This is a genomic window from Erythrobacter sp. JB1-15 (assembly GCF_057365035.1).
In genome coordinates this window covers 1,708,850-1,938,999 of the sequence record NZ_CP200295.1, presented here as the reverse complement: position 1 = coordinate 1,938,999, position 230,150 = coordinate 1,708,850, and the positions used below count along the sequence as shown (strand labels likewise).

Below are 230,150 nucleotides of genomic sequence, written 5' to 3'. Positions count from 1 at the left end.
CGAAGTTGGAGGAAAGCATGCCTTTGCGCTCGCGCCGATAGCGAAGAATATCACGAAGCAGACGTATCGAACCGCCCGCTGACACGCCCAGATTGTCTTTAAGCTTTGAATCCCAACTCAGCACATAATCGGGGTGATCTTGCAAATTCTCACCCACACCCGGCAGATCATGCAATTGGGCAATGCGGTGCGGTTCGAGCTTATCCTTGGGCCCAATGCCAGAAAGCAGCATCAATTGCGGAGAGCCGAATGCGCCTGCGCTCAATATCACCTCACGCCGGGCCATAAGCTCTTTGCTTTTCTTCCCATCGCGGTAACGCACGCCAACGGCGCGCTTGCCATCCACAATCAACTTTTCGGCATGGGCTCCTGTGACAACCGTAAGGTTGTCGCGCTCAGTTATCGGATCAAGAAAAGCACGCGCGGTCGACCAGCGCTCGCCATTTTTGTGAGTCACATCATATAGACCAACCCCTTCCTGCGATGCGCCATTAAAGTCCGAATTTCGCGGGATTTGCATCTCTGAACAGGCATTTAAGAACCGTCCATTGATTGAGCCCGGTGAACGCAAGGCTGCGACATTAAGCTCACCGCCCGTGCCGTGAAAATCATCGCCGCCGCCTTCGAAATGCTCGCTCTTTTTGAAGTATGGGAGGACATCATCATAACTCCACCCTTCATTGCCCAATCGCGCCCATGCATTGTAATCTTCTGCGTCTCCGCGGATGTAAATCATGGCATTGAGAGCAGAGCTGCCACCCAAAACCTTTCCGCGCGGCTGATATCCTTTGCGACCATTCAGACCTTTTTGCGGAACAGTTTCAAACGCCCAATTGCGTTTTCTGGTGACCATGTTCCAGATCAAGGCACCAGGTACCCAGACAGACCAATGTTTATGCGTGCCGCCCGCCTCCAAGAGGCAGACCGAGACATCCGGATCTTCGCTGAGCCGATTTGCCAAAGTGCACCCAGCGCTCCCCGCGCCTACGATTACATAGTCAAATGTCATGCGTTGCCTTTCAGACCCAGACGCAGGATAAGAGCATTCCTCGGTTGGTTGCGACAGCGAAAGTGGCAACTCGTCCAAATCGGCCGTTGAAGGCCGAAATCCAATTCAGCGTTCGCTGGGCATCCTCACTCTCCGTGAAGACCTCTACCCTGATCAACACGCAATTTCTTTGCAATTGGCGAAATTTATTTTGCAATTGACGAAACCGGTTTAGGGGCGGTCTCTATGAACCAAAAGGCCGTCAATCCGATGTTCAGCGGCGTAGTGCCTTCCGGCGATTTCAAGCGCGCGGAAGGGTTTAAGGGTCTGCGCGAAGTCATAAGACTTCACGGAGGCGACCCCGCCACCTTGCTTTCTGCGTTTGGCCTGCAATCAGAGATGTTCGACCATGCGGACACGTATGTAAATTATCCCGCTGTCGTTGAATTGATGGAGCACTGCGCCAAAAGCCTAAATGCGCCGTATCTTGGATTGGAAATAGGGCAAACGCATACGATCGAAGTTCTGGGCAAGATGACTGTGCTTTTATCAGCGTGCCGAACAGCTGAAGAAGCGCTCAGGAATGTTGGCAAGTATATGTATGTCCATTCCCCGGGCGGTGTGGTTGCGCTCAACCACGAGCACGGCGGCCTTGCCTCCCTCTCCTACCAAATCAAGAACCCCGGTTTGATCGCTCATAGACAGATCAACGAGATGAGTATGGCGACTTCAATGCGGGTGCTTCAGGGACTTCTTGGACAGCAATTGAAGCTTACACAGGTGCATTTCACCCATCCTAAGCCAAGCTGCAGTGATCAACCCGTCAGAGAGTTTTTTGATGCTCCGATCCTCTACGAACAAGAAGTAGACGCGCTGTTTTTCGCTTCTCATCTGCTCGCAAATCCCGTCTTGCTCGATTCCGCCTCAGTCATTCACTTCGCTCAGCAATCTCTTGACGTTCTCGCCCCGCAAGCACCAAGCGACTTGGTTTGGCATTTGCAAAACTTGATCTTGCAATTGCTGCCGCTGGGTTTGTGCACTCTGAAATCCCTGGCCCATCAGTTCGGTATGAGCGAGCGCAATTTACAACTGAAGCTGAAAGAGCAAGGAACCGATTTCAGGAGCTTACTGCAACAGCAAAGAGAGCTGTTAGCGAGGCAATATGTTGGCGCTACCGCCAAACCCATTTCTCACATCGCAAGCCTGCTTGGATATTCAGATCAAGCTGTTTTTACGCGCGCATTCAAAGCATGGACAGGGAATTCACCAGCGCAATTCCGACGCTCCGCTTTAATATGCGCCTAGAACCCCTGCTTTTGACGGACTCCTCTGATTGCCTGCCTGCCAAAGGGTGATGTCAGCTCAATGCGTACTCGTCTACGCTAGCATAGGCCGCCTTCCCATTTGGGGGCGAACCTCAATGTCAAGATCGCGCATTGCTGAAGGGTGCGACTTGAGGCCGTCAGTGACCACTTCGGAAGGGGTTTTCATGCCATTTCAGCGCCTTCTAGAAAAATCTAAAAGCTGCTGATTTGTCTCGTTTCTTGGTGACGTATCTACCGAGAACCTCGGCTTACTGATCGGCCGCTTGCACGAGGGAATGGGTCTAGCCGTTTATTTTCGCGAACATATCATCCAGGCACCAACGCCCTTGCCTAGAGCGGCGTATCCTGCTGATTCGCTGTTGTTCGATATCTGCCGCATCAGGATGCGAACTACCAATGGCAGCATCAATCTTTGAGAACAGGGCCTGCAATTGGGCCGCGAGCAGAAGGTCAGCCTTAGCCATTAACCCATTCAAGACCGGACGGTCTGCAATCGGCTCATGGTGGGAGCACCGGCTATAGCCGAATTCTTGGGACGGAAAGCAAAGTCCAAATCATCAGGCTTTACCCACGGCTCAAATACGTAGAGGGTGCGCTCAGCAATGGAATGCTGCGTGGTGACAGCGCCGAGAGCCACTCGGCCTGATATCGACGAATGCTGTTTGGGAGAAATTGATGGCCGAAGCGACTATGCACGCACAGACTGGCGCTGCGCCAGCGTCCGAGGGTTTCGGTTCGCCAGGCTACCGCGCCTATGTCCTGATCGCGCTGCTCATCGTTTATATCTTCAATTTCATCGACCGCACGATCATCAATATCCTGACGGAGCCGATCAAGCTTACTTTTGGGCTGGAAGATTGGCAGATGGGCTTGCTTGGTGGGCCAGCTTTTGCAGTGCTTTATACCTTTATCGGCATCCCAATCGCGCGCGGCGCTGAACGGTATAACCGTGTGCTGATCATCGCATCTGCCGTCGCGGTGTGGAGCTTGTTCACGGCTCTGTGCGGGTTTGCGATGTCATTTATGATGCTGTTTCTGTTTAGAATTGGGGTCAGCATCGGGGAGGCAGGATGCACACCGCCTGCCCAATCTCTCATTGCGGACTATTTCGCTCCGACCCGGCGTGCAACAGCAGTCTCCGTCTACGCTTTGGGCGTGCCGCTGGGCGGAATGCTCGCCTCGGTTTTTGGCGGTCAGCTTGCAGGACTAGAAGGCTCACAAGTCGGGGCTTGGGTAAACGCAATAGGCCTTGGTTTTCTGTTCGGAGACCTCGATTGGTCCCAAGTGGAAGGCTGGCGGGTCGCATTTGTCGTATGCGGTGTGCCAGGTCTGCTCTTGTCGCTGATTGTATGGCGTTCAATTAAAGAGCCACCGCGTGGCTACACCGATCCCGCTGCGCTTCAGGGGCTTGAGAAAGCAAGCTTTAGGGAGGCTTTGGCTGTTTTGGCCAAAAAACCAGCCTATCGCCACATCGTATTCGGCGCGACGCTTGCTTCATTCGTCGGTTATGGCGTGGGCCAATTCACCACATCGTTCTTGCTGCGCACCCACGGCCTTACAATCCAGGACGCTTCACTGCTTTACGGGGTTGTGCTAGGCCTGATGGCGGCGATTGGCGTGTTCAGTTCAGGATGGCTAGCTGACAGGATATCCAAAAAACATCCCAATGCGCTCTCGTGGTTGCCTGCTATTGGCATGGGGCTTTCCGTGCCGCTCTACGCATTTGGTTTTCTTATGCCCAATCTGTGGTTGGCAGTGCCGTCTTTGATGATTGCCGCGATGATCCACTATTTCTACCTTGGGCCAATGTATGCTGTATCAGGCGGAGTAGTTGACAGCAGGATGCGCGCAACATCGGTTGCGATCACTTTGTTTGTGGTCAATTTGCTCGGCTACGGCCTTGGCCCGCCTGTCATCGGCGTGCTCTCGACATATTTGAAAACGATGTTCCTCGATGGGCAAGCGCTTGGGCTTACGCTTGAGACGTGCAAGCCGCTGCTTTCGCTTGGGGCTGAGGCAAAGACGGCGCTCGGCGGTACACAGCTGGAAGCCATGAAAGCCTGCTCCAGCGCGGAGGCACGCGGACTTCAGTGGTCCATTGTCATTTTCAGCTGCATTTATGGCTGGGCAGCGTTGCATTACCTGCTTGCGGGCAGAACGCTTCAGCGCGACATGGTCGTATCATCCGCATCTTGATGGACCCATTGGCTATCTAAGCTGACGGTGGGCGATTTTGCCCAAGCGCCCATTCATGCGGGAGGCTTTTGGCCAGCGCTCTTTCTGAGAGGGCCTCAGCGGCCGGGGAGGCGGCGCACCTATTCACGATCCTGGCGGTCAACCAGTGCCAAAAATGGGAAAGGTGGCCGGTATATTAGCCGACCACCCATTCAGCCCCTGCGGAGATTTGAGCCGAGATCAGAACTGAGTACGGACCGTCACACCATATGTGCGCGGATCTTCAAGAAAGGCACCGCGTGAACGCGCCCCGGCAACCCCGCGTAGCGGCGTGTTGAACGTGACGTTGCGGGTTTGCTCGTTGAAGATATTGTTACCCCAGAACTCAATGGTGAAGATCTCGCTTGGCGTGGTGAAACCGACCCGTGCGTTGGCTTTGACATTCGCACCTTGAATATCAAACGGCAGCAGAATGTCCGACCCCACTTCGGTCGCTTGCGTGCTGGTCCGGCGGGAAGATTCATAGCGCAAGTTGAAACTCGCTGCCATTCCCCAACCGGAATCGGTGATGAGGCTTTCATAAACCATGCCCGCATTCATCACGAACCGAGGTGCGTTCGTCAGATCGTTTCCGCACAGATTTGCCGCCTGTGGCAACGGATTTGGATCGCCAGCAACACAATCGGTTGGATAGCGCGCGTCCGAGTAGGTCATAGCTGTGTTGATCGCGATCTCATCGCTTGCCTGCATCTGGAATTCCAGCTCGGCCCCGGTGCTCTTTGCAGATGGCACGTTAAAGGTTTGGAAGGCGACGCCGGTAAACTCAAGCACCTGAAAGTTGCTGAGGTCTTGATGGAAGACAGCCAGGTTTGCGGTCGCCCGGCCATCAAACATGGTCGCTTTAAGACCAAATTCATACGCATCAATCGTTTCAGAAGCGAAACGTGGATCGAGCCCGCCGACACTGGCAGATGCATCAAGGTTGTAGCCACCCGATTTATAGCCGTGGGTAAAACTCAGATAGGTGTTCACGTCTGGCGACGCTTCCCATGCGATTTTACCAGTGTAGATAAGCTCGTCATCGTCGAATTGGTCAAATGCGCCGCCTTGTGCGCCATTACCAAAGGTTAGCGGCAATCCAACAGCGCCCGGTACATCAGCCGGAACCGCGAAGACAAAGCACAATAGACCGTTGAGCCCTGTCGCACCGAAGGCTGGATTGGTTACCGAGCAGGGCTCGTTCTGAGCCGCTAGCTGAGTGAAGGCGCCTCTTTTCTTGTCGTCGGTATATCGAAGGCCAGCTGTAAGGCTGAGCGTATCGGTGATGTTGAAGGTGTTATGCGTGAAGATTGACCAGCTTTCTGCATCTTGCGTGAAGACGTTTTGCGCAAAAGCGCCGGTAAAATCGACATCGGTGAGCGCATTCGGATTGCCCGCAAGCCCCCTGTGGCAATAAAGGCCAGCGTATCCACGCTAGGCTGTCCGATAGCTGTCAGGAACGAATTGATGTATGCCTCATAATCCGGACCGAGCCCAAGGCTGCCTTCGGGATTTGTAGAGATTTGCTCATCGGCGTAGTACAGACCAACCAACCAGTCCAAGCCGCCGTCAAAAGCTTCACCTTGCAAGCGAAGCTCATGCGTGATGGTTTCGACCTCGGTGAGATTTGGAATGTTATTTGGATTGTTGAAAATGGAATCGCCAGTGCCGACCGAAAAGACAGCCAAACCGATATAGTCGGTACTACGCGCCGTGAAGGCGTCAAAATCACGGTAAGATCCGATATAGGTCAGCGACGCATTGTCGCTGAGATCCCAGTTCAATTCTGCAGAAAAGCCCAAGTTGTCATAGCCGTTTGCGAGGTCGCTTGTCGTGTTGTTCAAGCGGTCGAAATATATGCTTCCTTGGTTGTCCGGGCTTCCAATGAAAGGTGCCCCGCCATCAGCCGGAAGGCCATTGGCCAAGAACGCAGCCCCGCTGGCGAACAATTCGGATTCGCGAACAAGCACAGCAGCGCAACAACTTTCATCGGCGCTTGCAAAATCGGCAATAAAGCGCAGGCTGACATCAGCCGAAGGCTCCCAGTAAACCTGTCCGCGAAGCGAGTAACGGTCGCGGTTGTTCTGGTCCTCGCCCAGCTGGTTGGTGAGCAAGCCATCGCGCCTGCGATAAGCACCCGACACGCGGACCCCAAGGGAGTTTTCTACAAGTGGAAGGCTGACACCCGCCTGCACGTTCATGAAGTCGAAGTTACCGTAGCTGGCATTGGCGAAACCTTCGATCGCATCAAGCGCGGGCCTCTTTGTAGTGATGTTCAGCGCACCGGCCGAAGTGTTCCTGCCAAACAGGGTGCCTTGCGGCCCGCGTAGGATCTCAACCCGTTCAACATCGACGAGATCGCCTAGTGCCGCGCCTGGACGCGATAGATAAACACCATCAAGAAAGACCCCGACAGCGCTTTCCAAACCAATGTTGTTACCAGTGGTGCCGACACCGCGGATACGGATCGTTGTACCACCGGTTTCTGTATCGGATGAGTTTAAATTGAAACTCGGCGATACAGCTGCCAAGCCCCGAACATCCGCAATCCCCTGGCGGTCCAAGTCTTCGGTGCTGACGGCAGTAACAGCGAGCGGAATTTCCTGAAGGTTTTCCGCACGGCGGGTAGCCGTCACGATAATTACGCTATCATTCTCGTCCGGCGCTTCCAGCGCGTCCGCTCCCTGCGCGAATGCCGGTGCGGTGAACGAACTGCAGGCCATTAGGCCAGCAGCGTATGCTGCTAACTTGCGTGTCATAAATTTTCCCCTCTCCAACTCCGCTCGACTTTTTGCCGATGCGAAACTCCATCTTGATGAGCGCATATTCAGGGCTCAAGGGGGTAGTTGTATAACCATTATCATTTGACTAGCAAGTGACCCTACGTCTCTCCGGGGTTAGGAGACACTTGGCTTGGGACGGCAGATTTAGGCTTTTCATCGGGCTGGGAGGCCGTCTAGGGTATGTGCTCAGCCGTTTAACACGGGTTGATATGGCCTCCCCGTCTCGCCTTCATCTAAAGTCCGGATGTTTACCCATTGCTTGCCTCGGGGGAATGGCGAGATCATTTTCTGGCGAGCGACCTGCCCGTCGATAGATTGCTCAGCACCTATAGGTTGGACCAGATCAACAAGGCTGTAGCGGATCAGCATTCAGGCAAATGCATCAAGCCAATCCTATCTTTCGAATAGCTGCACGAGCCAGCCATATTCCTCTCAAGCGGGGGCCAGCGCTTTCTTAATTGCCGCGAGCGCAGCTTGAGTCACTGACTGCAAATCCCCTGCCGGCTCAAGCAGAGATTGCATGACGACGCCGAGCATCAGACTGCCCACTACAGTGGCAGCCACCTCGGGGAGCAAGGCGGTGTCGATATTGCCTTCGTTTTGTCCCTGTTCGATAAGCTGCGTCAGATCATTCCTGGTGAGACTATGACTGTTGAAAAAGAACTCCTGACGCTCGCGCCGATTGGCTAGGGCGTCTGCAAACAACATAAAATGCGCGTTGATCTGATTGTCATGGAGTATTCGCTGGAACAGCGAGTCCACATAGTTTTCGATCTTTTGCAGCGCGCTGTCATCTGATTTGAGGCAGGCAACAAATTCCACTCGTCCTGTCTCAGCAATGTCTTCCAACAAAGCCGAAACGAATTTCTCTTTTGATCCGTATTTTTGCGTGACCAGGCTGCGGCTATATCCGGATATCTCCCCAATCCGCTCGAACGTAACAGCCTGATATCCCTCGGTAACGGTGATTAGAGCGCCCGCATCCTTAAGCGCTTTATCGGACCGCTTCCGGCGCAAGCTTTGCGGTTCTCGTTTCTTCAACTCAATCCTTTCCTGCGGCGCCATGTTGCAACGCTGCTCGCTTAGAGGGCGACCACTAGCTTGGTAGCAATCGTCATTGCAAATTCAGACACCCGTTTCGGCGTTGCCATCTTGCATAAATGCGCCATCTGACCTCAGATAATAGTTGATTAACTAGCAATCGAAATCTAGGTTGTTAGCGCACAGATCAAGAAGTGAATGGAGAGGCTCATGTCATCTGAATTGCCCGCAGAACTAGCAGCGGCGATTGTTGATCCAGCCAACTACGCAGATCCGCCGAAAATCAACGCTGCATTTGCCGAGATACGCCGAGACTATCCATTCGCAAAAGCCAAGGTCGAAGGCTTTGATCCATTCTGGGTGGCATCCAAACATGCTGATGTGATCGCGATCGAAACACAGCCAGATATCTTTCTGAATGGTGCCGGCTCGAACAATCTGACGGATAGCTCAAGCGTCGCTATGGTGAAAGCGGCTACAGGTGAGAACAACCTGATCCGCTCCTTGGTCACCGTTGACGGTGCCGAACACAACGCCCTGCGAAAAATAGCTTTTCCTGCCTTTACGCCGAAAGCCCTGAAAACACTGGAAGTGGATATCCAGGATATCGCCCGGGAATATATCGACAAGTTCATCGAGAAGGCTCCCCATAGCGATTTCGTTGCCGATATTGCTCTGGGCTATCCGCTTCGCGTCGTGATGAGTTTACTGGGCGTTCCAGCAGAAGACGAACCCTTCATGCTTAGGCTAACTCAGGAGATGTTCGGCGCTTCCGACCCGGATTTGAACCGGTCAAAAACAGAAGTCACAGCCGAGCAACGGCTGGTAGCTCTCACGGCAGTGATGAACGAGCTGGAGGGCTATTTCGGCAAGGTCACCAAAGAGGCACGCGAGCGGCCCACCGAAGGACTTAACAGTCTGATCGCCAATGCCGTGATTGACGGTGAATATCTCAACCATCGCCAATTGATGGGCTACTACATCATCGCCGCGACCGCAGGGCATGATACAACATCGAATACTATATCCGCCGCTATGTGGGCCTTGGCCGAACGGCCCGAGTTGTTGGCCGAACTGCAAACGCACCCCGATCGTATTGACGGTTTCGTCGAAGAAACAATTCGCTGGGCCAGCGCAGTCAAGACCTTCATGAGAACCGCTGTCGAAGATGCCGAGATTGCGGGCAAGCAGGTGAAGGCGGGAGACTGGATCTTGCTGTCCTATCACAGTGCTGCCCAGGATGAAGACGTCTATCCTGATCCGTTCAAGTTCGACATCACCCGTCCGCGGCGCAGCCAGATTGCATTTGGCATAGGCCCGCACGTTTGCATCGGCCAGCATCTTGCCCGGATGGAAATGCGCGTTCTTTGGGAAGAGCTGCTGCCGAAGCTGACTTCAGTCAAACTGGCTGGCGAGCCCAAGCTATTCAAATCCAACTTCGTCGTCGGGCCGAAAACTCTGCCTATTGAATTTTCGGTCGAATAGGTTCGAAACGAGGGTTTATCAAACATCCCTACATTAACGGCCGGAGCACGTCGGACAAGCCCGCCGTCATCATGGGCAATTCCGGTCAGGTGATTACGTACGGCGAGTTGAACATGCGCTCCAACCAGGGTGCGCACCTCTTCCGTTCGTGCGGCTTGGAAATCGGAGACGTTGTCGCGGTAATGCTCGACAACGAACCCAGCTATTTCGAACTGGCATGGGCAGCACAGCGAGCCGGTCTCTATTTCGTTGGAATTTCTTCGCGCCTGAAATCAGACGAAGTAAACTACATTCTCAAAGACAGTGGGGCCAGAATTCTGGTCACAGATTCTGCCAAGTTGTCGATACTAGAAAACCTCTCTGATCATGTGACCGTCTATTTGATCGATGGGGCGGATGACACCCGACCAAACTGGTTTGCAGAGACTGAGAATTTGAGCACTGCGCTGGCCGATGACAGTGCAACGGCTGGCCGGATTCTGGTCGAGTATTCCGCGGGAACCGAAGGCAACGGCATGACCATTAACGATTCCGAAAACTGGCTGAAAAAGCAGGGCTCTGTCGGACAGGCGATCCTGGGCACATTGCGTACCGTTGATGAGGAAGGCCGCGTATTGGGGCGGAATGAAGAAGGCCTGATCTACTACGAAGGCGGCCCCGAGTTCGCCCACCACAATGATCCCGAAAAAATGGCTGAAGCCCATGACTAACTTTGCACAGCAATCCAAGCAGGACCACCTAAGCACCAAGCGATGATCTTAGACTTAACAAATCGCACTGTGATGTTGAGCGGGGCCTCGTCTGGCATCGGCGCGCATCTCGCCCGCGTCCTTGCCAAAGCGGGGGCCAAGGTAGTTCTCGGTGCTCGCAGAGCTGACAGAACCGAGGCGCTTGCCAGTGAACTGGAGGAGGCTGGCGGCAAGGCGTTGGCGGTCGCTCTCGACGTGACTGACGAGGCATCTGTTGTTGCGGCTTACGACACCGCTGAGGCCGCGTTCGGCACTGTGGACACGGTTATCGCAAATGCGGGAACAGCTGCGAATGGTCGTTCAACCGATGTGCCTATTGAAGGCCTCCGAACGGTTCTCGATACCAATTTTCTGGGCGTCTATTTGCTTGCCCGCGAGGGCGCAAAGCGGATGATTGCCGCCAATTCTTCCGATGCGAGCCAGGGGCGGATAGTGCTGATCGGGTCGATTACCGCGCAAATGAATGCACCGGGTGATGCTGCCTACGCCGCGAGTAAAGCAGGCGTGGCGCATCTAGGCCGGCTTTTCGCCCGTGAATGGGTGCGCAAAGGCATAAACGTCAACACTATCCAGCCCGGATACATTCGCACTGAAATCATGGACGATTGGTTCGACACTGAGGGCGGTGAGAGGCAAATTGCCGGTTGGCATCGCAGACGGTTGATGGACATCGATGCGCTCGATGATCTGACGCTGTACCTGTGCTCAGACGCGTCCCCCACGTCACCGGAGGCACGTTTACCGTGGACGACGGACAATCGCTTTGACCAGTGACTCAATCTTTGAAAGTCAGAATAAAGAACTTCATTCAGGACGAAAATGGCAATCTTATCAATGATTCTGTGTTTGGTTGGGACGAACCTGAGGAACGTTGGTGGGATGAGCCGCTGGTTGGTCTGAGTTCTCCAGTGGCATTGTCAGCGCGCTATGAACAGGAGGCGTTTTGGGTCAACAAAAGCGGGCCCAGATCTGTGGCGCAAAATCAGCATCTAAAGTCTGTTCAATTTGGATCATTCTTTGAAACCAAGACAAAATTTCGATCGATGATCATTGTTCCAATCCATCAGCCATTCGGACGAATTGGCGTAGTTTGCTTTTTTCCGACTGCCAAAGAGCAAGCGAACCTGGACAACGAGTTCCGCCTCCACTCACACTTTCTTTCGATCCTAGGTTGCCGTTTTGTAAAGAATTTTCGGTTTCTCGACGATGTCTCAGGTTGGATGCCTGAAAATTGCACATTGACCCGTCGCCAAGTCCAATGCCTGCATTGGGCGTCGCTGGGCAAGACCGACAAGGAGGTGAGTGATATCATCTCGCTCAGCCATGCCGCCGTTCGCTATCACCTCTCCCAGGCGATAAATCGACTGGGATGCGTCAATAGAATCCAAGCGGTGTTCAGAGCCGGGCAACTCGGCTTCATCGGAGCAGTTCACTGAGTACCATTGCTTGGATTATTCACGGTCGGGTAGTCGGCAAAGTGATGCGTTGCCGTCGTTCGCGACGGTACAGTCAATCCCGATCCGGGCATTTGCCGATACAATTATCGCCATGTTATTCGGACCAAGCAGAGAGGACCAAATAGTGCGAAAACTGATCAAGGGCTTAGGCGTGCTGGTGACCACGATCGTGGTGCTCGCACTGCTTGGTATCGGCGGCCTTTGGCTTTCTTCCACTATGCAGTCCCGGTCCAACTTAGCCCAGCTTGGCGAGCGTGCACCGGACCTCGCGGTCGACGGATTCTCATTCCGCGATCTCAACAAAAATGGCGAACTCGACGCCTATGAAGACACACGAGATCTCCGTAGATGACCGGGTCGAAGATTTGCTGAGCCAAATGACGCTTGAGGAAAAAGCAGGCGCCATGTTCATTAACTTCACGACGGTCAGCTCCGATGGCGAACTTTCCGAAAGCCTCAGTTTTTCGGACCCGCAAAGCCTCGTTTTCTCTAAGAACAGCGAACTCCTCGTCGCCAAGAAAATGAACCATTTCAGCCTTGCCGTCCCGGTCGATGACGTTGACACTTTCGTGGCTTGGGCAAACTCGCTGCAGACAGCGGCTGAGCGGACGCGACTAGGAATCCCGGTGACGCTGGCAACTGACCCAAGGCATGGGGTTACGACCGGTGGGGGTGTGGCACTCCCAGCAGGAGCCTTTTCGCAATGGCCAGATCCAATTGGTCTGGCGGCAACGGCTGACCCAGAGCTTGTTCGAGAATTTGCCGATATCGCGCGGCAGGAATATCGCGCAGCTGGCCTGCATCTCGCTCTGCACCCGACCGCGGACCTTGCGACTGAGCCGCGTTGGGCACGTATTGCAACAACGTTTGGCGAGGACGCTAACTTGTCAGCGGCTCTCACCAAAGCCTATGTCTTGGGAATGCAGGGCGAGGAGCTAGGCGATCAAAGCGTTGCCACTATGGTCAAGCACTTTTCCGGTGGAGGGCCGCAGGCCCAGGGCGAGGATGCGCATTTCGAATATGGCCGCGAACAGGTCTATCCCGGTGACAATTTCGACTACCACTTGATCCCGTTTGAAGAAGGAGCGTTCCCAGCTGGAGCCGCGCAGATCATGCCCTATTACGGCATTCCAGTGGGTCAGATGGATGAGAATGTCGGTTTCGCTTACAATAAGGCGATCATCACAGACATGCTGCGGGAGCGCTATGGTTTTGAGGGCGTCGTTTGCACCGATTGGGGACTGATCTCAGACACAGAGGTCCTCGGTATGTTCACTGTTTTGCCCGCGCGTGCTTGGGGTGTTGAAGACCTCACTGCCAAGGAACGCATGCTGAAGATCATCGAAGCAGGCAACGATATGTTCGGCGGGGAGGAAATTCCGGAAATGCTTGTCGAGTTGGTGGAGGAAGGGGCGATCAATGAAGCGCGGATTGACCAGTCGGTTCGGCGCATATTGCGCGACAAATTTCGACTTGGCCTTTTCGACAACCCTTACGTCGATGTAGAAGCCTCCAAGCAGCTCGTCGGGAATGCTGAATTTGTTGCCTCCGGCGTTGACGCGCAGCGAAATTCGTTGGTCCTCCTTAAGAATGGTCAAGCAGCAAGCGCCCCGGTCCTTCCGCTGAAAGGCAAGCCGAAATTGTATATCGAGAATGTCGATCCGGAGTTGGCAGGCCGATTTGCTCAAATTGTTGCAAGCCCTGATGAAGCAGACTTCGCCATTGTCCGAACGACCGCGCCGTTTGAGGCTCGTGACGGGCTGTTCGAAAGTATCATGCATGCAGGCGATCTGGATTTCAAAGAGCCTGAGAAACAGCGGCTTATCGAGTTAGCCGACACCGTTCCTGTGATCTTGGATATGTACCTTGATCGCCCCGCAGTGTTTCCCGAAATCGCAGGCAAGAGCGCTGCAGTGATCGGCAGCTTCGGTGTGAACGACAAGGTTCTCTTGGAGCTTATCTTTGGCCACTTCAATCCGTCGGGTAAGCTGCCATTTGAACTGCCATCATCAATGGCAGCGGTAGAGGACCAGTTTGAAGACGTTCCCTATGACAGCGCCGATCCCCTATTTCGCTTCGGACATGGGTTGACCTTCGGAAAAACGGGAGCGGAGGAAAGCGATGAAGCTGCCGGTGATCATGAAGACCAACCGGCCGCATCGCAATAGGGTTCAACTATGACGATCGCACGCAAATGGCTTAAGCGACTCGGCCTCGTATTCATGCTTCCGGGTTTGCTCCTTCTTGGGTTGCTCCTTTGGGTTGGCGGAACGGTTTTGTTCTACAGCCAGTCCGACGACGAAACGCATCTGGCTCTCAAGCAAGAATACCTCGGCAAGGTTCGGGCGCAAACAGTCCTTTCCGACCTGTCGGATCGCGCATCTCGGCCAAATGTCGTGTTCATTCTGTATGATGATCTGGGATACGGCGACATCGGCGCCTTCGGTGCAGAGGCCATAGCAACACCCAACATTGATGCATTGGCCGAGCGAGGCATCAAGCTCACACAGTTCTATTCACCCTCGCCCGTTTGCACGCCCTCGCGAGCCGGCTTTCTAACCGGCAGGATGCCGCCCCGTGCTGGCCTTTCTAACGTGGTCTTCCCCAGCTCTAGCTCACTCAGCGCGATGAATAAGTTGAACGGTTTGAATGTTCGCCTGCCAGCCGAAGAAATCACCATTGCCGATATGCTCGGCGCTGCAGGCTACCAAACATCTATGGTAGGCAAATGGCATGTTGGAGACAGCAGCCCATCCCTGCCCAACGACTTTGGTTTTCAGAGCTTTTTCGGATCGCTGCATAGCAACGATATGGAACCTTTCGAGCTCTACCGAGACAAAGAGATTGAGGTTGAGCACCCGGCCGATCAATCCAAGCTGGATGCACTGTACACCAAAGAGGCCGTGGATATTATCGAGCGCGAAGCAGCGAACAGCGAAGCGCCGTTCTTCCTCTATTTCGCGCATAACTTCCCGCACGTTCCTCTCCATGTCGAAGCCGCCCATGAAGGGCATTCGCAAGCTGGCCTTTATGGCGACGTTGTCGAGTCTCTTGACGACGGTGTCGGGCGCATAGTCGCAGCCCTCGAGCGGACAGATGCGCTCGAGGATACAATCATTATAATCACCAGCGACAACGGTCCATGGTGGCAAGGCGATCCCTCCGCATTGCGAGGCAGGAAGGGTAAGACTTGGGAAGGCGGCATGAGGGTGCCATTCATTATCCATTGGCCTGCGCGGCTTGAGGCCGGACAGGAGCTATCTGATATGGCCATGGGCATTGATCTCTTGCCCTCATTCGCAGACTGGCTGGACATTCCCTTGCCCAAAGATCGCATCATTGATGGTCGTTCGATTGCATCAATGCTTGAGGACAGTGCGGGCACCCCGCACGAGTATCTCTACTACTTCGCTGTCGAAGAGGCGCTCGCTCTGAGAAACGTGACGCACAAGTATCATGGCGTTCGCAACATCAACTACGGTCCAATGAACATGCCATTCGCATTCTCTTCCGCTGAAGGGCCGTGGTTGATCAATCTCGAACTGGACCCGCGGGAAGCTTACGACACCTCAATGCATGACCCTGAGCTAACCGCCAGCATGGCAAACGCGCTGGCAGAGAAGCGGGCGGAGATGGAGACCAACCCACGCGGCTGGATAGAGCCCTAGAAAGACTGGTTTTGCGGTTTCCGCACGCGCGCGAGATGTGCAACGTGCGGACTTGGGCCGATATCGGACTGTCTGTTTCTGGACTTGCCACTCTCAAGAGGAGACTGACGGTTCACGGCCCAATTGCGGACGTTAAAACAGCCTGACTTGTTCAATACCATCGCCTTCTGCAGTCATCGTGAAAAGCATACCGTCCTCGCCCACAATGATCGGTCCACTGAAACGCTCTTCGGCATCACCCAAGAAGGCTGGGTAGAGGTAGGATAAAGGCAATGGCGGAACCAGGTGAGACAGCACCAACATCTGCGTTCCTGTAATTTCTGCGCTCTCCGCAGCTTCTTCTGGAGTGGCGTGATAATCGACAATGTCGAACATGATCTTCGCAGTATTATTTTGACCGCGCTGTTTCATGGCCTCTTCCATTTCCCCGACAAGCGCAGGCTGAAGTGCTTCATGCACAAGCAGATCAACTCCCTTACAAACGCGTTCAAGATTAGAAGACTTCGCCGTGTCACCGCTAATGCAAGCTGATCGCCCCTTATAATCGAAGCGATAGCCAACGGCAGGAGCAACAGGGGCGTGATCGACCACAAATGCCGTGATTATAAGACCGTTCCGGCTTAGAACTACCGTGTCCTTTTCGTTTAACTCAAAAGGCCTGGCTTCTGCTCCGCCGCCACTTGTTGGAGCGATGGCTTCTGAGTGATGGGCCGTGCGATAGGTGTCGTCTGCGGCATAGGCTGCATTAAACCCATCGACGATGGCGGCAACGCCGATCGGACCATAGACAGGCAGTGGAGAGGTGTTCGCGCCTCGAACCCAGTGATTGAGCATCAGGGGCCCCAAACCGTCGACATGGTCGGAGTGAAAATGGGTCAGCAACAACGCGCTCGCTTCAGAAGCGTTCACGCCCATCAGTGAAATATTGCGCGCGCCGCCTTCGCCGATATCGACAATGTAAATCTCATCACCTGCGATCACGATATTGCATGGGCCAGCGCGATCAGGATTTGGCATCGGAGACCCTGTCCCGCATAGTCCGATATGGAGTCCGTCTTGAAGGCTCGCAAGCGGGGCATTGTCGAGATTTTGATCCACAGCACGCTTAAACAGGGCCGTCCCGATTTCGGCCTGAAAAACAACAAGTGACGCCGCTATCAGCACGGCTAACCCGACTAGCGCAATCGCAGCTTTTTTTAGCACTGGTTTCCCCCAAATTGACCCAAGCATGGGTACGCATTGGTTTCTGCTCACAAGCCAAAACCAGTGACATCATTCCGCAGTGAGCGCAAATAACAGGGAAACATTTGCTACCGTCCGCTTTCACCCCCATAATCGGGCATCTAATGAGGCGCGAGCTGGGCCGATTGCGGTCAGTCTGCTCACCGCAAAAACGGTGTGAAAAGCAGACATTCCGCTTACGATCCATTTGCTGGCCTTGAGCTTTGCCTTAGACTGGGGTTATCGCTGGATGCCCGGCTTTCTTGGGCTCAACTCAACAGCCCCTGTGCACCCCCGCTCCAAATTGATCTGCGGCATCGCAGTCTCGGCGCGCCCAATGACTCTTTCGCCTCGCGGCATTGTTGCGCCCCTCAGTGATAGCGAAATGGGAGCAGCGAAAAGTAATCGCAAATACGCGAGCATGGCTTGTGATGCATGTGTGGCTCGTGCAGATCGGTGCATTCTATGATCGCGATCAAGACCATCGGGCCAATCGGAGCGCTGCATAACGGTTCCGAAATGGCGCTTCCCGCGTCGCGAAAATCGCGCGCACTATTGGCGTACCTTGTGCTGCAAGAGGGGCCGCATTCGCGCGAGGCGCTGTGTTCGCTTCTTTGGGAGATACCCGATGATCCGCGCGGCGCATTGCGGTGGTCTTTGTCCAAACTTCGACCCGTTCTAAACTGTGACGGGACAGACCGATTGCACACAGATCGCCAGCAGGTCGTGTGCGATAAAGACGGCTTACGCATTGATGCTGCTGACATGCGCGATGCAAGTCGATGGGCCGGCATGTCTGAAGAAGAAGCGCAAATTCTGTGGGACCGCAATTGCGGAACATTGCTCGAAGATTGCGATCTGGCCTCACAACCGTCCTTCACGGCATGGCTCACAGGACAACGCGCAGCATTCAGCAAAGTGCGATCTGATTTTGCCCGGGTCCAAGCTTTGAAGGTCGATTTCCCCGCGCCAGGCCGAGATATCTGGGCGCAGCGTTGGCTAAAACTATCGCCGTTTGACCAAGAGGCAGCAGGCACCGCTGTCGCCATGCGCCAAGCAAGCGCAGGAGCCGAAGCAGCGCGCGCGTTGGCGCAGGAATTGCGCCAATCCTTTGCCGATGCCGAATTGCCCCTGCCCGACGCATTCGGCTTGGAAGGCGGCGAGACTGTCCCTACGACTTCCCCAACCGCTGAGGACCTGCCTGATCAAAACATTCGCTTTGTTGAAACCAGCGATCATGTCTCGATCGCCTGGGCAAGTGTGGGAGATGCAGGCAATCCCCCTCTGGTAAAGGCGGCCAATTGGCTCAATCACTTAGAGCTTGATTGGGAAGCCCCCATCTGGAGCCCGCTGTTTCGCGATCTGGCAAGCGCGTTTCACCTGATCCGCTATGATGAGCGCGGATGTGGCCTGTCGGATTGGGATTGCAACGATCTATCCTTTGAGAGCTTTGTCGCTGATCTTGAGCAAGTGGTCGAAGCCGCTGGCCTCACCCGCTTTCCTCTGCTCGGTATCAGTCAAGGCGCTGCGGTTTCGATTGAATATGCCGCGCGCCACCCGGAAAAGGTTTCCCAGCTTATTCTGTTTGGCGCGTATGATTGCGGCTGGCGGCACACCGCATCAAACGAAGAAGCGCGCGAGCGTGAAGCTGTTATGGTTTTGACAGAGACCGGCTGGGGATCAGACAACCCGGCCTATCGCCATCTGTTTTCGCGCACCTTTATGCCCGATGCAGAACCTGAAGAGCTCAACTGGTTCGATGAATTCCAGCGCCAGACAACATCCAACACCAATGCGGTGCGCTTTTTAGAAGCGTTCTCTTCGCTTGATGTAAGAGACCGGCTGGCGGATGTACAATGCCCCACATTGGTTGTGCATTCACGCGGGGATCAGCGCATTCCTTTGGAGATGGGCCGCAAAATGGCGGCGCGTATTCCAGGTGCGCGTTTCGCCGGGATTGATAGCAACAACCACCTTCTTTTGGGCCGCGAATCGGCATCGGCTGAGTTTTTGAAGCTGGTGCGTGATTTTCTGAAAAACACAGCAGGTCCGACCAAGTAACGCCCCAAAGGGCCATTTTTCTGCGATTTTCCGCAAATTACCACGGTTTTTCAAACGATAGAGCCTGCGATTCAAACGGCGGCTCAAACGATAGCTCTTTACGTGATTGTCCTGAGACGAGGCGTCCTGCCGGTGGGGCGTGGTCTGTGTGAGCATGCAAAACATGCAGACTGCGCCCCATTGCTTACCCCCACCTTGCGACCCGAGCCGGCATCGGTGCCTCGTCTCAAATTGAATGAACGAGACAGGACAGGACGTAACCGATGAAAAAACTAACTCTACTTTCGACCGTCGCAGCCAGTGCAACGATTTCGGCGTTCGCTCTCCAGCCCACGCCAGTAGCCGCAGAGGACTGTGTGCTTGATTTCAACGACAACGGCACTGGGGATGGTACTGCTGGTGCCAACAGCAATGGAGAGGACACCGCATTGGCTTGCGGAACCGATGCAACAGCGACCGGGGTCAACTCTACGGCAATCGGACCTGAAGCATCAGCAACAGGAGAGAGCTCCACGGCAGTTGGGTCAACAGCGACAGCATCGAACTTAAACTCTACAGCGTTGGGAAGGAACGCGAGAGCGACCGGTTCCAATGGGACTGCACTTGGGATTGACAGTAGGGCCACCCAAAATGCGACGATTGCCATAGGCGCGACTGCTGAGGCTTTGGCTTTTGAAGGGGTGGCCATTGGGCAGGCCTCACGTGTGACGGGTAATGCAGGTACTGCAGTGGGACGAGGAACTGTGGTAACGCGGGGATCTGGAGCGGCTTTTGGCAAATTCGCTCAAGCAACAGGTGATGCAGCCATTGCTATCGGCGGTGATCCCAATGGCGATCGGCTCGGAGCGCAAGCAAGCGGCGATAAAGCAATTGCGATAGGCGCAGATGCAATCAGTTCAGAAACCGGTTCGATTGCGCTTGGCGATATCTCGGTTGCCGAAGGTTTTCTTAGCGCTGCCATTGGCAGGGAAGCTTCAGCGACGGGCGCTTCTGCTTTGGCATTTGGCAACAATTCCAGTGCCACCCAGACAGGGGCTATCGCTATTGGCGGTGATGAAAATGGAGAGGCCGGAACAGGCGCACAAGCGACAGGCGAACGCGCTGTTGCGCTGGGCGCGAGCACTGCCGCATCGGCCAACGATTCGGTGGCGATTGGTAGCACCGCAAGTGCATCCGCGCGTGGAGCGATTGCTATCGGGCATGATGCCGCAGCGGAAAGATCGGGAGCCTTGGCGCTTGGAGAAAACTCATTTGCATCCGGGTTGTTTGCGGCAAGTGTCGGTTTGAGCAGCAGTGCGACAGGTGACGGAGCATCGGCCTTTGGTGCGGGAGCCGACGCAACCGGCGGGACTTCGCTCGCGGTCGGATTTAGCTCATCCGCCAGCGCATCCGGCGCCACTGCCATCGGGGGAAACCTGGGCTCAGAAACTGGCCCCGGTGCACAAGCAACGGCTGAAGGCGCGACTGCAATTGGTGCGGTGTCCGTCGCAAGCGGCTTTAGCAGCTTTGCAGGCGGTGACGGTGCCGACGCGCGTGGGGCCTCTTCTATCGCGATTGGTGGCCGATCATTAGAATCTGGCGAAGGCGGAGGTGCTTCTGCGAAGGGCGTTGACGCGATTGCACTCGGCGCGAGTTCCGAAACGACAACAGACGGTGCAATTGCCGTTGGCGCAGGCGCATTTGGCAATGGCCTCGATGCGGTGGCTGTCGGCAGGCGGTCCCGTGCTCAGAATGTTGGTGCGACAGCCTTTGGTGTGGATGCAGATGCAAGCGGTGTGGGGACAGCGGCCTTTGGCGCGGGTGCTGTCGCCAATGCAGAGCGCGCCATTGCACTTGGCGCGGATACATTGGCGCAAGGGGCATCATCCGGTGCCTTTGGCGCAGGGGCGCAGGCGCTTGGTGAAGAGGCCACCGCTATTGGCACTGGCACGCGTGCAGATGGCCTTCGCAGCGCTTCCTTTGGCCGCAATGCTTTTGCCACCGCCGCCAGCGCGACCGCCGTTGGCAACACCGCAGGCGCAACGGGCGGTAGAGCCACAGCCGTCGGCCAAGATGCCCGTGCAACAGGCGCGCGCGCAACCGCCGTTGGCTTTGGCGCAAATGCAGGCGATCGCGCGACTTCGGTGGGCGAGAACACGGCTGCGACCGGCTTTGCCAGCACCGCTGTCGGGTTTGAAGCAGCTGCGACAAACGCCCGCTCCACCGCGATTGGCGCAGGCGCAGCGACGACCGCTGACGATCAGGTCGCTTTGGGCGGTGCGGGTTCATCGGTGCGGATCGGCGATATCGAGGCTTCGACACAAGCTCAGCAGGGGCCGGTTGATGTCGTCACCATTGACCAGAACGGCACTTTGGGCCGCCAGCAAGCCGCAACAGCTGCCTCAGTTGCCAATGTGCGCGTCTCGATGAATGCTTTGGCGCAGGTGTCTGATGCGCAGTTTGCAGCACTGGAGACACGCGTTGGCGGTCTTGAAACCCGCATCGATGGCGCTTTTGATCTGGCCCAAACAATTGACGACGATGCAAAACGCGGCATCGCAGCCATCGCCGCGCAGGCCGCGCCGCACTTCCCCAGCGAAGCGGGCAAAACAAGCTATGCCAGCAATGTTGCGACTTATCGCGGCGAAGTGGGTGTATCGCTTGGCCTAATGCACCGGTTTGAAGGCGATGTCGCGATCACGGCAGGCGTTACCTATGCAGGCGGCAATTCCACCGCCGTGCGCGCCGGGGTCGCAGGAGAATTCTAGATCCAAAAGCGAATTCCAGGCCTAAATGAGCGGGCATTGCAATCTGTGCGCAATGCCCGCTTATATCCCAAACGCCGACGCCAGCCCTAGTGCGGCTGGCGCCCAACTTCGGTCAAATCTGCGTCTTCTCAGCAAGCGAAAGAGCGTCTTCAATGTCCACGCCAAGGTAACGGATTGTGTTCTCTATCTTGGAATGGCCAAGCAATATCTTGTTCCCCGTCAGCTCCGATGGCACTGATTAATGGTTGAGGTTTAGGAGCGTTTTGGTTCTCATCGTAGTGACTGTAAGGAACGAAGATGAGATTGAAATACTCCTCTATTCAATAACCTAAATCTGTCTCATGAACGCTGACGGGGAACAGTAACAAACAAGCGAATGACGTTAAATTATGAGTTGAAAAGGCGAAATAGGCTAGGCATCTTTGCTCTCGACTTGTGACGCATCGACGCACGATGACACGCGAAGTCAGAAATGCCTCGTTAGTCTGACAAGACCGCCCAGAACTATCGATGCTGCGACAGACATCAATGGCGGCTTTCAAAACCGTATTTGCCTTAGGGTAAAAACAAAGAACATCGTCAAAGGTGGCCTTTCACACCCTCTTTGGCTAATGCGAGAAACGCTTTGACGGCCGGAGAAGAACCCCGAAATGACGGGGTCAGTGCGCTGATTTTTGTCTTAGGCAACTGCCAATCCGGTAAAAGTTCAACAAGGTCCCCTGCGCGTAATTCCGACTGAACGGCAAATCTCGGTAATTGTGCTACTCCCAAATGTTGCAGAGCAGCATTCAGGATTGGACTGGCGTCATTGCAGGCAAATCTGGGGGTCAGATCAGCGACCATTTTGTCCGACGCTTTGGAGAAAGTGACGCGAGTTGGATCAAGCGATCCTGAAAACAGAAACAAGGGATGAGCGCCAAGATCAGCTGGAGCGCGAATGGGCGGTGCAGCTACTATGTAGTCTGGCGTGGCAAAAAACGCTGTTGTCGCCTGACCAAGCGGGGTCAAAGCAAGACCTGAGTCACTCAATTCACCGACTCTTATCGCGATATCATACCCTTCTTCTATAAGGTCGACACGCCGCGCGGTCGCCTCAAGCCTGATGCGCACCTCCGGATAGGCAGAGATGTATTGCGGCAAGATCTCGCCTATCAGGCATTGGCCAACTATCACCGGGCAGGTCAAACGCAGTGTTCCTGTGGGGCTTGAATTCATTTCTTCGAGGGCCGTTGCGACAGCCTCTGCCTGTTCCAGCATTTGCTTCGCATGTTGGTAAACGCGTTGTCCCGCATCTGTCAGCACTACGCTGCGGGTGGTGCGATTGAACAGACGAACCCCAACACGGTCTTCCAGAGCAGCGATCCGGCGACTTACCGTGGGTTGAGGTGTTTTGGTGAGCCGTGCAGCAGCGCTGAATCCGCCGCTGTCTTTGACCCGTACAAGCAAAGCGAGATCTGGCAATGAAGCGTCTATTAATTCATTCATGGATAAATGATATCCGAATTCGCCGACTAATACTAGTTTTGGTTTTCTCATAGTTTGCTCTCAACGCACACCAAAGCTGGAGAGAGACAGTGACTATCCTATACGCATGGAACACACCCAACGGCCAAAAGCCGGCAATTCTGCTGGAAGAACTCGGTCTCCCCTACGACTTGGTGCCAATTGACATCGAACATGGAGAGCAGAGCACAAGCGCGTTTCTGAAAGTTAGCCCGAACGCCAAAATACCCGCGCTTGAAGACGGTGATCTGACATTCTTTGAATCAGGCGCTATTCTGCTGCACCTCGCTGAAAAGCACGGCTCATTCCTGCCAAAGGCAGGACAAGCAAGGGCTGACACCTTGGCGTGGTCGTTCTGGCAGGTCGGCGGGCTGGGGCCGATGATTGGTCAATGGGGGCACTTCCAAGCGGCCGACGAACAGCTACCCTATGCAATCGAACGTTATCTGGCCGAGACGATCCGTCTTTTCACGGTTCTCGAACAACGTCTCGCTGTCAGCGCCTATCTAGGCGGTGCTGAATACACCATTGCTGACATGATGACCTTTCCTTGGGCACGCGGGGGGCTGATCTATTTGGATCGCTCCGCGCCAGAACGCCTTCCCGATTTGCCTCACACGCGGGCTTGGGTCGCCGCACTTGAACAACGGCCCGCTATTCAGCGCGCGTTCGCCAAGCTGGATGAAATCGCCCAACCACACGCAGCATAGGGAGAGTTTCGATGAATCGTCGTACAGTCCTCTCATCGGCAATCGCTGCCGCAGCTCTAGCAATTAGCAAACCGGAGGCCCTTATGCCCAGTACACCAAAACGTCGCGTTCTTTGGGCGGCCAATGTTCGTAACAAGTCGCTAGACGACCGGATCCTCGCTGCAATTGAGGGCGGCTTTGACGCTATGTCAGTCTTTCCGATCGATTTCAGAACCTGGCGCGACCAAGGTCTGAGCAATGCGGACATCCGCAAGCGCTACGAGGATGCGGGAATCCATGCAGCCATTGTCGACCCGTTTGTTCAATGGGTCCCCAATTTTGCCATCCCGAACGGCTTTCCCGAAGAAAACATCGCCTTTCTTGATCATTCGGAAGACGAGATATTCGAGATGGTCGACGTGCTAGGGGCAACGCAAATCAATGTCGTCGAAGGCCTGGGCGTGGAGTACGAACGCTCGGCCCTGATCGACGCCTTGGGACGCTTTGCAGACCGGGCAAACCAAAGTGGGTTGCGCCTTGGGTTTGAGCCGATGCCGGTGTCTTCCATTCAAACTCTGGCCAAAGGGTGGGATCTCGTTCGCGCCGTCAATCGCGACAATCTGGGGCTGACCTTCGACACATGGCACTTTTGGCGATCGGACCCGGATCACGACCTTCTGCGAACAATCCCCGGCCACAAGATCTTCGACGTCCAGTTGGTTGATGCGAAATCGGAACAAAAAGGCGATCTTTACAACGACCTTTTGCGCCATCGCCTCCTTCCCGGGGACGGGGACTTCGATCTGAAAACCACGGTCCGGATACTCAAAGAAATCGGCGGGTTCAATTCGGTTGGGCCGGAGCTTTTCTCGGACGCGATGGACGCACTGCCTGCGCGGGACGTCGGGCAGATCACCGGCCAGAACCTGTCCGACTGGTCCTAGACTATTCTCAATTCAACCAAAGGAAACAAAACCATGAAAACCCTTTTGCAATTCGCTGCAATTCTTGCCCTATCCGCTTCTGCCGCACTTGCTAACGCGCAAGTCCCCGAAGGCTTCGAAAGCGCCCGCACATCCGCCGCCAACGTAAACCTACACTATGTGCGTGACGGCGGGCCCGGTGAAACTGTTATTCTCTTGCACGGCTGGCCCCAAACCTGGGCATCATGGGTCGAAGTCATGCCGTTGCTCGCTGCTGACTATGACGTCATTGCAGTTGATCTGCGCGGCGTAGGCGCATCCGACAAGCCGGATGGCGGCTATGACAAAGCGACTATGGCAGGCGACATCAAGGCGCTGATGGATGAACTCGGCATCAGCAGTGCCAACATCGTGGGCCACGATGTCGGGGGCATGACGGCATTCGCGTTCGCCAGCCAATTCCCAGAGGCCGCTGACACAGTGACGATAATCGATGTGCCAATCCCGGGCACGCCTACATTCGCTGCGATCTCTGTTGATCCGCGCGCATGGCATTTTGCCTTTAACGCGGCACCGGATAACGTGCCGGAGGTGCTGACAGCAGGGCAAGAGGATTTTTATTACGGCGAGTTCATGAAGAAATTCGATGCCGGCGCTGGCGGCATTACTGACGTCGAGATCGCAATCACAGTGGATGCATACAGCGATCCCAAGACAGCAAAAGCGGGTTTTAATTGGTACCGTGCCTTCGCGCAGGACGTAAAAGACAACAAAGCGTTCATGGAAACACGGCTGGAAATGCCAGTTCTCGGCCTGAACGCCGGCCGCCTCGCACCGGTGCCCTATGTGCGAGACATGCTGACACCGTTGGCAACAACCGTCGAGGGTCAGGCATTCGACAGCGGCCATTGGATCCCAGAGACCCGTCCAGAAGAGTTGAGCAGCGTCTTGAGAGACTTCTTTGAACGCTACTGAGTCAATTGAGCGGTAACACAGAGAACGTCACGAATACCTGTGAACTAACTGAAGGCGGAAAAGACTGCGCCACCGCCCTTCGCCTTATCCCTGGCGGAGGGCGTATTACTGCCCTCTATGAAAGTGCGGCGATGATCTTCGAACACTGCCGTTCTATCGTGCTTTCTAGCGGCGCCTCTTTGACCGCAGGAGAGCCTTGCAGGTCCGACAATCCGTGAAGGGCAGTCCATGCAAAGAACTGATCCTCAGGACTTGCTGGGGCAATGATCTGAAAAAGCGCCATTTCATCCAGGCTCTTGGCGAGCCAGTCATAGGTAGAAGGTCTGCCCACATTCGGGCTTGGGATCAGGCCTAAAGGGCCGAACATCAGCCTCCATAACTCGGTCCTGTCGCGCGCAAATGCGATGTAGGTGTTTGCCAGCGTCACAAACCTTGCGCGCGCCTCCGCTACGTCCCGCGCCTCGCTTTCAAAGGGGACGGTGTGTTCAAAGGCGCCTGCCAAAGCGTCGAATCCTTGTGCCGCGACGGCGGCCATTAGGGCGTCCTTATCAGGAAAATGGCGATAGGCAGCCCCCGGTGACACGCCCAAATCACGGGCGGCCTTGCGCACGGACAGCTGGGCTAACGTCCCATGATCAGCCGCAGAAAGGGTATATTCCACAAGTGCTTGCTTAAGGTTTCCGTGGTGATGCGCGTTATCGGGCTTTGCCAGTGTCATGAGGGAATTGTAATCAGTGTTTACATTGCGCGCAAGCGACGATATGTAATCATTGATTACTTTTGGAGTGCACGATGAATCCAATGACAAGAGTTGACGCCACAGCGGCTGTATCCTGCATCGTTTCGACCGCTTTGGGGCAGCTTCATGTTTTGGATACAGGCGCGGGTTGTGAGACGATTGTCCTTTGGCCGTCGATTTTCACCGACCATCGGATCTATAGCGATCTTGCCGCGCAACTTGGCGGGTCATATCGGTTCTTGTTGATCGACGGCCCCGCCCATGGGCAAAGCGGCGGCGGCGAGGCCGAGTTTACCATGGACGCCTGCGCAAAGGCGGTGGCAGAGATCATGGATTACTTCGATCTGAACCGTGGCATCGTTGGCGGAACGTCTTGGGGCGGGATGGCCGCTGCACAACTGGCGCTCGCAAATCCTGACCGAGTTAAAGCCCTGATATTGATGAACACACCCATGGAGATTGGCGCGACCCGCCCTGGCCTTCAGGCTCGCTTCATCGCCAGCGGTGCCCGTTGGATTTTGTCATCAAATGCCTTTCGCAACGGCGTCGCCAACAGCTTCTTCACTTCTGAGGTTCTGGCAGCGAACCAGCACTACGCGCGCGCCTTTCACGACATGCTCAAGACGGCAGACCCTAAGCGAATGTCAGCCGCAATCCGCTCTGTTCTTTTGCGCGGATCGCCGTTGTTGCCGCGCATGGCTGACCTGTCTTGCCCCACGCTTGTAATCGCCGGAAAAGAAGACGTGATGTATCCGATCGCAGTGCAGGCAGAAGCCGCGTTACTTGTCCCACACGGCCACTTCGCGCCGGTGGGCGGCAAACATATCTCGGTCGTGGAACGGCCAAACGAAGTCGCGAAACAAGTTGATGAATTCATCACAAGGGAGGTGGCCCAATGACCTTCCTTATTCTTGGCGCGACGGGATTGCAGGGCGGAGCTGTTGCGCATGAGATGCTGAGGCGCGGTCACGCAATCCGTATCCTGACCCGACGGGCCTCGTCTGACAAAGCACAAGCGCTTGCCAGAATGGGTGCGCAGGTCGTCCAAGGGGACCTGTCAAAACCTGACACATTGTTTCCTGCGTTCGACGGTATCGAGGCCGTATTCTCAGTTCAGGACTTCTATGCGCCCGAGGCGGGGCTCGTGGGCGAGCTGGAACAAGGGAGGGCAGTCATTGCAGCCGCGCAGGCGTCTGGCGTTCGCCATATTGTACAGTCCAGCATGGGCGATGGTCACGAACCTGGCGGTCCTGAGCATTTCATTTCGAAGGCATTGCTGGAGCGAGACATCAAACGCAGCCCCCTCGACTGGACGCTTCTCGGCACTGTCTGGTTCATGGACAACTTGATGAACCCCAACATGAAACCCCAACTGTTGTTTCCGATTTTGGCAGGATCTCTAAATGCCGAGACGAAATTCCAAATGCTGGCAATCAGCGATCTAGGGTGGATAGCTGCAGAGGCCTTGACCAAACCAGACAGCTTTGCAGGTCGCAAAATCAATCTGGCTGGTGATGTGATGACGGTGGGCGAGATGAAACGTGCATACCGCAAAGTAACCGGCACACGCCCGAAAGGCTGGCGCCTTCCGGCCGCACTGTTTCGCAGATTGGCGCCTGAGTTCGCAGAGCAACTCAGCTGGCATAACCGGATCAACTTTGCCTTCGGCTATGAGAGCTTACGCGCGTTAAAACCAAACGCCATCACCTTCCACGACTTCGTTCAAAGTCGTCGCATCAAAGGGATGTAGCGCGATCCTGATGACGCTGGTGATACCGAAAACCAGTCTTTGTTTGGGCGTGCAACGACAGCGCTTTTTGTCCATAGTAGACCTTCGAAAGCACGCGGCTAACGGCATGCTGTCACCGTTCAACTACGAACGAAAGCAAAACATAAAGCACGAAGGCGTCTAGTAAGCCTGGGGCTATTCATCTTAACAATTCTATCTTTTCAAAAGCGCTAGCCGAATGATGGGCAAGCGGGAAAGATCAATGTCGCGGAATACCGGATATAGTCCAGCAGGATCCTTGCTCGTTTGATCGCACATTCAAAGATGCATTCATCTGCTTGACCATATCTTCTATTATAGACAGACCCATTGAGCCGCTCTTGTTTCGGGCTTTGTTAAGATCGAAACCGCGGCCGTTATCTTGGATGCGCAGGGTGAGAGAGTTGTCCTTGCTAGCCAATTCCACATGCAAAGTGCCTCCCTCTAGACCGAAAGCGTGCTTGTATGCATTGGTCATGATCTCAGACAAGACAAGGCCTAGTGGGGTAGCGGTATCGACATTAACTTGCGCATTCTCGATATCGGAAGTCACAATGATTTCGGAACGTCCGAGGCTGGAGTCGAGAAGTGCTAGCAGCTCGATGATAAGCTCGTGCGTATCGACTTCGGACGTATCCGAGCTCATGTAAAGGTGGTCATGCACCAGAGCCATTGTGCGGGCGCGATTTGCAGAATCGTAGCGGCTGCCAGGAGATTTGCTTATGTCCTTTTTACGTCGGGCATCAATTCTCAATAGGCTTGATAACAGCTGAAGGTTGTTTTTGGTTCGGTGATGAATTTCCGACAGAAACATATCGCGCGTCAATACAAGTTGCCGTTGATATCGGTACGATCGGTAAAGTATAAATGCGAGCAGGCCGACAAGGCCCACACCCATCAAAGACAGGATGCCAAGCAGCTGAGATCTTTGTAATTGGAGATCCTTGAGCTCCCCGTTGCGCTGCATAAGTCTTAGATCTTGCTCGCGGTCGCGCACAGCAAACATAAGTTCGGTATTGGCCAGCGCTTTCATATTATCGCCACGATACTGGGCCTTGCTGATCGTGGCTGCGGCTTCAAGATAGGGAATGGCCATCTCCGGTTTCCCCATCCGCTTCATCATATTCGCCATGCTTTCCGCATATTCTAGGTTCCAAAACTTATATCCGCCTAGAGATGGTAAGTCTTCGACGGATGTCCCTGACGCTTCTATCAGGTCTTTTGCCTCAGTGAGCCGTGAATATGACAGATCGTCATTTCCGCTTTCGAGATGTCTTTCCGCAATCCAGGTCAAAACAGCCGCTTTTTTGATACCATCCATCGGGCCATCGTATCTTTCTAAGGCTGCTTGTGCTCGTTCGAGAGCGTCATCCATGCGCCCAAGATCATAGAGTGACTTTGCCATGTGAAAATCGGTATAACCTGACATATATGCGTCAGTGGTCTGAAAAATTTTGCCCGCGCGTGTCAGGGTTTCCAAAGCTTCGGCAGGACGACCAGCCCAGTAATGTTGGACCCCAATTTCTTTTACGATGTTTGCCTCAACACTGCTCGTCAGGGCCAGATTGGTGCCTTGTGTGGCATCCAATGCAGCCTCGAAAAGCGTAATAGCCTTGTCGTGTTGTCCTAGATCGGAATATATCCCTGCAAGATATTTGTTCGCATTGTATACAATGGACTGGTCTTTCAGTCTGGTCCCGATGTCCATGGCCTTTTGGGCCAGTGCAATGGAATTTGCGAAGTTTTGCGCGAACATTTCCGTGTTAGCATCGCTGAGATAAAGCATGGCCAACATGCCTTCTGCGTTATGTCGCTGATAAATTTCCTCTGCCTTGGATGCGTATTGGTTTGAAAGATCGATATCGCCGTCGTGACCGGTCTTCCAGCTCATCCCCTGGAAAGCGCATCCAGCCCACAACGCCAAGCCAGCATTATTGACAGCCTCGAGGACTTCCCGACCTTCAGGCGAGGTGAAGTCTAAATTTATGATTGTCGCAGCCAGGCCGTCGCAGCTCACATCTCGAGCTTTCAGATTATCCACTTGTTCATAGCTTATGGTGGACGCACGGTAGTGACCTATTGCATCAGCCAAGCGACCCTGACGCGCAGCGATCACGCCATAACCATATTGCAGGCTAGGAACCATACGGATCAAACCCGCAGCTTTTGCTCGCGGCATGAGCTTGTCATACATAATCGTTTGACGATCGCGATCGCCGGACAGTCCGATGACCTCGGCACGGGCACGTTCGATCAGGATCGATGCAACTTCATCAGCCACATTCGCTGGATCGGCTGCCATGGCGTCTAAGCGTTCCATGGCATCGTCTTCGCGCATGATCTTGAGGGCTCCGAATGCGCTCATACGTCGCTGATTGTCTGACGACAGCTTTGTTATCAGCTCGGGCAAACGTTCTGCAGGAAGATATTTACGTGTCTCGCGGATGTAGTTGTCGACAACCGCGGATTGGAGATCGGAATTGAGTTGGGGGAGCTCGTCTGCGCAAGCAGCCCCCAGATCATCCGGAACGGTCCCGTAAGCGGCTTCCATTGCAGTCTGGCATGCCGAAGCCTGCAAAGTATCGTTCTTGGACTGCGAGCATCCCGATAAAGCGCCAGCAGATATTGCGGCGAAAAAGATCAGTAATAAGCGTAATCGAAGCTCAGTTATTGCCCAATTACGGCGCTCGACCAACATTCTTAATAGACTTAAATATGTATGCTGGGTTTGGCAATCACAGAAACAGGCATGGTGTGCGAGGGGCATTCTGTCTAATCGCAACTTGTCTCTGTTCCGCGCAAGTACCCCTTCCCAAGTTAATTCTCAGGCCATGAGATTTGCCACTCAGCCAGTGCGACTGAGCGGGCGGTCTTGTAGGTTTCTCTATCGAATAGGTAGTGTTGGGCATTGAGGTGCTTGTGGACGTTAGCGTGGCCTGAGGCGAACCTCTGTAACGACTTCATCTGCCGAAATCTGAGCATCGCTCGCTCTCGTAATCGTAACGGCTGGAGGCTGTTCTCCAACCTGTTATTGGCCCAGCGTCCTACCTCCTGTTTGTCCCGCTTGCCGGGTTCTCGCATTGCAGCTTTCTTGTCGCACATCTTCGTGACGTAGCTCTCGAGGATCTCGCCCTACTGGTCGACTGCGCGCCGCAGGTAATGCAGCTCGCCATTGATCTTCAAATAGACTTCGTCGAGGTGCCACTTCCACTGCCTGAAGCCCCGCATCTGGCTTACTCGCTGTCGCTGGACATCATCTGCGAACAGCGGGCCGAACCCGTTCCACCAATGCCGCACGGCCTCGTGAGAGACATCAATCCTCCGCTCGGCCAGCAGGTCGTCGACATTCCCAAGGCTCAGCGGAAACCGCACTACCCTCGCAGCCTAAGTCTGCAATACTGACAAGATCGGTGCTGGGGGTGGGTGGCGGAGACGGTGGTGGCAAGTGCTGAGATGTAAGTACTTGTGAAAGCTGAGATATGCTAACTCCAAGACAGGCTGCTCCCACATCTGCGCCCACGAATTAGTAGGCTGTGCAAGTCAGAAACCAAAACCGGCCTGACAGCTCACGACCCAAAATCAGCCGCTTGTTCTCACTCGGCTGGCTGAAGCTCAGCATGATCAATCGTCTCAATCAGTTCGGCTTTAGAACGGCGTTCGTCCTTTGGTCGCCCTCCGGGGAGCCTAACCACGAGTGCCAGTGTTAGCCCCCCAAGGACAATAAACGATAGATCAAACCAAGCGGAGCCAGCCGCGCCGGTACCGAACGCGCACCACATCGTGTCACCCGTGACGATCCAATTGAGCGGAGCCAAAGCTACAAAACTTAGACCGGTTGCAGCCAGCAATTCTCGGTTGGCTTTGTAGTCGATGCCGCGAGCGTAGCCATAGATTGCCCCAAAGACCCAGAAGGCGAAGAATGCTATGGCGACACTTGAGTATCGTGCGGCTTCGCTGCCCCACCACAGCTTATCAAAGGCAAGCACTGCGACCGATGCAAGCGGAAGGCCTGCGCAAACGCCTGTGTTGATGGCGCTTAGCACCGCATAGAAACGATCAGACTTCGTGCCTTCTCCGCCGTGTCGGCGACGCTCAATCCACATCATGTTGCCGAGCGCGCTCATGATCGCAAGCGCAAGGCCAAGAGCGAGGTTGACCAGCTTCAGAGCGACCCCGCCATTTGTTCCGTAGTGGAGTGGTGAGAAGGTCGCCAATACATACGCAAAAGGTCCGCCGGTCAGGAATATGTCCCTACTGGCGATAGGCTCGCCCGTCACTGCGCTCACATCAAGCGTATCGGCATAGAGCAGGCGCGTCTCAGCCTTGTAGCTGAGGTTTGCCGTCGCCGTTTCATCACCCCAATTGGTGTAGCGAACAAATGCCAGAGAGTTGCCTGTTTCGGGATGGGTGCGCGGACCAATTGTGTCCACTGGCACCATGGGAGCCGAAACCTCTCTCCGCTCCACTTCACCAAGACCCAGTGCCGCGATAAGTGCCTCTTGATCGCCTTTCATTGTGACGAACCCCATTAAAGGGAGCAACAATGCCACTACGCCCAAGAACGCACCTGTTAGTGCAATAGTTGCTGCGAAAGGTGAGGTCCAAAGGCCAAGCACTTTGTGGCTGTCTTGCCAATTGAGGCGGACGGATCTCCGATAGCGAAGCGTGAGCAGCTCGCGGGTGATCTTGGTATGGGCGATTATCCCTGAAAGGATCAATAGTAGGAACGCGATCCCGACGAGTCCAACCAGAATGCGTCCCACAGTTCGGCCACCCAGCGCATCAGGCCAAGCAAGGTCGCGGTGGAGGTCGTAGAGGAACTGGTTTGCCCCCTGCTCACGGTAGAACAGCTTTTCGCCGGTTGTGGGGCGCAAAGCCGACTTAACTAGGTAAATAAGAGAATTTTTTCGGGGTTAGGCCAGTTTAAGTGGGGGTACCCCCTTGGGTCCCTACCCCTCACTTGCGTGTGCGTAGGTGGGATAGTGAGATAGAGGATTTTGCCCCCAGGGCCTTGGTCCGCTGGGGTAGCCCAACTCAAACTAGGGCTTGGGCTAGATGATCGTCAGTAATAATAATCATTCACTTCCAGTGACTTAGGTAAGGCAATGGCGGTGGAGGCAGTCCGTGGCGAACTCGCCTCCGTGTCGGATAAGCAGCAGCCCGGGCCTTTGGCATACCTTTCACAGCCTAAGCTGCGCCGTCGGCAATACCAGTGAGGCCGTATCGAGAATAGGGCCCCAAGCACGCGTGCTCCAGCACGCCGATCCCTTCACGTTGGCCATCGTTTACTCGGACAACCTGTTGCACGTGCAAATTGTGCGGATCATTGAGATCAAGGGATGCGGGATCAAAAGTCTCAGCCCCTATCTCAAGCTCTCCTTGCCATGCGCCTTGTTTCCATTTGGGGTGCATATAGCCCAGCCCCCTCATGTAGAAAACGAGCCCCGGCTCAAACGATATGGTCCGAACATTACCTTGCTTGTCGAGCAAATCGATCTGCGCGGTTTCGATCTGCCTTGTCCCCGGAACATATTCGAGACGGTGAGCAACGCCGGCCATACGCTCAACTCCCGGGTCTTCCGTCCCGGGAATATCGGCTTCTCTTGCGTAAATGGGAATGACCATGCCCTCCGTGCTGAGGTCCATGCCGTCTCTTCCATCGAAAAAGATGGAGTGAGTGGCGTGATCGTCCCAAAAGAGCGGTGCCCAGAGGAAAAACGCACTCTGTTCCGTAAGCGGCGGTGCCCCGCCCGATTCCGGTTCACCCACCTGCCGCACACCCCATGAACGATCTTTCGTACCGCGGCAGCCTTCTTCCGCCACGCCGATTTCCCCGTCAGGGTGGGCAATCTTGCCTGACCAACGGCCAAATTGGTCAAATCGCGTGCTTTCCATGATGCGCCGGGTGCCGCTCCAGAACGTCTGTTTTTGCTCTTCCACTGCGGAGCTTCGGGTGGAAAAGGTAAGGTCGCAGCTGATCCCCGTTTCGTTCTCTTCGATCACCACCCGCGTGCGCCGCATGGGCTCCAATATCTCAAGCTTGAAGGGGCCAACCTCCATCACTGTGCGTTCGCTGGGCGCCCGGCATGAGGCGTAGAAACAATGCTGCTTGCCCCCTTCTCAACCACGCTAAACGCGCAGTCGAGGATGCCGCGATGCGGGTACACCGCCATGCCAATGCCAAAATACCAATCACCATCGACCGAATAGCCATTAAACCATGTGCGATCGTAGAAATTGCGGTCACTGGTCGCCGGGTGGGCCAAAGGTTCCGGCGTTTGGTGGATCGGAAAATCGTCAAACAAGTTCAACATGGCTATTCCCCAGTTGCGCGCTCGGCCTCGTCGCCGTGCTCATTCAAAAGTGGCGGCATCCTTTCCGAGGTGCTCTCGCCCGATGAAAAGCGAACGGGTTGGCGCATTTCAAAGTAGCTGCCTTCCGAAGGATGCTCTCGCCGAGAGAAGAAATCGACCGATTGCAAATGCGGCTCATCCAACATTTCATTGAGATCGCGAACGGGCTGCGCTGGAATTTGTGCTACCTGACACTTTTGGATCAACTGTGTGGTCGTAAACTGCGGCGTCAGCTCCGCTATCCGGCGATAGAGCAGCGCTTGGTTTATGTAGCGCCCTTTTCGCGAGTTGAAGCGTTCATCATTGATGAGGTCCCGATCGCCTAAGAGATCAAGGACGGTGCCCCAGCTCGCATCAGTGTAAATGACGATGCTGATGTGCCCGTCTTTGGTGGGAAAGGGCTGCCGGTCTGGATCAATCTGGCGCGCATATCCTGCATCGCCCACGGGCGGATCAAAGACGTGTCCACCAAGGTGTTCGAGCATCATGAAATTGGTGAAGCTTTCAAACATCGGAATTTCGATGTTCTGCCCCTCGCCCGTTCGAAGCTTGTGAATGATCGCCGCTTGCACCGCATACACCGCATGCAACCCTGCGACTTTGTCAGCGATAAGGGAGGGAAAGTAGCGTGGCCGTTCATTGCCATCCACCCGCGGCAACAAAGTCGTCGTCCCGCTTGCGGCCTGAATGACGTCGTCATAGGCCTGAAGATCAGCATAAGGTCCGTCTTGCCCAAAGCCCACGCAATGGGCGTAAATGATGTCTTTGTTGATCGCACTAACGGCTTGAAAATCGAGACCCAACTTCTCAACCGCTTTGCCGCGCACATTGTGAATGAAGATGTCCGCATCGCTGAGCAATTGCTTCATCTTTTCAAGGTCATCTGGCTGCTTAAGATCGAGGACAACCGATTTTTTGCCGCGGTTGATGGACATGAAACCGGGGGCCATTCCGATCGTCTTTGCATGGCGCGCAGAGTATCGGAATTGATCACCGCCCGGCGCTTCGATCTTGATCACTTCACCGCCAAGGTCCGCCAAGACTTGCGTCGCATAGGGTCCAAAGACCACACTCGTCATGTCTACGATTTTGATGCCGTCCAGCATCTTCTTGCCCATCTCAAACGTCATCGTTCCAAATCACATCCCAAATCTTCGACAAATGCCAATCTGTGCTCAATCACCTTGCAGAGCGTTGGCGACTTCCCGGTCAATTTCTGCTTTCAGAGCAGCGTAGCTTTGCCCGGTCCTGTTCGCGATCTCGACGATATCGTCGTGCTCCACTTTCCAGCGGCGGCCACCGGCTGGCAATGACACGATCTTTGCGTGAACATCGCCATGCGTGGTCGAGACGAGCCTGATTTCGCGTTCGAGCATCCGCTTCCAAATCGGCTTTATCCGTACGCCAATGGACGAAGATTCGGACATGAGTAGGTCTGACAACGCCTCCAGCTTTTCTGCTCGGCAAAGCACAGTCACAGACTGGGCAAGTCTGCCCTTCTTCATCACGATCGGGGTCAGGAACGCATCGCTTGCGCCTGCTTCGAAAAGCCGATCAAGCATGGGTTGGAACCCTTCGGCCGACATGTCATCGATATTTGTCGTGATCTCGTAATTGGACGCCTTGGGTACCTCAGAGACAGTCTGAGCCTGCGGTTTTTCGGCAGCGTCATAGTCGCCCAGCATCACACGAAGGACGTTTGGAATTTCGAAGTCCTTATGCCCGATGCCGTAACCGATACGCTCCGGCGTGAATCGGCCAGCTGGTTCAAAATGATCGACATTGCTTTTGAGAATTGCCGCGCCCGTTGGCGTCGTTGCCTCGCCTTTTATGCCGCCAGTTTGGCAGGGTACGCCGATCAGAATTTCGCTCGTCGCAGGGGCGGGTACGGGGTATTCGCCGTGCGCACAACGAACCCGGCCAGAGCCAAGTTCGACCGCATCACACACAATTGATTCAACCTGAAAATATTCCAAGCCAATCGCGGCGCCCACGATATCGACAATGGAATCGATGGCTCCAACCTCATGGAAATGCACCTTTTCCAAGGGCATCGCATGGATCTTAGCCTCAGCCTCGCCAACAAGTCGGAACATATCCAAAGCACGCTCGCGCACACCTTTTGAATAGGGCGCGTTTTCGATCAGCTGCTTGATCTGCTGATAGTCCCTAGAGCCATGAGAATGATGGTGATGATGTTCGTGTCCATGCGCATGGCCATGAGAGTGATCATGGGAGTGCGCGCCATGGCCACCGTCAGCAGTTTGGGTCACGGTGACTTGCGCGCCCGAAATTCCCATCTTTTCTGCAGCAATCGCTTCCAGCTCAAACTCATGATCGAGTGAGAGCTTGCTAAGCTCAGCGCGTAGATGATTGACAGGCATCCCAAGCGCGATGAGCGCTGCAAGCGTCATATCTCCGCTGATGCCCGAATGGCATTGGAAATAGAGAGCGCGGCTCATTCAGAAGACGTGTCCGGAGCCAAGAGTGCATCCGTCATTTGGCCAGCCAATTTGAGCAGCTCATGCGTGTCCACTTCGAGCGATTCAAATGCATCCTTGTGGCAAAAGCCAAGCATCAGGACATTGATCATAACGATCACCGATTTGGGAGTGCCAGCACCTTCGGGAACCCGGTCTTTTGTAAGATCAATAGTTGCCTCGTACCATTCCGACATAAGTCCAGCGATCTTCGGCGAACGCGCAGCGGAAAGGTGAGCCTCGATATTGAGCATCCGAGCGTCTTTGCCATCATCTGAGAGAAGGACGCCGGCCGTCTCGAGGACAAATGTCTTCAGATCGGGCGCAACCTGCGCCAGCTTGAACAGATGGAAAGACTGCAACGCAGAACGGCAAGACTGAACAAGCAAATCCTCACGGCCATCAAAGTGGCTGTAAATCGCTCCTTTAGTGACGCCCGCGCGCTTTGCGATCTCATCGATAGTCGCGCCGTTAAGCCCTTTCTCTGCAAAGATACTGGCCGCGGCTTCGAGCAAGGCGCGGCGGGTTTCTTTGCTTTGCGCAGCACTTCTGCGGCCCATCCGGCCTTGCGTTCCTTTTGATCCCGCCTTGGTTGATACACTAGGCAATTGGCTAAAGCTCCATCTCTAGGCGCAATCCGCAGTCTTTACATAGCAGACATTTTTACATACCGAATGGTTTCTATAAACGATATTTTGACCGTGAACCAGTTTGCAGATCACTGCAATAGAGGTCGACAAAATGTTCGGTTTCGCGTTCGCGGCGATGTGTCTTAATCGGCAATCGAAAAACAATGAGGCTTTTGCAAGACACATGGCACAAAACAATGCAGTAACTGACCGTTCTCAGCCTAGTCTTGAGCCCTCATCAGGACCGACAGCAATGAACGATCCCTACATTCTTGCCGCATATAAAGGCGTTGCCCCGCCTGCACCGTCTTGGTTCACCGACGCCGTCGAAGCCGAATATAGGACTGGCAGCGTCTTGGTTGATGGCGCACAGATCGCTTATCAACAATGGGGCGACCCAGCTAAACCTGGGCTTTTATTGGTGCACGGCAACAGCGCGCATGCGCATTGGTTTGATTTCATCGCACCGTCATTTGCCGATGACTTTAACGTTGTCGCGATGGAACTGTCTGGGATGGGCAATTCTGATTGGCGCGATGAATACAGTCTGGAACAATATGCGGCCGAACAGATGGGCGTCATGCAAGCCTCGGGGATGTTCGACCACAAGGTAAAACCGATCATTGCAGCGCATTCCTTTGGCGGAATAATCTCGCTCGCGACGGCGGAAAGCTATGGTGAGCGGTTAAAAGGGCTGGTTCTGATGGACTCAACGGTCTTTCCCGCCGAAAAGGCGATTGAACGGCCCAAACCCAAACCTTCGAACCGGGCGGCATTCTTTCCCGATCTCGCGGCGGCTCTTGCAAGGTTTCGGTTGGCACCACCGCAACCTTGCGAAAATCACTATGTTCTCGACCACATCGCCCGCCATAGCGTTAAGCAAGTGGAGCAAGATGGTGTCTCCGGCTGGACCTGGAAATTCGACCCATCCATTTGGGGCAAAATTGACTGGGACGATGCAAAACCCTGGCATTGCCTTGGCAATCTGACTTGTGCGTTCGCCTGTATCAGAGGCGCGGATTCTATCCTTCTTACAGACGACATCGAAGAAGGCATGCGCGAACGGATCAATGCGCCGTTTGTATCAATCGAAAAAGCGGGCCATCATCTCTTGTTAGATGATCCGCTTAAAACAATTGCTATTCTGAAAGGGTTCTTCGCTGAGTGGGACCGCGCGCAGAATGAAGGCGCGCCCCCAAAGTCAGCAAGCTAGGCTTAACATGCTCAAATCGCCCATTTGAAATCGGTCGCCTCTTCCGAGAGTGACCAAAGACGTGTCATCACATCTTTGTCATAGGCGTGTGGTTCCAATGTCCCCTGGCCCACGGGACCGACCGACTCCATCTTTCCAGTCGGACCGTAGAATGCACGTTCCTCCAAACCTTCCTCGGTCGCGCACATCAACTGGCCATATGCGCCTTTTTCAGCCGTCTGAACCATTGGGGAAAGAGTCATAAGCCACCAGATGGCACGCATAACGCGGCTTGCGCTGGTTGCGATCAGAGACGTTTTGGAAGCACCTGGGTGGCAGACGTAAGCCCTCACTGACTTGCCCGCTGCTGCAACGCGGTCTTGCAATTCATAGGCAAGCATCATTTGCGCAAGCTTGCTCTGCGAATAGGCAGTGTTTGGGTTGTATTTGTCGTCCCAATTGATGTCATCGAAATTGATCGTGCGCATACCAAGCTTGTATCCAAGGCTCGCCACTTGAACGATGCGCCCGCCCGATGCCTCCAAGCGATCGAACAGCATCCCGCAGAGCAAGAAATGCCCATAGTGGTTTGTGCCCATCTGGCTTTCGAACCCATCGACGGTCAATTGGCGCTTAGGCACCTGCGCAATGGCCGCATTACAGATCAGCGCATCGATCCGCTCCGCCACTGAAAGCACTTCCTTTGCCGCATTGCGAACCGATTCCAGCACCGACAAATCCATCGTAATCGCTGTGACATCGGCATTAGTGCCAAACTCTTGCTTAAGCGATTTGACCGCGGCGGCGGCCTTTTCTGGATTGCGGTTGAGCATAACCACTTTTGCCCGCTTCGACAGCAAATGACGCGCTGCTTCAAAGCCCGTCCCGGCTGTGGTCCCCGTGATCACATAGGTTTTTCCGCTAAGCGAACCCATCCGATCGGGTGTCCATCCGTTTGGTCCAAATGTTGTGTCTGCCAATACCTTGATCCCTATTTTTATCGCCACCCGGTTACTTGCGGCTTGCTGTTTGCTTGTAGAGGTTTTCCCCGCGCTCCCACTGCGCGAGATATCCAGGATATTCGGGTTTGATTGCGCTCACTTTATCCAACTGCTGCATATCGTCGGCGGTAAGTTCAACGTTCACGGCGGCCAGATTATCTCTAAGCTGCTTCTCTGTACGCGCACCCACGATGACGCTCGTCACGGCTTTCTTATGCAAAAGCCATGCGAGGCCAACTTGAGAAATCGTGGCGCCATGACGCTCAGCAATGTCAGAAAGCGCCGCTAGGACCAGTGGCCCCTGTTTCTTGCTTACAGGCGGGTATTGGAACTTTGCACGCCGTCCTTCGACATCATCGCCGTCCAAGTATTTGCCTGTCACATAGCCGCCCGCAAGCGGGCTATAGATCATCGTCCCGAGGCCAAGATCCATGGTGCACGGAAGGATTTCACGCTCCACCTCGCGGCCAACCAAGGAGTAATAGTTTTGCACACTGCAGAACCGTTCCGTTCCATTGGTCTTGGCAACGCCATCGGCCTTTGCGATTTGCCACGCGCTGAAATTTGAAAGGCCAATGTACCGAACCTTGCCCTGCCTCACGAGGTCATCAAGCGCCCTTAGGGTCTCTTCAAGCGGGGTTGTGTGATCAAAATTGTGGACCTGATACAGGTCGATATAGTCAGTGCCGAGCCGGTCTAAACTGGCCTCAACCTCGCGCATGATCGCCAACCTGCTGGTACCAAGGTCGTTCATGCCGTGGGTCATCGTATTGTAGAGTTTGGTCGCGATAAGCGCATCCTGGCGCCTACCCTTTAGGGCAACGCCCAACATCTCCTCGGACACGCCGGAGGCATAGATATTGGCGGTATCGTAAAGGTTGATCCCGGCCTCAAGCGAGATATCGACCATCTTGGTCGCCAGCTCTTGGCCCGTATAGCCCATGCGGGGTGCATAGCTTCCACCTTCTTTGTCGAAGGTCATCGTCCCCAGCGTCAGTTCGGACACATAGAGACCCGTTCCGCCCAAACTCTTATACTTCAAAAGCCGATCCTCTCACGCTTCATCAACGCCATGTTTTCGCCGCAAGACAGCAATCAAGACCGCTCCGATTTCCCGCTACCACGATCCCAATAGTCAGTTTCGCACATGACACAATCTATGTCACGTGTGTTGTGCAGTTTGGGTGATCATGGCAAGTATCCAATCTGACAGTCCTACCCTGCGTATTGCGCAGGAACGGTGAGCCCGGGAAAGCGGATATGACCATAGAGATCAGACATTGGACCGATATCGACGCGCAGTATCTCACACAGGTCCTTGCAGGAAATGGCATCGACGCAACGGTGGCGAGCTTTGACAAAAAGCCGGTTGGCACGGGTCAGCTGGGAGACTGCATCCGTTTCTCCCTAAACTACCAAACACGCGGCGGCGATGCGCCTGATACTTTGGTTGGCAAATTCCCTGCAGATGCCGACGACAGCAGAACCGCTGGCGTCCAATTTGGCATCTACATGCGGGAGGTGAAGTTCTATCAAGAGCTCCAACCCAAAGCGCGCATCACAACGCCCAATTGCTACCTATCGCTCATGGACGAAGAGACGCATGATTTCGTATTGTTGATGAGCGATGAAGCACCTGCGGAGCAAGGCGATCAACTTGTCGGCATATCTATAGAGCAAGCGAAGACAGTCGTTTGTGAAGCTGCAAAATTGCATTCCGCCTTCTGGATGGATGAGACCGCATTAAGCCTTGAATGGATGGAACACACTGCCCCGACGCGCGCGGTCTTTGCGCCCGATGCCATGAGGGAAGTTTGGAATAGCTTCAAAGATCGGTTTTCAGGCGACATTGATGAGCGTGCTGAGCAGCTGGGCAATGCTCTAACCCAGAACATTGAGGCGTATCAGAAGCTCATCGAACAAAGGCAATGCCTAGTCCATGTCGATTTTCGCCCGGACAATATGCTTTTCGCAACTCCCAAAGGGGGCAAAGCTCTCTCCGTTGTCGATTGGCAATCCATTGGTCCGGGGGCAGCAGCAACGGATGTTGGATATTGTCTGGCCGGCGCACTTACACCAGAGCAGCGGCGCCAGCATGAAGACGAATTGCTTGAGCTGTACGCCAGCGAACTTCATCGGCTTGGTGGCGGCCCGTACGACCCTTCCGAAATGAAAAAGCATTACGTCCTTGGGGCGTTTCAGCTCTTTCGGACAGCCTTTCACTCATCAATGTTTGTTGAGCGCACTGAACGAGGGGACAAAATGTTCCTCAAGATGCTGAATGGGGCCGTGGACCTTATCCACGACCACCAAGCTGAGCATTGGTTCGCGTAGCGGCTGCTAAGCGATGGGAAGGGTTCCTTCGTTTGGGAATCCAACCACAAAGTCGCCCAACGCTTCGACTTCGGGCGGCTTCGCCAAGAAGGTCTGAAACTCCGCCTGCCCGTGCTTATGCCGTTCAATATGCGAATGGAGCGCCTCCGCAGACGTGTAGCTTTCCACCATGAAGTATTGATGCGGCGTCTTGGTGCGCCAAAAGGCATAGACCCGAGTTTCTGGTTCATGCCCCGGCATAGTTTCAACAATGCCTTGGATATGGCTCAAAAAAAGCTCTTCCTTCTCGGGGAGCACATCCATGCGAATAAGTAACGTCGTCATTTAGGTGCCCGTCCAGTTTGGCTCACGCTTTTCAGCAAAGGCTTTGGGGCCCTCTTTCGCGTCATTGGAGGTGAAGACTTTGGCCACCAATGGTTCTTGCATCTTCCAAAGCTCTTCCTCGTCATATCCTTGCGCAGCAGCACGAACGAGCTTCTTGGAAGCAGCAACGGCGAGCGGGGCGTTCTTTGCGACACGTTCAGCCAATGCAATCGCCGCATCAACTGCGCCGCCAACCTCAGTTAGCTCAGAGATCATGCCAAGGTCTTTGGCTTCTTCGGCAAGGATGTGATCACCCGTGATCGCCATCTCCATCGCTTTGGCATAACCAACACGGCTGGGCAGGCGGAACAATCCCGCGGCACCTGCAAAGAGGCCAACCTTAACTTCGCGAATGCCAATCTTGGCGCCTTTTGCCGCAACCAATAGATCGCAGGTCAATGCCATTTCACAGCCACCTGCAATCGCAAACCCTTCGATCGCTGCAATCAAAGGCTTTTCGCAACCTTGCTTGATGAAATCACCAGATCGCCCTGTGTTCTCACCGCGAAGGAACGCCTTGAGATCCATCCCTGAACAAAAATAACCACCTGCTCCGGTAAGAACACCAGCGGTCAGTTCTGGATCTTCATTCAGCTCTTGAACCGCATTCCAGATACCTTCTGCAAGAGCGCCGTTAATGGCGTTGCGCGCATCGGGACGGTTCATGGTGATGATCATGATCCGGTCGCGGCGTTCGACCAATACTGCGGGTTCTTCAGTGGTGTCAGTCATAGGAAAAGCTCTCCTCAATGGTTGTTCTAGAATTTTGATTTATCGCTTTGCGCGGATCCGGCCGAATGTAACCGCAAGAATAACGCTCGAGACGCAAAATGCCGAGACAAAGGTCAATGTTTCTAAGTTCAGGCCAAGCTCGAAAAAGCCAACAAGGGCGATCGCGCCAATGGCCAAGGCAAAGTTCAACAGTCCCCAAAGCACATTGATCACCGGACCGGACTCGCCAATTCCCGGCGGCTTGGCAAAGGGACTTTGAAACCGCTCGCCGCAAAAACCTTTAATGGAATGCGGCAGGCCATTGGCAAAACAAAAGGCGGCAAAGATATAGGCAAGATAGGTCACTCTGCATCCCAGACTATGCGTTCACCTCGCGCTTAACAAACAGGGTTACAAGCGTCAATTTTTGTAACCTGTTGACCCATCACTTTGACCGATTTATCAGAGCCCCAACACCTGCCCGCTGACGGGCGCGCAACAAAGCGATTGCCCCTTGGTGAAGCGAACAAGTTTTGGGAGATTGAAAATGCAAATTTACGAACAGACCGCTGCAATCGTGACCGGAGGCGGATCAGGCCTTGGCAAAGCATCGGCGCAAGCTCTTGCCAAAGCTGGCTTAAAGGTCGCGATATTCGACATGAACGAAGAAACCGGCCAAGCGGTAGCAGACGAGATTGGCGGCGTATTTTGCAAGACCAATGTGCTCGACGAAGCCGATGTGCTCGAAAGCTTCGAAAAGGCTCGCGCAGCGCATGGGCAAGAGCGCGTCTTGGTGCACTGCGCTGCGGCGGCTAAACCGCCAAAGAAGACCGTCTACATGGATCGCAAAACCGGCGAGTTCGCTCGTCAATCGACCGAAGATTTCGCTTTTGCCGCTGAAGGTGTGCTGATCTCCAGTTATCGTCTCGCATCAATTTCTGCTCTTGGTATGGCGTCGCTTGAGCCGCTTGAAGATGGCGAGCGCGGGGTCATTACCATGACGTCATCGGCCGCCGCGCAAGACGGACAGATCGGGCAAACTGGCTATGGTTCGTGCAAATCGGGCGTAAACGGCTTGGTGCTGCCAATGGCACGCGATTTGATGGATATCGGCATCCGCGTGAATGCGATCATGCCGGGCATCTTTGCAACGCCGCCAATGATGGCTGCACCTGAACCCGTGCTTGCATCGCTTGCGGCATCAGTTCCATTTCCAAAACGTCTTGGTAAGCCGGAAGAGTTTGGCTCGCTAGTGTTAGAGCTAGCCAGAAACAGCTACTTTAATGGCCAAGTTATCCGCCTTGACGGAGCCATTCGCATGGCGCCGAAGTAAGCGTTCAAAGCAGAATAAACTCAAACAAAAGCAGCGGGCCGACGTATCCTATGCCGACCCGCTCTTTTCGTTATGACAAAGCGATTATACGCGCTCAATGATGATAGCTGGCGCCATACCGCCCGCAGCGCACATGGTCACAAGCCCGCGTTTTTTGCCTTGACGTTCAAGCTCATCCACCATCGTTCCGATCAGGATTGAACCGGTTGCGCCGATGGGGTGCCCCAAGGCCATAGCTCCACCATTCACATTGACCTTTTCGCGGTCCAGATCGAGGTCGCGGATGAATTTCTCAGCCACCACCGAAAATGCCTCATTGATCTCCCAAAGATCGATATCATCCTTGGTGAGGCCTGCCTTTTTCAATGCCTTTTGCGCCGAGGGAACCGGAGCGTTCAACATCAATGTCGGGCAATCGCCCATATTGCACATGGTCACGACCTTTGCGCGCGGCGTCAGGCCGTTTTTCTCCGCATATCGCTCGGACGCAAGCAATACAGCCGCTGCTCCATCAACAACACCAGAGCTGTTTCCAGCGTGGTGGAAATGCTCGATCTCAAGGTCAGGGTATTTCTGATTTATCAAACCACGAAAGGTCGTGCCCTGCTTGTCCAATGGCATATCAGCGAGTTTGGCAAAGCTCGGCTCAAGCTGAGCCAGGCCTTCGGCGGTTGTCTGTGGCCGCGGAAACTCTTCATGATCCAGAATAACGCTGCCGTCATCGGCAATTACAGGAACAACGCCTCTATCGAACCTGCCTTCACGAATAGCCCTGTCTGCGTTTCGCTGGCTCTTGAGCGCTAGTGCATCAAGCGCTACTCGGCTGATCCCTTCCATCGATGCAATAGCATCACCGCAGATACCTTGGTGTGACTGCGGGTGCACCTTGCGCAGACGCTCGTTCCCGCTCCCCATCATCAAGGGTCCCAATCCGGCCGCCATTTCCTCTTTGCCCCGAGATGCAGTGTAGGACATCATCTCTGTCCCGCCAGCAACAATCAGGTCTTCCAAGCCAGACATGATCTGGCCAGTTGCGAAGTTAACTGATGTGATGCCCCCACCACAAAAACGGTCAAGAGTTGTGCCGCTAGATCGCTCATCATAACCAGCATCCAGTGCCGCCATTCGCCCCATATCGCCGCCTTGATTGCCTGTCTGGCTCGATGTTGACCAAATCACATCGTCGACCTCTGCTGTATTGAGATCGTTACGCTCTTTGAGCGCCTTCAGAACAGTTGCGGCGAGGTGCTGCGGGTGCTCTTCAGCCAAAGCCCCCTTGCCAACTTTGCCGATGCCACGCGGCGTGCGAACTGCATCAATGATATATGCTTCACCCATCGTCTTGTCCCTTTTCCTTAATCTTGTCCGAGCGACACCCTTTTCGGCATCTACTGTCGATCTCTTTCAAATTGTGGCAATTCTGGATCAATCTGCGCCCAAGGCTGGGCTGAGGATGTCCAAACGCTCATCTGAGGCTGAAACGCAGCTGGGTTATCAAGCGTGCCCACTTTGATGATTTTAAGGCCCGGTGCACCGCCTAACTCGCTGAACATGGGTGTCCCGCATTCCGGGCAGAAATGACGTGTCACTTCGCCGCCCGAAGAGCCCGTGACGGCATGCCCTTTCGTTACGCCTTGTTGAAGTTCGAAAGCGGTTTCCGGCACAGCAATGATATGTGCAGGGCCACCGCCTGAAACATACTGGCAGTCTCGGCAATGGCAGGTGGCCGCGCCCATCAATTGGGCTTGGTCACATTCGAAGCGGACTGCACCGCAAAGGCACCCCCAGAGAGTTTATCTGTCATTGTCGTGTCTCCCTCGATCAGGTCCAGCCCCCCAATCGCCACTTAAAGCCCCGCCGCATCTGCTGCGCGTTCCAGCGCCTCTTGGGTTTCGCCCATGCTGGCGCAGAAATATCGGATCTCGCCGCATAAACATTTGCAGGTCCACCTCTTCAGCAAAGCCGGCCGCTCCGTGGAAACAGAAAGCATCATTGGCAACGCGCTCAAACAGCTCATTCGCAAGCGCCTTTGTCGATGTCATCTCTTCGGTGGCATCCTTGCCATTGTCGCTCATCCAAGCGGCCTGATGGACAAGCAGGCGAACCGTCTCATTGCTGATATGCATATCCGCACATGGGTGCGCGACCGCCTGAAACGCGCCGATTGATTGGCCAAATGCCTGACGCTGCGTGACGTATTGTGTGGCCAAAGTCTTGATCGATTCAGAAAGACCAATCGCCTCTGCAGTCGCCAAGAGTGATCCGACATGCAGTCCTTGTTCAAGCGCTGAAACCGCAGCCTCACCAATCCCCAGAACTGCTTCACCCAGCACCTCTACGTTGGCCAAATCAACCGACGACAGAGGAACACCCGCGCCTGAATGATGCGGCGTAATCGAGACACCCTCAGCGCCAGCCTTAATGACCACCAACGCGGTTTCGCCCGATGGAGAGTGCGCGGAAATCAGCAGCCAATCCGCCGCCGAAGCGAAAGGAACAAGGATCTTGCCGCCACTAAGAGAAAACCCATCACCGCTTTGAGTAAGGGGCAGACGAACTTCGTCCCACTCATTGCGCCCATCTTGGTCGATAAGGGCCGGAGCGACGATCTTGCCAGCCGCGATATCGGTAAGGCACCGATCGCGGATATCAGATTTCGGCAGACGCTGAAGGATCGCGGCGGACAGGCCGGAGCTTGCCACCAATGGCAAAGTTGCCCCAGCACGCCCAACCTCTTCCAAAATGACGCATGCTTCCAGCAGGCTTGTCCCTGCCCCGCCAAACTCGCTTGGCACGGTCATAGCAGGCCAACCATGACGAACCGCATCGGTCCATAACTCTTTAGAAAACCCTGCCTGTGACCTTTCAGCTTCGCGCATTGCTTCTGTTGAGAAATTCGCCTCAAGCGCAGCTCGGGCGCCAACCTGCAGGGCGACTTGGGTTTCGTTCAGTCTAAAGTCCATGGCCGCTTACCCTCTCGGCAAACCCAGCTCGCGCTGGGCAATGATGTTTCGCTGAATTTCGCTGGGGCCCGCGGCCACTTGCACCGGCAAGGCATAAACCCACCACTTATACGCGCCTCCTAAAGGAAGCGTGGCCATAGGATCATCGTCGAGAAGCAGTCCTCTTGGCCCCGCCAGTTCGAGCGCAAGTTCGCTCGTCTCCGTGGTGATGTCGCCAGCCAAGACCTTGAAAATGGCTGCATCGACCAGAGACGGGTGCGCAGAGGCACGGTTCATCACAAGCCGCAGCCCTCTGTTGAGAGCATTCAACCGCGTTATCCGCGTCCTCACGTCAGGACGTTCAGAAAGCAAGCGCCCCTTGCTGTCCTTCGCGGTTTTCACGTAGTCGGTAAGCTGGTCGAGCTGGATTTGCACACGGCCCGAATACCCCAATCCCACGCGCTCACGTTCAAGCACCGTCATGGCGACTTTCCAACCATCATTCATGGGCCCAACCAGAGCATCATGCGGGACGATTGCGTCTTCAAAGATCAGCTCTTGAACTTTGGTTTGCCCTGCCATCGTCGGGGTGTCGCGCATGACGATACCAGGCGTATCCATGTCGATCACCATCAAGGAAAGCCCAGCATGGCGTGAGCTTTCTGGATCGGTCCGGACCAGCAAGATGCAGTGATCGGCATTGTTGGCGTAGCTGACCCAGGTCTTATGCCCGTTCAGCTTAAACCCTTCATCGGTTTCAATCGCGGTCATTTCCAATGCCGCCAGATCGGACCCACAATGGGGCTCGGTGAAAGCCTGACACCAGCATGCTTCGCCAGCGCTGATAGGGCGCAAATAGCGTTCCTTTTGGGCTTCGCTGCCGAACATCATGATGGCAAAGCCAATGAAGTTTAGGCTTTGATATTGTTGCCCGCGCGGTTCGCCCATGCTCCACATTTCTTCGCGGAAGACATTTTGGATCCACACATCAGCATCCGCGCCGCCATATTCCTTTGGCCACGCCATTGTCAGCCAACCTTTGGCAGCCAGCTTCTTACAGAACTCCCGAGAGAATTCGTAAGAGCCTTCGTCATCAGAGAGAATGTTCGACCACCAAGAAGGGATCTCTTGCTTCATGAATTCGCGAAGCTCTTTGCGAAACGCTTCGGCCTCGGCAGGATATTCCAAGTTCATAGTGAGGTCCTATTCGGTAACGGGAGGCGGGAATAAGGCCGCCTCATAATCGAGCTGTTCGCCAAACTCGGTTGGGAACCTTCGGATCAACTCATCGAGTGTGAAACCAACGTCATCTTGTGCATCAATGGCCTTGGTTGGGGCCACCGCCCCATACCGCGCCAGACGTCCACCCATGATGCCGAAAAGTTGGCCATTAATGGATGAAGCCATATCGCTCAGCAGATAGGCGACAATTGGTGCGACGTGCTTTGGATCACGCCAAGTGCCCAACGCATTGCTGCTGTGAAATGCCTGTGATGCGGGCAAATCTGGCAATCGCATATCGACCAGCCGTGTGGCGGCCCCCGGCATAATGGCATTGGACGTAATGCCTTGTGGCCCAAATTGCATCGCCGTTTGCCACATAAGGCTCAGCACGCCGGCTTTCGACACGCCATAAGGGCTGGCCTCTTCCTGACTGACGCTGCCATGATCGGATGCAATGGCAGAGGAGGAAGCGACGTAGATCAGCCTACCACCTCCCTGCTTTTGCATGGCCGGAATGGCTGCTTTGACAGGGCAAAATTGGCCCTTCAGGTTGACCCGCAGGACAGTGTCCCATTCATCGCCAGTAATATCGCAGAGCGGCTTTTCAGGAGCCATAATCCCAGCGTTACAGACCAAGCCATCGATGCAGCCGAAATGGTCCATCGCTGCCTCTACGACTTCCGCTCCGCCTTCATCGGTGGCGACATCGCTGTAAGTGGCAATAGCTTCACCGCCGAGTTCACGAATCTCTGAAACCACAGTGTCCGCTGGACGGCTCGAGGCTGAACCTCCGCCTTCGCCATCACCTCCGTAGTCAGCTACAACGATCTTTGCCCCTTCGGCCGCGAACATAAGGGCAAGCGACCGTCCGATCCCCCGCCCTGCGCCCGTAATGGCTATGCTTTTGCCCAACAATCTGTCGGTCATCCCAATGCATCCTCGGTTCTGTTTTATCTTAGCTCTCAGGTTAGGACCCATTTCGAGGCCCCAACTTTGCCGTTTTTTCGAGCTGAACCATACTCAGAAATTGAATGGTACACAAAACGCAAATTTTGTGTCATTGCAAGGCAAATCATCAATGAGAGGAAGATGGTGTGACGGACTATATCAAGGGAAAATCAGTTATCGTGACCGGCGCGGCGAGCGGGTTTGGTATGCTCACCAGCCATAAAGCAGCCGCGATGGGCGCCAAGGTCACATGCGCAGACGTCAATGCCGATGCACTTGAAAAGGTCGTAGCTGAGTTGGTTGATCAAGGGTATGAAGCACAAGGCGTGCCGACAGATGTAAGCGATGCGGCGCAAATGTATGCTTTGGGGCAGGCAGCGATTGATAAATTCGGCGCAATTGATGTCTTGGTCAACAATGCAGGCATTATGCCGCTTGCGCTTTATTCGGACCATGAAGCTGCGCTTTCCAAATGGCACCAATGCATCGACATCAACCTAAAGGGCGTCGTGAATGGCATCGCCGCTGTCTATGATCAGATGATCAAACAAGGCCACGGACAAGTCGTGAATGTCTCGTCGATCTTCGGCAATGCTCCGGTCTTTGGTGGCGGTGTGTATGCAGCGACCAAAACTGCTGTGAACTTCATCTCAGAAAGCCTGCGCATCGAGGCGCAAGGCAAGATCAAAGTGACCACAATCCGCCCAACCGGCGTCCCGGGTACGAACCTCAACAGCGCAGTCATCAACCCGATGACGTCGCTGGGGATATTGGGTCATAACGGTCCTGGGATTTTCCAACAGATGGAAGAGCAAGGCGAAGCGTATTTCGCCAACACGGATACCGATCCTGAAAGCATCGGCTGCAAGGTGCTGGACCCTCAAGAAATCGCCAACAATATCATCTATGCCATTAATCAACCTCTGGGCGTCTCAGTCAGCGATATTACTGTGCGCAACACCGGGGAAAGCATGATCCTCTAAAGCGGTCAGCCGCCGCGTTTCTCTCAGATGCGGCCGGTTACATGCATCCGCAAATCAAGTATGGGCGCGTCAAGAATGGCGCGCCCCACGTCTATGGCATCTGCCCCCGCGCGGGCGGCAGGTCCAAGATCATCAAGGCCAAGGCCGCCGCCAAACGCCAAACGAATGTTCTGCCGCATTCCCACCTTGGACAAAGCCGCGTCCACATCTCGTAAATCTTCGATCCGGCCGGTATCAACCATCACCACCCCTGCACCATTCGTTACCGCGTGGAGCGCCTCATCGACCGATGTCACTTGGATCGCCACGGGTCCATGATCGACCCCGCGCCCTGCCGCTATCGCAGCTGTGACGCTTCCAAACATTCGGACCGAGTTTTTGCCCATGTAGACGAAGTCGCCATCGACCAGCCGGGGCAAAATTTTCGCTGTCGCTAAACCTGCTCGAAGAAGAGGCTTGAGCTCAGGCGGGAGTTTCTTCCATCCGCCACAGGCAATCGAAAGGCCAGATGGCGCCTGCTTTCGAAACTGCGCCGCGCGGGTCGCGATCCCGGAGGCAAACCCGAGCTTGCCCAAGACATAGTCTTCAGCAACGCCAATCTCTTGAGCAGTGCCGAAGACGCGCACCACCGGGTCACCGGCGGACACTGCCATTCCTTCTGTCGCCTCAACTGTCCACTCACCGCTTGGCCCGGGAACATGCGCCGGGTCCACGAAATCGAGCCCCGCAATAATGCCGGGCTCTGTTGCCTCTACAACTGCCGTAAAACGCCCCGTTAGCCCCCGGAATATTTGTTCTGTCAGGGAAATAGACGAAGGCTGCTGCGCCGGGCTCACCGGAGCGCAGCCATCTGATTGAGGACGCGTAAAGCCCCGCATGCTGCGCCAAATCCATTGTCGATATTGGTCACGAGAACACCCTGCCCGCAGCTTGCCAGCATCGAATTGAGAGCCGTTTGCCCACCTTTCGAAACGCCATAACCCACAGATGTTGGCACACCGATCAAAGGTTGCGGCACGAGACCGCCAAGAACCGAGGCCAAGGCCGCATCCCAGCCCGCAACGGCGATAACCACGTCATGGGTTTTGATTTCATCCAAACGATCAAAAAGTCGATGAATGCCTGCGACCCCGACATCGGCGATGAGAGAAACTTCGCAACCCGAAAATTCAAGCGCCCTTACCGCCTCGCCCGCGACCGCCAAGTCAGAGGTGCCGGCCGTCACAACCGCGATGCGCCCGTCCCTTTTGGGCAAGGGTCCATGGAGAATTCCGGTACGCGACCTCGGATCAAAATCGAGAAGTTTGGTAAGCGCCGGATCGAGCCGATCAAACACTTCTTGATCCAACCGGGTAAAAAGAGTTTTCGCCTCCGGTTTCGAACCAAGATCGGCAAGAATAGCGTTCAGCGCCGCATCGTCTTTGCCCTGACAAAAGATAGCCTCTGGCATCTTTAGGCGTTCGGTACGCTGATGATCATGCGTGAAGGTCATGATTGCCCCACGAATGCGCGGCCGGGACTATACGGCTTGTCGTCCAACATCACCTCAACGATGGCCGGATCAATCGAAGCGATGGTTTGCGCGACACCGCGCATAAGAGCTTCATCAATCTTCGCGCGGTCAGAATTTGGCACTTCGATCCGCATCACATTCTGATCCAATCGGCAACGCACCACATCCAAACCCGTTTGCGATCGAACATGGTTTTCAGCGGCATGCACCGCTTGCAATAATTTGGGCGTCACACGTGTCCCAGTATAGAGCCGGCTGGCGAGGCAGGGGGAAGCTGGCAGTTCTGCAAAAGACAGATCGAAACCGCGTGCAAGCGCCCGAATATCCTCCTTGGAGAATTTCGCCTCTATCCACGGGTGCCTAACATCGCGTTCAGAGGCTGCCTCAAGACCGGGACGATACTCACCCAGATCATCCAAGTTTGCGCCGCTTAAGATTGTCCCCTGCCAGTCCATCTGATCAATGATTTCGGAGAGGCTGGAATAAAGGTTCGATTTGCAAAAATAGCAGCGGTTTACCGGATTGCTGAGATAATCTTCATCGGCAAATTCGCCCGAGGTTACGATCTTGAGGTCCCAGCCCTCATTCTCTGCGATCCCCTTCACCCGCTGCGTCGCCTCTGTGGGTACAGCGGGGCTTACCGCGTGCGCGATAGTGGTTTTCGATTTTGCGTGACGATGCGCGATCCACGCCAGCAAAGTGGAATCGATCCCGCCGCTGCATGCAATGACCAGCGGACCCATTTTGTCGAGGGCACCCTTAATCCGCTGAGCGAGCTCGGTTTGCATTACCTATCCCCGTACCAACCAGAAAAGCCCAAACGCAATGGCCGCCAATCCAACGGCTCCCTGAAAAACCTGGACATAACGCTGGGAAAGATCGCCAATCACATTCTGGAAACGGCCGTACAGAACCGAGAAAACAAGCATCGCAAAGAGCACGCCAAGGCAGAATACGATGACAAAAGCGAACCTTGGCGCAGGGTCCATAAGAGCAATCGGGATAAGCGCCATAAGCGACGCGCTTCCCGCAAGTCCGTGCACAAACCCGATCAACAAAGGCGCCCCAGAAAGGCCCATCCACCCTTTGGTTTGAACGGCAGATGCATTGCTTAATACTCCTTGGCGAAGAGACCAAAGCACCGATATCCCTGTGAGCATCAAGATCACACCAACAACGGATTCCGCGCTTGCAGCGATAACCTCGGGCAGGTGTTGTCCTGTAACGATCACGAGACCCGCCACAGCCACAATCATCAATCCATGCCCAAGCGACCAAAGAAGCGCATATCGATGCGGCCGCCGTGCACGCGCCGCGCCATTGTGTGACGACAAAGCAGAGATTGTCATCAAATGGTCCGGATCAAGCGCATGGAGAAGGCCCCGCGCCAATCCCACTGCCAAGACAGTAAAGGCAATCGCCAAAGTCATTGGCCCTCATCCCGCTTTAGCGAGTTCAAAAGTGCGCCAAACTGCTCGAATGCGGCCATCAGGATAGGACGTGCGTTTGGACTTGCAAAGAGCGCTTGTGCAAGGCCCCAGACAGCATGGACATACAGGACAGAGGTGGCACGGATATCGACGCTTTGCGCGATCATGCCCTGATCTTGGCAAAGGCGGAGTATCCGCTCGATGCGAGCAACCTGCTCACGCGATAATTGCTCCACCCGCTGCGAAAGGGCGGTATCGGTAGAGGTCAGAGCGGCGGCGTGGATCGCCATGGCTCCGGTGGTTTCAGCGTCGCGCTCGCTCGTACCGTGCAAAGAGCCATAGTGGCGTTTCAAAGCGTCGAGGTGCCCCTGCAATAACGCCCAAGCCTCCTCAGCCGAAGCGTCATCAGGGCATTCAATCAATGCGATGTGATTGTCCCGCACAATGTGATCTTCAAGGATTTCAAGCGCCAATTCGCCCCGGTCAGCGTAATGATACTGCGCAAGGGTACGGCTGAATCCTGCGCGCAAGCTGATCGCAGCCAATGTTGTGCGTTCGTAACCATCGTTTGCAAACAGATAGAGCGCCGCCTCTCGCAAGCGCGCTTTGGCGTCTGCGGTGCGTTCTTCCTGCGTTCGAGGAGCGGCCTTGGGCTGCATTCCAATCCTATCATATTGGTGGCTGTCGTGTTCTTGTATAGCAACTTACTGTCTGATAGTAAATAAGTTGAAACAGGATTTTGAACCATCCTGAATTGCAGGAATAGCAAATGCCCAAAGAAGTGCGCCTCGTCGCGAAAATCCTTGCCGATAAATGCACCGGCTGCCGCCTGTGTGAACAGGTTTGCCCTACTGTTGCCATCGGAATGCGCCCACGCACAGAGGATGAACCCGGCCCATCGCGCAACATTGCCGTGCTTGATCCAGCGGCCTGCTACAACGCGCAAGGATGCGTCGAATTGTGCGCCGATGACGCGATTGAAATGGTCGAGTTGGAAGAGCCATTTGAAGTTGGCTTTGACGTGCAAAAGGGTGCGGACAAAGACGCAGTGAAAGCGCTTTGCCGCAAGGCAGGCTACTCGCCGATGATGCGGATTTGCGTGTGCACCGACACCAGCGCGGGCGATATCGCGGCGGCGGTACTTGCTGGGGCTGATACTCCAGAGGACATATCACTCGCCACCGCAGCGCGCACCGGGTGCCAAGAGCTATGCTTGCAACCCATGCTGCGCATTCTTGAGAAAGCGGGCCATACCGATATGCAGCGCAACCCCAAATCGGGCTTCCAATGGTATGGAGACTCGGCAATTTTGTGGGATCAAATTCAACCTGATGGGTCTATGCCAGACGAGCTTAAAGAGCATTATCCCGCCTACCCCCTCGAAACGGAATTCGCCGACATGGGTAAGCTTTCAAAGCGGAGCAAAAAATGAACGAGATTTCTCCCTTTCTAGAAGACATCCGTCCGCCCGCTTTCCACGAGACATGGAACAAGCGCAAACCGGCCGAAGTGGTCAAGAAGCGCGCGGCTGATTTGCCGGATATGACGGCGCTTTCTGTCCGCGCGATCATGCCAGAATTGCCCGAGACCATTTGGGCAGAAGACCCCATTCTGGGCCCAACCAACGTCACCGAAGTTCGCCGCCAAGCCAAGGCTCAAGCCGAGGCGATGGATTGGTCGAAGATTGAAAAAGGCCGGATGGTCAATTTGATCGCCAACCCGCACGGATTTCAACTTTGCGGCGAAGCCTATGTCACAATGCTTGAGGTGTTGGCGGACCACGTGCGCACCCATTGCGAAGCGCGCGTACGCCTGCGCATCGCGGAAAGCATGGGGCATATTGAAAACCCCGATTGGGTCAAAATCTATAACCTTGAAGAGCGCTTTGGCGATGTCACCGAATGCCCACAGATAGGGCCAGGTAAAAAGGTCGATACCCGTCTTGGCGACATGTATGTGCTCAAGAAGTTGTTCGATGCCCCTTATTTCATTCACACCCACGTGACCGAAATGCGCGAGGGGTATTTGCACCGGATGATGGACCGCTTGTTCAAGCCGTTTGGCATGGCATATGCCCGGCTTGAATCGCGTTCTGCCTATCACTTTGGGTTTGGGCCGCGCACCGGGCAAATTGTCTCGCGCGAGATATTTGAAAGCCCCGATATTCAAAAACGCTATGTCGGCACGATGGTCCTCGATACAACGTCAGAAGGCGTGGTTGGCGTGCATGGCCATAACGATCTCTACACGCTCGATCGCGGGCTCGCCTCTGGCATCATGCGCAATTACGGCGCGGTGATGCGTATCCTTGGCGAGATTGAGGATTGCGTTGTTGTTTTCGATGACCACGGTTGCGGGGTCTACACCTATTCCGGAGGGATCGCCTTCGACAATATGCTGTGTGCAGACGTTGACTTCCTCGACCTGGACAATCTTGCCGTGCTGGCACCGGAAATCCATGACAGGTCCGATCCGGGCCTTACAATGGGCCGCAACAATGCGATTAAGAGCATCGTGATCAATTACATGGCAGGCGGCGTTCCCCAGCCGTTTATTTGGAACAATTATCCGCTGCATATCGTGGGCGAAGAAGTCAAAAAGTGGCTTTATGGCGACCCAACCAACTATCACATCTCAACCGCTGAAACTCAGCTGTGGGACTCCTTAGACGACGCCGTGGCTTCGGCGTGCAAAGAGGGCAACACGAAGAACGTGATCGTCTTTGACCGCACACCCGGTGCCTTCCGCGTCAGCCGTCCTCTGGCCGAACACCTATACAAACGCGCGCCCGCCGTTCGCAAACAGGTCGAGGAAGAACTTCTTCCCAAATGGCTGCGTCAGCGAGGTCTTGCCTGATGACCACGGTCCAGCTGCTCGACAAGACGGAAGTCTGGCTGCGCGGTGTGCATCTTGAAAACGCCGATCTGCCGAAGATCGCTGAAGCTGTGGCTGATGTTCTTGAACTACCCCGCGACAAGGTCTTCGTGATCGACGTACGCGAAGGATTGATTGTGCTCGATATCCTTTCCCCGCGCGTTGAGCTTGAGGGCGTGACCGGCAAGCAGGCGGGCATTTTCGACCGGATCAAGACAATCGGAGGGGTTAGCGTCGATGATGATGCGACCGTTCACAGCGAAGGCATCCTCGGAGTAATCGGCACGCCCCGCGAAGAAGTCGACAGCTACCTCAAGGGCGCGCAGCGGCTTGAGCAACAGTTGATCAACTTCGCTGCCAAGCGCGTGGCAGTGGTCAGCACAGGCTTTGAGCTGGTTGCGGGCCATGTGAAGGACACCAACTTTGAAGCGATCAAAGAAGCCATGGAGCCCGAAGGCTATGAGGTGGTTTATGGCGGCGTTGCAGGCGATAGCGAGCGCGAAATCGCAGGGCTCGTTGCGCGCTTATCCTCGGAAGGCTTTGGACTGGTAATCACGACAGGCGGTGTCGGCGCAGAGGATAAGGACAAGACGATCGAAGCAGTCGCTCTCCTCGATAAAGAAATGCATACCGCCATTCTCGCCCAATTCAAAAAAGGGCACGGGCGCCATGTCAAGGACAGCATCCGCATCGGCATGGCCAAAATGGGTTGGTCTACGATCCTATCTCTGCCCGGGCCAACGCACGAAGTGAAGTTGGCATTGCCGGTACTGATCCAAGGGATCGCTGATGAAACCCCGCTCAGCGAGCTGGTGGAAGCGATATCTGTGCCGATCCGCGCGACGCTTCCAAAACATCTAACTGGCGGCCAAGCTGACCACCACTAGTGGCCCTTAGCCCGCCTGAGCGACATACTCATCTTTGAGGAGACGCTTATAGAGCTTACCCGTCGGAAGGCGCGGCAATTCGGGTCGAAAATCAACCACACGCGGAACCTTATAGTGAGCGATGGAATCGCGCAGATAGGCGATCAATTCAGCCGCGAGGGCTTCGTTGCCCTCCACCCCTTCGGCGGGTTGGACCACAGCTTGAACGAACTCGCCCATCTCTTCATCGGGTAAGCCGAACACTGCCACATCGGCGACCTTATTGTGCAGGATTAGACAGTCCTCGATCTCTTGCGGATAGATGTTCACACCGCCTGAAATGATCATAAAGGCCTTGCGGTCAGTGAGGTATAAGAAACCGTCTTCATCGACATATCCAACATCGCCAAGCGCAGACCAATTGGAGTGCGTGGGGTGCTGAGCTGCACGGGTTTTCTCAGGCGCGCCGTGATACTCAAATGGCATGGTTTCGTTTTCGAAATAGATAGTGCCCGCCTCGCCCACAGGCAGCTCATTGCCTTCGTCATCACAAACATGCGGCACACCCATCATCGGTTTGCCCACAGAGCCGGGATGATCCAGCCAGTCTTGCGATCCAATGGCAGTCATACCATTGCCTTCGGTCCCCGCATAATATTCGAAGATAATCGGCCCCCACCAATCAAGCATCTGCCTTTTGACTTCCGTTGGGCATGGAGCAGCAGCGTGAACGCAAAATGAGAGCGAGCTCAGGTCATACTTTGTCCGCACTTCTTCCTCTAGTTTGAGGGCGCGAACAAACATGGTCGGGACAACTTGGACCGCCGTGATCTTGTATTGCTCAATGTACCGAAGCATATCCTCGGGATCGAATTTCTCCATTACCACCGAAGTCCCGCCAACCTCATGTATTCCTGCGGTCCATGACAAAGGTGCAGCATGGTAGAGTGGAGCTGGGCTGAGGTAGACTGTGTCCTCGCCAAAATTTCCGGCCAAACGGCCCATCATTGATGCCTGCATGGGCGATTCTTGAACCGGCAATCCGGTCAATGGGCGTTTAATCCCTTTGGGCTGACCCGTGGTGCCCGACGAATAGAGCATGATTGAGCCCAGCGGCTCTTTCTCCAACGGCTGGGCCGGGTATTTCGCAAGCGATTCTTCGAAATTCAGAAAGTTCGCATCAGAACCACCAACCATCAATTTGATAGTGCAGTCGGGTGCATGCTCAAGCGCAGCGCTGGCGACTTCGACATAGCGCGGCGTCGTGATCAACGCTTTTGCACCGCTGTCAGAGAGGATGAAACCGCCCTCATCAGCGGACAGGAAACGGTTTACGGCCGTATAGTAAAGGCCACTGCGCATCGCGGCCCAATAACCGACGAAATACTCAAGGATGTTCTCCGCCCAAATAGCGAAGCGGTCGCCTTCCCTTAGGCCTTCGGCATGGAGCAATTGCGCCATCTGATTCGAAAGATCATTGAGCTCGCGATAGGTCATCACCTCGCCGGAACCAGCCATAATGAGCGCCGGTTTATCGGGCGTCTGCTCGGCGAACTTACCAGGGTACATACCTCTACTCCTAATCTGATTGGCCCACTCGCAAGCGGCCCATCCAAGCTACCAACTTTATACTGAACAGTTAGTATGCAAAATGCATAGTTGTCCAGTTGTAGCTTGCCCTCTACGCAGCTCTATACTAAACGCTTGGTATGCAAAATTGAAGCCTATCATTTGGCTTAATTTTCACACCACAGAGGCGGTGTGGCACGCACATCAAAAGTGCACAGGGAGAGTGCGACGTGAGCGGGACAAAGAACTTTGGATTGGACCTTACGACGGTAATCAAAGCCGGCGCTGGGATCCGCGCGCAGGTTCCAAAGACATTCGCTGGTATGGGATGTACAAAGGTCGCGTTGGTCACTGACAAGGGGCTGGTTGCCGCAGGCGTAATCGACAAAGTCGCAGCCGCTTTTGAAGGATCAGATGTATCGATTGCAGGCGTCTATGATGACGTCAAACAGGACAATGACACGCGCGATATCAACGCCATGTCCAAATGGTACAAAGATATTGGCGCCGATGGTTTGCTCGGTGTCGGCGGTGGCAGTGTCCTAGATGCAGCAAAGGCGCTGAAAATCTTGCTCGCCATGGGTGCGAATGACATTGTTGAACTGTTCGGTGGGCGGACGATCGTCTCTTATGCAAGGCCCAAGGCGACGCCTACGAACATCCCGCACATCTCGATCCCAACGACGTCTGGCACTGGGGCGGAAGTGTCGCAAGGGTCGGCCATCCTGCATGCGGAAACCCGCAAGAAACTGATCTTCTTCCACCAGTATCAGAATTCAGATTTTGCGTTCCTTGATCCTGAATTGACCGTCACCCTGCCAAAGCATCTGACCGCAGAACCCGCATTTGATTCGCTCGTGCACTGCTTTGAAGGGTTCTTCACACCGCTCCACAACAGCTTTGCCGACGCGGTCGCTTTGCGTGCGGCGCGGCTCATTTTTGACAACCTGCCGGTTGCGGTTGAAGAGCCGGGCAACCTCCATGCTCGCAGTGAATTACAGGTCGCAAGTTCCCTGTCGGTAACCGCTAGTGTGTCTGGCAGGGGCGCTGCGCCCATACACAATTTCGCCGACGCGGTGGGTCCGGCATACGGTGTCTCGCACGGCCTTTCCAATGCTGTGTACGCACCGATTGTGATGCATAATTTCCCAGAACACTATCTGCCAAGAATTCGCGAGTTCATGCAGTGCATCGGCGTCCCCGTTGAAGGGAAGAGCGATAAAGAACTGCTGGACCAGCTGATCAAAATGGTGGTGGACTTACAAGAACGAACAGGCATCCCAGCGCGTCTTAATATCGATATCGATGCCGAAGCGTTCGCGCACCTCGTGAAAGAGGTGAAAGAGGACCCCGCCGGCCTGCAATATCCACTGCCCGATCATGTGATCGAGGTGTGCCTCAAAGAAAGTCTCAACGTTTCTGCATGAGCCGTGCACTCATGCCCAAAAGCTAAACCCAATTGAAGGAAGCCCATCATGGATTATCTCCCGCTCGGTAACACAGGCCTTTACGTCTCTCGCCTTTGCTTTGGTGCAATGACATTTGCCGAAGATGGGCAAAAAGGCGTCGATTGGATCGCCACGCATGGCCAAGAGAATGCTGACCGCATGGTCGCTACGTCGCTGGATGCGGGGATCAACTTTTTCGACACCGCCAATATGTACGCCAAAGGCGCCTCGGAGCGGATGCTAGGCAAAGCTCTGAAAGGTAAGCGTCACGACAACATCGTCGCGACAAAACTCTACCACCCGATGGGGAAAAACCCCAACAGCATGGGTACAAGCCGGCTCGCTGTAGTGCGTGAAGTCGAAGCCAGTCTCGAACGCTTGGGCACGGATTACATTGATCTCTATCAGGTTCACGGTTGGGACCACACGACACCTATCGAAGAGACAATGCGCGCGCTCGATGATTGCGTAAAGCAAGGCAAGGTTCGCTACATCGGTCTTTCGAACTTTGCCGCTTGGCAGATGGCGGTCGCTGATGGCGCGGCGCGTTTGATGAACACCGAACGTTTTTGCTCAGCTCAGGTTTACTACTCTCTGGTTGGACGTGAGCTGGAAAACGAGATTGTCCCGCTTGTGAAGCATTTGGGCATGGGCACGATGATCTATTCGCCTCTGGCCGCTGGTTTTCTTTCAGGCAAATACACAGACGCCGAAGGAGCGAGTGGTAGACGCGCAACGTTTAGCTATCCACCAGTTGAGCAACCCTTGGGTGACAATGTGGTTCGCGCCCTGCGCGATATTGGTGAGACCCATGATGCATCACCAAGCCAGATCGCTCTTAATTGGGTAATCCAGCAAGACGGGGTGACGTCGGTAATTGTTGGAGCGCGCAAGCAAGAGCAGTTGGAAGACAATCTCAAAGCTTACGACATCAAACTGACCGAGGAAGAACTCGCACGGCTCGATGCTGCCAGCACGCTCCCGCCAAAATACCCGCAATGGGTGCCACATATGGAACGGACACATGATGCCAGCGCGGCCTTCGATCACACCAAGAAAGTCGGCTCGAAGAGATAGTCGGCCGGGTCTCAAAGGGGATTAGCGATGAGTGAACTGCTGGAAAGCATCGAAGATGGCATTTTGACGCTAACGATCAATCGTCCTGAGGTGCACAATGCTCTCAACGAGGACATGGCGATCGCGATCAACGATGCGTTGCGCAGGGCTGAGAATGACTCGGATGTGCGTTGCCTTGTCCTAACCGGCGCAGGCAAGGTCTTTAGCGCAGGTGGCGACATCAAAGTGCAGGCCTCGGGCACAATGATCGACGAAAATGCTGATCCAGAAGATGAGCACGCAAAACTGGTCGAGATGTTGAAGGACGGGACCCAGTTCGCCACTCTCATCTATGAATTCCCAAAGCCAACCCTTGCGATCATGCCCGGCGCGGCAGCGGGTGCAGGGCTCGCTTTGGCCCTTGCCTGTGACTTCCGTTTCTGTCTCGACACAGCAAAGCTAACCACAGCTTTTTCAAAACTTGGGCTTTCATCAGATAGCGGTCTCAGCTTCTTCCTCCCGCGTCTTGTCGGGGCATCAAAAGCGCGTGAACTGTGCTACTTCTCAGATGTCATTTCTGGGCAGGAAGCGCTCCAAATCGGGCTTGTGAATGCGATCGCCAGCAAAGAGACATTTGCTGACGAGGCGCGCAATTATGCTAAGCGACTTGCTGCACTCCCGACGCTTGCCATGATGAGGATGAAGGAAAACCTCAACAAGTCAGAATATCTCAGCCTTAGCGAAGCCTGCGATCTTGAAGCGGAAAACGTCGCCCGATCATTGGCCACCAGCGACCACAAGCGCGCAGCCGCCGCATTCTTGAGAAAGGAGCCTGTGACCTTTGAAGGAAAATGATCCCTACGCTCGCTATAGCCTAGCCGAGACCGTTCGGCGGCACCGCGGTGTTCGAGAGGACAAGCCGGCACTGGTGTTTGAGGACACCACTATCACCTATGGTGAATTTGATGATCATTGTTCGAAGGTTGCCAATGCATTTATCGCAAGCGGTATCAAGACAGGCGACCGTGTCGGGTTTCTAGGCAAGAACGTCCCTGAATATTTTTTCTTTGCCTTTGGCGCTGCAAAAATTGGAGCCGTCACAGTGGGTGTCAACTGGCGCCTTGCCGCTCCCGAAATCGACTTCATTCTTGATGATGGTGAGGTGGATCTTCTTGTCGTTGATGAGGAGTATCTCAGCGTTTTGAGCGCGCTTAAACTGCCGCGAAAACCCATTATCCTCACCGTGGGCGGTGATGGCACCCATCCAGAGTTTTCTACCTGGATGAACGCGCAGTCGGCGCAAGACCCCGGCTTTGAACCTGATGCACATGACACCGCGATGCAGGTTTACACTTCGGGGACAACCGGCAATCCCAAAGGTGCAGAGATTTCGCATCACAACCTTGCATCGGGCTATCGCAACTTCATCGATATTGCCGGTGTTGGCCCCGATAGCGTTTTGTTGAGCGTGCTTCCCATGTTCCATATTGGCGGGTCAATGGGCGCCTATATGGGCCTGTGGTGTGGCTCGACAACTATTGTCCACCGCGAGATTGATCCTGCAAAGATGATGCATGCGGTGGCCGAGCATGGCGTCACGAATATTATGGCGGTCCCTGCACTTTTGCAGGTTTTCCCAACCATTCCCGGCGTAGACGAATTGGACCTTTCATCGGTTCGGATCGTGCAATATGGCGCGTCGCCGATCTCGACAGAGGTGCTGGAAAGCACGATTAAGCTTTTCGATTGCCCGCTAATCCAGACATATGGCCTGACCGAGACGACAGGCCTTTTGTCATGGTTGCCACCCGAGGATCACGATCCCGGCGGCCCGCGCGCACATCTTATGCGTTCAGCAGGCAAACCTTTACCCGGTGTCGAGATTAAAGTCGTTGGCACGGATGGCAAAGAGATGCCCGAGGGGGAAGTCGGCGAGATTTGGACCCGCTCGCCTCAGAATATGAAGGGGTATTGGAAAAACCCCAAAGCAAGCGCGGAAGGCTTTCCAGAAGGGCGCGATGCAAACGGCCTTGGGTGGTTCGCCACCGGAGACGCGGGCACGTTTGAAGAGGGGTATCTCTACATCCGGGACCGCGTGAAAGACATGATCATCTCAGGCGCGGAGAACATCTATCCGGCTGAGATTGAGAATGCTCTGATGTCGCATCCAGACATCGCTGATTGTGCAGTGATCGGCATACCGAGCGAGAAGTGGGGCGAGACCCCCCTCGCCATTCTGGTTGCAGCCAGTGATACCCTACCAAGCGAGGAAGATATCAAAGCGCATTGTGCCGAGCGCCTTGCCCGATACAAATTGCCCTCGCAATTCAAGTTTATGCCTGAAATTCCGCGAAACCCATCAGGCAAGATCCTGAAGGTCGAATTGCGCAAACCCTATTGGGAAGGCCGGGACCGAGCAGTGGGTTAATCCCGCCGATCAGCGTTTACTCAGGGATACCGAGCACGCGCTTTGCAATAACGTTCTTTTGGATTTCATGCGTCCCACCCCAAATTGAGTGGGAGCGTGTGAAGAGCCACTCGCGGGTCCATTGCAATTGCGCAGGAAGGAAGCCTTCCCCTTCCCAGCCAAGCCCATTGGTGCCCGATGCCAACATTGCGATATCATGCGCCTCTTTCTCAACATCGCCCCAGCGATATTTGCCGGTAGAGGAAACATCGCGCGTTTGATCACCGGCACGCCGCCCACTTTTCGCCTCTTCTGCGGCGCGGCGCATTGTTACATCGAGGCCTCTTGCATCGATCTCATGCGCGGCAAGCCGTTCACGCAGGACGGGATCGCTGACTTTTCCATCAGTCATCCCAACCTCTCGCTTCACCAACTCTTCGATTGTCTCTTTGGCTTCAAAGATGATCACATCGTGGATATCGGTTGAGCGCTCATACTGCAGGATGCGTTTGGCCACGCCCCAACCCGCGTTCAATTCCCCGACCAGATCACGCGCATTGGCACGCACATTTTCAAGGAAAACCTGATTAAACTCGCTGCTGCCATCAATCAGCTTTAGCGGAGAAACCTCAATCCCTGGCTGATCCATTTTGACAAGGATAAAGCTGATCCCTTGCTGTTTTATAGCCTCAGGATCGGTGCGGGTGAGACAGAACATCCAATCCGCTTTGTGCGCGCCAGATGTCCAAATCTTTGATCCGTTGATGACGAATTCATCGCCTTCGCGCTCTGCCCGGGTTTGCAGGCTGGCAAGATCGGAGCCTGCGCCCGGCTCACTAAAGCCTTGGCACCAATAAACCTCATTGCGCGCAATCGGGGGCAAATGTTCGCGGCGCTGTTCCTCAGTTCCGATGTCCAGCAAGACCGGGCCAAGCATGGAAATACCCGGATGGCCCGGCGTGGGTGCATCTACCGCGCGCAGTTCGGCGCGCAGGGCGGCCGTGTATTTCTTGTCGAGGCCAGCCCCGCCATATTGGGTCGGCCAATTGGGCGTCACCCAACCCTTGCTCGCCAAAGCATCGAACCACTTTTTCAGGTCATCTTCGGGCAGGCCCGGTTTATTCCCAAAACGCAGATGCTCTGGGAGGTGTTCGGCTACAAACTCGCGAACGCCATTATTGAAGGTTTCAATATCCGACATGGTGTTCTCCTCAATAGCCGCGCAGAGATGCAAAACGGCGATGGTGATAGCTCTCATCGCCAAGCGATAGCTCAGCCGCCTTCATGCGTTTGAGAAAAAGACCGATATCCAATTCATCGGTCATACCCATACCGCCGTGCATTTGGACGCCTTCTGCAGCAATCAGGCGCGCTGTTTTGTTCGCCTGCGCTTTTGCGGCGCTCACGCTAAGCGCGATATCCCCGCGATCATCATCGATGGCGTTCAATCCGTCGAGCAGCAGGCTGCGCGCAAATTCGAGCTCTGCAAACATTTCCGCCGCCCGGTGGCGGAGCGCTTGGAATGTACCGATCTTCACCCCGAACTGCTCGCGCTCTTTGAGATAGGTAACGGTGCGATCAAATACTTCGTCAGCCATACCGACCATCTCCGCGACAAGGCCCATGGTTGCTTGATCAATCACTTTGTCGAGCAAGTCCGCATTGCCGATGGGTTGGCCTGCCTCAACTCCAGTGAACTTCGCCCGAGAGGAGTTGCGCCCGTCCATCATCGTTGTGCGCTGTACTTCGATGCCGTCGCTTGCTGCATCGATTACGAATAGACGCAATCCCGATCGGTCACCCGTTTCCCCGCTGATGCGTGCAAGGACGACAAAATGGTCGGCGACATGACCATCAAGAACATGGCACTTTTCGCCAATAAGAGAAAAGCCATCATCGGTTTTTGCAGCTTGCGTGGTGACGTGGTGAGGATTGAAGCGACCGGTCTCTTCGAAAGCCAATGCAACAATCTTCTGGCCGGACACCGTCGCCTTGAGGATGTCAGCCGCCGCCCCATCAGCTCCTGACAAACGGAGTGAATTCGCGCCCATAAGCACCGTCGACAATAGAGGTTCTGGAGCGAGCACCTTGCCCGCCTGTATTAATACTACGCCCAGTTCACGAAGCCCCATTTCGCTGCCGCCGAGCCGCTCAGGCGCCATAATACCAAGCCAACCAAGCTCGGCCATTTCCTGCCAGATTTCTGGCGAATAGCCTTTGGCATCACGGCCATCTCGAAGCGCCCGCATGCGTTCAATCGGTGAATTGTCGGCAAAGAACTTTTGCGCCGCATCGCTTAGCATCCGCTGCTCTTCGCTTAGTACCAATGACACAGGCCGCTTCCTCCCCAAAACGGCGCACTTTGGGCCGCATAACAGTCAATCACGTTTGATTCTTCAAATCACTTATACTAAACACTTGGTATGTTAAAAGAGGATTCGACGAATTGCTAGGTCACGCCGCGCGCTTCTTGATCAAAATTTCGAGCGAAGACCCATTCTTGTCATCCCGGAAGAGGACAAAGCGCGCATGGTGAATGCGGAAAATCCGATTGATCTGGATGCTCTTGCTTCTTGGATGGATGCGCAAGGGCTGGAAAACGGCGCGCTGGAGGATGTCCAGCTTCTGGCCGGAGGCACGCAGAACATTCTTGTGAAGTTTGCCCGCGGCGGACGCGAATTCGTGCTGCGCCGCCCTCCTCAGCATTTAAGGAAGAACTCAAACTCCACAATGCTGCGCGAGGCGAATGTCTTGCGCGCGCTTTCGGGAAGCGATGTCCCACATCCAGGCTTTATCGCATCATGTGAGGATGAGAGCGTCCTTGGCGCGTGCTTCTATCTGATGGAGCCTGTCGACGGCTTTAACCCGGCCAATGGGATGCCCGCATTTCACGCATGCGATCCATCGAACCGCCGCCAAATGGGTCTCTCTTACATCGAAGGCATCGCGGCGTTGGGCGAAGTCGATTATCTCGCTGCCGGCCTAGACGGCTTTGGAAAGCCCGAGGGTTTTCTCGAAAGACAGCCTTCGCGCTGGATGGGGCAATTGGAAAGCTATTCTTCCTTCGAACAATGGAAGGGATTGAACGAGCTTCCGGCTGTACAGCCAATAGTCGATTGGTTGGAGAGACACACGCCAACTGATTTCAAGCCCGGTATTATTCACGGCGACTGCCATTTGGCGAACACTATGTTCCACAATGACAGTGCGCAGCTTGCCGCTCTCATTGATTGGGAATTGGCAACCATCGGTGACCCTTTGGTGGACCTTGGATGGGTGGTCGCAACATGGCCATCAAAAGATCAAGTGACAGCGATCTCGATCGAGCCATGGGATGGATTTCCAAGCTTGGACGAATTGGTTGCGCACTATGCCAAACACTCCTCGCGCAGCGTTGATGCTGTCAATTGGTACGGTGTTTTGGGGTGCTTCAAATTGGGCTCAATCCTTGAAGGTACAAACGCCCGGGCAAGCGCCGGTAAGGCGCCGAAAGAGACGGGTGATCTGCTGCACTCCATCACCGTTTCTCTGTTTGAACGCGCCCACAAAATCATCGCTGAGAACTAGGAGATACTCGCATGGTTGATCTGAATTTCGCCGGAAAACGTGTATTGGTTGTTGGCGGGTCTAGCGGCATCGGAAACGGTATTGCGCAAGGCTTTCGCGAAGGCGGCGCCGAGGTGCATGTTTGGGGAACACGGGACAGCGCAGATGCCTATTCCGGCGTAGAGGGTTCGGATCTTACAGGGCTGCATTATGATAAAGTGAACGTGGCCGATTTTGAGGAGCTGTCTTCGTATAAGCCACCGTTCGATAACCTCGATGTGCTTGTCCAATCACAAGGGTTCGTTCGGTACAAACAAGCCGAATATGAAAAGCAGGGCTGGGATGATGTCATGGATATCAACATCAATTCCGTCATGCATACAGCATCCAAATTCAAACCTCTTCTGAGCGAAAGCCATGGGGCGCTGATTATTGTAAGCTCGATTTCCGGCATGAGTGCTAATCTTGGAAATCCCGCCTATGCCGCATCCAAAGCTGGCGCGATCAGCCTGACCAAGACCTTGGCGCAAGCATGGGCCCGTGACGGGATCAGGGTGAATGGCATTGCGCCAGGTCTCATCCCGACAAAGCTTACCGCAGTCACAACCCAGAACGAAAAGCGCAGCGAAGCGGCAATGCGCTCTATTCCGGTACAACGCTTTGGCACGCCGCAAGATATGGCCGGGGTCGCACTGTTTCTCGCATCTCCCCTCGCCGCTTATGTCCAAGGTCATACAATCGTCGCCGATGGCGGCCTTACCCTTTAAGTTTCACGTCTAATCGCAAGGCTCCTAAACTATGAACTTTGAATTCAGCGCAAAAACGCAGGCCATGATCGACCGGCTTCAGGCCTTTATGGACGCCCATATCATTCCAGCCGATGCGCAGCTGAATGCTTGGAACAAAGACCCTGCGAACCGCTGGCAACCATGGCCCGGGCTTGAGCCGCTAAAAGATAAGGCCAAGGAAGCTGGGCTTTGGAACCTGTTCCTGCCGGTGGAGTATGGCGAATACAGCCCCGGCCTTACCAACCTCGAATATGCCCCCTTGGCCGAAATCATGGGTCGCCATGTCTGGTGCTGCGAGGTCTTTAACTGCTCGGCGCCCGATACCGGAAACATGGAAGTATTCGCCAAATTTGGCACCGATGCACAAAAGGCCGAGTGGCTTGATCCCTTGCTCAACGGGGATATCCGATCTGCCTATCTAATGACCGAGCCGGATCATGCATGTTCAGATGCGACCAATGTCCGCACCGAAATTCGCAGCGATGGCGATGACTATGTGATCAACGGCAAGAAGTGGTGGATTTCGGGGATCAAAGATCCGCGCTGCAAAGTGCTGTTATTGATGGGTAAGACGAACCCTGAAAACCCCCGTCATTCCCAGCAATCAACGGTAATCATTCCGGCCTATGCGCCAGGGGTAGAAATCGTGCGGCCGCAAACGGTATTTGGCGACGTGCACTCACCGGGTGGGCACTGCGAGGTTCATCTGAAGGATGTGCGGATTCCGAAATCCAATATCATCCTTGGTGAGGGTCGCGGGTTTGAGATTGCTCAAGGCCGCCTCGGGCCGGGCCGCATCCACCACTGCATGCGATCAATCGGTCAGGCGCAAATGGCGTTGGAGCTCATGTGCCAACGTGTGACCGAACGTCGGACCTTTGGCCGCATGCTTTCCGACCGTTCCAGCATCCGCATGGAAATCGCGAAAAGCTACTGTGATATCGAACAAGCGCGCCTGCTCACGCTTAAGGCAGCAGACGCGATCGATCGGCGCGGCGCGAAAAATGCGAAAGACTTGATCGGCGCGATTAAAGTGGTCGCTCCGCAAATGGCGCAAACCGTCGCAGATAGAGCGATCCAAATCTTCGGCGGAATGGGCGTGAGCGACGATGTGCCGCTTGCCGAAATCCTAGCGACACAGCGCTTTATCCGATTGGCCGATGGCCCAGAGGAAGTGCACGCCTCACAATTGGGCAAATTCAAGATCGGTGAATACGCCAAACCCGGAGCCGGCTGGAACGCTGTTCCCACCGACTGATCGTTCAACCCTTCCGGAGAATTCCCTGTGAAAGCCCTCGTCTTCAATGGTCCGCGCGATATTCGCTACGAAACTTATGACGATCCCGAACTGACGATCGAAAACGGCGTCATCGTGAATGTCAAAAAGTGCAGCATCTGCGGCTCTGATCTGCACATGTATCATGGTGATCAGATCGGAGGTGCGAGCGGATCGGACTATTCGCGGGACGTCGAAAAATTCTGTGTGGGCCATGAATTCATTGGCGAAGTGGTGGAAACCGGGCCCCAAGTCCACGGCTTTAAGAAAGGTGACAAGGTGCTGGCCGCTGCCGGCACGGGTTGCGGCGAATGTTCAACATGTCGGACCGGCAAGGGGATGTATTGCAAAAAGGCCACCGCCTTTGGCCTTAGCAATAAGTTGAACGGCGGGCAGGCCGACTATGTCCAGATCCCGAATGCAGACCAGACCTTGATGGCTATTCCCGAAGGGGTCACCGATGATCAAGCTATGCTCTTGACCGATGCTATGGCGACGGCTGCCTATGGGATTAACAACACCGGACTGAAGCCTGGACAATCGATCGCCATTGTGGGCCTTGGCCCCATTGGTTTGATTGGTGTGGAGCTCGCGATACTCCGCGGCGCGTCGCAGGTGTTTGCAATTGATCCCGTGGAAGCGCGGCGCGAACATGCCCACAAACTGGGCGCAACGGCATTTGCTCCGGGTAAAGAGGCCGCTGGCAAGATCATCGAACTCACCAAGGGCGGCGTAAACTGCGTGTTTGAAGCATCCGGCGCAAAGGCAGCTGTCGATTCCGTCATACCGCTGGCGCGAATGGGGGGATCATTATCCTTCATTGGCCTTCCCCAACCAGACGTGACTTTGCCGCTGAATATGATCTTGTTCAAAGGGCTTAGCGTTCGCGCAGGCGTCGCGCCCGTTCAGCATCTGTGGCCAGAATTGATACCATTGTTGCAGCAAGAAAAACTCACCGCAGATGGTTTGTTCTCGCACCGCATGCCATTGTCACAAGGGTCAGAAGCGTACCGAATGTTTGATGCACGAGAGGACAATGTTCTCAAAATCATGATGAACGTTGATCAAACGAGTTTGAGCCGCCATCGACACTGTGGGAGCGGAAGCGATGAACCAGTTTGAGACCATTACAATCGAGAGCAAAGACGGGGTCGATTGGCTTACGCTCAATCGCCCAGATGCACTCAATGCGATCACTACTCAAATGGTGCGCGAGTTAAGCGACTACTTTGGCGCACTCTATCACAATGCCGACACCCGGGTGGTGGTAATGCGCGGCGCGGGCAAAGCGTTTTGCGCAGGCCTCGATATCAAGTCATACAAAGATGATAAGCAAGGGGTGCCCTTTGGGGGCGGCTTTGGTTTCCAAGGCTTCTTGTCCGATGTTTATGTCAAGATGCGCCGCTGCCCCCAACCGATTGTGTCGCTTGTTCATGGACCTGCTTGTGGTGGGGGATTTGCCTTCGCGCTCGCTTCTGACATCCGCATTGCAGGGCAAAGCGCGCGAATGAATGCGGCCTTCATCAAAATCGGCCTTTCATCATGTGACATGGGGGTTAGCTACTTCTTACCTCGCCTTGTTGGAGCATCGCTTGCTTCAGAATTGATGCTCACCGGGCGTTTTATTCATGCAGACCGCGCGCTTGCAACTGGATTGGTCTCGCAGCTTGTACTGGATGATGAATTGGAAAAAGCGGGTGAGACGTTGGCTCAAGAATTGCTCGCGGCAAGTCCCATGGGGCTACGCATGACAAAAGAAGGGCTCAACATGTCTATAGATGCCGGTTCACTTGAAGCGGCCATTGCGCTTGAAAATCGCAACCAGCTTATGACAGGTCGCAGCCCGAATGCAGCCGAAGGCATGTCCGCTTTCCTTGGAAAACGCGCTCCAAACTATCAGCCAGAATAGCCATGTGGAACCTCAACGAAGTCGTCGCCGACGTGACGATCAATCAGCCCTCTGACATTCGCCCTGCTGCCGTCAGGATCGCAGAGGTCGCGGCATCATTGGGCCTGAGAGCTGGCGCGACAATCGATATCTCATCGCGCGATGACTTGTTCGATGGAAACGGCACTTCTTTGCACCTTGAGGTCTTCGGTTGGGATGACCCAGCGAAACGGTGGTGGGACCGCCCTCAACTGGCCCTTAACTCGCCAATCGCGCTTGCCTGCCGATACGAAAGCGAACCCTTTTGGTGCAACAGCAAAGGCGCGCGATCTTGCACTTTGAACCCGGAATTGAAGCAAATTTCTTTCAAGGATTTCTTGGATTCCGCTCCTGGTCTCAATGCGCTTATCATGGTGCCATGCCGCCTGACCTTTGGGCGAATTGGTGCTGCGTCATTTAGTCCCCTTGATGAAGACCAAACCGATTTGTCAGAAGTTTATGAGCAATCCGCACCACTGCTCTCTTCGATGATGAACCGTTTTCTTGCCACCTATGCCATCCATGGCAAGCCCACTGCCCTACCTATTTCATCCGACGTAAAATTGGGGCGGCGCGAGGTGCAGTGCCTCTATTGGGCTTCGCAAGGCAAAACCGACTTTGAAACAGCCATCATCCTTGGCGTCAGCCATGCCGCGATCCGATATCACGTCACGCGGGCCATCGAAAAACTGGATTGCGTGAACCGCGCACAGGCGATTTTCAAGGCGGGCCAGCTTGGCTTCCTAACCTCAACCTAGTGAAGTTAGCCATACAGCGTGGCCGCCCCTACGCTGTTCGGTTGGCCATCCAATCGGTTATCTCGGTGATTGATATGTCAGCGGCATCGATAAACTTGCCATACATTTGAAAAACGTGCGGCATGTCGGGCCAAACCTTCAGCTCAACCGAAACGCCTGATGCCCCAGCGCGTTCAGCCAGGCGGGTGCTATCTGACAAAAGCGCTTCCTCCGAACCCACATGGATGAGCATTTCGGGAAGCCCGGACAAGTCTGCAAACAGCGGCGATATCAGCGGGTTCTTCCGGTCAGCATCGCCCACATAGAGCGCGCTCATTTCGCCAAGCGTATCGGGTTCAGCGAGAAAATCCCGATCCTTGCATTCCTTATTGCTCCAGCCGGACAAGGTTAGGTCAACGAAAGGCGATAGCATCACCAGCCCTGCTGGCATCGGCATATCGAGAGACTTCGCCTTAAGCGTGGAGGCAGTGGTCAAACCGCCGCCGGCACTGTCACCAGCGACAATGATGCGATCGGGAGAGCCAGCGGTTTCCAGCAAGGCTCCATACGCAGCCACGCAATCTTCAATCGCGGCGGGGAACGGGCTTTCCGGGGCAAGCCTATAATCAATGCTCCAAACCGTTGCAGAGGATCGTTTGGCAAGCTCGGTCGTCACAACAAGGTGCGTGCTTGGGCTGCCAGAAATGTATCCGCCGCCGTGGAAATAGAGAATATGTTTGTCCGATGCGTCCGCGGGAACTTGTTTGATACAGCTCACCCCGCCCAGCTCAACATCTTCTAGAGTCACGCCCTGTGCGCGAGGGAAGCGCTGGCACAAAACCTCCATTTCGGCGCGCTTACGATCAAGCGGCACGTCCTTTTCCTGCTTTTCCGCATTGGTTTTCAGAAGCTGAAGAAACTCGCGCGGATCCATTTTCATTCGTGCCACTTACCATTCTCCCTCTTGGCTTGGACCCGGTGCAATCAACTCGTTCGAATTTTTTGAAAAGAGTTGATTTCAGCCTTTCATGCCATCGATTTTTCCATATACTAAACATATAGTATCTTAAAGAGTCGTGGCTGCAAGTCCCCTTGTGGCTTTGTGAGTGGGCTTATTCTGAGATTCTTGAGCGCTGGCCAAAAGGCCAAATGCGCTGAGCAATCTGGATTGGCGAGTATTGAGCCGGGAGAGGGCTAGTGGAATTTAAGTTTCCGGCAGAAGCGGAAGAATTTCGTGTCGAGCTAAGAGAGTTCATCAAGGCGGAGCTTCCCGATTGGTGGGTTGACCTTTTCGCGGATGATGAACGCATTTTCCCGTTCACCCGCGAATTCTGCCAGAAGATGGCGGACCGCGATTGGCTTACGAATTCATGGCCAAGTGAATTTGGCGGCGCCGACACTGACATTTGGAACCAAATGGTCGTGCGCGAAGAGATGTGGGGCAATGGGGAGCCACGCGGCCCTCAATATATGAGCCTCAACTACATCGGCCCGATGATCATGGAGTTTGGCACGCCCGAACAGCAGGAGCGCTTTCTCAAGCCCATGGCCGCAGGCGACCACATTTGGTGCCAAGGATTTTCTGAACCAGGCGCTGGATCGGATCTGGCTGCACTATCAACCCGCGCCACCGATGATGGCGAAGGGTTCCTCGTGAACGGACAGAAGATTTGGACCAGCTATGCGACCGCTGCTGATTGGTGTCTGCTTTTGTGTCGCTCCGATCCAGCAGACCGCAAGCACCAAGGTCTCTCGATGCTCTTGGTCGACATGAAAACACCTGGCGTGACCGTTCGTCCGATCAATTCCATGGGCGGCGAGAAGGAGTTTAACGAGGTGTTCTTCGAGAACGCGAGGGTGCCTTATGACTGCTTACTAGGCCCGCGCGGAGATGGTTGGCACGTAGCGATTGCCGCCCTCGCCTATGAGCGCGTTGGTGCAGCGGTGTTCATGCGGGCCAAGCTTATGCTCGATATGCTGGTCGAATATGTAAAAGTGACCAAGGATAAGAACGGCGAACCTTTGTCCAAGCGGGCGACCGTTCGGTCGGGTCTTGTGCGTCTTTATGCGCGATACCGCGCTGCAAGGCTGCTGTGTCACCGGGTCGTTTCTGCAATGGACGCAGGGGACAACAACCCCGTTTATCCGGCCGTCAACAAGGTCTTCTCCGCAGAGCTGAATGTGATGACCGGCAATGTCGGCCTCGAGATTTTGGGGGCACGTGGTCAGCTTACTATCGAGGATGAGGATGCGCCTTTGGATGGCCTTTTGAACCACCATTGGACTCACAGCATCCCGCACGTGATCGCAATGGGATCGAACGAGATTCAGCGCAATATCATCGCGCAGCGCGGCCTCGGTCTGCCACGATAGGAGCTGCACATGGACTTTCAACTCAACGAAACGCAAACGATGCTCCAAGATGGAGCAAGACGCTTGTTCGAGACGGCTTATGGCTCTGAAAAAGCGCGCTCTGCCGAGGCTAGCGAGGACGGCTTTTCCAAAGAAATTTGGTCGCAGATTTGCGAGCTGGGCTTTGTCGCGGCCGCCCTTCCCGAAGACAATGGCGGAGGCGGATGCGGCAAGCTGGAATTGGCGATCCTTGCAGAAGAGCTAGGCCGGGGAGCGGTGTCAGTCCCGCTTGTTGCCACTGCCGGTTTTTGCGCAACGGTTCTCCAGTCGGTGGAACAAACCCCTCTTACCGAGGCGTTCCTTTCCAAGATCGCTGGGAGCGATGAAATTATCGTTCCGGCCTTGGCAGAAACCGATGGCCGCGATGAATGGTGCACGCCGCTAAGCCAATTTGCGCCGACACAAGAAGGCGGCAGCATTAGCGGCGACAAAATCTTGGTGCCGTTTGCAAGCGCTGCGAACATGTTCCTTGTCTCCCTCTCAACCGCGCAAGGCGAGCAAGTGCTTGCCGCGGTTCCTGCCGATGCCCCAGGCATCTCTATCAAGCGGCATAAGGTTCTAGGCGCTGATCCGCTCTTTAAAGTCAGCTTCGACAATGTCGCTGTTCCAGCCGATCACGTGCTGGCACGCGGTAGAGATGCAGAAAGAGTGATTGCGGAAGGGCTCGACACCTCGACAACTTTGGCCACCGCGCAAGCGGTTGGAAATTGTGAAAAGATGGTTCTGCTTGGCGCAGAGTATGCCGCCACCCGCGAACAATTCGGGCAAAAGATCGGCAGCTTTCAAGCGGTCGCCCACCCCTTGGCGGATGTTCGCATTCAGACCGATGCTTGCCGTTTGCTTGTTGCAGAAGTAGCTTGGATGCTTGACGAGGGTCAGGACGCAGGGCTCGAGATTGCAGCCGCTAAAGTTTTCGCCAATGAAGTCGTGGTCGACATGATCCACGCGGTCCACGCGGTTCACGGCGCGATTGGCTACACGATGGAATATGATCTTCAATTGTTCACCCGGCGCGCCCGCGCCTTTTGCATGAACAATGGAGACACCGAATTACAAACAGAACGTGCCGCAATGGCAATGGGTCTTTAGGAGAGCATTGGCATGCCTGATACGAACACTTCGGCACAACCAAACGATCAAGAACTCGACGCGATCATTATCGGGACTGGGTTTTCAGGTCTTTATGCTCTTCACAAGCTGCGGAACGAAGAAGGCCTTCATGTGCGCGCCTTTGATGCAGCCGGCGGTGTCGGGGGCACTTGGTGGTATAACCGCTATCCCGGCGCGCGCGTCGATGGTCCAAGCACGCCCTATTACGGCTACACCTTCTCAAAAGAGCTGGCCAATGAATGGGACTGGTCCGAGACACAATCGGGTGGCCCGGAGATCCTGTCCTATCTTGAGCACTTCTCTGAGCGTTTTGACCTGAAAAAAGACATTCAGTTCGACACGTGGATCACCGATGCGCGTTACGACGAAGCATCGCAGCGCTGGACTGTGACAACGGACAAGAACGAGAGCTTCTCAGCCCGTTTCCTGATCTGCGGCCTTGGCGTCTTGTTTGTTGCGAATATGCCCGACTATCCGGGCATCAATGACTTTGCTGGTGCGTGTCACCACACAGGACGCTGGCCCCATGAAGATGTGGACTTCAAAGGCAAACGGGTCGGCGTGATAGGTACAGGCTCATCGGGCATCCAAGCGATCCCGGAAATCGCTCAAGACGCCGAACATGTGACCGTTTTCCAACGCACCGCGCAATACACCTTGCCGGCCAGAAATAGGCCCATCAGCATCGAGGAACTGGCGCAATTGCGGAGCGATTGGGGCGGTATTCGTGAGAAAATGCAAGGGCACCCGGCAGGGTTTCCTTATGAGAACGCAGAACGCAATGCCGCCGACTTCACCGCCGAAGAACGCCATGCGATTTACGAACAGCTTTGGGAAGAAGGCGGCTTTGGCCTTGCCTTGAAAAGCTTCGTTGGTGTGATGGTTGATCCTGATCTCAACCAAGAGATCGGCGACTTTGTGCGCGGAAAGATTGCTGAAGCGGTTCACGATCCCGAGCTTGCAGAAAAGCTGTCGCCCAAATTCCTTTTTGGGACCAAGCGCCTGATCCTCGACAATGGGTATTACGACACGTTCAACCGCGACAATGTTTCGCTGGTCGAAATTACCGAAGACCCGATCGAGAAGTTCACACAAAGCAGCATTCACACCGCCAATGGTGAGCATGAGATTGATATCTTGGTGCTCGCAACCGGGTTCGATGCAGTTTCAGGTTCGATCCTTAAACTCAATCCGAAAGGGCGTGACGGTGTGGGCCTTAAAGAGAAATGGCAGGACCGGTGTGAGACCTATTTTGGTCTGACCATCCCTGATTTCCCCAATCTGTTTTCGATCCACGGGCCCGGATCACCCGGCGTGTTCTTCACTATTCCGCTGGGAACGGAGCTTACGGTTGACTGGATAGCGCAGTGCATCCGGCACATGGCAGACAATGATCTGGGCGCGCTGGAATGCACGGGCGAGGCTGCAGAGCGTTGGGGACAAGAGGTCGACGGCATGGCAAGCCGCACTCTCTATCCGCAAACCCAATCATGGTATTCGGGTGCGAATATTCCGGGCAAACCCAAGCAGTTTTTGGGCCACCTTCACGGCACCCGCTATCACAAGAAGCTGCGAGAGGTCGCAGCGGAAGGGTACACGGGCTACACATTTGAGCAGGCCAAAGACATTGGGTGATCTTGGGCAGAGCCTGCTGGCCGTGCATATGACTTTGCATTCCAATAGAGCGCAAGGCTGATGATCATCAAAACACCTTGGTATTATGGCTGGAACATTGTCGCAGCTGGGATGATCTCTCAGGCAGTCATTTTCGGCATCTACATTTACAGCTTCACCCTTTGGATCGAACCGTGGACCAAGGATTTCGGCATCGGGCGAAGCGATGCGATGATGGTCTTTTTCACGGTGCAAGTGGCCAATGCCCTTTTTGCGCCGATTGCGGGTCAAGCGCTCGATAAGTTCCCAATCCGATATCTGATGCTGTTCGCAGCCTTGAGCTTTTCAGCCGCCTTAGCCCTGTCGACCTTCGTCACGAGCTTTTGGCAAATTGCCCTAATCTACGGCGTCCTAATGGTGGTCGGCATGGCTTGGGCTGGCACGGTCACCGCGGCCACGCTGGTCGCCAGATGGTTTGGAAGACGACGCGGCGTCGCGATGGGGATCAGTACGGTGGGCACCTCTATAGGAGGGCTGCTGCTACCGCCTCTTGTCGCCTCATTCCTGCAAGATTTCGGCTGGAGAGAGGCCAATATGATCCTTGCTATGATCGCGTTCGCGACCATCACTTTGGCGAGTTTGATCGTGCTCGATTCCCCCGAGAAAGCCGGGCTCGTTCACGAAGGACAACCGGCAAAACAGGCGGAAAGCCAAGAGTCCCAGCCCACCCGTGAATGGACAACGAAGGAGCTGCTTCGTTCAAAGGTCTTTTGGGCTGTTGGGATTAGCTTTCTTCTGCTGTCGTTTGCGATCACAGCCGTCCAGCAAAACCTGGCTCCGCTTGGCGCAGATGCAGGGATCGAGCAAACCGAACTGGCTTGGTACATATCAGTGATGGCAACCGTTATGATCTTCGCCAAACTCGGCATTGGATATATCTCGGACAAGCTATCCCATCGCACAATGTTGGGTCTTGTGACGTTGCTTGTGGCAATTTGCTTAGCGATACTGATTGGGATTGGACCGGGCAGAACCTCACTGCTCGCCGTTGCAGTCGTGCTGGGGATTGGGCTTGGTGGGATGCTGCCGATGCTGGGCGTGATAGTGGCGGACAATTTTGGGCCTGCATCATTTGGACGCATTCAGGGCATCTTGATCCTCGTGATGCTTCCCGCAGCATTAGGGCCGCTCGTCGCTGCGCGCATCTACGATAGCTATGGAAGCTATCAGATGGCGTGGATTGCCTTGCTGATTTTGCTGATACCCACCGCGCTGTGTGTGCGCAGCATCGGCAATGATAAGGCCGCGCCTAAGCCCGACTAAGCAGCGAAAGCGCAGACCTCAGCGAAACCTATACGCCCTCAGTGAGCCATAGATCAGCGGTTGCACCAGTTTTGCGCAGAGCGACAAGCTCTTGATACTCATCAGTATTGTACCATTCGCGTGCCACCTCCATTGACGGAAATTCGATAATCACCGCCGACATTGGGACTGGTTTATCGCCTTCCAACCGCTCAATTTCGGTTGTGCGCACATGGTACTTAGCGCCGATCTGGGCAAACTGCGTTTGAACTCGTTGAGAATACTCAGCCAGCCACGATGGGTTTGTGACCTCGACTAAACCGATCAAATATGCCGACATTCCATTCTCCCAATTCAAATTCTGATTTTCTGACTTGTTGAGGGTAGAGTTACAAAATTTGCGTATTGTGTCAAACGCGATGATATGCGAACGTTCGATCACTGTCTGATGGCTGTGATGAGCAGTACGATGGGTATCAAAACGGCCGACCTTGGGGTTGGACGCGAACACTGAACTGCGCGTGCAAATTTGGCTCGGGCGAGAAATAAATCGAGGGATCTATCTGATGGAATTGGCGAAACGCGCGGCAAAATTGCTGGAGCCTGAGACATATACCAATCCCGACAACGTGCACGAGATTCTGACGCAAGTGCGTAAGGAAGAACCCGTGATTTGGGTTGAGCCCGAAGGCGTTCGACCAATCTGGTTGGCGTCAAAAGCAGAAGCGGTTCGGTTCATCGAAACCAACCCAGAGAAATTCCTTGCTGGCCCGCGCCCAGCCCTGCAAACCATCGCACAAGAGCAAAAAAATATCGAGCTTTTTGGCCGCGATACCGGTCCTGCCGATACTTTGGTCAACATGGACGGCGACAAACACCGCACACGCCGTTCCATCACTCAACAATGGTTCAAGGTAAACCGGATCAAAGCGGATAAGCCGCGCGTTGATGCAATTGCGAAGACCTTCGTTGATCGGATGGCGACGCTTCAACCGGAATGCGATTTCGCGAAGGATGTCGCCTTCCTCTATCCGCTGCGCGTGATCAACGCGATGACGGGCCTACCCGAAGAGATGGATCCAACGATCCTTAAGCTGACGCAGCAGAATTTTGCATCAAGCGACGAAGATTTCGCCGACAATGACCAGGAGCTTATGGCTCGGATGGCGGCAACCATGATGGAGTTCCATCAGCTCTTTGCCCCAATCATCGAAGACCGCCGTAAAAACCCACGAGATGATCTCGCAACAGCATTGGCAAACGCGCAGATCGACGGAGAGCTTCTCCCAGATGCCGAGATTTTGGGATACTTCCTAATCGTTGCAACGGCAGGTCACGACACAACCAGCGCCACTACTGCTGGTGGTATGCTGCAATTGATCCGCCACCCGGACCAGCTTCAAAAGCTGCGCGATAATCCAGAATTGATGCCCCGAGCGATCGACGAGTTCTTGCGCTGGGTTGCGCCGGTCAAACACTTCTTCAGAACGGCGACAGAAGATGTTGAGATTGACGGCAAGCTCATTCGCAAGGGCGAGCATGTCGCTGTGATGTTCGAATCTGCGTGCCGTGACGAGGACGTCTATGACGATCCCTTCACCTTCAACATTGAGCGTAAACCCAATCCACATTTGTCGTTCGGCACAGGCCCCCACCTTTGCCTTGGTATGCACTTGGCGAAGCTTGAAATCGCCAGCTTCTTCAACGAGCTTTTGCCGCGCCTTGAGTCTATAGAACTCACAGCGGAGCCAACATACACTCAGGCAGCGTTTGTGACTGGCCTCAAATCACTGCCGGTCAAGTTCAAGATGAAATAAGCTGGTTCAATGCCGCGTTAAAGCGGACGCAACGCCGGAAGCAAGAAGTCAACGAGGAACGATCGTTGCTGTGCTTCGGTATAGTCGTCGCGGACAAGTAGCAATGAATGCACGTTGCTGAGCAGCTCAATAATGCGCTCATCCGTAAGTTCAGGCCGGATCAAATTTTTGTCGCGTCCCGCTTTGATGACGTCCGCCCACAATGCGATCATGTCGTGCATGAGCTGGTCACGTGGACCAAAAAGGAATAGCTCCACCCGGTGGTTGGTGTCCTTTTTAATGATGTCATTGAACAGCTTATCCTCGCTGCTCACGCGGACAGCGTAGATCGCCCCTTCGACCATCGCCTCTTCAAAGTCTGCGATTTCAGAGAGCTTTTTGCGCACTTTCTTCGCAAGTTCATACATTCTTTGTCTGAGAATATGCTCAATCAGCGCAGGTCGATCATCGAATATCCGGTAGAGCGTCTTGCGCGAGATACCGGCCTCTTCGGCAATATCTTCCATAGAAGTGCGCTGCGGCCCGTATTGCTTAAAGCAACGAATGGCCGCATCGGTGACCTTCTTTTTGGCCTGCTTTTTATCCGTCGACCTAACTTCAAGATCGTTGGCTTTGTGAAGCATTACAAACTCCTTTGAAGTGCGCCGATAGTCTAAAGGCTGCCGCGTGAAAAGGAATTTGCACCTATTCGGCAGCTTCCGCGAACATCTCGCTCATGTTTGTGGTTACCCGGCAAAGGTGACCAGGCGTCTTACCGGTTGGCTTATCCTCGCTGTGTGTAACCTCTCCGTTCACCAACACCAAATCATACCCACCAGCCCGCGCTTGGCGGCGCCAGTCACCGCCCGGCATATCATGGACGATTTCATATTGGCTTTGGTCAAAGTGCAATTTGTCCAACTCATAAACGAGGACATCGGCCTTAAAGCCAGGCAGCAACGCGCCGCGCCCCTTCAGCTTTAGCGACTTGGCGCTCTTTAGGCTTAATTGGAAATGCATCTCTTCGAGCGATAGCCGCTTCTCTTCGCGGACCAGCCAGATCAGCAGATCGGTGGCGTAATGGCCCATTCCAAAAGCCTTGGTATGGGCTCCGCCATCAGAGCCACCTCCAATAACGGCGGGATGCGCCAGATAAGCCAGAGCCTGATCCGGACTGGTTGCTGAAATCGGTGCAGATTTTAGCTGAAGCTTAAGTCCTGATCTAACGCCCAGATCAAGCAAGGTAGCAACCACACTCTGACCGGTTTGCTCGGCGACTTCACCTAAAGTTCTGAAAAGATATGGCTTCAAATCTTGGTCGTCGCCTACATCGATGACTGTTTGCCCTTCCAGGCCCGCTGCGCCGTTCGATGGGCCAGCGCCTGCATATTGCTCCTCAAAGCCTTTGACGAAGTCAGCATTGCCTATCAGTTCGAGGATCTCCTCGTCCGAATTGCAGGCGACGATCTGACGGATTGCGGGCAATTGTCCGCCGGCTGAATCGAGCTCTTTGATGCCGTTTTCCACCCAGCCCCGATTGAGCAAACAGCCGACTGTGACCTCGCAACCCTTGTCTCGCATGCCATTGAGCCAATCGAGATCATAGGACACGATATCGGTTAGCATGTCGTGGGTTAGAAACGTATTGTGGATGACCCTTACGCCGGTGCCCTTGACCAGATCGGCCACGCGCTCGGTTATGGAGCGATCACCGAAATAGACGATTTGTGGGAGCATCTGGATGACACCCTCGCCGCGATCCACTAGCGCGCGGCAGATTTCAATTACCGCGTCATGATCCATCGAGATCTGTGGGCATGGAGCTACCGTCGATGTCTACGTGTGAATTGCCTTCTGCCCCCATCACCGACATCGAAATGCCGATTGCCCCTGCATCCATGCCTTCATTAATCAGGCGGTGGATTTCAGCCATTTCCTCCGCGTTAGGACTGCGAGTCTTTGCCGCGTCAATTCCCATCACATAAACGAGAAGGGGGTTTAGCGGCAGATATGTCAGGACATTAACGCCCTTGGCGAGGCTGCGAACCTGATCGAGGTATTCGGGAAACGTCTCCCAGTTCCATGGCAGGGCGCTGCGCTGCTGCGCCACCGGGATCTGTTCGGTCGTCTCGAGCATGCCCATCAAGCGCTCACGGTCTTTCTCGCGCACCGGAGCAATTCCAAATCCGCAATTGGCATTTGCCACAGTAGTCACACCATTGCGGCCAGCATCAAGGCAATAGGGGTCCCAGAATAGCGAAGCATCATAATGCGTGTGCTGAGTGATGTGTCCGGGTGCTACAATCTTGCCTGTCGCATCAATACGCTGTGCCGCTTGGCGAGAACGCAGGTTGCCAACCTCAACGATTGTATCTCCCACGATCCCAACATCATCATACGTGCCCGGACCACCGGTTCCATCGACGATAAATCCGCCTTCAATAATCGTGTCGAAGTCCCGCATTGCATCACTCCCAGACTCGCAGTGCTCTCGAAAACTTATAGACGCAGAGAGTGAATGATACAAAGAACACTTATTGTAACCCGTGTTTGACACAAATCATGATACCTGTATCATTGTCATCAAATATAGCTGAGCCGGTCTCAGCGAGACTTGCTTCGTGAGCTCTCCAGCCAATTCGATGGCGAATTGGTTATCTCGGGCGCGGCAGCCCATTGGGTTGCCGCGCTTCCTATTCGGACGGACGCGAAGTCTGAGAATAGGTGAACAGGCGCGGTGCAAATGGCCGCAGCGCACAAATTGAATTCTAGCCGCCACACCGAGGCGACTAAAAAATGTTCAGCGGAGAGAGAAATGATCAAAACTCGCATCACCGAAAAATTTGGCATCGAAACCCCGATCTTGATGGGCGGTATGACAGGTGTCGGATATGGCGAGCTTGTTGCGGCCGTCGCTAATGCGGGTGCGCTTGGCTTTATCACAGCACACATGTTCAAAGACGGCGAAGCGCTTAAAGACGAAATCGCTAAGACGCGCGAGCTGACAGATAAGCCCTTTGGCGTGAACTTGACCCTGATGCCTTCGGTCAATCCGATCCCCTATGATGAATACCGGGAGGCGATCATCGAAAGCGGTCTGAAGATTGTCGAAACCGCAGGCCGCCCACCAACCGATCACATGCCCGCCTTTAACGAGGCCGGTGTTAGCGTCATCCACAAATGCACAAGCGTGCGCCACTCGGTCTCCGCCGTCAAAAAGGGCGTGGAAATGATCAGCATCGACGGGTTCGAATGCGCCGGACATCCGGGTGAGGACGACGTGGGTCTAGTGGTGCTTCTACCCGCTACAGTGGATGCTCTTCCCGATACGCCGATCATTGCTAGCGGCGGTATGGCCGACGGGCGCAGCCTAATCGCAGCGCTCGCCTTGGGCGCAGATGCGATCAATATGGGCACACGCTTTTGCGCGACGCAAGAGGCACAGATCCACCCGAATGTGAAACAGCAAATTGTCGACAACACCGAGCGCGACACAGTTCTTGTCGGACGCAACTTGCGCAATACCGCCCGCGTAGCGCGCAATGCGGTTTCGGAAGAAGTTGCCACAATCCAGCGCGATCCGACCACAACATTTGACGATGTGAAAGACCTCATGGCGGGGGCGCGTGGCCGCGAGAACGTCCTTGCTCAGGGTGAGATGGACGGCGGCATCTGGTCAGCAGGGCAAAGTCAGGCGCTGGTACACGACATCCCGACCTGCGCGGAGCTGGTTCAGAATGTCATGGCACAGGCTGAAGCTGTCCGTAGTCGTTTGGCTTAAATCACGCCAGCTTCCTGCGCGAACAGGAAGGCTGCATCGCTCAAATCGCTGAGTTGACGGGTCAACTGATCTGCGTTGGCGCGCGGGTCATTGGCGTTTCCGCCTTTGATCCGGTCAATGATGCCACGCACAATACCAGCCAACCGAAACATGATGAACGCCTTGTAGAAGGATGGGTTTTCAATTGGCCCCCTTCCCACTTGATCGCAGTAGTTTTGGAGGTGCTGGTCCAGACTAGGTATCCCCGCCCCTTCAAAGTCCCAGTTCACATAGCTGCGATTCCTCATCCCAGCACTTTCCGGCATGTAGTAGGGCATGGCATTGTAGAAGAGATCAGCCAGCGGATGCCCGATGGTGCTCAGTTCCCAATCGAGCGCGGCTGCGATTTGGGGTTTTGTCGGGTGGACGAGCAAATTCTGGATCAAAAAATCGCCATGCACAATGCATGCTTCTTCGCCTTCAGGTATCGCGCCCGGCATGGCATCAATGAGCTTTGCGATCGTTGGTGGAGCCGGCGCCGATGAGTTCTCAAATTGCCTCGACCACAACGCGATCTGACGACCAAAGAAGTTGCCGGGACGGCCAAAGTCTTCGAGACCCAAGGCCACATGATCAAGTTTGTGTAATTTGGCGAGGTTTTCGCTTTGGGACGCAAAGAAAGCCCTGCGTTCCTCCGGCTCAAAGCCGGGCAAACGGAAGTCGGAAAATATGCGACCTTCGACGCATTCCATAATGTAAAAGGCTGAGCCGAGCACAGCTGTATCTTCGCAAAGGGCATAAGCGCGCGGGACAGGAAAGCCTGTGCCTTCGAGCGCTTTAATGACCCGGTATTCGCGCTCTACCGCATGGGCACCATTGAGCAGTTTGCCCGGGGGCTTTCGCCGAAGCACATAACTCTTACTCGGTGTCTCAAGCTTGAAGGTGGGATTGGACGCACCGCCCGCGAACTGTCTGATCGTGAGGGGCCCGGCATAGTCTTCAACCCGCTCATTCATAAATGCGATCAGGTTTGCTTCGTCCAATCCTTGACCCAATCCGGATGCGCTTCTGCCGTTCATTGCTTACCCCTCAGTAGGCTTTCTGACACCTGTCTCATTTTTCGTCTCGTGTGTCACTAGTGCCTGTGTTATGCTCTAAGTTGAGAGAAAGATTGGCGGGATGGGATAGTCAATGAGAGAGCAGAAGACCTTCTGCCGAATCTGTGAGGCACAATGCGGGCTCATCGTCGAAGTCGGGGATGACGGCGCCGGGCGCGAGCGCATTGCCAACATCAAACCCAATCGCGACCATGTCGTTAGCGAGGGATATGCCTGTATCAAAGGTTTGAAGATGGGCGACTTTGTCCACTCGCCCGACAGGCTTACCGAGCCGCTTAAGAAGGTGGATGGTAAGTTTGTGCCGATTAGCTGGGACCAGGCGATCAGCGAGATCGGAGCAAAGCTCAAGGAAATTCACACGCGCGATGGCGGCGATGCGATCGCCTTTCACACGGGCAATCCAATTGCTTTCAGCCTCTGGCCTGCCGTTTTGATGGAAGGTTTCTTGAAAGCGTTCGGATCGAAGAAGAAGTTTTCACCCAGCACTCAGGATTGCGCCAACAAATTTGCCGCTGCCAATCTCATCTATGGGAGCCCTAACGAACAGACCTTTCCCGATATCGACCATTCGAACTTCATGATCCTGGTGGGCACGAACCCCAAGATTTCAAAAATGAGTTTCATCAACATGCCGCGTCCGATAGAGCGGCTAGGGGAGATTGAGAAACGCGGCGGCAAGGTCGTCTGGATTAATCCCCGAGAGACCGAAAGCGCTCTGACTTTGGGCGAGCATGTCGCTATTCGCCCTGAAACCGATGCCTTCTTCCTGCTTGGTTTCCTGAATGAAATCATCTCGCGCGGTGAGATTGATCGCTCTCGCGTCGACGCACAAATGAACGGCTTTTCCGAAATCGAGCGTATGGTTCAGCGCTGGACCGCAGAGCGAGTGGAAGCGGTCACGCGCATTCCAGCGGCAAAACTGCGCGAGTTGGTGACAGGCTATCTCGATGCCGATGGCGCCGCCATCTATTGCTCGACCGGCGTTAATCAAACCCGGTTCGGAATGCTCACATTCTGGCTGCAAGAAGTCATCAACGCGGTCAGCGGCAATCTTGACAAAAGAGGCGGCACGCTCGCTGGAAAGCCAGTCCTGGCGATTGATCTGATGGATCAGGAACAGGAATTTTCCCGGATCGACAATGTGCCCTACGTTATTGGCCAGATTCCCGGAGCCCTCCTCGCTGATGAAATCCTCATGCCGGGAGAAGGACGCATCCGGGCCATGATCAACATGGCTGGAAACCCACTTCTCAGCTTTCCAAACAGCGACCGCCTTGCCGAGGCGCTTGACGATCTTGAATTGCTCGTGTGCATGGACATAGTCCGCAACGAAACGGCCGAGCATGCCGACTATATTTTGCCGGGCCTCCACGGGCTCGAGCGGGCCGACGTGCCCTTCTATTTTTTCTCGATGATGGGCCTCATGCCCAAGCGGTGGGTCCAGTTCACTGACGCGGTCATCGCAGCTCCTGGTGATGCTCGCGACGAAGCATGGATGCTTGAGCGGATGAGCGCGGCAGCAGGCAGGCCAATCTTCGGTTCGCGAAAAGCCACGCTGTTGTTTGCCCTTGCGCGCGGCCTGAAAAAGCTTCCTTTGATCGGCAATCTCAAGTCGCTCGACCACCTCTTTTTCGATTTGATTACGCGGCAGGCCGGGCTTGGTGGGCTCGGCAGGTTGCGCAAACACTCCGATGGGCTTGCGCTCGAGGAAAATCAGCCAGGGGATTATCTAGGCCAGCGTGTCGCCACCGCGTCAGGCAAGGTGGAACTTGCTCCGCCTGCTCTTGTGGCGCGGGTCGATGAGCTCGACGCCACCTATGAGCGCGAGCTCGAAAACAGGAACGCGCTCAAGCTGATCCAGAAACGGGAGCGCTTTACCCACAATAGCTGGGCGCACAATGTGCCTGCCTTTGTGAAGGGCGACCGGCAGACAAACTACCTCTACATCCACCCCGAAGACGCAGATGTTCGTCAGCTCCACGAAGGCGCACTCGCGCAAGTTAGCGCAAATGGCCGCTCCATCCGTGTGCCGGTGAAGTTTGATCCGCATCTCATGCCGGGCACCGTCAGTGTGCCGCATGGATGGGGACATCAGAATGCTGACGGCCTCAGCGTTGCTAGAGAAACCCAAGGCGCGAATGTTAATGTAATCTTGCCCGATGGCTCCAGCTCGATTGAGCCAATCTCAGGAATGGCTCACCTAAATGGTGTGCTGGTTGATGTGACACCATGCCCGTCTGGAAGGGCATAATGTCGAAAATCGAGCCAATTGAGGTGTCTGTAGATTGCCGACTGTCAAGGAGCGGTTCCGGATGAAAGCGATCAGGATCGTCGACAGCAAACCTGAGTTCATCAATTGTGACCAGCCACAAGACGACGGTGTTCTCATCAATGTGGTGTCCAGCTCGATTTGTGGAACCGACCTTAACTTGCTGCCCACGGGCATGCTGGAGGGCCGGATTATTGGTCATGAATTTGCAGGTTATACTGCAAACGGAACAGCCGTTGCAATCGAACCCTTCCACTCCTGTGGCCAATGCCTTGCCTGTGAGGAAGGGCTTATCGAGCATTGCAGTTCAGGTGAATTCCCCAAGGTCGCTGGTCTCACAATGGACGGCGGCATGGCCGAACAGGTGATCGTACCGGAAAGCTCTGTGGTGGAGTTACCGTCGGGATTGGACGTTAAGAACGCCAATTTGGTCGAAACTGTGGCCGTCTGCGTTCGCGGATTGCAACGTGCTGGGGCGAGCGACAAAGACAAGGTGCTCATCATTGGCGCCGGTGCCATTGGATTGGCGAGTGCCGCCTGCCTAAAGGCGCATGGCATCAAGGTGGCGATTACGGCGCGTTACCCTCACCAGCAAAATGCGGCGGAAAAGCTTGGCGCCGAGCTTGAGGTTGGTGACGGGTATGATCTTGTCATTGATGCGGCCGGAAATGAAGCCTCGCTCGCTCAGGCGGTTCAACATCTGAAACCCAATGGCAGGATTCTATTGCTTGGCAACTTCCTAGAACCGACCCCGATTGCACCCGACCTATATCGGAAGGAAATCACCCTTATCACCTCGGTCGCCTACAAATGCACACAGCCTGATCGCAGTTTTGTCGAAGCGGCCCGAGTTTTGGCAGAGCATCCGCATATCGCCGATGCGATCATCACGCACCGTTATCCGCTGGAGGGCGCGGCAGAAGGTTTTGCAGCCGCTGCAGACAATAAATCTGGTGCGATCAAGGTCGCGTTTGACGTTCGCTGACTTAGCCAAGGAGTTTCCAGATGTTCACGCAAGGCCACAAGAAAAGCTATGAAGAGCAGGGCTATTGTGTGATCGATGATGTGTTGGACGCATCGACAACCGCCCAAGTTAGACGCAGCTTAGTAGATGCGGTTGCCGAGAGTGAACGCCGGGGCATGCCGACCCATATCGAAGGATTGGACCCCAACGATAAAAATGTCCGCGTGTTCAACTTGCTGGATATCGGCACGATTTTCGTCGATCTGATTTCACACCCCTTGGCTGTCGATATCGCCAAGCAGCTTCTCGACGAAGATTTCCTCATTTCCAGCTTCACCGCAAATATAGCCAAACCGGGCAGCGGTTCGATGTCCATTCACTCCGATCTTTCTCTAGTCCTGCCTGAGCCTTGGCATTCGCCGTGGAGTCTCAATGTAATTTGGTGCTTGGACGATGTGTATCGCGAGAATGGAGCGACCTTGTTCTTGCCCGGAAGTCATCGCTTCGAACGCAAGGCGGACCTTCCCACCGATATCGCGCAAGACATGGTTCCTTTTGAGGCCAAAGCTGGAAGCGTCATCGTTATGGACGGACGGCTTTGGCACACCTCGGGCATGAATAAGACCAAGGATAAGGAACGGGCGATGCTGTTTGGATATTACAGCCGCTCTTTCATTCGTCCGCAATGGAATTGGAATGTTGCTTTGTCGCCAGAGACCCAAGCTGCGCTCAGCCCTGATCTGATCGAATGGCTTGGGCTTGGGATGACAGGCAACACCAATGCAAGCGCGAGTATTGATCTGGAAGGCGAAGGAAGCCTCGAAAACGCCAACGAGCTATTCGGTAGTTAAGACGCGCTTTTAAACATGCGCGCAAAGGAGGGAGGGACATAACATGAAGACCATTACGGTCGATGATCTGGCAAGCCCCGAAATATCTGAGGAGGGTCAGAATGTTCTGGCCCAACGAGCCAGCCTACCCGTTGAGTTCTCGATGCAAGGAATTGTCCAACTCGCTGATGAAACCTGTGATGTGCCTTTGTTTCGGGACAATGAGTTAGAAGGCAGGCTCGAGCGTTTTTTGACAGAAGGGGACCGCAAGGGGAGATTCTCTGACGCGGGAAAAGCATTCGTTATTGGGGAATTTGCGAACTTGCTGGTCCAGCGAAGCAGGTTGGAAAACCTCATATCGATACACCCTGAGATTTGCGATGTTGCGATCGAAGCTCCGATCATCATTGCAGGCATCCCCAGGTCTGGAACGACGAACCTGTCCAATATCATGGCCAGCGACACACGTTTGCGATCGCTTAGTATGTGGGAGTCCAAGACACCGTTTCCGCCCAAGGATGGCAGTCCAATGGACGGCATGAGTGAGCAAGACCTCATGGAAATCGGCAGGCAGGCAATGGCCGAGATCCACGCGGTCATGCCTCTCACTCAGATAATGTACGACATCTCTTTCGCAGATGCGATGGAAGAGCTGTGCTTTATGGGAATGGCGGGCTGTCCCTGCACGCTTATGCCGCAAGCTTACACCCCGGAATGGAACCGGTGGTTTTATGAAGAGATGGACCCTGCCCCGATGTATGGGCTCATCAAGAAAAGCTTGCAGGCGCTCAATTGGATGCAAAGCAGTTCCAAGCAGTGGGTTCTCAAGACGCCGCATCACTTGGCTTTCTTGCCTGAGCTGACGCGTACCTTTCCCGATTGCCATTTGATCATCACGCACCGCGATCCGGCTTCGTCTACCGTCTCGAACGCGACAATGAACGCCTATGCGTTCCGCGCGACCCACGATCAAGTTGATCCTAGCCAAGGCTATCAAGTCGCAATTGATATGGCGGACGGCATGATCGGCGGATTGGTCCGTGATTTCGATAGTCTTGAAACGGCATCAATCACGCAGGTTCATTTTGGTGACTACATGGCCGATGTCATGGGCACGCTAGAGAGCATTTACGCGGCGGTTGATCTCCCGTTTACTGAGACGGCGCGCGCCGAGTTGCAGGCCTATATCGATGCCCACCCGCGCGGGCGACATGGCGGCCGTTTGGTCTACAATCCTGAACGTGATTTCGGTGTGACGCGTGATCAAATTCGCGAGAGATATCAGGATTACATCGACAAGTTTCAGATCAGCATTGAGCGCAAGCACGCATAATGCCGCGCGTTAGGTCACTTGGGCGGCGGCATTGGGCATGTGCCTTTGTACTCGGAGCCGTTTCTTTGTCCCTCAATACATCTGCGCATGCTCAACCAAAGGAGCCCGCAATGACAGAGCAGTCAGAGTTTTATCGCGGAGGCCAAGACCACAAGGTCGTCACTGCAGACAATGGCGCACAGGTTAATGCGGACTACGCGGAATTTGTCTCCGCGGGGCCGTGGGCGAACGTAAAAACCCACAAGGTCGGCGAGAATATCCATACAATCGTCGGCTATGGCCTTTCCAACTTCACTTTCATCGAGGGTGATACTGGCTTGATCTTGATTGATACCGGACCAAACAATGGCGCTGCTTACGAAGCCTTGCGGATGAAGGCACAGTTCAGCAAAAAACCCATTGTCGCGATCATCTACACCCACCACCACTATACGGCGGGTTCACAGGCAATCCTTAAAAGCCATCAAGGCAGCGATATCCCGATCTACGGTCATCCCGATGTTGATCGAAACTTGTTTGGCCTATTCTCTTTAACGGCGACGGGAAGCTTTCGGCGCGGTCATATTCAATTTGGTGCTCATCTGCCTAAAGAAGGCCCCGATGCGCAGCTGGCGATACCCGAACCAACCTTCGAAGACGCCGCGTTGAACGCGCGCGGCCATGTGCCCGTGACTCATCCCGTTAGTGATGGCGAAGAAGTGATCATTGATGGTGTCAAAGTGGTCTTCCACCATGTTGTCGCGGATTCTGAAGACAGCCTTATCATCCATCTGCCAGAGCTTGATGCGGTCGTTCACAATACGGCTATCATGCCATTCCTTTTCCCGATGTATACGCTGCGCGGTGACTTTTATCGCGCGCCTCAAGATATCCTTGCCTCTATCGACAAAGTGCGTGCCCTTAAGCCTGAACATCTCATCGGATGTCATGGGGCGCCAGTTAGCGGGCGCCAACAGGTCTATGATCTGGCGACAAAGCACCGCGATGCTCTTGCCTTTATTTTTCAGCAGACCGTGCAGGGGATTAACAGAGGCCTCGGGCCCGACGAGATTGCTCTAGCACTGAGGCTACCCCCGGCTCTTGAAGATGACCCGGAACTCTATCCTGCCTATGTCGATGCAGAGCATATTGTTCGTGGGATTTATCGCGGCATTATCGGCTGGTGGGCGAATGATCCCGCTGACCTGCATCCGCCAAGCAAGGAAGAGATGGGTGCAGAGGTCGTTGCAGGGTTTGGCGGGGCAGACGCTCTGCTTGAACGGGCCCAGACCATTCTTGACGAGGGGCGGTACAATCTTGCCGCAAGCCTCGCCACCTACGTTCTCGATGCCGATGCCGAGCATCACGATGCGCGCAGGATCAAGGCGAAAGCATTGCGAAGAATGGCCTATGCTACGCCTACCGGAATACAAACTCGCAACTTCATATTGACCGAAGCCTTGAGGTTGGAAGGCTCGATCGAGTTTGACGAAACTCTCGGTCTGGCACCAGCAGTGCTCACCGCTGAAATGGTCGCGGCCTTACCGCCAGAGACGTTCTTGCAGAGCCTGACACACACGATCGATCCCGATGTGGCAGGCGATCTCACCCTGACCGTTCGGATTGACATGACCGACATCGATCGGACCTTCGGTCTGTTTATCCGCAACGGCGCGGTAGAATTCATATCTGAGGCGCCCGCCGACGAGGACCTCACTTTGTCGTTCGGGTCCATGCAATGGGCACTGATTGCGACAGGTCAAGTAAAGCTCATCACCGTGCTCGAAGAGGGTGACGCAACGCTCATCGGTGATCAGTCGGCCAAAAATGCATTCCTACACGCTTATGCCGAGGTGCTGTGAATGTTGATCTTTCAGCTAGTTACTCGAGGCACCCGGAGACAGTAATGGAAATTTTGAAGACGGCAACCGATTGGGCAAAGGCCGAGGCATTTTCTTCGGCATTCTTCATCTTGTTCGCAATGTGTTTTCTTTTGGCCAGTGCCGGCTTCTGGCAATTGGGCAAAACCGAGATCGCCAGAGCCTATGTCATCCCCATGCTGGTCGCGGGCTCTCTTTTGATTATCATCGGAGTGGGCCTTGTTTACGCCAATCAGGTTCGGATCGCTGAATTTCCGGTTGCGTTTAATGAGGATGCAAGCGCATTCATCGCCGCCGAGCTTCTGCGCATCGAAGGGGTGCTGAGCGAGTATAAGACCGTGGTCTTTACCGCGATCCCGATCATCATCGCGGTGTGTGCGGGCCTGATCTATTTCCTCGATGCCCCCGTTTGGAGAGCATGCGTCATCACAGCGATTGCGATGCTGACCGTTATCCTCTTGATCGATGGCAGCGCGCAGGCCCGGATCATCGATTATAAACAGCAGCTCCTATCCGCTCAGGCGAAGCTGTGATGCAACATCAAACACTTCAGGTGCTGACATGAAGCTGGTCGAAGAATTCACGATGAACTTAGCAGCCGCCCTACCAACGCCGATTGGACAGGGGCCCTACGGCAACCGGATCGTTCATAAGATTGAGAGCGGGGAAGTTACCGGGGAACGGATGAGCGGCAAGGTTCAAAGCGCGTGCGATTGGTCGCTTGTCGGCGAAGATGGTTATTTGCGGATCGACGCGCGCGGGCAGATCGAAACAAGCGACGGCGCGTTTCTTTATCTGCAATATGAAGGCTTCTTGGAGCTGTCTGATGCCCTTTCAAAGGCGATGGCCAAGGGAGCAGAAACCCAGTTCGAAGATCAGGACTGTTTCATCAATCTAAAGATGGAATCAGGCGACGATCGTTATCGCTGGGTCAATACGGCGTTCTTTGTCGGTCGCGGCCGAGCATTGGCTGAGGGCCGTGTCGAATACCGCATCTACCGCCCACAATAAGCCGCTCACCTACCACTTCGTTGCAGGATAACACCGCTAATGACTTCTGTTTCAAAAGTCGCAATTCTGGGGGACCTTTCGGCCGAAGATGACTGGCACCACAAGGTGCAGGCTGATCAGACTTTCAGCGAGTCCAACCTGTTCTATTATGCAGGACGAACGGCATCCGGGAAAAATGTGGGCGGGATCATCCGGGTCGCAAACCGTCCCAACCAAGGGTATGCGGAAGCGACCGTTCTTTATTTCGCCGGCGACGGCTCGGCTTATTTCAAGTTCGAGCGCCCAGAAATCTCTGGCAATACTTCCTGGACCGTTTCCAATTGGAACCTAGAAGTCTTGGAGGCTGGAGGAGTGAAGTTCCGCTCTCGCTATGATGGCGATGCCTTCCGCCTTTGTGACCCTCACATGCTGGCAAACCCAATACTCGCGTTCAAACAGCCTTCGTATGCGCTTGCATTGGACCTCACGCATTACGGCAAGTCGCCGATGGTGGAGTTTCGGTATCAACGCGATAGTTTGGACGAAGGCATGGATGCAATTGCTCAGACGAAAGGGCTTCATCAGCTCACCCGGCTTGAGGGCAGCATCGAAATTGCTGGGGAGGGTCCAGAGGCGATCGATGGGTTTGGGTGGCGCGATCACAATTGGGGCCCACGCAATTGGCAGGCGTTTCCCAAGCACGAATTCTACACTGGGAATTTTGACCAAGATCGCGGGTTTGTCCTTTTCAAAACCGAAGGGGGTCTTGAATACTTCATGCACGAAGGACCCGGCATCCTTCACGAGGTTACCGAGCTCGATATCGATACCTCCTATGAAGAAGACGGACGCGAACCCCATGCGATGCGCGCCAAAGTCGGCCTATCGAATGGCGCAACCCACGTGATTGAAGGGCGCAAAATCGACTTCATCCCGCTGCGCAATCGCCGCGATGGGATGACCACGCATTTGGGATATTCGCTTTGGGAATATGAGCTTGACGGGTCGTTCAAAGGATTGGGCATCGCGGAGCATATGTCACAGAGCAAGGACGATGAAGCAGAACAAGCAATTGCACCGTAAACCGTTGGAAAATGGAACTTATTGAACATATGGTATCCAAAGAACCACAGATAGAGAAAATCCGGATCACCGACCTCCACAAGCCGGTGCAGACAGATGCGTTCAACGCATTGCTATCCCAACTTCAAGGTCAGGACATTCGTCTCGACAAAGACACTTTGCTGGAAATGGCAAAGGCTCAATCGGATGTGCCAATTGATATTGATGATGGTCAGATTGAGCGTTTCACGCGAGTATTTGAGGAGTCGATAAGCAACGCGCCCGTCCACCAAGTGGGCCGCTTCTTCTATCAGCTGGCCGCCGTTCACGGCATTATCCAAGTCAGCCGGATGAATGCCATTCGTAAGGCCAATTCTGAGATTGAAGCAACCCCGGTCAATCCACCGCTTGTGGTTGCAGGAATGCCGCGATCGGGCACGACGTATCTGTTGCAACTTCTTTCTTCACAACCCGGTTTCACCTCGGTCACTAAGTGGGAATGCAACACGCCTTTCCCTTCCCAACCTGTCTTGCGCGGGGAGGAAGAAGACAAGCGGATTGAAGAGGGGTTTGCCGCCAACGATTTCATCTTGTCCTTGGCCCCCTATCGCCAACAGATTTATGATGTTGGGGCCGATGAACAGACCGAAGAGATCGAATTTATGATCCACGCCGGTCATAGTGTCGCGATGTCATTCTTTGGCGATGTGCCGAACCATGATCGCGCACTCTATGCCTCAGATCAGATCGACAGCTACAAAATGCTGCGCAGGTTCATGCAGACGATCAGCTGGCTCAAACGTGCCGAGGAAAACGAACGCTGGTTGCTGAAATCGCCGCATCATATGTGCGGTCTCCCCGCGCTTGATCAGACGTTTCCTGACGCCAAACTGGTCTTCACTCACCGCGATCCAGCGTCGGTTTTCATCTCGCTTTTGACATTGATTGGTTACGCGGGGCGTCAATTTTATTCGAGCATATCAAAGCAACAAATCATCGACCGCGCGCTGCGGATGCAGCACGGCTTTTTGAAAGGCCTGTGCGCCAACGCTGAACGCTTTGAAGGCCGGTGCGCTCACATCTATTTCAGCGAATTCATGCAGGATTATCACGCCAGCATTAAGCCCGTCTTTGATCTGATCGGGAAACCGTATGACGCGGCGCGCCGGGCAATGGTCGAAGAACGGGCCAATGCCCACACAAGGGGCCGCACCGGCGCGCGGATTGTCTACGACATGGAGGCCGACTTCGACCTTACCCGCGAGGATATCCGCAAGGAGTTTGCCTATTATCTGGACCAATTCCCCGTGGCGATTGAGGAGAGCAACCAATGAGTAAAACCGAGCAAGCAAACATCGCCAATATGCAAGGTTGGTACAACGATATGTGGGGTCGATGCGCAGCTGAGAAGATCCCACAATTCACGAATGAGGTGTACCTGCGCCATGATCCATCGGGACCTGCAACTGCCCTGCCGGGCACGCTTTACTCCTCGCTTGTAGGCGAATTCGTCAAAGACTTGGACACGGCTGATTTCAAATATCGGCTTTTTGCTGATGGCGATTTCGTTGGAGCAATTGGCCTTCTCGCCTTTACCGATGGGCAGGAGTGGGATTGGGTCCAACTGTTTCGTTTGGAAAACGGGAAGCTATCCGAAACCTGGTTGCCGGGAATGGGTGTGAAGGCTCCGCTTGCTTATCCCAAACCTGAAAACTCATGGAAAGATGACGCAATTCCGGATCAAGATCACAGCAATCTGGATCCGAATAAACAATTGATCAAAGATTGGTTCGATGCGTTTGCGTCTGGGGGCGATGTGGCGCCATTTCTCTCCCCAACCTCCCGCTGGCATGACATTCACGATTGCGATGTCACTTTGACGCCTCAACAGGTGCAGGAACGGCTCGCGGCCCTAACAAATGGGGACGCGGCAAGCGGGATGCGGCTCCACCTTATTGGTCAAGATGATTTTGTGATTGCCACTGGACTTTGGAATTTGGGTGCGGACGCTCGGCGTTGGAATTGGGTCGTCGGCTTCCAGATTGCTGACGGTGCGATTGCCCGTGTGTGGTGGAACGCGATTGGCGGCACTGACACCTCGATTGAGAACAGCCCGCAATCCGGTTGGAACATGGACATGATGCCCGATGATTGCGTCCGGGTCAGCAGCAATATTTCGGCATCATGATGTCGCGGACAAAAGCTCTTTTCACGGCCATTGCCTTGTGCCAAGCGCCTGTGCTCGTTGCTCAAGACGAAGTGCAGATCCTCGAAACCTTGCAACGCCGCAACGCAGAGTTTGAACAAGAAGTCATCCGCGTCAGCGAAAGTGTCTACACCGCTGTTGGTTATGGCCTGAGCCCTGTATCAATGATCGTTGGCAGCGATGGGCTTGTGATTGTCGACACCAACCTTGACCCGCAGGCGGGCCAGGCGGTGATAGACGAATTTCGCAAGGTGAGTGATCTGCCGGTCAAGGTGATCATCTTCACCCATGGCCACAATGACCACACAGGCGGGGCAAGTGCCTTTGTCGAAGACGGCACGCAAATTTGGTCGCGAACTCCCTTTCATGTCGAAGACAGCGCCTTTGCGGAAGCTGGCCTAAGACGGATATTCCAATTGCGCGGGTTTCGGCAATTTGGGGTGCTGGTCCCAGAAGAGGGAATTGACCATGTCGGGGTAACGCCGCGCTACTTCCCAGCACCGCAATCCCAACCCCAATCGCCCATCGAACCGACCCACGTCTTCAGCGGGGATAGCATCACGTTATCTGTCGCTGGTCTAGACTTGGACTTGGTGGCCGCAGACGGCGAGACCGACGACCAATTGTTCGTTTGGTTCGAAGGTGAGCGGGTGCTCTTCTCAGGCGACAATTTCTATAAATCCTGGCCCAATCTTTATGCCATTCGCGGAACGGCTTACCGCGATGTCAACGCATGGATAAACAGCCTCAGCGCCATGCTGGAAAAGGAGCCCCATCATTTGGTGGCGGGGCATACCCGCCCAATTTTGGGAGAAGCCGAAACGAGGGAAACCCTCACCAATTACCGTGATGCGGTCAAATTTGTCTTCGACAAGACCATCGAAGGGATTGAGCTTGGCCTTACCCCAGATGAGTTGGTTTCCTTTGTGCAACTGCCCGAAAAGTACGCCGATCTAGATTATCTAAAGCCTTACTATGGCCATCCTGATTGGGCTGTCAGATCCATCTTCAATGGTTATCTGGGTTGGTTTGACGGGAACCCCACAACCCTATTCCCGCTCCCACCCAAAGAGCAATCCATCCGATTTGTGGGGCTTGCAGGCGGGTTTGATGCTGTCAAAGCAGCTATGGAGAAAGCATCTGAAGCGGGCGAATTCCAATGGGCTCTGCGTCTATCCGATCATCTGATCCAGCTCTCTCCTGAAGACCCAGACCTTATGATTGAGCGCGCCGACATTCTCGACGCCCGCGCCCAACAAGTGTTCAACGTTCCAGCGCGAAACTACTATCGCTCTGTTGCGCTTGAACTGCGTCAGAGAGCCAAAGCGATTGAAGGGAACAATTGAGGTCTGAGCCTAGTCGCTAGCTTTGCGCCTTGGTCTCTTCAATTCTGAGCGCCAGCCAATGCATTTTGTCGCGCACATATCGCGCACCAACATCGGTGTTCTGAAACAGCATCACGGGATGAGGCGCGCCGGGAAACACATGCAGTTCATAAGGCACTGCGCACTCCCCCATGCGAAGGGCATAGGCCACACATTCATCGCGAAATCCGTCTGCGCCTCCTACGCTTATATAGGCTGGCGGCAAGCCAGATAGGTCTTCGGCCAATGCAGGCGACGCCAGATAAGGCACATCGTCAGTGCCATAAAGATCGCCCAAATAGGATCGCCAGCCGAATTCGTTGGACTTTTTTGTCCAACCCACCAAACCTTCTGCGCGGCTTGATACTGTGGTTTGGCGCCAATCCAGCATGGGGCAATCCAATGCCTGAAATGCGAGGGTATACTCACCGCGGTCCTTGACCATTAAGGCAAGAGCCGCTGCAAGCCCGCCCCCGGCTGAGATGCCGTGAATTCCAACGCGTTTGGGATCAATTCCCAGGTTTTCGGCGTTCGCAAACACCCAGGCCAAGGCCGCATAACAATCTTCCAAGGGCAATGGAAAAGGCGCCTCGGGCGCAAGTCGGTAGTCAACCGATATGCCGACACAGCCAGTTTTTTGGCACAGCGCATCAAAAAATCCGTCGTCAATATCAACAGATCCCGCGACATATCCGCCCCCATGCACTGAAAAAACGCAAGGCGCATTGGCTCGCAGCTCTCCCTTCTTGCGATGAACCCGCACGCTAAGTTCCGGGTCTGAACGCACGACAATGTCGACGCGCTCTACCTCATCGGACAACTCCATTGGCAAAGTGCATGAGCGAAACACCGCAAGCGTTTCAGGGCCCACATCTGGATGAGAAACAACGGGAAAATGGCTCAGCGCCGCCGCAATCTCTGGATCTAACGGCGGGGCAGCAACATGGGTTTCATCGGTCATTGCGCATTCTTTCTTCGACTTCCTCGTGGCATTCCGGGCCCTGCCATCGCCGCCACTGCCCAAGGGGCAACGTTGCCAAAGTGCACCAATACTAGCGTTTTAGAGACAACTATCAATTCGGATTTGTCACAATAATCAATATGTGTATCATGTAGCATGAAGCTGAGAGTTGGCACAAAACGATCAACCGCAGCTGAAATTTGGAGAGGGAACAACCATGAACCTTGAGAGAATTGTACCGAACACAGGAAAATCCTTCGCAAAGTACCTGCTGCTTGGATCTGCAGCGGCCGTTTTGCCCTTGAGTGCAGCGAGCGCACAAACAGCAGACAGCGAGGCCGCGGCGGAAAAAGAAGACAATGTGATCATTGTGACCGCGACCAAGCGGGAACAGTCGCTTCAAGATGTGCCACTGTCTGTGACAGCACTTAGTGTCGACAGCTTGGACAATGCCGGTGTTACCAACGTCGAAAGCCTTCAGTTTTCGGTGCCGGGCCTGAATATTACTACCAGTTCGGGTACAGGTTTCCAATCAAGCCTGCGTATTCGCGGCGTTGGGACCTCGGGCACAAACCTCGGGTTTGAGGGTTCTGTCGGGATCTTTGTTGATGGCATCTACAGGCCGCGTGCGGGTACTTCACTGGGCGATTTTGCAGATGTGGAACGGATTGAAGTTCTTCGCGGTCCGCAAGGCACGCTGTTTGGCCGCAACACGACCGCTGGTGCAATCAGCGTCGTGACGAAGAAGCCTGAACTTGATGAGTTCAGCGGTTCGATGCGTGCAACCTTCGGCAACTTTGATCGTGTGCAATTGCGCGGGATCGTCAATGTGCCGCTTGCAGAAGATGTAGCGGCATTCCGCCTTGCAGCAGACTACAACAAGCGTGACGGTTTCTTGGAGAACCTGATCCCTGGCGTAGGCGACATCAACGACCGTGACCGTATCAACCTACGCGGACAACTGCTTGTGCAGCCAACTCCAGACATGGAATTGCGGATCATCGGCAACTACTTCTCGGCCGATGAATCATGCTGCGGCGCTGTTACTTTCACCAATGGTGGGTTTGTGACAGCCGGCAACGCAGGCGCCTTGGCTGCGTTTGGTATCAACGCACCGGTTCAGTCAGACGAAAGCCAGTTTGGCGACTTCGTGACCGCGCGCGATCAACTCACCAGTGAAGAGCAAGACGAAATTGGGCTCCAAGTCGATCTGGACTGGGACATAAGCGACAGCATCAACTGGTTCACCTCATTGTCTTACTCCGATTATGAAGTGAGCGGTACACAGGATTCCGATCAAACAGGATTCAACTTCACTGTCGCCAGCCCAAACGAGGTAACACAGAAGCAGTTCACCTTTGAATCGCGGCTATCAGGCGAGTTTGCCGGATCCAGCAACTGGATCTTGGGTGTCTACTACTCCGACGAAGATCTTGGCCAAATCTATGGGCTGAACTTTGGCCCAGACGCAGCAGTAATCAATACGCTGCTATCGACCGGAGGCGCACCAGGCTTCCCGCCGTTTGGGTTTACCCCAGGCGATAATCAGGTTTCAGTCCTGACACAGGATGCGCAAGTTTACGCCATCTTTGGTAACGTCGACTATGAACTTAGCGACAGCTTCACCGTTTCTGGCGGCCTGCGCTACACCCACGAAGACAAAACCGGAACCGGCGATTTCACAACGAATATCGGCCCGCTTTTCAACCCGTTCATTTTGCCAGGCGCGACCAATTTTGTTGCAGAAGCACCTGCCGATGAACTTACAGGGTCCATCGCGCTCAATTACGAATTCACAGACGACGTGAGTATGTATGCAAGCTACGCCCATGGCTACAAATCAGGCGGCGTCAACCTCGATGTCCTTGGTGGCCAGGGCGGCGCGGATGCTGGATCGACCCGGGCTTTGGTGGCAAATGGTTTCGCCTCGGCGGACGCGGTGATCGCTGATCCGACATTCCCAATTGAGACTGTGGACACATTCGAGTTGGGTCTCAGGTCACAATTCTGGGATGGCCGTGCGACATTTAATATCACCGGTTTCCACTCGACCTTCAAAGACTTTCAAGTGCTTCAATTTACCGGAACCAGCTTCAACGTTCTAGCGGCGCCAGAGGTCACTTCAAAGGGCTTCGAAACCGAGTTCAGGCTCGAACCTGCGGACGGGTTTGATCTCAGCTTCCAGTATACATTCGCTGATGCGGGATATACTCAACCGTTTTTGCTCGGTGGGAACGAGTTGGATGGATTGCAGATCAACAACGCCCCGAAACATACGGGCTCTTTGAATGCAAACTACACCACTCTGCTTGGGAACTCTGGTCTTGAAGCGTTCGTGAACGGGGGTTGGTATTTCAGCAGCTCTTACATCGCCAGTGCAGGCCTTGAGCCAACTCGCGTCCAAGAGTCCTATTCGCTGTTCACAGCTCGTGTTGGTATCGGCACGGATGACGGAAAATACGGCGTCGAACTTTGGTGCCGCAATTGTGGCGACGAAGCGGTCAGTCAGATCATCTTCTCATCACCGGTGGTGGACGACAGTCAGTTTTCTTTCATCAACCCACCTCGTGAGTGGGGTGTGACGCTCACAGCTCGCTTCTAACTCAGAGCAATTAAACACAAGACTTGGCGGCGAAGCGATCAACCTCGCTTCGCCGCCAAGTTCACTTCTAGCCTAAGAAAAATCATCCAAGGTCGATCAATGACCGGTCACCAATTCGCCAAAGGGATGTTCAAGTGAACCTGCAGTTTTCTGACGACGACAGAATGATCCAAGATCAAGTCGAGAAGTTCCTCTCCACCTCCAGCCCAATGGCAGAGGTTCGCCGGGTTCTTGATGAGGAAAAGGTTTATTCGGACGAAGTGTGGGCAGGTCTTGCCGAGCTTGGCGTGCTTGGGATCAATATCCCTGAGCAATATGGCGGCGTTGACACTGGCTACAAAAGCCTTTGCCTTGTGGCTCAAAGCCTTGGCAAGTCGGCAGCTGCGGTGCCCTTTACCGCATCGGTCGGATTGGCAACCGAAGCGATTGTGCAATTTGGATCAGACGCGCAAAAAGAGGCGCTCCTACCCAGCCTTGCCGATGGCACGCGCGTTGGCACCATCGCGACGACGGAAAGCGTCGAACAGTTAAATCCATCCAGCCTTGAATGCTTGGTGACAGACGGCGCTCTTACCGGAACCAAACTTGCCGTTGCAGCAGGCGGCATCGCCCATTTCGCAGTCGTTCTCGCAAACAGCGAGAAAGGGGCATCGCTTTACATTGTTGATCTCGAAATCCCTGGCATCAGCCGCGCTAACCTTGCCACTATCGACCCTGCTTTGAACACGGCACGGATCGACTTTCACGGTGTTAAAGCCGACTTGCTTGGTGAAGCAGGAAAAGGGTGGGAACAGCTCAAGACGATATATGACCGGGCCGCAGTATTGCTCGCTTTTGAGCAAATTGGCGGCGCTCAGGCCGCGCTTGATATGGCCGTCAATTACGCAAAGGGCCGCTATGCGTTTGGCCGCCCTATCGGATCGTTTCAGGCCCTCAAGCACATGATGGCCGATATGTACGCATCGCTGAGGCTTGCGGAATCCAACTGTTATGCCGCCGCTGAAGCGCTTGCCAATGAAGCAGATGATCTCGCGTTAAGCGCAGCTGTTGCCCGCGTTTCAGCGACGAAGGCCTATCAACTCTGCACCAAGGACAACATCCAAGTTCATGGCGGTATGGGCTTCACATGGGAGTTTGATTGCCACGTCTATTATCGCCGGTCGAACTATCAGGCCCTCATGCTTGATGGCCTAAGCGTTTGGGAGGGCCGTTTGACAGACGCGCTTGTCGAACACGGAGGAAACGGCGAGCAAACGGCGATTACTGACCCGGACGAAGAAACCCGCGCATACCGCGCCGAAGTACGGGCGTGGATTGAGGCAAACGGACCAAGCCATTTGCGCCAGCATCTTGAAACAAGCGGTTTTGGCACGATCAACACAGGCGATGAGAATCCGGTGGACGCGGCCAAAGCATGGCAGCGCAAGAAATCCGAGGGTGGATGGGCCACCCTAATGTGGCCAAAGGAATATGGAGGCCGCGGCGCATCGCCGATTGAGAATGTCATCTGGAACCAGGAAGAGGGCATCTATTCCCTTCTCAGTTGGACCTACATCATCACCCACGGAATGTGCGCGCCCACTTTGATGGCCTACGCCAATGAAGAGCAGAAGCGCGAGTTCCTGCCCAAGATGGCCAATGGGGAACAGATTTGGTGCCAACTCTTCTCAGAACCTGCAGCCGGTTCAGACCTCGCAGGCCTTCGCACAAAAGCCGTGAAAGATGGAGACGAGTGGGTCATCAATGGACAGAAGATCTGGACCTCCAGCGCGCATTTCTCTGACTACGGCATCTTGCTCACGCGCACCGATCCCGATGTCGCTAAGCACGCGGGATTGACGATGTTCTTCGTTGATATGAAAGCGCCGGGCGTCGACATTCGCCCGATCAAACAGATCAATCGGGGCACGTCCTTTAACGAGGTGTATTTTGAGAATGTCCGTATTCCAGATGCACAACGTTTGGGCGGAGTTGGCGATGGATGGAAAGTCGCGCTTACAACCTTGATGAATGAACGCATGGCGATCGGCGGCCGTGTCGCGACCGGCGTTCCGGACTTCGTCGATCTGGTTCAGAATTTGCTCCTCGACAATGCAAAAGCGTGCAAGCGGGCCGATGTGCAATCCAAACTGGCCGATTATTATTCAAAAGCGGCTGGGCTCAAAAACTCCGGAATTCGCGCCATTGCTATGATTGCGGGGTGTGAAACGCCGGGCCCTGAAAACTCAATCGGCAAACTGATTGTGGGCGAGATGATGCAAGACCTCACCAAGTTTGCGATGGATCTTCAAGGGTTCGGCGCAGTTATCGAGGACCGTGAAATTGCCGATGGCAAAGCGCGCTTCCAAGCGATGCTGATGCGCTCCCCCGCTCTTCGCATCGAGGGTGGGTCCGATCAGATTTTGCGCAACATCATCGCAGAACGCGTCTTGGGCCTGCCGCCCGAAATGCGGGCGGACAAGGGACTGACATTCAACGAAGTTCCAACCGGCGCAAGCTAACCGCCATTATCCTAGGATCGCCTGGCGGACGAGCGGCAATTGATCATTTCCGAAGTACATTGCATCGGAGTTGACGAAGACTGTGGGGGAACCAAATGCGCCGCGCTCAATCGCTTCCTCGGTGTTGGCGCGCAGTTGATCTTTGACCTTTTGCTCCTGCGTTTGTTGAAGCAGTGATTGCCCATCCAACCCGCATTCATCGGCAAGCCCTGCCAAAACCGCAGGATCATCAATGTTGGCCTGTTCGCGGTAATAGGCGTCAAAGGCACGCTCGCTAAACTGGAAGAGTGCTTCTTGGTCCTCTTGCAAAGCGCAGCACACCCGCATCGCATGGACAGATTTGACCGGATGATGGGGCGATGGGAAATTCATCGGTAATCCTGCCAATGTCGCCCATTGCTTTAGCCAAATGAAGCTATTGCGCATCTTTGGATCATCGGGGTTTGAACGCGCTTTATAGACGCTATCATTCACCGCATTGAACACGCCGCCCACCAGAAACGGACGCCAAACAATATGCGCGCCTGTCTCAGCGATAATGGGCTGGATATTGTGAAAGGCAAGCCGCGTCCACGGCGAGGACAGATCGTAGAAAAACTCAACTTTTGCGCTCATGTCTGGTCGCCCCCAGTATTAGCTTTCGTTACCAAAAAGGATCTTGTTTGCTTGGCCATCGTCTTGCGGCCGACGATTGATGTTCTCGCGGCCAAGAGCCATGCCTTTTCGCAGTCCGGGACGTTGTTTCAGTTCTTCATACCAGCGCGACACATGCACAAATGAAAGCAGGTCAATGCCTTGCGCCTTATAGGTTTGGACCCATGGGAAGACCGACATATCAGCGATGGAATACTCATCGCCCGCAAGGAACGCAGCCTCGCCCAAGCGGCGATCAAGCACACCGAACAGGCGTTCAACCTCGCGCCGATAACGATCAACCGCATACTTGATCTTTTCCGGCGCATAGAGTTTAAAATGCCCGTGCTGCCCCATCATCGGCCCCAATCCGCCGACTTGCCAAAACAGCCACTCCAACGCAGCTTTACGCCCCATGATGTCGCCTGGAATAAACTGTCCGGTTTTCTCCGCCAGATAGAGCAGGATCGCCCCTGTTTCGAACAATGAGACGGGCCCCACGCCCTCGCCCGGATCATGGTCGACGATTGCAGGGATGCGATTGTTAGGACTGATTTTCAGGAAATCGGCCTCAAACTGTTCACCCTTGCCGATGTTCACAAGGCGCACCGAATACGGCAGGCCGCATTCTTCAAGCATGACAGATATCTTCCAGCCATTGGGCGAGGGGGCAAAGTACAGATCAATCATGCCGCTTCCTTAAAGAAAACTACCGTGTTGCAGGCGTCAGATGGAACCAAGGCTGGGCCCGCTCCAATTGGCCTGCGAGACGCAGCAATAGCGCCTCCTCCCCATATCGCCCAGAGAACATTGCCCCGATGGGCAGGCCATCTTTTGACATGCTAAGCGGCACGGACATGCTTGGCTGTCCCGTAATGTTGAAGATGCTGGTGAACGGAATGTAGGCTCCGCTGGCTTTGCCAAACGCGACGAAGTCGGGATTATCCAAACTGAGCTCGCCAATCAGAGCGGGCGGCGATGCCATAACGGGGGACAAGATCACATCATACCCCGTCATGAAATCAGCCACTTCGATCGCAGCATTTTGATGCAAAGAGCTTCCAGCCGAAACCGCTGTTCCGGGCAGCTGTTTTCCGAAGTTGTATAGAGCAAGAGTGACCGGTTCGAGCACATCGGGCCCGACGCTCACCCCTGCTTCCGCTGCGCGAGCGTCAATCATATTGACGAGCCCAGTTGCGACAATTGCAAAGCTTGCTTCGCCCAGCTTTGCGCCATCGAGCTCGAGGGAGGCTTCCTCAACATTATGCCCTAGCCCCTCACACAGTTTGGCCACGCGGCATGTCGCGGCGATGACCTCTCGATTGACAGGCGTGCCCGAAATGGGATCAAGCATGAGAGCAATTCTAAGCGATCCCGGCGATTTCGTGACCTCAGAAAGGAAGGTGTTGGACGGCGTTGGCGCAACATAGCGCGATCCCGGCTCTGCTCCATGTGTGGCATCAAGAAGCGCGGCTGTATCTCGCACGGTTCGGCTCACCGCGCCATTGGTGGACATACCGCCCCACCCCTCAGTCCGTCCGGGGCCAAGGGGTATGCGGCCACGGCTTGGCTTGAGCCCGAATAGCCCACAAGCGCTCGCCGGAATTCTGATCGACCCCCCACCATCGCTAGCATGGGCCATAGGCACGGCTCCGCTCGCCACGGCAGCAGAGGCACCGCCGCTCGATCCGCCCGAGCTATGAGCCAGGTTCCAAGGGTTGCGCGTCGCCCCTTCTGCGATGCTTTCCGTCGTTCCGGTAAGCCCAAATTCTGGCGTCGTTGTTTTGCCAAAGATGACAAACCCAGCCGCCTCATGCCGTTTGACCAGCTCAGAAGTCACCGTGGCAATATTGCCATTATACAACCGGCTCCCCTGCCCCGACGGGGCACCAGCGATATGCATGTTGAGGTCTTTCTCTAGGAAAGGCACCCCTTTGAATGGCCCATCGGGCAACCCACGCGCAATCTGTTCGCGGCCATAATCAAACATCTCATGCGCAACGAAATTGAGGTGGCGGTCCTGCCGCATCGTCCGCTCAATCGCCTCTTCCAAAAGTTCTGAAGCAGTCACCTGGCCTGTGCGCACCAGTTGAGCGAGCGAGGTTGCATCGTGCTTGGTATAGTCGATGCCGGTAATCGACCCGATAGCGGCGACCGGTGCGCCAAGGCTTACCGCAAGAGCTGTGGTAGCGCTTCCCTTGACAACAGCGCGCCGGGACAATTTCGCTTCGCATGATACCTTCCGCATCTTTGGCTCCCCCTCGATCTTCCTTAGGGAAGGAGTAACAGAAGGCCGAAGCGCTCTCCAGTTATGAGAATGGATTGAATGCGCATATGTCAATGCGACAAATACCGGCCAGCACTGGGCTTAGACAATTTCCTAGTATCGGCTTTGGCCTTTGAAGGTTACGAAGAATTATCTGGATACAAGGTCAAAAGTGTCGCGGGGTCTCCTCTTGAAACCTCTGCACCGCAAGGGGGAATAATGTCAGAAAGTCTAGAAGCGAGAATTAAAAGGCTTGAGGACATTCAGGAGATTTCCGACGTTCAGGCGAAGTACTCCTACCATGTCGATTCATCCGAGATCGATGATCTGCTTGATCTTTTCGTCGACCCCCTCGAATGGTCTGTCGGGTTCGATGAAATGACGACCATCACATCCAAACCCAAACTGTCACGCTTCTTACACAAGGCCGATGAGCTTACGCCGATGATGGTCCATCAGCCGATCACGCCCCTGATTGAGGTGGATGGGGATGAAGCCTCGGGAAGGTGGTACCTTGTCGGAATGGTCACTTCGAAAACTCCTGAAGGGCCAAAGGCAAGATGGGTCCAAGGTCGCTACGACAATGAATACGTCCGGGTCGACGGCTCTTGGAAGTTCAGCCGCCTGTACTTCAAGTATAATTTTCTGGCGCCCTTCGAAGACGGCTGGGTCAAAACGCCATACGCCGCATTCTTGTCATGAGGACGCGGGGGCAGAATGTTGCGCGCAAATTGCTCGGCTACGGGCTTTGTGGTTTGGCCAGTCACTCCGACGATCAACACCATCTGCATCTAGACTCTTATAGCCCCGACTGATCCCATAGGTTAGCCTGCCCCAGAAAAGTAACCCACATTGAGTGTCAGGTTTCGGCTATTTTCAGCGCGAAAGGAGCTGATAATGGCACGGAAGAAATATCCTACGCTCCAGGCCGCCCAGGAGGGCCACCACAACCGCCGGAGCTCTAACTTAAACGGTGGGCCGCCTTAATGGGGCAGGTCGGGTCAAATATTTGACCAATATGCAGTGCCCGATAAACTACAGATTCCATGAAGGAAACTCTTTCCTTTGGCGAGCGTTAGTGCGGCCCCGGCAATCTGGTGCGCTATTTCATTGCTAAGTTGGGCGAAATGCTGGTCAGCTTTCAGATTTCCTTTAAGACACTCGAATATCCAAGATTGGAGCGCAAAGCAGCGGCGATCATCAATTTGATCGGATGTCCGCTTTAGAGGCCGTGCAGTCTTGGCCGTAATGTCGGACATGAGGGCGCAAAGCCGACGCTCGCTGAGCTAGAGTCGGACCGGGGCAAGCGCTTTGCACTGTGGCCGTTGCTGCACATGTTCGAATCCGCCCCTGACCTCGACGTGGCGTTCGAGAACGAGGAAGACCGGGAAGCAGCCCCCAACTTCATGGATCTCCTGTCAGCATCGGAAAGCAACGGCGAAAGTTGATTGCAGCGGGATGATCTGAGCCTTCAGACCCGTATCCGATACCCATCCGGCTTTCTTCGCGAACAGTCCTGAACCAGGTCAGCTGAGCGCAGCAACCCGTTCCTTTGACGGCCGTGTTGGCGGCTGCCCCGCCTGCCCGCACCACCCGTCATGAACAGGTTTCCCATGGAGATTCGCTCCTGCGGTGCAGCCCTCCCATGCCCTGCTTCTTTTGGATGTTCGCAAGCCGGAGGTGGTCTCCGGTTTGAGGAACTGAAGGAACACACTCATGACCAATATTGCAATCCTCACAGGCCGCATCGCCCGCGATCCGGAAACCCGCGAGACCAAGGACGGCACCAATGTCACCGGGATCACTGTCGTCACCGATCGCCCTGCGCGCGACAAGGACGGCAAGACCTACAAGGATGAGAACGGCTACACCGCCAAGGAAAGCGAGTTTCACCGGGTGACCTGCTTCAACGGCCTCGCCAAGACCGTTGGACAGTACTGCACCAAGGGCCAGCTGGTGAGCATCCAAGGCCGCGTCCACTACACCCAATGGGAAGACAAGGACGGGGTCACCCGCTACAGCACCGAGATCTTCGCCGACAAGGTCGACTTCCTGTCACGCGGCAATGGTTCGAGCGAGAACGATGACAACAAGGATGCTACCGAGATCGACTGACACCCAGCTTCTTCGATCCCATCTGAGGGGCGCTGTCCAGACCGGACAGCGCCCCTCTTATGTTGCTTAGAGGATCTGATGGGAGAGTGGGTCTGGGCAGTGAGTCCATTCAGAAAGGCGGCGCGAGGCTGCGCACATCAATTCGACTGGCGAGCATACCGTCAGCCTCTTCCCGACAGATACGAACACGGGTCGAGAGCCAGTATTGGGCAAGCGGCACGAACAAGTACGGCTCGTAAAGACCGTCTATGCAACTGGCCATTTGTTGCCAAACTAAGGCCAGTTGATAGCCCAGCGCCGATCCAGCGTAGAATCTCGCTCTGTCCCGAGAATGCCCGTCTGCTCCCGCTCCAAATATAAAGTAGAAATTTCAGTGTCTTGAACGATTGCTCCGAGTTGCCGGAGACGCCCGCGCGCATTGGAACTTGACAGCACACCGTACGCAGCGAATTCTGCACGAGATGGGTCGAAAAGTATCGAAGTAACAATAGCTTAAATTAGGGAATCCAAATGTGGAACTTCTGTGCCAGTTGTGTGCCAATGGCCAATTCGACTGTGCTAGAGTAGCCCATGCCGACGTAGCAAATTGATGATATTGGATAAATTCGGTGTTTCCTACACCCATTTTGCTGTGCCAGAGTGGCACTCGCCTTCCGCAGGGTGAACCAGGTTCAAAGACAACAAAAAGGAACTTGGATTCATGCAAAGAGAACATCGTTTGGTGACCTACGTCACGCCGCTTATTGCCGAGTGGATTAATGCTCAGGCAGAGGAACGCCGGGTTAGCTCAAGTATCGTGATAGGCGATTGTATTTTCGATGCTTGGCACCGCGATGTCGAAGGTCACCATGACAGACCGGGTACTGATCCGGTGCGCCAAAATGTCTTCATCACCGTCGCTCTGGATGCGCTGCTCACGCACCATCCTGTGCCCGATTTGCGCGATGAGGTCGTGGCTGCATACCAACGCCGCTTGGAGCGTTTGGGCCTCGTTGCGCCTCGTCCAGATCGTAGGGACTGCCATCGATGATAGCACGCTTGCAGGGCTTATATTGTTCCCTTACTAGGCCCTTCACTCGTGCAAAAGTTTGCCCATTCACGCATCAGCTCGCGCCTTTTTTCGAGGTAGTTGGTGCGCCGATAGGCGGCCTCGACTCTGTTGCTTACAGTGTGTGCAAGCGCCGCCTCAGCAACCTCGCCCGGGTAGCTGGTTTGCTCCGCTGCCCAGTCCCGGAATGAAGATCGAAAGCCATGCACGGTGAAGGGAAGCTTAGCGTATCGGAGGATCTTGAGGAGCGTCATGTCGGACATCGGGTGCATCACATTGCGTCCTGGGAAGATCAGATCGCTGCACGAGGCATAGAATGGTCGCGCCCGCTGCAACACATCGATCGCCGCATCGGTTAGCGGAACAGCGTGTTCCTTACCAACCTTCATACGGTCCGCGGGAATGGTCCAGAGCTTGTTTTTAAGGTCGATCTCGGACCACTTGGCACCGCGAACTTCGCCAGAACGTGAACCGCATAGGATAAGAAACTCTAACGCCAAACGGGAGACGCTGTTGCGTTCTTGAAGGTGGCGTATGAACGCGGGCACCTCTTCATAGGGCATAGCTGCAAAGTGATTGTCGCGCTTCGGTTGACGCGGAAGAGCGCGTCCCAGCGAGCGCATGGGAGCCTCGGTTGCGCGCATGCCATTGGCATAGGCCCAGTCCAATACCACTCCGATGCGTTGCTTTACACGCCGCGCCGTCTCTGGCTTCTCAAGCCAAATAGGCAATAGGCACTCGCGGATCAGTGGGCCTTCAATGTCGTCCACCAATCTCTTGCCCAGCTTGGTGAAGGCGTATTTCTCTAAAGTTGTGATCCACTGATCTTGATGCTTGCCGTTCTTCCAGCCTGCTTTTTGTTCGCCATGAACCTTTCGCGCAGCCTCGGCGAACGTCGGGACAACTCGCTCGGCTTTTTCTCTTTCAGCAATCGGATCAAGTCCGCGCTGGATATCTCGGCGCAAGTCAATTGCGGTATCGCGCGCTTCTTTGAGCGAGATGAGCGACAAGGAACCAAGTCCGATATCACGTCTTCGGCCTTTTATCGTGGCCCTGAGGACCCAATAGCCTTTGCCAGGTCCCTTAAAGACGAGTGCCAGTCCGTCTCCGTCGCCATATCTTCCGGGCGCCTTTAAATTGCGAATTTGCAGTGCGGTAAGCTTTCCCATGACCATCCATCATCTGTCCGCTCCCACAATTGCTCCCACAATGAATCAAAGAAACAGCGGGATTAGTAGGAACATAATAAGAACAATAGATTCCAATGCAAGACCCAAAAAGCCCAGAATTCTGAGGCTTTGAGGCACTTCGTTGGACATCTTGGGATGGTATAGGTGGCGGAGACGGTGGGATTCGAACCCACGAAAGAGTTGCCCCTTTACACACTTTCCAGGCGTGCGCCTTCGACCACTCGGCCACGTCTCCGCATTGCTTTTTCAGCAAGTGCGCCGCGATAGCTGCGCCTTGGCTCTTTCGCAAGTCGCCAAGCGGTGGCACATAGTTTTTATGAAAACCCTTGCCACTACAGCCGCCGCACTCGCCTTTTCCGCGCTTGCTTTTCCCACGCTTGTCTTTGCGCAAGATGCTGGAGCCCAAGAAACCCCAGCCCCCAGCCCGAACGAAATCGTCGCCGCCGCCCCGCCGCCGGATTGGGTCGCGATTGCGCCTGAGGATTTGGTGGTCATGACGCTGGCGCCAGACCGTGATGGTAACGAACGACAAGTGGTGATCCAGCTAATGCCCGCGCCTTTTAGCCAAGGGTGGGTGGAGAACATCCGAATTCTGGCGCGCGCGAAGTGGTATGACGGGATCAGCGTAAACCGCGTGCAGGACAATTACGTCGTCCAATGGGGCGATCCCAATCACGACAATCCTGAGGCGGAGGGCGAGGCGAAGCCGCTGCCTGAGGGGCTCAATGTGATGGTGGAGGAGGATTACGTTCTCACCGGGCTCAATGAAAGTATCAAAGATCAATTGAACAGCTTTTATGATCACTTGCAAAATAGAGAGCCTGGGGGAACAGATCGCCTAACCCACTTTGCGACTGGTCAGGTCCGCGTCTCGAACGCCCAATACCGGAGCAGTCTGATTGCTCTTTTTGAGCAAGGCTTTCCCTTTGCGATGATAAGTAGGACCTTATTTCAGACTTCCGCTGCCCCCGTCCATTGCTATGGCATGGTGGGCGTAGGCCGCTCCTATTCCCCCGACACAGGCTCTGGCGCGGAGCTTTACACCGTGATCGGCCATGCCCCGCGCCATCTTGATCGCAATATCGCGCTTGTCGGCCGGATTATCAGCGGGATGGACCATTTGTCCTCCCTCCCCGCGGTTCCGGCGCATTGGGTTTCTACACCGCTGAGGAAGCGGACAAGCGCACGCCCATCCTCTCGATCCGCGTGGCCTCCGATTTGCCCGAGGCTGAGCAGCCCCGCTTTGAATATCTCTCCACCGAAACCGAAAGCTTTGCCCGCTACGCTGAGGCACGCGCCAACCGGCGCGATCCGTTCTTTATCGAGCCCGCAGGCGGCGCGGATATCTGCAATATTCCCGTGCCAGTGCGCGCCATTGCTGCCGAGAGTTTGGCAGACGAATGAGCGAGACGATCAATACCGCCCTTCCCCTTGAGCGCTGGAGCGGGGAACGCGGCACGTATCATCTGGTGAACCTGAACGGCAAAGCCGCTGAGGCCATCACCACCCACGCCGCCCTGCACCGCCTCGAATTTGGCAAGCAGCGCGGTTTTGGTTCAGTAAAGTGCTATGCGCAAATTGGCGAAACGCGCTGGAAAACCTCGGTCTTCCCGATGAATATCGAAACCATGTCCAAAGGCAGCAAAAGTTGGACGCTGCTGGTGTCCAAAAAGGTGATGCGCGCTGAAAATCTGGCTGAGGGAGACCCGGTCAATCTGACGCTAGAGCTGCTTTAGGTTCAGTGCGAACCGATGGATCGCTCACAGGATCTATGTCATCCACAGCCAGATCGCGTGCAGACTTTCGCACCTGAGCAACAAACACGCCTGCCTTTTCCCGCATCTTTTCAGCCACATGGCCAAGCTCTTGCGCGCTGGCCACAACCTCATTGATTGCCCCGCCCGTCTTCTCATTGGTGCACCGCATTTTTTCGAGGCGTTCAACAACGCTGCTCGATCCCGATGCTGCCACATCAATATTGCGCGCCAATTCTTCACCCGACAAAGACTGCTGATCGACCGCGCTTGCGATGACTCCCGAGGATTGTTCAAGCTCAGTAATCTGCGTCACAATCGATGTGAGCGCATCAACGCTGGAATTGGTTGAAGATTGGATCGCGTGAATTCGCTCACCCACACTTTGGGTCGCTGCGCTCGTTTGATTGGCCAGTTCTTTCACTTCGCTCGCTACCACCGCAAAACCGCGCCCCGCCTCACCTCCCCGGGCCGCCTCGATCGAGGCGTTCAAGGCAAGCAGATTTGTGCGCTGCGCGATCGTTTGGATCAGTTCAACAATCTCGCCAATTTCATCAGCGGCATTGGCCAAAGTGTTCATCTGGGAATTGGCAGCATCGACCAAAGTGCTGGCTTCGCGCGCCAGCGCTGCTGACCCCGAAGCCTGCTGGCTGATCTCGCTGATTGACAAAGCAAATTGGTCTGTCGCAGCAGCAGCGGCGGTCACATTGACATTGGCCGCTTCCATAGCCTTGCTCGCTCCGCGCGATTGCTCGGCGGAATCGTGTGAGAGAGCTTCCATGGATTGCGATGTCTGTCGCAATTGCTCGATCGCGCTGGAAACGGAGGCGACCAATTCGGTCCCGGTTACTTCAAACTGATCCGCCCAACCTTCAAGCAAGCCGCTTGTTTCGCTGCGAAGCGTCGCGGCTCTTTTGTTCAACGCTTCTTGCTGTGCCAAACGCTGTTCGGCTTCCCTTGCCCGAGTATCATTGAGGTCGCGAAGTTCGAGAGACTTAACGCGAAAAACCTCGAGCGCTCTTGCCATTTCACCTATCTCATCCCCGCGCATTTGGCCCGGGATCTCGGCATCAGTCTTGCCGCCGGCAACTTTGGACATTTGTGCGGTCATCGACCGAACCACGCCGACTACGTTTCGGATAATCGAGTTGACACCGACAAATGTCACCGCAAACGAAACCAGCAAAAGCGACCCTGCAAGACTCAAGACCCAAACGAGCGCGCCGAAAAATTCATTCGACATTGTGCTCACATCATCGCGAAGCTGTTCGACATTGGCGCGCTGATCGATTTCGGCAGCCTTGATGGTTTCGCGCAAAGCAGCGATTGTTTCGTCCGACGCTGGCAGGGGTAATGCGGCGACCTGAGCTTGGATCGTGATAAGGTCAGCCTGGAAGGCATCAAGCTGTTCTTTGGTGGCGATTTGCCCCGCGCCCTGATTGCGGTCTTGGGCAATGGCGATCTCTGCTTTTGCATCAGCAAGCGATGACGCAATTGCCTGTTTTTGCGCGGCCGTAAATTCATCACTGGGTCCGTCCAGCTGCGCCTGTGCATCGCGCAGATCCAGCGTTGCCTGGCCAGTGCGTATCTCCGCGGCGATCATATCGCCCACATCTTCGCCCCAATTCAGAAAATAGAGCCAGCATCCCAAGACGATAAGCCCCATGCTCCCCAGAACAATCACATTGCCAAGCATTGCAAAGCGCAATTTGGCATTCAAGGAATAGCGATCCAGCCATTTAGGCCGCCGGGTTGATTGGCCGGTTTTGGGATATTCGTCTGTATCACCCGCAAGCAGGCTCAATTCACCCGGCAAATCAGGGGGCGTTCCCACCTCGATCGCCCCTGATGGGCTGTCCGACATATCGACACGATGACTGATCGCATTCACAGTCAAATCCCTTTCACTTAGGATCCTGGCAAGGCGTTCAAAGCAAATGCGTTGAAGGTCCAGATGATCAAGGGATCTGTCAGCACCGGTTTAAAGACTGGTTAACCCGGCTTTAACTAAGCAATGCCCCGTATTCTGCGGGTTACAGCGGGTTAAGCACGTTTAGATGCGTTCAGCCTGAGCGACTGCATCGCTGGCGCGCAAGGCGCTTAAGATGCGAGTCAAATGGGTCAAATCTTCGACCTCTGCATCGATTTCATAGGTGGTAAATGGATGATCGAGCTGCGTTTGCGACAGGCTGGTCACGTTGATCTTGTTCTGCGCAAAAACGCCCGCCATTTCCGCCAGCGTGCCGGGCCTGTCATAGATCGTCACCGATAACCGCCCAATCGCGCCATGGGATCGTTTACCCCAGGACAGGTCCAGCCAATCGGTGTCCTCACCATTGGCGAGTTCCAGGCAATCAATCGCATGGACGAGCACCGTTTCGCCCTTGCGCCTTAAGCCAACGATGCGGTCACCAGGAACCGGGTGGCAGCATGTCGCCAATTCAAACGCAACACCCGGCGTCAATCCGCGAATGGAAACCACCCGTTCGCGCCGCGACCAGTCTGCATCATTATCGAATTCAGACGTGCATCCCGGCACCAAAGCTTCCATCACTTCGCGGTCGGTCAGCTTGGCAGAGCCTATCGCGAACATTAGTTCTTCAGGCGTTTCCATGCCCAATCGCTCAATTGCCGCACGGATCGCTTTCTTGCCAATGCGCGCGGGCACGCGGGAGGCGATTTCATCGAACAGTTTGGAGCCGATGGTCGCAACCTCAGCGCGCTCCTTCATCCGCACCGCGCGCCGGATCGACGCACGCGCCTTGCCTGTCACGACAAAGCCCAGCCACGACAATTGCGGCTCTGCGCCTGCTCCCTTGATGATCTCCACCACATCGCCATTATTGAGCGGCGTCCTGAGCGGCATGTGGCGGCCATTGATCTTTGCCCCCACGCAGGCAAGCCCCAGATCGGTGTGCACCGCAAAAGCGAAATCGACCGAGCTTGCACCCTTTGGCAATTGGAACAAGGCGCCTTTGGGAGTGAACGCGAAGATGCGATCCTGATAAATCGCCATGCGCGTGTGTTCGAGCAATTCTTCGGCATCATGGCTGGCATCGACAATCTCAATCAGATCGCGCAGCCAGCCCACCGCGCCATCGTGTTTGTCGCCCTGTTTGTAGGCCCAATGCGCCGCCAACCCGAATTCATTGCGCTTGTGCATTTCGCGCGTCCTGATCTGCACTTCAACTCGCATCGAATTTTCATACATCAAGCTGGTGTGCAGCGAGCGGTAACCATTGGTTTTGGGCGTTGAGATATAATCCTTGAATTTGCCGGGTAAAAACTGCCACGTCGTGTGCAGCACGCCCAAAGCGCGGTAACAATCCGCCTCGTTTTCGGTCACCACCCGGAACGCCATGATATCAGTGACCTGTTCAAAACTGACATGGCGTTCAGACATTTTCTGCCAAATCGAAAAGGGGTGCTTTTCGCGTCCCATCACTTCGACATTAAGATCAGCCTCGGCCAGCGCCTGCTTGATCGAAAGCGCAATGGCATCGACCTGACCGCCATCGGAATTGCGCAGTTTTTCCAGCCGGTCGGTGATGGTGGCATAGGCTTCGGGTTCAAGCTCGCGGAACGACAGCGCCTGCATTTCGCGCATATATTCGTACATGCCCACACGCTCTGCCAAGGGGGCATAGATATCCATTGTCTCGCGCGCGATGCGCTGGCGTTTTTCAGGTTTTTTGATGAAATGCAGCGTGCGCATATTGTGCAATCGGTCAGCCAGCTTGACCAGCAGCACGCGAATATCCTCTGACATCGCCAGCAAAAACTTGCGCAGGTTCTCCGCCGCGCGTTCATTTTCGGGCATAGCCTCGATTTTTGAAAGCTTGGTCACTCCGTCGACCAATTGCGCGACTTCGGCTCCGAAATGCTGTTCGATATCCTCAATCGTTGCCAGCGTGTCCTCAACCGTATCATGCAGCAAGGCCGTGATGATCGTTTCCTGATCCAGTTGCAGGTCAGTCATCAGTCCCGCCACTTCGACCGGATGCGAGAAATACGGGTCTCCGCTCGCGCGTTTCTGGCTGCCATGTTTTTGAACGGTGTAAACATAGGCACGGTTCAGCGCCGCCTCATCAGCGGATGGATCGTATTCCTTGACCCGTTCAACAAGTTCATACTGGCGCAGCATCAATTGCGAGTATGTGGCGAACATCGCCAGCGGGCAAGCGTTAACGCATCTCGTTTCAATTGCTTGGAGCACCGTTCAAAAAGGGAAATGGATATTTAGGTAGTAGCGCTGTGGCTGAAACATTGGGCCTAACGTGCCGTTCTAAGGCACATGGGACACGAAACGGCGCTATCTTCAAGCAAAGTGCATGCTGCATCAGCAGCGACAATAGTCGCGGCAGTGTGCGGCATCATCTTGCTGTGTTCCGGGCTGCTGACAGGTGCCGCCTTGCAAATCGCCAGCGTCGCGATGATCACTGCACTGGCGTTTGCCTTTATGCTGCGTGATGCAACAGCGCGCCGACGCGCCAAGGCCGAATCTCTCACTCTCGCCGGCCAGATGCGCGAGCTTGAAGAAGCAAACCGGCTGCTAAAGCTCACCGAAACCACCGCAAAAGTGGGGCATTGGCGCGTCGATCTGAGCAGCAATCAAGTGTATTGGTCAGACGGATGCTTCGCTATCCATGGGCTTGAGCCCGATGAGCCGCCCGCCCTTGAGGATGCGATCAATTTCTATCACGAAGGTGATCGAAAAATTGTCAACGAAGCCATTGAAACATCCCGGCAAACCGGCGAACCGTTCAGTTTTCGAGCGCGCTTGCTGCGCGCCGACGGCGAAGTGGCCCATACGCAGAGCACTTCACTGGTTGAATTTGACGAAAATGGCAAAGCCAGCGCTTTGTTTGGCGTGTTTTGCGACCGCACCGAAGAAGAAATAATGCAGGCCGAACTGCGCGAGGCCCGCAACAATGCCAATGCATCCGCCAATGCGCGCAGCTCTTTCCTTGCAAAAATGAGCCATGAAATCCGCACTCCGATGAACGGTGTGCTGGGTTTTGCAGAATTGCTGTCCACAAGCGCGCTTGATGCGGAACAGCAGCGGCATGTCGATCTGATCCTGGATTCCGGCAAAGCGCTGCAAACCCTGCTCAATGACATTCTCGATTTGACCAAGGTCGAAGAAGGCAAGCTGGAACTGCGCGCGGACAATTGCGATATCGCGCATCTGGCAGCCAAAGCCGCGCGCCTGTCGCAGCCGATTGCGCAGGAAAAAGGAGTTGATCTGACCTGTGAGATTGCCTCGGATGTGCCGCGCTATGTGCAATTGGATGGGCTCAGGCTGCGCCAGATCCTTGGCAATCTGTTGTCCAATGCTGTGCGCTTTACCGATCAGGGCGCAGTGTCGCTCAAACTGACGCGCAGCAAAAGCCATATCATCTTCACCGTCAGTGATACCGGGATCGGAATTGCTTCGAATATGCTGGTGTCGATCTTTGATCCGTTCTGTCAGGACAATCACCGCATGCATTCACAGCGCGGCGGAACGGGTCTGGGCCTGCCCATCAGTCGCCAGTTGTGCGAATTGATGGGCGGTGATCTGGTGGTTGCAAGCGTGCAAGGTGAAGGATCAAGCTTTACACTTTCCCTGCCGCTTGTGCTCGCGCCAGCGCCTCAGATCAAGGGACCACCAGCAGCTGAGATCGCCGCCAATCCCTGTGCGGGATGCAGCTGCCGGATATTGCTGGCCGAAGATTTCGATATCAATCAGGAACTGATTTGCGAAATGGGGCGCCGTCTCGGCCTCACATTTGAAATTGCGGAAAACGGCGAAGAAGCGGTGAGAGCCGTTATCGATGCCCGCGATGAGGTTAAACCCTATTCCATGGTTCTGATGGATTTGCAGATGCCGCGCATGGATGGGCTGGAGGCGACCCGAGCAATCCGCGAAGCTGGCTTTGCCCCCGAAGATCTTCCCATCGTCGCTCTCACGGCCAATGCGTTTAACGACGATGTCGAAGCGTGCCTGGAAAGCGGGATGCAGGAACACGTGGCCAAGCCGCTGGAACTGGCGCGGCTGCGCGATGTGATGCACAAACATCTACGCGGGTTTAAAACTTCAACAGGCGCTCCTCGGCCCTGCGAAATAGAAGCCGCAAGCGGCAGCCAAACTACGTCCAAACAGCGCGCGGCGGCAGGCTCATCAGGATCGCGTCAACATTGCCGCCGGTTTTAAGGCCAAAGATCGTGCCGCGATCATAGACGAGGTTAAACTCGGCATAGCGCCCGCGATATTCGAGCTGCTGGGTTTCCTCCTCAGCGGTGAAATCAGACTTCATGCGTTTGCGCACAAGCGCGGGGAATATGTCGAGGAATGTCTTACCCACATCTTGAGTAAACGCGAGGTTCGCCTCAAACGCGGCCTCATCAGCGCATTCCAGATGGTCGTAGAAAATCCCGCCAACGCCCCGGTGCACATTGCGATGCGGGATGTAGAAATAATCATCCGCCCATTTCTTGTATCGCTCATAATAATCGCCGCCATGCGCATCGCACGTCGCCTTGAACTTCGCGTGAAACGCCTCGGTGTCTTCCTCGTAAGGAATGGGCGGATTAAGGTCTGCCCCGCCGCCAAACCAAGCCGCCTGCGTGGTAAGAAAGCGCGTGTTCATATGCACGGCAGGCGCATGGGGGTTGGCCATATGCGCAACCAGGCTGATCCCGGTCGCGGTAAACTCTGGATGTTCAGCGCTTGCGCCGTTCACCTGAGCGGCGAATTGTTCAGAAAAGCTGCCGCGCACGGTGGATACATTCACGCCAACCTTTTCAAACACTTTGCCTTTCATCAAGCCCTGAACGCCGCCGCCGGGATCGTCATTGCCCTCTTCCTCGCGGTTCCATGGGGTGTATTCAAAGCTCGCCTCTGACCCCGCCTCGCGTTCAATGCTTTCAAATTCTGCGCAGATCATATCGCGCAAGGTTTCAAACCAGGTGCGCGCTTGCTGTGTGTTCGATGTCCAGTCCATATCCGCGCTCTTGCCAAAGCGCTCCTCTCCCGGCAAGAGACATCGCATGGTTCTTGTTTCGTTCACCCCTACACATCATGCCTGATACTGGCGCTGCGATGGAGTTTGCAGGCCATGAAATGGTGCTGCTCAAATCGAATGCGCTGTATTGGCCGGCAGAATGCGCAGTGCTGGTCGCCGATCTGCATCTGGAAAAGGGCAGCTGGTATGCGCAGCAGGGGCAAATGCTTCCCCCTATGACAGCCGCGAAACTTTGGAGCGGATTGCCGATGCTGTGAAAGCGACGGGCGCGCGGCGGGTTATCACTCTGGGGGATAATTTTCACGATGACGCAGGCACGCACAGGCTCGATCCCTATGCCGCCGGAATGCTGGAGAGTTTGACCCGCGCGCTCGATTGGGTTTGGATCACGGGCAATCACGATGAAAACATGGCGCGGGCATTCGGCGCTGCGATCACGGGCGAGCTGGAAGTCGGCGGCGTGATCTTGCGCCATGAGGCAAAGCCGGGCGAAACGCGCGCGGAGCTTTCCGGGCATTATCATCCCAAAATGCGCGTGCGTGTAAGGAACCGCCATATCGCGCGGCCCTGCGGCGTGATCAGCCGATCCATGGACGCAGGCGACCGCATGATTGCGCCTGCTTTTGGCGCTTACACCGGCGGAATGGATGCTGACGCGCCCGAGATTTTGAAAGCTCTAAGTCCGGCCAGCACCATAGATGCGGTGCTGCCCGCAAAGGGCAAATTGGTCACATTCCCGCTTTATCGCGAGGCGGCTTAGGTGAGTTTTGCGCCGCTTGAATGGATATGTTCAACTCTAACAGCCTGGCATCTCATTGTGTGGCTGGCCCTTACAATGATTATAGTAACCTTGGTCACGCGGGGTCCGGGCGATGGTTTGAGACCAAAAATTGCCGTAATCGTCGTTCTCCAGCTTCAAATTGTTGCTTTGTATAGCGTAATGGCGCTGATTGCAGGGCAGTCATTCGGTGACCGTTATTTTTGGTCGCAATTATGGCCAACAGGTGCACTGCTCGGTTTAATTATCGGAAGTATGGCGCTTTTCGCACCGTTCGCGTCGCAGGCAGAAAGCAATGTGAGACCTCATCAAATGACTGCTTTTCGCGGTTGCGCAGCAGTCATCTTCGCCTGCGCTTTCGGTCTTTTTATCTCAGGAGCTTTATACCTATTACCTTCGGTAGTCTGGATACTATTCGAATTTGATCGCGCATCTTGGGGCGTGCGAGTGTAGCCATCACCATCCCCGAAAAGGGCAATTTGGTCACATTCTCGCGCTATCGAGCTCCCACGTAAGACTCCACCTAGCGTTTCGGGTGAAAAATCCCTACATCGCGAGTCTCTACACAGGCTACAACAGGAGAACACAATAGCCCGTCCACCTCGGCGTCAGATGGCCCCGCCAACTAAAAGCGGCCCTCGCTATGACAATTTCATTCAAGTGCCCAAAGTCCGCGTCATTGATGACGAAGGCGAAAACCTGGGTGTGATGTTCACGCGCGAAGCGGCAGAACAGGCCAATGAGAAAGGTCTTAACCTCGTCGAGGTTTCGCCCAATGCTGACCCGCCCGTGTGCAAATTCCTCGATGTTGGCAAATATCGGTATGAGGCTCAGAAAAAGGCCAATGCCGCGCGCAAAACCCAAAAGACGCAGGACATCAAAGAAGTCAAAATGCGCCCCAATATCGACACGCATGATTATGACGTGAAGATGCGCAATGTGAACAAGTTCATCGACAATGGCGACAAGGTGAAAGTGACATTGCGCTTTCGCGGGCGCGAAATGGCGCACCAGCATTTGGGCATGGACCTGCTCAAACGCGTGCAGGCCGATGTCGAAGAAACGGCCAAAGTCGAAGCATTCCCGCGGCTGGAAGGTCGCCAAATGCTGATGGTGCTTGCTCCGAAATAGGTGCGGCCAAACGCTGCAGCGTTAAAACGGGCGTTCGAAAGAGCGCCCGTTTTTGTTTGCTTGATAACGCGCGTTTTTGTTTGTGTTCGCTTCGCTCACGCCGGACCGCCCCGCCTCCCTGACCATCCACCATATCCTATGGAACCCTTGGTGGACGGGTGGGGTGGTGCGGCCAAGGATTGCACGGATGTGCAATCCGCACCAAACAAAGACTCAGGCGCGGTCCGGCCAAGCCCTTGGCGGATGCCAAGGGCGCACCCAACAAGCACTGTATTCGACAAATAACACACCGAAACCGATTACCGTCATCGCGCGTTACATTATTTCATGTACCACAGTATTAGGGCCAACTGCTGCGCACTTCGCGCTGCAAAGGCCCAGCGCGCCGCCTTCCCCCTTTGTGCGGCGCGCATTAAACATTAAGCTGCGGGATGGCTTCGTATCCATACCGCGCATCGGCTAAACGGCCTCGCAAGAAGGGCCGGTCTGTTACCCACGGAAGGACTACCAGAATGCCCTTGTTCAGGCCTCTCCCTCGCCGCCCGCTTTCAGGATCTGCGCGCTTTGCCGCCATTCTTGCGATTAGCACTTGCGCTGCCGCGTTTGCCGTTCAGCCAGCACACGCCCGCAGCGCCTCGGTAGATCCGCAATATGCGACCTTTGTGCCCGGCGATAACCCGAACAATGACCGGATCGATTATTCAATCTGGACCGAGGCGATGCAGAACCTTGTCATTTCGATGGGGCCGTCTTTGCGCCAAGGGGCTGGCCGGCCTGATCCCAGTTTTGGCTCGCGCCGCCAATATGGCCATGTCTCGCGCTACAGGCTCGAGGGCACGCGGGTCATGTTCAGCTTTTTCGATGATGCCATCCGCGACAGTTTTTCAGAATATCGCCGCGATCTGGAAGCAATCGCCAGCCAGATCGATATTCAAGCGCTGAGCCGCAATGAGCAATTGAGCTATTGGATCAATCTGCACAACGTCGCGCTGGTAGAGAAAATTTCGCAAAACTGGCCCGTGCGCCAGCCGCGCGAATTGAAAGTGGATGGCGTGCCGCTGGATGAAGCGAAGTTTATCACGGTCGAAGGCGTCAATCTTTCCCCGCGCGATATTCGCGAAAAGATCGTCTATCAGAACTGGAACGATCCGCTGGTCATCTATGGTTTTTGGCGCGGTGAAATTGGCGGGCCTTCGATCCAGAAAGAGGCATTTGACGCCAGCAATGTGGGCCGGCTGCTCGAACGCGGGGCGCGCGATTTTGTGAACTCGCTGCGCGGCACGCAAAAATCGGGCAGCCGCCTTGATGTGTCGAAAATCTATGAAGAGGCCGCCCCCTTCTTCTTTCCCAATTTCGAAGCAGATGTGCGCGCCCATATCGCGCAATATGCGAATACCGAAGTGAGCGAATTGCTGGCAAAAACCACCAGCACTGAGGCGCGCATTTCAGAATATGACATCGCCGATCTGGCCGGCGGCGTGCGCGAGCCGACCTATCAGAACATCACGTCTGACGACAATTCGATCCGCACACGCATACCCCAAAGCATGGCGCGGCTGCTCGCCCAGCGCGAACAGAAATTCCAGAAAATCATCCGCGAAGGGCGGACCGGAACGGTCACTTTCAGCAATATCGCATTGCCGGGGGATCCAGAAGATAAAGGCGAGATTGAATAGATCGCCATTGGCCGCATTTTGACTTTACGCGCGCGCGGTGATGGCATTAGATATAAATCTATGAGCATTCGTCATTTCTTGTCTTCGAGCGCTGCTATTGTGTTTGCGGCGACCGGTGTTCCGCTTTCAGCGAGTTCTACCGATATCGCTCAAACAGATTACGTTGATGCCAGCTTTAACAGTTCCCTCACCCAATTCGCGCCCAAGGGTGACCGTATCCGCCACCGGATAGACTATTCCATCTGGACTGAAGCGCTGTCGAATTTCGTCATTTCAATGGGTCCGCCGCTGCGGCGCAAACCGTTTGAAACCTCCGGCCCGCTCGCCACCCGGATGCGGATGGCGCACAATTCGATCTACCGGCTGGATGGGTCGATGGTCGGCTTTTCGTTTATGAATGCCGAGATTATTGCGAGTTTCACCGAATATCGCGAAGACTTGCAGCGCGTGGCTGACACTCTCGATATCACCACTTTGCCGCGCAACGAACAGCTCGCCTTCTGGCTGAACCTGCACAATGTCGCCATGGTCGAACAGATCGCAAAAGAATGGCCTGTGCGCCAACCTTATGCGATCACAATCGGCGGTGCGCCATTGGACGAGGCGAAATTCATCACAGTGCGCGGTGTCACTTTAAGCCTGCGCGATATTCGCCAGCGGATTGTCTATCCCAACTGGTCCGATCCCAAAGTGATTTACGGATTTTGGCGCGGGGAAATCGGCGGGCCTGCGATGCAACGCGCTGCTTTTGAGGGCAAAACCGTGTCTGATATGCTGGAGAAAAGCGCGCGCGAATTTACCAATTCTCGGCGAGGCACCGAAAAGCGCGGCAAAACGCTGCATGTGTCCGAGCTTTATAGCGAGGCTGCGCCATTCTACTTTGCCGATCTGAACACCGATCTGCGTGAGCATCTGCTCGATTACGTCAATGAAGACGTGCGCAAAATGGTGACCAAAACCACCGAGGTAAAGCCGAGTATCACCGAACACGATATCGCTGATTTGGCCGGCGGATCGCGGGGCAGCGCGTTTTTCGCCAATGGCCGCGTGGCCCCCGGCGTTGCAGCCCTGATTGCCCAACGCCGCAAGAAGTTTGACTTTATCGAACGCAAAGGCCTGCGCACCGGCACGGTGACGTTCAGCAATATCCAGCTGCCCGGCGATGATCCTGACAAAGGCGAAGTCAAATAAAGCGCCCGCTGCCCTAGCCACTATTACTTAAGGCAGCGCCTTGGGCGGGCCTTGTTCATCTGAGGTTAGGCTTTCAAGGCGCATGTTTATTTGTGACGGGTTTGAAAAATATGTCCTAGTGGGAGACATTGAATGAAACCGAATAGTCTACAGATAGCCGCCGGAACCTTGGCGCTTGCGCTTTGCGGCGCGCCTCTTGCTGCGGAAAATGCAGAAGCTTCTATGAGCAGTGCGGTGCAAACGGCCAGCTCCAACGACGCCAAGTTAAACGACAGTTTAGACGACAGGGCCTTTGCGGTTTTCGCCCCTGCCAAAGATCGGCGCGACCACCGGATTGATTACGCGCATTGGGACGAAGCTTTGGGTTTTATGGTGATCCCCATGGGCCCATCACTGCGAGAAGGCGCCCCGCGCGCGACACCAGCCACGGGCACGCGCATCACATATGGCCATCGTTCTCGTTACCGGCTCGAAGGAAACCGCGTCGCGTTTTCTTTCCTCAATGGCAATATCGTGAACGCGCTGGGCGAATACCGCCAGGACTTGGAACGCGTCGGCAGCGAGCTTGATCTGGCGCGCTTGCCCCGCAACGAACAGCTCGCATTCTGGATTAACCTGCACAATGTCGCGGTGATAGAAGCGCTTGCCCAGCAATATCCCATGCGCGAGCCAGCCGAAGGGTCGTTCGGATCAAACGAGGCAACTCTGCAAGATGCCAAGCTGGTCGAGGTGAAAGGCATTGCGCTTTCCCCGCGCGATATCCGGGAAAGGATCGTATATCCCAACTGGTCTGATCCGCGTGTCATGTATGGTTTCTGGCGCGGTGAAATTGGCGGGCCATCGATCCAGCGGCTCGCTTTTACAGGCAGCAATGTCGATGTCCTTTTGTCACTCAATGCCGAGGAATTTGTGAACTCGCTGCGCGGGGTGGAATCGTTTGGCGGGGCATTGCGGGTCAGCCGCATTTATGATGAGGCAAAGCCGTTCTACTTTGCACAGGACACTGATTTGAAAGCGCATCTCACAAAATTCGCGCGTGATGATGTGAAAGCTCTCATCGCCAAGAAAGACCGCATCAAATACAATCGCTACGAAGGCACCATCGCCGATATGATCAATGGCCACCGCGATCCGGGGTTGACATTCGTGTGCACAACCGGGCGCGGCGTGGGTGATGACACACCCAATGCGTGGATGTCGCCGGTAACCGCATGCGCGGATGAACCGGTCGCCAACCGGGCAGCGCAGCAGTTGATGTTCGAACGCGCGCAAAAACTGAACAAGGCCTATCGCCGCGGCATCCGTACGGGCACTGTCATCTATGGCGATGGCGCTTATCCCGAGGGCGAAGCGCCGCCTGAAGTGCAATAAAGCCTAAGCCAGAACGCGCTACCCCCTCCCACCACTGGTGGCGGCGCGTTCCGGCAAGGTTTATTCGAACATTTCGGTCAAGCCATCGGTGTTGTTGAGCGCGGCTTTCTTGCGTGCGAACACCCACCAGAAATGACCGACAGCGCCGCCTGTGACCGCTCCAAAAGCGCTTACAAACAGCGCGCCAATAAACCCGCCTGCCAGCGATCCACCCGCCCCGATCAACACCAGCGTGATCAGAAATACCGGGACCGAACCGCCGATTAGTCCGCCAGTGAAGTAAGCGCGCCAGCTTTCCTGATTGCGCCGCGCTAGCCACGCTGTGATCGGCCAGCCCACTATGATCAGGCCAATCCCTGCAGCAACAACGCCCACGCCAAATGGCATCAACGTCAAAAGAACCGTTTCGCCCTGCGTGACGCCGCCTTCGTCCCAGACGAGAGCGATCACAAACAGCGTCGGCAAAGCCATGCCAATCGCAGCGCCTGCGAACACCGCTTTCACACCTTCGATCAAATGGTACTGCCATCCCATACCCCAAGCGCTAATCACTCGCCGCAATTCGGGCAAGAGGCCTTGCGCTTGTCAGGCAAGCTGGCAGGATGCCCCACCAACCGGCGCGCGCGGATTTAAGGGGGAGGTAAAACGCACATGACTGCCAGCCGCATCGGCCTGTTTTTGGGCCCTGCCCTGTTTGCGATCACCGCTTTGACCGCGCCGCCTGCCGGAATGCAGCCGGGCGGCTGGCTGGTCGCTGGCCTCGTCCTGTGGATGGCGGTGTGGTGGATGACCGAAGCGGTGCCCTTGGCGGCGACTGCGCTGCTTCCATTTGCGGTGTTGCCGCTCAGTTCAGTGATGGATGCCAAAGCGACCGCGAGCGCCTATTACGCGCCCATCCTGTTCCTGCTGCTTGGCGGCGCGTTTATCGCGCTGGCGATTGAGCGCACCGGGCTGCACCGCCGGTTGAGCTTGGCGATATTGAAAGCGATTGGATCAGACGGCGGACAAGCGCGCCTGCTGCTCGCCTTTATGGTGAGCGCGGCGGTTTTGTCGATGCTGATATCCAACACATCAACCGCGCTGATTATGATGCCGATGGCACTGGCGGTGCTTTCTGGGGGGCGCAGTCTTCTGGCGAAACCGTGGCCACCCGCACCCTCCACCCTTCCACCCGGATTATCACGCCGGGTTACGATCCGGGTGGAAGGGTGGAGGGAGCGGGTGGCCATGGCGCGAGCGCAAGCGAGCCGCAAACCCAAGGCCTTTCTGGCGCGTTACCCATGGGGATTGCCTTTGCCGCCAGCATTGGGGGTCTTGGCACGATTGTCGGATCACCCACCAATGGCATTGCGGTGCAATTGCTGGATGACATGATCGGGCTTGAAATCAGCTTTGCCACCTGGATGATGTTTGGCCTGCCGATTGTGCTTTTGGGCGTGCCGCTCGCCGCTGCGATCATCGCTCGCGTTCAGAAAGTCACCGCGCACCCTTTTGATGTTGCCGCCGCGCGCCATGCCATCGAGGACAACGCGCCATGGTCGCGCCCGCAAAAACGCGTGGCGATCATCATCGCGGTTACCTTTGCGCTGTGGATGAGCCGCCGCTGGGTCGCGCCCTTTTTGCCAGAGGGCAGCTGGACCGATGGCACCATTGCGGTGATCGCGGCTCTTGCGCTGTTCGTTCTGCCCGATGGCGTGCGCGAGGATGGCGCGGGCGAGGATGGAAAGGCGCGCCGTCTGCTCGAATGGAAAGAGGCCGACCGCGCGCCTTGGGGCGTTATCCTGATGTTTGGCGGCGGGCTGGCGCTGGCTGCAGGCATGCAGGCGAGCGGGCTGGCGCAGTGGCTGGGCGATGCGCTGCTACCACTAGAGGCTGTGCCGCTGATCCTAATGACGCTCGCGATTGTTGCGATGGTGGTTCTGGTGACGGAATTTGCCAGCAATGTCGCCACTGCCAGCGCGATTATCCCGGTGGTGGCCAGCCTAGCCGCAGGGCTTGGTCTGGGCGAACAGGCCATTTTGGTCGCGATGCCCGCAGCATTGGCGGCAAGCTGGGGTTTCATTCTGCCTGCTGGCACTGGCCCCAACGCGATTGCATGGGGCACAGGCCGGCTGACGATCCGCAAATTGATGAGCGCCGGGCTGCTGCTCGATGCAATCGGGATTTTCCTGATTGTCGGCGTGGTTTGGGCGGTGGGAACGTTGGTTTAATTGGCGGTTTAAGCGATCACCACATGGATCCTGCTTTGCGTTTATACGCATGCAGATCGCCGCCCGCTATCCGGTCCCAAAACTGCCCGCCGACAATCTGTTCTGCATCATAGGTTTTGACTAGAAACGTCTCCAGATCAGCGGTCTGTTTCTTGTTTGGTATCTCAAAGGTCCACAGCCGGAACCGCCCGCGCTTGTTTTCGACCAGCACGCTTTTGATGAAGGCATGAGGGACAGGCACGCTGATGCCGAAATCTTCCTGGGTCTTGCCGATGCGCTCCACTTTTTCGCCGAAATAGAACACCGGGCAAGTCAGCACATAGGTTTCTGCGGTGCTGGCCCGCTTATCCAGATTGCGGATTTCGTCTTCCAGATCGCGCCAGATGCCTTGGTTAAATTGCGGCTTTTGAGGGCTCATATTGGACATCAGGAATGTTTCGGAGTTCTGGATTTCCTGCAAATCCTGATTGGCACTCGCCACCAAATGTCCGCGATCATAGCCGCTGCCGACATAAGCTTTCAGCCCAGCGCGAAACCGTTTGGGAATGCGGGTGTCTGCGCGGAACGCGTTTTTGCGCACCACGCCCGATAGATCATTCACCAGCTCGCGTTCGCGGTTGATGATCTCCAGCGTCCATTTGGCCTGCCGGAAATACCAGGAATATCCGATGGTGAAATGCCGCCCGGTCAAAATCTGATCGCATACCGGGGCGCCGTAACGCAGCTCGCGCTGCATCTGGAACGGATCGTTTATGGACATAAGCCTCTCCCTTTTAGCTGGTCTCAGGCTCTTTGGCCCCATGCGCGCCCATCGGCATAATCAAAGCACAACATGGCTGCGGCTTCGAGCTGCTTTTTTCTGAAGAGGCGCGCCTGCCGATGCTCGCCTGTTTCCCCCGGAGCTGCTGCGCTGTCCTACATGGCCCTCACGCGGTATAAAGGGCGCATGAACTATCCCGCCCCCTTCTCTCACTTGCCGCGCACCGGGCGAAACATCGGGCGGATCTTTTTTACGCTAAGACCGTGTAACATGCGGTCCATGTGTGCCTCAGCTGCGATGAACCGAGCTGACGCGAAGCGGTTGCATGTGAAACCAGTTCTGGCTATCGCAGGGCCTAACAGGCAAAGGGAGAAGCGCCTCTGCGGAAGGTTAGAGGCGGGCGCCCCTACCCTCTTCAATCCGCTCCTGCCTTCCTGGGAGCGTCCAAATACGCAGGAAGGCTCCCGCCCATGACCGATACGCCCCCCACCAACACACCTGTTGATCAGAACGCAGCGCCCGGTGCCCCCACCCCGCGCCGCAAGCCCAAGCCAGAACGCACCTCCATCGCAGGCCGGCCGCTCAAGCCATCGACGCTGATGATGGGACACGGGTTTGACCCGGTGCTGTCCGAAGGATCACTGAAAGCGCCTATCTTCCTCACTTCCACATTCGCCTTCCCCAGCGCGGCTGACGGCAAACGCCACTTTGAAGGGATCACCGGCAAACGCGAAGGCGGGGCAGAAGGGCTGGTCTATTCGCGCTTTAACGGACCCAATCAGGAGATCCTGGAAGACCGCCTTGCCATCTGGGACGGGGCAGAGGATGCGCTAACGTTCTCATCCGGCATGACCGCGATCTGCGTGCTGATGCTGGCCTATGTGAGCCAAGGCGATGTGATCGTGCATTCCGGCCCGCTCTATGCCGCATCCGAAGGCTTCGTCGCCAAAGTGCTGTCGAAGTTCGGGGTGACCTATATCGACTTCCCCGCTGGCGCGAGCAGGGAAGAGCTGGACGAGGTGCTGAGCCGCGCCAAACGCCAAGCAAACGCGAATGGCGGCAAAGTGGCGATGATCTACCTCGAAAGCCCGGCAAACCCCACCAACGCGCTTGTCGATATCGAAGCTGTGAAAGCGGCGCGTGATGCGAACCTCAAATGGCCCTGCCCTATCGCGATCGACAACACGTTCCTTGGTCCCTTGTGGCAGCGCCCGCTGGATCACGGTGCGGACATCGTGGCCTATTCGCTCACCAAGTATGTGGGCGGGCATTCGGACCTTGTGGCAGGCAGCATTGCGGGCGCGAAAAGCTGGATGGACCCGGTGCGCGCGCTGCGCAACACGATGGGCGGGATTGTTGATCCGAACACCGCCTGGATGCTGCTGCGGTCATTGGAGACGGTGGAACTGCGCATGCAGCGCGCAGGCGAGAATGCCGCCAAGGTTTGCGCGTTTCTGAAAGACCATCCCAAAGTCACCGGCCTTGGCTATCTCGGCGATATCACAGATGCCCGCCAACGCGACATCTATGATCGGCATTGCAAAGGCGCAGGCAGCACTTTCAGCGTGTTCCTGAAAGGCGGCGAGGCAGAGTGCTTCGCTTTCCTCGACAACCTGCAAATTGCGAAGCTTGCCGTCAGTCTTGGCGGAACAGAGACACTGGCGAGCCACCCGGCATCCATGACGCATCTGTCCGTGCCCGATGAACGCAAAGCCGCGCTTGGCATATCCGACAGTCTGGTGCGCATCAGCGTGGGGATTGAGGATGCAGGCGATCTGATTGCAGACTTCGAGCAAGCTCTCGAACACGTTTGAGGCGCTTTCCTACTCCCCTCACCCGCGCTAAGCCGCAAGGGAGGGAGAGCAAGCAATGGGTGATACGCGAAAGCCAGTGTGTCTGGTAATCGGGGCTGGCGCAGGGATCGGCGGGAACACCGCCATACGGTTTGCCGCGGGCGGATATCACGCAGTGCTCGCACGCCGATCAGATGAGGCGAGCCTTGGCCGGTTGATTGACCACATAGAGGAAGCGGGCGGCACTGCGACAGGCACACTGCTCAATGCGGCTGAAGACGGCTCGATTGAAGAGCTGGTGGAACGGGTCGAGCGCGACATCGGCCCCATCGACACCGCGCTCTACAATCTGGGCGCACAGATCGGAAACCGCGATCTGCATGATACCCCGCACCGCACCTTTGAGCTGGGGTGGCGGCTGGGCTGCTTTGGTCTGTTCCGCCTTGCCCATGCGATGCTGCCGGCCATGGTGGAACGCGCCAAGACCGGACGGCATGGGACGCTGCTGGTGACCTCTGCCACATCAGCCGTGCGCGGCAATGCGGGCCAGCACAGCCATGCCGCAGCCATGGGCGGGCGGCGGATGCTGTGTCAGACCTTAAACGCAGAATTCGGCCCGCAAGGCGTGCATGTCGCGCATGTGGTGGTCGATGGCGCGGTCGATGCTCCCGACACATTGGGCAAACTGCTGGGTGATAAATGGGATGCCTTCAGGCAGGCAAAGGGCGCAGACGGCGTGCTTGACCCGGCTGATCTGGCCGAGACCTATTGGCATCTGGCGCAGCAGCCGCGCAATTGCTGGACCCACGAGATTGACGCCCGCCCTTGGAGTGATGTGGCGTGGTGGAATGACAATCCTGCCCCGGCGATCAATTCAAGCTCAAACAAACGCGGATTTGCGGGACCGGAAGCAGATTAGCGCCTAAACCGCTTTCCTACTCAGGCCATGCGATTGTAAGGGATCAACCCTTCCACACCCGGCGCTCTTCGGCGGAACGCAGCACTTCGTAGCTGACCTGGAGTTTCTGGAACTCCTTGGCAGCTTCTTCATCCCCCGGTTTCACATCAGGGTGCACCAGTTTTGCTTTTTGGCGATAGGCTTTCTTGATGGCTTCAAACTCAGCATCCGCTTCCAATTCCAGCACTTCGAGCGCGCGCATCTCATCAGCGGTGCGCGATCCATCGCCCGATGTCGCCCAGCCATAATGCGAGCTTTCCGCATAGGCTGCGCTTTCGGCGCGTTCCGCTTTGGCGCGCTGCTCTTTCTCGGCCTTTTCGAGACCTTCGAAATAGTCCCATTTAGAGTTGTATTCCGCCGCATGTTTCTGACAGAAATACCACTTGTCCGGGTTGTTGGGCGATTTGGGAGCAGGACAAAGCCCCGGCTCATCGCAGCCATGCCGATCGCATTCACGCTGGGCGACCGTTTCGCGCGACGAATCGTAGGAACGCCAGCGCGGAAAGCCCCAATCGTTGGAACGACGTGCCGCGCTCATGCAGGAACCGGAATACGGGAAATGAGAGAAAGGATGGAATGGGTCACAAGAGCCAATCTAGCCACCCTGACCACAGATGAAAAGGCGAGATGCATCCAGGCCCGCACGCTTTTCGTAAATTGGAGGAACCAGTTGCAATTGAAAATGTTGCATTGCAATACTACGTTTACGAAGTGTCGTTATCGCGGCGCTCTCACACAGGGAACCGCATGAGCCAGCAACTCAAAATTTCGAGCATTTTCAGCACTGCCGCGCTGGCAGCTCTGTGCCTTGTTGCTCAGTTTTCAGGCTTTGACACAAAGCAAGCACCGGGGATCGCCATCAGCGCCCCGGCACCCATCATCACTGCTCAGGTCAATTGATCAACACGCTGGCCGCACGGCGGTTTTCAGCCCATGCTTGCTGCGTTGAAGCAAGCGCAACGGGGCGTTCCTTGCCAAAGCTGACCGTGGTGATCCGGTCTGGCGAAATGCCAAGACTGACGAGGTAGTTCTTCGCCGCATTGGCGCGCCGTTCGCCCAGGGCAAGGTTGTATTCGCGTGTCCCGCGTTCATCGCAGTGCCCTTCGATGGTGAAAGTGAGCGAGGGATATTGCGCGAAATACTGCGCCTGCGCCTGCAAAGCGGCGGCATCAGCGCTGTCGATGTTAAAGCGATCTGTATCGAAGAAAACGACGGTCGATTGGCCGACGGCATTGCGGAAATGCGCCTGTGTGCCTGGTCCTGCCACATTGGCCGAATTGCTGGGCGGCGGAGCGGGGGTTGATGTGGTTGTATCCATAGGCAGCGGCGGCAATTCTTCGGGCGCTTCTTTTGAGCAGGCCGCGATCGCGCTGACCGATACCAGCAACATGGCGGTGGCAAATGGCTTGTTCATCAAGACTATCCTTTCGTTGAATATCGTCAGCGCAATCGCTTCTCATACAAATAGCGCATCAATCAGTCGTATCGGCAAGCCCCATCAAGGCCGGATTGGTCCCCAGGCGGGATCAGACGCATCAACCGGGGTTGGCAGACGCCGTTCGTTCTGGCCGGTGAGGTCAACCTGCCAAAGGTTCGATTTGCCCGAATTGCGCGCCGTGCGGAAGAATTGGATGATCCTGCCATTGGGCGCCCATGTCGGGGCCTCATCTTGCCATCCGCTTGTGAGCACACGAAGGTTGCGCCCCGCCGGCGTCATCACCGCAACGTTGAAGTCGCCCGCAATACGCGTGAACGCAATCTGGTCACCGCGCGGGCTCCATTCTGGCGTCGCGCAGCGTCCTCCGAAAAAGGTGATGCGCCGCTGGTTTGTGCCATCAGCATTCATGACATAGCATTGCTGCGACCCAGACCGATCGCTTTCGAAAACGATCTTGCTGCCATCAGGCGAATACGATCCGCCAATATCAATCCCAGGCGTATCGGTAAGCCGCGTGATCCGCCCACCCGTTACAGGGACACGGTAAATATCGGTGTTGCCTGCAACCGCCATGGAAAACAGGATATGCCGGCCATCCGGTGCCCAACGCGGGGCGAGTGTCGGGCTTTTGTTCTCTGTAACCAAAGTCTGACTGCCCCGGCCAATGTCGTAGACATAGATCCGCGGATTGCCATCGACATAGGACAGGTACAGGATCTTAGAATAATCGGGCGAATATCGCGGTGTTAGTGCGGTGGCGCTGCCAAGGGTGAGAAAGCGGTGATTGGCGCCATCGCTGTCCATCACAGCCAGGCGTTTGACCCGCTTATCCTTTGGTCCCGTTTCAGCGATATAGGCGATGCGGCTATCAAAGAACGGGCTTTCTCCCGTCAATCGAGCATAGATCAGATCCGAGCATTTGTGCGCGGCGCGGCGCCAATCGGCAGGGCGCACCTCATATCCTTCGCGGATAAGCTCATCTTTGAGAGCCACATCATAAAGATAGCATCCCACCACCAGCTTGCCGTCAGGTTTGGCGTTGGCGAAACCCTGCACCAGCATTTCGGCACCGCGTGAATTCCACGTGCTCCAGCTGGGGCTGCGGATTTGCGAGAATGGCGGCTGCGGCAGACTGTCTGGGCCAGTCGGTTTGAACAGGCCATTATTGCGCAAATTGGCTGTGATGACGCGCGCGATTTCCTGCCCCAGCGCCGCCGTTCCGCCCGAATTGGCAGGGGTCGACCGGTCTGCATCGGTGGCAAAAGCGGGGATGGCAATGCCGACATCGGAATAATCCGTATCATCGGTGACGGTGAAGACGAGACCGCCTTCATCATCGCCGCCTTCTGAGGCCGCAATGTCTGCGCCGTCAACCGCTCCGCCCTCGCCAACGGGTTCACCCAGATCGGTGTTTTGCGCCGCCGCCGTATTGGCGAGAGAGGCACTGACCAAAGCGAATGCGAAGATAGCAAATTTCATCGTGCAAGGTTCCTATCGAAGCTGAGCGCGCGGATCGATTTCCAAGCGTTGTAATATTCTGGTGGCAAGTCAAACGGGGCTGCAAGACGCACAGCGCGAAGCGCAATCTCAGCGTGTCGGCCCTTCTGCGCTTCATTTGCAGGCGTCACACCCGATTGGCGCACCACCCGCGGGCTGCCTTTGAGTGATCCATCAGGATTGAGCTGAAAGGACACAATCGTCACAAGCTTGTCTGCATCCGCGCCTGTCGGCGCTTTGCCAGCCCAATGCGGGCGCAATTCGCGGATCATCTGCGACTGTATCGAAGCTTTGGCACTCGCACCAATCTGGCTTGCCGGGATGCGTGTTTCGGTGCTGCTTGATGAAGTGCCCGCACCGGGCAGGAAGTCATCGCCAATCCGGCTTCCACCGCTTGGCCGGCTGGGCGTAGCGCGCGGCGAGGGTGCTGGGGTTCGCGGCGTTGGGCGCGCAGCAGGCGCGGATGCCGAGCGATTGGGCGCTACTGAGCGCGAAGGTGGCGGCGGAGGCGGCGCGCTATCGGGCAGCGGAGCAGGATCGCTCAGCTCAGGCACCGGAACTTCTCCCAGAACAGGGGCTGTGGCCGCCGCAGCCTCCGGCACAGGATCAGGCGCCGTGGATGTCAAGCTCACATCGGTTGCAAGGCTGACGGCGATGCCTTCAGATTCTGGGATCGTATCAGGCACTCGCACGGGCTGGAGCAATAGCAACGCAACAACCGTCACGTGCAAGACAGCAGCAACGGCCAGCCCAATGCCGTCTTCATTGCGATATGTTCGTGCCTCAGCCATCCTTACCTCAACGCTAAGTGCGCCTCGATGAATCCGAGGTGACCGGGCAACTTGCAGTGACCATCATGGCTCTGCCACCAGTTTGATCTGGGTAAAGCCTGCACGATTGAGCTCACCCAGAACGGCCATTGTCCGTCCATAATCGACGCTGCGATCCCCGCGAAAGACGACGACGGGCAATTGCCCATCTGCGCCGCGCTCCGTTTGCGCAAGAGCTGCGGGGAAACCGCCAGTGGGCACAGCGTCATTGTTGATGAAGATCGCGCCTTCTTCATTGAGCGAAACGGTGATCTGTTCAGGATCCTGATTGACCGGATTGGCCGCGCTTTCGGGCAATTCAATCGGCACACCCACTGCAAGGAGCGGGGCTGTCACCATGAAGATGATAAGCAGGACGAGCATGACATCAACAAAGGGCGTGACGTTGATTTCGGCCATCGGCGCACGGCGCGAGCGGCGCGATCCGCGGCGGTTAGAGGAGAGCGTGGCCCCCATCAGCCTTTGTCCAGTTCCCTGCTGAGCCCTGCGTGAACCTTGTCAGCAAACCTTTGAAGTTTGGCCTCATATCGGTCAACCCGGCCCGAAAACCGGTTATAGGCGATGACTGCCGGGATAGCAGCGAACAGACCGATTGCGGTCGCAAACAAGGCCTCTGAAATGCCCGGCGCGACCACTGCCAGGGATGAGCTTTCCTGTGCGCCGATCTGGAAGAAGCTGTTCATGATGCCCCAGACTGTGCCGAACAGGCCGACAAAGGGCGCGACCGATCCGGTGGTTGCAAGAAAGCCCAAACGCCCAGCCGTTTCGTCGGCTTCCTCAGCGATCTGGCTTTCCATTGCAGCGCTGATCCGGTCGCGTGCGGCGCTGCGATCAATCGAAGGCCCGGCTTTAGAGCGCTTCCATTCATCCATCCCCGCCCCTGCGACACGCGCCGCCGGATTGCCCGCGCGGGCCGATTTGGTCAGCATGCCGTCACGATCACGCGTTTCCCAGAATTCAGACTGATAGCCATCAACCGATTTCTCAAGCCCGCCAATACGCAAGGCAAAGGCGATGCTGATTGCCCACACGGCAATGCTGGCGATCAGCAAACCAGCCATGACGGCCTGAACGACGATATCCGCGTCAAGGAACAGCTCCACCGGGTCAAGCCGAGTGGATGCAGCGCCAGCCGCAGGAGGAGCCAGAGAGACCTGTGACGCGGCGACGATGACTTGTGATGTCAGAGTGGTGAGTGACACTTTCGAAAATGGTCCTTTGATCAGGATGAAGCGGTCATAAAGGTGTGAAAGGCATCGCGCCATTCTTGCGGTTGGCGGCGCGGGCGGCCTTCGAGGGTGAGAAAGCCTGCACGCACTTGCGCTGTGCAAAGCACACCATCGCCGCGCCGCGCGACTTGCTCCATCCGCACCGAGGCCGCCGCGATCTGGGTGCTGGTGGTGGTGATGATCACATCATCATCAAGCTTGGCCGGAGACACGTATTTGATGTTCAACTCGGTCACCGCATAGGCGCCCTCGCCCGCCTCAATCGCGGCGCGCTGATCGATCCGCAGCAATCGCAACAAATCAGAGCGCGCGCGTTCAAACCAGCGCAGGTAATTGGCATGATAGGTGATGCCTGAAAGGTCCGTATCCTCGTAATAGACCCGCACGCCGTACAGGTGGCGCGAACCATCGATCAATCCGCCGGGGAGGTTTGGCCTTGTCATCATTCAATCGGTTAGCGCGCTTGCGATTCCCTGCATAGCCAAGCTGTGTAGATGTCCACCTGAATGCAGGATTATGGGTGTCCCACCCGCGATGAACCGATCCCGCAACCCGCCAGCAATCACCGCGCGATCATGGGACCAAGGGGATGTCCTCCAAACAGGTGGACGTGCAGATGGGGCACTTCCTGCCCGCTATGCTGGCCCACATTGGCAAGCAAGCGGTATCCCGGCTCAACCAGCCCCTTCATCCGAGCGACCTTGCCGACAGCCCGCACGAACCCGCCAATCTCCGCATCAGGCGCGTTCGCGCTGAAGTCATCCCAGCTCACATAGCGGCCCTTGGGGATCACCAATGTGTGCACGTCTGCCTGCGGGTTGATGTCTTCAAAGGCGTAGGCCCAGTCATCCTCATAAACCTTGGCAGAGGGTATCTCACCGCGCAGGATCTTGGCGAAGATGTTGTCATCATCATAGGGCTGGGTGGCATCGATTGGCATCGCTTTATTGGCTCCTTTGCGCTTTCTCATCCAGGCCTGACAGCCCTTCGCGCCGCGCCAGTTCACTGGTCACATCCTCAAGCGACACACCGCGCTTGTGCAGCAGCACCAGCAGGTGGAACACCAGATCGGCCGCCTCACTTGTCAGCTCATCAGGAGAGCCAGCAACCGCCGCGATCACCGCCTCGGTCGCTTCCTCACCCACTTTCTGCGCGATGGCGCCTACGCCTTTCGCATTCAGCTTGGCCACATAGCTTGTATCAGGCGAAGCATCAGCGCGCGCCGCGATCGTGGCTTCGAGCCGTTGGAGAGTGTCTGTCATCCCGCCCTCTTCCCTCATACCCCGCGCGCAGGCAAGCCTGCCTCGCGCAGCGCTGCATGTGCCTCGCTGATTGTGTGCGTGCCAAAGTGGAAGATCGAGGCTGCCAGCACCGCGCTCGCCCCGCCTTCGCGCACGCCGTCCACGAGGTGATCAAGCGTCCCCACACCGCCGCTGGCGATCACTGGAATGCTCACGCGGTCAGCAATTGAGCGGGTTAGCGCAAGGTCATAGCCTGCTTTGGTCCCATCGCCGTCCATGCTGGTCACCAGCAGCTCGCCCGCGCCAAGCTCAGCCACCTTAGCCGCGTATTCCACCGCGTCGATCCCGGTCGGTTTGCGCCCGCCATGGGTGTAGATCTCCCATTTGGGAGCCTCTTCGCCCACAGGCGGCACCACGCTGCGCGCATCAACGCTGGCCACCACGCATTGGCTGCCAAAGCGCGCGGCGATCTCTGCCACAAGGTCTGACCGCGCAACGGCAGCTGAGTTGATCGCCACCTTGTCCGCCCCTGCGAGAAGCAGCGCGCGCGCATCATCCACGCTGCGCACCCCGCCGCCAACCGTCAGCGGCATAAAGCACACCTCAGCCGTCCGTTTGACGATATCGAGCAATGTCCCGCGTCCTTCGTGACTGGCCGAGATGTCGAGAAAGCACAGCTCATCCGCGCCCGCCGCATCATAGGCGCGCGCCTGCTCCACCGGATCGCCTGCGTCTTTGAGATCAACGAAGTTGACCCCTTTCACCACGCGGCCATCGGCAACGTCCAGGCAGGGGATGACGCGAATGCGGACGGTCATGGCGTGAACACTCTTTCTGCAGCAATGACGAAGCACGAAACGCCAAGCCCTCCATACAGCAAAACGACACACCAGAACGAAACCGGATCGTCATTGCGCTGGATCGGCCCGAAGATACTTCGCCGCACCATTCGGAACGCCGCCAATAGCACCGCCATCCCGGATGCGACTAGGCCGAGAGCTAGTAGACTGCTCAAACCCTCGTCCCCATCGCAATTGCGGCGGCCAGGTCCAGCCTGCCTTCGTACAGCGCGCGGCCTGTTATCACCCCTTCTATTCCCTCACTTGCATGAGCGGCCAGCACGTGGATGTCGTCGAGGCCCTTGACCCCGCCGCTCGCGATCACAGGGATGTCGACACGCCGGGCGAGTTCAACTGTCGCATCCACGTTCACGCCTTTCAGCAGCCCATCGCGGCCAATGTCGGTGAACAGCAGCGCGGCAACGCCTGCATCCTCAAACCGCCTTGCCAGATCGACCACCGGGACATCGGAAACCTCGGCCCAGCCTTCGGTTGCGACCATGCCGTCTTTGGCATCCACTGCGACCACGATGCCGCCTTCCCACTCCCGCGCCATGTCACGCACGAATTCGGGGTTTTTGAGCGCGGCGCTGCCCATTACGACGCGCGAAACGCCCAGCTTGAACCAGCCTTCGACCCCGCTTGCATCGCGGATACCGCCGCCCAATTGCACATGGCCGGGAAACGCTTTGATGATTCCTCTCACCGCCTCTGCATTGCGCCCTTCACCGGCAAAGCTGCCATCAAGGTCCACCACATGCAGATGCTGCGCGCCGGCCTCGGCAAACAGCGCGGCTTGCGCAGCAGGATCATCGCCGTAAACCGTCGCGCGGTCCATATCGCCTTCGGATAGGCGCACCACCTCGCCTGCCTTCAGGTCGATGGCGGGGAAGACGATCATGGCATTTCCTTCACGCTCGGGGCTGAGACGTGGACCGCTGAGAGGGGTTTTTGCAAAAGTTGTGCGCGGGCGCAAAGCCCCGCATCCCCTGAGTTTGAGGCCCATTTCCGATTCAAAAGTGTAACCTTTAGCATTTCGGCACTTTCAACTGCGATTTAGCCACTGTGTAACTCTGCCCCAATTTCCCGCTGTAGGAAATGTTTTGCAGCGAAGGCTCTACGGCTTCCATTCCAGAAACCTTTCGAGCAGCGCCAAACCATAGGCCTGGCTCTTTTCGGGGTGAAATTGCACGCCCAGCATGGTGCCGCGCCCAATGGCTGCGACCAGCCCCTCGCCGTGATCGGTCATCGCGGTGATATCCGACGGGTTTTCGGCGGCGAAATGATAGGAATGGAGGAAATACGCCTCGCCCGGATCAATCACGGCATGCCCTTTTGCATGGGGCAGCAGGGCCACATCATTCCATCCCATATGCGGAACCTTGATCGCGGGATCGCTGGGCGTGATGAGGCGCACTTCGCCCGCGATCCAGCCCAGCCCTTCATGCGTGCCAAATTCCAGCCCGCGCGTAGCCAGCAATTGCATGCCGACACAAATGCCAAGGAACGGCGCGCCGCCAATATGCACGCGTTCTTCCATCGCCTCAATCATGCCGGGCAGCGCGCGCAAACCATCGCTGCACGCTTTAAACGATCCAACCCCCGGCAGCACGATCCTGTCAGCGGTGCGCACTGTGCTGGCATTGGCGGTAACGGTCACATCCGCGCCAGCCGCTTTCAAAGCGTTGTAAACCGAATGCAGATTGCCCGCACCATAATCGATGAGCGCGGTAGTCACGCCGTCAACGCCTCCAGCCCCTTTGCAGCGAATGTCGGGATCATCTGGGTGATCGTCACTTTGCAAGCGCCCTCGCGCACAAAAGGATCATCGCTCACACGCAGTTCAACAGCCTCGCGGGTTCCGACGGCAAGGATGATACCGCCTGTGCGCGGCTGTTTGCGGCCCCAGCTTAAAAACACACCGTCAGCATGGCCGCTGCGCAAATGCGCCTGATGATCGGGCAAAAGCGCATCAATCACATCAAGCGCGGCGGTGTATTCCAGATCAATCACAAACATGGCCTATCCGCCCAATTGCCCCTTGGTTGACGGCACCGCGTCGCCTTTGCGCGGATCTCGTTCCACTGCGATGCGCATGGCGCGGGCGAAGCCTTTGTAAATGCTCTCACAAATATGATGATTATTGCTGCCATACAGCAATTCGATATGCAGCGTGATCCCGGCGGTTTGAGCGACCGATTGGAACCAATGTTCGATCAATTCGGTGTCCCATTCGCCCAGCTTTTCCTGAGTGAACGCGGCATTCCAGACCAGAAACGGACGGCCCGATATATCAAGCGCCACGCGCGCCAGTGTCTCGTCCATCGGTGAATAGGCTGCACCGTACCGGCCAATCCCGGCTTTATCGCCCAGCGCATCAGACAGCGCCTGACCCAGTGCGATAGCGCTGTCTTCTGTTGTGTGATGCTGATCGACATGCAGATCGCCTGTCACTTTCATCGTGACATCAATCAGCGAATGCTTGGAAAACTGCTCCACCATATGATCGAGAAAACCGATCCCTGTCGAAACATCATAAACGCCGCTGCCATCCAGATTGACCGCGATATCAATCGAGGTTTCGGCGGTTTTGCGCGCGATGTGGCCGGTTCGGCCAGAAACGGGAGCGGATTGAGAGGCGTTTTGTGTCATAGTGCCACGCGCTATAAGCGCCTGTCAGCCTCGTGCAATCCCGGATAGTTGTCGAACAGGTCTTGACCATCGGCGCGCGCGCAGCCACTTCTTTAACGATCATGACCGATGAAACGCCTGACAGCCTAATACCTTACGATGAAATCGTGCAGGAAGCTTTGCGCGCGGTTGTGGGCCGCGTGCTGGGCGAGATTCAAAGCGGCGGCGGCGAATTGCCGGGAACGCATCATTTCTACATCACATTCAAAACCACCGCGCCCGGCGTATCGATCCCGCAGCATCTGAAAGATCGCTTTCCCGATGAAATGACGATCGTGCTTCAGAACAAGTTCTGGGAACTCGAAGTGCGCGAAGAGGGCTTTTCGGTTGGCCTGTCCTTCAATCAAATCCCTGCCAAACTGCAAGTGCCCTTTGCCGCGATCACGGCCTTTGTTGATCCGGCGGTTGATTTTGGTCTGCAGTTTCAGGCCGCTGTCGATGATCTTGCGCCCGAAGAGCATGACGCGGCGCAAAATGACGGCACCGAAGGCAATGACGACGCAGATGGCGCGGGCGGTGATGGCGATGGCTCGAACGTCGTCTCAGTGGATTTTGGCCGCAAGAAATAGCGCGGGAAGGCGTTTGGCTGATGGGCATCCTGAAACGAGGCAAGGCGAAAGGCGCGAGCAAAGACGGCTCGGTCAGTGACACCGCGCCTGACGGCGAACCTGCAAAATCGTTGCCCCTGCCCAGCACCAATCCGGCCACCAATGCGGTGATTACCGGGCTGCTTGTGAAAGCCGCGGGGCGCCTTGTGCTTGACCAGCTGGAAAAGCGCATGGTCGTTGCCGCTTACGATCCTGCCAAAGCGCGCGAACTGATCGACGGGCGCACCGTCGTCACCAGCCTTGCGCTGTATGGGGCGAGCAAGCTTGCCACCCGGTCCGTGCCGGGCCTTGCACTGGTGGCAGGCGGGGTGCTGGTCAAAACGCTCTATGATCGCGGGCGCAGTGTCCAAAAGGCGCACGCGGCTGCTGATGATCGCCCCGCTCTCACGCGCGAAGAGCCTGGCGCATGACCGCTGAACGCACCGCGCCTCCGCTGCAAACCAACGCGCTGAAACGGCGCGGGCTGCTTTTTATCCTGTCCTCTCCTTCTGGTGCGGGCAAGACGACCCTGTCGCGCATGCTGCTGGAAGCGGACCGTCATATCGAAATGTCGGTTTCTGCCACCACGCGCCCGCCCCGCCCCGGCGAAGAAGACGGCGTGCATTACCATTTCGTCTCCGAAGAGCGCTTTGATGCGATGATCGCAGAGGATGACTTTTACGAATGGGCGCAGGTGTTTGGCCACCGCTACGGCACGCCCAAAGGCGCCATCCGCGAAGCGTTGAAAGAGGGGCGCGATTTCCTGTTCGACATTGATTGGCAAGGCACACAGCAGCTTTATCAAAAAGACGCGCAGGATGTGGTCAGCGTCTTTATCCTGCCGCCCAGCCTTGATGAATTGCGCCGCCGATTGGAAGCACGCGCGCAGGATTCCGAAGGTGTAATTGATGCCCGCATGGAACGCGCGCGCGATGAAATCAGCCATTGGGCCGAATATGATTATGTCGTTATCAATGACGATGTGGACGAATGCTTTGCCCGCGTGTGCGAAGTGCTCGATGCAGAACGGATGCGCCGCACGCGCCAGACGGGGCTGATCCCGTTTGTGCGCGGATTGATGGGATAGCTTACCGGAGCAGGCTCTAGCGCTTGGCGCTCAAACGGTTTCGCGCTGTTCCAATTCTTCCAGCAATTGTTTGAGCTGTTCGTCAATGATCGCGCCGCTATCCCCGCCGCCATAATTCAGCGCGCCGCTTGAAAAAGTGGTGCCAAATGTATCGGCCAGCGATTTGGTCTGCAAAATTCCGCTCGCGAAATCGCGTGTCGTCAAGCTGTCGAGCGGGTGGAGGAAAATGCCCCACACAACGCCTTGGCCCACCGCATATCGCGCATCCAGAGCGGTGTCGAAATTGGCCTGCATCAACCGTTCCATCCCGCCTTCGGGAAGGGCAGAAGCCTCAGCAATCGGAGTGATGATCCGCATCCGCCCGGCATTGGGATCGGTGACGACCATCATCAATTGCTCATCGAGATTAAACTGCCAATTGTTGCCGGTGCGGCTCGCCTCGCCATCCAGCGCCGCAATCACTTCGCCCATCCGGTCAAGCGCTTCAGCCATTTCAGCGGACGGTTTCTGCGGCGTTTCATCGGGGGCTGCTTCATCGCTAAAGTCAGGAGCAGGCGCGCGCTCTTCCTCGCTATCTTGCGCAGCGAGCGGAGTTAGCGGCAGCGCAGCAAGAGCCAGAGCGAAAACTCCGCCAACCAGAAGCAAAGCAGCAAAGCGAGGGAAAAACAGCGCAGGCATCATGGTCTCTCCGAATAACGGGCAGGTTCACAGACCTATACGCGCGCGCGCCGCGATCCGTTACGCCGGCCCATCCAATATGGCCCCGTTATACGCCGCCCGATGGATCGCTGAATGATGCTGGCAAAGCCGCGTTTACGATGCCGCCATCCACTGTGACCGTATCGCCGACGACGTAATCGCCTGCCCGGCTGCACAGGTAAATCGCCGCCGCTGCCATATCTTCTTTGGTGCCGATGCGTTTGGCCGGGATACCCGCCGCGCTCGTGGCAGGATCGTTCTTGGCCGCCTGGTTCATTTCGCTGACGAACGCGCCCGGCGCGATGGAAGTGACGATGATATTGTCCTGTATCAACCGAGCCGCCATGCGCCGGGTGAGTTGGATCACCGCAGCCTTTGACGCCTGATAGGGATAGGTCTCCCAGGGATTGATCCGCTGACCATCAATGCTGGACACATGGATAACCTTGGCCGGATGATCGCCTTTGCCAGCTGCCACCAGCAGATCGTGCAATTTCTGGGTCAGGAAAAACGGCGTTTTGACATTCAGGTCCATCGTGCGGTGCCAGCCCGCTTCGGAAAATTCCAGATAATCCTGTCCCCAAGCAGCGCCCGCATTGTTGATGAGGATATCAAGCTTGTCCTCGCGGCTAGCCATTTCATCGGCAACATGCTGCATGCCGTCCATCTGGGACAGATCAGCGGGAATGCCGATCACTTTATCAGCCCCAAATTCGGCAATGGTGGCTTCCATCTGCTCAACTTTGCGCGCCGAGATGTAAACCCGGACGCAGCCGGCCGCGAGCAACCCTTCGACAAACATCTTGCCAATGCCGCGGCTGCCGCCTGTGACCAATGCGATACGGCCATCAAGGCCGAACAGGGATTGGATATCCATGGACTTGCTTCCTCAATATCCGCTGAGTTCAGCGACACGGTTGGCGTGGAAATAGGCATCGCCCAAAAATTCCTGCAAAGCCCGGTCGCGCTTCATGTAAAGGCCGATGTCATATTCATCGGTCATCCCGATCCCGCCATGCATCTGCACGCCTTCTTTCACCGAAAGCCCTGCGGTTTTGGCGACTTTCGCTTTGGCGACAGAGCTCATCAGATCAGCGCTTTCAGCCCCTGCATCCAGCAATTGCTGCGCTTTGATGACGGCAGCGCGCGCAATTTCAACTTCGGAATAAAGGTGGCTGGCGCGGTGCTGCAATGCCTGGAATTCACCGATCAGGGTGCCGAATTGCTTGCGCTGTTTTAGGTAATCGATGGTCATATCCATCGCGCCGCTGGCGACGCCCACACCTTCGGCGGCTGCACCGATACGGCCTGCGGTGAGCATAGCGTTGAGAATATCGCGGCCGCCATCAACGTCGCCGATCACCGCATCGCCGTCCAATTCAACACCGTCAAATTTGATGTGACTTGCAACCGAGCTATCAACCAGCCGCACAGGATCCTGCACCATGTTCGCGGCATCTTTTGGCACGGCGAACAAGGTGATGCCGTCATTGTCATCGTCTGATCCGCTGGTGCGCGCGGCAACCACGAGCATGTCGGCCGCGACCGCCTGGATCACGAAGGTTTTTGCGCCCGACAATTTGAACCCATTGCCCGATTTCTCTGCGCGCGTGGCGATCCGGCTGGGCCGGTGCTTTGCGGTTTCATCAATCGCCACGGCAAAGACGCTGTCGCCTTCGATCAGGCCGGGCAGATAGCGGCCTTTCATATCGGACGAGCCATGTTTGAGCGCGGTCGCAGCCAGAACGGAGCTGGTCAGAAACGGCGAAGGCGTAAGATTGCGGCCAATCTCCTCCAGCACAATGCCCGCTTCGACATGGCCCATGCCAAGCCCGCCATCCTCTTCGCCCACAAGCATGCCTGTAAAGCCCATCTCGGCCATTTGCTTCCACAGCTTGTGGCCAAATCCATCGGGGCAATTGCCATCGCGATAGTGGCGCAGCTGTTTCGCGATATTGCCTTCTTCGGCCATAAAGCCGCTTGCGCTGTCGGCCAGCATGGCCTGATCTTCGTCATGAAATAGGGGCATTTGTGTTTCGTCCTCTCAAGAAACGTCATCCCAGCGAAAGCTGGGATCGTCTGCCGCCGGGTGTTCCTCTAGCGGCACGAGACCCCAGCTTTCGCTGGGGTGACGCCAATAGTGTTTACGAACCCGGCAGTTCGAGAATGCGTTTGGAAATCACATTGAGCATGACTTCTGACGTTCCGCCTTCGATCGAATTGGCCTTGGTACGAAGCCAGTTGCGCGATGGTTTTCCGCCCTCGGTCTCGTCGCTTTCCCATTCCAAGCTGCGCGAACCGCCTGCTGTCATCATCAATTCATGCCGGCGCTTATTCAGCTCGGTGCCCGCATATTTCATCATATTTGGCTGCGCCGGGTGCGCTTTGCCAACTTTGATCTCGTCGAGGAATTTTTCCCCCATCGCGCCATAGGCAAGCGCATCGACATCAAACATCGCCAGTTCGGCGCGCAAAACGGGATCAATCTCATCGCCGGTCTTGGCCGCATGGCGTTTCATCGCGGCACCAATGGCAGAGGTGCGATCACCGCCGCCCGCGCCCGAAATCATCTCGCGTTCGTGACCCAGCAGATATTTCGCCACGTCCCAGCCGCGATTGATCTCGCCGACTTGTGCAGGAATACCTTCGCCGTAAGATTTGGGCACTTTTACATTGTCAAAGAAGGTTTCGCAGAAAGGCGAATTGCCGCTGATCAATTTGATCGGCTTCGTTGATGCGCCTTCACTTTCCATATCAAACAGCATGAATGTGATGCCGCGATATTTGTCGTTCTTGTCAGTGCGGACAAGGCAGAAAATCCAGTCGCAATGATCGGCATAGCTGGTCCAGACCTTTTGCCCATTGACGACCCAGTGATCGCCTTTGTCTTCGCCAAAGGTTTGCAAGGATACAAGGTCCGAACCGCTGCCGGGCTCTGAATACCCCTGGCACCAACGAATTTCTCCGCGGGCGATCTGGCCGAGGAAATGTTTTTTCTGCTCTTCAGTGCCGAATTTCAGCAGAGCGGGTCCAAGCATCCAGATACCGAATGAGCTGAGCGGCGGGCGCGCACCAATGCGGCCCATTTCCTCGCGCAGCACTTTCGCCTCAGCCGGTTCCAGTCCGGCCCCGCCATATGCCTTTGGCCATGCTGGCACGGTGTAGCCCTTTGCTACACACGCTTCGAACCAGGCCTTTTGCGCGTCGTTTTTGAACACCGCATTGCGGCCGCCCCAATAGACGTCTTCTTCATCGCGTACAGGCTCGCGCATTTCAGCCGGGCAGTTTGCCTCAAGCCATTGCCGCGTCTCGGTGCGGAATGTTTCCAGATCAGCCATAACAGGCGTAACTCCTCTCAAATAAGCTCCCACTTGACGCTTACGTTATCGTTATTTCGCGCCTTCCTGCAAGCTTTCAAACCGCAATTCGGCCGCTTTGCGCAAACGGCCTCGCTTGCCGTAGCGTCACCGGTCTTTGGCCACACACATCATTGACGAAAAACATCGCAAGCCTACGCTTAGGGTCAAGGTTTGGGAGAACCACGATGACGGGATCTCGCAGATCATTGTCGCCCAGATGAGGGGCCGCAATGAGTTTTGTGCAAGGCAAATTGCCGATGCGGCTGAAGCTTATTCATGGCTTTGGCGCGGTGGCATTCGGGGTTAAGGACGGGGGATTCTTGTTCTTCCTGCTGTTCTATTACAGTCAGGTTCTGGGAATGGATGCGGGCCTCGTCGGGCTGATCCTGCTCGCAGCCTTGTTAATTGATGCCTTTGTCGATCCGATCATCGGATATCTTTCTGATCGCACTTACACCCGTTGGGGCAGGCGATTGCCCTGGCTTTATGCCGCGCCGATCCCGCTGGCGTTTGTCTGGGTGATGCTGTGGTCCCCGCCGGGCGGTGAGGCGCCGTCGGCGCTCGGCTTGTTGGGATTGATGGTGACAATCCGGGTGCTGCTGTCGGCCTGCGAAGTGCCCTCGATCAGCCTCGTGCCTGAACTTACGTCCGATTACGATGAGCGCACGACCTTATTCCGGTTTCGCTTTTTGTCAGGCTGGCTTGGCGGCATTCTCATGATGGTGCTGGCCTATACCGTGTTTATGCCGGGCGAGAATGGCTTGCTCAATCAGGCAGGCTATCCGGTATGGGGAACGGTGGGCGCGGTCCTGATGGCAGTGGCTGTGCTCGGGTCCGCCATTGGCCAGCACAAGCTGGTTGCGCATTTGCCCGAACAAAAGCCCCCACCTTTCAGCGTCAAGGATGCCTTTGGCGAAATCGTTGAGGCCTTCAGCGAAAAAGCGTTTCTGATTTTCGCCGCCGGAGCGCTCGCCGCTTATATCAGCCAGGGGATGAATTTCTCCATCTCCAACTTTCTCAATGTCTATGTCTGGCAGCTGGACCGGGTGACGTTCGATTGGGCCCCTGCCTGGCTCAATGGTTTGACCGCTTATCCGTTTGTGCTGGTGGTGTCGGTGATCGGCATGTTCATGATTGTGGCGCCCATGCACCAACGTTTTGGCAAGCCTGCAAGCGCTGCCTGGTCTGCGATCCTCGCGCTTGTGATCGGCACCGCGCCTTATGGACTGTTTCTTGCAGGTTTGTGGCCGCCAATCGCCTCTTTCCCATCGACCGTGCTGTATTATCTGTTCGTCATTTTCGCCAATATGTTCGGCGTGGTGGTGATGATTTCATCCACTTCCATGCTGGCAGAAATAGTCGAGGCATTCGAAGAACGCACCGGACGCCGCGCAGAAGGATCGTTTTATTCGGGCAACTGGCTGGTGCAGAAATGCGCCACCGGTTTTGGAGCGGCATTGACCGGGCAGATCATCGGATTTTCGCAGCTTGAACAGGGCGCTGACCCAACCAAAGTGCCGTTTGATGTCATTGCAACCATCATCACTGCCTTTGCCGGCCTGACCATCATTCTGGCGCTTGTCGCGGCCTATTGGCTCGCGCGGTTCCCGATCACCCGCGAAGAACACGAAGCGCGCATCAAAAGGTTGTCGCTACGGCTTCAGCCAGATGCGATGTAGCAAGACAAAGTGCCACAAATGAGAGCTTGGCGCAGGCAAGCCGCTCTGCCACGGTCGCCCGCAACAGATTCGATTGCAATTCAGGACTAGAGAGGATCACCCCATGGATTTCCAGCCGACAGAACGACAGGTCTATTGGCGCGACCGCGTGCGCGATTTCATCGAAACGCATGTTCGCCCCAATATGGACACCTATCACGAACAGGATGCAGCAGGGGATCGCTGGAAAGTCATCCAGATCATCGAAGACAAAAAGAAGCTCGCCAAAGAAGCGGGCATCTGGAACCTGTTCATGCCTCCGCGCAATGACAGCCACCACCATGTCGATGACACCTTCGAATTTGACGGCCCTGGCCTGACTAATCTCGAATACGCTTTGTGTGCCGAAGAAATGGGCCGGATTGGCTGGGCATCGGAAGTGTTCAACTGTTCCGCGCCTGACACCGGCAATATGGAAGTGTTCCACCGCTACGGCACGCGCGAACAAAAGGAACAATGGCTGGGTCCGATCATGAACGGCGAAATCCGTTCTGCCTTCCTCATGACAGAGCCCTTCACCGCTTCATCCGATGCGACCAATATCGAAACCCGGATTGAACGCGATGGCGATGAATATGTCATCAATGGCCGCAAATGGTGGTCCTCTGGCCTTGGCGATCCGCGCTGCAAAATCGCGATCCTGATGGGCAAAACCGATTTTGAAGCGAAACGCCATGCGCAGCAAAGCATGGTGCTGATGCCGATTGACAGCCCCGGCGTGAACATCCTGCGCCACTTGCCCGTCTTTGGCTATGACGACGCACCTCACGGCCATATGGAAGTGGAAATGAAAGACGTGCGCGTACCTGTCAGCAATATGCTGCTGGGCGAAGGACGCGGGTTTGAGATCGCGCAGGGGCGCCTTGGCCCGGGCCGCATCCACCATTGCATGCGCACCATTGGCTGCGCGGAAGAAGCGCTGGAAAAAATGTGCAAGCGCCTGCAGGAACGCGAAGCTTTCGGCAAACCGATTTACAAGCATTCGGTTTGGGAAGAACGCGTGGCCCGCGCCCGGATCGATATCGATATGACGCGCCTATTGTGTCTGAAAGCGGCCGATATGATGGACAAAGTCGGCAACAAATCGGCCAAGCAGGAAATCGCCATGATCAAGGTTCAGGCTCCCAATATGGCGCTCAAGATCATTGATGATGCCATTCAGGCCCATGGCGGCGGCGGCGTATCGAACGATTACGGCCTTGCCTCTGCCTATGCCCATCAGCGCACTTTGCGGCTGGCCGATGGCCCGGACGAAGTGCACGCCCGCTCCATTGCACGCATGGAATTTGGCAAGCATGTGCCCGAAGCAGGCCCCAGCGCAAACGCGCTGCGCGGTGGCGGCGTGGGTGATGCGGCCAATGACGGCGGTATGAGCGCAGGTGATATCGGCGCAGCGCGCTAACGCGCGGCGCGCCAGGGGAGAGGACAAATGGCAAAGGCAGCAATCCTGGAAGTTCCGGGCGAAGGGCTTGTGATCGGCGATATTGAGCTTGCCGATCCTGCCCCGCACGAAGTTCTGATCGACACCAAGGCCTGCGGGCTTTGCCATTCCGATCTGCACTTCATTGATGGTGCCTATCCGCATCCTCTCCCCGCGATACCGGGGCATGAAGCAGCGGGCGTGGTGCGCGCTGTGGGCAGTGAAGTGCGCACGGTGAAACCGGGCGATCACGTCGTATCCTGCCTCAGCGCCTTTTGCGGCACTTGCGAATTTTGCGTGACGGGCCGCATGGCCTTGTGCCTGGGCGCAGCCACCCGGCGCGGCAAAGGCGATGCGCCGCGCATGTCCCGCAGCAATGGCGAAACGGTCAATCAGATGCTCAATCTGTCGGCCTTCAGCGAACAGATGCTGATCCACGAAAACGCCTGTGTGGCGATTGACAAGGACATGCCGATGGACCGCGCCGCCGTTATCGGCTGCGCTGTGACAACGGGAGCTGGCACGATCTTCAATGCGTGCAAAGTCACACCGGGGGAAAGCGTGCTGGTGGTTGGCTGCGGCGGCGTGGGCCTTGCCGCGATCAACGCTGCCAAAATTGCAGGCGCAGGTCAGATCATCGCAGCAGATCCGCTGCCGGAAAAGCGTGAGCTCGCTCAAACCCTTGGCGCGACGCATGTGATTGATGCTCTTGCCGATGATGCCGCCAAACAAGTCCTGGAGATTTCGAGTGGCGGCGTGCATTGGGGGATCGAGGCGGTGGGCCGTCAGGCGGCCGCTGATCTTGCGGTCGCATCTTTGCGGCGCGGCGGCAGCGCAGTGATCCTGGGCATGATGCCGCTCGATTGCAAAGTGGGCCTGTCGGCCATGGATTTGCTCTCTGGCAAGAAACTGATGGGCGCGATCATGGGGGGCAACCATTTCCCCGTCGATCTGCCGCGCCTGGTGGATTTCTACATGCGCGGTCTGCTCGATCTCGATACGATTATTGCTGAGCGCATTGGCCTTGACGATATCAATGCAGGCTTTGACAAAATGCGCGAAGGGCATTCCGCGCGCAGTGTGGTGGTGTTTGATTGATGGATATTGATTTCGACACAGAAATGGTCGGCACCGTCGAAGTGCCAGAAGCGGACAAGCTTGATCTGGAGGCGCTGACCGCGTGGTTTGAAGCGAATGTCGAAGGGTTTTCAGGCCCGATCAGCTACACCAAATTCAAAGGCGGGCAATCCAACCCCACCTATAAAATCGAAACGCCTGGGCAAAATTACGTCCTGCGCCGCCAGCCCTTTGGCAAATTGCTGCCATCTGCCCATGCGGTTGACCGTGAATACACCGCGATGACGGGGCTGTATCCGACCGGATTTCCCGTGCCGCGCACATATGGCCTATGCGAAGATGCGGGCGTGCTCGGTTCCAAATTTTTCGTCATGAGCATGGCCGATGGCCGCTCTTTATGGAATGGCGCTTTGCCCGGTCTTGAGCCAAGCGAGCGGCGCGATATCTATTACGCGCTGATTGATACGATGGCCGATCTGCACCTTAATGCGCCCGGTGATATCGGGCTTGGCGATTATGGCAAACCCACCGATTACTGCGCCCGCCAGATCTCGCGCTGGTCAAAGCAATACAAGCTGTCAGAAACCGAGCATCAGCCGATGATGGAGCGGCTGATCGAATGGCTGCCGCAAACGATCCCGCCGCAGCACGGTTCAAGCGTGGTGCATGGCGATTACCGGTTGGACAATGTGATTTTCGCAAGCGATGAGCCGCGCATAATCGCAGTGCTGGATTGGGAATTGTCGACATTGGGCGATCCGATTGCGGATTTCAGCTATCTGATGCTCAACTGGTTCAATCCGGCCGATGGACGCGCGGGATTGATGGGTCTCGACCTGCAAGAATTGGGCATCCCATCCAAGGATGAAGCGGTCGAACGCTATGTCGCGCGCACCGGGTATCCCGTGCCGCCAATGGATTGGTATTTTGCTTATAATCTGTTCCGGCTGGCTGGCATTATGCAGGGCATCAAAAAACGCGTGATCGATGGCACCGCATCGTCGGCTCATGCAAAGAAGATGAGCGAGCGCGTGCAGCCCTTGATGGCGAGCGCTTACAGCTTTGCCAAAGCGGCGGGAATGCCCGAATAGACCTGCACTGGAGCTTCAGTTTTGGCTGAAGCTCCAGCCAGCAACCTAAAACCTGGCATCAAACCGGATCACGGCGCCCATATCATCGGGCGCAGCGGAAAAGTGGCCCGGCTCTCGGCGATAGAACACGCTGGCTCTCGCATAGCCAAAGAACATCGGCGTGCCCCACGCAAATTCGCCCATAACCTCGCGCCCGCTGGGTGTCAGCGTCAGGCGCTGCGTGCCGATCACCGATGTTTCGGTGGCGTAATCGTAAGCGACCGGCAGCTCAAAATTGAGCGCCCCGCCGCTTACCCGCAAGGGTTGGCTGAGGCGGAAACCGATGCTGTCACCGGATGCAAAAGTGCTGCGTTTGGCAAGGTCAAGCGACCACCCTTGCGTCAGCAATTGCGAGCCGGAGCCCAATAGCGATCCTGCACGCGGCCGGGTTACGCCGGCGCGTAGCGATCCACCAAGCCGCCAATTGGGAGCAAAATTGTACCCCGCCTCCCCGTCAAGGAACAGCGTATCCGCCCCGGTGATCCCGAAACCGGAATTGAAATGCGATCCCAGAACGGTCTCTTCCTCGGCGAGCCAAGTCAGTGCAAAATTGGTATCCAGATCGCCAAACGATCGATCAGCCGCGAGGCCAAAGGTGGCCGTTGGGCGGCGTTCGCGAACGCCAATTGCCGCCCCGCCCACAAGGCGATTATTGCCAAGCCAGGCGCGCCCGGCTTCAGCCGACAGCGTGACGCCCCACGGGCCGATCGTATGGCGCGCGGCAATCGCGACATCGCTGCTTTCCAGAAAGCCTGCATCATTGCTGGCATCAGGCGCGATGGCGAAAGCGGGGCGCTCACTCCCCTGCAATTGCGCAACCAGCCCATGCGCGCTTTGCGAAATGGCAAAGCCAAGCTGCATGTCAGGCGCGATGCGCGCGGCCACCCGCGCTGCCAGAACGCGCGCACCTTGGGCATCGCGCGAAGACAATTGCAGATCGCGCGCCCAGTTCAGGCCGCCTGCCAGCGGGCCATCACCCACCGTAACGGCCAGAGACAGCGCGTCACTGCCCGCCGAATGCGTTGTGCCGCCGCGTTCCACCGCGCCGCGCAAACGCTGCACTTGCGCAGCCGAGCGCGACTGGCTGCCAAGCTGAACATTATAGGCCCGGTCATACCTGTCGAGCACCACGGTGCGCAGGCTTGACCCTGTCAGCGCATCGCCCATCGCGGCTGATCCCACCGCAAAATCATCCACCAATGCCAAAGCCGTGCCGGTATTTGCCAGCCGCGTTGTGCCCTGCGGCGCAATCGCTGCGGCGAGATCCAGAATGCCTGTGCCAAACACATCATCTGTCCCCGCAGCGCCCGCATCACGCGCGGTATCGAGCAGGATTTCGACGATGTCATTGGCTGAAAGATTGGGGAATGCCTGAGCCAGCAACGCAACCGCCCCTGCCACTTGCGGTGCAGCAAAGCTGGTGCCCGAAAACAGAGTTACGAATTGCGAGCCATCAACCGTTTCGACGAACAGTTCGCCATTGTCATAAACGCAGCACACCCGTTCGCCGAGTGCCGTAAGATAAGACGCGGAGAAGTTGCCTGCGCGGTTGCTGAAATCGGAAATATTACCCGAGGCATCGACCGACCCGACAATAATGACATTGCCATTGCCCGCTTCCTGCAGGCTGGATGCGAAGGGGTCGGGCTGATCCGGATCGATCCCCGCTTCGGAACCGTCACCGCCATTACCAGCCGCCACAACAACCACGATGCCCGCATCAGCCGCACGGCCAATCGCATTGAGCAGAGGTTGGGACGCGGCTCCGCCTCCAAGGCTGAGATTAATGACAGTCGCTCCGGTATTGATCGCCAGATCGACGCCGCGCGCAATGTCTCTATCGGTGAAACTGCAATCCAGCCCCGCATCTTGCGGTGTATCATCGCCGCAGCTGCCGATGCTGTCAGCGCGAATGGCGAGCACTTGGGAATCGAAAGCAATCCCCAAAACGCCGGTATCATCGCGCCCGCCAGCAGCCACCAGGGATACATTGGTGCCATGGTCATCTTCGGGTGTGATGCCGCGATTGCCGACAATATCGGTTGAATTGGGATGCACGCGGCCTGCAAATTCGGGGCTGTCTTCATCCAGCCCTGTATCGATCACCGCAATGATTTCCCCGTTTCCGGTAAAATTGCGCCGCCATGCTTCGTCCGCTGCGTGGAATGATGGACCATCAGAACGCCGAAATTCCTGCGTGTCGAAATTCGTGGGCGGCGGAGGTGGCGGCGGCGGAGGTGGTGGAGGCGGCGGCGGAGGAGGTGGCGGCGGTGGCGGCGGCGGAACTGAGGAAACGCCGTTTCCGCCCGACGTACCGCCGCCGCCGCAAGCCGTGAGTGCAGCGCAAGCCACCGCAGCAACCACGATTTTCCAGCGGATCGGGGCCCTATCATCGGGCCGTATCACATCGCGCCGTATCACATCGGGCTGGACCGTAGCGCGCGATGCGGCCGGATTGGGCGATCGGTTCGCTTGAGAAATCGATGTCTTTGTAATCGAAAGCGGGGCGGATTTGCGCGAGCCGCGCGGAGACGGTTGAATCATATTTTTATGTCCTGTTCGACAGCCTCCTAAGAAACCTGTTTAAGTGTAAGCTTAACAGGCTGACAAGAGGCAACCCATAGCAGCGCCATTTTGGTTCAAGATCTGCGGCTTTTTTGGAACGCAGCGCATTCTTCGCCATTCTTTTAAGGTCGCACCCGGGATCGCTCTATAAGGCTTGCTGCACCGGGATTGCGCGGCTAGCAGCCTCGCAAGCGACAACGCCAAACTGCAACCCAGCGAGATACCTCCATGACCGAGACACTTATTGCCCAAATCGAACAGGCCTGGGAAAACCGTCAGGACATAACGCCGGGCAGCGAGGTGCGTCATGCCGTTTCCGATGCGCTCGCAATGCTCGACAGCGGCGAAGCGCGCGTTGCTGAGCCTGTCTCTGATGGCAGCTGGCAAGTGAACCAGTGGTTAAAGAAAGCCGTGCTGCTATCCTTCCGGCTCAACGACAACCGCGTCATGCCCGATGCCGCCGCGGGCGAGGCGGCGTTTGACAAGGTGCCGATCAAATTTGCCGGATGGGGCGAAAACCGTTTTCGCGATGCAGGCTTTCGCGTGGTGCCCGGCGCGGTCGTTAGGCGCGGCAGCCATATCGGCAAAGGCGCAGTGGTGATGCCGAGCTTCGTCAATATCGGCGCTTATGTCGATGAAGGCACCATGGTCGATACCTGGGCGACGGTTGGATCGTGCGCGCAGATTGGCAAAAATGTGCACATTTCGGGCGGGGCCGGCATTGGCGGCGTGCTCGAACCGCTTCAGGCGGAACCTGTCATTATCGGCGATGGCGCCTTTATCGGCGCGCGCAGCGAAGTGGCCGAAGGCGTGCGCGTTGGCGAAGGCGCGGTGCTGTCGATGGGCGTGTATCTGGGCGCTTCGACCAAGATCGTCGACCGGGCCACGGGCGAAGTGCATATGGGCGAAGTTCCCCCTTATGCTGTGGTTGTTCCCGGCGCTTTGCCTGGCAAGCCCTTGCCCGATGGAACACCTGGGCCATCGCTTTATTGCGCTGTCATTGTGAAAACCGTGGACGCGCAAACCCGGTCCAAAACCGGGATCAATGATCTGCTGCGCGACTGAAACGGGCCCGCCGCTTAAAGACAATCCGCTGGCGCGCCGGCCTTTGGCGTGGCAAGAGACAATAAACAGCAAGAGATTACGAGAGATAATCATGGAAGAAAAAGACGACGCCATCCATATCGAAGATGATGATGCCCGCGCGGCGCAAACCACGGGCCATATGCGCTATGTGCTCGGCATTGGACTTGTCGTTGCCATTATCGCGATGAGCGCGGTCTGGATCGTGCCAGCCTTGTGGGGCTGACCCTACGTTAAGGCCGCTTGAGCAGGTTTAATTCGCCTCAGACTTAATTACTCTCAGGCTTATTCAGTCTCAGGTTGGGGCATTATCGTTTCAATCACCGGCTGGCTGCGCGCATTGGCAGCGGCGCGTTCTGCCATACGCATCACGCGAAGCGCGTTGCGGCTGGCAATCAGCTCCATTTCCACCTGCGAATAGCCGCGCCGGGAAAGCTCTGCGAACAAAGCGGGATATCCTGCCACATCCTCAAATCCCACAGGCCCTGTCGGCATTCCGTCAAAATCAGCGCCAATGCCGATGGCTTCGACCCCGGCGACCGATTTGATGTGGTCGATGTGATCAGCCATGTGGCTGATCATGGTTTCAGGGGTCGGATTGGTTTCGTCCCATTGCTCCATCGCAGCGCTCACAATATCAGGCTGACCAGCGAACAGAGCTTTCTGCCGCGCTTCCTCAGCGGAGCGGGCAGCGTACCATTCGCGCTCTGCCTCGTTCAGATAGCCGGGCAGCGCCACCACCATCACAATCCCGCCATTGTCGCGCAATCGGGCAAGTACACTGTCGGGCAAATTGCGCGCGTGGCCATTGACCCCGCGCGCGCCTGAATGGCTGAAAATGACCGGCGCAGTGGCAATATCGAGCGCATCGTTCATCGTCTCTTCGCTCACATGGCTAAGATCAACCAGCATGCCGATGCGGTTCATTTCGCGAATGACATCGCGGCCAAATCCGGTCAGCCCGCCATGTTCAGGATCATCGGTTGCGCTGTCGGCCCACGGCGTGTTCGCATTGTGTGTGATCGTCATATAACGCGCGCCCAGCGCATACATCTGGCGCAGCACGGCAAGGCTTGATCCGATGGAATGCCCCCTTCCATCCCGATAAGCGAGGCGATCCGCCCCTCTGCCATTGCGGTTTCGACCTGATCAGCGGAGAGCGCCAGGGTCAGATCATCAGGGTATTTGGCAATCAGCCGCTTGGTCACGTCAATCTGTTCCAGCGTCATCTGCACCGCTTCGGGTTCGGGCAATTGCACGGGCACATAAACAGACCAGAACTGCGCGCCCACTTTGCCCGTTTTGAGCCGCGTTAAATCGGTGTGCATGGCCCGGCGGCCTTCTTCGCTACCGGTGCCTGTTGTGCCCGTATCTGCCGTGTCCGTGAAATCAAAACCGGCAAGCTGATTGTCAAAGCGTGCGCGCAGCTGGATCGGCACATCGTTATGACCATCAAACACCGGCGCTGCATCCAGCGCGGCATTGGCAGCCACTTGATCCGGGCTGAGCGGTTCGGGTTCGGGTTGAGGCTCTGGTTCAGGAAGCGCGCCAGTCACATCTTCGACCGGAATTTCCGCACCGGATGGCACGCCATCCTGCGCGGCAGCAGGTGCACACAGGGCAAGTCCAAGAGCGATGGAAAACGGGGCGCGGCAGGGCATAGCGGTCTCTCCTGAGTGGATACGGGGCTCAACTCACAGCCCGCGCTGGCAAAAAACCTGCGCCGGCAAAACACCTGCGCCGGCAAAGCAATAGCGACAGTCAGCCCAAACGAAAAGACGGCGCGGACCCTGATGGATCGCGCGCCGCCATGACTTCGATTGAAAAGCCGAAATCAGCTGAGATGCTTGGAGATTTTCCCGGTCATCTTCATCATGTTGATTTCATCATTGCCGATCACCGCGCCCAGCTTCGCATCAGGCACGATTGTGCGCTTGTCCGATTCCTTTTGCAGGTTGTTAGCCTTGATATAGACCCAGACTTTCGATGTCACTTCGGTCCGCGGCATCGGGCCTTTGCCGACAACGGCTTCCAGTTCTTCTGACAATTTTACCGGCTTTTGCAGTGCATTCGCCATTGGTTTTCTCCCTTATATAATCAGGCGGTTAAAGTTCACGTGTAATCAGGTTCGTCTATTCCAAATCGTCGTCCCAGCCCTCATCGGCGGCCTCAACACCTGTGAACGGCGCATAAAGCACATCACAAGCCGTCACAAAGCCTTTGATCGATGCAATGAGATCGTCGCGCGTTGCACCGGGCATCAAAGTCAGCGGTAACTCAGTCGCGAAGATTTGGAATACGTAGTGCCGCGTTTCCCCCAGCGGAGGATCGGGCAGAAGCCATTCTGAATTGCCTTGTGCGTTCTTACCAGCGCGCGGCGGCGCTTCGCCTTCAAGCAATTTGCCCTTTTGCCCTTTCATTCCCCACACCAGCCAATGCGTCTGAGGAGTGTCACCGCTGGTTGATGCGTCTTCGGCAATAACGACGATTTCCTGCGCGCCAGCGGGCGGTGCATTCCATTCCAGCGGGGGGCGACCGCGTCTTCTTCCTTCGCGGTAAAGCAGGGGTCCATTTCCTCACCCGCTTCAAATGCCGGGCTGGATAGCGCAAAACCGCCACGCCCGAATGTCTTTGCATCGCCCAGTTCGGCAATCGCAAGGCCATTGTGCCGCGCGGATGCGGGCAGCTTTTGAGTGAGCCAATCGGGAAACCCGGTCATGATTGAATCGCTTTCATTACCTAATTGCTAGTCCTTCAATGGCTCTGATACGAGCCGCCGCAAGCACATTTGCCCCGGTTTCTGCGGAAAACTTTCAAAATATCGCGGAAAATCAACGGGTCGGCCTGTTTCATATCGTCACAAATTGTGAATTACCCCGTGGGAACTTGCCCAAATGCCCCCGGCGTTGCATGGTCACAGCCATTCTTTGCCGAGCGAAACAGTCCAAAAGCTCGCCCCCCATTTTCGGAGTCGCATCCATGAAGTTTGTTCGCACCACCGCTTTGACAGCCACCCTTGCGCTTGTTTTGACAGCGTGCGGGGGCGGCGGCGGATCGGCCCCTGCGCCTATTGTCGGCACGCCTGGCCCTACTCCCACGCCGACCCCGCCGCCATCCACAGGGTGTTCGGTGGCTGAACAGATCGATTTTGCCGACCGGGTGCTCGATGAATGGTATCTGTTCCCCGACCTGCTCGACAATTCGGTGAACCCTGCCAATTTTAGCGATGTGCAGTCTTTTTTAAACGCGCGCGTCGCCCCTGCCCGCGCGCAATCGCGCGATGTCGGTTTTACTTTTGCGACCTCCATTGCCGAAGAAAACGAGCTGATTGCATCAGGTTCCAGCGCAGGATTTGGCATTCGTCTGTCCTATGACACAGTGAACAACCGCGTATTCGGTGTTGAATCGTTTGAAAACGGCAATGGCTTTCAAGCAGGCTTTGACCGCAGCAGCGAATTGCTGGCGATCGGGACCAGTTCGAGCAATCTGCAAACCGTATCCAGCCTGATGGCATCGGGCGGTCCGCAAGCGGTTGTCGATGCGCTTGGCCCGTCCACCGCGGGCACACAGCGCGTGCTGCGCTTTACCGATGTCAATGGCGCGGTGATTGAAACGACTGTGGCGAAAAGCGATTTCTCGCTCGATCCCATTTCAGACCGTTATGGCGCGCTCATCCTAAACGATGGCGGCAAGCAAGTGGGCTATCTCAATCTGCGCACATTCATCGTCTCGGATGCAGCCAATCAATTGCGCGATGCATTTCAATTGTTCGCCAGCCAGGGCGTGACCGAGTTGATTTTCGATTTCCGCTACAATGGCGGCGGATTGGTGAGCGTTGCTGAAACGCTGGGCGATTTGTTGGGCGAAGGGCGTGTGGGCCAAGTGTTCAGCGAAACCGTGCTTCGGCCCTCAAAATCATCGGAAAACTCAACCGAATTGTTCCAGAACGAAACCAATGCGATCCAGCCCACCAAAATCGCCGTGATCGCAACCGGCAGCACGGCATCGGCCAGCGAACTGGTGACCAATGCGATGATCCCGTATCTTGCCAATGACAGCATCGCCCTGATCGGCAGCGACACATCGGGCAAGCCTGTGGGGCAATTTGGATTTGATCTGGATAGCTGCGATTTGCGCGTGCGCGCCGTGACGTTCCAGACAGTCAATGCAGATGGCAATGGCGATTATTTTACAGGGCTCGCAAGCGAGATCCCCAATTCCTGCCGCGCAGACGATGACATATTCACCGCCTTGGGCGATCCCAACGAGGCCTCGATTTCCACCGCGCTTGATTTTCTGGCCGGGCGCAGCTGCACTCCGATCAGCGGCGGGCAAGGCCAGGGCGTCTTGAGCGTAGGCGGGCGCGAACCTTTGCAGCCTGAACAGCCCAGCGTCGCGCAATATGAAATGCCGGGGCTGTTTTAGGATTGATCCGCCAGGCCAGCGATCAATGCTTGCCGTCTGCCAGACCAATCGCGCGATCGATTACATTGTCTGCAGCAGCAGGCTTTGCGATCAATTCCGCATCAATATCGCGAATGCGTTCATTGTGGCGGTCAAGATCGCCGGAATGCAGGATGTAGGGGACTTTCAGCTCGCTCAGTTTGCGCGCGACGGTAAAGCATGTCTCACCCCCGCCCAGCGACACATCCAGAACCGCCGCGCTGATGCGCGTGCCGCTGGCGATATGCGCCATGGCTGAATTGCAGTCCATCGCGCTCAGCACTTCGCAATCGCGATCCTGCGCGGCATATTCCAGGTCGAGCAGGATGAGCGGCTCATCCTCAAGCAATAGCAGAGTGTGGTGGACGCTCATGGCATATCCCTGACGGGCACTTTCACTGTCGCGGTAAGGCCCGTTTCATCCCATTGGCGGGCAATCGATCCGCGGCCACCGGCGAGAAGACGGTCAACAATCGCTGTACCAGTGCCAGCAGTGATGGTTTGCGGATCGATCTGAGGGCCGCCTTGTTCGCGCCAGGTGATTGTCAGCATCGGCTCGTCTTTCACGAACCAATCGACGCTGACTTTCCCATCGTCTCGCAACCATGCGCCGTGTTTTGTCGCATTGGCCGCCAGTTCGTGGAGGATCAGGCCGACAACCGAAATAACAGTGAACGGCATGCGCACGCTGCTGCCTTTGAATGTCAGCCGGTCATCTTCGCGGCCATATGGCGACAGGACGGCCTGAATGGCCTCGCCAATGTCGATATTGCCGCTTGATGCTTCATCCAGTGTGGTTTCATACGCGCGGCCAAGCGCCTGAATGCGCGAATTGATTTCAGCCGCTTCGTCCTTCACGCCGCGCACCCTGCCTGTCACATTGACGATGCCTGAGATGACCGCGAACATGTTCTTCATCCGGTGCGACAATTCGCGCGCCATATCCTTGGCATGCTGTTCTTCGGCCCGCGCCGCGCGCACATCAGAGACATCCCACTGGCTGCCGAAGAAATAGACGAGCTTGCCTTCATCATTGTAGATCGGGCCAAGATGCAGCGCGTTCCAGAACGTGGTGCCGTTCTTGCGGTAGTTGAGCATCTCAACCACAACCACATCTTCATTCGCGATAGCATCACGGATGCGGGCAATGGGTTCAGGATCGGTTTCCGGTCCTTGCAAGAACCGGCAATTGCGGCCCAGAATTTCCTCTTCGGAATATCCGGTCAACCGGCGGAATGCACGGTTGGCAAAAACGATCGGTACATCTTTCGCGTATGGATCGCACAAACATATCGCCATGCGCGTTTGCGCCATGGCTTGTTCGAACAGAACCCCGGAAGAGCCTGAAAATTTGTTGTCTGCGCCGCCAGCCTTGAAGCGATCAGGGGCGTCGTCGAACCGCATCGACGCCTGACCAGTCAGGCGCCCGCGATCGCGTTCGTCATCAGTGTTCACGTTACCTGCTTTCCCGGCGATGACGCGGCGTAAATTAGGGGGTCACACGCGCTCGCCAGTTTGTATTTCGTTTCCTATGCAACGAGAAAACGAGAGGCGCGTTCCAAAATTTTTGCGCTGCGCAACGCCCAAAGAGCGCGGCCTACCTGCTTTTGAGTCTCTCCGAAAATTGCCGTAGAAAGCGAATCTCGCAGCAAAAGCCGCAGCTTATTCACATCCCTGCAGGCACCGTTTCGAACGCAGGTACATCGCCAATATCCAGCCAGTTTTGTTTGCTTTTGGTATAGCAATGGAATGCAGGATTAAGCGCCGACGTGTCATCCAAAGTGCCCGCTTTGATGAACATTATGCCATCGCCGCGATCAAGCCGGGTGAAAACAGGCGACCCGCATTCGGGGCAAAACTGCCGGTAAACAGGCGCGCCGCTGTCGCCTGTATCGTTGAAAGTCTTCAATTCGCCTTCGCATACGACCGCTGTTTCAGGAACGCCCACGATCACTGACAAAGCTGATCCGGCCTGTTTTTGGCAATTGATGCAATGGCACGCAACGCACACCACCGGATCAGCGCTGAGCGTGTAGCGCACCTGGCCGCACAGACAGCCTCCTGTTTGATCTGCCATGATATCCCTCTCCATTCATTATGCGCGCCGGTGATCGCTTCGTACGATCGCTTGAGCAACCATAGGCGCTCCCATCAGGCCAAGTCCTGTGGCACTTTTGTCAGGGTGCCACCTCTGCCCCCTCTGCCGCTTGGCGGTCAGTGTAGGCGCAGCCCAGCAATGTTTCATCGCCCAGCGCGACGGTTGCGGTGAAGGGATAGACCGCATCGCTCATCCCATCGCTGCATTCACCCGGCGTGACCGTGAGCACAAGCTTTTCGCCGCGAAATTCGCCCGAAAAGCCCAGCCCATTGTTTCCGGCAAACCGGGCCACATCGAACGCTTCTCCATCAAGGATTTCGGGGCTGGAATAGACAGCTTCGCCGCCTGTGATCGCGATCGACCAGAACGGTTCGGTGCCAATCGCGGTGATTTTTTCGTCCGTCGCAATTGCGCCAAAAGGCTGCGCGTCTCGCTCTATCCCATCGCTTGCGCCGCATGCGGCCAGGCCAAGAGTCATTGCTGCCAAAAACAATCCGCGCATCGTATATCTCCTGCTGGCATCATAGCGGGCACAGATCACCCACGCAAAAGGCGAGCCCTTTCTTCAAGAGCCCGCCCTTTTTTATGCGTCTGGTTTTTTGCGCAGCAATTATTGCGGCATCAAAACCGTATCGATCACATGCACCACGCCGTTTGACGCTTCGACATCAGTCGCAGTGATTGCCGCGCTGTTGCCTGCCGCATCGGTCAGCACGACGCCGCCATCAACAACAGTTGCAGTGAATGTGCCGCCGCCGACGGTGGTGACGGTGTAGCCTTCTTCGCCAGCCGCTGCGATTTCCGCAGTCAGCGCTTCGGATGTCACATTGCCTTCAACAACATGGTATTTCAGAATCGCGCCAAGTGTTTCTGTGTCGTCTGCAACCAGACCTTCGACCGTGCCTTCGGGCAGTTTACCGAATGCGTCATTGGTGGGGGCAAAGACGGTGAACGGACCGGTGCCAGAAAGTGTATCGACCAGATCAGCGGCCACAACGGCATCGACCAAAGTGGAGAAGTTTTCATCGCCTTGCGCAACTTCAACAATGGTGCCAGCGGCGGTCGCTTCTTCGGTCACGGCGGTTTCATCCGCTGCGGTTTCTTCGGCGGGTTCAGACGCGCAGGCCGCGATGGAAAGCGCCATGGCTGATGCGAGCGTCAGTTTGAAAATGTTCATAAAGTCTATCCTTTTAATAGGGAGATCAAACGAGGGCCGAGCTGCGAATAGGGATCGCAGTGCCCTTCACTACATACGAAGCCATATGCCGCGCGGATGTTCCGAAAAAGATAGGGCGCCGAGGGCTTTGCTCTGGAACCGGCGAGGCAATCCGCGGGTTTGAGCCCCATGATCTTTACCCCAACACGCACCGCCGGGCTTGCTCGCCTGTCCCAGTTTCTGCCCCATGCAGGCAAAGCCTATGAAAACACCCGCAATTACGATGACCCGGTCGCCGCCGATGGTTTGCGGGCCAATGTCTCGCAATTGTCGCCCTGGCTGCATGCAGGCCTATTAAGCGAGACAGAAGTGATTGACGCGGTTCTGGGCCAGCACAGCCCAAAACCGGCGGAGAAATTCATCGCAGAGGTGTTCTGGCGGGTCTATTTCAAAGGGTATCTTCAGCAGCGCCCCACCATCTGGCCAAGTTATTGCGAAGGGCGCGATGCGGCTTTCGCCCGCGTGCAAAGCAATGCGGGGGTGCAGACCGCTTACACTCAGGCGGTAGAGGCGCGCACCGGCATTGCCGCATTCGATCACTGGGCGCGCGAACTGGTGGAGACAGGATACCTCCACAATCATGCGCGCATGTGGTTTGCGAGCATCTGGATTTTTACCTTAAAACTGGATTGGCAATTGGGCGCGGACTTCTTTCTGCGGCATTTGATTGATGGCGATGCGGCGTCGAACACTTTGTCGTGGCGCTGGGTCGGCGGGCTGCACACCAAAGGCAAAACATACCTTGCCCGCCCCGACAATATCGCGCGTTACACGGCCAATCAGCCGGGCGGTCCTCTGAACGCAGATGGGCTCTGCGATGAAGCGGAGGCGCTGACCGAAGCCGAAGAACACAGCCGCCAGCCGATAACCTTTCCCGGTACGCCGCAGATTGATGGCCCGTTCGCTCTGCTGCTGCATGATGAAGCCGCGCATCACGCGCCGCTTAATCTGCCCGGCATTCCGGCCCTTGTCATTGGGGCTGCCCGGCCAGAGGCGCGCTCTCCCGGGGGCATTGGCGATGCCGCGCGCATTTTTGCAAGCGAGGCAGTCGCGGGCGGACTTGCAGAAGCGGGCGAGGCGTTTGGGTGCAAAACCGCGATGTGGGACAGCGATACAGCGCTCGGTGATATTATGCGCGGTGCAGGCATCACCCAGATTGTCACGCCGACCCTGCCGGCGGGCTGGTTGCGCGATGCGCTGCGCGATGATCTTGCCCCGTTTGCCGAAAGCGGCGATCTGCACATTATCACCCAGCCCCTTAACCGCGCGACATGGCCTTTGGCCAAAGCTGGATTTTTCGGTGTAAAGAAGAAATCCGAGAGCATTTTGGACGAGCTGGGCATCACGGGAAGCAGCGATCCGTTAACGCCCCGCTTACCGTGACGCTTTAGGATATTGGCAAAACATGCAGCTAACCTGTTAGCCGCAATGCAATATCCCGTTCGCCTTCAATCCATGCTGACATTCGATCAGCGCATCGACACGCTCGACGCGCTTGTGCGTGATTTTGCGCGGGTTGAAGAGATGAAAACGGGCACGATTTTCGCCGTTTCCGAACATAAGCCAGATCTGTTTGCGCAGCTTGAAAATGCCGAAGAGGCGTTGCGGTTAAGCTTCGAATTCTGCCTTGGCCCGCCGCCCAAAGAGACGCTGAAACAAGTGCTCAAATCGCCTGCCACAACGCAGCTTTGTCCCGATATCGCCGCGCAGGTGCAGCGAGCTGCCTGCCACATCCTGCTTGAGGTATGGCACGAAGAGGCGGATGAGGGAGATCTGCCGGGCGCAGGCACGGCTCAAGCTAGACCGCCATCAGAGCGCAGCCAGTTTCACCGCAGGCTTGACCTGCTTACCTTGATGAGCCGCATTCCCTTTGATCATACCCCCCATCAGCGGTCCATTGGGCGCAGTCCAACCGCCTGTTTGCAGGCGAGGATTTTGATGCCGCCGCCGCTCAGCCCATACCCGGCCCGCTGCATATTCACCCGGTCATCTTTGGCCCGAAACGTCAGGCGCTTGACCCTGAGCCTGCAACACGCGGCGTGCGCAGTTTTGGCGCGGTCCACTGGATCGGCGGCGAGGTTGTCGTTGAACCGGCCGAACAGGACTGGCGCGATAGCTATTCCGGCATCCTCGCCTTTATTGCGGCTAAGGCAGGATTAAACGAAGCGGACGGCGCCGGAGCATGGGCCGATGGAGAGGTCTTCGAACCCGAAGGGCAAGCGCAGCGCTACCGCGTCAAATCGCTTGAGGACGAAGGTGGTAAGGCCGCCGCTTTGTTCGAACTGGTCCCGCTTGATCCTGCCCCTCAGCCGAAGGCCGACAATGGCTCAGCGCCCGGTCCTGCCATCATCAGCGCGCCCGCTGACCCCGCCAATCATACTGCGTCCAGAATGCACCAGCGAAGGTCTAAACCGGTGTTCGGGCGCAAGCTCGTTTAGAAAGACGCGCATCGCGGCGCGCCTGCAGCAAAGGCCAATCCAAAACCCGCAGCCTAAGCCCACGCCGCGCGCTCTCGCCGCAAGCGTTCTTTGGCCCAGTCCCATTGCTGCCAAACCCGCCAGGCATAGCTGCGCACCCAATTTCGCCCCGGGAAAGGCCGGGCCGCATCAGGGCTCGCCCCGCGCGCGCGCAGTCTTGCATTGAACCGGCACGCCTCAGCAAACTGGATGCTCCACCGCGAATTCCACGAAAGCGCGAGCGAAACTGACATTTCCTCATGCACGCGCACCATATGCGGAGCAAAGGCCGGGGCATACAGCGCCTCACTCGGCGCTGGATCGCGCCGGTGTGCCAGCGGAGCCAGGCTATCATTCCATTCTAGAGTGCGAGCTGCGCTGCAACTTGCCGCATCCTCACACAGCGCGCGTTCAAACTCGACCGGGGCAATAACCGATTGTTCTGCATCAGGAAAGCTTGTCACACTGCGCGATCCTGACAGCTGAAAATGGATCGTAAAGGCTGGATCAAACCGCAAGGGGGTGGAGGTATGCGGCGCTGCGATAACCAGCGAAGCGGCAGGTTCGCGCATGGCTCCGGTTACCTTTGCGATCACCGGCTTTAACTCGCCCAAGACATCGCGCATCAGCAGGTCGTATCGCGGATCACGGTCAATGTCGCGCAGCTCAACCGAAGCGGTCCCGCGCTCCATCTGGGCAAGCAGTTCAGCCACACTCAAACCCGCTTTGCCTCCGCGTATCGCCACATGATGCGCCGGCAGGCGCGTCGCCAATTGCGCAATCGCCGCCGAACCCAGCAAAGGATGGCCCGATAGATGGTGACCAAACTGACACCAATTGGCGGGGTAGGCCGCCGCCATCTCCTCCTGCGCGGCATCGTACACCGCCGGAAACAGCTTCATCGCGGTGTCAGCCGATGCCGAATGCGCGGCAAAAGAGGCGTGATCGGAAATTGTCATGACCTGTCCGGCTTACCGCCATTGGGTTAACCGGGCATTCGCGGAAACACAGTTTTACAACCGAGGCAATTTCGCCAGACCATTTGCTCAATCAACCAAGCGTCAAAATTGCATGACACGCATTGTGTAGTGCATTCTTGTCATTCTGCATGATTTTTGCTTAAACCTCTCTTCAGTGTTCGAGTCTGTCACGGCAAAGCGGCACAGCGCCCCTCGCCTAACGCGGATCGTTCGCGCAAGACATGAGGGGAATTGACCATGGCTGATCCAACCCAAACCGCTGCTTCTGGCCGCCGCCGCAAGGACGCAGAAGAAGACACCATGTTCCAGACCGGGTGCCTCGTCGCCCTGATCGCAATCGGTGCCATCGCGGTGGCAGCTCTGGTTTCGGTCTGGGCCAATTCCACCATCCTCGCCGAAGATCCCGAAGCAGCCGTGAGCGCGCCAGCCGCCGCCTCACCTGAACCCGCACCGGCTCCCGAGGCCGCACCCGAACCGCAAACCGTGCCCGAAGGCGCTGGCATCACTGCAAGCGAACGCGATGGCCGCCCCATGCTGAGCGTCTATTTCGACAGCGGCGCCACCGATGTCACGCCCGATTTCGAAACCGTCTCCGCTGGCCTTCGCGGCTACCTTGACGCGAACCCGGATGCGACGCTCGCCATATCGGGCTTTAACGATCCCACCGGGAATGCCGAACTGAACGCTGAATTGTCCAAACAGCGCGCTGAAAACGTGCAGGCGCAGCTGGTTGCGCTTGGCATTGATGAAGCGCGCACTGAACTTGTCAAACCCGATGACACCACCAGCGAAGAGCTATCCAATGCCGAAGCGCGCCGGGTTGAGATCACGATTGTCGAATAGACACGCAGCCGAGTAACAGTTTGAGGTGGAGTAGGAAAACGCTTCTGTCACCACCTTGAACGCAGACTTACGCCGGCACGATCAGAGCACCTTGTCAGGGCGCGGGTCGTGCTTGTGCTTTTCCTCTTTACCCAGCACGCGTTCCAGCCGCTGCGCCATCGTATTGGCCGCGCGCCGGGCTGCTGTGTCGACATCGCTTGCATGTTCGGTGACGCCGATTGGTTTGCCGCCGCGCGGGCGCGCCTCGATCATGCAGGTTTTGTCATCTGCGCCGCCTTTGCGCCCGTTCTCATCGGTAACGTGCACTTCTAGCCGAGTGAGCCGATCTTCGAACCGCGCCATTTTGTCACGCATCATCGCCTCGATCCGCTCTGCCACATTTTCTGTGCCCATTACCGAACTGTCGGAGTTAAACTGAAACTGCATTGTCATAGCAAGGCTCTCCTTTGATGCTTTTTTGTACCATCCAATGTGGGAAGCCATGCGCAAAGGGGCAAGCACAATCGACCCCATTTCAGGTCCCAATCACCGCCGTTTTGACCCATTGGCGAAGTTGACAAAGGTGACACCGTGTCACCCACCCTTTTCGCGGGAAAAACCACGGAAATCCGCGCTTTCTTGAGCAAAAATCAAAGGTGACACTTATCCAACATGAAAACGCCTTTATTTCGCGTTGTCAGGCCGATCTTTCTTAGAGTTATTCCTGTTTTCCAGATATTTAACCGCCTCAATTTCGTCCGCCTCTCCATCCATTCGGCTTTCTTCGGCCCATGTTTCAGGGCCGCTTTCCAAACGATCGACCAATTGCCCAAACTCGGCATCGGAGTAATCGGTATCAAGCGTCCGCATCGCAATATTGGCCGGGCGAAACGCACCGCGCATCGCCAACAAAGCGACCGTCAGCCGTTCATCAAATTTGCGCGATGTGTGGACCAGCTCGCCTTTATAGAGATGCGGCACCTCCACCCCATTCATGGCCCGGTCCATCGCCAATTCGGCAAGCGCATCGAACTGGCATCGAAACGCTGCCGTCCATGCCATATCAAATGGCTCGCCCTTCATCCGGGCGCGCAGCCTGTAGGCCGATTGGCGGCTCATCCCGACACTGCGGGCGGCCTCGGTTACGCTGTGACACGCCGAAAGCGTGCGCAGAAATTCGGCTTGCTTTGCCAATGTCCATCCATCGCGGCGAATAGAGGTAACCGTGCGCGCGGTGTCGGATGCCAGTGAAGAGGAATGGGCGGAGATGCGCGTGGGCGCTGATTTGGAGTTGCTCATCGACGAGCATAAGCCACAATTTTGCAATGTAGGAAAGATTGACCGGGCGCGCTAAGGGGGCGTCATGCCTGACTTTGATGGCGCTTTATCGCCTGTAACCATCCTGATCGACGCCGATGCCTGCCCCGTCAAAGACGAGATCTACCGCGTCGCTGACCGGTACAAAGCCGAAGTGCGCGTTGTCAGCAATTCCCCGTTCCGTATCCCCGATAACCCGCGGGTTAAACGGGTGGTGGTCGGTGATGGCTTTGACGCGGCTGATGATTGGATTGCCGATAATGCGGATGCGCGCAGCGTCGTCATCACCGGCGACATCCCGCTAGCGGATCGCTGCCTGAAAGCGGGCGCGCGCGTGCTCAAGCATAATGGCGATGCTTTCACCCCCGCGAGCATAGGCGCAGCGCTTGCGACCCGCGCAATTATGGAAGACCTGCGGGCGGGAATGGACGGAATAGGCGGAGGCCCGCCGCCTTTTTCCAAGGCGGACAGGTCGCGGTTCTTGCAAAGCTTGGACCGGGTGATGGTGGCTATGGGGCGGGGTTAGCCTTTACCCGCCTGCTCCTAACCGCGCAGTAAACTGAATAGTTTTTCATACCATTTTTTTGGTGGTTGCGTATCATCGGGGCGGGCTATCGCCATTTGGCGTAGCGGTAATGGCTGGCCTTTTGGCCGTTTTAGAAGAGAATTGTGCAGAGCCGTATCAATATATCTCAGACCGAACTCCGATACTGCTGCTAGCTTTGATACTCCGTCTCTCTCCAACTCACGAATATTCGTGTGAGCCATCGCGTTTAAGTACAACAATCCACCCCACGGAAGGGCATCTGCGATTGTAGGGATGTATGCTACACGGTCGACAACATTCTTTCCCAAAGCGTCGACGAAGTTGCGAACTTGTTCGGGGGTCCTTGAATTGTTAAGATCATTTAGGGCCGTCTCGAACGGAATTATTGGACAGATTAAAGCAGTATCGTTGAAAGGCCGATCATTTCGTGGATCGATATCGCATTCGTGCGAGACAACATAAGCCACTCCGACCGCCACGGAAAATTCCTGCTCCGCGATGTTATAAATCGGGAAAGCAAGATTAGACGCGATCAGGCCTACTCCCCAGTCAAGGCCCTCCGTAGGTCCAAAGAAGCGCGAGAAATCAGAATGCGCGCCACGCAACCGTTCATCTGCATCTTCAATCCGCACGACTATCCGCGAGTGAGCGTTTTTCTGATCTCCACCGATTTCAGGAGCGCTTGACTCAGAACTTGATGCTCCTCGGCATCCATTCGATAGATTTTCGGTCCAATCAGTGAAATCGCTACATCGACGAATAACTCGTCTGATAGGAAACGGTCTTTGCCGGCCCGGGTGGGGTTCCGCTTCGTCAAAACCTCACGTGTCGGTGCAGTAAGGGTATCAATTTCATATGAAAGGGTCAGAGCTTGCGTCACTGCTTAACCTCCAACTCCGCAACGATATGGTCAGGCAGTAAAGCAAAGAATCGCTTATTCTTTTCATCACGCGCTGCCGCCAACCATGATCTTAGTTGATCAAGACTCCAATTCTCAAAACCGTCTCTCTTCAGCACAGTAATGTCGACAGCAAAAGTAGTCTCATCCGGCAATTTTCCAATCACATGTTTCGCGGAGGCAATACGGATATGCGACTCCAAAGATCTGTCATCATCAGAAGCGAATGAAATTGTCAGATCGCGAAGTTTTTGGCTACCGACACTGACTTCTATGTTCATATCATTTATGCTGGAAACAGCATGGCCATTTGAGGTCAAAGCATTTATGTACCTCAAACTGCATTTATCAAGAGAATTATAACCGTCTCTAGGAAAGATTTTCTGCAGCGAGTTCAGGCTAGAATTCAGAAACGTTGTCCACCCTGGATATGGAGCGACGCGGTGGATTGCTATCACACCGTAGCCGATCCGTAGAAAATGCTCGGCGCTTTCAGCTTGATACAACGCTTGATGCCAAAGGTTCGGGTCATTCTCTCGAGCTGAAATCGGGATATCCGCTTCAGGAAGTCGCTCAATTCTTAGTCCGAGGCTCGAAACCGCGGACAACATTTCACCCAGCGCAATCTCCGGCATCCCGGATGGATTGTACCGTAGCTCTAATACGCATTCCAAAATTGCATCTGGATCAATTTGATCAACAGACATTCAACACTCCTTCTGGCGGGCGCTGTGAACCACGAAGTTAGGTTCCATGGCAAGATAAGGCGTTAGCATAGCGCGATGAATTGTGCATTTATGAGTCTGAAGCGTGGGAAACCCCACAATTTACTCCTCCTCAGGCAAATACAGCCGCTGCCCCTTCTCCTTATGCACCCGGCTCATCTCCTCCATCCCCGCTTCCGCGCCCTCACCCGTCCCAGGAATGCGACAGCAGCTTTATCGTGACCTTCCCTGTCGCAACCAGCGTGCCCTTGCTATCCAGCATCGGTACTTCGGCCAAATACCCAGCGCTGCCTTTGCGTTCCAGGTCTGCCAGTAATCCTGCGATTTGCTCTTCGCTAAGTCGGTATTCGGCGGTCACATCGCTGGCAGCCATGCGGTGAAAGTCGACCGCAATGTCTTTTACGATGGGAAAGTGCTTCTCTGCATCCACAACAGAGATACCCGGATTGGCTGCGGTCGCTTCGGCCAGTACGGTGAAGGCGCCCATATACATCACATCAACGTGATTGGCATTGGGTCCAAGCGGCATAAGCGCTTTGGCATAGCCGCGCTCTAAAGCGAGATATTGCATCTCAGTGCGCTCCACAAAAGGCACGCGGTATTGATGATCTTGTGCTTTTGTCGCGGTCATGGCTTACTCCTCCTCTGGCAAATACAGCCGCTCCCCCTTCTCCTTATACACCCGGCTCATCTCCTCCATTCCCGCTTCCGCGCCTTCAACCGGCGCAGTCGCTGCAAGGAAGCTGTCCGCGCCCGCATTCTGCTTGGCGGCGAATTCGCGCACTTCCTGAGAAATCTTCATTGAGCAGAATTTCGGCCCGCACATGGAGCAGAAATGCGCCGTTTTCGCGCCTTCGGCTGGCAGGGTTTGGTCGTGGAATTCTTCGGCGGTTTCGGGGTCGAGGGAGAGGTTGAACTGGTCTCTCCAGCGGAATTCAAAGCGCGCTTTTGACAGCGCATCATCGCGCACTTTGGCGGCCGGGTGGCCTTTCGCCAAGTCTGCTGCGTGGGCGGCGAGTTTGTAGGTCACCACGCCCACTTTTACATCGTCACGGTCAGGCAGGCCGAGGTGCTCTTTGGGCGTCACGTAGCAGAGCATTGCGGTGCCGTACCAACCGATTTGTGCAGCGCCAATGCCGCTGGTGATGTGATCGTAACCGGGCGCGATATCGGTTACGAGGGGGCCAAGCGTGTAGAACGGCGCTTCGCCGCAGGCTTCGAGCTGCTTGTCCATATTCTCTTTGATCTTGTGCATGGGGACATGGCCCGGCCCTTCGATCATGACCTGAACATCGCGTTCCCAAGCGCGCTTGGTCAGCTCGCCCAGAGTGTAAAGCTCGGCAAATTGCGCTTCGTCATTGGCGTCCGCGATGGAGCCCGGGCGCAGGCCATCGCCGAGTGAATAGGCGATGTCATATGCGGCGCAGATCTCTGAGATGTCGTCGAAATGTTCGTAGAGGAAGCTTTCCTTGTGATGGGCAAGGCACCATTTCGCCATGATGCTGCCGCCGCGAGAGACAATGCCAGTGACGCGCTTCGCCGCCATCGGCACAAACGGCAGACGCACGCCTGCGTGAATGGTGAAATAATCGACGCCCTGTTCGGCTTGTTCGATAAGCGTGTCGCGGAAAATGTCCCAGGTGAGGTCTTCTGCGACCCCGCCGACTTTCTCAAGCGCTTGGTAAATCGGCACAGTGCCAACGGGGACAGCGGAATTGCGGATGATCCATTCGCGCGTGTCGTGAATGTTGCGGCCGGTGGACAGGTCCATGATCGTATCCGCGCCCCAGCGCGTGGCCCAGACCATCTTGTCAACCTCACTCGCCACGTCAGAGGCAACCGCGCTGTTCCCGATATTGGCGTTGATCTTGACGAGGAAATTGCGCCCGATCGCCATCGGCTCTGTTTCGGGGTGGTTGATATTGTTGGGGATGATGGCTCTGCCGCGCGCCACTTCTGAGCGGACAAATTCGGGCGTGATGACATCGGGAATTTCCGCGCCCCAGCTTTCGCCATCGCGCACGAAATCAGCCGCCAGTTCGCGGCCCAAGTTCTCACGCTCTGCGACATATTCCATTTCGGGCGTGATGATGCCTTTGCGGGCATAGTGCATCTGAGTGACGTTCTGCCCTGCTTTGGCGCGAAGCGGGCGTTTCACCACATTGGGAAACTGCGGAACCCCACCAGAACGGTCTGGCCCCAATTGCCCGTTATCTTCAGGCTTCACCTCGCGCCCGTCATATTGCTCAACATCGCCGCGCGCGCTGATCCAGTCAGAGCGAAGGCCGGCAAGCCCTGCATTGATATCAATGCTGACATTTTCATCGGTGTAGGGGCCGGATGTGTCATAGACCCGCACCGGCTCTTCGCCCGCTTCCAGATCAATCTCGCGCATGGCGACCTGAATACCGCTGCCCGTGCGCGCGCCGATATGAACCTTGCGGCTGCCACGAATGGGCCCAGTGGTTACGCCAATTTCTACAGGTGAATTGATATCGGCCATTTACGCTCTCCTAAAGACGGAGAGATCGCACAGCCGCTCCTTCAACACGCTCAGGACAGCCCGCTCCCTCCGCCTGTGTTAACAGGTTCAGGTTCAACGGGTCATGGGGCGCTACACCCACCTCTCAGCGCAAAGCAGCGCTCCCCGGGGATGGATTAAAGCTAGGCGCTTTAACCGTGCGCGTCCAGTGTTTGATGTTGTGTTTGATGCCGTGTTCGCAGCGCAGTCCGTGGGCGCTGTGTTTGTGGCGGGGGTCAGCTTATCGCAGGCGCTGTCAAAGCCATCGCAAAGCCAGCAGCGCAGCATGCCCCTGCCGCCACGCGAACAATAAAGGTAACGGTATCCCTGATTGCAAAATTCATAATCGTAAGCCCCCTGACCTGGCTTTGTCTCGGTAAATCTCGGCCCAGCCGTCTAACGCGGGCTGAGCAATGCCAAGGACAATAAAGCCTGGGCAGCCAATCGCCTTGGAAGAATGCGACAAATTGAGAGAGGGGATTAAACGAGCAAGAATGTGCCGGTCTTGCGGCGGACGGATCAGCCCTCGTCTGTTCGCAGCGTCATCAGGCACACGGCCAGCAGCACGGTCGCCAACACGCCTGATCCCCCTGCCAGCGGCAATTCGCCAAACACATCGCGGCCCGCAGCCATGGATGCGGCATTGGTGACAGCGGCAAACAGGCCAACGACCACGCTAAGCCCGCCAAGCGCTTTGCCGCCCGCGCTCAATGTCGCAAAGCCAAAGGCCATCAGCGCCATGGCCAGCAAAACCTTTGCCGCATTGTAGACCATGAACGAGAATGCCACGATAGCGCCTGCAACAGGCGCGAGCGCTTCCACTTCGCCTGCCGCTTCGAAAAATGGGCCGAACAACGTCAGCCCGACACCCACCTGCACCACGTTAAGGACGCTTGCAAAGGCGATTGCGGCAAAGCCCAGATGCACGCGCCCAGTTTGCGCCATGGCCGCGCCGGCAAAGGCTGTCATCAGCGTAAAGAGCACGCCTTCTGCGCCCCACAGCAATTGCCGGGGCACATCGACTTCGTTGATGTAAAGCACGGTGTAAACCGCCTGCGTCACTGCCGCGATCAGCAGCAGAATGGCGGTGATGCGCGTGTTGCGCGAAAGTGTGAATTCCATGTGTGTAGCCCCCAAAGGTATCGCATTCGCAGCAGGTTCGCACCCAGCGGCAAAAGGTTACAGGTGATTGGACATTATTTTTCGCCTTGCCAAGCTGCGGGAACCGGGCTGCGCCATCTGTGCGCGAAAAACCTGCTCTATAATGGCGCTATCGCTGCTGCCCTCTTGTGCCTAACCCCTGCTAATAAAGGTCTATTGGTATAGATCTATTGCGGGGAATATTTGGGCGAACGGCCCAATTAAGGGGCATGGTATGACACTAAAACTTTATGCGGCATTGGGCGTTTTGCTTTTAAATATGGCGGCGGTCACTTGGCCGCAGGCGGCGCGCGCGGATGATTGCTTGCTTGACCGCGACAATGATGGCGCGGTTGATCTGGGACCGACCGACAATGATGGCGCGGCCAATTCCAACGACGATGAAACGTCCACCGCATGCGGCATCAATGCGCAGGCAACGGGCGCTTTTTCGAGCGCGTTTGGCAGTTCGGCCAATGCTGAAGGGGACCGTTCCATCGCGGTTGGCAGGCTGGCGGATGCAACGGGTGTAAGCTCCAGCGCGCTGGGCCAACAGGCCGATGCCAGCGGCGCGTTCGCCGTGGCAGTGGGCGGCAATGCAACCGCCAGCCGCGAAGGGGCGATTGCCATTGGCAGAGCATCTTTTGCGACCGCTCATGGCGCAGTGGCTCTGGGCTGGAACACACAGGCCAGCGGCGTTGGCGCGGTTGCGATTGGCGGTGATGGCAATGATGCAGGCGATACAGGCGCGCTGGCGCTGGGGGCGGATTCCACCGCCCTTGGCGCAGACAGTCTGGCCAGCGCAATATTCGCCACCGCTTTGGGCGCGCAGGCACAGGCGACAGGGGTAGAAGCCATCGCGCTGGGTTCGCAATCGCGCGCAGAGGCAACTCGCTCCATCGCCATTGGGCACCAAACCCGCGCAAACGCCGATGGCGCTGCGGCTTTTGGTACAGGCGCAAGAGCAATGGGCGAAGACGCTTCTGCCCTTGGCACCGGAACCCAGGCGAGCGGATTGTCAAGCGCGGCGCTGGGCCGCAACGCTTTCGCCACGGCGGCCAGCGCAACGGCAGTTGGCAACACCGCAGGCGCAAGTGCAGGCCGCGCCACCGCCGTGGGACAGGACAGCCGCGCGGCAGGCAATCGCGCAACGGCTGTCGGGTTCGGCGCGCAGGCCGGGGAACGCGCAACTTCAGTGGGCGAAAATTCGCGCGCAAGCGGTTTTGCCAGCACCGCTATCGGATTTGAGGCTGAAGCTGCGAACACCCGCTCCACTGCCATCGGTGCAGGCGCAGAAACGAGCCGCAATGATCAAGTGGCGCTGGGCGGGGATGGCTCCAGCGTGCGGATCGGCGATATTGCTGCTTCAACAGCTGCACAGCAGGGTCCGGTGGATGTCGTCACGATTGACCAGAACGGCACTCTTGGCCGCCAGCAGGCCGCATCCGCCGCTTCGGTTGCCAATGTGCAGGTGTCGATGGATGCTCTCGCGCAAGTATCAGATGCTCAGTTCAGCGCGCTGGAAACCAGCGTTCGTGCAATCGGTGACCGGGTGGCAGGATTGGAATTTCAGCTGGAGGACATGGACCAGCGACTGTCCGGCGGGATCGCAGCGGCCATGGCATTGGGCGGTCAGATGATTGTGCCGGACAGCGCGGTCAGCTTCAGCCTCAATGCCTCCACCTACAGGGGCGAACAGGGCTTTGCCGGCTCCGTATCGGCCCGCCTTGCAGACAGGGTCTATATCTCCGCCGGCCTTGCAGGCTCCAGCGCGCCCGACAGCACAGGCGGGCGCGTGGGGGTGGCATTTGGGTTCTAAGAATTGTTGGGCGCTAACCCATATCTCCGAACAGAACAGTAAGCATCTAAATTGCTTCTGTTTTCTGTTGCCATCGGGCAAGTTTCGCCCAATACTGATCGCATCAGGGGAGCGGGGTTATAATTACTTTGGCACAGCGCTGATCAGGATCGCGCTTGGCTCTGTTCCTCTTGGAAAACTGCAAGGTTTAAGGGGAATTGCCATGAAGACGAAGCTGCTTGTCACCACCGCCATGATCGCCGGAAGCTTGGGCCTCGCGCTCACACCGCACAGCGCACAGGCCGAAGATTGCCTGCTCGACCGCGACGATGACGGGGTTGTCGATGAAGGATCAGACAATGATGGCGGGGCGGATTCGGCCAATATCAACACCTCGCTCGCCTGCGGGGTCGGATCAAGCACAACCGGCACGCGCGCGGTTGCATTGGGATCGGACAGCACAGCGGCGATCAACGCGGTTGCGCTTGGTTTTGGAGCGATTGCAGACGCCGATGCGCTGGCACTAGGGCGCAGTTCGGTCGCAGCGAGAGATGGCATTGCTCTTGGTTCGTTTGCGCAAGCCAATGGCCAAGGATCCATTGTGATTGGCAGTCCTACAAGGGGACCGGGCGCGGTTCCTGTGCAGGCTTTTGGTGTGGACTCCATCGTGATTGGCACCGGATCGCGGGTCTTTAGCAACAATGCAATCGCCATTGGCAGCGACGGAAACGGTGACGAGCTGGGTGCATTTGTCGCGACAGATGGCAGCATCGCGATTGGCGTGGACGCTGAAAACAACGGGTCTAATTCTGTCGTCATAGGGGCTCGGTCGAACACCAGCCGAGACAACGTTTTTGCAGTGGGATCTGACGGTGAAGAGCGCATCATAGCCAACGTCAATGATGGCGTTTTCGACACCGATGCGGTGAATGTGCGGCAACTCAATGCGGCACTTGGCACAATGAGCGGATTTGGAGGCGCGGTCATCAATTTTAGCGAAGGATCAGAGCCGACCGCAACCGGGTTCGGCTCTATCGCTATCGGAGAGCTTTCCTTTGCCGATGGGTCAGAAGCCACGACCATCGGCGCGATGTCCGGTGCCAATGGCGATATGACCACAGCTGTTGGCGCGATCACCAATGCAACAGGCTTTGGCGCAGCCGCTTTTGGCGGAGCAAATGCCAATGGCGAAAACAGCCTCGCGCTGGGTTCCGGCGCCAATGCCAGCCGCGAAACTGCAACCGCTGTGGGCGCGCAGGCCGTGGCATCCGCCCCGCGCGCGGTCGCCATCGGGTTCGGATCAGAAGCGACCGAGGCCAACACCGTCTCTGTCGGCGCATCGGGCGATTTCCGCCGGATCACCAATGTCGCAGAAGGCGTGAATGCCAATGACGCAGTGACGCTTTCCCAGCTTGAAGCAGCCGTGGGCGGCGGCGGCGCAAGCGGGGGTTTCCTGGACGTCAATTCAGACGGTGTCAGCCCTCAAGCTTTGGGTGATGAGGCCATTGCCATTGGCCCCGAAGCACGCGCGGAAGGGCAATTCTCGGTCGCTATCGGCGCAGACAGCGACGACTCCGGCAATGCAGGCACAATCGCGGAAGGTTTTGGCGCTTTGGCGCTTGGATCAGAGGCTCAGGTTATCCGTGCGGACAATTCAGTCGCGCTTGGATACGGATCACTCGCGGATCAGGACAATGTCGTCTCAATCGGGATTGCCGGCTCTGAACGCCGCATCATCCACGTCGCCGAAGGGTTCGAAGACACCGATGCCGTCAATGTCGCGCAGCTTAACACCGCGCTTGAAACAGTCGCTGGCGCATCACGATTTCTCGCTGCCACAGGGACACAGGGACCGGCAGGCTTTGTGGGCGAGGATTCCATTGCGCTGGGATCAGGAGCGGATGCCGATGCGCAATTGAGCATCGCAATCGGCACGCGCGCATCTGTGGGCCGCAATGATAGCGCGGTGGCAATCGGGGCGTTCGCAAATACCTTTGGCGAGCGCGCTGTCGCAATCGGCAACGAATCCGCTGCAGCGCAGGATTCGGTCTCCATTGGACAATCGGCTTTCACCAATGTCGCACGCGCCACCGCGATTGGTCAGGCGGCGTTTGTGAGCGCAGAGGGCGCAGTTGCAATCGGCCAGGATTCCGCCGCGCTGGAAGAGGACACCGTATCATTCGGGCGCCAGGGATCAGAGCGGCGGCTGGTCAATGTCGCTGATGGCACTGCAAACACCGATGCGGTCAATCTGGGACAACTCAACAACGCTATTGCCAATGTATCATCTGGCGGCAGCGCCTTTTGGCAATTCAACCGGGAACAAGCTCAACACCGGCTTCCGCCACGGGCACACAGTCTGTGGCATTGGGCGTCAATGCGAATGCCAGTGATGCAGACGCGCTTGCCGTTGGTGCGAACACGTCGGCAGCAGGCGCTGGCGCCGCCGCCTTTGGTGCAGGGGCCAATGCTGGCGCAGCCCAATCGCTCGCGCTTGGCAGCGGGGCAGCGGGCACGGGCGAAAACGCCTCGGCTGTCGGCACGGGCACGCAGGCCTCTGGCACATCCAGCGCCGCATTGGGCCGCAATGCCTTTGCCACCGCCGCCAGCGCAACTGCTGTGGGTAACACGGCAGGCGCAACCGCTGGCCGGGCGACGGCTGTGGGGCAAGACAGCCGCGCCACAGGCAGCCGCGCCACCGCGGTTGGATTTGGCACCAATGCCAGAAACCGCGCAACAGCCGTTGGCGAAGGGGCCGATGCGCGCGGAGGGTTCAGCACGGCGGTCGGCTTTGAAGCCGAAGCGTTCAACGCCCGCTCCACCGCGATTGGCGCAGGCGCAGCGACGACCGCTGACGATCAGGTCGCTTTGGGCGGTAGCGGTTCATCGGTGCGGATCGGCGATATCGCCGCCTCCACCGATGCACAGCAAGGCCCCGTCGATGTGGTTACCATTGATGAAAACGGCGTTCTGGGCCGCCAGCAGGCCGCGACCGCTGCCTCTGTTGCCAATGTGCGCGTGTCGATGAACGCCCTTGCCCAAGTGAACGAGGCGCAATTTGGCGCTTTGGAAGCGCGCGTGGGCGGTTTGGAAACCCGGATTGATGGCGCATTTGATCTGGCGCAAACGGTGGATGATGATGCCAAGCGCGGCATCGCGGCCATCGCAGCGCAAGCCGCCCCGCATTTCCCCAGTGAAGCCGGCAAAACCAGCTATGCCAGCAATGTCGCAACCTATCGCGGCGAAGTGGGCGTATCGCTTGGCCTGATGCACCGGTTTGAAGGCGATGTCGCGATCACCGCCGGGGTCACTTATGCAGGCGGCAATTCCACCGCCGTGCGCGCCGGGGTGGCGGGCGAGTTTTAAGCCGCGATGCAAAATTTACGTTGAGAAAAGGTAACGTTTCGAGTCATTTAAGGGTTTAGCCGGGAGCATATTTACTTAAGCCACTTTGAAAATTTCATGGATGATTTCGTGCAATTGCGGATCGCGAACAGCAATCAAGCAATGCGAGGTATCCATGAAATTTCCCACAGCAATCAAATGCTCGGCTTATGCAATCGCTGCCGGCTTGGCTTTCGCTCCTGGTGAGGATGTGAAAGCGCAAGCCTGCTTGCTCGATATCAATGCAGATGGCGTCATCACGGTGCTTGGCGATGGCACCGATGGCGCGTCGGTGGTCGGCGCGGCCACCTCAGTGCTTGCGTGCGGATCTGGCGCTATCGTTGATGGCGATGATGCGGTCGCCATTGGCTCCGATGCAGAAGCAAGCGGGGACGACACAACAGCGACCGGATCAAACGCAAAGGCAACAGGGCAAGACGCCGCCGCTTTTGGATCTTCTAGCGAAGCTGACGGTATTGGCGCACTCGCCGTGGGAACTGGCGCGGATGCGGTGGCCAATGGAGCAACCGCAATCGGCAATCTCGCCAATGCCGATGGGGTGAACGCCATCGCCGCAGGCAAATCGGCAGAGGCCACCGCTGCAGGCGCTGCGGCCATCGGCAATCTTGCAAGCGCGACAGGCATTGACGCCAGCGCGTTCGGCAAAGAAGCCTCCGCCGCAGCAGACGGAGCCACCGCGATTGGAAATCTCGCAAGTGCCGACGGAGTAAACGCCATCGCCGCAGGCAAATCCGCTGAAGCCACCGCTGCGGGCGCTGCCGCCATCGGCAATCTTGCCAGCGCGACAGGCATTGACGCCAGCGCATTCGGTAAAGAAGCCTCCGCCGCGGCAGACGGAGCGACCGCAATCGGCAATCTCGCAAATGCCGATGGGGTGAACGCCATCGCTGCAGGCAAATCGGCAGAGGCCACCGCTGCAGGCGCTGCGGCCATCGGCAATCTTGCCCGCGCGTTTGGTGCGGATTCAACGTCAGTGGGCACCGGGGCGCAAGCCACCGAGGAAGGCGCAGCCGCCTATGGCAGTTTCGCGTCAGCGACAGGCATTGATGCCAGCGCGCTCGGCAAAGAAGCCTCCGCTGCTGCAGACAGAGCAACCGCGATTGGCAATCTTGCAAATGCAACAGGGGTCAATTCATTTGCGGCAGGCGCGGATGCCAAGGCCTTTTCTGATGCGGCCACAGCAGTGGGCCATGATGCATCAGCCACTGGCATAGGCGCTGCTGCATTCGGCGACGCGGCAACAGCGTCAGGTGCATCATCCTTTGCCGCAGGAGCAAACGCGCAATCCTTGGCGGATAACGCGATTGCCATCGGTAGAGCATCGCAGGCCAATTCGATCGAAGCGATTGCTATCGGATATGAGGCGCAGACCAGCGGCATTACAGGCGCTGCGATTGGCAGAGGCGCGTCCAGCCAAGGCGCGTCATCGCTTGCCTTTGGCACATTCGCATCGGCAGCGCAGGATGAAGCGCTGGCCATAGGGGCCGGTGCCAATGCAGCTTCACAAAGAGCGATTGCGCTGGGATCTGCCAGCAATGCGGCAGGCATATCGTCGATCGCGATTGGCGGCGATGGCGGGGATGCTGACAGCCTGGGCGCGCAAGCCCTGGCAGATGGCGCAGCCGCATTCGGAGTGGATGCGTTTGCCAGCATGACCAATTCACTTGCAATGGGCGCAAGAGCGCAAGGCACGGGCGAGAACGCCTCAGCCCTTGGCGCAGGTTCACGGGCAACGGGCTTTTCCAGCGCGGCAATGGGCCGCAATGCCTTTGCCACCGCTGCCAGCGCAACGGCGGTCGGCAATACCGCGGGCGCCACTGCAGGCCGGGCGACGGCTGTGGGACAGCTCAGCCGCGCAACCGGATCACGCGCAACCGCGGTGGGGTTCGGCGCGAATGCTGGAGAACGCGCGACGGCATTGGGTGAGAACACAGAGGCCAGCGGCAGTTTCAGCACGGCAATTGGCGTTGATGCGGTCGCTTCGCACAGACAAGCAACAGCCATCGGCCAAGGTGCGGCGACCACTGCGGACAAGCAAGTGACGCTGGGCGGCGCCGGATCATCGGTCCGGCTGGGCGATATCACCGCATCCACCGCCGCGCAGGAAGGCCCCGTCGATGTTGTGACGATAGATGCAAACGGCACTTTGGGTCGCCAGCAGGCCGCGACCGCTGCCTCTGTCGCCAATATGCGCGTGTCGATGAATGCTCTGGCAATGGTTTCCGATGCGCAATTTGGCGCGCTTGAGGCTCGCGTGGGCGGGCTGGAAACGCGGATTGATGGCGCGTTTGATCTGGCGCAGACGGTCGATGATGATGCAAAACGCGGGATTGCCGCCATTGCAGCGCAAGCCGCGCCGCACTTCCCCAGTGAAGCGGGCAAAACCAGCTATGCCAGCAATATCGCGGCCTATCGCGGCGAAGTGGGCGTATCGCTTGGCCTGATGCACCGGTTTGAAGGCGATGTCGCGATCACCGCCGGGGTCACTTATGCAGGCGGCAATTCCACCGCCGTGCGCGCCGGGGTGGCGGGCGAGTTTTAAGCCGCCCCAACAAACCCTTGCGATATCATTCGATGACGCGGCCGCGTACCATGGTAAATTCAACATTTTCCAGCGTGGTCACGTCATCGAGCGGGTTGCCCTGTACCGCGATCAGATCAGCGGAAAAACCCGGCGCAATCCGGCCCAATTCGCTTTCCATACCCAGAATTCGGGCCGCGCCGGTGGTGGCGCTGGCCAAAGCTTCGCGGTTTGACATTCCGCCTTTTACGAGCAGCGCAAATTCGCCCGCATTCTCCCCATGCGCAAACACGCCTGCATCGGTGCCAAAGGCGATGTTCACCCCGTATTCGCGAGCGCGCGGGACAATCGTATCGGCGATCTCGCTGACGGCGCGGATTTTCTCCTCAACCACAGGGGTGTAAAAGCCAGTGCCCAGCTTCTCTTTAATGCCCGCAAAGGCCATCAGAGTCGGGATGAGAGTGGTGCCGCTTTCCTTCATCGCGCGCGCTGCATCCTCGTCCATATAGGTGCCGTGTTCGATGGTGTGGACGCCCGCTTTGGCCGCTGCCTCAATCCCGCGCGCGCCATGCGCGTGAGCGGCGACTTTCAGGCCCAGCAATTCCGCCGTCTCAACAATCGCGCGCATTTCTTCGGCGGTAAAATGCTCTTCGAGCCCGCGCCCCTGCTGGCTCAAAACGCCGCCTGTGGCGGTGATCTTGATCAGGTCCGCGCCGTATTTCGACGCAGTGCGCACTTTTTCAGAACATTCCACAGCCCCCGTACAGGTAAAGCCGGATGTCAGCACATCATCGACATGTTTGTGAAAGCCGTTCACATCGCCGTGCCCGCCGACAATGCTGATTGTGCGCGCTGATGTCACAATGCGCGGACCGGGCACCAGCCCCTGAGCCGTGGCCGTGCGCAGGCTTTGTGTGACCTGATCGGTGCGCGAGCCCAGATCGCGAACCGTGGTAAAACCTGCAAGCGCGGTGAGGCGCGCATTCTTGGCCGCGATCAACGTGTAATATTCCGGCGGCGTGGTCGCCGCGCGCCAAAATTCGCCCGATGGATCGCCGGATAAATGCGTGTGCAGATCGATAAGACCGGGCAAAACGGTCTTGTCCGACAGATCGATCATGCGCGAGACTTCTTCCTCAAGCGCGTCTTGAGTGGCCACATCCACCCTCAACACATTGGTGATGACGCCGTCCTTGATGACAATCGTCGCAGGCCCCGTGGGGTCGCTGCTGGCATCAACAATAACATTGCCCGCGCGCACCAGGATCGTCTCCGCTGAAACAGGCGCGCTGACCAACGCGGCAAGGCTGATGCATCCGGCGGCCAGTTTATGAAGCAAGCCCATTGTTTTTCTCTCCCGTTATTTCAGCCGCTTGATGCGCGCGTGCGAAAACGATGGCAAGGCTTTGGCTTGCCGATAAGACGATTTTAGCACATACACATCGCACGGAGCCTCGCCAAAATAGGCGTTTTAACAAAGCGATAGGACAATCTCATGCGGAGTTTATTGAGCGCATTTCTGGCATGTATGCTGGCTTTTGCGCCGCAGATGCTGGTTGCGCAAAATGCCGATGAACAAGACGGATTTTCGCAGCTTGCCTTCGCCGTGGCTTCAGATGATATCGCAAAATCGCGGTTTGAACGTGAAATGGAAATCGGCTTTGTCGCGGTGCTTAGACAGGATGCTGACGTCATGCAGCTGGAACGCGACTGCCCTGGTTTTGTTGACGGGTATACCGCTGCTGTCAGACCGATAATGTACCGCTTCCACATGTCAGACAATGATTGGTATCGCGGCAAATTGGAGGGATTGTTCAAACAGAATGTGTCGGAGGAAGAGGCGGCAGGGGCAGCCCGGTTTTTTGGCTCTGAACTGGGGCAACGCTTTCTTGCCACAGCCATCGCCAGCCAAAGCGCAGACAACACAATTGCCGAAGTCCTTGAAGCAGAAGACGACAATCTGACGATTTCAGCGGAAGCCTACAATGCTGACAAGCAGGAAGGCGTGAAGCGCTTTCTCAAGGCGTTTGATGCGGATGAAACCCGCAGGTTGGTCACGATATTTGCACAGGCAAGCTGGTTCCCCGCATTCAAAACTTTGGAGCCCAATATAAACGCGCTCGGCCTTGAACTGGTCAATCGGGACTACACAGACGAACAAAATGCCGAATTTGATGCCGCTTCAGAAGCATTCATTTCGGCGCATCTTGATGCGTGCGAAGCGGGGGAATGACCTAAAACGTATACGCAACGCCCACACCGACGATGAACTGATCGGCATCCCCGCGAATATTTGTGAACGGTGTGTCTGCACCATCGCCCAAAAGGCGCGAATACCCGCCAATCGCATAGATGCTGAAACCGCCATTCAATGCGTTGCCATCCAGATCGCGAGTGAAGATTGCCGTGGCGCTGGCTGAGTTTAACCCGCCATCCGCGCCGAACACCGGAAGGCCGCTCAGCGCGCTGTCAGCCGGGCTGACATTGTAATAATATTCGGCGAAATCATCGTCCACAAATTGCAGGCCCAGGCTCACATTCAGCAGCGCGCTGCGCGAGACAGGGGTCAGATATCCAACGCTCGGCTCAACCAGCATCCCGCCATGCGCGCCGGCCACATCCCAGCGGATCTGAGTGTTGAACGAAACGGAATCGCGTTTGTGCAGCACGCCGGGTATGCTGACCCCGCCGGTCAGGCCAACCTCGACCGCCAGATCCAGATCTTCCAATTGTTCCACCACATCATCGCGGACCTGCGCGGCCCGGTCATTGCGGATGCGAAATGCGGGGCCGAAATTGAACTCAACATCGCGCCCCGACCCGATGGCCGGGCCGGGTGACAGCAGATCAAGCGCAAGGCCCGGACCATTGGGGCGCAGGCCAACGCCGCCCACACGGCCAACGATCAAAGGCAGCGGAAAGACATTGTAATCATCAGAGCCGGAATAGCTGGGCACCAGACCCACACCGATGCCGATGGTGACCCAGTTGTCATCAAACACGGGCTTGATCCGGGGCGGCTGCCGGGTCTGGGGCGAAACATCCGCTTTTGGGTCCGCTTCCTCCTGCCCGGACACCTCCGCCTCCATTTCAGCCCCATCCTTAGCGAGCTCCTCCTCAGCCAGTGCCTCCTTAGCTAGGGCAGGCGCATTCAGCGCGAATGCGGCGAGGAAAGCGGCGCTAATGCGCGAAAGGCGCAATTTTTCGGATGGCAGAATGGACAAGAGCACGGAGGGGAGAGACCTTTTTGCAAGAAACATAAGCGACAACAAACAGATGCAAGCACGCCGCTCGCCGCCTCCCGTTCCAATGAGCGGGCGCGTGCGAAGTTCCAATTGGGCAACACGTATTCGCGGCTTAACCGCGCCGCCCGCGCCGACATTGCCCGACGCGGCCCATGCGCCTAGGGCGTTGAAACAGATGAACGACTCAGTTTCAGATGCGGGCGCACAGATAGGCAGCGACGTCGCAATTGTTGGCGGCGGGCTTGCTGGCGGGCTGCTGGCGCTTGCATTGCACCAGCGCGCGCCAGATGTGCGGTTTGTGCTGCTGGATGCAGGCAAAACGCTGGGCGGCAATCACCGCTGGAGCTGGTTTACAAGCGATCTCGATAAGGCCGCGACCGATCTTTTATCCGCCTTCCCCCAAAATGCGTGGGATGATGGCTATGAGATACACTTCCCCCGCTATGGCCGCGAATTGCCCACCGGATACCGTTCCATGGCGAGCGAGGATTTCCACACAGTCCTAATGGCGACCCTGCCGGAAGGTTCGGTGCGCCTTGGCACCCGCGCGCGCGGGCTGGACGCTGATGGCGTCACCTTGGAGGATGGCTCCAAAATCGCAGCAAAGCGCGTGATTGATTGCCGCACCTTCACGCCGAGCGAAAACCTCGCAGGCGGATGGCAGGTCTTCCTTGGCCAGCATATCCGCACCGATAAACCCCACGGCCTCACCCGCCCTGTCATCATGGATGCCACCGTCGATCAGGTCGCACCTTACGGCAATGGGGCGGCCTACAGGTTCGTTTATGTCCTGCCTTTGGCGCAGGATGAGGTGTTTATCGAAGACACCTATTACGCCGATCACCCCAGGATGGACCGCGATCAGCTGTGGTCGCGCACGCAAAGCTATGCCCATGCAAAGGGGCTTCACGGCGAGGTTATCGGGCACGAAGCCGGAATTCTGCCTGTTGTATCCGGCGGCAATTTCGATGCGGTGCTGGATGAATTGCGCATTCCCGGCGTTGCCATTGCCGGATCGCGCGGCGGGTTTTCGCACCCCCTCACCAGCTACACCTTGCCATTTGCAGCCGATAACGCGCTCGCCATAGCTGGCCTTCTGGCCCGCGCGCCGCAGACGAGCAGCGCTGATCTGGCGCAGTTTTGCGAAGACCGCGCCCGCGCGCATTGGCAGGAAATGGCGTTTTACCGGATGCTGGTGCGCATGCTGTTCGAAGCGGCAGACCCCGCCCAGCGCGTGGTGGTGCTGCAACGCTTTTACGGCCTGTCAGGCCCTCTGGTGGAACGCTTTTATGCCGGCGACAGCTCGTTAAGAGACAAGCTGCGCATCCTCTCAGGCAAGCCGCCCGTAACTATACCCCGAGCGATGAAAGCCTTTTTCTCGCGCGGAATTCCACTCAGCACGGAGAAACCTGCATGAACGCAGATGCCAAACTCAACCTTGCCCCGGCACAACCAGGCGGCAAAGGGATCAATCCCGACATGGCGAAGAAATATGCAGGCAAATCGGCATGTGTAATCGGCGCCGGTTTTGGCGGGATGGCGCTGGCGATCCGGCTGCAATCACACGGCATCGCGACAACCGTCGTCGAAGCGCGCGACAAGCCGGGCGGGCGCGCATATTTCTGGGAAAAAGACGGCTTCACCTTCGATGCAGGCCCCACGGTGGTCACCGATCCGCCTTGCCTTGAAGAGCTGTGGGAATTGACCGGCCACGACATCGCCGAAGATGTTGAGCTGATGAAGGTTATGCCGTTCTACCGCCTCAACTGGCCCGATGGCACCAATTTCAATTATTCGAACGACGAAGACGAACTGAACGCCGAGATTGCCAAGCTGAACCCGGATGATGTCGTGGGTTACCAGCGCTTCCTCGAATATTCGGCGCGCGTTTATGAGGAAGGCTATCTGAAACTTGGCACCAAGCCGTTCCTCGATTTCAAAACCATGTTGAAAGCGGCCCCTGCTCTGGTGAAGGAGCAAGCGTGGCGCAGCGTCTATTCGATGGTCTCCAGCTATATCAAGCATCCCAAACTGCGCGAGGCGTTCAGTTTCCATTCGCTGCTGGTGGGCGGCAATCCGATGAAGACATCGAGCATTTACGCGCTCATTCACAAGCTGGAAAAAGACGGCGGCGTGTGGTGGGCGCGCGGCGGGACCAACCGCTTGATCGCAGGCATGGTTCGCCATTTTGAACGGCTCGGCGGGACAATGCGCATGGGCGATCCGGTGGTGCAGGTCCACACATTGGGCACGCGCGCGGATGAGGTTGAGACGAAATCGGGCTGGAAACAGCGTTTTGACGCGGTCGCGTCCAATGGCGATATCATGCATTCTTACAAGGACTTGCTGTCAGATTCCCAGCGCGGCCAGAAAATGGCGAAGAGCTTGAATAAGAAGAGCTTTTCACCCTCTTTGTTCGTCGTCCACTTTGGGCTTGAGGGAACATGGCCCGGCATTGCGCATCACATGATCCTGTTTGCTGAGCGGTATAAGGGTCTGCTTGACGACATCTTTTCAAACGGCGTCCTGCCTGAAGATTTCGCGATCTATCTGCACCACCCAACCGTCACCGATCCCAGCATGGCGCCCAAGGGCAAGAGCACGTTCTACGCGCTCGTCCCCGTAGCTCACATGGGCAAGATGCCGGTGGATTGGGATGAGGTTGGACCCAAGCTTGAGAAAATGGTCCTCGATGAAATCGGCCGCCGCCTGATCCCGGACATTCATGACCGGATCGTGACCAAGTTCTCTTACGCGCCCAAGGATTTCCAGCAGGATCTCTCCGCCCATATGGGCAGCGCGTTCAGCCTAGAGCCGCTCTTGTGGCAAAGCGCATACCTGCGCGGCCACAACCGCGACGATGTCATCGAAAACTTCTACCTCGTTGGCGCAGGTACGCATCCGGGTGCAGGCATTCCGGGCGTTGTCGGCAGCGGCAAAGCGACGGCTGGCATTATGCTGGAAGATTTGAAGGTGAAGGCGACTGCATGAGCCTTGTCGACACCGTGAATGAAAGCTGGGGTTGGGCTGGCTTCACCGCGCAGAAAATTCGCGCGCAAAGCCCGATGGGCCACTTACTAATTTCTGATGCTGACAACCAATTCTACTACCTTGATCCTGATGGGATGAGCATAATTGCTCTGGGTGACCAAGATGCGGCGCAAGCGCACCTAGATACGAACGAAGCCAGAGAGCTTTGGTTCGGCGGTGAGCTGATCGCTAAAGGTCTGGAATTGTTAGGTGAACCCGAAGAAGGTTCAGTCATTACGCTCAAGCCGCTTTCGCTGCTGCAAGGTGACTATGCGCCTGAGAACCTTTGCATTCTCCCACTGGAAGAACTTATTCGATTTACTGGTGAAAGCGCACAACAATTGAAAGACCTGCCCGAGGGCTCACAATTCAGAGTTGAGGTCACCGACTGAAATGAAACGTCTCGCTGTTTACTGCGGCTCTGCCACGCCTGAAGACGCGCGCTATATAGCGCTTGCCAGCGAAGTTGGCGCTACACTTGCGCAGCGCGGCATTGGCGTTGTCTATGGTGGCGGCAGGCTTGGTCTGATGGGTGCGGTCGCCAATGGCGCTGCCGAAGCGGGCGGCGAGGTTATCGGGGTCATCCCCGAGGCGCTCGTCAATTCCGAGGTTGCCAATCACAATTGCGATGAGCTTATCACCGTGTCCGGCATGCATGAGCGCAAACAAAAATTCACCGATCTGTCCGACGGCTTCGTAACTCTGCCCGGCGGCGTGGGCACCATGGACGAATTGTGGGAAGCGATGAGCTGGGCGCAGCTTGGCTATCATTCGGACCCTGTGGGGCTGCTCAACGCGTTCGGGTTTTACGATGATTTGATCGCGTTCAACGCGAAAATGGCCGAGATCGGCTTTGTTCGCCCTGCGCATCAAGGCATTCTTGTGGCGGCGGATACAATTGCGGATCTGCTGGATAAGATGGCGGCGTATCAGCCGCACACGCCCATCTTTCAGATGAAGGCGGATGATTTGTGATGCCTCCCAATCGCGAGATCCCCGCAAATAGCTCAATGACCTCCCCCGAAACCCGCGCAGCTCTCGTCGAACATTCGCGCCTTGCGATCAAACAAGGCTCGCAGAGTTTCTCCGCCGCCTCGCAATTGTTCGACAGCGAAACGCGAGAGCGCGCTTGGCTGCTTTATGCGTGGTGCCGCCGGTGTGATGACATTGCCGACAATCAGGTGATGGGCGGCGAACTTGGCGATCAATCCGATTTGGACAGCCGCTTGGCGCTAATCCGCAAACTGACGGCCAAAGCGTTTGAAGGCAAACCCACAGGCGATCCTGCCTTTGACGCTTTCGGCATTGTCGCGCGCGAAGTGGGCCTCACCCCGCAAATGGCCGAAGATGTCATTGCCGGGTTTGCTCTTGATGCCGAAGATTGGCGCCCGCGCACCGAAGCCGACATGATGCGCTATTGCTACCACGTGGCGGGCGCGGTCGGTGTGATGATGGCGGTGGTGATGGGCGTGGACCCCGCTGATAGCGACACGCTGGACCGCGCGAATGATTTGGGGCTGGCCTTTCAGCTGTCAAACATCGCGCGCGATATCGTCGAAGATGATGCGGCAGGGCGCTGTTATCTGCCGGTCGAATGGCTGGTCGAACAGGATATCGAGCCGGGCCAGCACACCAAGCCCCACCACCGCGAAGAGCTGGCAGAAATGGCCGCGCGTCTGGTCGCTCTGGTTGAAAAACACGAAGCCGCCGCCCGCGTGGGTGCAGAACGCCTGCCATTTCGCAGCCGCTGGGCTGTCCTTTCAGCGGCGCGCATCTACGGCGCAATCGGGCGCAAAGTCCGCGCGCGCGGGACCGAGGCGTGGAACAGCCGCACCTATGTGCCGCGCGCAGAGAAAGCTTTGTACGGCGTGCGCGCATTCTTTTCGGCAGTGATCAACCGCGAGAAACACCCTGATGGCCCGATCACCTGGGGCATCGCGGATTTTCGGCCAGCCTAGCCACTACCCTAACCGTCACCCCGGCGAAGGCCGGGGTCCAGACAACGGAGGTCTTGATCGCCGACGCCAACTGGATTCCGACCTTCGCCGGGATGACAAAAATCGAGACTGGATTGCTTCGCCTTCGGCTCGCAATGACGAACACTTTCGGTTAGCTAGTGTCCATGATTAAACACGCCCTAGCCGCAACAGCGCTCGCGCTCATCGCCGCACCCCTCGCCGCTGAAGAAACCGCCGAGGCGCCAGTCACCGCCGAGGCGCACGTCACCGCCGCCGTGGACGCCTTTTTCGAGGCCCTTCGCAGTCCCGACAAAACCGCCCTTGCCGACACCATGGCGCAAGAAAGCGTCATCTTCGTCCATGATCGCCGCGATCCCGACGATCCCAAAATCCGCATTGTGGCTGCTGGTGAGCACCTTAAAGGCTGGGAGCAAACGCCTCCGGGCACGGACGAATATATGAGCTACACTCAGGTTCAGATCGACGGCACCATGGCGCATGTGTGGGGGCCGTATGTGTTCCTCGTGAACGACACCCCCACCCATTGCGGGATCAATTCGATGAGCCTTGCCAAGTTTCCCGAAAAGGGCTGGAAAGTGACCAACACAAGCTTCACCATGACTTCGCTCGATGAATGCGAGGCACTTGGTGCGCCCATGCCTCAAACTGTCGAATAACGCACCATGACGTGGGAAAAAGAACTCGAAGAGCTGCGCGCGCGTGAGGCGATGGCGGAGCAAATGGGCGGCGCGGATAAAGTCGCGCGGCAGCACTCTCGCGGCAAAATGGATGCGCGCGCAAGGCTGGCGGCGATCTGCGATCCCGGTTCTTTTCGCGAAATTGGCAAGATTGCGGGCGCGGCGCGCTATGATGACAAGGGGGATTTAACCGGCGTCACCCCTGCCCCGTTCCTGTTTGGCAAGGCCACTGTCCATGGCCGCCCGGTTGTCGCCACAGCCGATGATTTCACCATTCGCGGAGGCGCGGCGGACGCTGGCATAGCGCGCAAGATGGTGCAGGCTGAACAAATGGCGCATGAACTGCGCCTGCCGATTATCAAGATGATTGATGGCACGGGCGGCGGCGGCTCTGTCAAAACGCTGGAGCAAATCGGCGCGACCTATATCCCCGCCGTGCCCGGCTGGGGCGAGACGGTGCGCAATCTCGACACTGTCCCCGTGGTGGCTCTGGCGCTCGGTCCGACGGCAGGATTGGGCGCGGCAAGGCTGGTGGCAAGCCATTATTCGGTGATGGTGCGCGGGCTTTCCCAAGTCTTCGCCGCTGGCCCTGCAGTCGTGGCTGCCATGGACGGCGATGAAGGAACCGACCCGCGCGACAAGGAAGCGCTGGGCGGCGCGGATATACACACCCGCAACGGCGTTTGTGATGATGAAGTAGCATCAGAGGCTGAGGCATTTGCGCGCGCGCGCCATTTCCTCAGCTTTATGCCAGAGCATGCAGGGCAACTCGCCCGGCGGGCAGAATGCACCGACCCGGTGGACCGGCGCGAGGAAGCCTTGCTCAGCCTTGTCCCGCATGAGGCCAATCAGGTCTATTCCATGCGCCGCGCGATGGAGATGATCCTCGATAAAGGCACCGTGTTTGAAATCGGCAAAAACTGGGGCCGCGCGGCGATTACTGCGCTGGCCCGCCTTGATGGCTATCCTGTCGCAGTGGTTGCGAGCGATCCAACCTTCCTCGGCGGATCGTGGGAAGCGAAAACCAGCGAAAAAGTAGAACGCTTCGTCAAACTCGCCGACCAGTTTCGCCTGCCCATCGTCCACCTCGTTGACAATCCCGGCTTTATGATCGGGCGCGAGGCGGAAATGGCGGGCACGATCCGGTACGGCGTTCAGGCCATGAATGCGATTTACAAGGCCACCGTGCCGCTTGCCAGCATCGTGATGCGCCGCGCTTACGGCATTGCAGGCAGCGCGATGAGCAATGCCGAGCGGTATCAGTACCGCTTCTGCTGGCCATCGGGCGATTGGGGCAGCCTGCCCATCGCGGGCGGATTGGAAGTTGCTTACAAATCGGAACTCGAAGCCGCCGAAGACCCGGAAGCTGAACTCGAAGCCATCAAAGCACGTCTGGCGAAAGTCACATCGCCGTTCCGATCAGCCGAACGCTACAATGTCGAGGACATTATCGACCCGCGCGATACGCGGCCTTTATTGTGCGAATTTGCAGAGCTGGCTTGGCGTAAGCTGGAGAGTGAGAGGTAGGAACGGCCCAAGGCCGCAAGGGCGACCGCCCGCCCGCAGGTGCCCGTAGCGCAGCGAAGGAAAAGCGCCGAGGATGCGCGCCCGGATGGGGGCGCACAAACAATAACCCTCAGATATTCTTCATCTTTGTTGGCCCGGCAATCCGATCCGGCGGGCCAAACAATTTGCCTTTCTCGCTGAACAGCACCAGCAGCAAGCAGACAATCCCGCTTGCCAGCAAAGCAATCGCCAGCGGGCGCGCGGTGCCATCGAACGCCTGGCCGATTACCGCGCCGATCACCGCCGCAATGGTCATGCGAACAAAGCCATGCGCAGAACTTGCTGCGCCGGCGATGGAGAAAAACGGGTTCATCGCAATCGCGCCAAAATTGCTCCCGATAAAACCAAGCAGCATCATGTTGATCGCCATCAGCGGCACAAATTCATACAGGCTTTCATTGGGTTGAAACGCGAACCAGACCTGCACAGAGCTTACCGCGATAAAGGCAAACAGCGCCGTGTGGCTGACCCGGCGCGCGCCAAAGCGTTCGACGATGCGCGAATTTGACCAGCTCGCCACTGCCATCGACCCTGCGCAAATACCGAACACAACAGGGAATTGATCGCCTGCGTCAAATGCCTCTGTGATCAATTGCTGGGCTGAATTGATAAAACCAAACAAGGCGCCAAACACCAATGTGCTGCCGAAAACATAGCCGACCACGCTTGGCACGCTTAACGCTTTGCCCATATTGCGCGCGATCACCGGGGTTTCGATGGGCTGGCGGTTTTCTTCTGAAAGGCTTTCGGGCAGGCGGAAATACACCCATGCGCCGATTAGAATTCCTTGCAGGGCCATCGCGGCAAAGATCGCGCGCCAATCGGCGACCAGCAAGATCAATTCGCCAATGCTGGGCGCGATGGCGGGAACCATCAGAAAGATGACGAAAATCAGGCTCATCATCTTGGCCATTTTATCCCCGCCCACCCGGTCGCGGATGATCGCAGGCGGCAGCGCGACAATGCCTGCACCAAAGAAACCTTGAACCGCGCGAATGCCGATCAGCATTTCAAACGAGGTTGCAAAAGCGCTGAGCAGCGACAGCGAAATATGCACCGCAATCGCGCCGAGCAGGATCGGGCGGCGGCCAAAGCGGTCCGCCAATGCGCCGGGCACCAGCGCGCCAATCCCGGCGGTAAGCAGGTAAATGCCGATCACATATTGCCGGTCATTGCCTCCAACATTCAGATCGAGCGCCATTTCATCCAATGCAGGCAGCATCGCATCAATACCGAAGGCCTGAAGCGCCATCAGCATCGCCATCATCCAGATCAGCTGAGTTTCACCCAGCGCTTTTGATGAAGTGGATTGGGAAGTGTTCGAAGCCATCGAGCCGCTATTGCCTGCTGGCGCGGCCATTGACCATTGTTCTTTTCGCATATGCACAAAATCCGCGTGCAACGTGATTGTTCCAAAGGGAGGTTACTTATCTCCGCTCAGCGACTAATTGATGGGAGTGATGAGCACCGATGCGGTTCCCAGTTCCCCGGCCAATGACCCGGCCCATGAAGAGGCTCCCAAGCAGGGCGACGAAAACGGACTTCGCAAGATCATCCATGTCGATATGGATGCCTTTTTTGCGAGCGTGGAGCAGCGCGACAATCCCGAATTGCGCGGGCGGCCCGTGGCAGTCGGCGGGTCAAGCGGGCGCGGCGTGGTGGCGGCGGCTAGCTATGAAGCGCGCAAATTTGGCGTGAAAAGCGCCATGCCATCGGTCACTGCGAAACGGTTGTGCCCCGATCTCGTTTTCGTGCGGCACCGCTTTGACGCCTATAAAGAAGCCAGCCGCCAGATACGCGCGGTGTTTGGCCATCACACCGAACATGTCGAACCGCTCAGCCTGGATGAGGCCTATCTGGATGTGACCGAGGACAGGCTTGGCATTGGCAGCGCGACCCGGATTGCCGAGCTGATCCGGCAGGAAATCCGCGCCAAAACGCAGCTGACGGCAAGCGCGGGAGTGAGCTACAACAAATTCCTCGCCAAAATCGCGAGCGATCAGAACAAGCCCGATGGCATTTGCGTTATTCGCCCCGGTGAAGGCGCACGGTTTGTGGCCGGGCTTCCCATTCGCCGCTTTCATGGTGTGGGGCCAAAGGCGGAGGAGAAAATGAACCGACTTGGCATTGCCACTGGCGCTGATCTGGCGGCTAAAGACATCGCTTTCCTTCGCGCCAATTTCGGCAGCATGGCCGATTATCTTTACCGCGCCGCACGCGGGATCGACCTGCGCCCTGTGCGCGCGCACCGGGTGCGCAAATCTGTTGGCGGAGAGCGGACCTTCAGCGAGGATATTGGCGGCGGCGCGGCTTTGCGCAGCACGCTAGAAGATATCATCGAGATTGTGTGGAGCCGGATTGAGGCGGCTGGCGGCGGCAAAGACACACCGGTGCGCGGCAAGACCATCACTTTGAAAATGAAATTCAACAATTTCCAGCAAATCACCCGGTCAAAATCAGTGCCGCACTGGATTGAAAGCAAAGCGGAAATGGCTGGGCTTGGCCGCGCGCTGCTGGATGAAGAATTGCCGCTGCCCATGCCGATCCGGTTAATGGGACTGACCTTGTCCAATCTAGACCGGGGCAAAGCGGCAGACGAGCCCAAAGATGATGCGCAGCTGAGCCTGCTTTAAGGCGACCCGCGGCGCTTTTCCTGTCTTGGCGCTATCCGCGCCGGTCGGCCCACGCATCAAGCCGCGCGCGCGAAATGCGGCCTGTATTGGATGGCAGGGCATCCGCAGGGAAAAAGCGCGCCTCCACCACTTCGCGGCCATCGGGGCGCGGTGTTTGTGTGGTGGTTGCCGCAAACAGATGGCCGATATGGTGCGAGCCGGAAATGGTCTCCTCCATCGTGCCCAGGGGTACAAGCGCGCCCGGCGAAATCTGCAATTCTTCGGCCAATTCGCGCGCGGCTGCGGCTGCAGGGTTTTCGCCCGCGCCAATCCCTCCGCCCGGCAGCGCCCAAACGGGCGGGCCATAAGAATGGCGCAGCAGCAGCACCTCGCCCGCCGGATTGGTCAGCACAATCGCCGCGCCTGCAATCGGCTTTCCCCGCCAGCGCCGCCAATAATGGCGCACCTTATGCGCCAGCGGCATAATCGCGCGGTGCACGGGTGCGGGGATCGCCTTTATAATCAGGTGAAGCATGTAATCTGCGGCGGCGCGGGGTGATCTTGCGCCGCTGCCAGCAGCCGGGCAATCGGCAGATCATGCGCTCCTTCCACCGCGCCAGTGAACACGCTGCGTTTTTCATCGCCGCGGATCACAAACAACAGCATCGCGGCCGCCAGCAATGCCGGCATGGTCAAAGTGATGCGGTCAAACGGAGCCTCTGGCGGGAGCGGATCGGGCGTCAGGCGCAGCACGCTACGCGTTTCATCGGCTTGCGGATCGGTGTTTGGAAACAGCGAAGCGATATGCCCGTCTGCCCCCATTCCGAGCCAGACGAGCGTAAATTCCGGCGGCTCAGCCTCTTCATGCAAAGCGTTTACCAGCGCGCCCAAAGGCTCAAAAATCGCGCGGATTTTGCCGGTGTTCGAAGCGGGGTGATCTTCGGGGACGATGCGGTCATCGGTGGGCCAAATCACCAGCCGGGTGAAATCGAGATCGCGGCTCGCCAGTTCTTCAAATATTGGAAACGGCGTTGACCCGCCCGGCACCGCAATCGCCAGATCGCCTTCGCTGGTGGCCAAAGCCCAATCGAGAAATGCTGCAATCCGATCAGCAATATCGACCGCGTCCTGCCCGCCCAGAAATTCTATATTGTCCATCGCGCTTTCACTCTTTCAAAAGCCGCGCATAGCAAAAAGGCCGCCCCCGCCTATAGCGGAAACGGCCTTTTGGACGGGGTTTATTGCCCCTTGTTCCGGGGGCGCTTGATACGCGCCTCTCCTGCTTTGTCTTAACCGAGCGCTGAATTGAGGAACCACACACGCTCTTCGGCCATGTCGGTCCAGTCATCTATCAGGCCGTCTGTCGCGTTGTCGCCTGCGGCATCTGCGGTTTCTTTCATCGCTTTCAGACGTGCGACCATGTTTGCGTTATCATCGCGCAATTCGCGGATCATATCATCCGCGCTGAGCGATGCGCTGTCCTGGTCTTTGACCTGCGTGTGCTGCGCGATCATGCCGACAGATGTGACCGTATCGCCGCCCAGTTTGCGGGCGCGTTCACCGATGGCATCGATTTGGTCGCGAATTTCAATTGCGTGCTCATCAAACATCAGGTGCAAGTCGCGAAAGCGCGGACCTTTCACATGCCAGTGAAAGTTCTTTGTTTTCACATACAGCGCAAAATGATCGGCCAGCAGGCCATTGATTTCGGCAACCATTTGAGTGGTGGAGTTGTTGTTAGGGTCAAGCATTTCTGCCCTCCTTTTAATCTGTTTGCACGCGAAAGACCGTCAGTATGGACGGGGGAACCGCGCGCCGCCTTCTTCACCTAACCAATGGATAAGGCGGGATTTAGTTTCGAGAAAAACGCATTTGCAGTGATCGGCAAAAGCGATCAGTAGATATTGTAACGAGCGTTCAATCCGATGAAGATGCCCGCAACAAACAAACACACGCCCAGTGCCATGCGCAGATAATAAAGCGGATAGCGCGCCAGCGTTCGTTCTCCGAGCAGCCAGCCCAGCGCCAGCGCCGCCGCGCCGCCCAATGCGCCGCCAATCGCAGCGGCTGGCGCGTAATTGGCAGCGGCGGCAAGTGCAAAGATGATAAAGCGCGGCCCGTCCCCGATCTGGCGAAAAAGCAGCACCGCGCTGATGGCAAAGGCAGACCGGGTCGGTTCTTTGGCGGGTTTCATTTTTACCGGCCACACGCATTCAATCGCGGCTGCCACCAAAGCAAAAGCCACCAGCATTTCCGCTGCGCGCGTAGGCAGGATATGCGCAATGGTTGCGCCTGCAAAGGCCAGCGCAACACCGCTGAACACCGCGCAGGCAATGCCAAACACCAAAGGCGGCACAGCGCGGCCTGTCGCATCGGACAAATTCGCCACAACCAATTGATCGCGCGCACCCTGAGCGCACACAAAAACCAGCAGCATAGTGAAAAGAAACGTATCCATTGCCCGCAGCTTTAGCGCGGCAAGGTTAACGAGCAAATCAATGCGATGCGCCCGCGCGCCGCCGGGACCGCTGGCACAAAGGGGCAATCCGGCTTAACAAGCGGTTCTTCAACGGCGCGACACAAAAGAGAGGCGACACCGCATGAAATTGGAACAGGGCATGGCCGCAATCGTAACCGGCGGCGCATCGGGACTGGGCAAGGCAAGCGCGAAGGCATTGGCCGATGCGGGGCTGAAAGTCGCGATTTTCGATATTAATGAAGAGGATGGCAAAGCGCATGCCGCCGCAATTGGCGGCACGTTCCACCAGGTCGATATCATGGACGAAGCTTCTGCCATTGCCGGATTTGAGGCCGCGCGCGCTGCGAATGGGCAGGAGCGCGCGCTGGTCCACTGCGCCATGGCATCCAAACGCGGCAAGACGATTGGCTATGACAAGGAAACGGGCGGCTACAAACGCTTGTCCAGCGAAGACTACGCTTTCGGCGCGCAAGGCATTCTGGTTGCCAGCTACCGCATGGCGAGCCTGAGCGCGCTGGGCATGGCGCATGCCGACCCCGTCAATGATGATGGTGAGCGCGGCTCTATCACTCTAACTGCCAGCGTGGCCGCGCAGGATGGTCAGATCGGCCAGGTGATTTACGGATCCTGCAAATCGGGCGTGAACGGCATGGTTCTGCCCATGGCGCGCGATCTGATGGATCTGGGCATTCGGGTAAATTCTGTCATGCCCGGCATCTTTGCAACGCCGCTAATGCTCGGCATGAAAGACCGCAATCCGCAAATGTGGGATCAATTGAACGCCAGTGTGCCCTTTCCCAAGCGGCTGGGCGAACCGGAAGAATTTGCCTCGCTGATCGTAGAGATTGCCCGCAACACTTATATCAATGGCCATCAATTCCGGCTCGATGGCGCGATCAGGATGCCGCCCAGATAAACGCGGGCGACAAGCAAGCGGTTATCAAGGGGCGCTCCTGTTCTGATTTGAAACTTTGCCGCCTCTCACCAGTTAGAGGGCCAAACCCGCAGAGCGTTTCAAAAGCGCTCTGCTGCGCAAAACCCTTTATCAGGAGACATCAATCATCATGACCAAAGCCGCACTCGCACCGCTTAACGCTGCCAGTTCCATCCTCGACAGCGCCAAATCGCGTTACACCACCAAGGAATACGACCCCGCCCGCCCGATCAGCGAGGATGATCTGGCAAAATTGCGCAGCCTGCTGCAATTCAGCCCGTCGAGCACCAATGCCCAGCCATGGCACTTTATCTTTGCCACTACCGATGAAGGCAAAGCGCGCGTCGCCAAAGGGACCGAGGGAGGCTTCAGCTTTAACAAACCCAAAGTGCTCAATGCATCGCTCGCGATTGTGTTCGCCTCGCGCACGCAGCTCATCGATGATTTCCTCGCGCGAGTGCTTGAAGTGGAGCAGGCCGATGGCCGCTTTGCCGAGGATCCTGAAGCACTGGCCAAGCAAACCGATGATGTGCGCAAAATGTTCATCAATATGAACCGCGATGCGGGCAAGCTTGCCGAATGGAACGCGTGTCAGACTTACCTCAATATGGGCCAGTTCATGCTGGGCGCAGCGTCCATGGGTATCGACACAACGCCAATGGAAGGCGTGGACCACGGCGCGCTGGATGCAGAATTTGGCCTGTCGGACAAAGGCCTGCAAAGCCTCGCGATTGTCACTGCCGGTTACCGCGCCGACAATGACTTTAACGCCGCCCTGCCAAAATCGCGCCTGCCCCTGGGCGATATCCTAACCGAAATTTGATCGGAGAGTTAAGCTGCCCGGAGTAGCTAGACCGGAGCGGTGAAAGGCATCGCGAAATCAGTGCAACCTGCTGATTTATATCAGCCCGCAAGGGGGCCGCTCGGAGAGAGTGGCCCTCTATGCGGGGCCCGGCCTGGTGTCGCTGGCGGTATAGGTGCTGGCCTTGCCGCGTTCTTCGCTTTTTTCGCATTCCAAGCGACAAGACGACGAGTAGCTGCAGGGTAGAGGCAAGCCGATCAATTTATCGCAACAATCCTCAGAGCGTTTTCGATTTCGTGAGACACCAGGACTGAGCGGTTTCCCGATGGAGAATGGCTTGGCTTAAATGTGTGCATGACACTTCGATGGAAGGGTTTTCATGGCTGGGTGCTGGTCGATGGACGCCAAATGATAGGATCAATTTTGCCGGGCCAGCCAACAAGTATCTCTGAGAGCAACGGCGGCAGTATTCGCGAAGTTTCGCCGTTTTAGATGCGCGCTTCACCGCCGCCTCCCCCCCAGCGCGCTCTCCTAGAATCGCCGGAGGAATGCCATTCCAGCTGTGCCGGTGTATTTCTGACCAACGAGCGGGCTTTCGCGAACTTCATCGCTTAAGAGGCGGAAATCGGCAAAGGCGATGACGGCGGTGCGGCGACCCAGCTGCCAGGCAATGTCGGCAGAAACCAGCGGCTCTATCGAGCTGTCCGGAGTGAACTGCGCAAGGGTGACGCTGGCTTCTGCAGGGCGCACACCGAACAAATGGTCATTCAGATTTTTATCGCGATATGAAACACCGCCCGCCAGATCAAAGGCCACTCTTCCCGTCTCGAATTCCACCCCAATCCGGGCGGATGTTTCATAACCATTGTGGATGTCCAGAATGTCGTGGGTGCCTTGGATTTCGACATAGGCAGGCCCCGCATTGAACCGCGCGCGAAGGCCTGCTTCGGCAGTTGTCTTGCGCTCAATCCCTTCAAATAGAGGGGATTCGGCAGGGTCCGTGAAAGCGAAGCGCGGCTCTGCCAGAGCGGTGAGTTCAAACACTTCATTATCCCAGAATGTGTATGTGAACCCATCGATACCGATATGCATGTTTTCCCAATCATAGGCGACATAGGGCAAGGGATTGGCCTCAACCTCATCCACGCCTTCATAAGCGCTAAAATCCGCAAGCACTGCGATGCCAAGGGTCAGCCCTTCGGATTCGCCCGGCCCTTGAAAGCCATCTTGAGCCAAAGCGGGTGTGCCAGCACACAGGGTAAGAGCGAAAAGCAATTGATTGATACGCATGTCATACTCCAAAAATTGGCCGGGATTTGGCCTTGCGCAGGTCAGGTGAAGGCAATGGAGTGGAGAGGCATCCGGCGGTGCGCTGAGAGACAGCAAAGCGTGTCTTTCCCCTCATATCGGGACGCGGCGGCCTTGCGGTGTACGCAGGTGCCGCCCTACGCATCCGGTCAACACGAACGCGGCGCGCGGAGCACCGCAATCAGGAGCGATCGTTGGCCAATCTGGATGTTTTCCTTGGTGTCTTAACCGCCGCGGCGCTGGGGCAATCTTTACTGAGTGCAAGCCTGCTATGGGTCAGCGAGGCTCCCAAAGATGTGCGCAACCCGCTCATTCTTTTCTTCATAGCCAATGCAGTGACGGAAGTGTCTTCGCTGCCTTCTCTGTTTGAATTTTCGTCGCCCAGCGCCGAACACGCCATCATCCTCGCGGGATTGCCTGCGACCTTGCTGCTCGCGCCTGCGGTGTGGATCTATCTCGTCGCTCTCACTTCGGAGCATCCGGTTCAACTGAGCAAGCGCCAGCTGTGGCATTTTGCTCCCTTTGTCCTGGGTATTCTGGTCTGCATCGCCATGGCGATCGTGTCAGAAGATGTGCGCGAGCAGATATTCGGTGATCAGCCCCGCACCGATGCACCCGTTGTGTTTTTCTCAACGCTGCTTGTGATTGCGATTATCCTGATGAACGCCGCGCAATTGATCGGATACACATTCCCGATAGTTCACCGGCTGCTTCGGTATTGGAAGCGCCTGCGCGACCTTTATGCGAGCACGGACAAGCGGGATCTGAGCTGGGTGATCTGGATGCTCGGCCTGTTGCTGATCAACGTGATCTGGTCGCTCTACGGAACGTTCTTCGAAACCGCTGGCCGTCAGGAAATCGTGGGCGAAGTCGCGAATGTTGCACTGATCTGGTTGCTGTCCGTCTGGGGACTGAAACAGCTTCCTGGCCTGCGCGCCAATTCCGTTTTGGAAGAGCCTGATCTTGCCGGCGGGGAAGACGAAGTCAGCGATCTCAACGACAGGGCGCGATACGCCAAATCGGCCTTGTCTGATGACTACATTGACCGGATCGCCAAAGATATCGAACGCGCCATGCGAACCGATGCGCTCTACCTAAATCCCAATCTGTCATTGAGGCATCTGGCCAGCCACATCACGGCCCATCCCAATTACGTGTCACAAACCCTGAACGGGCGTCTGAATGCGACCTTTTTCGACTATATCAATGGCTGGCGTATCCGCGATGCCATGCCTCGCCTCGCTCAAAGCGATGAGCAAGTGACCAATATTGCGTATGATGTCGGGTTCAATTCGCGGTCATCTTTTTACAACGCGTTCAAAAGAGAGACCGGGAAGACACCAACGCAATATCGGGAATGCGCGCGGACTGAGCCTTAGGGCGCTTTGTAAAGGCGCTAACGCTCTGAGCCGCCCAGGCGCGCTTTGATTGCCTGCACCAATCTGGCAACTGATCGCCTGTGGCTGGCCACCGGTTCGGCCGTGTCAAAAACCGTAATGGGAAGCTCAGGCGCAATTCCGCGCGCTTCCCAATTGCGCCCATCGGCATCGGTATAAATTTCATTGGACAAGGTAATCTCCCAGCCATTGGGCAGCTCTTTTTCGAGCACATCCGAAAATGCTCCGCGAGTGGGCTGGCCTGCATGGGTAACATTGGGAAGCGTCCTCAGGGCAAGCGTTAAAACTTCGCCCCCGCTGACGGTAGCCTGCGAGGTCAGAACATACACCGGACCTGTGAAACGCGCCCCGTCAAAAGGGGTGATGATATGGCCGAAAGGCTGCGTGATGGAACTGTCGGCTGCGCGCTTACTGTACCCAAGCACTTTGCCGCTTGCAAAGCGGCTGGCAATGGCGCGGCTGATAAAATCATAGCCGCCCATATTTACGCTCAGATCAATGATCAACGCTTTGGCCCCGCGTTTCTCAAACCGCTTGAACGCCTTGTCCAGAACGGAGTTCAGCTCAGCCAGATCGTCCGTTTCGCGTCCAAGCCCCTTGCCTGCAAATCCCGCTACGGTGATAAAATTCATATAGGCAATTTCGTCGTCCAGCATCCCGTACTGGATACGGTTATCGCCCGCCATCTTGCCGCGCCGTTTTAAGATGTCACCAGCGATGCTGCGCAGCCAGAATGCTTCGATGAATTTGTCATTCAGTTCGGATCGCGCGTTTCCTGTGCGTGCAGCTTCGTCAGTCAGATACTGGCTGACAACACTGGGATTGGCGTCAAACTTCTGGTCTGAACCATCCACCCGCGCAGTGATGGACACATGGCCATCTTTGATCGGCTCCAGCAAGCCGGAAAGGATGGCAAACAGGTCTTCATCCGATGTGCTCGCCGTAACCTTCGCTCGCGCACTGGCAACACGCGCCGCCCAATCCGTGTCGTAAAGATCGAAAAAGGCATAGTGCTCTGCGAAATAGGCTGCAAAAGCGTCGAAATTTCCGATGGCATCACCTCGTGCGGGCGCATTGCATTGGGCCGGGACGGTCTCGATACGGCTCATCTGCATCGGATAGTCTTCCAGCGTTGCCATGAAGCGTCCCTCAAGCCCGTCCGCCGCGATCTTCAACGCGCCTTTGCTGATATAGTGCTTCAGGTTTTCAACGCTGGTTTTGGAGGGAACGCACACATCACCTGCCACATGGTATAGCGCAGCGTTCGCGCCTCTTAGATCGAGGATGTATCCATAACCATCAGATTGCCAAACACCGTCAAGCTTTGATGCGCTTTCGCTCTGCAAACCAGAAGGCTTCTGAGCCGAGGCGCACCCGGATTGAAGGATAAGGGCGGCGATAATTGCGCTTGCGGATATTGCGCTGCGAAGGGCAGGTTTGGTCATGGATCATCTCGATTGGAACAATGGAATGGGACGTGATGAGCTGGCCTCATCCGCCTATGCGGCGCAGTTTTGAGTGTTTGCGCTTTTGGCGATCTTCAAAGGATTGCAGCAACGCCGAACCCTTCACATTCAGATCGAAAGTGGTGACGTAGGTCCGCCCATCAGGCGTGCGGGCACATTTGGCTTTCAACTCAAATGTATCGACGCGCGCGACGATCACCGGCTTGAATGACTTGGGCGCCGTAAGGGCAAAACTGAGGATCGCAGGCCGCTTTTTATCGACCGTTACGGTGCCGATCAGGTGTTTCATCAGCTTGATATCGTCGCTGTCGGTTTTGTCCGGTACAGGCTTGAACCGATAGGTCGCAGTCGCGGCATTTTGGCTTACCAAAGTGACGCCTGTGCGCGGAATACGCCGCGCAAAACTGTGACACCAAAAATCATCCGGCGCCTCTGCGTCAATGTCTTTCAAACCTTGGCGCTGCTCAGAATTGAGATCGGCGCGTTTGGGAGTTTGCATGACCACCCGGCTGCCCTTGGGCCGGTTTGGGTAAATGCGGGCGCGGCCTTCAAAATCATCGACTGTCAAATCAAGCTGATAGGAATAGACAGGCCCCTGGAGGCTTGCATCCAAGGCCGCTTTAAGCGGGTCGTTCGCTTTGGCCTGACCCGCGCTGCTCAAGGCGATCAGCGAAAGGCATGGAAACAGAAATGTGCGCAGCATGAAAACGTTCTCCTTGGTTCAGGAGCCACTTGGATATCGGGCGCGCTGGCAATTGGCGTCCGGTCATGGCGGCAAAGACACCATGCGAGCAGCCCGATCACTCGCAATCAAAGTCTGGCTTTTCATAGCCCACAATGGTCCATCCATTCGTGCCTGCTGGCACCGCATATACGGTGTAAAAGCACGTCTCCTCCTTCAGATAACCTCCAGAGCTGCGCACGCGTTCTGAGCTTGCGTTGCGCGTGACGACTTCATCAACAGTGCTTTCAAAGGGGACCATGCTGGTCTCAACCATTTTCCATTGAAAAGCGCGCCGTCCATCCGGCATGGCAAAAGTGTTTTCATAAGGGCCATAGCGCGCGGCAACGCTTGCAACATCGCGGCCCACAAAGCTCTGCATGATCTGGCTAGCGCAAGCGCTTAGCGCGAGGCCGCTGAACGCGATCATGATTATGCGTGAGATATGCGAAATGCGCGGCGGCTTTGCTATCATCATTGTTCGCTCCTGCGAGGTGTGGAACCTGTTTTCCGTTCCCGCAGATGTAGAAAAACAAAGACGCGCCCGCATCCGCCTGTGAACGCAAGGACACGTTTGAAATTCCAATTGATCCGGGCCCGCTGTGCGCAACTGGGTCGCGTCTAGATCGCTGCAACGGGAATTCAATCGAGGACGCTGCGCAAGTCCGTGCCCAAGTATGAATCGAGTAGTTCCCTCGCTTGACGCTGGCTTCTAACTCGCAGGCAAGAGCCTATGGCCAAAGGCCGAGGACAGGATGCAACTGCCTATGCTGGTGCACATTGCCTGCGCAGAATGCTCGACGAGCGGTTCCACAAAGTCACAAGGGATAAATGGTGTGCCGAGTGGGCAGGTAATCACCGTTTCCAAGCCTGCTTCTTGCGCCCAATGCATCGCAGCATGAAGTCCAGCGATTGGTCCAATTCCGCCTTCCAATTTATCGCGGCCACGGGCAGGCCTAAATGTGCGTAGGGTCAATCCAACGCTGCATTGAACCTTTCCTCTGCACGCGACTATCCATCCGCAATTTGCCCCCTAACCGGCTCAGGCGCCTACAGGGCCACGCCTGACCGGGTTGAAGTTTGGAAGGTCTTGGCGTTTGCGTGCTGACATTTGCCTCGGATCGATCGCCTCGCGGCACTCCGGGCAAGCGAGCAACGGTTGAATATCGTGACCGCAGGCCAAGTGAGTGCGCAGTATCGGGGGCCTGCCTCGTCCGAATAATAGGTGTCGCCCCAAGTTACGATTGTGGACAGCACGGGATAAAGCGCCACGCCTTTTTCGGTCAGTCGATATTCGTAACGATCCGGCCCTTCTTGATAGAGGCGGCGTTCAAGTACGCCGTGATCTTCGAGCCTTTGGAGCCGGTTTGAAAGTGTGGTTCTGGGAATATCCAGCCGCTCCTTAAAGTGCTCAAATCGGCGCACGCCAAGGAAACAATCGCTCAAGATCACAAGCGTCCAACGGTCTCCCAGAACCGCTGAAACCCGTGCGACAGAACACTGCTCACTGCTCACTTCATTCCATTTCATGATGCGATCAATAACAGCCTCACTGGCCAAAGTCCATTTTTTGGACTAACGCGTTATCAGCCTTAGGAGATTCTGATGCCTGCTGCCCCACCGTTCGACCCTCAAGCCATCGTGTCCGCGCAATATACCGAGCGTCCAGTGCGTAAAGGCGTGACACCCAAGCGCGTGATCTGTCAGGCGTGCGACATTGCCTGCAACGTGGTAGCCGAGGTTCAGAAGGGACGCGTAACCCGGGTTCGTTCGTCCGACAATCCGATCTTCCGCGACAATATCTGCATGAAGGGGATCATCGCGCCCAAGGGGCTCGCCAATCCAAGCCGGTTGATGAAACCGCTAAAACGCGTCGGGGAGCGTGGCTCCGGCAAATGGGAAGAGGTCAGCTGGGAAGACGCGATTGCGGATATCAGCGCACGGCTCAAAGCGATCATCGCTGAGCACGGACCTGAGGCTTGGGCTGTTTCGACAAGCCAGTGGAACACCGGCACCGATCATGGTCTTGGCCGCCGGATCATGAATCACATCGGCACTCCTAACTACATCAGCGGGGTTGCTCTATGTGCAGGCAATACGTCCGCGGTTAGCCGATACACATATGGTTGGTTCCCCATGGGTGATTTCGCCAACACCAAATGCATTGTTTTGATGGGCCACAATCCGCGCCGCCACAGCTGGACGCCGATGTACAATTTCATCCGCTCAGCGCAGGCCAAAGGCGCCAAGCTGATAGTGATGGACCCGCGCAAGAGCTCCAGCGCCGAACGCGCCGACATCTGGTTGCCGCTTAAAGTCGGCAGCGATGTTGCGATGATGTTTGGCTGGCTCAAGGTCATCATTGATGAAGAGCTGTATGACAAAGACTTCGTTGCCAAATGGACGCATGGATTTGAGGAACTGTGCGAGCGGGTAAATGAGTTTCCGCTTGATCGCGTGGCCAAGCTGACCGGGTGTGATCCTGAAATGATCGCCAAAGCGGCGCGCATGTACGCCACTGAAGGCCCATCAATCATTCCATGGACCCCGATCACTGATATGCAGAGGAACAGCACATCGGGCATTCGTTTGCAGGGCATTTTGCGGTCTATCTGCGGCTATGTTGATGTGCCGGGCGGTGAACGCCTCGAAGGGTTCAATCCTGATGTTATCAATGAAAGCATCATCGAGATGCACGAAGCGATCTCCGATGAGCAAAAGGACAAACAGCTGGGGTCTAAAGATCACCCTGCCTTTACCTATCGCGGGCAAGATATGTTCCGCGAGCCGACCAAGCGCGTATATGGTCAGGAATACGCCAACCTTGTGATGGGCTGCCATATGGCAACACCATCGGCGACTTTCCGTGCGATGGCAGGCGAGGGCCCTTATTCGGTCAAGGCGTTCTTCTTCCTCGGTAACAATCCGATGATGAGCTATGCCAATATGAACCTCATCATCAAAGCGATGATGAACCAGGATCTGATTGTCGCGCATGAGCAGTTCATGACTCCTTCCGCTCAGCTTGCCGATTATGTCCTGCCCGCTGATAGCTGGCTGGAACGCCCATGGATGATGGACACGTGGGGCTGGACATCCTCTGTGCGTTTCTCCGAGAAAAGCATGGAGCCACCGGGCGAATGCAAAAGCACGTTCGATTTCTGGAAACTGATCGCGATCGCGTTGGATCGGCCGGAGCTTGTGCCATGGGACACGGTGGAGGATCTTTACGACTGGCGGCTTGCATCCACGGGTAAGACGTTTGCGCAAATGTGCAAGGAGACCGAAATTCACTTCGCACCGCCCGAGTTTCGCAAATATGAAAAAGTCGGATTTGCAACCCCAACGGGCAAAGTGGAATTGAAATCGACAGGGCTGGAAGCGCTTGGCTTTGATCCCTTGCCCTATTTCCGCGAAGACCCTCCTGTCGATCCGAAATATCCTCTCAAACTGTTTACCGGCGTGCGCGAGGACGGGTTTTTCCAAACGGGCCATCGCCACATCCCCGAAATGCGCAAACGCCACCCGGACCCGCTCGCCTTCGTCAGTCCCGGCACCGCAAAAGAGCTCGATCTTGCAGAAGGCGAATGGGTCGAGGTGTCAAATGAGCTTGCAAGCATTTCGATCAAAGTGGCGATCAAGGATGCCATGCCAGACGGCTTGGTTCGCGTGCCGCATGGTTGGTGGAAACCGGAAATGGAGCAAGGGGCAGGCAAGTTTTCCGGGGCGCTCAAATATGCCGATGCACAATTGTGCCGCGACGATCCCGATTACCTCGACCGCGAACAAGGCATCCCGCACTTGAAAGGCGTACCGTGCCGGATCGACAAGGTTGACAGCTCCACGATTGAGCCGGGAACAAAAGCTAGCGCCGAGAAGGCAAATGAGGCGGGGCAAATCCTCGAACAGGAGCCAGCCGAATGAGCGGCCCGTCCACTTTCAAGGCTTCGCTGCTGCTTAAAATGGTGGCGAGGTCGTCTCGCAATCGGTCATTGCTAGACAGGCTGTGCCGATGGCTGGTCAATCGCGAGATCGAACGCTCCCCCGAAGAAGACTTCATGCGTGATGAGATCGTCGACAATGATCTGGGCTTTGATCCGGACGAGCTTGAACGCTATCAAAAAGGGCTCTGAGCGCAGTGCACCAGCCCAAGCCCGCCGCAAATTTCGTTGAGACAGATGGCCTGACGCATCACGCCGTTGAGACCGGTTCAAAGTCTCCCGAAAAGGGGACAGCGATCATGCTTCACGGTTTTCCCGATGACCGCACAATCTGGTCAGGGATTGCCAACAATCTTGCGGCTGAGGGTTTTCGGATATTGACGCCCGACATGCGCGGATTTGGGAGCCGGGGCCGCATGGATGCTGGCAGGTAGAACCCCGCAACGGTTCGAAACTCTTACAGCGCTGTCGGTGGGGCATTACCGCACATACAGCCAGGTCGCCAAAACAGCCCAGCAGCGGCGACGCGGCCTTTATATTCTGTTTCATCAACTCCCCATTATCGCGCAATGGTTCTACGCGCGAAACGACTGGGCGTTTTTCCGCAAAATCTGGGCCGCGCATGAAGATCTTGATGGAGCGATTAGCAAACTGGTCCGCCCTGGCCGGTTGACCGCTGGGTTGAATTGGTATCGGTCAAATTTGCGATTGAGCAGAATGATCAAATTCCCCGCCCTCGGCGCATTCGGCAATGAAGTGATCCGTGTACCGACTCTCGGCGTTTGGAGCTCCGGTGACACTTATCTGGTGGAACAGCAGGTCAAAGGCAGCGCCGCACAAATTGAAGCGGAGTGGCGATACGAGAAGCTTGAAGGCTTTAGTCACTGGTTCCCGGCTGAAGCTTCTCAAGAAGTAGGCGAGCTCTCATTAGACCATTGGTCGCAATCAGACGAACGCTCTCACTCATCACCTGACGTTACCGGGCTTGCCGGCCAGCAGGATCGCGGCACGCCATGAGCGATTTGAGCGCAAATCAAGTCAGCCGCTCGCCATCCGCTGGTTCGGCTCGAAAAATCAACCGAGTGAGCAAAACAATCAGCAATCCAATAGCCGATCCCCAGATGGGAACAGCCAAGAACCCGAACGCGACGAACAAAGCTGTGCCCGCCAACATTATCGTTCCGTGGCGCCAGTGGTCCAAGAATATGTCGCGGATCAACCACAGGCTCAGCAGCGACCCCGCGATTGCCCAGTTTATGATCAACAAGGTCAAAGACTCTTTGGGCACTGCGTGGAAAGCACCTTCGCCGTGCCCAGCACTAGCAGCGTGAGATGCTTCGCCGCCGAGGTGCAAGATCGCCCGCAACACATCAAGCTCCGCCGCCAAACCTGCGCCGATCATTGCAACACAAAAATAAAATGGGAGGTGGAGATAGGTGAATATAGTCGTCCTCAAATGGGTGACATGAGCGAGGCGTTTCTCTTCAACGAAATATAGCCACCACAAGGCTCCAGCGATTATCAGGCCAGCGACCCCGTCGACGAAAATCTCGAATTCGAAAGCGCCACCGAACTCAGCAGCAAAGAACAGCGTCACGGATAACACCAATTCGCCCAGGACGATGATCGTCAGCAGGCCGTATCTCTCGTTGATATGGTCAAGATGGAAAGCCGGGTTTTTCACCAAGCCAGCGGCAATCGGCACCGAAAGCTCTGCGAGCAAAATCAAAGCGAGCAGGACGTAACCCACTTGCTGCACGTCCAGAAACGCGAAGTGCAAAATCCATGCGATTTGGGTGAGCGTTAAGCCCACGACAGTGATCCATGCCGAGCGCCGGTATTGCGGTTCCCCAACCACAACACGAAGCCACATCACAATCATGGCAAGGCGCATGATGACCCAGCCAACCATGGCAAAGCCCAGTTGCTGAGAGGTGTAGATATGCTCAACCGAACCGGCGAAAATCGCAGCCCCCACCATCATCAAAAGTGTAAGGCCCCGGCAAATCCAGTCGTCATTGTCGAATGCGGACGCAAACCAGGTGTAGTTTGTCCAGGTCCACCAAATCATGATGAACCCCGTCAAAAAGGTCGGCAGGCTTTGAAGCAGCTCACCACCGACAATCGAATGGTGCATCGTAGCGGTAAACGCCGCCACTGCGGTCACAATCACAAGGTCGAAAAACAGCTCAAGCTCGGTTGAGACACGGTGCTCTTCGTCTTGAGGGCGAGCGCACAGTCCAAATGCGATTGGCAAAGCAAATCCTCACATGGTGCTCACCTAGTGGGCCGTTATGGCACTTAAGGCACTCTGGGAGCTTCGACCATCCACAAATACCGATCAACCCCGCGCGAGACTTCCGTGAACAGGCCAGCGGTGTCTGCATCGCCCACTTCCTCTGAATCGGCGATAGCTTGCCTTACCGTCTTCCCGAAATGTCCCGGCGCCTTCCCTATGGCTTCGATGTGGTCATTTTGATGCGAAGCATCGAGCGGGTATTCGTCAAGGCGACTGGTCGATGCGGCGGGGCGCGCTGTCCCTTTGGCCTGCCCGCCCAAAGCAAAGCCAGTCATCGCGGCAATTTTTATAAGCTTGGTATCTACCACTATTCCCCCCCTCTTTCCCGGTTAGATTTTGTCGGCTCATGCTTTCAAAATATATTGATCCAAGTGCACCACGCTCGCACTGAGGCGCGCGTTGCGCAGCCAAAATCATAGGCTTTGCACTTCGTCATCAAGTGCGTTCATCAGTTTGTTGCCGATGTGCAGTGCGCGCAGCTCGGTCAAAGCGGCCTCGCTAAGCTTTGGCCTTGCGTCATTGCGAAGGATCAAGGTCGCCTCATCCTGAATGCCCAAAAGACCCTTGGGCTCATCGAGCTCGCGGATGGTGTAGCGGTTGTGCAGGAATTGCGGTTGCCAAAGTGGGATCACCACCCAGCGCTTCTCTTCAACGGCCTTTTCAAACCGGCCAAAGCAATCCGCCTCGCTGCCGGTTTCAAAATGATAGCCGTGTTCGCGAAGGCCATATTCATCAATCATGCTGGCGGAGAAGCGGCTGATGCCGGCTCCCGGATTAATGCCCTGTATCAGTCGCTCCATCTTGGAGAGCGCTGGCTCCTTCTTAAGATCATCGACCGAGGACACCTCATCTGCGGGCACGTATTCAGGCACACCCCACAGGCAGTATGGTTCATAAAGGACCGTTACTTTCTCGATCTCATCTTCCATGGGGTCGAGATATTTCTGGTGGCTCGAAGGGAGCCAAGCCGAAGCAAGCATGTCCACTTCACCCTTACCCAGCAGCTCAAACGCGTCCTCATGGTGCGCGAAAGAATACTCCACCGCGTATCCGTGACGCTCAAGAATCTCACCGACTTTCAAAGCGCTCGCTTTGTGGAACGATAAGTCGATGTGAACTAAGCGGATGGTTTGCTGGTCTGACATTAGGAAGTCTCCTGTGGTGGGCAATCAGTCGGGGAATTTTTCGAGGACGATTTTGCCTTTGGCCCGGCCGGTTTCGACCAATTCATGGGCTGAACGCAGGTTTTGAGCGTTTATCGGAGTGAGCACTTCACTCACGGTTGTACGAATGTGGCCTGCGTCGATTTCATCAGAGATCACATTCAGCAAATGGTGCTGCTCAATCATGTCGGGCGTGCCGAACATGGACCGGGCAAACATGAACTCCCAGAACAGACCTGCTGCTTTGGTCTTCAGCGCGTCCATATCCAGCGGCTTGCTGTTCTCGACGATAGTGACGATGCGCCCTTGGGGCCGGATCAGGTCCGACACCGCATCCCAATGCCCGTCAGTGTTGTTGAAGATCGCGATGTGATCGACATACTCAAGGCCAAGAGCCTCAACTTGCGGACGCAGCGGTTCGCGATGATTGATCACATGATTAGCGCCAAGCTTCTTGACCCACTCACTGGTTTCAGGCCGTGATGCGGTGGCAATGACGTTCAGACCTGCCATCTTTGCAAGCTGGATCCCGATCGAGCCGACACCGCCTGCGCCGCCAATGATAAGCAGGCTCTCACCCTTGTTTCCGCCGTTGCGGTGAAGATTTAGCCTTTCGAAGAACGCCTCGTAGGCTGTGATGCTTGTCAGCGGAAGCGCAGCGGCTTCGGCAAAGGATAGCGTCTTTGACTTGCGCCCTACGATGCGTTCATCAACCAGCTGGAACTCACTATAGGCACCAGGCCGAGTGATATCGCCAGAGTAGTAAACCTCGTCGCCGGGTTGAAAGAGTGTGACATCCTCACCGACGGCCTCAACAACGCCCGCTGCATCCCAGCCAAGGATGCGCGGCGTTTCCTCCACTTTGTCCTTCGGGGCACGGACTTTGACATCCACTGGATTCACAGCAATCGCTTTGACAGCAACAAGGATATCGCGACCGGAAGCGGCCGGTTTGTCCAAAGTTACGTCTATAAGCGAGTTTGGATCGCTGATGGGCAGATAGCTGGTCAGGCCAATGGCTTTCATTAATTTCACCTCGGGGATTTTGGCAATTGGTTAGTCCAGGCGGCGGCTCAAAAGAGATCGGCCGCCGCCCGGGATTGGTGGTCGGGATTGTCGGATTAGCGGCCGGTGGAAGCGGGCGCGACCGGCTTGAAGCGAACGACCAGGTACTCGCCTGTTCCCGTCTCTTCTCCAGAAAGGGCCGCTGTACGGTTCAGCTGGTTGGCGGAGCTGTACAGATAGCCATCAGAGCCGACCGTGATGCCATCAGTCCAGGATTGTTCAGCTGGGAGCTTACCAATCAGGCGGAACTCGCCCTCGGGATCGATGATGCCATATGCGTTCTGTTGAACATCGGCGACATAGATATTGCCTTCATCATCGATGGTCTGCCCATCATTGAAGCTCTTGCTGGAGAACTCTTCGATGCTCTCTTCCACCCCGGCTGCGTCACCATCAAAGCTGGCGGCTGGCACGCGGTACATAGTTGAGCCATTCAGCGCGCCATAATAGATGTATTCGTAATCAGAATCGATCGTGATCGGGTTGAGGGCAAATCCGCCTTCAGAATCAGGCATCATGGATGGGTGATTTTGAGCAACTCGGCTCGCTTCCCCGGTTTCCAAATCGACAACAACAAACGCTGGCTCAGGAGCACTCTTCAGATCGCCTTGCGTCATATCCGCGATGATTACGCGGTTGCGTTTCTGGTCGAGCACGAAGTCCTGCAGGAAGCTGTGTTTGTTCAGGGCGTCTGCCGCAATCGGGATACGGCGTGTGATCGTGTCGGTGTTGGTGTCGATCGCGATCAGCTTGTTGGCGCCAAGGTCAAGTACCCAGGCCGTGCCTTCATCGTCGATCTTCACCGCAATGACTGCTTTCAGCTCAGAATCCGCGCCCGACGCAAACGCTTCATTGGGATAAGGCGAATATGTCCCGTCGGCGTTCACCATCACCAGCTTGGTGTCTGGGTTGACGAGCGGCTGGGCGCTCAGGAGCATCTTCCCGTTAGGCGAGATGCCAATATTGCCTGGGCGGAAATCGAACGTGGCGTAAGTTTCCACCACCGGTACTTCTTCAAGCGGGGTTGCCTGGGTGGTTGCTTCACCGCCATCCTCTTCGGGAGCGGAACATGCTGCAAGCGGGAGGGCTAATGCAGCGGTGGAAAGTATCAGTTTGCGGATCGTCATTTTTAGTACCTCATGTTTTTCGAAATTCACAATTGGGCTCTATCAGACGATCTATCCGATATAATCGGCTAGAATACTCAGACACTATGTGATATTTCCGCATAATGCCCTTGGACCTTAAATCGGTAGAACTCTTCGTTCGCGTGGCCGCCTTGGGAGCAATTGGCCGGGCGGGAGAGGAGTTTGGCTATTCGCCAACCACTGCATCTCAACGCATCCAGGCGCTCGAAGCAGAGCTGGGCGTCCCCTTGCTTCAACGCACCACTCGCTCAGTAAGTCTGACGTCAGATGGTGAAACTTTTCTGGTCCATGCAAAATCCCTTCTCCTTAAGATCGAGGATGCACGCCAAGACCTCTCGGGCGGGGAAACCCGCGTGCGCGGTTCACTTCGCGTCACGGCATCGGCGTCTTTCGGTGAGCGATATATTGCACCACACATTGCCGAGTTTCTCCAGGCCAATCCAGAGGCCCAGTTGCACCTCAACTTGACCGATAATGTCGTCGACATTGTCGAGGAGGGTTACGATCTGTCAGTGCGAATTGGCACCCTGTCCCCTTCAACCCTGATGGCTCGCAAACTGGCCAACAATCCGCGCAGTCTCGTCGCGACCAAGGCTTATGTTGAACGACACGGCTATCCGCAAAGCGTCCGCGATCTGGCCAATCACAATTGTCTTGTGCAGGGCAGCACACGCAACTGGAGTTTCGAATGCCCCAAGGGCAAGGAACACAGCATTTCAGCGGCAGGTACATTTGATTGCAACCACGGTGACGCGGTTCGTTCTGCCTTACTCGCCGACCTTGGGATCGCATTGTGCTCGGATTGGTCGATTTCGGAAAGACTAGAACGCGGAGAGCTGGTCCGTCTGCTCGCCGATCATCGCATAACCCCGGAATGGAATATCTGGGTAGTTCGCCCGCCAAGCCCAATCCTGCCAGCTCGCGTCCGCGTGTTCCTTGCGTTTATCGAAGAGAAACTATCGCGAATACCGGGTGCACTTCGTAGCCAATAATGTCCGCAATTGGGCCGATTGATGCGCTTCTGCGCGCCTTTGCCAATTGGCGGGGTCTTCCCGCCCGAAGCCTGTAAGAGGTCGATACTCATGCGAGCAGCAGGCAGTTGGCACTGGCCGATGAAAGACGTGGGCGCCGCTGAAAGACGGGGAGGTGCAAGCCTGAGAGCAAGTTGCGTGCTCCAATTGCCCTGGTAGCCATCAATACAGCGGAGCAGCCCGCCAAGCTCCGCCGGATCAAGTATCGCAGCTCTGTGCGTCGCTTTGGGTGCAAGTAAGGCGCCCTTAAAGTCGCGGGGTGGATCTGACCGCAAGCGCGGTGGCACCAGCATATCGAAGCGCGGCGCCTGCAGACGGCTGAGCCCTCTTGGCATTATCAAGCTTGTCTCGCGCTTCGATTGAGTGCAGCGCTGCGAGAATGTCCGAGGCTCAATAATCAGCGAGAGGGAGCTTTCGCGCATTCGAGCCCAGCTCAGATAGCAGCCATTCCGGCTTCGCAGGCGTGGCAGGGGTCCAAGGCTTGTCGCGATCCCTGCAGCGCTTCTCGATGTATTCATACCCCAGAGTTTCCCGCCCCTTGGCTGGACCAAGAGGAACAACCCATGGCCATCGCCCACCTTAGAGGTTTTGCCTGTGGCTTGGCGGTTTTGATCTGGATATCTCTAGAGCCGTATGGGGGCCATTTTAAGCCCCACTCCAAAAGTGGCCCCCGTATGCAGCCTCCCGCGAAATTCACTCAGTCAAAAAAACTTGGATTTCTGGGGTCTAATGGCGCTCAGTGAATGGTGCTGAATTTCGGCTTGGAGCGGGTGAAGGGAATCGAACCCTCGTCGTCAGCTTGGGAAGCTGCTGCTCTACCATTGAGCTACACCCGCATCCGATCCGCGCGCGTCATCTAAGCGCTAACTGCGTGCGTTTGGCGCGGGGGGCGCTCTGCCGCAAACGCTTTGGATGGTCAATCAGATAGGTGATGCCTTTTGCTTGCATTAGTATGCGATCCAACAATTGGATTCGCTGTGCGATGCCGTTAGGACGCACGGCACAATCGTAAACAACAAGGAATTTTCATGCGCCAGGTTGATCATTTTATTGTCGGCGATAGCCCTGCGCCCACGCGCAAACACCAGATCTGGAACCCATCGACCGGCGAAATTCAGGCGGAAGTTGCCTTGGGCGATGCCGCTTTGCTCGATGCAGCGGTGCAAACTGCCAAGAAAATCCAGCCGGGCTGGGCCGCGACCAATCCTCAGAAACGCGCGCGCGTCATGTTCAAATTCAAGGAACTGATCGAGGCAAATATGCAATCGCTTGCTGAATTGCTGTCGAGCGAGCACGGCAAGACGGTTCCCGATGCCATCGGCGATGTGCAGCGCGGACTGGAAGTGATCGAATATGCCTGCGGCATTCCGCAAGTTTTGAAAGGCGAATACACGCAAGGCGCAGGCCCCGGCATTGACGTGCTTTCCACCCGCCAACCGCTTGGCATTGGCGCCGGGATCACCCCGTTTAACTTCCCCGCGATGATCCCGATGTGGATGTTTGGCATGGCGTGTGCTGCGGGCAATGCGTTTATCCTCAAACCATCAGAGCGCGATCCATCCGTGCCTGTGCGCCTCGCTGAATTGTTTATCGAGGCAGGCGCGCCCGAAGGGCTGCTGCAGGTAATCCACGGCGACAAGGAAATGGTCGATGCGATTATCGATCATCCCGATATTCCCGCGATCAGCTTTGTCGGCAGCTCAGACATTGCGCATTACATTTACCGGCGCGGCGCAGAAAAAGCGAAACGCGTGCAGGCCTTTGGCGGCGCGAAGAACCACGGCATTGTGATGCCGGACGCTGACCTCGATTCTGTGGTGAACGATCTGGCGGGCGCGGCTTTCGGCTCGGCGGGCGAACGCTGCATGGCGCTGCCCGTGGTGGTGCCGGTGGGCGAAGACACGGCAGAGCGGCTAAAGGAAAAGCTGCTGCCGGCCATCGCGGCCCTGCGGATCGGCGTTTCAACCGATCCTGATGCGCATTATGGCCCGGTGGTTACGCCGGAACACAAGGCCCGCATCGAACAATGGATCACCACGGCTCAAGAAGAAGGCGGCGAAATCGTCGTCGATGGACGCGGATACACTTTGCAGGGTCACGAAAACGGGTTCTTTGTCGGCCCCACTTTGATCGACCACGTAACCCCGCAGATGAAGTCCTATCAGGAAGAAATCTTCGGCCCCGTCCTGCAAATGGTCCGCGCCAAGGATTTTGAAGAGGCTGTGCGCCTGCCGTCAGAGCATCAATACGGCAACGGCGTTGCGATCTTCACTCGCAATGGCCACGCCGCACGCGAATTTGCTGCCCGCGTTCAGGTGGGCATGGTGGGTATCAATGTGCCGATCCCTGTGCCTGTTGCTTATCATTCGTTTGGCGGATGGAAGCGATCAGGATTTGGCGATATCGACCAATACGGGACCGAGGGCCTCGCATTCTGGACCAAGCTGAAAAAGATCACCCAGCGCTGGCCCGATGGTTCGGCTGATGATGGCAACGCTTTTGTGATCCCGACTATGGGCTAACGGCAAATGGGGTGATAGAGTTTGTCCATGGTGTCATATAAACTCATCGCCCCCTTCGCCCTTGCCGTCTCTGCCATAGCTGCGCCTTTTGCCGCCAATGCAGACACGAACACGCCGATTATCCCGGAGCGCTTTCATGGCACATGGGATGATGCGAACGGCGATTGCTCGGCCAATTCCGATGCGCGGCTGCGCATTTCAGCGGGCGAAATGGTCTTTTACGAAAGCGTCGCCAAAGTGACCAGCGTCCGGCAGGACAATGAAGGCGCGCTCATCACCGTCCTGTCCACCGGCGAAGGGGAAACGTGGGAGACGACCTACCGGCTGCGCGTCCAAGATGGCCGCCTGTTTACGGAAGTTGCGGGCACCAATTACGGCGCGTTTGAACGCAAGCGCTGCTCCTGATCGCGCTGTGAGCGACCGCCGACGCACCACATCAGGCTCCCCATATGAGGCGCAGTTTGGCTTTTGCCGCGCAGTTCGGACAGGCAATCGGATCATTGTTGCGGGCACTGGCCCCGTCGAAGATGATGGCTCAACCACGTCCGGCGATGCAGCCGCACAAGCTGAACGGTGCTGCGATCTGATCCTCGCGGCCATTGAGGAATTGGGCGGCGAGGCAGAGCATGTGGTGCGCACCCGCATGTTGTTGACCGACCCGGCAGATCAGGATGCGGTGGGCGATGTCCACAAAATCTATTTCGGCAGCGCCAATCCCGCCGCCACCATGGCAGGCGTCGCATGGCTGTGCCGCCCGGAATGGAAAGTCGAAATAGAAGCAGAGGCGGTGATACCGTGACACTTTTGCGCAATATCCTGTTGGCCCTGTTTCTAACCTTCAGCATTCCGGCATTGGCCCATGACACACCAGGTCAAAGCAAACGCATCGCGCTCACCTTTGATGACATCCCCAGAACGCCGGGCGCGTTTTTCACTCCCGATGCACGCACGCACAAACTTATTGCCGCATTGCGCGAAGCGGACGTTGAACAGGCGGCGTTTTTCATCAATCCGGGCAATCTGAATAAGCCATCGGGCAAAGGCGGCGAGGCCCGCATTGCTGCTTATGTCGAGGCAGGCCACGTGCTGGCCAATCACACGTCAACGCATCCCAACCTGCTCAACCTCACGGCCGGGGAATACCTCGCCAACATTGATGAGGCCGCGCGTTGGCTTGATGGGCGGGCGGGCAACCGGCCATGGTTCCGGTTCCCCTATTTGAACGAAGGCGGCCGCGACAAGGCCAAGCGTGATGCCGTGCGCGAAGGCCTTGCCCAACGCGGTCTGCGCAATGGCTATGCAACCGCAGACGGGTCGGACTGGCATTTGGAGCAGCTGACGATAGATGCCGCCGCTGAGGGCAAAACGCTCGACATGAAACGATTGCGAGGCCTTTATCTGCGTTCCCAAATGAGCGGGATTGCCTATCACGATGCACTGGCGCGCAAAGCTTTGGGCCGATCACCTGCGCATGTCATGCTGCTGCACGAAACCGATCTTGCTGCAATGTTTATCGGTGATCTGGTGGCAGAATTGCGCCAGGAGGGCTGGTCCATCATCACCGCTGACGAGGCGTACCGCGATCCTCTCGCCGGTGCGATGCCCGATGTGCCTTATTCCTCGGGCACGTTGATAGGATCAATGGCATGGGAACGTGATATCAAACCGCCTTATGCGCCGATCTGGATGAGCACGGCGATGATGACGTGGGAATTTGAACGCTATGTCATCAAACAAGCAGATAGCGACAAATAGAACAGGCGTTTCAGGGGGCACAGGGCGAGAATTATGATGGTCGGAAAACTGGCGAAATACTCATTCGCCGCGATCCTCGGCGGCGCAATCGGGCTTGCCAGCGCGCTCTACCTTTCCGGTCTTTGGCCGGGCATGAAACCGCTCGATTTTGGCGATGTAGAAGTGGATGGCTGGCGCAGCGATTTTGCTATCGGGTCTAAGGCCGCCGATCCCTACACCCGCGCCCGCGTTGCGCGCCATGGCCTCTTGGGATTGGCTAAAAGCGAAGCGGTCTATTTCACCCGCACCACTGATGGCGCAGGCGATCCGCTGCGCGAGGAATGCGAATACGCGATACTGGGCGGCGCACTGCCTGCAAATTGGTGGTCGATCACTTTGTACGATGCACAAAGCATGCTGCCCATGAACGAGGATAAAGCGCTCAGCATGGATGCGACCAGCATTTCAGGTGAAGCGGATGACTGGAGCGTGCTCGTCGCGCCCGAAAGACCGGAGCCAGGGGTCGACTGGATTTCCAGCCGCAATGCAGGCCAGTTTGATCTCACCCTGCGGCTTTACCTGCCCGATGAAGAGCTGCTGTCCGATCCGCAAACGGCTTTGAAACCCCCAGTTATTGAACGCTTGTCCTGCAAAGGGGACGCATCATGACCCGCTGGATTGGCCCCGTCGCCGTGCTTATCATCACCGCCATCGCCGCGCATTGGGCGGCGCTCGCCTATGCACCCGGCGTCATTATGGACCGCACGCTTGCAACGCTGAAAAACCGCGGGATCAGCCAGCACGCTTTCACCACGCCGCAGCGGATCACCCCGCAAACACAGGCCGTGGTGCGCACTTCGCCTGACCTCTTCTATTCGCTGTGCCGCTATGATTTGAGCGAGCCGGGCAGCCGCCTCAATGTCACCATGGCCGAATGGCCCGGCTATCAGTCGCTGTCTTTCTTTGATGCCAACACCAACAATTATCTCACCGTGCGCGGCGAAGGGCTGGCGAAATCGGTGCAGCTTGTCGCGGGCAGTTCAGGTGATGATACCGCCACGATCAGCCCAACACCGCGCGGCGTGGTGCTGATCCGGCGGCTCGCGCCCACGCAGGAGCTGTTTGACGAGGCAAAACAAGTCGCGCAAAGCGATTTTTGCGAGCTTGAAACGAATTAGCCGGCTGCACCCGCTGCAACGGGGCTGCCCATCCGGCACACCATCAGCGTCTTTTCGACATGCTCCATCAGCTCATCAGCATCGGCCATCGCGTCCAGTTCCGGGGCGGGGATCAGCACAAATGGCTCTTCCCCCGGTTCCGCCATCAGGATCGCAGGCAAAGCAATCTGGTGCGCGCCGCCTGTGCCCAATTGCGGGTGGGCACCGGTAAAATCATCGCGGTGATAAATCTCAATATCCAGATCGAGCTCATCCAGAAAATTGCGCCAGTCCCTGCGCATCGAAACCGCACCATATGTAAGCGCGCATAAAGAGCACGGATAGGTGTCCGGGCGCAGCTGTTTGTGCACCGCATGCATCAGAGCCTGGATCAGACCTGTATCAGCGTTGTAGACAAGGATAAGGCGCGCGCGATTTTGTTGTGCAGACATAGATCCGTCTACGCATGATAGCGCGCAAAGGTTACACCTGCGCCCATTATTTATCCGCCAGCATTTGAACCGTTCCGGTAACCGAGAACGGCGTTTGCAGCCCGGCGCGGGCACCTCCGCCCAGAATATAGATCACCCCGCCCACCGATGCTGTTGCAAAGCCGTGACGCGGCTTGTTGAGATCAGCTTCACCCTGCCAACCCGCCTGCGGATCAGCCAGATCGAGTGATGCATGCCGTGCCAGCACGAGGCCGCTATCCAGATCTTCTCCGCCATAGACATGCAAGCGGCTGCCAATCACCGCAGCACCGTGGCCGCCAAGCTTAAACGGAGCATCGGGCAAACTTGTCCAGTTGTCCGAGCCAAAATCATACACTTCGATAACAGATGACGCATCGCCGAGCGCCGGGCTGCGACCGCCGGTTACGAACAGACGCGTTTCATCCATGGCAATCGCATGCGAATGGCGCGCGGTGGGCATGGCGGAAAGCTGCGACCACCGGCCGCTTGCCAGATCAAACCGGCGCAAATGCGCGACCGTTTCGCCCCCGCTTTCCCCGCCAATCAGGAACAAGCCCCCATCGCGATAGACCATCGCGTGCTGGCCCAATTCAGTGGGAAGCTTGGCGATTTCCTCCCACCCCGAAGCAGGCTTTGCAGGGTCAAAGGCGAACACAGCAGCATCGCGATCCGCATTGAATGGCAGACTTGAATACCCGCCGCTTGCAAACACCATGTGATCATTTGCCGCCATAGCCACATGATGCAAAGCGCGCGGCAGATCAGGGCAATCGCGCCATTCTTGCAACCGTGTGTCATAAGCCTCGCAGCTTTTGAGAGTGCGGAAGAACCCAATCCCGCCAGCGGTGTAGATCACGCCCTCATGCGTGGCGGCGTGAATTTCAGAGCGCGGCTCTGTCATATCGCCATCACTGACCATAAACTTGGGGGCGAGCCACCAGACAGCCCCCGCCAGCAAGGCAATTGCAACTACGGACAGAACGGCAATGCGCAAGGTTTCGCTCCCCTCTATCCAAGACTAACCGCAATCACACCGGGACACCTAGCAAAAATCTGAAAGCCTATCCCTTTAATTGCCGCGCAAGGGGGCTAGATGAGCCGCCATGACAGGACAATTTTCCCTTACCGACGATCAGCTCGCCATTCAGGAAGTCGCGCAGCGTTTCACCGCCGACCAGATCACGCCATTTGCGGCGGAATGGGATGAGAAACACATCTTTCCCAAAGACACGATCAAGCAATCGGCAGAGCTTGGCTTTGGCGCGATTTACGTGTCGGAGGAAAGCGGCGGCATCGGGCTTGGCCGGCTCGAGGCGGCGCTGATTATGGAAGCGATGGCCTATGGCTGCCCCACCACATCCGCCTTTATCTCGATCCACAATATGGCCGCGTGGATGATCGATGAGTTTGGGCAGCAGGAGCTAAAAGATCGATATCTGCCTGACCTCATCGGCATGGAGAAAATCGCAAGTTACTGCCTCACAGAACCCGGCAGCGGGTCGGATGCAGCGGCGCTGAAAACCACGGCTCGCCGCGATGGCGATCACTATGTCTTGAACGGCACCAAACAGTTCATCTCCGGCGGCGGCGTGAACGATGTCTATGTCTGCATGGTCCGCACTTCCGATCACAAAACGAAAGGCATCTCATGCCTTGTGATCGACAAGGATACACCGGGCGTCAGCTTTGGCGCGCCGGAGAAGAAACTGGGCTGGAACGCTTCACCCACTGCGCAGGTCATATTCGAAGACGCGCGCGTGCCAGTGGCCAACCGTGTCGGCGATGAGGGCGAAGGCTTTCGCTTTGCGATGATGGGCCTTGATGGCGGGCGTTTGAACATCGGCGCATGCTCGCTGGGCGGCGCGCAACGGTGCCTGGACGAAGCGATTGCTTACACCAAGGATCGCAAACAGTTCGATCAACCCGTTGCCGATTTCCAGAACACGCAATTTATGCTGGCAGATATGGCCACCGATTTGGAAAGCGCCCGTGCCCTACTCTACCTCGCCGCTGCCAAAGTCACCGGTGGAGCGCCCGACAAATCGCGCTTTTCCGCCATGGCAAAAAGGCTCGCGACCGATAATGGCAGCAAGGTTGTGAACGATGCGCTGCAACTCTTCGGCGGATACGGATATCTGCGCGACTACCCGATTGAACGGTTCTGGCGCGATTTGCGCGTGCACTCGATTCTGGAGGGCACCAACCAAGTGATGCGGATGATTGTGGGCCGGGATTTACTGCGGCAGTGAGCATAGTACGACGATTTCTGATGGTGCTGTTTGCCTATGCCTGTTCAGCAATCATAGCCGTGGTCCCTATCCTTACGGTTCTTCTTCTGACATCAAACTCCATGCGAACGCCAAACGTTGGCGAGGTACTTTATGTATTGGTCTTTTTCGTTCCTTTTGCTGCAGCCTATGCGTTAGTTGTGGCGCTTCCCGTTGTCATTTTTTCTGAAGTTAGGCGGATGGGAAACTGGAAGTTATTCGCCGCAGCCGGTGTGATACTTGGGATCATAATGACAACCATGCTCACCGAAGTTCCCTACCGTGGGATCGACTATAGTATGGCAGCATTGATGGTCGGATCGGCACTTGTGGGGGCGATCACCTATTGGCTCATCGCATGGCGGTTGTTCCCACCGAAGCCTGAACAGGCGAGCCCGCAATGACCGTGAAAGACTTGCAAATCCTCTCCCACCGGGGGAGGGCACCAACCAAGTGATGCGCATGATCGTGGGCCGGGATTTGCTGCGGCAATAAGGGAGATATCCATGGAAAATGTAATCGAAAGTATCGACGATCTGACGTTCTTTGCGCTGCTGTTGGTTGTGCTTGTCTGGTATTACGGCCACCGCATTCTAAAGCAGCTCCAGCGGATGCACCCGCCCGAGAATGACGATTGAACCGAAAGCAAGACATGACACCTGACGTTCTCACCCGCACCAATGGTCCCATCGGGCATATCACATTGAACCGTCCCAAGGCGCTCCACGCGCTGACGCTCGATATGTGCCATGCCATGTCCAATGCGCTCACCGTATGGGCAGAGGATGATGCGATTGAGGCGGTGATTATCGACCATGCCGATGGCTCTCGCGGCTTTTGTGCGGGCGGTGATATCGCTTTCCTGCGCGATTCAGCGCTGAATGATGGCGGGGTATCGGGGCGCAAATTCTTTCACGATGAATATCAGCTCAACCATCAGCTTTTCACTTATGCAAAGCCGATTGTGGCGTTCATGGACGGGATCACCATGGGCGGCGGCGTTGGCATTTCCATGCCTGCCAAATTCCGCGTCGCGACCGAGAACACCCGGTTCGCCATGCCAGAGACCGGCATTGGCCTGTTTCCCGATGTGGGCGGGGGATGGTATCTCTCGCGCCTTGGCGGGCGGATTGGGCAGTTTCTCGCGCTCACCGGCGCGCGCCTCGATGGAGCAGAGGCTTTGTGGGCAGGCCTTGCTACGCATTACGTGCCCAGCGATATGCTTGAGGAAATTAAGGAGCGCATCATTGAGCGCCCTTCTCGCATTCGCGGTATTCTATCAGAACCTGTCGGCACACCGCCTGATGCGCGGATTGAGAAAAATGCGCTCAAAATCGCGAAACACTTCGCCTCTGACAGTGTCGAGGACATTGGCGCTAGTCTGGAAGCGGCCATCGAAGAAGGCGATGACTGGGCGGTGAAAGAGCGCGATACGCTGGGCACCAAATCGCCCCAGACTTGCAAAGTCGCGATGCGCCAGCTGGCAGAAAGCGCCAAGCTCACCGATTTTGCTGACAATATGGCGATGGAATACCGCATAGCCTCCCGCGTCCTCACCCGCCATGATTTTGCCGAAGGGGTGCGCGCGGTCATCACCGACAAAACCAACGATCCCAAATGGGATCCCGCAACGCCTCAAGAGGTGAGCGAAGAGCTGATCGACAGCATCTTTGCGCCCTTGCCCGATGGTGAGGAGTGGAAGCCGCTTTAGCAATCGCCATCCCAGCGAAAGCTGGGATCGTTGTCCGCATGGCCGGACATAGCTGCACCAGATCCCAGCTTTCGCTGGGATGACGGAGATAGAACGAGAATGACCTACGAAACGATCACGCACGAAACCAACGCCCAAGGCAATGCGGGCGTCACGCTGATAACGCTCAACCGGCCCAAAGCGCTGAACGCGCTCAACTCCAAAGTGCTCGAAGAGCTGATCCAGGCTTTCGCCGCTTACCAAGACGATGACAGCCAGCTGTGCGCCGTCCTCACTGGCTCGGGCGAAAAGGCTTTTGCAGCAGGCGCAGACATCAAGGAAATGTCCGACAAGGCAGCAGCGGACTTTTACCTCGATGATTTCTTCTCGCCCTGGACTTCCGAAATCGTGAAGAAGACCCGCAAACCTTGGATTGCAGCGGTCAACGGCTTTGCGCTTGGCGGCGGGTGCGAGCTTGCGATGATGGCGGATTTTATCATTGCTTCGGACAATGCGAAATTCGGCCAGCCAGAAATTAAGCTGGGCGTGGCCCCCGGCATGGGCGGATCGCAAAGGCTCACCCGCGCGATTGGCAAATCCAAGTCGATGGAAATGTGTCTGACAGGCCGAATGATGAGCGCGGAGGAAGCCGAACGCGCAAACCTGATCGTGCGCGTTGTCCCGCAAGCAGACTTGATCGCAGACGCGCTTAAAACCGCCAAGACCATCGCAGGAATGCCGCCCATGGCGACAATCGCGAACAAGGAAATGGTGAACTCAGCGTTTGAAATGACGCTCGATCAGGGCCTGATCGTCGAACGCCGTATCTTCCAGATTTTGACCGCATCAGAGGACAAAGCCGAGGGTATGGCGGCCTTTATCGAGAAGCGTGAGGGCGTGTGGAAGGGGCGCTAGACACCCACGTCATCCTAGCGAAACGTTACGAAACTCACGCCCACACTCTCAAAACTCTTCATTGCGAGGAACGCAGTGACGCGGCAATCCATGATGCGACGCTGAGCTAACGGCGAACGATCCCAGATCAAGTCTGGGATGACGAAAATCGGAGATTACCTATGAAAATCGCCTTTATCGGGCTCGGCAATATGGGCGGCGGGATGGCTGCTAATTTGGTGAAAGCGGGCCATGATGTGCGCGCTTTTGATTTGAGCGAGGATGCGCTTGCTGCTGCGAGCGGGGCCGGCTGCACCACCTTCACCAGCGCCAAAGAGGCCTGCGCGGATGCAGAGGCGGTCGTCTCCATGCTGCCCAATGGCGCCATCGTGAAATCGGTCTACGAGGCAGACGTGATCGGCACTGCGCCTGAAGGCGCGGTGTTCCTCGATTGCTCGACCATTGATGTCGCCACCGCGCGCGCGGTCATCGAAAGCGCTGAAGAGGCAGGATACGCCATGGTCGATGCGCCCGTATCGGGCGGGATTGCGGCAGCGAATGGCGGCACGCTCACCTTTATGGTTGGCGGCACGAGCGAGGCCTTCGCTCGCGCCGAACCCATCCTGCAAGCCATGGGCAAAGCCGTGATCCACGCAGGCGATGCGGGCAATGGACAGGCGGCGAAGATCTGCAACAACATGCTGCTCGCGGTGCAGATGATCGGCACGGCAGAGGCGTTTTCCATGGCGGACAAACTCGGCCTTGATCCGCAAACCTTCTACGATATCTCCAGCGTATCCTCCGGCCAGTGCTGGTCGATGACAAGCTATTGCCCGGTTCCCGGTGTTGGCCCTGAAAGCCCTTCGGATAACGATTACCAAGGCGGCTTTGCCTCGTCGCTGATGCTCAAAGATTTGCGCCTCGCGATGGAGGCGGCGGGCACTTCGGGGGCGAAAACGCCGCTCGGCAAGCATTCGGCTGAGATTTACGAGGCGTTTGCTAGAGAGAATGGCGCGCTTGATTTTTCAGCGATTATCAAAACGCTATAGATTGCGCTCGTGCTGAGCTTGTCGAAGCAGTGCACTTCACTTTTCATTGCTCAACGAAGGAAAGGCGACCCTTCGACAGGCTCAGGGTGTGCGGGTTAGGTTTTCAATATCTCCCCAATCACCTGTTCCAGCCATTCGCGCGGGGCCTTGCGCCGTCCGACATCGGCGACAAATTCCTGCCCCCGCGCAACGGAGCGCAATCTGCCGCCTGAGATCCACCTGTCTTCGCGGTCGTGATAGGACAGCCCGCCGCGTTTCAGCCATGCGGGCCGCTGCCACAGGCTCGGCGGACCTTCGGGCACCGTTAGACGCAAGGCATCGCTGGCATGGTTTGCCGTGCGCCCTTCCCCGCGCCAGATCACATCGTTTTTGTGGTGCATCGCCAGCGCATGGGGATGCGCTAAATCCCGCGCCCATTGCGGCGCGCCACCTGCGAGAGGCACCATTTCTTCCACTCGCAAATAGCCAAAGATGCGGTGATGCGGCTCTCCCGTTTCCTCCTCTGCGAACAAGCCAAAGAACACAAACACGTCGCCCAGCCCTACGCCTTGGCGTTCCAGATGCGTTTGCGCTGCCCCGCATTGGCCAAAGGCGCAGGTGCCATCAGGCAAGAACATCGGATCATGGTGGCACAAATCATCCGCGCCCAGCTTCCCCCGGCTCGCCCGCGCCGCATATTCGCCCAGCCCCAGATCGCCATAGGTCGTGCAGCTGGCCGCGCGCCCTGCAATGCGCGCTGCCGGGATCGGCAAGCTTAACGGCCTGCCTCCGGCAATCGGCGACGGGCCGCCGCCTGCACTGCTGTCAAACCCTTTGCGGCTAAAGATAATGCGCATGGCCTGTGCTATGCGGTCCCGCTTCCGCCACGGCAAGCCGCTATGCCCCTCCTGCCCCCTTTACGCTGCACCACCATCGCCGCTAAGGGGCTTAACCATGAGCCCGGATACAAAAGTCACTGCGCTGATAATGGCAGGCAAGAGATCGGGCGTGCTCGATCCCTTAGCTGAGCGCGCAGGCGTTTCGCAAAAAGCGGTCGTGCCGGTGAACGGCATCCCGATGGTTGAACGCGTCACCGCGCAGGTTGCTGCCTGCGAAAAGGTCGACCAAATCCGCATTATCGCGCACGAACCCGATGAAATCGCAGCGCTTCCGACAATCGCAAAGCTGCTGGATGAAGGCCGCTTGTCCTTTGTTGAGGGCAAGTTTAACATCGTCGACAGCGTCTTTGCAGGCGCGGATGGGGCGCAGTTTCCCATCCTTTTAACCACAGCAGACAATTGCCTTGTCACTCCTGAGGGATACAGCGAATTTATCGGCAAGTGTCTGGACGCTGGCGCAGGCGGCGCGGCAGGCCTTGCTCGCAAAGAGGACGTGCAGGCCGCCGATCCGCAAGGCCAATCGAAATTCTATCAATTCAAAGACGGCGCGTTCTCCAATTGCAATATGTATTGGATCGGCAATGAAAGCGCGCTTGGCGCTGCTGAAATCATGCGCGAAGGCGGACAGTTTGTGAAATTTCCCCGCCGCATTATCAAAGCGTTCGGGTTCCTCAATCTGGTGCGTTTTCGCCTTGGCACAGGATCGAAAGAGAAACTGTTTGCGCAGATCTCCAAACGGTTCGGGATCAAGCTGGTGCCGATTGTCCTGTCTGATGGCCATTACGCCATCGATGTCGACAATGAACGCACCTACACCGTCACCGACACCATATTGAAACGCCGCGAAGGCGAGCCCGGTCCCGCAGCCTAGGGTCTGACACGCGTGAAACGGCTGTTCACCAATATCGGCTGGCTGCTTGGCGGGCGCGGTTTCAACGCCGTGATGAGCCTTGTGTATCTGTATCTTGCGACCAATGCTCTGGGGATTGAGAAGTTTGGACATTTCGCGCTGATCGTGGCTTTGGGCCAAGCGATCACCGGATTTG

Annotated in this window: 216 protein-coding genes, 2 tRNA genes, 9 pseudogenes and 1 riboswitch (2 of these 228 running past the window's edge); of the genes and pseudogenes, 119 read left to right on the top strand and 108 right to left on the bottom strand. The window is 56.3% G+C overall.

What is annotated here, in order from left to right; genetic code table 11:
* Positions 1–1,009: the 5' portion of a GMC family oxidoreductase gene (locus AC0V6L_RS09395; protein ID WP_486154012.1), read on the bottom strand. It extends 590 nt beyond the left edge of the window; the window shows 1,009 of its 1,599 coding nt (coding positions 1–1,009); its start codon is at positions 1,007–1,009; its stop codon lies off the left edge, out of view.
* 225 nt (positions 1,010–1,234) lie between these two features.
* On the opposite strand from AC0V6L_RS09395, the gene AC0V6L_RS09390 reads away from it, so the two are divergent.
* Together AC0V6L_RS09390 and AC0V6L_RS09385 are read left to right on the top strand one after the other, a co-directional pair.
* Positions 1,235–2,293, top strand: coding sequence for an AraC family transcriptional regulator (locus AC0V6L_RS09390; RefSeq protein ID WP_486154011.1), 1,059 nt, complete (start codon positions 1,235–1,237; stop codon positions 2,291–2,293).
* A 695-nt stretch (positions 2,294–2,988) separates the two neighbouring features.
* On the top strand, positions 2,989–4,509 hold the full coding sequence (locus AC0V6L_RS09385) for a spinster family MFS transporter (protein ID WP_486154010.1): 1,521 nt from the start codon (positions 2,989–2,991) through the stop codon (positions 4,507–4,509).
* Between the two features lie 219 nt (positions 4,510–4,728).
* Here the strand turns inward: AC0V6L_RS09385 and AC0V6L_RS09380 are convergent, their stop codons facing one another.
* From AC0V6L_RS09380 to AC0V6L_RS09370, 3 genes are all read right to left on the bottom strand, one after another.
* Positions 4,729–5,838 (bottom strand): TonB-dependent receptor domain-containing protein, encoded by a 1,110-nt coding sequence (locus AC0V6L_RS09380; RefSeq protein ID WP_486155094.1) that lies wholly within the window; start codon positions 5,836–5,838, stop codon positions 4,729–4,731.
* Positions 5,739–7,286, bottom strand: a complete 1,548-nt coding sequence (locus tag AC0V6L_RS09375) for a TonB-dependent receptor (RefSeq protein WP_486154008.1) — start codon at positions 7,284–7,286, stop codon at positions 5,739–5,741. Before AC0V6L_RS09375 ends, AC0V6L_RS09380 begins: the two co-directional genes overlap by 100 nt.
* A 456-nt stretch (positions 7,287–7,742) precedes the next feature.
* A complete protein-coding gene (locus tag AC0V6L_RS09370) occupies positions 7,743–8,375 on the bottom strand; it encodes a TetR/AcrR family transcriptional regulator (RefSeq protein ID WP_486154007.1) in 633 nt (210 codons plus the stop codon).
* A 186-nt stretch (positions 8,376–8,561) separates the two neighbouring features.
* On the opposite strand from AC0V6L_RS09370, the gene AC0V6L_RS09365 reads away from it, so the two are divergent.
* The 6 genes from AC0V6L_RS09365 to AC0V6L_RS09340 all read left to right on the top strand — a co-directional run bounded on the left by AC0V6L_RS09365 (position 8,562) and on the right by AC0V6L_RS09340 (position 15,710).
* Positions 8,562–9,836 (top strand): cytochrome P450, encoded by a 1,275-nt coding sequence (locus AC0V6L_RS09365; RefSeq protein WP_486154006.1) that lies wholly within the window; start codon positions 8,562–8,564, stop codon positions 9,834–9,836.
* Complete coding sequence (locus AC0V6L_RS09360) at positions 9,821–10,546, top strand: AMP-binding protein (protein ID WP_486155093.1); 726 nt, start codon at positions 9,821–9,823, stop codon at positions 10,544–10,546. The genes AC0V6L_RS09365 and AC0V6L_RS09360 overlap by 16 nt, the downstream gene beginning before the upstream one ends.
* A 42-nt stretch (positions 10,547–10,588) precedes the next feature.
* Entirely contained in the window at positions 10,589–11,359 is a 771-nt protein-coding gene (locus AC0V6L_RS09355; protein ID WP_486154005.1) for an SDR family NAD(P)-dependent oxidoreductase, read from the top strand.
* On the top strand, positions 11,356–12,021 hold the full coding sequence (locus AC0V6L_RS09350) for a helix-turn-helix transcriptional regulator (protein WP_486154004.1): 666 nt from the start codon (positions 11,356–11,358) through the stop codon (positions 12,019–12,021). Before AC0V6L_RS09355 ends, AC0V6L_RS09350 begins: the two co-directional genes overlap by 4 nt.
* 275 nt (positions 12,022–12,296) lie before the next feature.
* Entirely contained in the window at positions 12,297–14,210 is a 1,914-nt protein-coding gene (locus tag AC0V6L_RS09345; RefSeq protein WP_486155092.1) for a glycoside hydrolase family 3 protein, read from the top strand.
* 9 nt (positions 14,211–14,219) lie between these two features.
* Complete coding sequence (locus tag AC0V6L_RS09340; protein ID WP_486154003.1) at positions 14,220–15,710, top strand: sulfatase family protein; 1,491 nt, start codon at positions 14,220–14,222, stop codon at positions 15,708–15,710.
* 132 nt (positions 15,711–15,842) lie between these two features.
* Here AC0V6L_RS09340 and AC0V6L_RS09335 read toward each other — a convergent pair whose 3' ends face one another.
* Positions 15,843–16,913 carry an MBL fold metallo-hydrolase gene (locus AC0V6L_RS09335; RefSeq protein WP_486154002.1) on the bottom strand — a complete coding sequence of 357 codons (1,071 nt, stop codon included), beginning with the start codon at positions 16,911–16,913 and terminating at the stop codon, positions 15,843–15,845.
* A gap of 483 nt (positions 16,914–17,396) precedes the next feature.
* Here AC0V6L_RS09335 and AC0V6L_RS09330 point away from each other — a divergent pair, with 483 nt between their 5' ends.
* The 3 genes and pseudogenes from AC0V6L_RS09330 (at position 17,397) to AC0V6L_RS09320 (ending at position 21,739) form a co-directional block, all read left to right on the top strand.
* Positions 17,397–18,992: a bifunctional AfsR/SARP family transcriptional regulator/alpha/beta hydrolase gene (locus AC0V6L_RS09330; protein ID WP_486154001.1), complete on the top strand. Its 1,596-nt coding sequence runs from the start codon at positions 17,397–17,399 to the stop codon at positions 18,990–18,992.
* Positions 18,993–19,255: 263 nt separating this feature from the next.
* Positions 19,256–19,636, top strand: a pseudogene (locus AC0V6L_RS09325) (hypothetical protein); the annotation flags it as partial.
* Positions 19,637–19,720: 84 nt separating this feature from the next.
* Positions 19,721–21,739: a YadA-like family protein gene (locus AC0V6L_RS09320; protein WP_486155091.1), complete on the top strand. Its 2,019-nt coding sequence runs from the start codon at positions 19,721–19,723 to the stop codon at positions 21,737–21,739.
* Positions 21,740–22,318: 579 nt separating this feature from the next.
* Here AC0V6L_RS09320 and AC0V6L_RS09315 read toward each other — a convergent pair.
* Positions 22,319–23,275 carry a LysR family transcriptional regulator gene (locus AC0V6L_RS09315; protein WP_486154000.1) on the bottom strand — a complete coding sequence of 319 codons (957 nt, stop codon included), beginning with the start codon at positions 23,273–23,275 and terminating at the stop codon, positions 22,319–22,321.
* Positions 23,276–23,313: 38 nt separating this feature from the next.
* Between AC0V6L_RS09315 and AC0V6L_RS09310 the strand changes: the two genes are divergently transcribed.
* Genes AC0V6L_RS09310 through AC0V6L_RS09300 form a run of 3 tightly spaced genes read left to right on the top strand, consistent with a single transcriptional unit; the run spans position 23,314 to position 25,829 of the window.
* Positions 23,314–23,952 (top strand): glutathione S-transferase N-terminal domain-containing protein, encoded by a 639-nt coding sequence (locus AC0V6L_RS09310; protein ID WP_486153999.1) that lies wholly within the window; start codon positions 23,314–23,316, stop codon positions 23,950–23,952.
* 11 nt (positions 23,953–23,963) lie between these two features.
* The gene (locus AC0V6L_RS09305; protein WP_486153998.1) at positions 23,964–24,875 is read left to right on the top strand and encodes a sugar phosphate isomerase/epimerase family protein; all 912 of its coding nucleotides are present in this window, start codon (positions 23,964–23,966) and stop codon (positions 24,873–24,875) included.
* Positions 24,876–24,908: 33 nt separating this feature from the next.
* Positions 24,909–25,829, top strand: a complete 921-nt coding sequence (locus AC0V6L_RS09300; RefSeq protein ID WP_486153997.1) for an alpha/beta fold hydrolase — start codon at positions 24,909–24,911, stop codon at positions 25,827–25,829.
* Between the two features lie 115 nt (positions 25,830–25,944).
* Here the strand turns inward: AC0V6L_RS09300 and AC0V6L_RS09295 are convergent, their stop codons facing one another.
* Positions 25,945–26,490, bottom strand: a complete 546-nt coding sequence (locus AC0V6L_RS09295) for a TetR/AcrR family transcriptional regulator (RefSeq protein WP_486153996.1) — start codon at positions 26,488–26,490, stop codon at positions 25,945–25,947.
* Between the two features lie 209 nt (positions 26,491–26,699).
* On the opposite strand from AC0V6L_RS09295, the gene AC0V6L_RS09290 reads away from it, so the two are divergent.
* Positions 26,700–27,467: an alpha/beta fold hydrolase gene (locus tag AC0V6L_RS09290; protein ID WP_486153995.1), complete on the top strand. Its 768-nt coding sequence runs from the start codon at positions 26,700–26,702 to the stop codon at positions 27,465–27,467.
* On the top strand, positions 27,464–28,318 hold the full coding sequence (locus AC0V6L_RS09285) for an NmrA/HSCARG family protein (protein ID WP_486153994.1): 855 nt from the start codon (positions 27,464–27,466) through the stop codon (positions 28,316–28,318). Before AC0V6L_RS09290 ends, AC0V6L_RS09285 begins: the two co-directional genes overlap by 4 nt.
* A gap of 238 nt (positions 28,319–28,556) precedes the next feature.
* On the opposite strand, the gene AC0V6L_RS09280 is transcribed toward AC0V6L_RS09285, so the two are convergent.
* From AC0V6L_RS09280 to AC0V6L_RS09245, 8 genes and pseudogenes are all read right to left on the bottom strand, one after another.
* On the bottom strand, positions 28,557–31,103 hold the full coding sequence (locus AC0V6L_RS09280) for a sensor histidine kinase (protein WP_486153993.1): 2,547 nt from the start codon (positions 31,101–31,103) through the stop codon (positions 28,557–28,559).
* 50 nt (positions 31,104–31,153) lie between these two features.
* Positions 31,154–31,708, bottom strand: a pseudogene (locus AC0V6L_RS09275) (IS6 family transposase); the annotation flags it as partial.
* A gap of 221 nt (positions 31,709–31,929) precedes the next feature.
* Positions 31,930–33,210 (bottom strand): PepSY-associated TM helix domain-containing protein, encoded by a 1,281-nt coding sequence (locus AC0V6L_RS09270; RefSeq protein WP_486153992.1) that lies wholly within the window; start codon positions 33,208–33,210, stop codon positions 31,930–31,932.
* Between the two features lie 313 nt (positions 33,211–33,523).
* The gene (locus AC0V6L_RS09265; RefSeq protein WP_486153991.1) at positions 33,524–34,396 is read right to left on the bottom strand and encodes an Rv3169 family protein; all 873 of its coding nucleotides are present in this window, start codon (positions 34,394–34,396) and stop codon (positions 33,524–33,526) included.
* Positions 34,396–34,650, bottom strand: coding sequence for a hypothetical protein (locus tag AC0V6L_RS09260; RefSeq protein ID WP_486153990.1), 255 nt, complete (start codon positions 34,648–34,650; stop codon positions 34,396–34,398). Before AC0V6L_RS09260 ends, AC0V6L_RS09265 begins: the two co-directional genes overlap by 1 nt.
* A 2-nt stretch (positions 34,651–34,652) precedes the next feature.
* The gene (locus AC0V6L_RS09255; RefSeq protein WP_486153989.1) at positions 34,653–35,819 is read right to left on the bottom strand and encodes a CaiB/BaiF CoA transferase family protein; all 1,167 of its coding nucleotides are present in this window, start codon (positions 35,817–35,819) and stop codon (positions 34,653–34,655) included.
* Positions 35,820–35,864: 45 nt separating this feature from the next.
* A complete protein-coding gene (larC, locus tag AC0V6L_RS09250; RefSeq protein WP_486153988.1) occupies positions 35,865–37,151 on the bottom strand; it encodes a nickel pincer cofactor biosynthesis protein LarC in 1,287 nt (428 codons plus the stop codon).
* Positions 37,148–37,729, bottom strand: a complete 582-nt coding sequence (locus tag AC0V6L_RS09245; protein ID WP_486153987.1) for a TetR/AcrR family transcriptional regulator — start codon at positions 37,727–37,729, stop codon at positions 37,148–37,150. The genes larC and AC0V6L_RS09245 overlap by 4 nt, the downstream gene beginning before the upstream one ends.
* Before the next feature lie 322 nt (positions 37,730–38,051).
* Between AC0V6L_RS09245 and AC0V6L_RS09240 the strand changes: the two genes are divergently transcribed.
* Positions 38,052–39,011, top strand: a complete 960-nt coding sequence (locus AC0V6L_RS09240; protein ID WP_486153986.1) for an alpha/beta fold hydrolase — start codon at positions 38,052–38,054, stop codon at positions 39,009–39,011.
* Positions 39,012–39,022: 11 nt separating this feature from the next.
* Here the strand turns inward: AC0V6L_RS09240 and AC0V6L_RS09235 are convergent, their stop codons facing one another.
* A complete protein-coding gene (locus tag AC0V6L_RS09235) occupies positions 39,023–39,970 on the bottom strand; it encodes an SDR family oxidoreductase (protein WP_486153985.1) in 948 nt (315 codons plus the stop codon).
* A gap of 31 nt (positions 39,971–40,001) precedes the next feature.
* Complete coding sequence (locus tag AC0V6L_RS09230; protein ID WP_486153984.1) at positions 40,002–41,033, bottom strand: aldo/keto reductase; 1,032 nt, start codon at positions 41,031–41,033, stop codon at positions 40,002–40,004.
* Between the two features lie 218 nt (positions 41,034–41,251).
* On the opposite strand from AC0V6L_RS09230, the gene AC0V6L_RS09225 reads away from it, so the two are divergent.
* Positions 41,252–42,325, top strand: a complete 1,074-nt coding sequence (locus AC0V6L_RS09225) for a phosphotransferase (protein ID WP_486153983.1) — start codon at positions 41,252–41,254, stop codon at positions 42,323–42,325.
* A 6-nt stretch (positions 42,326–42,331) separates the two neighbouring features.
* Here the strand turns inward: AC0V6L_RS09225 and AC0V6L_RS09220 are convergent, their stop codons facing one another.
* Genes AC0V6L_RS09220 through AC0V6L_RS09210 form a run of 3 tightly spaced genes read right to left on the bottom strand, consistent with a single transcriptional unit; the run spans position 42,332 to position 43,765 of the window.
* The gene (locus AC0V6L_RS09220) at positions 42,332–42,649 is read right to left on the bottom strand and encodes a putative quinol monooxygenase (RefSeq protein ID WP_486153982.1); all 318 of its coding nucleotides are present in this window, start codon (positions 42,647–42,649) and stop codon (positions 42,332–42,334) included.
* Positions 42,650–43,420 carry a crotonase/enoyl-CoA hydratase family protein gene (locus AC0V6L_RS09215; protein ID WP_486153981.1) on the bottom strand — a complete coding sequence of 257 codons (771 nt, stop codon included), beginning with the start codon at positions 43,418–43,420 and terminating at the stop codon, positions 42,650–42,652.
* Between the two features lie 39 nt (positions 43,421–43,459).
* Complete coding sequence (locus AC0V6L_RS09210) at positions 43,460–43,765, bottom strand: hypothetical protein (RefSeq protein WP_486153980.1); 306 nt, start codon at positions 43,763–43,765, stop codon at positions 43,460–43,462.
* 181 nt (positions 43,766–43,946) lie between these two features.
* On the opposite strand from AC0V6L_RS09210, the gene AC0V6L_RS09205 reads away from it, so the two are divergent.
* A complete protein-coding gene (locus AC0V6L_RS09205; protein ID WP_486153979.1) occupies positions 43,947–44,732 on the top strand; it encodes an SDR family oxidoreductase in 786 nt (261 codons plus the stop codon).
* A gap of 84 nt (positions 44,733–44,816) precedes the next feature.
* Here AC0V6L_RS09205 and AC0V6L_RS09200 read toward each other — a convergent pair whose 3' ends face one another.
* The 5 genes and pseudogenes from AC0V6L_RS09200 to AC0V6L_RS09180 all read right to left on the bottom strand — a co-directional run bounded on the left by AC0V6L_RS09200 (position 44,817) and on the right by AC0V6L_RS09180 (position 49,825).
* Complete coding sequence (locus AC0V6L_RS09200; RefSeq protein WP_486153978.1) at positions 44,817–46,070, bottom strand: acetyl-CoA C-acetyltransferase; 1,254 nt, start codon at positions 46,068–46,070, stop codon at positions 44,817–44,819.
* 50 nt (positions 46,071–46,120) lie between these two features.
* Positions 46,121–46,501 (bottom strand): annotated as a pseudogene (locus tag AC0V6L_RS09195) (GFA family protein); the annotation flags it as partial.
* Positions 46,502–46,525: 24 nt separating this feature from the next.
* Entirely contained in the window at positions 46,526–47,695 is a 1,170-nt protein-coding gene (locus AC0V6L_RS09190; protein ID WP_486153977.1) for an acyl-CoA dehydrogenase family protein, read from the bottom strand.
* Between the two features lie 6 nt (positions 47,696–47,701).
* Positions 47,702–48,868, bottom strand: a complete 1,167-nt coding sequence (locus AC0V6L_RS09185) for an acyl-CoA dehydrogenase family protein (protein WP_486153976.1) — start codon at positions 48,866–48,868, stop codon at positions 47,702–47,704.
* Positions 48,869–48,877: 9 nt separating this feature from the next.
* The gene (locus AC0V6L_RS09180) at positions 48,878–49,825 is read right to left on the bottom strand and encodes an SDR family NAD(P)-dependent oxidoreductase (protein WP_486153975.1); all 948 of its coding nucleotides are present in this window, start codon (positions 49,823–49,825) and stop codon (positions 48,878–48,880) included.
* A gap of 167 nt (positions 49,826–49,992) precedes the next feature.
* On the opposite strand from AC0V6L_RS09180, the gene AC0V6L_RS09175 reads away from it, so the two are divergent.
* The gene (locus AC0V6L_RS09175; RefSeq protein ID WP_486153974.1) at positions 49,993–50,829 is read left to right on the top strand and encodes an SDR family oxidoreductase; all 837 of its coding nucleotides are present in this window, start codon (positions 49,993–49,995) and stop codon (positions 50,827–50,829) included.
* Positions 50,830–50,852: 23 nt separating this feature from the next.
* Here AC0V6L_RS09175 and AC0V6L_RS09170 read toward each other — a convergent pair whose 3' ends face one another.
* The 5 genes from AC0V6L_RS09170 to AC0V6L_RS09150 are packed head-to-tail and all read right to left on the bottom strand — an operon-like array spanning position 50,853 to position 54,431.
* Entirely contained in the window at positions 50,853–51,707 is an 855-nt protein-coding gene (locus tag AC0V6L_RS09170; protein ID WP_486153973.1) for a hypothetical protein, read from the bottom strand.
* A complete protein-coding gene (gene larB / locus AC0V6L_RS09165) occupies positions 51,662–52,321 on the bottom strand; it encodes a nickel pincer cofactor biosynthesis protein LarB (RefSeq protein WP_486153972.1) in 660 nt (219 codons plus the stop codon). Before larB ends, AC0V6L_RS09170 begins: the two co-directional genes overlap by 46 nt.
* Positions 52,318–53,130: an ATP-dependent sacrificial sulfur transferase LarE gene (gene larE / locus AC0V6L_RS09160; RefSeq protein ID WP_486153970.1), complete on the bottom strand. Its 813-nt coding sequence runs from the start codon at positions 53,128–53,130 to the stop codon at positions 52,318–52,320. The genes larB and larE overlap by 4 nt, the downstream gene beginning before the upstream one ends.
* A gap of 3 nt (positions 53,131–53,133) precedes the next feature.
* On the bottom strand, positions 53,134–53,772 hold the full coding sequence (locus AC0V6L_RS09155; protein ID WP_486153969.1) for a hypothetical protein: 639 nt from the start codon (positions 53,770–53,772) through the stop codon (positions 53,134–53,136).
* Positions 53,769–54,431, bottom strand: a complete 663-nt coding sequence (locus AC0V6L_RS09150) for a TetR/AcrR family transcriptional regulator (RefSeq protein WP_486153968.1) — start codon at positions 54,429–54,431, stop codon at positions 53,769–53,771. Before AC0V6L_RS09150 ends, AC0V6L_RS09155 begins: the two co-directional genes overlap by 4 nt.
* A 110-nt stretch (positions 54,432–54,541) precedes the next feature.
* On the opposite strand from AC0V6L_RS09150, the gene AC0V6L_RS09145 reads away from it, so the two are divergent.
* Genes AC0V6L_RS09145 through AC0V6L_RS09135 form a run of 3 tightly spaced genes read left to right on the top strand, consistent with a single transcriptional unit; the run spans position 54,542 to position 57,533 of the window.
* On the top strand, positions 54,542–55,204 hold the full coding sequence (locus AC0V6L_RS09145; protein ID WP_486153967.1) for a (2Fe-2S)-binding protein: 663 nt from the start codon (positions 54,542–54,544) through the stop codon (positions 55,202–55,204).
* Positions 55,201–56,628: a hypothetical protein gene (locus AC0V6L_RS09140; protein WP_486153966.1), complete on the top strand. Its 1,428-nt coding sequence runs from the start codon at positions 55,201–55,203 to the stop codon at positions 56,626–56,628. Before AC0V6L_RS09145 ends, AC0V6L_RS09140 begins: the two co-directional genes overlap by 4 nt.
* Positions 56,628–57,533: a molybdopterin-binding protein gene (locus tag AC0V6L_RS09135; protein ID WP_486153965.1), complete on the top strand. Its 906-nt coding sequence runs from the start codon at positions 56,628–56,630 to the stop codon at positions 57,531–57,533. Before AC0V6L_RS09140 ends, AC0V6L_RS09135 begins: the two co-directional genes overlap by 1 nt.
* A 6-nt stretch (positions 57,534–57,539) precedes the next feature.
* Here the strand turns inward: AC0V6L_RS09135 and AC0V6L_RS09130 are convergent, their stop codons facing one another.
* Entirely contained in the window at positions 57,540–59,081 is a 1,542-nt protein-coding gene (locus AC0V6L_RS09130) for an acyl-CoA synthetase (protein WP_486153964.1), read from the bottom strand.
* A 230-nt stretch (positions 59,082–59,311) separates the two neighbouring features.
* On the opposite strand from AC0V6L_RS09130, the gene AC0V6L_RS09125 reads away from it, so the two are divergent.
* Genes AC0V6L_RS09125 through AC0V6L_RS09110 form a run of 4 tightly spaced genes read left to right on the top strand, consistent with a single transcriptional unit; the run spans position 59,312 to position 64,013 of the window.
* The gene (locus AC0V6L_RS09125) at positions 59,312–60,508 is read left to right on the top strand and encodes an iron-containing alcohol dehydrogenase (protein WP_486153963.1); all 1,197 of its coding nucleotides are present in this window, start codon (positions 59,312–59,314) and stop codon (positions 60,506–60,508) included.
* A gap of 48 nt (positions 60,509–60,556) precedes the next feature.
* Complete coding sequence (locus AC0V6L_RS09120; protein WP_486153962.1) at positions 60,557–61,606, top strand: aldo/keto reductase; 1,050 nt, start codon at positions 60,557–60,559, stop codon at positions 61,604–61,606.
* Positions 61,607–61,633: 27 nt separating this feature from the next.
* On the top strand, positions 61,634–62,440 hold the full coding sequence (locus AC0V6L_RS09115) for an enoyl-CoA hydratase-related protein (protein ID WP_486153961.1): 807 nt from the start codon (positions 61,634–61,636) through the stop codon (positions 62,438–62,440).
* A complete protein-coding gene (locus AC0V6L_RS09110; protein ID WP_486153960.1) occupies positions 62,427–64,013 on the top strand; it encodes a long-chain-fatty-acid--CoA ligase in 1,587 nt (528 codons plus the stop codon). The genes AC0V6L_RS09115 and AC0V6L_RS09110 overlap by 14 nt, the downstream gene beginning before the upstream one ends.
* Before the next feature lie 16 nt (positions 64,014–64,029).
* On the opposite strand, the gene AC0V6L_RS09105 is transcribed toward AC0V6L_RS09110, so the two are convergent.
* Positions 64,030–65,193 carry an acyl-CoA dehydrogenase family protein gene (locus AC0V6L_RS09105; protein ID WP_486153959.1) on the bottom strand — a complete coding sequence of 388 codons (1,164 nt, stop codon included), beginning with the start codon at positions 65,191–65,193 and terminating at the stop codon, positions 64,030–64,032.
* 10 nt (positions 65,194–65,203) lie between these two features.
* Positions 65,204–66,325 carry an acyl-CoA dehydrogenase family protein gene (locus AC0V6L_RS09100; protein WP_486153958.1) on the bottom strand — a complete coding sequence of 374 codons (1,122 nt, stop codon included), beginning with the start codon at positions 66,323–66,325 and terminating at the stop codon, positions 65,204–65,206.
* Positions 66,326–66,521: 196 nt separating this feature from the next.
* Here AC0V6L_RS09100 and AC0V6L_RS09095 point away from each other — a divergent pair, with 196 nt between their 5' ends.
* The 6 genes from AC0V6L_RS09095 to AC0V6L_RS09070 are packed head-to-tail and all read left to right on the top strand — an operon-like array spanning position 66,522 to position 72,287.
* Positions 66,522–67,559: a phosphotransferase family protein gene (locus tag AC0V6L_RS09095; protein ID WP_486153957.1), complete on the top strand. Its 1,038-nt coding sequence runs from the start codon at positions 66,522–66,524 to the stop codon at positions 67,557–67,559.
* Between the two features lie 11 nt (positions 67,560–67,570).
* Complete coding sequence (locus tag AC0V6L_RS09090; RefSeq protein ID WP_486153956.1) at positions 67,571–68,305, top strand: SDR family NAD(P)-dependent oxidoreductase; 735 nt, start codon at positions 67,571–67,573, stop codon at positions 68,303–68,305.
* A 31-nt stretch (positions 68,306–68,336) separates the two neighbouring features.
* Positions 68,337–69,584 (top strand): acyl-CoA dehydrogenase family protein, encoded by a 1,248-nt coding sequence (locus AC0V6L_RS09085; protein WP_486153955.1) that lies wholly within the window; start codon positions 68,337–68,339, stop codon positions 69,582–69,584.
* 27 nt (positions 69,585–69,611) lie between these two features.
* The gene (locus AC0V6L_RS09080; RefSeq protein ID WP_486153954.1) at positions 69,612–70,724 is read left to right on the top strand and encodes an alcohol dehydrogenase catalytic domain-containing protein; all 1,113 of its coding nucleotides are present in this window, start codon (positions 69,612–69,614) and stop codon (positions 70,722–70,724) included.
* The gene (locus tag AC0V6L_RS09075; protein ID WP_486153953.1) at positions 70,711–71,511 is read left to right on the top strand and encodes an enoyl-CoA hydratase/isomerase family protein; all 801 of its coding nucleotides are present in this window, start codon (positions 70,711–70,713) and stop codon (positions 71,509–71,511) included. The genes AC0V6L_RS09080 and AC0V6L_RS09075 overlap by 14 nt, the downstream gene beginning before the upstream one ends.
* A gap of 2 nt (positions 71,512–71,513) precedes the next feature.
* Positions 71,514–72,287 (top strand): helix-turn-helix domain-containing protein, encoded by a 774-nt coding sequence (locus AC0V6L_RS09070; protein ID WP_486153952.1) that lies wholly within the window; start codon positions 71,514–71,516, stop codon positions 72,285–72,287.
* Between the two features lie 28 nt (positions 72,288–72,315).
* Here AC0V6L_RS09070 and AC0V6L_RS09065 read toward each other — a convergent pair whose 3' ends face one another.
* Positions 72,316–73,206, bottom strand: coding sequence for an alpha/beta hydrolase (locus tag AC0V6L_RS09065; RefSeq protein ID WP_486155090.1), 891 nt, complete (start codon positions 73,204–73,206; stop codon positions 72,316–72,318).
* A gap of 257 nt (positions 73,207–73,463) precedes the next feature.
* On the opposite strand from AC0V6L_RS09065, the gene AC0V6L_RS09060 reads away from it, so the two are divergent.
* The 4 genes from AC0V6L_RS09060 to AC0V6L_RS09045 are packed head-to-tail and all read left to right on the top strand — an operon-like array spanning position 73,464 to position 78,725.
* Positions 73,464–74,639: an acyl-CoA dehydrogenase family protein gene (locus AC0V6L_RS09060; protein WP_486153951.1), complete on the top strand. Its 1,176-nt coding sequence runs from the start codon at positions 73,464–73,466 to the stop codon at positions 74,637–74,639.
* A 9-nt stretch (positions 74,640–74,648) separates the two neighbouring features.
* The gene (locus AC0V6L_RS09055) at positions 74,649–75,767 is read left to right on the top strand and encodes an acyl-CoA dehydrogenase family protein (protein WP_486153950.1); all 1,119 of its coding nucleotides are present in this window, start codon (positions 74,649–74,651) and stop codon (positions 75,765–75,767) included.
* Positions 75,768–75,779: 12 nt separating this feature from the next.
* Entirely contained in the window at positions 75,780–77,423 is a 1,644-nt protein-coding gene (locus AC0V6L_RS09050) for a flavin-containing monooxygenase (protein WP_486153949.1), read from the top strand.
* A gap of 60 nt (positions 77,424–77,483) precedes the next feature.
* On the top strand, positions 77,484–78,725 hold the full coding sequence (locus AC0V6L_RS09045) for an MFS transporter (RefSeq protein ID WP_486153948.1): 1,242 nt from the start codon (positions 77,484–77,486) through the stop codon (positions 78,723–78,725).
* Between the two features lie 28 nt (positions 78,726–78,753).
* On the opposite strand, the gene AC0V6L_RS09040 is transcribed toward AC0V6L_RS09045, so the two are convergent.
* The gene (locus AC0V6L_RS09040) at positions 78,754–79,215 is read right to left on the bottom strand and encodes a DUF1330 domain-containing protein (protein ID WP_486153947.1); all 462 of its coding nucleotides are present in this window, start codon (positions 79,213–79,215) and stop codon (positions 78,754–78,756) included.
* Between the two features lie 55 nt (positions 79,216–79,270).
* Between AC0V6L_RS09040 and AC0V6L_RS09035 the strand changes: the two genes are divergently transcribed.
* Positions 79,271–80,521 (top strand): cytochrome P450, encoded by a 1,251-nt coding sequence (locus AC0V6L_RS09035; RefSeq protein ID WP_486153946.1) that lies wholly within the window; start codon positions 79,271–79,273, stop codon positions 80,519–80,521.
* Positions 80,522–80,538: 17 nt separating this feature from the next.
* On the opposite strand, the gene AC0V6L_RS09030 is transcribed toward AC0V6L_RS09035, so the two are convergent.
* The 3 genes from AC0V6L_RS09030 to AC0V6L_RS09020 all read right to left on the bottom strand — a co-directional run bounded on the left by AC0V6L_RS09030 (position 80,539) and on the right by AC0V6L_RS09020 (position 82,964).
* The gene (locus tag AC0V6L_RS09030; protein ID WP_486153945.1) at positions 80,539–81,144 is read right to left on the bottom strand and encodes a TetR/AcrR family transcriptional regulator; all 606 of its coding nucleotides are present in this window, start codon (positions 81,142–81,144) and stop codon (positions 80,539–80,541) included.
* Positions 81,145–81,205: 61 nt separating this feature from the next.
* The gene (locus AC0V6L_RS09025; protein ID WP_486153944.1) at positions 81,206–82,237 is read right to left on the bottom strand and encodes an amidohydrolase family protein; all 1,032 of its coding nucleotides are present in this window, start codon (positions 82,235–82,237) and stop codon (positions 81,206–81,208) included.
* A gap of 55 nt (positions 82,238–82,292) precedes the next feature.
* The gene (locus tag AC0V6L_RS09020) at positions 82,293–82,964 is read right to left on the bottom strand and encodes an amidohydrolase family protein (RefSeq protein WP_486153943.1); all 672 of its coding nucleotides are present in this window, start codon (positions 82,962–82,964) and stop codon (positions 82,293–82,295) included.
* Between the two features lie 351 nt (positions 82,965–83,315).
* On the opposite strand from AC0V6L_RS09020, the gene AC0V6L_RS09015 reads away from it, so the two are divergent.
* Complete coding sequence (locus AC0V6L_RS09015) at positions 83,316–84,281, top strand: NAD(P)H-dependent flavin oxidoreductase (RefSeq protein ID WP_486153942.1); 966 nt, start codon at positions 83,316–83,318, stop codon at positions 84,279–84,281.
* Here AC0V6L_RS09015 and AC0V6L_RS09010 read toward each other — a convergent pair.
* Complete coding sequence (locus AC0V6L_RS09010; RefSeq protein WP_486153941.1) at positions 84,278–85,339, bottom strand: phosphotransferase family protein; 1,062 nt, start codon at positions 85,337–85,339, stop codon at positions 84,278–84,280. The two genes, AC0V6L_RS09015 and AC0V6L_RS09010, sit on opposite strands and share 4 nt — an antisense overlap.
* 112 nt (positions 85,340–85,451) lie before the next feature.
* Between AC0V6L_RS09010 and AC0V6L_RS09005 the strand changes: the two genes are divergently transcribed.
* The 11 genes from AC0V6L_RS09005 (at position 85,452) to AC0V6L_RS08955 (ending at position 98,237) form a co-directional block, all read left to right on the top strand.
* Positions 85,452–87,629: a molybdopterin-containing oxidoreductase family protein gene (locus tag AC0V6L_RS09005; protein WP_486153940.1), complete on the top strand. Its 2,178-nt coding sequence runs from the start codon at positions 85,452–85,454 to the stop codon at positions 87,627–87,629.
* Between the two features lie 61 nt (positions 87,630–87,690).
* The gene (locus AC0V6L_RS09000) at positions 87,691–88,632 is read left to right on the top strand and encodes a zinc-dependent alcohol dehydrogenase (RefSeq protein WP_486153939.1); all 942 of its coding nucleotides are present in this window, start codon (positions 87,691–87,693) and stop codon (positions 88,630–88,632) included.
* 20 nt (positions 88,633–88,652) lie between these two features.
* Positions 88,653–89,462, top strand: a complete 810-nt coding sequence (locus tag AC0V6L_RS08995; RefSeq protein ID WP_486153938.1) for a phytanoyl-CoA dioxygenase family protein — start codon at positions 88,653–88,655, stop codon at positions 89,460–89,462.
* Positions 89,463–89,505: 43 nt separating this feature from the next.
* Entirely contained in the window at positions 89,506–90,774 is a 1,269-nt protein-coding gene (locus tag AC0V6L_RS08990) for a sulfotransferase family protein (protein WP_486153937.1), read from the top strand.
* 110 nt (positions 90,775–90,884) lie between these two features.
* Positions 90,885–92,615 (top strand): alkyl sulfatase dimerization domain-containing protein, encoded by a 1,731-nt coding sequence (locus AC0V6L_RS08985; RefSeq protein WP_486153936.1) that lies wholly within the window; start codon positions 90,885–90,887, stop codon positions 92,613–92,615.
* Positions 92,616–92,659: 44 nt separating this feature from the next.
* The gene (locus tag AC0V6L_RS08980) at positions 92,660–93,166 is read left to right on the top strand and encodes a hypothetical protein (protein ID WP_486153935.1); all 507 of its coding nucleotides are present in this window, start codon (positions 92,660–92,662) and stop codon (positions 93,164–93,166) included.
* A 28-nt stretch (positions 93,167–93,194) separates the two neighbouring features.
* Positions 93,195–93,644, top strand: coding sequence for a DUF3237 domain-containing protein (locus tag AC0V6L_RS08975; RefSeq protein WP_486153934.1), 450 nt, complete (start codon positions 93,195–93,197; stop codon positions 93,642–93,644).
* A gap of 39 nt (positions 93,645–93,683) precedes the next feature.
* Positions 93,684–94,706, top strand: coding sequence for a DUF7064 domain-containing protein (locus AC0V6L_RS08970; RefSeq protein WP_486153933.1), 1,023 nt, complete (start codon positions 93,684–93,686; stop codon positions 94,704–94,706).
* Between the two features lie 11 nt (positions 94,707–94,717).
* Positions 94,718–96,019, top strand: coding sequence for a sulfotransferase family protein (locus AC0V6L_RS08965; RefSeq protein ID WP_486153932.1), 1,302 nt, complete (start codon positions 94,718–94,720; stop codon positions 96,017–96,019).
* Positions 96,016–96,873 (top strand): hypothetical protein, encoded by an 858-nt coding sequence (locus AC0V6L_RS08960; RefSeq protein ID WP_486153931.1) that lies wholly within the window; start codon positions 96,016–96,018, stop codon positions 96,871–96,873. Before AC0V6L_RS08965 ends, AC0V6L_RS08960 begins: the two co-directional genes overlap by 4 nt.
* Positions 96,870–98,237 carry an alkyl sulfatase dimerization domain-containing protein gene (locus AC0V6L_RS08955; RefSeq protein ID WP_486153930.1) on the top strand — a complete coding sequence of 456 codons (1,368 nt, stop codon included), beginning with the start codon at positions 96,870–96,872 and terminating at the stop codon, positions 98,235–98,237. Before AC0V6L_RS08960 ends, AC0V6L_RS08955 begins: the two co-directional genes overlap by 4 nt.
* Positions 98,238–98,253: 16 nt before the next feature.
* Here AC0V6L_RS08955 and AC0V6L_RS08950 read toward each other — a convergent pair whose 3' ends face one another.
* Complete coding sequence (locus AC0V6L_RS08950) at positions 98,254–99,216, bottom strand: alpha/beta hydrolase (RefSeq protein ID WP_486153929.1); 963 nt, start codon at positions 99,214–99,216, stop codon at positions 98,254–98,256.
* 217 nt (positions 99,217–99,433) lie between these two features.
* Here AC0V6L_RS08950 and AC0V6L_RS08945 point away from each other — a divergent pair, with 217 nt between their 5' ends.
* Both AC0V6L_RS08945 and AC0V6L_RS08940 read left to right on the top strand, forming a co-directional pair.
* Positions 99,434–101,818: a TonB-dependent receptor gene (locus AC0V6L_RS08945; RefSeq protein ID WP_486153928.1), complete on the top strand. Its 2,385-nt coding sequence runs from the start codon at positions 99,434–99,436 to the stop codon at positions 101,816–101,818.
* A 134-nt stretch (positions 101,819–101,952) separates the two neighbouring features.
* On the top strand, positions 101,953–104,319 hold the full coding sequence (locus AC0V6L_RS08940; RefSeq protein WP_486153927.1) for an acyl-CoA dehydrogenase family protein: 2,367 nt from the start codon (positions 101,953–101,955) through the stop codon (positions 104,317–104,319).
* A gap of 6 nt (positions 104,320–104,325) precedes the next feature.
* On the opposite strand, the gene AC0V6L_RS08935 is transcribed toward AC0V6L_RS08940, so the two are convergent.
* From AC0V6L_RS08935 to AC0V6L_RS08925, 3 genes are read right to left on the bottom strand one after another with little or no spacing between them, the layout of a single operon-like run.
* Complete coding sequence (locus AC0V6L_RS08935; RefSeq protein ID WP_486153926.1) at positions 104,326–104,934, bottom strand: DsbA family protein; 609 nt, start codon at positions 104,932–104,934, stop codon at positions 104,326–104,328.
* Between the two features lie 18 nt (positions 104,935–104,952).
* Complete coding sequence (locus AC0V6L_RS08930; protein WP_486153925.1) at positions 104,953–105,642, bottom strand: glutathione binding-like protein; 690 nt, start codon at positions 105,640–105,642, stop codon at positions 104,953–104,955.
* A 19-nt stretch (positions 105,643–105,661) separates the two neighbouring features.
* Positions 105,662–107,200, bottom strand: a complete 1,539-nt coding sequence (locus AC0V6L_RS08925) for an amidase (RefSeq protein ID WP_486153924.1) — start codon at positions 107,198–107,200, stop codon at positions 105,662–105,664.
* Between the two features lie 237 nt (positions 107,201–107,437).
* Between AC0V6L_RS08925 and AC0V6L_RS08920 the strand changes: the two genes are divergently transcribed.
* The 3 genes from AC0V6L_RS08920 to AC0V6L_RS08910 all read left to right on the top strand — a co-directional run bounded on the left by AC0V6L_RS08920 (position 107,438) and on the right by AC0V6L_RS08910 (position 110,363).
* Positions 107,438–107,920 carry a nuclear transport factor 2 family protein gene (locus AC0V6L_RS08920; protein ID WP_486153923.1) on the top strand — a complete coding sequence of 161 codons (483 nt, stop codon included), beginning with the start codon at positions 107,438–107,440 and terminating at the stop codon, positions 107,918–107,920.
* A 1,014-nt stretch (positions 107,921–108,934) separates the two neighbouring features.
* Positions 108,935–109,333 carry a single-stranded DNA-binding protein gene (locus AC0V6L_RS08915; protein ID WP_486153922.1) on the top strand — a complete coding sequence of 133 codons (399 nt, stop codon included), beginning with the start codon at positions 108,935–108,937 and terminating at the stop codon, positions 109,331–109,333.
* A gap of 700 nt (positions 109,334–110,033) precedes the next feature.
* Positions 110,034–110,363 (top strand): hypothetical protein, encoded by a 330-nt coding sequence (locus tag AC0V6L_RS08910; RefSeq protein WP_486153921.1) that lies wholly within the window; start codon positions 110,034–110,036, stop codon positions 110,361–110,363.
* 17 nt (positions 110,364–110,380) lie between these two features.
* Here AC0V6L_RS08910 and AC0V6L_RS08905 read toward each other — a convergent pair whose 3' ends face one another.
* Positions 110,381–111,550: a tyrosine-type recombinase/integrase gene (locus AC0V6L_RS08905; protein WP_486153920.1), complete on the bottom strand. Its 1,170-nt coding sequence runs from the start codon at positions 111,548–111,550 to the stop codon at positions 110,381–110,383.
* 166 nt (positions 111,551–111,716) lie between these two features.
* A tRNA-Ser gene (locus AC0V6L_RS08900) sits at positions 111,717–111,806 on the bottom strand.
* A gap of 81 nt (positions 111,807–111,887) precedes the next feature.
* On the opposite strand from AC0V6L_RS08900, the pseudogene AC0V6L_RS08895 reads away from it, so the two are divergent.
* Together AC0V6L_RS08895 and AC0V6L_RS08890 are read left to right on the top strand one after the other, a co-directional pair.
* Positions 111,888–112,975, top strand: a pseudogene (locus AC0V6L_RS08895) (peptidylprolyl isomerase).
* Positions 112,972–113,307 carry a DUF1905 domain-containing protein gene (locus tag AC0V6L_RS08890; protein WP_486153919.1) on the top strand — a complete coding sequence of 112 codons (336 nt, stop codon included), beginning with the start codon at positions 112,972–112,974 and terminating at the stop codon, positions 113,305–113,307. Before AC0V6L_RS08895 ends, AC0V6L_RS08890 begins: the two are co-directional and overlap by 4 nt.
* On the opposite strand, the gene AC0V6L_RS08885 is transcribed toward AC0V6L_RS08890, so the two are convergent.
* Positions 113,282–115,216, bottom strand: coding sequence for a methyl-accepting chemotaxis protein (locus tag AC0V6L_RS08885; RefSeq protein WP_486153918.1), 1,935 nt, complete (start codon positions 115,214–115,216; stop codon positions 113,282–113,284). The two genes, AC0V6L_RS08890 and AC0V6L_RS08885, sit on opposite strands and share 26 nt — an antisense overlap.
* 162 nt (positions 115,217–115,378) lie before the next feature.
* A complete protein-coding gene (locus AC0V6L_RS08880) occupies positions 115,379–117,469 on the bottom strand; it encodes a RelA/SpoT family protein (protein WP_486155089.1) in 2,091 nt (696 codons plus the stop codon).
* Positions 117,470–117,619: 150 nt separating this feature from the next.
* Between AC0V6L_RS08880 and AC0V6L_RS08875 the strand changes: the two genes are divergently transcribed.
* Positions 117,620–119,521, top strand: a complete 1,902-nt coding sequence (locus AC0V6L_RS08875) for an ATP-binding protein (protein ID WP_486153917.1) — start codon at positions 117,620–117,622, stop codon at positions 119,519–119,521.
* Here the strand turns inward: AC0V6L_RS08875 and hemF are convergent.
* Positions 119,457–120,311: an oxygen-dependent coproporphyrinogen oxidase gene (gene hemF, locus AC0V6L_RS08870; RefSeq protein ID WP_486153916.1), complete on the bottom strand. Its 855-nt coding sequence runs from the start codon at positions 120,309–120,311 to the stop codon at positions 119,457–119,459. The two genes, AC0V6L_RS08875 and hemF, sit on opposite strands and share 65 nt — an antisense overlap.
* Before the next feature lie 98 nt (positions 120,312–120,409).
* Here hemF and pdeM point away from each other — a divergent pair.
* From pdeM to AC0V6L_RS08840, 6 genes and pseudogenes are all read left to right on the top strand, one after another.
* A pseudogene (gene pdeM / locus AC0V6L_RS08865) lies at positions 120,410–121,092 on the top strand (ligase-associated DNA damage response endonuclease PdeM).
* A complete protein-coding gene (locus tag AC0V6L_RS08860; protein ID WP_486153915.1) occupies positions 121,093–121,563 on the top strand; it encodes a hypothetical protein in 471 nt (156 codons plus the stop codon). It abuts the pseudogene before it with no gap.
* A 159-nt stretch (positions 121,564–121,722) separates the two neighbouring features.
* Positions 121,723–122,241, top strand: a complete 519-nt coding sequence (gene infC, locus AC0V6L_RS08855) for a translation initiation factor IF-3 (RefSeq protein ID WP_486150164.1) — start codon at positions 121,723–121,725, stop codon at positions 122,239–122,241.
* 512 nt (positions 122,242–122,753) lie between these two features.
* Entirely contained in the window at positions 122,754–123,917 is a 1,164-nt protein-coding gene (locus tag AC0V6L_RS08850) for a DUF547 domain-containing protein (RefSeq protein ID WP_486153914.1), read from the top strand.
* Between the two features lie 60 nt (positions 123,918–123,977).
* Positions 123,978–125,108 carry a DUF547 domain-containing protein gene (locus tag AC0V6L_RS08845; protein ID WP_486153913.1) on the top strand — a complete coding sequence of 377 codons (1,131 nt, stop codon included), beginning with the start codon at positions 123,978–123,980 and terminating at the stop codon, positions 125,106–125,108.
* A 132-nt stretch (positions 125,109–125,240) separates the two neighbouring features.
* On the top strand, positions 125,241–126,479 hold the full coding sequence (locus AC0V6L_RS08840) for a DUF547 domain-containing protein (RefSeq protein WP_486153912.1): 1,239 nt from the start codon (positions 125,241–125,243) through the stop codon (positions 126,477–126,479).
* A gap of 60 nt (positions 126,480–126,539) precedes the next feature.
* Here the strand turns inward: AC0V6L_RS08840 and AC0V6L_RS08835 are convergent, their stop codons facing one another.
* Positions 126,540–127,013, bottom strand: coding sequence for a hypothetical protein (locus tag AC0V6L_RS08835; RefSeq protein WP_486153911.1), 474 nt, complete (start codon positions 127,011–127,013; stop codon positions 126,540–126,542).
* 117 nt (positions 127,014–127,130) lie between these two features.
* On the opposite strand from AC0V6L_RS08835, the pseudogene AC0V6L_RS08830 reads away from it, so the two are divergent.
* Positions 127,131–128,689: pseudogene (locus AC0V6L_RS08830) on the top strand (SLC13 family permease).
* A 16-nt stretch (positions 128,690–128,705) separates the two neighbouring features.
* Here AC0V6L_RS08830 and AC0V6L_RS08825 read toward each other — a convergent pair.
* Positions 128,706–129,449 carry a DNA/RNA non-specific endonuclease gene (locus tag AC0V6L_RS08825; protein WP_486153910.1) on the bottom strand — a complete coding sequence of 248 codons (744 nt, stop codon included), beginning with the start codon at positions 129,447–129,449 and terminating at the stop codon, positions 128,706–128,708.
* A gap of 470 nt (positions 129,450–129,919) precedes the next feature.
* On the opposite strand from AC0V6L_RS08825, the gene AC0V6L_RS08820 reads away from it, so the two are divergent.
* Positions 129,920–131,263, top strand: coding sequence for a cystathionine gamma-synthase family protein (locus AC0V6L_RS08820; protein ID WP_486153909.1), 1,344 nt, complete (start codon positions 129,920–129,922; stop codon positions 131,261–131,263).
* Positions 131,264–131,318: 55 nt separating this feature from the next.
* On the top strand, positions 131,319–132,161 hold the full coding sequence (locus tag AC0V6L_RS08815) for an SDR family NAD(P)-dependent oxidoreductase (RefSeq protein WP_486153908.1): 843 nt from the start codon (positions 131,319–131,321) through the stop codon (positions 132,159–132,161).
* Between the two features lie 43 nt (positions 132,162–132,204).
* On the opposite strand, the gene AC0V6L_RS08810 is transcribed toward AC0V6L_RS08815, so the two are convergent.
* Positions 132,205–132,738, bottom strand: coding sequence for a J domain-containing protein (locus tag AC0V6L_RS08810; RefSeq protein WP_486150148.1), 534 nt, complete (start codon positions 132,736–132,738; stop codon positions 132,205–132,207).
* A gap of 209 nt (positions 132,739–132,947) precedes the next feature.
* Here AC0V6L_RS08810 and AC0V6L_RS08805 point away from each other — a divergent pair, with 209 nt between their 5' ends.
* Positions 132,948–133,100, top strand: a complete 153-nt coding sequence (locus AC0V6L_RS08805) for a hypothetical protein (protein WP_486153907.1) — start codon at positions 132,948–132,950, stop codon at positions 133,098–133,100.
* On the opposite strand, the gene pal is transcribed toward AC0V6L_RS08805, so the two are convergent.
* The 13 genes from pal to hisB form a co-directional block, all read right to left on the bottom strand.
* Positions 133,093–133,614, bottom strand: a complete 522-nt coding sequence (gene pal / locus AC0V6L_RS08800) for a peptidoglycan-associated lipoprotein Pal (RefSeq protein ID WP_486153906.1) — start codon at positions 133,612–133,614, stop codon at positions 133,093–133,095. The genes AC0V6L_RS08805 and pal overlap by 8 nt on opposite strands.
* A gap of 84 nt (positions 133,615–133,698) precedes the next feature.
* Positions 133,699–135,117, bottom strand: coding sequence for a Tol-Pal system beta propeller repeat protein TolB (tolB, locus tag AC0V6L_RS08795; RefSeq protein WP_486153905.1), 1,419 nt, complete (start codon positions 135,115–135,117; stop codon positions 133,699–133,701).
* Complete coding sequence (locus tag AC0V6L_RS08790; RefSeq protein ID WP_486153904.1) at positions 135,114–135,926, bottom strand: energy transducer TonB; 813 nt, start codon at positions 135,924–135,926, stop codon at positions 135,114–135,116. The genes tolB and AC0V6L_RS08790 overlap by 4 nt, the downstream gene beginning before the upstream one ends.
* Positions 135,927–135,989: 63 nt before the next feature.
* A complete protein-coding gene (locus AC0V6L_RS08785) occupies positions 135,990–136,421 on the bottom strand; it encodes an ExbD/TolR family protein (RefSeq protein WP_486153903.1) in 432 nt (143 codons plus the stop codon).
* On the bottom strand, positions 136,421–137,113 hold the full coding sequence (gene tolQ, locus AC0V6L_RS08780) for a protein TolQ (RefSeq protein ID WP_486155088.1): 693 nt from the start codon (positions 137,111–137,113) through the stop codon (positions 136,421–136,423). Before tolQ ends, AC0V6L_RS08785 begins: the two co-directional genes overlap by 1 nt.
* 74 nt (positions 137,114–137,187) lie before the next feature.
* Positions 137,188–137,637: a YbgC/FadM family acyl-CoA thioesterase gene (locus AC0V6L_RS08775; protein ID WP_486155087.1), complete on the bottom strand. Its 450-nt coding sequence runs from the start codon at positions 137,635–137,637 to the stop codon at positions 137,188–137,190.
* A 119-nt stretch (positions 137,638–137,756) separates the two neighbouring features.
* Positions 137,757–138,134 (bottom strand): histidine triad nucleotide-binding protein, encoded by a 378-nt coding sequence (locus AC0V6L_RS08770; protein ID WP_486153902.1) that lies wholly within the window; start codon positions 138,132–138,134, stop codon positions 137,757–137,759.
* A gap of 4 nt (positions 138,135–138,138) precedes the next feature.
* On the bottom strand, positions 138,139–138,456 hold the full coding sequence (locus AC0V6L_RS08765; protein WP_486150132.1) for a phosphoribosyl-ATP diphosphatase: 318 nt from the start codon (positions 138,454–138,456) through the stop codon (positions 138,139–138,141).
* A 14-nt stretch (positions 138,457–138,470) separates the two neighbouring features.
* On the bottom strand, positions 138,471–139,253 hold the full coding sequence (gene hisF, locus AC0V6L_RS08760; RefSeq protein ID WP_486153901.1) for an imidazole glycerol phosphate synthase subunit HisF: 783 nt from the start codon (positions 139,251–139,253) through the stop codon (positions 138,471–138,473).
* A 193-nt stretch (positions 139,254–139,446) separates the two neighbouring features.
* Positions 139,447–140,175 carry a 1-(5-phosphoribosyl)-5-[(5-phosphoribosylamino)methylideneamino]imidazole-4-carboxamide isomerase gene (gene hisA / locus AC0V6L_RS08755; protein WP_486153900.1) on the bottom strand — a complete coding sequence of 243 codons (729 nt, stop codon included), beginning with the start codon at positions 140,173–140,175 and terminating at the stop codon, positions 139,447–139,449.
* A gap of 216 nt (positions 140,176–140,391) precedes the next feature.
* Positions 140,392–141,012 carry an imidazole glycerol phosphate synthase subunit HisH gene (gene hisH, locus AC0V6L_RS08750; protein WP_486153899.1) on the bottom strand — a complete coding sequence of 207 codons (621 nt, stop codon included), beginning with the start codon at positions 141,010–141,012 and terminating at the stop codon, positions 140,392–140,394.
* Positions 141,009–141,293 (bottom strand): YciI family protein, encoded by a 285-nt coding sequence (locus tag AC0V6L_RS08745; protein WP_486150122.1) that lies wholly within the window; start codon positions 141,291–141,293, stop codon positions 141,009–141,011. Before AC0V6L_RS08745 ends, hisH begins: the two co-directional genes overlap by 4 nt.
* A gap of 3 nt (positions 141,294–141,296) precedes the next feature.
* Complete coding sequence (gene hisB, locus AC0V6L_RS08740) at positions 141,297–141,926, bottom strand: imidazoleglycerol-phosphate dehydratase HisB (RefSeq protein ID WP_486153898.1); 630 nt, start codon at positions 141,924–141,926, stop codon at positions 141,297–141,299.
* Positions 141,927–142,027: 101 nt separating this feature from the next.
* Between hisB and AC0V6L_RS08735 the strand changes: the two genes are divergently transcribed.
* The 3 genes from AC0V6L_RS08735 to gmk are packed head-to-tail and all read left to right on the top strand — an operon-like array spanning position 142,028 to position 143,639.
* Positions 142,028–142,534, top strand: coding sequence for an SspB family protein (locus tag AC0V6L_RS08735; protein WP_486155086.1), 507 nt, complete (start codon positions 142,028–142,030; stop codon positions 142,532–142,534).
* Positions 142,535–142,554: 20 nt separating this feature from the next.
* Complete coding sequence (locus AC0V6L_RS08730) at positions 142,555–142,983, top strand: hypothetical protein (protein ID WP_486153897.1); 429 nt, start codon at positions 142,555–142,557, stop codon at positions 142,981–142,983.
* The gene (gmk, locus tag AC0V6L_RS08725; protein ID WP_486150116.1) at positions 142,980–143,639 is read left to right on the top strand and encodes a guanylate kinase; all 660 of its coding nucleotides are present in this window, start codon (positions 142,980–142,982) and stop codon (positions 143,637–143,639) included. The genes AC0V6L_RS08730 and gmk overlap by 4 nt, the downstream gene beginning before the upstream one ends.
* 30 nt (positions 143,640–143,669) lie before the next feature.
* Here gmk and AC0V6L_RS08720 read toward each other — a convergent pair whose 3' ends face one another.
* From AC0V6L_RS08720 to AC0V6L_RS08705, 4 genes are all read right to left on the bottom strand, one after another.
* On the bottom strand, positions 143,670–144,320 hold the full coding sequence (locus AC0V6L_RS08720; protein ID WP_486153896.1) for a hypothetical protein: 651 nt from the start codon (positions 144,318–144,320) through the stop codon (positions 143,670–143,672).
* 85 nt (positions 144,321–144,405) lie between these two features.
* Positions 144,406–145,215, bottom strand: a complete 810-nt coding sequence (locus AC0V6L_RS08715) for an SDR family oxidoreductase (RefSeq protein WP_486153895.1) — start codon at positions 145,213–145,215, stop codon at positions 144,406–144,408.
* A gap of 12 nt (positions 145,216–145,227) precedes the next feature.
* The gene (locus AC0V6L_RS08710) at positions 145,228–146,367 is read right to left on the bottom strand and encodes an acyl-CoA dehydrogenase family protein (RefSeq protein WP_486153894.1); all 1,140 of its coding nucleotides are present in this window, start codon (positions 146,365–146,367) and stop codon (positions 145,228–145,230) included.
* A gap of 115 nt (positions 146,368–146,482) precedes the next feature.
* Positions 146,483–147,676: an acyl-CoA dehydrogenase family protein gene (locus tag AC0V6L_RS08705; RefSeq protein ID WP_486150108.1), complete on the bottom strand. Its 1,194-nt coding sequence runs from the start codon at positions 147,674–147,676 to the stop codon at positions 146,483–146,485.
* Between the two features lie 251 nt (positions 147,677–147,927).
* Between AC0V6L_RS08705 and AC0V6L_RS08700 the strand changes: the two genes are divergently transcribed.
* The 4 genes from AC0V6L_RS08700 (at position 147,928) to AC0V6L_RS08685 (ending at position 153,003) form a co-directional block, all read left to right on the top strand.
* Positions 147,928–149,376 (top strand): MFS transporter, encoded by a 1,449-nt coding sequence (locus tag AC0V6L_RS08700; RefSeq protein ID WP_486153893.1) that lies wholly within the window; start codon positions 147,928–147,930, stop codon positions 149,374–149,376.
* Between the two features lie 103 nt (positions 149,377–149,479).
* Complete coding sequence (locus tag AC0V6L_RS08695) at positions 149,480–150,817, top strand: acyl-CoA dehydrogenase family protein (RefSeq protein ID WP_486153892.1); 1,338 nt, start codon at positions 149,480–149,482, stop codon at positions 150,815–150,817.
* Between the two features lie 27 nt (positions 150,818–150,844).
* Complete coding sequence (locus AC0V6L_RS08690) at positions 150,845–151,933, top strand: Zn-dependent alcohol dehydrogenase (protein WP_486153891.1); 1,089 nt, start codon at positions 150,845–150,847, stop codon at positions 151,931–151,933.
* On the top strand, positions 151,933–153,003 hold the full coding sequence (locus AC0V6L_RS08685) for a phosphotransferase family protein (RefSeq protein WP_486153890.1): 1,071 nt from the start codon (positions 151,933–151,935) through the stop codon (positions 153,001–153,003). The genes AC0V6L_RS08690 and AC0V6L_RS08685 overlap by 1 nt, the downstream gene beginning before the upstream one ends.
* 45 nt (positions 153,004–153,048) lie before the next feature.
* Here the strand turns inward: AC0V6L_RS08685 and AC0V6L_RS08680 are convergent, their stop codons facing one another.
* Positions 153,049–155,148 (bottom strand): S8 family peptidase, encoded by a 2,100-nt coding sequence (locus tag AC0V6L_RS08680; RefSeq protein ID WP_486153888.1) that lies wholly within the window; start codon positions 155,146–155,148, stop codon positions 153,049–153,051.
* 4 nt (positions 155,149–155,152) lie between these two features.
* On the opposite strand from AC0V6L_RS08680, the gene AC0V6L_RS08675 reads away from it, so the two are divergent.
* The 3 genes from AC0V6L_RS08675 (at position 155,153) to AC0V6L_RS08665 (ending at position 156,916) form a co-directional block, all read left to right on the top strand.
* Complete coding sequence (locus tag AC0V6L_RS08675) at positions 155,153–155,518, top strand: hypothetical protein (protein ID WP_486153887.1); 366 nt, start codon at positions 155,153–155,155, stop codon at positions 155,516–155,518.
* A 317-nt stretch (positions 155,519–155,835) separates the two neighbouring features.
* Complete coding sequence (gene dapD / locus AC0V6L_RS08670) at positions 155,836–156,672, top strand: 2,3,4,5-tetrahydropyridine-2,6-dicarboxylate N-succinyltransferase (protein ID WP_486150098.1); 837 nt, start codon at positions 155,836–155,838, stop codon at positions 156,670–156,672.
* 91 nt (positions 156,673–156,763) lie between these two features.
* Positions 156,764–156,916, top strand: a complete 153-nt coding sequence (locus AC0V6L_RS08665; RefSeq protein WP_486150096.1) for a hypothetical protein — start codon at positions 156,764–156,766, stop codon at positions 156,914–156,916.
* 59 nt (positions 156,917–156,975) lie between these two features.
* On the opposite strand, the pseudogene AC0V6L_RS08660 reads toward AC0V6L_RS08665, so the two are convergent.
* The 4 genes and pseudogenes from AC0V6L_RS08660 to AC0V6L_RS08645 form a co-directional block, all read right to left on the bottom strand.
* Positions 156,976–158,351, bottom strand: a pseudogene (locus AC0V6L_RS08660) (dipeptidase).
* A 173-nt stretch (positions 158,352–158,524) separates the two neighbouring features.
* Positions 158,525–158,767 (bottom strand): SWIB/MDM2 domain-containing protein, encoded by a 243-nt coding sequence (locus AC0V6L_RS08655; RefSeq protein WP_486150092.1) that lies wholly within the window; start codon positions 158,765–158,767, stop codon positions 158,525–158,527.
* 55 nt (positions 158,768–158,822) lie between these two features.
* Positions 158,823–159,170: a YbhB/YbcL family Raf kinase inhibitor-like protein gene (locus AC0V6L_RS08650; RefSeq protein ID WP_486155085.1), complete on the bottom strand. Its 348-nt coding sequence runs from the start codon at positions 159,168–159,170 to the stop codon at positions 158,823–158,825.
* Positions 159,107–159,409, bottom strand: coding sequence for a hypothetical protein (locus AC0V6L_RS08645; RefSeq protein WP_486153886.1), 303 nt, complete (start codon positions 159,407–159,409; stop codon positions 159,107–159,109). The genes AC0V6L_RS08650 and AC0V6L_RS08645 overlap by 64 nt, the downstream gene beginning before the upstream one ends.
* A 260-nt stretch (positions 159,410–159,669) precedes the next feature.
* Between AC0V6L_RS08645 and AC0V6L_RS08640 the strand changes: the two genes are divergently transcribed.
* Positions 159,670–161,115, top strand: coding sequence for a S41 family peptidase (locus tag AC0V6L_RS08640; RefSeq protein WP_486153885.1), 1,446 nt, complete (start codon positions 159,670–159,672; stop codon positions 161,113–161,115).
* A 22-nt stretch (positions 161,116–161,137) separates the two neighbouring features.
* Here AC0V6L_RS08640 and AC0V6L_RS08635 read toward each other — a convergent pair whose 3' ends face one another.
* The 5 genes from AC0V6L_RS08635 to AC0V6L_RS08615 all read right to left on the bottom strand — a co-directional run bounded on the left by AC0V6L_RS08635 (position 161,138) and on the right by AC0V6L_RS08615 (position 164,408).
* Positions 161,138–161,506: a response regulator gene (locus tag AC0V6L_RS08635; RefSeq protein ID WP_486153884.1), complete on the bottom strand. Its 369-nt coding sequence runs from the start codon at positions 161,504–161,506 to the stop codon at positions 161,138–161,140.
* Positions 161,503–162,588, bottom strand: coding sequence for a PAS domain-containing protein (locus tag AC0V6L_RS08630; RefSeq protein ID WP_486153883.1), 1,086 nt, complete (start codon positions 162,586–162,588; stop codon positions 161,503–161,505). The genes AC0V6L_RS08635 and AC0V6L_RS08630 overlap by 4 nt, the downstream gene beginning before the upstream one ends.
* A gap of 211 nt (positions 162,589–162,799) precedes the next feature.
* Positions 162,800–163,210 (bottom strand): GFA family protein, encoded by a 411-nt coding sequence (locus AC0V6L_RS08625; RefSeq protein WP_486153882.1) that lies wholly within the window; start codon positions 163,208–163,210, stop codon positions 162,800–162,802.
* 100 nt (positions 163,211–163,310) lie between these two features.
* Complete coding sequence (locus AC0V6L_RS08620) at positions 163,311–163,733, bottom strand: COG3650 family protein (RefSeq protein ID WP_486153881.1); 423 nt, start codon at positions 163,731–163,733, stop codon at positions 163,311–163,313.
* A 108-nt stretch (positions 163,734–163,841) separates the two neighbouring features.
* On the bottom strand, positions 163,842–164,408 hold the full coding sequence (locus AC0V6L_RS08615; protein ID WP_486153880.1) for a fasciclin domain-containing protein: 567 nt from the start codon (positions 164,406–164,408) through the stop codon (positions 163,842–163,844).
* 168 nt (positions 164,409–164,576) lie between these two features.
* On the opposite strand from AC0V6L_RS08615, the gene AC0V6L_RS08610 reads away from it, so the two are divergent.
* Positions 164,577–165,830 carry an FAD-binding domain-containing protein gene (locus tag AC0V6L_RS08610; RefSeq protein WP_486153879.1) on the top strand — a complete coding sequence of 418 codons (1,254 nt, stop codon included), beginning with the start codon at positions 164,577–164,579 and terminating at the stop codon, positions 165,828–165,830.
* A 656-nt stretch (positions 165,831–166,486) separates the two neighbouring features.
* Positions 166,487–166,885, top strand: coding sequence for a hypothetical protein (locus tag AC0V6L_RS08605; RefSeq protein WP_486153878.1), 399 nt, complete (start codon positions 166,487–166,489; stop codon positions 166,883–166,885).
* 53 nt (positions 166,886–166,938) lie between these two features.
* On the opposite strand, the gene AC0V6L_RS08600 is transcribed toward AC0V6L_RS08605, so the two are convergent.
* Entirely contained in the window at positions 166,939–167,862 is a 924-nt protein-coding gene (locus AC0V6L_RS08600; protein ID WP_486153877.1) for a hypothetical protein, read from the bottom strand.
* A gap of 258 nt (positions 167,863–168,120) precedes the next feature.
* Between AC0V6L_RS08600 and AC0V6L_RS08595 the strand changes: the two genes are divergently transcribed.
* Positions 168,121–168,726: an OmpA family protein gene (locus tag AC0V6L_RS08595; RefSeq protein WP_486153876.1), complete on the top strand. Its 606-nt coding sequence runs from the start codon at positions 168,121–168,123 to the stop codon at positions 168,724–168,726.
* A gap of 81 nt (positions 168,727–168,807) precedes the next feature.
* On the opposite strand, the gene AC0V6L_RS08590 is transcribed toward AC0V6L_RS08595, so the two are convergent.
* Together AC0V6L_RS08590 and AC0V6L_RS08585 are read right to left on the bottom strand one after the other, a co-directional pair.
* Positions 168,808–169,158 carry an HPF/RaiA family ribosome-associated protein gene (locus AC0V6L_RS08590; RefSeq protein WP_486150068.1) on the bottom strand — a complete coding sequence of 117 codons (351 nt, stop codon included), beginning with the start codon at positions 169,156–169,158 and terminating at the stop codon, positions 168,808–168,810.
* Positions 169,159–169,389: 231 nt separating this feature from the next.
* On the bottom strand, positions 169,390–170,004 hold the full coding sequence (locus AC0V6L_RS08585; RefSeq protein ID WP_486153875.1) for a hypothetical protein: 615 nt from the start codon (positions 170,002–170,004) through the stop codon (positions 169,390–169,392).
* Between the two features lie 64 nt (positions 170,005–170,068).
* Between AC0V6L_RS08585 and AC0V6L_RS08580 the strand changes: the two genes are divergently transcribed.
* Entirely contained in the window at positions 170,069–170,548 is a 480-nt protein-coding gene (locus AC0V6L_RS08580) for a YaiI/YqxD family protein (protein ID WP_486150064.1), read from the top strand.
* Positions 170,549–170,565: 17 nt separating this feature from the next.
* Here the strand turns inward: AC0V6L_RS08580 and AC0V6L_RS08575 are convergent, their stop codons facing one another.
* From AC0V6L_RS08575 to AC0V6L_RS08555, 5 genes are all read right to left on the bottom strand, one after another.
* Positions 170,566–171,201: a hypothetical protein gene (locus tag AC0V6L_RS08575; protein WP_486153874.1), complete on the bottom strand. Its 636-nt coding sequence runs from the start codon at positions 171,199–171,201 to the stop codon at positions 170,566–170,568.
* Positions 171,202–171,445: 244 nt separating this feature from the next.
* Complete coding sequence (locus AC0V6L_RS08570; protein WP_486153873.1) at positions 171,446–172,174, bottom strand: TIGR04255 family protein; 729 nt, start codon at positions 172,172–172,174, stop codon at positions 171,446–171,448.
* Between the two features lie 202 nt (positions 172,175–172,376).
* Complete coding sequence (locus AC0V6L_RS08565) at positions 172,377–172,823, bottom strand: PaaI family thioesterase (RefSeq protein ID WP_486153872.1); 447 nt, start codon at positions 172,821–172,823, stop codon at positions 172,377–172,379.
* Between the two features lie 3 nt (positions 172,824–172,826).
* A complete protein-coding gene (gene thiC, locus AC0V6L_RS08560) occupies positions 172,827–174,695 on the bottom strand; it encodes a phosphomethylpyrimidine synthase ThiC (protein WP_486153871.1) in 1,869 nt (622 codons plus the stop codon).
* Positions 174,696–174,742: 47 nt separating this feature from the next.
* A riboswitch (TPP riboswitch) is annotated at positions 174,743–174,852 on the bottom strand.
* Positions 174,853–175,232: 380 nt separating this feature from the next.
* Positions 175,233–175,835: a thiamine biosynthesis protein ThiC gene (locus AC0V6L_RS08555; protein WP_486153870.1), complete on the bottom strand. Its 603-nt coding sequence runs from the start codon at positions 175,833–175,835 to the stop codon at positions 175,233–175,235.
* A 253-nt stretch (positions 175,836–176,088) separates the two neighbouring features.
* On the opposite strand from AC0V6L_RS08555, the gene AC0V6L_RS08550 reads away from it, so the two are divergent.
* The 5 genes and pseudogenes from AC0V6L_RS08550 (at position 176,089) to AC0V6L_RS08530 (ending at position 183,598) form a co-directional block, all read left to right on the top strand.
* Positions 176,089–177,672, top strand: coding sequence for a YadA-like family protein (locus AC0V6L_RS08550; RefSeq protein WP_486153869.1), 1,584 nt, complete (start codon positions 176,089–176,091; stop codon positions 177,670–177,672).
* Positions 177,673–177,874: 202 nt separating this feature from the next.
* Positions 177,875–179,941: pseudogene (locus AC0V6L_RS08545) on the top strand (hypothetical protein); the annotation flags it as partial.
* A gap of 71 nt (positions 179,942–180,012) precedes the next feature.
* A pseudogene (locus AC0V6L_RS08540) lies at positions 180,013–180,459 on the top strand (hypothetical protein); the annotation flags it as partial.
* Between the two features lie 135 nt (positions 180,460–180,594).
* Entirely contained in the window at positions 180,595–181,017 is a 423-nt protein-coding gene (locus AC0V6L_RS08535) for a YadA C-terminal domain-containing protein (RefSeq protein ID WP_486155084.1), read from the top strand.
* A gap of 154 nt (positions 181,018–181,171) precedes the next feature.
* Positions 181,172–183,598 carry a hypothetical protein gene (locus AC0V6L_RS08530; protein ID WP_486153868.1) on the top strand — a complete coding sequence of 809 codons (2,427 nt, stop codon included), beginning with the start codon at positions 181,172–181,174 and terminating at the stop codon, positions 183,596–183,598.
* Between the two features lie 25 nt (positions 183,599–183,623).
* Here AC0V6L_RS08530 and AC0V6L_RS08525 read toward each other — a convergent pair whose 3' ends face one another.
* Positions 183,624–184,922: a metal-dependent hydrolase family protein gene (locus AC0V6L_RS08525; RefSeq protein ID WP_486153867.1), complete on the bottom strand. Its 1,299-nt coding sequence runs from the start codon at positions 184,920–184,922 to the stop codon at positions 183,624–183,626.
* A gap of 150 nt (positions 184,923–185,072) precedes the next feature.
* On the opposite strand from AC0V6L_RS08525, the gene AC0V6L_RS08520 reads away from it, so the two are divergent.
* Positions 185,073–185,810: a DUF2059 domain-containing protein gene (locus tag AC0V6L_RS08520; protein ID WP_486153866.1), complete on the top strand. Its 738-nt coding sequence runs from the start codon at positions 185,073–185,075 to the stop codon at positions 185,808–185,810.
* Position 185,811: 1 nt separating this feature from the next.
* Here the strand turns inward: AC0V6L_RS08520 and AC0V6L_RS08515 are convergent, their stop codons facing one another.
* Complete coding sequence (locus tag AC0V6L_RS08515) at positions 185,812–186,807, bottom strand: MipA/OmpV family protein (protein WP_486153865.1); 996 nt, start codon at positions 186,805–186,807, stop codon at positions 185,812–185,814.
* Positions 186,808–186,997: 190 nt separating this feature from the next.
* Here AC0V6L_RS08515 and crtY point away from each other — a divergent pair, with 190 nt between their 5' ends.
* The 7 genes from crtY to AC0V6L_RS08480 all read left to right on the top strand — a co-directional run bounded on the left by crtY (position 186,998) and on the right by AC0V6L_RS08480 (position 194,035).
* Positions 186,998–188,239, top strand: a complete 1,242-nt coding sequence (gene crtY / locus AC0V6L_RS08510; protein ID WP_486153864.1) for a lycopene beta-cyclase CrtY — start codon at positions 186,998–187,000, stop codon at positions 188,237–188,239.
* 62 nt (positions 188,240–188,301) lie between these two features.
* Entirely contained in the window at positions 188,302–189,813 is a 1,512-nt protein-coding gene (locus AC0V6L_RS08505; RefSeq protein WP_486155083.1) for a phytoene desaturase, read from the top strand.
* Positions 189,810–190,244: a hypothetical protein gene (locus tag AC0V6L_RS08500; protein ID WP_486153863.1), complete on the top strand. Its 435-nt coding sequence runs from the start codon at positions 189,810–189,812 to the stop codon at positions 190,242–190,244. Before AC0V6L_RS08505 ends, AC0V6L_RS08500 begins: the two co-directional genes overlap by 4 nt.
* A gap of 1 nt (position 190,245) precedes the next feature.
* Positions 190,246–190,827, top strand: a complete 582-nt coding sequence (locus tag AC0V6L_RS08495; protein WP_486153862.1) for an LOG family protein — start codon at positions 190,246–190,248, stop codon at positions 190,825–190,827.
* Entirely contained in the window at positions 190,827–191,810 is a 984-nt protein-coding gene (locus AC0V6L_RS08490) for a phytoene/squalene synthase family protein (protein ID WP_486155082.1), read from the top strand. Before AC0V6L_RS08495 ends, AC0V6L_RS08490 begins: the two co-directional genes overlap by 1 nt.
* A 164-nt stretch (positions 191,811–191,974) precedes the next feature.
* Positions 191,975–192,487: a hypothetical protein gene (locus tag AC0V6L_RS08485; protein ID WP_486153861.1), complete on the top strand. Its 513-nt coding sequence runs from the start codon at positions 191,975–191,977 to the stop codon at positions 192,485–192,487.
* Positions 192,488–192,493: 6 nt separating this feature from the next.
* Positions 192,494–194,035 carry an acyl-CoA carboxylase subunit beta gene (locus AC0V6L_RS08480; protein ID WP_486153860.1) on the top strand — a complete coding sequence of 514 codons (1,542 nt, stop codon included), beginning with the start codon at positions 192,494–192,496 and terminating at the stop codon, positions 194,033–194,035.
* Between the two features lie 109 nt (positions 194,036–194,144).
* On the opposite strand, the gene AC0V6L_RS08475 is transcribed toward AC0V6L_RS08480, so the two are convergent.
* On the bottom strand, positions 194,145–195,434 hold the full coding sequence (locus tag AC0V6L_RS08475) for a multidrug effflux MFS transporter (protein WP_486153859.1): 1,290 nt from the start codon (positions 195,432–195,434) through the stop codon (positions 194,145–194,147).
* A 100-nt stretch (positions 195,435–195,534) separates the two neighbouring features.
* Here AC0V6L_RS08475 and dinB point away from each other — a divergent pair, with 100 nt between their 5' ends.
* On the top strand, positions 195,535–196,707 hold the full coding sequence (dinB, locus tag AC0V6L_RS08470; RefSeq protein ID WP_486153858.1) for a DNA polymerase IV: 1,173 nt from the start codon (positions 195,535–195,537) through the stop codon (positions 196,705–196,707).
* A gap of 31 nt (positions 196,708–196,738) precedes the next feature.
* On the opposite strand, the gene AC0V6L_RS08465 is transcribed toward dinB, so the two are convergent.
* The 4 genes from AC0V6L_RS08465 to AC0V6L_RS08450 form a co-directional block, all read right to left on the bottom strand.
* The gene (locus AC0V6L_RS08465) at positions 196,739–197,221 is read right to left on the bottom strand and encodes an NUDIX domain-containing protein (RefSeq protein WP_486153857.1); all 483 of its coding nucleotides are present in this window, start codon (positions 197,219–197,221) and stop codon (positions 196,739–196,741) included.
* A complete protein-coding gene (locus AC0V6L_RS08460; RefSeq protein WP_486153856.1) occupies positions 197,209–197,844 on the bottom strand; it encodes a 6-phosphogluconolactonase in 636 nt (211 codons plus the stop codon). The genes AC0V6L_RS08465 and AC0V6L_RS08460 overlap by 13 nt, the downstream gene beginning before the upstream one ends.
* A 131-nt stretch (positions 197,845–197,975) precedes the next feature.
* Positions 197,976–198,437, bottom strand: coding sequence for a Dps family protein (locus tag AC0V6L_RS08455; protein WP_486153855.1), 462 nt, complete (start codon positions 198,435–198,437; stop codon positions 197,976–197,978).
* A gap of 143 nt (positions 198,438–198,580) precedes the next feature.
* The gene (locus AC0V6L_RS08450; protein ID WP_486153854.1) at positions 198,581–199,144 is read right to left on the bottom strand and encodes a hypothetical protein; all 564 of its coding nucleotides are present in this window, start codon (positions 199,142–199,144) and stop codon (positions 198,581–198,583) included.
* Positions 199,145–199,286: 142 nt separating this feature from the next.
* Here AC0V6L_RS08450 and AC0V6L_RS08445 point away from each other — a divergent pair, with 142 nt between their 5' ends.
* Positions 199,287–200,081, top strand: a complete 795-nt coding sequence (locus AC0V6L_RS08445) for an SDR family oxidoreductase (protein WP_486153853.1) — start codon at positions 199,287–199,289, stop codon at positions 200,079–200,081.
* Positions 200,082–200,229: 148 nt separating this feature from the next.
* The gene (gene nfsB / locus AC0V6L_RS08440; RefSeq protein WP_486153852.1) at positions 200,230–200,922 is read left to right on the top strand and encodes an oxygen-insensitive NAD(P)H nitroreductase; all 693 of its coding nucleotides are present in this window, start codon (positions 200,230–200,232) and stop codon (positions 200,920–200,922) included.
* Positions 200,923–201,432: 510 nt separating this feature from the next.
* Here the strand turns inward: nfsB and AC0V6L_RS08435 are convergent.
* On the bottom strand, positions 201,433–202,191 hold the full coding sequence (locus AC0V6L_RS08435) for a MipA/OmpV family protein (RefSeq protein WP_486153851.1): 759 nt from the start codon (positions 202,189–202,191) through the stop codon (positions 201,433–201,435).
* A gap of 212 nt (positions 202,192–202,403) precedes the next feature.
* Here AC0V6L_RS08435 and AC0V6L_RS08430 point away from each other — a divergent pair, with 212 nt between their 5' ends.
* On the top strand, positions 202,404–203,588 hold the full coding sequence (locus tag AC0V6L_RS08430; RefSeq protein ID WP_486153850.1) for a helix-turn-helix domain-containing protein: 1,185 nt from the start codon (positions 202,404–202,406) through the stop codon (positions 203,586–203,588).
* A 17-nt stretch (positions 203,589–203,605) separates the two neighbouring features.
* Here AC0V6L_RS08430 and AC0V6L_RS08425 read toward each other — a convergent pair whose 3' ends face one another.
* From AC0V6L_RS08425 to AC0V6L_RS08410, 4 genes are all read right to left on the bottom strand, one after another.
* Positions 203,606–205,051 carry a S41 family peptidase gene (locus tag AC0V6L_RS08425; RefSeq protein WP_486153849.1) on the bottom strand — a complete coding sequence of 482 codons (1,446 nt, stop codon included), beginning with the start codon at positions 205,049–205,051 and terminating at the stop codon, positions 203,606–203,608.
* Positions 205,052–205,097: 46 nt separating this feature from the next.
* A complete protein-coding gene (locus AC0V6L_RS08420; protein ID WP_486153848.1) occupies positions 205,098–205,775 on the bottom strand; it encodes a hypothetical protein in 678 nt (225 codons plus the stop codon).
* Between the two features lie 97 nt (positions 205,776–205,872).
* Positions 205,873–206,271 (bottom strand): hypothetical protein, encoded by a 399-nt coding sequence (locus tag AC0V6L_RS08415; protein WP_486153846.1) that lies wholly within the window; start codon positions 206,269–206,271, stop codon positions 205,873–205,875.
* Between the two features lie 572 nt (positions 206,272–206,843).
* A complete protein-coding gene (locus AC0V6L_RS08410; RefSeq protein ID WP_486153844.1) occupies positions 206,844–207,323 on the bottom strand; it encodes a winged helix-turn-helix transcriptional regulator in 480 nt (159 codons plus the stop codon).
* A gap of 75 nt (positions 207,324–207,398) precedes the next feature.
* On the opposite strand from AC0V6L_RS08410, the gene AC0V6L_RS08405 reads away from it, so the two are divergent.
* Genes AC0V6L_RS08405 through AC0V6L_RS08390 form a run of 4 tightly spaced genes read left to right on the top strand, consistent with a single transcriptional unit; the run spans position 207,399 to position 210,751 of the window.
* Complete coding sequence (locus AC0V6L_RS08405) at positions 207,399–209,717, top strand: molybdopterin-containing oxidoreductase family protein (protein WP_486153842.1); 2,319 nt, start codon at positions 207,399–207,401, stop codon at positions 209,715–209,717.
* Complete coding sequence (locus AC0V6L_RS08400; RefSeq protein WP_486153840.1) at positions 209,714–209,926, top strand: hypothetical protein; 213 nt, start codon at positions 209,714–209,716, stop codon at positions 209,924–209,926. Before AC0V6L_RS08405 ends, AC0V6L_RS08400 begins: the two co-directional genes overlap by 4 nt.
* Positions 209,927–209,931: 5 nt before the next feature.
* Positions 209,932–210,168, top strand: coding sequence for an alpha/beta fold hydrolase (locus AC0V6L_RS08395; RefSeq protein WP_486153838.1), 237 nt, complete (start codon positions 209,932–209,934; stop codon positions 210,166–210,168).
* 37 nt (positions 210,169–210,205) lie between these two features.
* On the top strand, positions 210,206–210,751 hold the full coding sequence (locus AC0V6L_RS08390; protein WP_486153836.1) for an alpha/beta fold hydrolase: 546 nt from the start codon (positions 210,206–210,208) through the stop codon (positions 210,749–210,751).
* Positions 210,752–210,767: 16 nt separating this feature from the next.
* Here the strand turns inward: AC0V6L_RS08390 and AC0V6L_RS08385 are convergent, their stop codons facing one another.
* From AC0V6L_RS08385 to AC0V6L_RS08365, 5 genes are all read right to left on the bottom strand, one after another.
* Positions 210,768–211,991, bottom strand: a complete 1,224-nt coding sequence (locus tag AC0V6L_RS08385) for a low temperature requirement protein A (protein ID WP_486153834.1) — start codon at positions 211,989–211,991, stop codon at positions 210,768–210,770.
* A 44-nt stretch (positions 211,992–212,035) separates the two neighbouring features.
* A complete protein-coding gene (locus AC0V6L_RS08380; RefSeq protein WP_486153832.1) occupies positions 212,036–212,341 on the bottom strand; it encodes a ferritin family protein in 306 nt (101 codons plus the stop codon).
* 105 nt (positions 212,342–212,446) lie between these two features.
* Positions 212,447–213,178 (bottom strand): glycine betaine ABC transporter substrate-binding protein, encoded by a 732-nt coding sequence (locus AC0V6L_RS08375; RefSeq protein WP_486153830.1) that lies wholly within the window; start codon positions 213,176–213,178, stop codon positions 212,447–212,449.
* A 24-nt stretch (positions 213,179–213,202) separates the two neighbouring features.
* Complete coding sequence (locus AC0V6L_RS08370) at positions 213,203–214,222, bottom strand: zinc-binding alcohol dehydrogenase family protein (RefSeq protein WP_486153828.1); 1,020 nt, start codon at positions 214,220–214,222, stop codon at positions 213,203–213,205.
* A gap of 95 nt (positions 214,223–214,317) precedes the next feature.
* Positions 214,318–215,418, bottom strand: a complete 1,101-nt coding sequence (locus AC0V6L_RS08365) for an L-dopachrome tautomerase-related protein (protein WP_486153826.1) — start codon at positions 215,416–215,418, stop codon at positions 214,318–214,320.
* 74 nt (positions 215,419–215,492) lie between these two features.
* Between AC0V6L_RS08365 and AC0V6L_RS08360 the strand changes: the two genes are divergently transcribed.
* A complete protein-coding gene (locus AC0V6L_RS08360; RefSeq protein WP_486153824.1) occupies positions 215,493–216,401 on the top strand; it encodes a LysR family transcriptional regulator in 909 nt (302 codons plus the stop codon).
* 285 nt (positions 216,402–216,686) lie between these two features.
* On the opposite strand, the gene AC0V6L_RS08355 is transcribed toward AC0V6L_RS08360, so the two are convergent.
* On the bottom strand, positions 216,687–216,821 hold the full coding sequence (locus AC0V6L_RS08355; RefSeq protein ID WP_486155081.1) for a hypothetical protein: 135 nt from the start codon (positions 216,819–216,821) through the stop codon (positions 216,687–216,689).
* 381 nt (positions 216,822–217,202) lie between these two features.
* Positions 217,203–217,276, bottom strand: a tRNA-Gly gene (locus AC0V6L_RS08350).
* 192 nt (positions 217,277–217,468) lie between these two features.
* Here AC0V6L_RS08350 and AC0V6L_RS08345 point away from each other — a divergent pair.
* Genes AC0V6L_RS08345 through AC0V6L_RS08320 form a run of 6 tightly spaced genes read left to right on the top strand, consistent with a single transcriptional unit; the run spans position 217,469 to position 221,874 of the window.
* Positions 217,469–218,962, top strand: a complete 1,494-nt coding sequence (locus AC0V6L_RS08345; protein WP_486153823.1) for a CoA-acylating methylmalonate-semialdehyde dehydrogenase — start codon at positions 217,469–217,471, stop codon at positions 218,960–218,962.
* 27 nt (positions 218,963–218,989) lie between these two features.
* Entirely contained in the window at positions 218,990–219,367 is a 378-nt protein-coding gene (locus tag AC0V6L_RS08340) for a hypothetical protein (RefSeq protein ID WP_486153822.1), read from the top strand.
* 7 nt (positions 219,368–219,374) lie between these two features.
* Positions 219,375–219,761, top strand: a complete 387-nt coding sequence (locus AC0V6L_RS08335) for a RidA family protein (RefSeq protein ID WP_486153821.1) — start codon at positions 219,375–219,377, stop codon at positions 219,759–219,761.
* Positions 219,758–220,717 (top strand): polysaccharide deacetylase family protein, encoded by a 960-nt coding sequence (locus AC0V6L_RS08330; protein WP_486153819.1) that lies wholly within the window; start codon positions 219,758–219,760, stop codon positions 220,715–220,717. Before AC0V6L_RS08335 ends, AC0V6L_RS08330 begins: the two co-directional genes overlap by 4 nt.
* Before the next feature lie 33 nt (positions 220,718–220,750).
* Complete coding sequence (locus tag AC0V6L_RS08325) at positions 220,751–221,365, top strand: DUF1214 domain-containing protein (RefSeq protein ID WP_486153818.1); 615 nt, start codon at positions 220,751–220,753, stop codon at positions 221,363–221,365.
* On the top strand, positions 221,362–221,874 hold the full coding sequence (locus tag AC0V6L_RS08320; protein ID WP_486153817.1) for a DUF1254 domain-containing protein: 513 nt from the start codon (positions 221,362–221,364) through the stop codon (positions 221,872–221,874). Before AC0V6L_RS08325 ends, AC0V6L_RS08320 begins: the two co-directional genes overlap by 4 nt.
* Here the strand turns inward: AC0V6L_RS08320 and AC0V6L_RS08315 are convergent.
* Positions 221,871–222,305 carry a hypothetical protein gene (locus AC0V6L_RS08315; protein WP_486153816.1) on the bottom strand — a complete coding sequence of 145 codons (435 nt, stop codon included), beginning with the start codon at positions 222,303–222,305 and terminating at the stop codon, positions 221,871–221,873. The genes AC0V6L_RS08320 and AC0V6L_RS08315 overlap by 4 nt on opposite strands.
* A gap of 46 nt (positions 222,306–222,351) precedes the next feature.
* A complete protein-coding gene (locus tag AC0V6L_RS08310) occupies positions 222,352–223,320 on the bottom strand; it encodes a Kelch repeat-containing protein (protein WP_486153815.1) in 969 nt (322 codons plus the stop codon).
* A gap of 109 nt (positions 223,321–223,429) precedes the next feature.
* Between AC0V6L_RS08310 and AC0V6L_RS08305 the strand changes: the two genes are divergently transcribed.
* From AC0V6L_RS08305 to mmsB, 6 genes are all read left to right on the top strand, one after another.
* Positions 223,430–224,575: an acyl-CoA dehydrogenase family protein gene (locus tag AC0V6L_RS08305; protein ID WP_486153814.1), complete on the top strand. Its 1,146-nt coding sequence runs from the start codon at positions 223,430–223,432 to the stop codon at positions 224,573–224,575.
* Positions 224,576–224,595: 20 nt separating this feature from the next.
* Positions 224,596–224,997: a hypothetical protein gene (locus AC0V6L_RS08300; protein ID WP_486153813.1), complete on the top strand. Its 402-nt coding sequence runs from the start codon at positions 224,596–224,598 to the stop codon at positions 224,995–224,997.
* A gap of 102 nt (positions 224,998–225,099) precedes the next feature.
* Positions 225,100–225,231, top strand: coding sequence for a hypothetical protein (locus AC0V6L_RS08295; RefSeq protein WP_486153812.1), 132 nt, complete (start codon positions 225,100–225,102; stop codon positions 225,229–225,231).
* A gap of 14 nt (positions 225,232–225,245) precedes the next feature.
* On the top strand, positions 225,246–226,304 hold the full coding sequence (locus AC0V6L_RS08290; RefSeq protein ID WP_486153811.1) for an enoyl-CoA hydratase/isomerase family protein: 1,059 nt from the start codon (positions 225,246–225,248) through the stop codon (positions 226,302–226,304).
* Positions 226,305–226,403: 99 nt separating this feature from the next.
* Entirely contained in the window at positions 226,404–227,198 is a 795-nt protein-coding gene (locus AC0V6L_RS08285; RefSeq protein ID WP_486153810.1) for an enoyl-CoA hydratase-related protein, read from the top strand.
* 161 nt (positions 227,199–227,359) lie between these two features.
* Positions 227,360–228,226 carry a 3-hydroxyisobutyrate dehydrogenase gene (gene mmsB, locus AC0V6L_RS08280; RefSeq protein ID WP_486153809.1) on the top strand — a complete coding sequence of 289 codons (867 nt, stop codon included), beginning with the start codon at positions 227,360–227,362 and terminating at the stop codon, positions 228,224–228,226.
* A gap of 95 nt (positions 228,227–228,321) precedes the next feature.
* Here the strand turns inward: mmsB and AC0V6L_RS08275 are convergent, their stop codons facing one another.
* The gene (locus AC0V6L_RS08275) at positions 228,322–229,062 is read right to left on the bottom strand and encodes an Nmad3 family putative nucleotide modification protein (protein WP_486153808.1); all 741 of its coding nucleotides are present in this window, start codon (positions 229,060–229,062) and stop codon (positions 228,322–228,324) included.
* A 97-nt stretch (positions 229,063–229,159) separates the two neighbouring features.
* On the opposite strand from AC0V6L_RS08275, the gene AC0V6L_RS08270 reads away from it, so the two are divergent.
* On the top strand, positions 229,160–229,975 hold the full coding sequence (locus AC0V6L_RS08270) for an NTP transferase domain-containing protein (protein ID WP_486153807.1): 816 nt from the start codon (positions 229,160–229,162) through the stop codon (positions 229,973–229,975).
* Between the two features lie 12 nt (positions 229,976–229,987).
* Positions 229,988–230,150 carry the 5' end (the start) of a lipopolysaccharide biosynthesis protein gene (locus AC0V6L_RS08265; protein WP_486153806.1) on the top strand. The gene runs 1,160 nt beyond the window's last position, so only the first 163 of its 1,323 coding nucleotides appear in the window; it begins with the start codon at positions 229,988–229,990; the stop codon falls past the right edge of the window.

Coding starts and splice junctions, on each gene's coding strand:
- AC0V6L_RS08420 (WP_486153848.1), bottom strand. CDS start 205,775: ATGCTGCGCACATTTCTGTTTCCATGCCTTTCGCTGATCGCCTTGAGC.
- AC0V6L_RS08520 (WP_486153866.1), top strand. CDS start 185,073: ATGCGGAGTTTATTGAGCGCATTTCTGGCATGTATGCTGGCTTTTGCG.
- AC0V6L_RS08935 (WP_486153926.1), bottom strand. CDS start 104,934: ATGAGCGCAAAAGTTGAGTTTTTCTACGATCTGTCCTCGCCGTGGACG.
- AC0V6L_RS08455 (WP_486153855.1), bottom strand. CDS start 198,437: ATGCTTGACCCTAACAACAACTCCACCACTCAAATGGTTGCCGAAATC.
- larE (WP_486153970.1), bottom strand. CDS start 53,130: ATGCAAACCGAGCTCGCTCAGCGGATTAAGGGTGCCCTCGACAAAATG.
- AC0V6L_RS08505 (WP_486155083.1), top strand. CDS start 188,302: ATGGCGAAGAAATATGCAGGCAAATCGGCATGTGTAATCGGCGCCGGT.
- AC0V6L_RS08400 (WP_486153840.1), top strand. CDS start 209,714: ATGAGCGGCCCGTCCACTTTCAAGGCTTCGCTGCTGCTTAAAATGGTG.
- AC0V6L_RS09385 (WP_486154010.1), top strand. CDS start 2,989: ATGGCCGAAGCGACTATGCACGCACAGACTGGCGCTGCGCCAGCGTCC.
- AC0V6L_RS08785 (WP_486153903.1), bottom strand. CDS start 136,421: ATGGGGGCCACGCTCTCCTCTAACCGCCGCGGATCGCGCCGCTCGCGC.
- AC0V6L_RS08405 (WP_486153842.1), top strand. CDS start 207,399: ATGCCTGCTGCCCCACCGTTCGACCCTCAAGCCATCGTGTCCGCGCAA.
- AC0V6L_RS08655 (WP_486150092.1), bottom strand. CDS start 158,767: ATGGCGAATGCACTGCAAAAGCCGGTAAAATTGTCAGAAGAACTGGAA.
- AC0V6L_RS09170 (WP_486153973.1), bottom strand. CDS start 51,707: ATGCGGGGCTTTACGCGTCCTCAATCAGATGGCTGCGCTCCGGTGAGC.
- AC0V6L_RS08290 (WP_486153811.1), top strand. CDS start 225,246: ATGACACCTGACGTTCTCACCCGCACCAATGGTCCCATCGGGCATATC.
- AC0V6L_RS08735 (WP_486155086.1), top strand. CDS start 142,028: ATGACCGATGAAACGCCTGACAGCCTAATACCTTACGATGAAATCGTG.
- AC0V6L_RS08295 (WP_486153812.1), top strand. CDS start 225,100: ATGGAAAATGTAATCGAAAGTATCGACGATCTGACGTTCTTTGCGCTG.
- AC0V6L_RS09145 (WP_486153967.1), top strand. CDS start 54,542: ATGCCCAAAGAAGTGCGCCTCGTCGCGAAAATCCTTGCCGATAAATGC.
- AC0V6L_RS08910 (WP_486153921.1), top strand. CDS start 110,034: ATGCAAAGAGAACATCGTTTGGTGACCTACGTCACGCCGCTTATTGCC.
- AC0V6L_RS09025 (WP_486153944.1), bottom strand. CDS start 82,237: ATGCTCCCACAAATCGTCTATTTCGGTGATCGCTCCATAACCGAGCGC.
- AC0V6L_RS08820 (WP_486153909.1), top strand. CDS start 129,920: ATGACCGATACGCCCCCCACCAACACACCTGTTGATCAGAACGCAGCG.
- AC0V6L_RS08665 (WP_486150096.1), top strand. CDS start 156,764: ATGGAAGAAAAAGACGACGCCATCCATATCGAAGATGATGATGCCCGC.
- crtY (WP_486153864.1), top strand. CDS start 186,998: ATGAACGACTCAGTTTCAGATGCGGGCGCACAGATAGGCAGCGACGTC.
- AC0V6L_RS08880 (WP_486155089.1), bottom strand. CDS start 117,469: ATGCTGCGCCAGTATGAACTTGTTGAACGGGTCAAGGAATACGATCCA.
- AC0V6L_RS08410 (WP_486153844.1), bottom strand. CDS start 207,323: ATGAAATGGAATGAAGTGAGCAGTGAGCAGTGTTCTGTCGCACGGGTT.
- hisB (WP_486153898.1), bottom strand. CDS start 141,926: ATGACACAAAACGCCTCTCAATCCGCTCCCGTTTCTGGCCGAACCGGC.
- AC0V6L_RS08775 (WP_486155087.1), bottom strand. CDS start 137,637: ATGACAAGGCCAAACCTCCCCGGCGGATTGATCGATGGTTCGCGCCAC.
- AC0V6L_RS08495 (WP_486153862.1), top strand. CDS start 190,246: ATGAAACGTCTCGCTGTTTACTGCGGCTCTGCCACGCCTGAAGACGCG.
- AC0V6L_RS08460 (WP_486153856.1), bottom strand. CDS start 197,844: ATGGACAATATAGAATTTCTGGGCGGGCAGGACGCGGTCGATATTGCT.
- AC0V6L_RS09070 (WP_486153952.1), top strand. CDS start 71,514: ATGTGGAACCTCAACGAAGTCGTCGCCGACGTGACGATCAATCAGCCC.
- AC0V6L_RS08875 (WP_486153917.1), top strand. CDS start 117,620: ATGGGACACGAAACGGCGCTATCTTCAAGCAAAGTGCATGCTGCATCA.
- AC0V6L_RS09375 (WP_486154008.1), bottom strand. CDS start 7,286: ATGACACGCAAGTTAGCAGCATACGCTGCTGGCCTAATGGCCTGCAGT.
- AC0V6L_RS09130 (WP_486153964.1), bottom strand. CDS start 59,081: ATGTACCCTGGTAAGTTCGCCGAGCAGACGCCCGATAAACCGGCGCTC.
- nfsB (WP_486153852.1), top strand. CDS start 200,230: ATGACCAAAGCCGCACTCGCACCGCTTAACGCTGCCAGTTCCATCCTC.
- AC0V6L_RS09090 (WP_486153956.1), top strand. CDS start 67,571: ATGGTTGATCTGAATTTCGCCGGAAAACGTGTATTGGTTGTTGGCGGG.
- AC0V6L_RS08710 (WP_486153894.1), bottom strand. CDS start 146,367: ATGCCCCTATTTCATGACGAAGATCAGGCCATGCTGGCCGACAGCGCA.
- AC0V6L_RS08435 (WP_486153851.1), bottom strand. CDS start 202,191: ATGCGTATCAATCAATTGCTTTTCGCTCTTACCCTGTGTGCTGGCACA.
- AC0V6L_RS09280 (WP_486153993.1), bottom strand. CDS start 31,103: ATGCCCCTCGCACACCATGCCTGTTTCTGTGATTGCCAAACCCAGCAT.
- AC0V6L_RS09185 (WP_486153976.1), bottom strand. CDS start 48,868: ATGAACTTGGAATATCCTGCCGAGGCCGAAGCGTTTCGCAAAGAGCTT.
- AC0V6L_RS08415 (WP_486153846.1), bottom strand. CDS start 206,271: ATGATGATAGCAAAGCCGCCGCGCATTTCGCATATCTCACGCATAATC.
- AC0V6L_RS08915 (WP_486153922.1), top strand. CDS start 108,935: ATGACCAATATTGCAATCCTCACAGGCCGCATCGCCCGCGATCCGGAA.
- AC0V6L_RS09265 (WP_486153991.1), bottom strand. CDS start 34,396: ATGGAGGTTGGCCCCTTCAAGCTTGAGATATTGGAGCCCATGCGGCGC.
- AC0V6L_RS09000 (WP_486153939.1), top strand. CDS start 87,691: ATGAAAGCGATCAGGATCGTCGACAGCAAACCTGAGTTCATCAATTGT.
- AC0V6L_RS08825 (WP_486153910.1), bottom strand. CDS start 129,449: ATGTCCATAAACGATCCGTTCCAGATGCAGCGCGAGCTGCGTTACGGC.
- AC0V6L_RS08270 (WP_486153807.1), top strand. CDS start 229,160: ATGAGCCCGGATACAAAAGTCACTGCGCTGATAATGGCAGGCAAGAGA.
- AC0V6L_RS09120 (WP_486153962.1), top strand. CDS start 60,557: ATGGATTATCTCCCGCTCGGTAACACAGGCCTTTACGTCTCTCGCCTT.
- AC0V6L_RS09180 (WP_486153975.1), bottom strand. CDS start 49,825: ATGACCGACAGATTGTTGGGCAAAAGCATAGCCATTACGGGCGCAGGG.
- AC0V6L_RS08960 (WP_486153931.1), top strand. CDS start 96,016: ATGAGTAAAACCGAGCAAGCAAACATCGCCAATATGCAAGGTTGGTAC.
- dapD (WP_486150098.1), top strand. CDS start 155,836: ATGACCGAGACACTTATTGCCCAAATCGAACAGGCCTGGGAAAACCGT.
- AC0V6L_RS08765 (WP_486150132.1), bottom strand. CDS start 138,456: ATGACAGACACTCTCCAACGGCTCGAAGCCACGATCGCGGCGCGCGCT.
- AC0V6L_RS08615 (WP_486153880.1), bottom strand. CDS start 164,408: ATGAACATTTTCAAACTGACGCTCGCATCAGCCATGGCGCTTTCCATC.
- AC0V6L_RS09205 (WP_486153979.1), top strand. CDS start 43,947: ATGCAAATTTACGAACAGACCGCTGCAATCGTGACCGGAGGCGGATCA.
- AC0V6L_RS08370 (WP_486153828.1), bottom strand. CDS start 214,222: ATGAAAGCCATTGGCCTGACCAGCTATCTGCCCATCAGCGATCCAAAC.
- AC0V6L_RS08840 (WP_486153912.1), top strand. CDS start 125,241: ATGAAACCGAATAGTCTACAGATAGCCGCCGGAACCTTGGCGCTTGCG.
- AC0V6L_RS08715 (WP_486153895.1), bottom strand. CDS start 145,215: ATGGATATCCAATCCCTGTTCGGCCTTGATGGCCGTATCGCATTGGTC.
- AC0V6L_RS08965 (WP_486153932.1), top strand. CDS start 94,718: ATGGAACTTATTGAACATATGGTATCCAAAGAACCACAGATAGAGAAA.
- AC0V6L_RS09140 (WP_486153966.1), top strand. CDS start 55,201: ATGAACGAGATTTCTCCCTTTCTAGAAGACATCCGTCCGCCCGCTTTC.
- AC0V6L_RS08585 (WP_486153875.1), bottom strand. CDS start 170,004: ATGAGCAACTCCAAATCAGCGCCCACGCGCATCTCCGCCCATTCCTCT.
- AC0V6L_RS09355 (WP_486154005.1), top strand. CDS start 10,589: ATGATCTTAGACTTAACAAATCGCACTGTGATGTTGAGCGGGGCCTCG.
- AC0V6L_RS09005 (WP_486153940.1), top strand. CDS start 85,452: ATGAGAGAGCAGAAGACCTTCTGCCGAATCTGTGAGGCACAATGCGGG.
- AC0V6L_RS09095 (WP_486153957.1), top strand. CDS start 66,522: ATGGTGAATGCGGAAAATCCGATTGATCTGGATGCTCTTGCTTCTTGG.
- AC0V6L_RS09330 (WP_486154001.1), top strand. CDS start 17,397: ATGATCGCGATCAAGACCATCGGGCCAATCGGAGCGCTGCATAACGGT.
- AC0V6L_RS08700 (WP_486153893.1), top strand. CDS start 147,928: ATGAGTTTTGTGCAAGGCAAATTGCCGATGCGGCTGAAGCTTATTCAT.
- pal (WP_486153906.1), bottom strand. CDS start 133,614: ATGAACAAGCCATTTGCCACCGCCATGTTGCTGGTATCGGTCAGCGCG.
- AC0V6L_RS09220 (WP_486153982.1), bottom strand. CDS start 42,649: ATGACGACGTTACTTATTCGCATGGATGTGCTCCCCGAGAAGGAAGAG.
- AC0V6L_RS09045 (WP_486153948.1), top strand. CDS start 77,484: ATGATCATCAAAACACCTTGGTATTATGGCTGGAACATTGTCGCAGCT.
- AC0V6L_RS08930 (WP_486153925.1), bottom strand. CDS start 105,642: ATGATTGATCTGTACTTTGCCCCCTCGCCCAATGGCTGGAAGATATCT.
- AC0V6L_RS08315 (WP_486153816.1), bottom strand. CDS start 222,305: ATGTCTGCACAACAAAATCGCGCGCGCCTTATCCTTGTCTACAACGCT.
- AC0V6L_RS08645 (WP_486153886.1), bottom strand. CDS start 159,409: ATGACCGGGTTTCCCGATTGGCTCACTCAAAAGCTGCCCGCATCCGCG.
- AC0V6L_RS08985 (WP_486153936.1), top strand. CDS start 90,885: ATGACAGAGCAGTCAGAGTTTTATCGCGGAGGCCAAGACCACAAGGTC.
- AC0V6L_RS08835 (WP_486153911.1), bottom strand. CDS start 127,013: ATGGGATGGCAGTACCATTTGATCGAAGGTGTGAAAGCGGTGTTCGCA.
- AC0V6L_RS08475 (WP_486153859.1), bottom strand. CDS start 195,434: ATGGCCGCGCCAGCAGGCAATAGCGGCTCGATGGCTTCGAACACTTCC.
- mmsB (WP_486153809.1), top strand. CDS start 227,360: ATGAAAATCGCCTTTATCGGGCTCGGCAATATGGGCGGCGGGATGGCT.
- AC0V6L_RS08970 (WP_486153933.1), top strand. CDS start 93,684: ATGACTTCTGTTTCAAAAGTCGCAATTCTGGGGGACCTTTCGGCCGAA.
- AC0V6L_RS08990 (WP_486153937.1), top strand. CDS start 89,506: ATGAAGACCATTACGGTCGATGATCTGGCAAGCCCCGAAATATCTGAG.
- hemF (WP_486153916.1), bottom strand. CDS start 120,311: ATGGACTGGACATCGAACACACAGCAAGCGCGCACCTGGTTTGAAACC.
- AC0V6L_RS09150 (WP_486153968.1), bottom strand. CDS start 54,431: ATGCAGCCCAAGGCCGCTCCTCGAACGCAGGAAGAACGCACCGCAGAC.
- AC0V6L_RS09240 (WP_486153986.1), top strand. CDS start 38,052: ATGAACGATCCCTACATTCTTGCCGCATATAAAGGCGTTGCCCCGCCT.
- AC0V6L_RS08745 (WP_486150122.1), bottom strand. CDS start 141,293: ATGTTTGTGATTGATCTGGAATACACCGCCGCGCTTGATGTGATTGAT.
- AC0V6L_RS09065 (WP_486155090.1), bottom strand. CDS start 73,206: ATGAAAATGGATCCGCGCGAGTTTCTTCAGCTTCTGAAAACCAATGCG.
- AC0V6L_RS08600 (WP_486153877.1), bottom strand. CDS start 167,862: ATGACAATTTCCGATCACGCCTCTTTTGCCGCGCATTCGGCATCGGCT.
- AC0V6L_RS08950 (WP_486153929.1), bottom strand. CDS start 99,216: ATGACCGATGAAACCCATGTTGCTGCCCCGCCGTTAGATCCAGAGATT.
- AC0V6L_RS09115 (WP_486153961.1), top strand. CDS start 61,634: ATGAGTGAACTGCTGGAAAGCATCGAAGATGGCATTTTGACGCTAACG.
- AC0V6L_RS08550 (WP_486153869.1), top strand. CDS start 176,089: ATGACACTAAAACTTTATGCGGCATTGGGCGTTTTGCTTTTAAATATG.
- AC0V6L_RS09390 (WP_486154011.1), top strand. CDS start 1,235: ATGAACCAAAAGGCCGTCAATCCGATGTTCAGCGGCGTAGTGCCTTCC.
- AC0V6L_RS09155 (WP_486153969.1), bottom strand. CDS start 53,772: ATGACTTTGGCGATTGCCTTTACTGTCTTGGCAGTGGGATTGGCGCGG.
- AC0V6L_RS08485 (WP_486153861.1), top strand. CDS start 191,975: ATGATTAAACACGCCCTAGCCGCAACAGCGCTCGCGCTCATCGCCGCA.
- gmk (WP_486150116.1), top strand. CDS start 142,980: ATGACCGCTGAACGCACCGCGCCTCCGCTGCAAACCAACGCGCTGAAA.
- AC0V6L_RS08920 (WP_486153923.1), top strand. CDS start 107,438: ATGTCAGAAAGTCTAGAAGCGAGAATTAAAAGGCTTGAGGACATTCAG.
- AC0V6L_RS09020 (WP_486153943.1), bottom strand. CDS start 82,964: ATGCGGGACTTCGACACGATTATTGAAGGCGGATTTATCGTCGATGGA.
- AC0V6L_RS08525 (WP_486153867.1), bottom strand. CDS start 184,922: ATGGGCTTGCTTCATAAACTGGCCGCCGGATGCATCAGCCTTGCCGCG.
- AC0V6L_RS08565 (WP_486153872.1), bottom strand. CDS start 172,823: ATGACCGCGACAAAAGCACAAGATCATCAATACCGCGTGCCTTTTGTG.
- AC0V6L_RS08300 (WP_486153813.1), top strand. CDS start 224,596: ATGGTGCTGTTTGCCTATGCCTGTTCAGCAATCATAGCCGTGGTCCCT.
- AC0V6L_RS08325 (WP_486153818.1), top strand. CDS start 220,751: ATGATGGTCGGAAAACTGGCGAAATACTCATTCGCCGCGATCCTCGGC.
- AC0V6L_RS08595 (WP_486153876.1), top strand. CDS start 168,121: ATGGCTGATCCAACCCAAACCGCTGCTTCTGGCCGCCGCCGCAAGGAC.
- AC0V6L_RS08850 (WP_486153914.1), top strand. CDS start 122,754: ATGCCCTTGTTCAGGCCTCTCCCTCGCCGCCCGCTTTCAGGATCTGCG.
- AC0V6L_RS09245 (WP_486153987.1), bottom strand. CDS start 37,729: ATGGGCCGCAGAAGTGCTGCGCAAAGCAAAGAAACCCGCCGCGCCTTG.
- AC0V6L_RS09085 (WP_486153955.1), top strand. CDS start 68,337: ATGAACTTTGAATTCAGCGCAAAAACGCAGGCCATGATCGACCGGCTT.
- AC0V6L_RS09285 (WP_486153994.1), top strand. CDS start 27,464: ATGACCTTCCTTATTCTTGGCGCGACGGGATTGCAGGGCGGAGCTGTT.
- AC0V6L_RS08555 (WP_486153870.1), bottom strand. CDS start 175,835: ATGGAATTCACACTTTCGCGCAACACGCGCATCACCGCCATTCTGCTG.
- AC0V6L_RS09015 (WP_486153942.1), top strand. CDS start 83,316: ATGATCAAAACTCGCATCACCGAAAAATTTGGCATCGAAACCCCGATC.
- AC0V6L_RS08530 (WP_486153868.1), top strand. CDS start 181,172: ATGAAATTTCCCACAGCAATCAAATGCTCGGCTTATGCAATCGCTGCC.
- AC0V6L_RS08815 (WP_486153908.1), top strand. CDS start 131,319: ATGGGTGATACGCGAAAGCCAGTGTGTCTGGTAATCGGGGCTGGCGCA.
- larB (WP_486153972.1), bottom strand. CDS start 52,321: ATGACCTTCACGCATGATCATCAGCGTACCGAACGCCTAAAGATGCCA.
- AC0V6L_RS09315 (WP_486154000.1), bottom strand. CDS start 23,275: ATGAGAAAACCAAAACTAGTATTAGTCGGCGAATTCGGATATCATTTA.
- AC0V6L_RS09200 (WP_486153978.1), bottom strand. CDS start 46,070: ATGGGTGAAGCATATATCATTGATGCAGTTCGCACGCCGCGTGGCATC.
- AC0V6L_RS08635 (WP_486153884.1), bottom strand. CDS start 161,506: ATGAGCGTCCACCACACTCTGCTATTGCTTGAGGATGAGCCGCTCATC.
- AC0V6L_RS08610 (WP_486153879.1), top strand. CDS start 164,577: ATGATCTTTACCCCAACACGCACCGCCGGGCTTGCTCGCCTGTCCCAG.
- AC0V6L_RS08925 (WP_486153924.1), bottom strand. CDS start 107,200: ATGCGGAAGGTATCATGCGAAGCGAAATTGTCCCGGCGCGCTGTTGTC.
- AC0V6L_RS08705 (WP_486150108.1), bottom strand. CDS start 147,676: ATGGCTGATCTGGAAACATTCCGCACCGAGACGCGGCAATGGCTTGAG.
- AC0V6L_RS09365 (WP_486154006.1), top strand. CDS start 8,562: ATGTCATCTGAATTGCCCGCAGAACTAGCAGCGGCGATTGTTGATCCA.
- AC0V6L_RS09215 (WP_486153981.1), bottom strand. CDS start 43,420: ATGACTGACACCACTGAAGAACCCGCAGTATTGGTCGAACGCCGCGAC.
- AC0V6L_RS08790 (WP_486153904.1), bottom strand. CDS start 135,926: ATGGCTGAGGCACGAACATATCGCAATGAAGACGGCATTGGGCTGGCC.
- AC0V6L_RS08890 (WP_486153919.1), top strand. CDS start 112,972: ATGAGCGAGACGATCAATACCGCCCTTCCCCTTGAGCGCTGGAGCGGG.
- AC0V6L_RS09370 (WP_486154007.1), bottom strand. CDS start 8,375: ATGGCGCCGCAGGAAAGGATTGAGTTGAAGAAACGAGAACCGCAAAGC.
- AC0V6L_RS08730 (WP_486153897.1), top strand. CDS start 142,555: ATGGGCATCCTGAAACGAGGCAAGGCGAAAGGCGCGAGCAAAGACGGC.
- AC0V6L_RS08995 (WP_486153938.1), top strand. CDS start 88,653: ATGTTCACGCAAGGCCACAAGAAAAGCTATGAAGAGCAGGGCTATTGT.
- AC0V6L_RS08955 (WP_486153930.1), top strand. CDS start 96,870: ATGATGTCGCGGACAAAAGCTCTTTTCACGGCCATTGCCTTGTGCCAA.
- AC0V6L_RS08580 (WP_486150064.1), top strand. CDS start 170,069: ATGCCTGACTTTGATGGCGCTTTATCGCCTGTAACCATCCTGATCGAC.
- dinB (WP_486153858.1), top strand. CDS start 195,535: ATGAGCACCGATGCGGTTCCCAGTTCCCCGGCCAATGACCCGGCCCAT.
- AC0V6L_RS09075 (WP_486153953.1), top strand. CDS start 70,711: ATGAACCAGTTTGAGACCATTACAATCGAGAGCAAAGACGGGGTCGAT.
- AC0V6L_RS08640 (WP_486153885.1), top strand. CDS start 159,670: ATGAAGTTTGTTCGCACCACCGCTTTGACAGCCACCCTTGCGCTTGTT.
- AC0V6L_RS08945 (WP_486153928.1), top strand. CDS start 99,434: ATGAACCTTGAGAGAATTGTACCGAACACAGGAAAATCCTTCGCAAAG.
- AC0V6L_RS08770 (WP_486153902.1), bottom strand. CDS start 138,134: ATGCCAATCGATGCCACCCAGCCCTATGATGATGACAACATCTTCGCC.
- AC0V6L_RS08445 (WP_486153853.1), top strand. CDS start 199,287: ATGAAATTGGAACAGGGCATGGCCGCAATCGTAACCGGCGGCGCATCG.
- AC0V6L_RS08590 (WP_486150068.1), bottom strand. CDS start 169,158: ATGACAATGCAGTTTCAGTTTAACTCCGACAGTTCGGTAATGGGCACA.
- AC0V6L_RS08905 (WP_486153920.1), bottom strand. CDS start 111,550: ATGGGAAAGCTTACCGCACTGCAAATTCGCAATTTAAAGGCGCCCGGA.
- AC0V6L_RS09105 (WP_486153959.1), bottom strand. CDS start 65,193: ATGTCGGATATTGAAACCTTCAATAATGGCGTTCGCGAGTTTGTAGCC.
- AC0V6L_RS09340 (WP_486154003.1), top strand. CDS start 14,220: ATGACGATCGCACGCAAATGGCTTAAGCGACTCGGCCTCGTATTCATG.
- AC0V6L_RS09050 (WP_486153949.1), top strand. CDS start 75,780: ATGCCTGATACGAACACTTCGGCACAACCAAACGATCAAGAACTCGAC.
- AC0V6L_RS08340 (WP_486153822.1), top strand. CDS start 218,990: ATGGTGTCATATAAACTCATCGCCCCCTTCGCCCTTGCCGTCTCTGCC.
- AC0V6L_RS09305 (WP_486153998.1), top strand. CDS start 23,964: ATGAATCGTCGTACAGTCCTCTCATCGGCAATCGCTGCCGCAGCTCTA.
- AC0V6L_RS08625 (WP_486153882.1), bottom strand. CDS start 163,210: ATGGCAGATCAAACAGGAGGCTGTCTGTGCGGCCAGGTGCGCTACACG.
- AC0V6L_RS08285 (WP_486153810.1), top strand. CDS start 226,404: ATGACCTACGAAACGATCACGCACGAAACCAACGCCCAAGGCAATGCG.
- AC0V6L_RS09260 (WP_486153990.1), bottom strand. CDS start 34,650: ATGTTGAACTTGTTTGACGATTTTCCGATCCACCAAACGCCGGAACCT.
- AC0V6L_RS08975 (WP_486153934.1), top strand. CDS start 93,195: ATGAAGCTGGTCGAAGAATTCACGATGAACTTAGCAGCCGCCCTACCA.
- AC0V6L_RS09300 (WP_486153997.1), top strand. CDS start 24,909: ATGAAAACCCTTTTGCAATTCGCTGCAATTCTTGCCCTATCCGCTTCT.
- AC0V6L_RS09255 (WP_486153989.1), bottom strand. CDS start 35,819: ATGACGTTTGAGATGGGCAAGAAGATGCTGGACGGCATCAAAATCGTA.
- AC0V6L_RS08425 (WP_486153849.1), bottom strand. CDS start 205,051: ATGACCAAACCTGCCCTTCGCAGCGCAATATCCGCAAGCGCAATTATC.
- AC0V6L_RS08845 (WP_486153913.1), top strand. CDS start 123,978: ATGAGCATTCGTCATTTCTTGTCTTCGAGCGCTGCTATTGTGTTTGCG.
- AC0V6L_RS08675 (WP_486153887.1), top strand. CDS start 155,153: ATGATTTCCCCGTTTCCGGTAAAATTGCGCCGCCATGCTTCGTCCGCT.
- AC0V6L_RS08620 (WP_486153881.1), bottom strand. CDS start 163,733: ATGCGCGGATTGTTTTTGGCAGCAATGACTCTTGGCCTGGCCGCATGC.
- AC0V6L_RS09030 (WP_486153945.1), bottom strand. CDS start 81,144: ATGCTTCACAAAGCCAACGATCTTGAAGTTAGGTCGACGGATAAAAAG.
- AC0V6L_RS08345 (WP_486153823.1), top strand. CDS start 217,469: ATGCGCCAGGTTGATCATTTTATTGTCGGCGATAGCCCTGCGCCCACG.
- hisF (WP_486153901.1), bottom strand. CDS start 139,253: ATGACCGTCCGCATTCGCGTCATCCCCTGCCTGGACGTTGCCGATGGC.
- AC0V6L_RS08570 (WP_486153873.1), bottom strand. CDS start 172,174: ATGTCTGTTGATCAAATTGATCCAGATGCAATTTTGGAATGCGTATTA.
- AC0V6L_RS08375 (WP_486153830.1), bottom strand. CDS start 213,178: ATGTCAGACCAGCAAACCATCCGCTTAGTTCACATCGACTTATCGTTC.
- AC0V6L_RS08720 (WP_486153896.1), bottom strand. CDS start 144,320: ATGATGCCTGCGCTGTTTTTCCCTCGCTTTGCTGCTTTGCTTCTGGTT.
- larC (WP_486153988.1), bottom strand. CDS start 37,151: ATGAGCCGCGCTCTCTATTTCCAATGCCATTCGGGCATCAGCGGAGAT.
- AC0V6L_RS08805 (WP_486153907.1), top strand. CDS start 132,948: ATGAGCCAGCAACTCAAAATTTCGAGCATTTTCAGCACTGCCGCGCTG.
- AC0V6L_RS08480 (WP_486153860.1), top strand. CDS start 192,494: ATGACGTGGGAAAAAGAACTCGAAGAGCTGCGCGCGCGTGAGGCGATG.
- AC0V6L_RS08450 (WP_486153854.1), bottom strand. CDS start 199,144: ATGGATACGTTTCTTTTCACTATGCTGCTGGTTTTTGTGTGCGCTCAG.
- AC0V6L_RS09225 (WP_486153983.1), top strand. CDS start 41,252: ATGACCATAGAGATCAGACATTGGACCGATATCGACGCGCAGTATCTC.
- AC0V6L_RS08275 (WP_486153808.1), bottom strand. CDS start 229,062: ATGCGCATTATCTTTAGCCGCAAAGGGTTTGACAGCAGTGCAGGCGGC.
- AC0V6L_RS08810 (WP_486150148.1), bottom strand. CDS start 132,738: ATGAGCGCGGCACGTCGTTCCAACGATTGGGGCTTTCCGCGCTGGCGT.
- AC0V6L_RS08305 (WP_486153814.1), top strand. CDS start 223,430: ATGACAGGACAATTTTCCCTTACCGACGATCAGCTCGCCATTCAGGAA.
- AC0V6L_RS09035 (WP_486153946.1), top strand. CDS start 79,271: ATGGAATTGGCGAAACGCGCGGCAAAATTGCTGGAGCCTGAGACATAT.
- AC0V6L_RS08980 (WP_486153935.1), top strand. CDS start 92,660: ATGGAAATTTTGAAGACGGCAACCGATTGGGCAAAGGCCGAGGCATTT.
- AC0V6L_RS08360 (WP_486153824.1), top strand. CDS start 215,493: ATGCCCTTGGACCTTAAATCGGTAGAACTCTTCGTTCGCGTGGCCGCC.
- AC0V6L_RS08465 (WP_486153857.1), bottom strand. CDS start 197,221: ATGCTTCACCTGATTATAAAGGCGATCCCCGCACCCGTGCACCGCGCG.
- AC0V6L_RS08320 (WP_486153817.1), top strand. CDS start 221,362: ATGACCCGCTGGATTGGCCCCGTCGCCGTGCTTATCATCACCGCCATC.
- AC0V6L_RS08490 (WP_486155082.1), top strand. CDS start 190,827: ATGCCTCCCAATCGCGAGATCCCCGCAAATAGCTCAATGACCTCCCCC.
- AC0V6L_RS08500 (WP_486153863.1), top strand. CDS start 189,810: ATGAGCCTTGTCGACACCGTGAATGAAAGCTGGGGTTGGGCTGGCTTC.
- AC0V6L_RS08695 (WP_486153892.1), top strand. CDS start 149,480: ATGGATTTCCAGCCGACAGAACGACAGGTCTATTGGCGCGACCGCGTG.
- AC0V6L_RS09010 (WP_486153941.1), bottom strand. CDS start 85,339: ATGAACGGCAGAAGCGCATCCGGATTGGGTCAAGGATTGGACGAAGCA.
- tolB (WP_486153905.1), bottom strand. CDS start 135,117: ATGAAATTTGCTATCTTCGCATTCGCTTTGGTCAGTGCCTCTCTCGCC.
- AC0V6L_RS09190 (WP_486153977.1), bottom strand. CDS start 47,695: ATGGACTTTAGACTGAACGAAACCCAAGTCGCCCTGCAGGTTGGCGCC.
- AC0V6L_RS08690 (WP_486153891.1), top strand. CDS start 150,845: ATGGCAAAGGCAGCAATCCTGGAAGTTCCGGGCGAAGGGCTTGTGATC.
- AC0V6L_RS09135 (WP_486153965.1), top strand. CDS start 56,628: ATGACCACGGTCCAGCTGCTCGACAAGACGGAAGTCTGGCTGCGCGGT.
- AC0V6L_RS09055 (WP_486153950.1), top strand. CDS start 74,649: ATGGACTTTCAACTCAACGAAACGCAAACGATGCTCCAAGATGGAGCA.
- AC0V6L_RS08685 (WP_486153890.1), top strand. CDS start 151,933: ATGGATATTGATTTCGACACAGAAATGGTCGGCACCGTCGAAGTGCCA.
- hisA (WP_486153900.1), bottom strand. CDS start 140,175: ATGATCGTCTTCCCCGCCATCGACCTGAAGGCAGGCGAGGTGGTGCGC.
- infC (WP_486150164.1), top strand. CDS start 121,723: ATGGCCCCGCCAACTAAAAGCGGCCCTCGCTATGACAATTTCATTCAA.
- thiC (WP_486153871.1), bottom strand. CDS start 174,695: ATGGCCGATATCAATTCACCTGTAGAAATTGGCGTAACCACTGGGCCC.